This window comes from Albimonas pacifica (genome assembly GCF_900113695.1).
Taxonomy (GTDB): Bacteria; Pseudomonadota; Alphaproteobacteria; order Rhodobacterales; family Rhodobacteraceae; genus Albimonas; species Albimonas pacifica.
In genome coordinates, this window is record NZ_FOQH01000005.1 from 54,964 (window position 1) to 278,240 (window position 223,277).

The 223,277-nt window shown below is 73.2% G+C and carries 207 protein-coding genes, 2 tRNA genes, 1 pseudogene and 1 riboswitch (1 of these 211 running past the window's edge); of the genes and pseudogenes, 109 read left to right on the plus strand and 101 right to left on the minus strand.

The features are described from left to right. Positions 1-81 carry the beginning of a phosphonate C-P lyase system protein PhnG gene (phnG, locus tag BM064_RS11355; RefSeq protein ID WP_425426162.1) on the minus strand. It extends 390 nt beyond the left edge of the window, so only the first 81 of its 471 coding nucleotides appear in the window; its start codon is at positions 79-81; its stop codon lies off the left edge, out of view. A 113-nt stretch (positions 82-194) separates the two neighbouring features. Between phnG and phnF the strand changes: the two genes are divergently transcribed. Continuing rightward, a complete protein-coding gene (gene phnF, locus BM064_RS11360) occupies positions 195-980 on the plus strand; it encodes a phosphonate metabolism transcriptional regulator PhnF (RefSeq protein ID WP_092859908.1) in 786 nt (261 codons plus the stop codon). 203 nt (positions 981-1,183) lie between these two features. On the opposite strand, the gene BM064_RS11365 is transcribed toward phnF, so the two are convergent. Then, a complete protein-coding gene (locus BM064_RS11365; protein WP_177236220.1) occupies positions 1,184-1,672 on the minus strand; it encodes a GNAT family N-acetyltransferase in 489 nt (162 codons plus the stop codon). A 187-nt stretch (positions 1,673-1,859) separates the two neighbouring features. On the opposite strand from BM064_RS11365, the gene BM064_RS28330 reads away from it, so the two are divergent. After that, positions 1,860-2,819: a precorrin-2 dehydrogenase/sirohydrochlorin ferrochelatase family protein gene (locus BM064_RS28330; RefSeq protein ID WP_177236221.1), complete on the plus strand. Its 960-nt coding sequence runs from the start codon at positions 1,860-1,862 to the stop codon at positions 2,817-2,819. A gap of 142 nt (positions 2,820-2,961) precedes the next feature. Here BM064_RS28330 and BM064_RS11375 read toward each other — a convergent pair whose 3' ends face one another. The 3 genes from BM064_RS11375 to BM064_RS11385 form a co-directional block, all read right to left on the minus strand. Then, positions 2,962-4,095, minus strand: coding sequence for an acyl-CoA dehydrogenase family protein (locus BM064_RS11375; RefSeq protein WP_092859911.1), 1,134 nt, complete (start codon positions 4,093-4,095; stop codon positions 2,962-2,964). 62 nt (positions 4,096-4,157) lie between these two features. Next, positions 4,158-4,919: an SDR family NAD(P)-dependent oxidoreductase gene (locus BM064_RS11380; protein ID WP_092859912.1), complete on the minus strand. Its 762-nt coding sequence runs from the start codon at positions 4,917-4,919 to the stop codon at positions 4,158-4,160. 538 nt (positions 4,920-5,457) lie between these two features. After that, positions 5,458-7,053 carry an AMP-binding protein gene (locus BM064_RS11385; RefSeq protein ID WP_092859913.1) on the minus strand — a complete coding sequence of 532 codons (1,596 nt, stop codon included), beginning with the start codon at positions 7,051-7,053 and terminating at the stop codon, positions 5,458-5,460. 244 nt (positions 7,054-7,297) lie between these two features. Between BM064_RS11385 and pepT the strand changes: the two genes are divergently transcribed. Together pepT and BM064_RS11395 are read left to right on the plus strand one after the other, a co-directional pair. Next, on the plus strand, positions 7,298-8,551 hold the full coding sequence (gene pepT, locus BM064_RS11390; RefSeq protein ID WP_092859914.1) for a peptidase T: 1,254 nt from the start codon (positions 7,298-7,300) through the stop codon (positions 8,549-8,551). Between the two features lie 651 nt (positions 8,552-9,202). Further along, a complete protein-coding gene (locus BM064_RS11395; protein ID WP_092860332.1) occupies positions 9,203-10,357 on the plus strand; it encodes an MFS transporter in 1,155 nt (384 codons plus the stop codon). On the opposite strand, the gene xylB is transcribed toward BM064_RS11395, so the two are convergent. After that, on the minus strand, positions 10,354-11,823 hold the full coding sequence (gene xylB / locus BM064_RS11400; protein ID WP_092859915.1) for a xylulokinase: 1,470 nt from the start codon (positions 11,821-11,823) through the stop codon (positions 10,354-10,356). The two genes, BM064_RS11395 and xylB, sit on opposite strands and share 4 nt — an antisense overlap. A gap of 197 nt (positions 11,824-12,020) precedes the next feature. Between xylB and clpS the strand changes: the two genes are divergently transcribed. Then, positions 12,021-12,329, plus strand: coding sequence for an ATP-dependent Clp protease adapter ClpS (clpS, locus tag BM064_RS11405; protein ID WP_092859916.1), 309 nt, complete (start codon positions 12,021-12,023; stop codon positions 12,327-12,329). 81 nt (positions 12,330-12,410) lie between these two features. On the opposite strand, the gene BM064_RS11410 is transcribed toward clpS, so the two are convergent. Further along, positions 12,411-13,361: a DUF2927 domain-containing protein gene (locus BM064_RS11410; protein ID WP_092859917.1), complete on the minus strand. Its 951-nt coding sequence runs from the start codon at positions 13,359-13,361 to the stop codon at positions 12,411-12,413. Further along, a complete protein-coding gene (locus BM064_RS11415) occupies positions 13,358-14,290 on the minus strand; it encodes a DUF2927 domain-containing protein (RefSeq protein WP_092859918.1) in 933 nt (310 codons plus the stop codon). Before BM064_RS11415 ends, BM064_RS11410 begins: the two co-directional genes overlap by 4 nt. Positions 14,291-14,769: 479 nt before the next feature. Between BM064_RS11415 and BM064_RS11420 the strand changes: the two genes are divergently transcribed. Beyond that, positions 14,770-15,765, plus strand: coding sequence for a ChaN family lipoprotein (locus BM064_RS11420; protein WP_092859919.1), 996 nt, complete (start codon positions 14,770-14,772; stop codon positions 15,763-15,765). A 39-nt stretch (positions 15,766-15,804) separates the two neighbouring features. Here BM064_RS11420 and BM064_RS11425 read toward each other — a convergent pair whose 3' ends face one another. After that, positions 15,805-17,970: a calcium-binding protein gene (locus BM064_RS11425; RefSeq protein ID WP_092859920.1), complete on the minus strand. Its 2,166-nt coding sequence runs from the start codon at positions 17,968-17,970 to the stop codon at positions 15,805-15,807. 331 nt (positions 17,971-18,301) lie between these two features. Next, on the minus strand, positions 18,302-18,553 hold the full coding sequence (locus BM064_RS11430; RefSeq protein ID WP_092859921.1) for a sulfurtransferase TusA family protein: 252 nt from the start codon (positions 18,551-18,553) through the stop codon (positions 18,302-18,304). 126 nt (positions 18,554-18,679) lie between these two features. On the opposite strand from BM064_RS11430, the gene BM064_RS11435 reads away from it, so the two are divergent. Both BM064_RS11435 and BM064_RS11440 read left to right on the plus strand, forming a co-directional pair. Next, a complete protein-coding gene (locus tag BM064_RS11435) occupies positions 18,680-19,846 on the plus strand; it encodes a cytochrome c family protein (RefSeq protein WP_092859922.1) in 1,167 nt (388 codons plus the stop codon). Between the two features lie 103 nt (positions 19,847-19,949). Continuing rightward, positions 19,950-20,846: a cytochrome c biogenesis CcdA family protein gene (locus tag BM064_RS11440; RefSeq protein ID WP_092859923.1), complete on the plus strand. Its 897-nt coding sequence runs from the start codon at positions 19,950-19,952 to the stop codon at positions 20,844-20,846. A 24-nt stretch (positions 20,847-20,870) separates the two neighbouring features. Here the strand turns inward: BM064_RS11440 and BM064_RS11445 are convergent, their stop codons facing one another. The 3 genes from BM064_RS11445 to BM064_RS27430 form a co-directional block, all read right to left on the minus strand. Further along, positions 20,871-21,947: a GGDEF domain-containing protein gene (locus BM064_RS11445; protein WP_092859924.1), complete on the minus strand. Its 1,077-nt coding sequence runs from the start codon at positions 21,945-21,947 to the stop codon at positions 20,871-20,873. A gap of 277 nt (positions 21,948-22,224) precedes the next feature. Further along, positions 22,225-23,928 (minus strand): bifunctional sulfate adenylyltransferase/adenylylsulfate kinase, encoded by a 1,704-nt coding sequence (locus tag BM064_RS11450; protein WP_092859925.1) that lies wholly within the window; start codon positions 23,926-23,928, stop codon positions 22,225-22,227. After that, positions 23,925-24,077, minus strand: a complete 153-nt coding sequence (locus BM064_RS27430) for a hypothetical protein (RefSeq protein WP_177236222.1) — start codon at positions 24,075-24,077, stop codon at positions 23,925-23,927. Before BM064_RS27430 ends, BM064_RS11450 begins: the two co-directional genes overlap by 4 nt. Before the next feature lie 130 nt (positions 24,078-24,207). Here BM064_RS27430 and BM064_RS11455 point away from each other — a divergent pair, with 130 nt between their 5' ends. Next, the gene (locus BM064_RS11455; protein WP_218161019.1) at positions 24,208-25,008 is read left to right on the plus strand and encodes a glycosyltransferase family 2 protein; all 801 of its coding nucleotides are present in this window, start codon (positions 24,208-24,210) and stop codon (positions 25,006-25,008) included. Between the two features lie 4 nt (positions 25,009-25,012). On the opposite strand, the gene BM064_RS11460 is transcribed toward BM064_RS11455, so the two are convergent. Beyond that, a complete protein-coding gene (locus tag BM064_RS11460) occupies positions 25,013-25,243 on the minus strand; it encodes a hypothetical protein (protein WP_092859926.1) in 231 nt (76 codons plus the stop codon). A 291-nt stretch (positions 25,244-25,534) separates the two neighbouring features. Here BM064_RS11460 and BM064_RS11465 point away from each other — a divergent pair, with 291 nt between their 5' ends. From BM064_RS11465 to BM064_RS11490, 6 genes are all read left to right on the plus strand, one after another. Then, positions 25,535-27,109 (plus strand): ABC transporter substrate-binding protein, encoded by a 1,575-nt coding sequence (locus tag BM064_RS11465; RefSeq protein WP_092859927.1) that lies wholly within the window; start codon positions 25,535-25,537, stop codon positions 27,107-27,109. A gap of 76 nt (positions 27,110-27,185) precedes the next feature. Next, positions 27,186-28,187 (plus strand): ABC transporter permease, encoded by a 1,002-nt coding sequence (locus tag BM064_RS11470; RefSeq protein WP_092859928.1) that lies wholly within the window; start codon positions 27,186-27,188, stop codon positions 28,185-28,187. A 6-nt stretch (positions 28,188-28,193) separates the two neighbouring features. Further along, positions 28,194-29,063, plus strand: a complete 870-nt coding sequence (locus BM064_RS11475) for an ABC transporter permease (protein WP_092859929.1) — start codon at positions 28,194-28,196, stop codon at positions 29,061-29,063. Next, complete coding sequence (locus BM064_RS11480) at positions 29,060-30,604, plus strand: ATP-binding cassette domain-containing protein (protein WP_092859930.1); 1,545 nt, start codon at positions 29,060-29,062, stop codon at positions 30,602-30,604. The genes BM064_RS11475 and BM064_RS11480 overlap by 4 nt, the downstream gene beginning before the upstream one ends. A 106-nt stretch (positions 30,605-30,710) precedes the next feature. Then, the gene (locus tag BM064_RS11485; protein ID WP_092859931.1) at positions 30,711-31,337 is read left to right on the plus strand and encodes a glutathione S-transferase family protein; all 627 of its coding nucleotides are present in this window, start codon (positions 30,711-30,713) and stop codon (positions 31,335-31,337) included. A 67-nt stretch (positions 31,338-31,404) separates the two neighbouring features. Further along, the gene (locus tag BM064_RS11490; protein ID WP_092859932.1) at positions 31,405-32,448 is read left to right on the plus strand and encodes a zinc-binding metallopeptidase family protein; all 1,044 of its coding nucleotides are present in this window, start codon (positions 31,405-31,407) and stop codon (positions 32,446-32,448) included. 57 nt (positions 32,449-32,505) lie between these two features. Here the strand turns inward: BM064_RS11490 and BM064_RS11495 are convergent, their stop codons facing one another. Then, positions 32,506-33,321 carry a transglutaminase-like domain-containing protein gene (locus BM064_RS11495; RefSeq protein ID WP_092859933.1) on the minus strand — a complete coding sequence of 272 codons (816 nt, stop codon included), beginning with the start codon at positions 33,319-33,321 and terminating at the stop codon, positions 32,506-32,508. Between the two features lie 287 nt (positions 33,322-33,608). Between BM064_RS11495 and BM064_RS11500 the strand changes: the two genes are divergently transcribed. Continuing rightward, positions 33,609-34,442 carry a delta-class carbonic anhydrase gene (locus tag BM064_RS11500; protein WP_177236223.1) on the plus strand — a complete coding sequence of 278 codons (834 nt, stop codon included), beginning with the start codon at positions 33,609-33,611 and terminating at the stop codon, positions 34,440-34,442. A 510-nt stretch (positions 34,443-34,952) separates the two neighbouring features. On the opposite strand, the gene BM064_RS11505 is transcribed toward BM064_RS11500, so the two are convergent. From BM064_RS11505 to erpA, 4 genes are all read right to left on the minus strand, one after another. Next, positions 34,953-36,050, minus strand: a complete 1,098-nt coding sequence (locus BM064_RS11505) for an Mrp/NBP35 family ATP-binding protein (protein WP_092859934.1) — start codon at positions 36,048-36,050, stop codon at positions 34,953-34,955. 243 nt (positions 36,051-36,293) lie between these two features. Then, entirely contained in the window at positions 36,294-37,076 is a 783-nt protein-coding gene (xth, locus tag BM064_RS11510; protein WP_092859935.1) for an exodeoxyribonuclease III, read from the minus strand. Between the two features lie 306 nt (positions 37,077-37,382). Beyond that, positions 37,383-39,497 (minus strand): DNA helicase RecQ, encoded by a 2,115-nt coding sequence (recQ, locus tag BM064_RS11515; protein WP_092859936.1) that lies wholly within the window; start codon positions 39,495-39,497, stop codon positions 37,383-37,385. A gap of 400 nt (positions 39,498-39,897) precedes the next feature. Continuing rightward, complete coding sequence (gene erpA / locus BM064_RS11520; protein WP_092859937.1) at positions 39,898-40,269, minus strand: iron-sulfur cluster insertion protein ErpA; 372 nt, start codon at positions 40,267-40,269, stop codon at positions 39,898-39,900. Positions 40,270-40,397: 128 nt separating this feature from the next. Here erpA and BM064_RS11525 point away from each other — a divergent pair, with 128 nt between their 5' ends. Beyond that, the gene (locus tag BM064_RS11525) at positions 40,398-41,567 is read left to right on the plus strand and encodes a deoxyguanosinetriphosphate triphosphohydrolase (RefSeq protein WP_092859938.1); all 1,170 of its coding nucleotides are present in this window, start codon (positions 40,398-40,400) and stop codon (positions 41,565-41,567) included. 67 nt (positions 41,568-41,634) lie between these two features. On the opposite strand, the gene BM064_RS11530 is transcribed toward BM064_RS11525, so the two are convergent. Continuing rightward, a complete protein-coding gene (locus tag BM064_RS11530) occupies positions 41,635-42,486 on the minus strand; it encodes an NmrA family NAD(P)-binding protein (RefSeq protein WP_092859939.1) in 852 nt (283 codons plus the stop codon). A 149-nt stretch (positions 42,487-42,635) separates the two neighbouring features. On the opposite strand from BM064_RS11530, the gene BM064_RS11535 reads away from it, so the two are divergent. From BM064_RS11535 to scpB, 6 genes are all read left to right on the plus strand, one after another. Further along, entirely contained in the window at positions 42,636-43,019 is a 384-nt protein-coding gene (locus tag BM064_RS11535) for a winged helix-turn-helix transcriptional regulator (RefSeq protein WP_092859940.1), read from the plus strand. A gap of 344 nt (positions 43,020-43,363) precedes the next feature. Next, complete coding sequence (gene argS, locus BM064_RS11540) at positions 43,364-45,103, plus strand: arginine--tRNA ligase (RefSeq protein WP_092859941.1); 1,740 nt, start codon at positions 43,364-43,366, stop codon at positions 45,101-45,103. A gap of 97 nt (positions 45,104-45,200) precedes the next feature. Next, positions 45,201-46,091 carry an SPOR domain-containing protein gene (locus tag BM064_RS11545; protein WP_218161020.1) on the plus strand — a complete coding sequence of 297 codons (891 nt, stop codon included), beginning with the start codon at positions 45,201-45,203 and terminating at the stop codon, positions 46,089-46,091. Beyond that, positions 46,088-47,104, plus strand: a complete 1,017-nt coding sequence (nagZ, locus tag BM064_RS11550) for a beta-N-acetylhexosaminidase (protein WP_092859943.1) — start codon at positions 46,088-46,090, stop codon at positions 47,102-47,104. Before BM064_RS11545 ends, nagZ begins: the two co-directional genes overlap by 4 nt. Then, complete coding sequence (locus BM064_RS11555) at positions 47,097-47,924, plus strand: segregation and condensation protein A (RefSeq protein WP_092859944.1); 828 nt, start codon at positions 47,097-47,099, stop codon at positions 47,922-47,924. The genes nagZ and BM064_RS11555 overlap by 8 nt, the downstream gene beginning before the upstream one ends. Further along, entirely contained in the window at positions 47,914-48,558 is a 645-nt protein-coding gene (scpB, locus tag BM064_RS11560; protein ID WP_092859945.1) for an SMC-Scp complex subunit ScpB, read from the plus strand. Before BM064_RS11555 ends, scpB begins: the two co-directional genes overlap by 11 nt. Before the next feature lie 208 nt (positions 48,559-48,766). Here the strand turns inward: scpB and cueR are convergent, their stop codons facing one another. The 9 genes from cueR to BM064_RS11605 all read right to left on the minus strand — a co-directional run bounded on the left by cueR (position 48,767) and on the right by BM064_RS11605 (position 58,964). Next, complete coding sequence (gene cueR, locus BM064_RS11565) at positions 48,767-49,153, minus strand: Cu(I)-responsive transcriptional regulator (RefSeq protein ID WP_092859946.1); 387 nt, start codon at positions 49,151-49,153, stop codon at positions 48,767-48,769. Further along, positions 49,150-51,573 carry a heavy metal translocating P-type ATPase gene (locus tag BM064_RS11570; RefSeq protein ID WP_218161021.1) on the minus strand — a complete coding sequence of 808 codons (2,424 nt, stop codon included), beginning with the start codon at positions 51,571-51,573 and terminating at the stop codon, positions 49,150-49,152. Before BM064_RS11570 ends, cueR begins: the two co-directional genes overlap by 4 nt. Before the next feature lie 318 nt (positions 51,574-51,891). Next, positions 51,892-52,725, minus strand: coding sequence for an inositol monophosphatase family protein (locus tag BM064_RS11575; protein ID WP_092859947.1), 834 nt, complete (start codon positions 52,723-52,725; stop codon positions 51,892-51,894). Then, complete coding sequence (locus tag BM064_RS11580) at positions 52,712-54,073, minus strand: TldD/PmbA family protein (protein ID WP_425426168.1); 1,362 nt, start codon at positions 54,071-54,073, stop codon at positions 52,712-52,714. Before BM064_RS11580 ends, BM064_RS11575 begins: the two co-directional genes overlap by 14 nt. Continuing rightward, positions 54,073-54,495: an MAPEG family protein gene (locus BM064_RS11585; protein WP_092859948.1), complete on the minus strand. Its 423-nt coding sequence runs from the start codon at positions 54,493-54,495 to the stop codon at positions 54,073-54,075. The genes BM064_RS11580 and BM064_RS11585 overlap by 1 nt, the downstream gene beginning before the upstream one ends. Before the next feature lie 312 nt (positions 54,496-54,807). Next, positions 54,808-55,569, minus strand: coding sequence for a hydroxypyruvate isomerase family protein (locus BM064_RS11590; protein WP_092859949.1), 762 nt, complete (start codon positions 55,567-55,569; stop codon positions 54,808-54,810). After that, complete coding sequence (guaD, locus tag BM064_RS11595; RefSeq protein ID WP_092859950.1) at positions 55,566-56,855, minus strand: guanine deaminase; 1,290 nt, start codon at positions 56,853-56,855, stop codon at positions 55,566-55,568. The genes BM064_RS11590 and guaD overlap by 4 nt, the downstream gene beginning before the upstream one ends. A gap of 503 nt (positions 56,856-57,358) precedes the next feature. Beyond that, complete coding sequence (locus BM064_RS11600; RefSeq protein ID WP_092859951.1) at positions 57,359-57,703, minus strand: hypothetical protein; 345 nt, start codon at positions 57,701-57,703, stop codon at positions 57,359-57,361. Positions 57,704-57,719: 16 nt separating this feature from the next. Beyond that, positions 57,720-58,964, minus strand: coding sequence for an adenylate/guanylate cyclase domain-containing protein (locus BM064_RS11605; protein WP_177236224.1), 1,245 nt, complete (start codon positions 58,962-58,964; stop codon positions 57,720-57,722). A gap of 255 nt (positions 58,965-59,219) precedes the next feature. On the opposite strand from BM064_RS11605, the gene BM064_RS27435 reads away from it, so the two are divergent. After that, positions 59,220-60,185 (plus strand): hypothetical protein, encoded by a 966-nt coding sequence (locus BM064_RS27435; protein ID WP_177236225.1) that lies wholly within the window; start codon positions 59,220-59,222, stop codon positions 60,183-60,185. Between the two features lie 103 nt (positions 60,186-60,288). Here BM064_RS27435 and metG read toward each other — a convergent pair whose 3' ends face one another. Further along, positions 60,289-62,025: a methionine--tRNA ligase gene (metG, locus tag BM064_RS11610; RefSeq protein ID WP_092860337.1), complete on the minus strand. Its 1,737-nt coding sequence runs from the start codon at positions 62,023-62,025 to the stop codon at positions 60,289-60,291. A gap of 240 nt (positions 62,026-62,265) precedes the next feature. Next, positions 62,266-63,483, minus strand: a complete 1,218-nt coding sequence (locus BM064_RS11615) for an MFS transporter (RefSeq protein ID WP_092859953.1) — start codon at positions 63,481-63,483, stop codon at positions 62,266-62,268. 998 nt (positions 63,484-64,481) lie between these two features. Here BM064_RS11615 and BM064_RS11620 point away from each other — a divergent pair. Both BM064_RS11620 and BM064_RS11625 read left to right on the plus strand, forming a co-directional pair. Then, positions 64,482-66,257 (plus strand): ABC transporter transmembrane domain-containing protein, encoded by a 1,776-nt coding sequence (locus BM064_RS11620; protein ID WP_245779131.1) that lies wholly within the window; start codon positions 64,482-64,484, stop codon positions 66,255-66,257. Positions 66,258-66,435: 178 nt separating this feature from the next. Further along, complete coding sequence (locus tag BM064_RS11625; protein WP_092859955.1) at positions 66,436-68,358, plus strand: acyl-CoA synthetase; 1,923 nt, start codon at positions 66,436-66,438, stop codon at positions 68,356-68,358. 100 nt (positions 68,359-68,458) lie between these two features. Here the strand turns inward: BM064_RS11625 and BM064_RS11630 are convergent, their stop codons facing one another. Beyond that, positions 68,459-69,370, minus strand: coding sequence for a tyrosine recombinase (locus BM064_RS11630; RefSeq protein ID WP_092859956.1), 912 nt, complete (start codon positions 69,368-69,370; stop codon positions 68,459-68,461). Between the two features lies 1 nt (position 69,371). Beyond that, on the minus strand, positions 69,372-69,506 hold the full coding sequence (locus BM064_RS28335) for a hypothetical protein (protein ID WP_281244860.1): 135 nt from the start codon (positions 69,504-69,506) through the stop codon (positions 69,372-69,374). 260 nt (positions 69,507-69,766) lie between these two features. Between BM064_RS28335 and BM064_RS11635 the strand changes: the two genes are divergently transcribed. The 4 genes from BM064_RS11635 (at position 69,767) to BM064_RS11650 (ending at position 73,452) form a co-directional block, all read left to right on the plus strand. Continuing rightward, entirely contained in the window at positions 69,767-70,474 is a 708-nt protein-coding gene (locus tag BM064_RS11635; protein ID WP_092859957.1) for a shikimate kinase, read from the plus strand. 29 nt (positions 70,475-70,503) lie between these two features. Next, positions 70,504-71,628: a 3-dehydroquinate synthase gene (gene aroB, locus BM064_RS11640; RefSeq protein WP_092859958.1), complete on the plus strand. Its 1,125-nt coding sequence runs from the start codon at positions 70,504-70,506 to the stop codon at positions 71,626-71,628. 229 nt (positions 71,629-71,857) lie between these two features. Further along, entirely contained in the window at positions 71,858-72,472 is a 615-nt protein-coding gene (locus BM064_RS11645) for a hypothetical protein (RefSeq protein ID WP_143103311.1), read from the plus strand. Between the two features lie 212 nt (positions 72,473-72,684). Further along, on the plus strand, positions 72,685-73,452 hold the full coding sequence (locus BM064_RS11650) for a hypothetical protein (RefSeq protein ID WP_143103312.1): 768 nt from the start codon (positions 72,685-72,687) through the stop codon (positions 73,450-73,452). A gap of 13 nt (positions 73,453-73,465) precedes the next feature. Here the strand turns inward: BM064_RS11650 and BM064_RS11655 are convergent, their stop codons facing one another. Next, the gene (locus BM064_RS11655) at positions 73,466-74,419 is read right to left on the minus strand and encodes a radical SAM protein (protein ID WP_092859961.1); all 954 of its coding nucleotides are present in this window, start codon (positions 74,417-74,419) and stop codon (positions 73,466-73,468) included. Between the two features lie 204 nt (positions 74,420-74,623). Between BM064_RS11655 and rpe the strand changes: the two genes are divergently transcribed. The 4 genes from rpe to BM064_RS11675 all read left to right on the plus strand — a co-directional run bounded on the left by rpe (position 74,624) and on the right by BM064_RS11675 (position 78,862). Further along, complete coding sequence (gene rpe, locus BM064_RS11660) at positions 74,624-75,343, plus strand: ribulose-phosphate 3-epimerase (RefSeq protein WP_092859962.1); 720 nt, start codon at positions 74,624-74,626, stop codon at positions 75,341-75,343. 122 nt (positions 75,344-75,465) lie between these two features. Beyond that, positions 75,466-76,071, plus strand: coding sequence for a glutathione S-transferase family protein (locus tag BM064_RS11665; RefSeq protein ID WP_092859963.1), 606 nt, complete (start codon positions 75,466-75,468; stop codon positions 76,069-76,071). A gap of 13 nt (positions 76,072-76,084) precedes the next feature. Beyond that, on the plus strand, positions 76,085-76,822 hold the full coding sequence (locus BM064_RS11670; RefSeq protein WP_092859964.1) for an SDR family NAD(P)-dependent oxidoreductase: 738 nt from the start codon (positions 76,085-76,087) through the stop codon (positions 76,820-76,822). 630 nt (positions 76,823-77,452) lie between these two features. Next, a complete protein-coding gene (locus BM064_RS11675; RefSeq protein ID WP_218161022.1) occupies positions 77,453-78,862 on the plus strand; it encodes a TrkH family potassium uptake protein in 1,410 nt (469 codons plus the stop codon). 64 nt (positions 78,863-78,926) lie between these two features. Here the strand turns inward: BM064_RS11675 and BM064_RS11680 are convergent, their stop codons facing one another. The 4 genes from BM064_RS11680 to gloB form a co-directional block, all read right to left on the minus strand. Then, positions 78,927-79,961 carry a permease gene (locus BM064_RS11680; RefSeq protein ID WP_092859965.1) on the minus strand — a complete coding sequence of 345 codons (1,035 nt, stop codon included), beginning with the start codon at positions 79,959-79,961 and terminating at the stop codon, positions 78,927-78,929. Further along, complete coding sequence (locus BM064_RS11685) at positions 79,958-80,353, minus strand: ArsR/SmtB family transcription factor (protein ID WP_092859966.1); 396 nt, start codon at positions 80,351-80,353, stop codon at positions 79,958-79,960. Before BM064_RS11685 ends, BM064_RS11680 begins: the two co-directional genes overlap by 4 nt. A 431-nt stretch (positions 80,354-80,784) precedes the next feature. Then, a complete protein-coding gene (locus BM064_RS11690; RefSeq protein ID WP_092859967.1) occupies positions 80,785-81,744 on the minus strand; it encodes an ABC transporter transmembrane domain-containing protein in 960 nt (319 codons plus the stop codon). Positions 81,745-81,854: 110 nt separating this feature from the next. Continuing rightward, positions 81,855-82,622: a hydroxyacylglutathione hydrolase gene (gloB, locus tag BM064_RS11695; protein WP_092859968.1), complete on the minus strand. Its 768-nt coding sequence runs from the start codon at positions 82,620-82,622 to the stop codon at positions 81,855-81,857. A 77-nt stretch (positions 82,623-82,699) separates the two neighbouring features. Between gloB and BM064_RS11700 the strand changes: the two genes are divergently transcribed. Then, a complete protein-coding gene (locus BM064_RS11700; protein WP_092859969.1) occupies positions 82,700-83,599 on the plus strand; it encodes a class I SAM-dependent methyltransferase in 900 nt (299 codons plus the stop codon). On the opposite strand, the gene BM064_RS11705 is transcribed toward BM064_RS11700, so the two are convergent. After that, positions 83,530-84,081 (minus strand): DUF2799 domain-containing protein, encoded by a 552-nt coding sequence (locus tag BM064_RS11705; protein WP_177236226.1) that lies wholly within the window; start codon positions 84,079-84,081, stop codon positions 83,530-83,532. The genes BM064_RS11700 and BM064_RS11705 overlap by 70 nt on opposite strands. Before the next feature lie 248 nt (positions 84,082-84,329). Between BM064_RS11705 and BM064_RS11710 the strand changes: the two genes are divergently transcribed. The 3 genes from BM064_RS11710 to mbfA all read left to right on the plus strand — a co-directional run bounded on the left by BM064_RS11710 (position 84,330) and on the right by mbfA (position 88,100). Further along, on the plus strand, positions 84,330-85,136 hold the full coding sequence (locus tag BM064_RS11710) for a crotonase/enoyl-CoA hydratase family protein (RefSeq protein WP_092859971.1): 807 nt from the start codon (positions 84,330-84,332) through the stop codon (positions 85,134-85,136). A gap of 776 nt (positions 85,137-85,912) precedes the next feature. Beyond that, complete coding sequence (gene recA / locus BM064_RS11720; protein WP_092859973.1) at positions 85,913-86,980, plus strand: recombinase RecA; 1,068 nt, start codon at positions 85,913-85,915, stop codon at positions 86,978-86,980. A gap of 142 nt (positions 86,981-87,122) precedes the next feature. After that, positions 87,123-88,100 (plus strand): iron exporter MbfA, encoded by a 978-nt coding sequence (gene mbfA / locus BM064_RS11725; protein WP_092859974.1) that lies wholly within the window; start codon positions 87,123-87,125, stop codon positions 88,098-88,100. 351 nt (positions 88,101-88,451) lie between these two features. Here the strand turns inward: mbfA and BM064_RS11730 are convergent, their stop codons facing one another. The 3 genes from BM064_RS11730 to BM064_RS11740 form a co-directional block, all read right to left on the minus strand. Next, complete coding sequence (locus BM064_RS11730) at positions 88,452-89,330, minus strand: FkbM family methyltransferase (protein WP_092859975.1); 879 nt, start codon at positions 89,328-89,330, stop codon at positions 88,452-88,454. 131 nt (positions 89,331-89,461) lie between these two features. Next, positions 89,462-89,857, minus strand: a complete 396-nt coding sequence (locus BM064_RS11735; protein ID WP_092859976.1) for a DUF4870 family protein — start codon at positions 89,855-89,857, stop codon at positions 89,462-89,464. A gap of 169 nt (positions 89,858-90,026) precedes the next feature. Then, a complete protein-coding gene (locus BM064_RS11740) occupies positions 90,027-91,238 on the minus strand; it encodes an NADP-dependent isocitrate dehydrogenase (RefSeq protein ID WP_092859977.1) in 1,212 nt (403 codons plus the stop codon). 311 nt (positions 91,239-91,549) lie between these two features. Here BM064_RS11740 and BM064_RS11745 point away from each other — a divergent pair, with 311 nt between their 5' ends. Then, positions 91,550-92,377, plus strand: a complete 828-nt coding sequence (locus BM064_RS11745; RefSeq protein ID WP_092859978.1) for a class I SAM-dependent methyltransferase — start codon at positions 91,550-91,552, stop codon at positions 92,375-92,377. 139 nt (positions 92,378-92,516) lie between these two features. Here the strand turns inward: BM064_RS11745 and BM064_RS11750 are convergent, their stop codons facing one another. Continuing rightward, a complete protein-coding gene (locus BM064_RS11750) occupies positions 92,517-92,861 on the minus strand; it encodes a TfoX/Sxy family protein (RefSeq protein WP_177236227.1) in 345 nt (114 codons plus the stop codon). Between the two features lie 73 nt (positions 92,862-92,934). On the opposite strand from BM064_RS11750, the gene BM064_RS11755 reads away from it, so the two are divergent. The 6 genes from BM064_RS11755 (at position 92,935) to BM064_RS11780 (ending at position 97,891) form a co-directional block, all read left to right on the plus strand. Next, positions 92,935-93,519 carry an HD domain-containing protein gene (locus BM064_RS11755; protein WP_092859980.1) on the plus strand — a complete coding sequence of 195 codons (585 nt, stop codon included), beginning with the start codon at positions 92,935-92,937 and terminating at the stop codon, positions 93,517-93,519. A 103-nt stretch (positions 93,520-93,622) separates the two neighbouring features. Further along, complete coding sequence (locus BM064_RS11760) at positions 93,623-94,399, plus strand: RNA methyltransferase (RefSeq protein WP_092859981.1); 777 nt, start codon at positions 93,623-93,625, stop codon at positions 94,397-94,399. Between the two features lie 62 nt (positions 94,400-94,461). Further along, the gene (locus tag BM064_RS11765; protein WP_092859982.1) at positions 94,462-94,938 is read left to right on the plus strand and encodes an RcnB family protein; all 477 of its coding nucleotides are present in this window, start codon (positions 94,462-94,464) and stop codon (positions 94,936-94,938) included. A gap of 200 nt (positions 94,939-95,138) precedes the next feature. Then, on the plus strand, positions 95,139-96,299 hold the full coding sequence (gene ctaA / locus BM064_RS11770) for a heme A synthase (protein ID WP_092859983.1): 1,161 nt from the start codon (positions 95,139-95,141) through the stop codon (positions 96,297-96,299). Between the two features lie 202 nt (positions 96,300-96,501). Continuing rightward, the gene (locus BM064_RS11775; RefSeq protein WP_092859984.1) at positions 96,502-96,975 is read left to right on the plus strand and encodes a c-type cytochrome; all 474 of its coding nucleotides are present in this window, start codon (positions 96,502-96,504) and stop codon (positions 96,973-96,975) included. 4 nt (positions 96,976-96,979) lie between these two features. Beyond that, the gene (locus BM064_RS11780; RefSeq protein WP_092859985.1) at positions 96,980-97,891 is read left to right on the plus strand and encodes a c-type cytochrome; all 912 of its coding nucleotides are present in this window, start codon (positions 96,980-96,982) and stop codon (positions 97,889-97,891) included. 313 nt (positions 97,892-98,204) lie between these two features. Here the strand turns inward: BM064_RS11780 and kdsA are convergent, their stop codons facing one another. Continuing rightward, complete coding sequence (kdsA, locus tag BM064_RS11785; protein WP_092859986.1) at positions 98,205-99,050, minus strand: 3-deoxy-8-phosphooctulonate synthase; 846 nt, start codon at positions 99,048-99,050, stop codon at positions 98,205-98,207. Between the two features lie 115 nt (positions 99,051-99,165). On the opposite strand from kdsA, the gene BM064_RS11790 reads away from it, so the two are divergent. Next, complete coding sequence (locus BM064_RS11790) at positions 99,166-99,975, plus strand: AraC family transcriptional regulator (RefSeq protein WP_092859987.1); 810 nt, start codon at positions 99,166-99,168, stop codon at positions 99,973-99,975. A gap of 82 nt (positions 99,976-100,057) precedes the next feature. Next, positions 100,058-100,480 carry a VOC family protein gene (locus tag BM064_RS11795; RefSeq protein ID WP_092859988.1) on the plus strand — a complete coding sequence of 141 codons (423 nt, stop codon included), beginning with the start codon at positions 100,058-100,060 and terminating at the stop codon, positions 100,478-100,480. Between the two features lie 139 nt (positions 100,481-100,619). Here BM064_RS11795 and BM064_RS11800 read toward each other — a convergent pair whose 3' ends face one another. The 3 genes from BM064_RS11800 to BM064_RS11810 form a co-directional block, all read right to left on the minus strand. Beyond that, positions 100,620-101,882: a Na+/H+ antiporter NhaA gene (locus tag BM064_RS11800; protein ID WP_092859989.1), complete on the minus strand. Its 1,263-nt coding sequence runs from the start codon at positions 101,880-101,882 to the stop codon at positions 100,620-100,622. Positions 101,883-102,245: 363 nt separating this feature from the next. Further along, complete coding sequence (locus BM064_RS11805) at positions 102,246-102,569, minus strand: DUF167 family protein (RefSeq protein WP_092859990.1); 324 nt, start codon at positions 102,567-102,569, stop codon at positions 102,246-102,248. 8 nt (positions 102,570-102,577) lie between these two features. Then, positions 102,578-102,871 carry a YggT family protein gene (locus tag BM064_RS11810; RefSeq protein WP_092859991.1) on the minus strand — a complete coding sequence of 98 codons (294 nt, stop codon included), beginning with the start codon at positions 102,869-102,871 and terminating at the stop codon, positions 102,578-102,580. A 389-nt stretch (positions 102,872-103,260) separates the two neighbouring features. Here BM064_RS11810 and BM064_RS11815 point away from each other — a divergent pair. Further along, a tRNA-Ala gene (locus BM064_RS11815) sits at positions 103,261-103,336 on the plus strand. Here BM064_RS11815 and BM064_RS27770 read toward each other — a convergent pair. Beyond that, positions 103,307-103,807: pseudogene (locus tag BM064_RS27770) on the minus strand (fumarylacetoacetate hydrolase family protein); the annotation flags it as partial. The gene BM064_RS11815 and the pseudogene BM064_RS27770 overlap by 30 nt on opposite strands. Before the next feature lie 12 nt (positions 103,808-103,819). Further along, the gene (locus BM064_RS27780) at positions 103,820-103,909 is read right to left on the minus strand and encodes a fumarylacetoacetate hydrolase family protein (RefSeq protein ID WP_218161024.1); all 90 of its coding nucleotides are present in this window, start codon (positions 103,907-103,909) and stop codon (positions 103,820-103,822) included. A gap of 319 nt (positions 103,910-104,228) precedes the next feature. Here BM064_RS27780 and BM064_RS11825 point away from each other — a divergent pair, with 319 nt between their 5' ends. From BM064_RS11825 to BM064_RS11860, 8 genes are all read left to right on the plus strand, one after another. Continuing rightward, the gene (locus tag BM064_RS11825; RefSeq protein WP_092859992.1) at positions 104,229-105,236 is read left to right on the plus strand and encodes an MBL fold metallo-hydrolase; all 1,008 of its coding nucleotides are present in this window, start codon (positions 104,229-104,231) and stop codon (positions 105,234-105,236) included. Positions 105,237-105,361: 125 nt separating this feature from the next. Beyond that, positions 105,362-106,156 (plus strand): FadR/GntR family transcriptional regulator, encoded by a 795-nt coding sequence (locus BM064_RS11830; protein ID WP_092859993.1) that lies wholly within the window; start codon positions 105,362-105,364, stop codon positions 106,154-106,156. Positions 106,157-106,189: 33 nt separating this feature from the next. Next, positions 106,190-107,443, plus strand: a complete 1,254-nt coding sequence (locus BM064_RS11835) for an acyl-CoA dehydrogenase family protein (protein ID WP_092859994.1) — start codon at positions 106,190-106,192, stop codon at positions 107,441-107,443. 74 nt (positions 107,444-107,517) lie between these two features. After that, on the plus strand, positions 107,518-109,122 hold the full coding sequence (locus tag BM064_RS11840) for a class I adenylate-forming enzyme family protein (protein ID WP_092859995.1): 1,605 nt from the start codon (positions 107,518-107,520) through the stop codon (positions 109,120-109,122). A 150-nt stretch (positions 109,123-109,272) separates the two neighbouring features. Next, entirely contained in the window at positions 109,273-110,358 is a 1,086-nt protein-coding gene (gene dctP / locus BM064_RS11845) for a TRAP transporter substrate-binding protein DctP (protein ID WP_092859996.1), read from the plus strand. A gap of 156 nt (positions 110,359-110,514) precedes the next feature. Then, a complete protein-coding gene (locus BM064_RS11850; protein ID WP_092859997.1) occupies positions 110,515-111,816 on the plus strand; it encodes a TRAP transporter large permease in 1,302 nt (433 codons plus the stop codon). 7 nt (positions 111,817-111,823) lie between these two features. Beyond that, positions 111,824-112,336: a TRAP transporter small permease gene (locus BM064_RS11855; protein WP_092859998.1), complete on the plus strand. Its 513-nt coding sequence runs from the start codon at positions 111,824-111,826 to the stop codon at positions 112,334-112,336. Between the two features lie 16 nt (positions 112,337-112,352). Continuing rightward, positions 112,353-113,324 carry an NAD(P)H-dependent flavin oxidoreductase gene (locus BM064_RS11860; protein WP_092859999.1) on the plus strand — a complete coding sequence of 324 codons (972 nt, stop codon included), beginning with the start codon at positions 112,353-112,355 and terminating at the stop codon, positions 113,322-113,324. Between the two features lie 203 nt (positions 113,325-113,527). Here the strand turns inward: BM064_RS11860 and BM064_RS11865 are convergent, their stop codons facing one another. The 5 genes from BM064_RS11865 to BM064_RS11885 all read right to left on the minus strand — a co-directional run bounded on the left by BM064_RS11865 (position 113,528) and on the right by BM064_RS11885 (position 119,449). Further along, positions 113,528-113,989, minus strand: coding sequence for a globin family protein (locus BM064_RS11865; RefSeq protein ID WP_092860000.1), 462 nt, complete (start codon positions 113,987-113,989; stop codon positions 113,528-113,530). Between the two features lie 165 nt (positions 113,990-114,154). Then, the gene (locus BM064_RS11870; RefSeq protein ID WP_092860001.1) at positions 114,155-114,721 is read right to left on the minus strand and encodes a Tll0287-like domain-containing protein; all 567 of its coding nucleotides are present in this window, start codon (positions 114,719-114,721) and stop codon (positions 114,155-114,157) included. 50 nt (positions 114,722-114,771) lie between these two features. After that, positions 114,772-116,280, minus strand: a complete 1,509-nt coding sequence (locus BM064_RS11875; RefSeq protein ID WP_092860002.1) for an ammonia-forming cytochrome c nitrite reductase subunit c552 — start codon at positions 116,278-116,280, stop codon at positions 114,772-114,774. 9 nt (positions 116,281-116,289) lie between these two features. Further along, positions 116,290-118,305 carry an FAD-dependent oxidoreductase gene (locus BM064_RS11880; protein WP_092860003.1) on the minus strand — a complete coding sequence of 672 codons (2,016 nt, stop codon included), beginning with the start codon at positions 118,303-118,305 and terminating at the stop codon, positions 116,290-116,292. Positions 118,306-118,540: 235 nt separating this feature from the next. Continuing rightward, positions 118,541-119,449, minus strand: a complete 909-nt coding sequence (locus tag BM064_RS11885; protein ID WP_092860004.1) for a LysR family transcriptional regulator — start codon at positions 119,447-119,449, stop codon at positions 118,541-118,543. Positions 119,450-119,714: 265 nt separating this feature from the next. Between BM064_RS11885 and BM064_RS11890 the strand changes: the two genes are divergently transcribed. Genes BM064_RS11890 through BM064_RS11900 form a run of 3 tightly spaced genes read left to right on the plus strand, consistent with a single transcriptional unit; the run spans position 119,715 to position 122,924 of the window. Continuing rightward, entirely contained in the window at positions 119,715-120,836 is a 1,122-nt protein-coding gene (locus BM064_RS11890; RefSeq protein ID WP_092860005.1) for a BMP family ABC transporter substrate-binding protein, read from the plus strand. A 49-nt stretch (positions 120,837-120,885) separates the two neighbouring features. Next, positions 120,886-122,001, plus strand: a complete 1,116-nt coding sequence (locus BM064_RS11895; RefSeq protein ID WP_218161025.1) for an ABC transporter permease — start codon at positions 120,886-120,888, stop codon at positions 121,999-122,001. Then, positions 121,998-122,924 carry an ABC transporter permease gene (locus tag BM064_RS11900; RefSeq protein WP_092860007.1) on the plus strand — a complete coding sequence of 309 codons (927 nt, stop codon included), beginning with the start codon at positions 121,998-122,000 and terminating at the stop codon, positions 122,922-122,924. The genes BM064_RS11895 and BM064_RS11900 overlap by 4 nt, the downstream gene beginning before the upstream one ends. Positions 122,925-122,959: 35 nt before the next feature. Here BM064_RS11900 and BM064_RS11905 read toward each other — a convergent pair whose 3' ends face one another. After that, positions 122,960-123,562 (minus strand): superoxide dismutase family protein, encoded by a 603-nt coding sequence (locus tag BM064_RS11905; protein WP_177236228.1) that lies wholly within the window; start codon positions 123,560-123,562, stop codon positions 122,960-122,962. 143 nt (positions 123,563-123,705) lie between these two features. Between BM064_RS11905 and BM064_RS11910 the strand changes: the two genes are divergently transcribed. From BM064_RS11910 to atzF, 6 genes are read left to right on the plus strand one after another with little or no spacing between them, the layout of a single operon-like run. Then, positions 123,706-124,722 carry a formamidase gene (locus BM064_RS11910; RefSeq protein WP_092860008.1) on the plus strand — a complete coding sequence of 339 codons (1,017 nt, stop codon included), beginning with the start codon at positions 123,706-123,708 and terminating at the stop codon, positions 124,720-124,722. Then, on the plus strand, positions 124,719-125,438 hold the full coding sequence (gene biuH / locus BM064_RS11915) for a biuret amidohydrolase (protein ID WP_245779132.1): 720 nt from the start codon (positions 124,719-124,721) through the stop codon (positions 125,436-125,438). Before BM064_RS11910 ends, biuH begins: the two co-directional genes overlap by 4 nt. Further along, positions 125,435-126,961 (plus strand): ABC transporter ATP-binding protein, encoded by a 1,527-nt coding sequence (locus BM064_RS11920; protein WP_092860009.1) that lies wholly within the window; start codon positions 125,435-125,437, stop codon positions 126,959-126,961. The genes biuH and BM064_RS11920 overlap by 4 nt, the downstream gene beginning before the upstream one ends. Further along, positions 126,961-127,626: a cysteine hydrolase family protein gene (locus BM064_RS11925; protein WP_092860010.1), complete on the plus strand. Its 666-nt coding sequence runs from the start codon at positions 126,961-126,963 to the stop codon at positions 127,624-127,626. The genes BM064_RS11920 and BM064_RS11925 overlap by 1 nt, the downstream gene beginning before the upstream one ends. Next, a complete protein-coding gene (locus tag BM064_RS11930; RefSeq protein WP_245779133.1) occupies positions 127,619-128,008 on the plus strand; it encodes a cupin domain-containing protein in 390 nt (129 codons plus the stop codon). The genes BM064_RS11925 and BM064_RS11930 overlap by 8 nt, the downstream gene beginning before the upstream one ends. A gap of 38 nt (positions 128,009-128,046) precedes the next feature. Then, positions 128,047-129,852 (plus strand): allophanate hydrolase, encoded by a 1,806-nt coding sequence (gene atzF / locus BM064_RS11935; RefSeq protein ID WP_092860011.1) that lies wholly within the window; start codon positions 128,047-128,049, stop codon positions 129,850-129,852. 72 nt (positions 129,853-129,924) lie between these two features. Here the strand turns inward: atzF and BM064_RS11940 are convergent, their stop codons facing one another. The 10 genes from BM064_RS11940 to purC form a co-directional block, all read right to left on the minus strand. After that, positions 129,925-131,247 (minus strand): ABC transporter permease, encoded by a 1,323-nt coding sequence (locus tag BM064_RS11940; protein WP_092860012.1) that lies wholly within the window; start codon positions 131,245-131,247, stop codon positions 129,925-129,927. Continuing rightward, positions 131,244-131,942 carry an ATP-binding cassette domain-containing protein gene (locus BM064_RS11945; protein ID WP_092860013.1) on the minus strand — a complete coding sequence of 233 codons (699 nt, stop codon included), beginning with the start codon at positions 131,940-131,942 and terminating at the stop codon, positions 131,244-131,246. Before BM064_RS11945 ends, BM064_RS11940 begins: the two co-directional genes overlap by 4 nt. Then, positions 131,939-132,406, minus strand: coding sequence for a hypothetical protein (locus BM064_RS11950; RefSeq protein ID WP_245779134.1), 468 nt, complete (start codon positions 132,404-132,406; stop codon positions 131,939-131,941). Before BM064_RS11950 ends, BM064_RS11945 begins: the two co-directional genes overlap by 4 nt. 147 nt (positions 132,407-132,553) lie before the next feature. Next, positions 132,554-134,038 carry an alkaline phosphatase gene (locus BM064_RS11955; protein ID WP_092860014.1) on the minus strand — a complete coding sequence of 495 codons (1,485 nt, stop codon included), beginning with the start codon at positions 134,036-134,038 and terminating at the stop codon, positions 132,554-132,556. Positions 134,039-134,171: 133 nt separating this feature from the next. After that, the gene (locus BM064_RS11960; protein ID WP_092860015.1) at positions 134,172-135,290 is read right to left on the minus strand and encodes a 2'-deoxycytidine 5'-triphosphate deaminase; all 1,119 of its coding nucleotides are present in this window, start codon (positions 135,288-135,290) and stop codon (positions 134,172-134,174) included. An 88-nt stretch (positions 135,291-135,378) separates the two neighbouring features. Beyond that, a tRNA-Pro gene (locus BM064_RS11965) sits at positions 135,379-135,455 on the minus strand. Positions 135,456-135,715: 260 nt separating this feature from the next. Next, positions 135,716-136,390 (minus strand): phosphoribosylformylglycinamidine synthase subunit PurQ, encoded by a 675-nt coding sequence (gene purQ / locus BM064_RS11970; protein WP_092860016.1) that lies wholly within the window; start codon positions 136,388-136,390, stop codon positions 135,716-135,718. Beyond that, the gene (gene purS, locus BM064_RS11975) at positions 136,390-136,629 is read right to left on the minus strand and encodes a phosphoribosylformylglycinamidine synthase subunit PurS (RefSeq protein ID WP_092860017.1); all 240 of its coding nucleotides are present in this window, start codon (positions 136,627-136,629) and stop codon (positions 136,390-136,392) included. Before purS ends, purQ begins: the two co-directional genes overlap by 1 nt. Before the next feature lie 184 nt (positions 136,630-136,813). Beyond that, positions 136,814-137,578, minus strand: a complete 765-nt coding sequence (locus tag BM064_RS28340; protein ID WP_092860018.1) for a DsbA family protein — start codon at positions 137,576-137,578, stop codon at positions 136,814-136,816. 182 nt (positions 137,579-137,760) lie between these two features. Beyond that, a complete protein-coding gene (gene purC / locus BM064_RS11985; RefSeq protein ID WP_092860019.1) occupies positions 137,761-138,525 on the minus strand; it encodes a phosphoribosylaminoimidazolesuccinocarboxamide synthase in 765 nt (254 codons plus the stop codon). Between the two features lie 198 nt (positions 138,526-138,723). Between purC and BM064_RS11990 the strand changes: the two genes are divergently transcribed. Next, positions 138,724-139,044, plus strand: a complete 321-nt coding sequence (locus tag BM064_RS11990) for a DUF1476 domain-containing protein (RefSeq protein WP_092860020.1) — start codon at positions 138,724-138,726, stop codon at positions 139,042-139,044. A 100-nt stretch (positions 139,045-139,144) separates the two neighbouring features. On the opposite strand, the gene thiD is transcribed toward BM064_RS11990, so the two are convergent. From thiD to BM064_RS12010, 4 genes are all read right to left on the minus strand, one after another. Further along, positions 139,145-139,957 (minus strand): bifunctional hydroxymethylpyrimidine kinase/phosphomethylpyrimidine kinase, encoded by an 813-nt coding sequence (thiD, locus tag BM064_RS11995; RefSeq protein WP_092860021.1) that lies wholly within the window; start codon positions 139,955-139,957, stop codon positions 139,145-139,147. Then, complete coding sequence (gene thiE / locus BM064_RS12000) at positions 139,954-140,628, minus strand: thiamine phosphate synthase (protein WP_092860022.1); 675 nt, start codon at positions 140,626-140,628, stop codon at positions 139,954-139,956. Before thiE ends, thiD begins: the two co-directional genes overlap by 4 nt. Further along, entirely contained in the window at positions 140,625-141,431 is an 807-nt protein-coding gene (thiM, locus tag BM064_RS12005; RefSeq protein ID WP_092860023.1) for a hydroxyethylthiazole kinase, read from the minus strand. Before thiM ends, thiE begins: the two co-directional genes overlap by 4 nt. 51 nt (positions 141,432-141,482) lie before the next feature. Next, positions 141,483-141,574: riboswitch (TPP riboswitch) on the minus strand. A 45-nt stretch (positions 141,575-141,619) separates the two neighbouring features. After that, the gene (locus BM064_RS12010) at positions 141,620-142,531 is read right to left on the minus strand and encodes a MurR/RpiR family transcriptional regulator (protein WP_177236229.1); all 912 of its coding nucleotides are present in this window, start codon (positions 142,529-142,531) and stop codon (positions 141,620-141,622) included. A gap of 412 nt (positions 142,532-142,943) precedes the next feature. Here BM064_RS12010 and BM064_RS12015 point away from each other — a divergent pair, with 412 nt between their 5' ends. Beyond that, positions 142,944-143,438, plus strand: a complete 495-nt coding sequence (locus BM064_RS12015; protein WP_092860025.1) for a globin domain-containing protein — start codon at positions 142,944-142,946, stop codon at positions 143,436-143,438. 134 nt (positions 143,439-143,572) lie between these two features. Next, entirely contained in the window at positions 143,573-144,190 is a 618-nt protein-coding gene (locus tag BM064_RS12020; RefSeq protein WP_092860026.1) for a response regulator transcription factor, read from the plus strand. Between the two features lie 32 nt (positions 144,191-144,222). On the opposite strand, the gene BM064_RS12025 is transcribed toward BM064_RS12020, so the two are convergent. Together BM064_RS12025 and BM064_RS12030 are read right to left on the minus strand one after the other, a co-directional pair. After that, positions 144,223-144,798: a transglycosylase SLT domain-containing protein gene (locus tag BM064_RS12025; protein ID WP_092860343.1), complete on the minus strand. Its 576-nt coding sequence runs from the start codon at positions 144,796-144,798 to the stop codon at positions 144,223-144,225. 93 nt (positions 144,799-144,891) lie between these two features. Then, the gene (locus BM064_RS12030; RefSeq protein WP_092860027.1) at positions 144,892-145,788 is read right to left on the minus strand and encodes an AEC family transporter; all 897 of its coding nucleotides are present in this window, start codon (positions 145,786-145,788) and stop codon (positions 144,892-144,894) included. 223 nt (positions 145,789-146,011) lie between these two features. On the opposite strand from BM064_RS12030, the gene hspQ reads away from it, so the two are divergent. Beyond that, complete coding sequence (hspQ, locus tag BM064_RS12035) at positions 146,012-146,353, plus strand: heat shock protein HspQ (RefSeq protein WP_092860028.1); 342 nt, start codon at positions 146,012-146,014, stop codon at positions 146,351-146,353. 504 nt (positions 146,354-146,857) lie between these two features. Here the strand turns inward: hspQ and BM064_RS12040 are convergent. The 3 genes from BM064_RS12040 to BM064_RS12050 form a co-directional block, all read right to left on the minus strand. Next, positions 146,858-147,919, minus strand: a complete 1,062-nt coding sequence (locus BM064_RS12040) for a dipeptidase (RefSeq protein WP_092860029.1) — start codon at positions 147,917-147,919, stop codon at positions 146,858-146,860. Between the two features lie 80 nt (positions 147,920-147,999). After that, the gene (locus BM064_RS12045; protein ID WP_092860030.1) at positions 148,000-149,226 is read right to left on the minus strand and encodes an MFS transporter; all 1,227 of its coding nucleotides are present in this window, start codon (positions 149,224-149,226) and stop codon (positions 148,000-148,002) included. A gap of 157 nt (positions 149,227-149,383) precedes the next feature. Beyond that, positions 149,384-150,301: a protein-methionine-sulfoxide reductase heme-binding subunit MsrQ gene (locus tag BM064_RS12050; RefSeq protein ID WP_092860031.1), complete on the minus strand. Its 918-nt coding sequence runs from the start codon at positions 150,299-150,301 to the stop codon at positions 149,384-149,386. Between the two features lie 269 nt (positions 150,302-150,570). On the opposite strand from BM064_RS12050, the gene rpiA reads away from it, so the two are divergent. The 5 genes from rpiA (at position 150,571) to BM064_RS12075 (ending at position 155,417) form a co-directional block, all read left to right on the plus strand. Beyond that, positions 150,571-151,314: a ribose-5-phosphate isomerase RpiA gene (gene rpiA, locus BM064_RS12055; protein ID WP_092860032.1), complete on the plus strand. Its 744-nt coding sequence runs from the start codon at positions 150,571-150,573 to the stop codon at positions 151,312-151,314. Positions 151,315-151,475: 161 nt separating this feature from the next. Then, positions 151,476-152,831 (plus strand): glutathione-disulfide reductase, encoded by a 1,356-nt coding sequence (gene gor, locus BM064_RS12060; protein WP_092860033.1) that lies wholly within the window; start codon positions 151,476-151,478, stop codon positions 152,829-152,831. Between the two features lie 101 nt (positions 152,832-152,932). Then, positions 152,933-154,129 (plus strand): FtsH protease activity modulator HflK, encoded by a 1,197-nt coding sequence (hflK, locus tag BM064_RS12065; protein WP_092860034.1) that lies wholly within the window; start codon positions 152,933-152,935, stop codon positions 154,127-154,129. Further along, positions 154,126-155,127 (plus strand): protease modulator HflC, encoded by a 1,002-nt coding sequence (hflC, locus tag BM064_RS12070; RefSeq protein WP_092860035.1) that lies wholly within the window; start codon positions 154,126-154,128, stop codon positions 155,125-155,127. The genes hflK and hflC overlap by 4 nt, the downstream gene beginning before the upstream one ends. A 107-nt stretch (positions 155,128-155,234) precedes the next feature. Beyond that, positions 155,235-155,417, plus strand: a complete 183-nt coding sequence (locus BM064_RS12075; protein ID WP_177236230.1) for a DUF2065 domain-containing protein — start codon at positions 155,235-155,237, stop codon at positions 155,415-155,417. 16 nt (positions 155,418-155,433) lie between these two features. Here the strand turns inward: BM064_RS12075 and BM064_RS28345 are convergent, their stop codons facing one another. Further along, the gene (locus BM064_RS28345) at positions 155,434-157,425 is read right to left on the minus strand and encodes an AfsR/SARP family transcriptional regulator (protein WP_177236231.1); all 1,992 of its coding nucleotides are present in this window, start codon (positions 157,423-157,425) and stop codon (positions 155,434-155,436) included. A gap of 348 nt (positions 157,426-157,773) precedes the next feature. Here BM064_RS28345 and BM064_RS12085 point away from each other — a divergent pair, with 348 nt between their 5' ends. Next, positions 157,774-159,837, plus strand: a complete 2,064-nt coding sequence (locus tag BM064_RS12085; RefSeq protein ID WP_092860037.1) for a M3 family metallopeptidase — start codon at positions 157,774-157,776, stop codon at positions 159,835-159,837. A gap of 115 nt (positions 159,838-159,952) precedes the next feature. On the opposite strand, the gene purN is transcribed toward BM064_RS12085, so the two are convergent. The 7 genes from purN to rpsF form a co-directional block, all read right to left on the minus strand. Beyond that, on the minus strand, positions 159,953-160,567 hold the full coding sequence (gene purN, locus BM064_RS12090; protein WP_092860038.1) for a phosphoribosylglycinamide formyltransferase: 615 nt from the start codon (positions 160,565-160,567) through the stop codon (positions 159,953-159,955). Further along, positions 160,564-161,607, minus strand: coding sequence for a phosphoribosylformylglycinamidine cyclo-ligase (gene purM / locus BM064_RS12095; RefSeq protein ID WP_092860039.1), 1,044 nt, complete (start codon positions 161,605-161,607; stop codon positions 160,564-160,566). Before purM ends, purN begins: the two co-directional genes overlap by 4 nt. Before the next feature lie 78 nt (positions 161,608-161,685). Continuing rightward, positions 161,686-162,987 carry a beta-ketoacyl-ACP synthase gene (locus tag BM064_RS12100; RefSeq protein ID WP_092860040.1) on the minus strand — a complete coding sequence of 434 codons (1,302 nt, stop codon included), beginning with the start codon at positions 162,985-162,987 and terminating at the stop codon, positions 161,686-161,688. A gap of 105 nt (positions 162,988-163,092) precedes the next feature. Beyond that, complete coding sequence (locus BM064_RS12105) at positions 163,093-163,521, minus strand: MarR family winged helix-turn-helix transcriptional regulator (RefSeq protein WP_092860041.1); 429 nt, start codon at positions 163,519-163,521, stop codon at positions 163,093-163,095. A gap of 384 nt (positions 163,522-163,905) precedes the next feature. Next, the gene (rplI, locus tag BM064_RS12110; protein ID WP_092860042.1) at positions 163,906-164,511 is read right to left on the minus strand and encodes a 50S ribosomal protein L9; all 606 of its coding nucleotides are present in this window, start codon (positions 164,509-164,511) and stop codon (positions 163,906-163,908) included. Positions 164,512-164,524: 13 nt separating this feature from the next. After that, the gene (gene rpsR, locus BM064_RS12115; RefSeq protein ID WP_092860043.1) at positions 164,525-164,752 is read right to left on the minus strand and encodes a 30S ribosomal protein S18; all 228 of its coding nucleotides are present in this window, start codon (positions 164,750-164,752) and stop codon (positions 164,525-164,527) included. Positions 164,753-164,773: 21 nt separating this feature from the next. Then, positions 164,774-165,163, minus strand: coding sequence for a 30S ribosomal protein S6 (gene rpsF, locus BM064_RS12120; RefSeq protein ID WP_092860044.1), 390 nt, complete (start codon positions 165,161-165,163; stop codon positions 164,774-164,776). Between the two features lie 192 nt (positions 165,164-165,355). Here rpsF and fabD point away from each other — a divergent pair, with 192 nt between their 5' ends. The 25 genes from fabD to cysE all read left to right on the plus strand — a co-directional run bounded on the left by fabD (position 165,356) and on the right by cysE (position 185,981). Beyond that, a complete protein-coding gene (gene fabD / locus BM064_RS12125) occupies positions 165,356-166,309 on the plus strand; it encodes an ACP S-malonyltransferase (protein ID WP_092860045.1) in 954 nt (317 codons plus the stop codon). Between the two features lie 5 nt (positions 166,310-166,314). Beyond that, positions 166,315-167,052: a 3-oxoacyl-[acyl-carrier-protein] reductase gene (fabG, locus tag BM064_RS12130; protein ID WP_092860344.1), complete on the plus strand. Its 738-nt coding sequence runs from the start codon at positions 166,315-166,317 to the stop codon at positions 167,050-167,052. A 206-nt stretch (positions 167,053-167,258) separates the two neighbouring features. Then, the gene (locus BM064_RS12135; protein ID WP_092860046.1) at positions 167,259-167,498 is read left to right on the plus strand and encodes an acyl carrier protein; all 240 of its coding nucleotides are present in this window, start codon (positions 167,259-167,261) and stop codon (positions 167,496-167,498) included. 110 nt (positions 167,499-167,608) lie between these two features. Continuing rightward, positions 167,609-168,871, plus strand: coding sequence for a beta-ketoacyl-ACP synthase II (gene fabF / locus BM064_RS12140; RefSeq protein WP_092860345.1), 1,263 nt, complete (start codon positions 167,609-167,611; stop codon positions 168,869-168,871). A 7-nt stretch (positions 168,872-168,878) separates the two neighbouring features. Beyond that, positions 168,879-169,877, plus strand: a complete 999-nt coding sequence (gene mltG / locus BM064_RS12145; protein ID WP_092860047.1) for an endolytic transglycosylase MltG — start codon at positions 168,879-168,881, stop codon at positions 169,875-169,877. A 162-nt stretch (positions 169,878-170,039) separates the two neighbouring features. Continuing rightward, positions 170,040-170,381 (plus strand): hypothetical protein, encoded by a 342-nt coding sequence (locus tag BM064_RS12150; protein ID WP_092860048.1) that lies wholly within the window; start codon positions 170,040-170,042, stop codon positions 170,379-170,381. 46 nt (positions 170,382-170,427) lie between these two features. Beyond that, positions 170,428-171,660 (plus strand): DNA-packaging protein, encoded by a 1,233-nt coding sequence (locus BM064_RS12155; protein ID WP_092860049.1) that lies wholly within the window; start codon positions 170,428-170,430, stop codon positions 171,658-171,660. Between the two features lie 44 nt (positions 171,661-171,704). Next, a complete protein-coding gene (locus BM064_RS12160) occupies positions 171,705-172,898 on the plus strand; it encodes a phage portal protein (RefSeq protein WP_092860050.1) in 1,194 nt (397 codons plus the stop codon). Then, positions 172,895-173,152 carry a GTA head formation protein, RCAP_rcc01685 family gene (locus BM064_RS12165; RefSeq protein ID WP_092860051.1) on the plus strand — a complete coding sequence of 86 codons (258 nt, stop codon included), beginning with the start codon at positions 172,895-172,897 and terminating at the stop codon, positions 173,150-173,152. Before BM064_RS12160 ends, BM064_RS12165 begins: the two co-directional genes overlap by 4 nt. A gap of 12 nt (positions 173,153-173,164) precedes the next feature. Next, a complete protein-coding gene (locus BM064_RS12170; protein WP_092860052.1) occupies positions 173,165-173,731 on the plus strand; it encodes an HK97 family phage prohead protease in 567 nt (188 codons plus the stop codon). A gap of 51 nt (positions 173,732-173,782) precedes the next feature. Then, the gene (locus tag BM064_RS12175; RefSeq protein WP_245779135.1) at positions 173,783-174,946 is read left to right on the plus strand and encodes a phage major capsid protein; all 1,164 of its coding nucleotides are present in this window, start codon (positions 173,783-173,785) and stop codon (positions 174,944-174,946) included. A gap of 201 nt (positions 174,947-175,147) precedes the next feature. Further along, positions 175,148-175,438: a phage fiber-tail adaptor protein gene (locus BM064_RS12180; protein ID WP_092860054.1), complete on the plus strand. Its 291-nt coding sequence runs from the start codon at positions 175,148-175,150 to the stop codon at positions 175,436-175,438. Positions 175,439-175,451: 13 nt separating this feature from the next. Further along, positions 175,452-176,027, plus strand: coding sequence for a head-tail connector protein (locus BM064_RS12185; RefSeq protein ID WP_092860055.1), 576 nt, complete (start codon positions 175,452-175,454; stop codon positions 176,025-176,027). Further along, positions 176,024-176,377, plus strand: a complete 354-nt coding sequence (locus BM064_RS12190) for a head-tail adaptor protein (protein WP_245779136.1) — start codon at positions 176,024-176,026, stop codon at positions 176,375-176,377. The genes BM064_RS12185 and BM064_RS12190 overlap by 4 nt, the downstream gene beginning before the upstream one ends. After that, entirely contained in the window at positions 176,374-176,790 is a 417-nt protein-coding gene (locus tag BM064_RS12195) for a DUF3168 domain-containing protein (RefSeq protein ID WP_092860056.1), read from the plus strand. The genes BM064_RS12190 and BM064_RS12195 overlap by 4 nt, the downstream gene beginning before the upstream one ends. Before the next feature lie 21 nt (positions 176,791-176,811). After that, complete coding sequence (locus BM064_RS12200; RefSeq protein WP_092860057.1) at positions 176,812-177,219, plus strand: phage major tail protein, TP901-1 family; 408 nt, start codon at positions 176,812-176,814, stop codon at positions 177,217-177,219. A gap of 1 nt (position 177,220) precedes the next feature. Beyond that, entirely contained in the window at positions 177,221-177,544 is a 324-nt protein-coding gene (locus tag BM064_RS12205) for a GTA-gp10 family protein (protein WP_092860058.1), read from the plus strand. A gap of 3 nt (positions 177,545-177,547) precedes the next feature. Further along, on the plus strand, positions 177,548-177,745 hold the full coding sequence (locus tag BM064_RS12210) for a rcc01693 family protein (RefSeq protein WP_092860059.1): 198 nt from the start codon (positions 177,548-177,550) through the stop codon (positions 177,743-177,745). Beyond that, positions 177,742-178,404, plus strand: a complete 663-nt coding sequence (locus BM064_RS12215; protein WP_092860060.1) for a phage tail tape measure protein — start codon at positions 177,742-177,744, stop codon at positions 178,402-178,404. The genes BM064_RS12210 and BM064_RS12215 overlap by 4 nt, the downstream gene beginning before the upstream one ends. A gap of 40 nt (positions 178,405-178,444) precedes the next feature. Further along, entirely contained in the window at positions 178,445-179,077 is a 633-nt protein-coding gene (locus tag BM064_RS12220) for a DUF2460 domain-containing protein (protein WP_092860061.1), read from the plus strand. Next, positions 179,077-179,970, plus strand: a complete 894-nt coding sequence (locus BM064_RS12225; RefSeq protein ID WP_092860062.1) for a DUF2163 domain-containing protein — start codon at positions 179,077-179,079, stop codon at positions 179,968-179,970. The genes BM064_RS12220 and BM064_RS12225 overlap by 1 nt, the downstream gene beginning before the upstream one ends. Continuing rightward, the gene (locus tag BM064_RS12230) at positions 179,963-180,406 is read left to right on the plus strand and encodes an NlpC/P60 family protein (protein ID WP_092860063.1); all 444 of its coding nucleotides are present in this window, start codon (positions 179,963-179,965) and stop codon (positions 180,404-180,406) included. Before BM064_RS12225 ends, BM064_RS12230 begins: the two co-directional genes overlap by 8 nt. 3 nt (positions 180,407-180,409) lie before the next feature. Then, positions 180,410-184,357: a baseplate multidomain protein megatron gene (locus tag BM064_RS12235; RefSeq protein ID WP_092860064.1), complete on the plus strand. Its 3,948-nt coding sequence runs from the start codon at positions 180,410-180,412 to the stop codon at positions 184,355-184,357. Continuing rightward, a complete protein-coding gene (locus BM064_RS12240; protein ID WP_092860065.1) occupies positions 184,350-185,048 on the plus strand; it encodes a DUF2793 domain-containing protein in 699 nt (232 codons plus the stop codon). The genes BM064_RS12235 and BM064_RS12240 overlap by 8 nt, the downstream gene beginning before the upstream one ends. Before the next feature lie 129 nt (positions 185,049-185,177). Then, positions 185,178-185,981: a serine O-acetyltransferase gene (cysE, locus tag BM064_RS12245; protein WP_092860066.1), complete on the plus strand. Its 804-nt coding sequence runs from the start codon at positions 185,178-185,180 to the stop codon at positions 185,979-185,981. An 85-nt stretch (positions 185,982-186,066) separates the two neighbouring features. Here cysE and BM064_RS12250 read toward each other — a convergent pair whose 3' ends face one another. The 9 genes from BM064_RS12250 to BM064_RS12290 all read right to left on the minus strand — a co-directional run bounded on the left by BM064_RS12250 (position 186,067) and on the right by BM064_RS12290 (position 195,012). Then, on the minus strand, positions 186,067-187,392 hold the full coding sequence (locus tag BM064_RS12250; RefSeq protein WP_092860067.1) for a pyruvate dehydrogenase complex dihydrolipoamide acetyltransferase: 1,326 nt from the start codon (positions 187,390-187,392) through the stop codon (positions 186,067-186,069). 12 nt (positions 187,393-187,404) lie between these two features. Continuing rightward, the gene (locus BM064_RS12255; RefSeq protein WP_092860068.1) at positions 187,405-188,832 is read right to left on the minus strand and encodes a pyruvate dehydrogenase complex E1 component subunit beta; all 1,428 of its coding nucleotides are present in this window, start codon (positions 188,830-188,832) and stop codon (positions 187,405-187,407) included. A 12-nt stretch (positions 188,833-188,844) separates the two neighbouring features. Next, complete coding sequence (pdhA, locus tag BM064_RS12260) at positions 188,845-189,831, minus strand: pyruvate dehydrogenase (acetyl-transferring) E1 component subunit alpha (protein ID WP_092860069.1); 987 nt, start codon at positions 189,829-189,831, stop codon at positions 188,845-188,847. A 237-nt stretch (positions 189,832-190,068) separates the two neighbouring features. Further along, complete coding sequence (locus BM064_RS12265; protein ID WP_092860070.1) at positions 190,069-190,371, minus strand: FtsB family cell division protein; 303 nt, start codon at positions 190,369-190,371, stop codon at positions 190,069-190,071. A 147-nt stretch (positions 190,372-190,518) separates the two neighbouring features. Beyond that, the gene (locus BM064_RS12270) at positions 190,519-190,773 is read right to left on the minus strand and encodes a hypothetical protein (protein WP_092860071.1); all 255 of its coding nucleotides are present in this window, start codon (positions 190,771-190,773) and stop codon (positions 190,519-190,521) included. A 261-nt stretch (positions 190,774-191,034) separates the two neighbouring features. Then, positions 191,035-192,309, minus strand: a complete 1,275-nt coding sequence (eno, locus tag BM064_RS12275) for a phosphopyruvate hydratase (RefSeq protein ID WP_092860072.1) — start codon at positions 192,307-192,309, stop codon at positions 191,035-191,037. 71 nt (positions 192,310-192,380) lie between these two features. After that, on the minus strand, positions 192,381-192,812 hold the full coding sequence (locus tag BM064_RS12280) for a Fur family transcriptional regulator (protein WP_092860073.1): 432 nt from the start codon (positions 192,810-192,812) through the stop codon (positions 192,381-192,383). Positions 192,813-192,942: 130 nt separating this feature from the next. Further along, positions 192,943-193,833 carry a nucleoside triphosphate pyrophosphohydrolase gene (mazG, locus tag BM064_RS12285; RefSeq protein ID WP_092860074.1) on the minus strand — a complete coding sequence of 297 codons (891 nt, stop codon included), beginning with the start codon at positions 193,831-193,833 and terminating at the stop codon, positions 192,943-192,945. A 552-nt stretch (positions 193,834-194,385) separates the two neighbouring features. Next, positions 194,386-195,012 carry a 50S ribosomal protein L25/general stress protein Ctc gene (locus tag BM064_RS12290; protein WP_092860075.1) on the minus strand — a complete coding sequence of 209 codons (627 nt, stop codon included), beginning with the start codon at positions 195,010-195,012 and terminating at the stop codon, positions 194,386-194,388. 282 nt (positions 195,013-195,294) lie between these two features. Here BM064_RS12290 and BM064_RS12295 point away from each other — a divergent pair, with 282 nt between their 5' ends. The 5 genes from BM064_RS12295 (at position 195,295) to BM064_RS12315 (ending at position 200,044) form a co-directional block, all read left to right on the plus strand. Beyond that, positions 195,295-196,071 carry a (Fe-S)-binding protein gene (locus tag BM064_RS12295; RefSeq protein WP_092860076.1) on the plus strand — a complete coding sequence of 259 codons (777 nt, stop codon included), beginning with the start codon at positions 195,295-195,297 and terminating at the stop codon, positions 196,069-196,071. Positions 196,072-196,093: 22 nt separating this feature from the next. Beyond that, positions 196,094-197,539 (plus strand): LutB/LldF family L-lactate oxidation iron-sulfur protein, encoded by a 1,446-nt coding sequence (locus tag BM064_RS12300; protein WP_092860077.1) that lies wholly within the window; start codon positions 196,094-196,096, stop codon positions 197,537-197,539. Beyond that, on the plus strand, positions 197,536-198,198 hold the full coding sequence (locus BM064_RS12305; protein WP_177236232.1) for a LutC/YkgG family protein: 663 nt from the start codon (positions 197,536-197,538) through the stop codon (positions 198,196-198,198). Before BM064_RS12300 ends, BM064_RS12305 begins: the two co-directional genes overlap by 4 nt. A gap of 491 nt (positions 198,199-198,689) precedes the next feature. Next, positions 198,690-199,475 carry a hypothetical protein gene (locus BM064_RS12310; protein ID WP_092860079.1) on the plus strand — a complete coding sequence of 262 codons (786 nt, stop codon included), beginning with the start codon at positions 198,690-198,692 and terminating at the stop codon, positions 199,473-199,475. Between the two features lie 107 nt (positions 199,476-199,582). Further along, positions 199,583-200,044 carry a hypothetical protein gene (locus BM064_RS12315; protein ID WP_092860080.1) on the plus strand — a complete coding sequence of 154 codons (462 nt, stop codon included), beginning with the start codon at positions 199,583-199,585 and terminating at the stop codon, positions 200,042-200,044. A 54-nt stretch (positions 200,045-200,098) separates the two neighbouring features. Here BM064_RS12315 and ypfJ read toward each other — a convergent pair whose 3' ends face one another. Next, positions 200,099-201,007 (minus strand): KPN_02809 family neutral zinc metallopeptidase, encoded by a 909-nt coding sequence (gene ypfJ / locus BM064_RS12320; protein WP_092860081.1) that lies wholly within the window; start codon positions 201,005-201,007, stop codon positions 200,099-200,101. Between the two features lie 171 nt (positions 201,008-201,178). Here ypfJ and pyc point away from each other — a divergent pair, with 171 nt between their 5' ends. From pyc to BM064_RS27440, 4 genes are all read left to right on the plus strand, one after another. Next, positions 201,179-204,625, plus strand: coding sequence for a pyruvate carboxylase (gene pyc / locus BM064_RS12325; RefSeq protein WP_092860082.1), 3,447 nt, complete (start codon positions 201,179-201,181; stop codon positions 204,623-204,625). Between the two features lie 467 nt (positions 204,626-205,092). Continuing rightward, positions 205,093-206,142, plus strand: a complete 1,050-nt coding sequence (locus BM064_RS12330; RefSeq protein ID WP_092860083.1) for a class I SAM-dependent methyltransferase — start codon at positions 205,093-205,095, stop codon at positions 206,140-206,142. Between the two features lie 113 nt (positions 206,143-206,255). Beyond that, entirely contained in the window at positions 206,256-208,265 is a 2,010-nt protein-coding gene (locus BM064_RS12335) for an autotransporter assembly complex protein TamA (RefSeq protein ID WP_092860084.1), read from the plus strand. Continuing rightward, entirely contained in the window at positions 208,265-213,121 is a 4,857-nt protein-coding gene (locus BM064_RS27440; RefSeq protein WP_092860085.1) for a translocation/assembly module TamB domain-containing protein, read from the plus strand. The genes BM064_RS12335 and BM064_RS27440 overlap by 1 nt, the downstream gene beginning before the upstream one ends. 224 nt (positions 213,122-213,345) lie before the next feature. Here BM064_RS27440 and BM064_RS12345 read toward each other — a convergent pair whose 3' ends face one another. The 9 genes from BM064_RS12345 to BM064_RS12380 all read right to left on the minus strand — a co-directional run bounded on the left by BM064_RS12345 (position 213,346) and on the right by BM064_RS12380 (position 223,201). Then, on the minus strand, positions 213,346-213,930 hold the full coding sequence (locus tag BM064_RS12345; protein WP_092860086.1) for a glutathione peroxidase: 585 nt from the start codon (positions 213,928-213,930) through the stop codon (positions 213,346-213,348). 204 nt (positions 213,931-214,134) lie between these two features. Then, a complete protein-coding gene (gene purB / locus BM064_RS12350; protein WP_092860087.1) occupies positions 214,135-215,439 on the minus strand; it encodes an adenylosuccinate lyase in 1,305 nt (434 codons plus the stop codon). Positions 215,440-215,826: 387 nt separating this feature from the next. Then, positions 215,827-216,147 carry a hypothetical protein gene (locus tag BM064_RS12355; RefSeq protein ID WP_092860088.1) on the minus strand — a complete coding sequence of 107 codons (321 nt, stop codon included), beginning with the start codon at positions 216,145-216,147 and terminating at the stop codon, positions 215,827-215,829. Continuing rightward, on the minus strand, positions 216,144-217,739 hold the full coding sequence (locus BM064_RS12360) for an ABC transporter ATP-binding protein (protein WP_092860089.1): 1,596 nt from the start codon (positions 217,737-217,739) through the stop codon (positions 216,144-216,146). The genes BM064_RS12355 and BM064_RS12360 overlap by 4 nt, the downstream gene beginning before the upstream one ends. Next, positions 217,736-218,947, minus strand: a complete 1,212-nt coding sequence (locus BM064_RS12365; RefSeq protein ID WP_092860090.1) for an ABC transporter permease — start codon at positions 218,945-218,947, stop codon at positions 217,736-217,738. Before BM064_RS12365 ends, BM064_RS12360 begins: the two co-directional genes overlap by 4 nt. Continuing rightward, complete coding sequence (locus BM064_RS12370) at positions 218,944-220,038, minus strand: microcin C ABC transporter permease YejB (RefSeq protein WP_092860091.1); 1,095 nt, start codon at positions 220,036-220,038, stop codon at positions 218,944-218,946. Before BM064_RS12370 ends, BM064_RS12365 begins: the two co-directional genes overlap by 4 nt. Continuing rightward, entirely contained in the window at positions 220,039-220,209 is a 171-nt protein-coding gene (locus BM064_RS27445; RefSeq protein ID WP_177236233.1) for a hypothetical protein, read from the minus strand. It abuts the gene before it with no gap. Next, positions 220,206-222,170: an extracellular solute-binding protein gene (locus BM064_RS12375; RefSeq protein ID WP_092860092.1), complete on the minus strand. Its 1,965-nt coding sequence runs from the start codon at positions 222,168-222,170 to the stop codon at positions 220,206-220,208. Before BM064_RS12375 ends, BM064_RS27445 begins: the two co-directional genes overlap by 4 nt. A gap of 527 nt (positions 222,171-222,697) precedes the next feature. Beyond that, positions 222,698-223,201, minus strand: coding sequence for a c-type cytochrome (locus BM064_RS12380; protein WP_092860093.1), 504 nt, complete (start codon positions 223,199-223,201; stop codon positions 222,698-222,700). Positions 223,202-223,277: the final 76 nt, after the last annotated feature.

Below are 223,277 nucleotides of genomic sequence, written 5' to 3' on the forward strand. Positions count from 1 at the left end.
CGCCGCCAGCCGCTCGGCCGGGGCCCTGGCCAGCGTGCTCATCCAGCCCCTGCGGGCGGCGATCTGATCGGGAGAGGTCACAGGTTGCATTTCTGTCTAGCCAACTCGACAACTGCACAAGTATGGTATCGCCGAGTCGGCGCGTGAAAGCAACGCGCGATTGGTGACATCTGCATGACGGCCGGGAGGATCGGATGCCGCAGGGACTGGGGGGGCGGGCGCAGGCGGGCGAGGGGGCGGAGGCGCCGGCCGGCCCGATCTGGGCGCGGATCCGCGACGCGCTGGCCGAGGAGATCCGCGAGGGCCGCTGGGCGACGGGGGAGCGTCTGCCCTCCGAAACCGCGCTCGCCGCCCGCTTCGGGGTCAACCGCCACACCCTGCGCCGGGCGACGGCGGCGCTGGCCGAAGCGGGGCTGGTGCATGTGCGTCGCGGCGCAGGCGCGACGGTGACCCACGCCACGACCGACTACCCGATCTCGCGCCGCACGCGGTTCTCGGAGAACCTGCGTGCGGCGGGGCGGGAGCCGACGCGGCGGATCCTGTCGCTGGAGACGCAGGCGGCGAGCCGGGCGGAGGCCGAGGCGCTGGAGATCGCGCGCGGCGCGCCGGTGCATGTCTACGAGGGGCTGACGCTGGCCGACGGGGTGCCGATGGCGGTGGCGCGCACGGTGTTCCCGGCGGCGGCGCTGCCCGGCCTGCCGGAGGCGCTGCGCGAGACCGGCTCGATCACCGCGGCGCTCGCGGCCGGGGGGGTCGCGGACTACACCCGGCGCTGGACGCGGATGACCGCCTGCCGGCCGGGCGTGCTGATCGCGCGCCACCTGATGATCCCCGAGACCACGCCGCTGCTGCGCGCCGAGAGCCTGAGCGAGGACGCGGCCGGACGGCCGGTGGAATACGGGCTGACCTGGTTCTGCACCGACCGCACGCCCCTGCTGATCGCCGAGCCGGGCGCCGCCCCCGAACAGCGCTCCGCCTGACGAGGCGCGCCCGGGGCGCGCCCGGGGCCTCCCGTCCGCCCGGGCGCCGCGTCGGGCGTCGCGCTCGGGCCGGGCGTCGGGCCCGCGGCGCAGGACCTGCGGGGCGCCCGGGGGCGGAGGCCGCGAGCGGCGGACCGCGGGGCAGGGACCCGCGGGCGGGTCGCAGGGCGTCGGTCGGGGGGCGTCGCCGGTCGGGGCGGGCCTCAGGCCAGCGGCTTCTCCATGAACACGCTCGAGCCGTTCTCCTGGTAGTCGCCGAAGGGGCCGCGGCGGACGTAGCCGGCGCGCTCGTAGGCGCGGATCGCCTCGGGGCTGGCCTCGCCCGTCTCCAGGCGCATGATCGGCAGGCCGCGGGAGCGCGCCTCGGCCTCCAGCGCCGCCAGGATCGCGCCGGCGAGGCGGCGGCCGCGGCGCTCGGGGCGGGTGAACATCCGCTTCAGCTCGCCGTAGCCGTCGAGCGGCGCGAAGCCGCCGCAGGCGGCGGGCTCGCCCTCGCTCCAGGCCACCACGAAATGCACCTGCGCATCGATCAGCTGCTGGGGCGAGAAGGCGTAGCGCACCTCGGGCGGGTAGATCGAGGCGAGCTCCGCCTCGCTGCCCGCGATCAGCTCCAGCGCCTCGGGGGCGGCGACGGGGGTGGGGCGCACCTCCACCGCAGGGGCGGCGGAGGCGGAGGGATCGGCGGCGGACATGGCGGCTCCTTCGGGTCGGATCGAGCCTCCCATCAGCCCCGGCGGGCGCGAGGCGTCAAGCGGGGGGTTGCCTCCTGCGCCCGGCGCGCCATTGTCGCGCACGACCGCCCCCCGGGGACGCCGCGGCGATCCTGCGGGGCGATCCGCGCCCGCCGCCCGTCCGAGCCAGCCGACCAGCGAGACCGCCATGCGCTACTTCCCCCTGTTCCTCGACCTGCGCGGCCGCTCGGTGCTGATCCGCGGCGGCGGCGAGACCGCGGCCCAGAAGGCGCGCCTGTTCCTGCGCACGGAGGCCGAGGTGACGGTGATGTGGCCGGAGCTGAACGAGGAGCTCGCCGCCCTCGCCGCCCAGGGGCGCCTCGCCCATCTGCCCGCGCGCGACGACCGCGCCGCGGTGGCGGGCGCCTGGCTCGCCATCGGCGCGAGCGACGTGGACCCCGAGGGCGACGCGGAAATGGCGCGCAAGGTCCGCCGCTGGGGGCGGGTGGTCAACATCGTCGACCGGCCGGAGCTGTGCACCGCCATCACGCCGGCCATCGTCGACCGCGACCCCCTGGTCGTCGCCATCGGCACCGAGGGCGTGGCCCCGGTGCTGGCCCAGCGGGTGAAGACGCTGGCCGAGAGCTTCCTCAGCTCCGCCACCGGCCCGTTCCTCGCAGGCCTCGCCGAGCTGCGCCCGCGGATGATGGAGACGCCGCTGGAGCCCAGCCCGCGGGCCTTCTGGAACTGGATCATGGACGGCCCCCGCCTGCGCGCCGAGGCGGGCGACGTCCCGGGCGCGCTGGAGGAGGTGCGCGCGGCGGTGGAGCGCGGCCGGGCCCCGGTCTCGGTCGCGGCCCGGCTGAGCCTGCTGGAGCTGCCGTCGGACGTCGACCTGATGCCCCTGCGCGCGGTCCGGCGGATGCAGGAGGCGGACCTGGTGGCGCATCCGACCGACGCGCCCGCGGCCGCGCTGGAGCTGGCGCGGCGGGACGCGGAGCGCTCGGCGGCCGATCCGCTCGACCTCGAGGCGATCCGCGAGGCGCTGGCCGAGGGCGGCCGGGTGGCGGCGCTGGCGCGCGGCGAGGCGGTCGCGGAGGCGCTGGCGGCGCTCTCGGCGCTGGGCCAGCCGGTGGAGACGATCCGCGCCGGCGCCGCGGGCGGCTGAGGGCGCGCAGGATCGCGAGGACTGCGCCGCGACGAGCGGCGGCGGAGGCCCCGGGTCGTGCCCGGGGCGCCCGTGGGGCGGGCGTCCGGCAAGCCGAAGACGGCTGCGTCGGGGAAGGCCCGGGGGTCCTCTCCCGCAGGGATCAGGCGGCGAGGCCGCGGGCGATGAGCATCCGCTGGATGTCCGAGGCGCCCTCGTAGATCTGGCAGACGCGCACGTCGCGATAGATCCGCTCCACCGGGAAGTCTCGCGTGTAGCCGTAGCCGCCCAGCGTCTGGATGGCGACGGAGCAGACCCGCTCGGCCATCTCGGAGGTGAAGAGCTTGGCCATCGAGGCCGCCTGCAGGGCCGGGAGGCCCGCATCCTTCACCGAGGCCGCGTGCAGGACCATCTGCCGGCCGGCCTCGACCTGGGTCGCCATGTCGGCGAGGCGGAAGCCGACGGCCTGGTGCTCGATGATCGGTTTGCCCATCGAGACGCGCTCCTTCGCGTAGCCGACGGCGTAGTCCAGCGCGGCCTGGGCCATGCCGACGGCCTGGGCGGCGATGCCGATGCGCCCGCCCTCGAGGTTCGACAGCGCGATGCGGTAGCCCTCGCCCTCCTCGCCCAGCAGGTTTTCCGCAGGGATCTCGAGGTCCTCGAGCGCGATCTGGGCGGTGTCCGACAGGGTCTGACCCAGCTTCTTCTCCAGCGACGCGACCCGCCAGCCGGGGGCGTCGGTGGGGACGATGAAGGCGGAGATGCCTTTCTTGCCGGCCTCGGGGTCGGTGACGGCGAAGACGATGGCGACGTCGGCGTTCTTGCCCGACGTGATGAACTGCTTCACGCCGTTCAGCACGTAGCCCGCGTTGGTGCGCACCGCGCGCGTCCTCAGGGCGGAGGCGTCGGAACCCGCATGCGGCTCGGTCAGGGCGAAGGCGCCCAGCTTCTCGCCGCGCGCCATCGGGCGCAGCCACTGGTCCTTCTGGGCGTCGGTGCCGTAGCGCAGGATCGGGACGCAGCCGACCGAGTTGTGGACCGACATGATCGTCGAGACCGCGCCGTCGCCCCCCGCGATCGCCTCCAGCGCCAGGGCGTAGGCGACATTGTCGGTGAAGGCGCCGTCGAAGTCCTCGGGGACCAGCATGCCCATCAGGCCGAGGCCGCCCATCTCCCGGATCACGTCCTTCGGGAACGCGCCGGTCTCGTCCCAGCGGGCGGAGTTGGGGGCCAGCTTCTCGGCGGCGAAGCGGGCCGCCATGTCGCGAACCATCGCCTGGTCTTCGGTGGGCAGCATCGCGCCTCTCCTCCCTCTGGTCTTGTGGCGCCTCCCCGGCCGGGCCGGGGAGGCGGGTGGTCTTACTTCGGGGCCATGCGGATCGCGCCGTCCAGCCGGATCGTCTCGCCGTTGAGCATCGGGTTGTCGATGATCGAGAAGGCCATCTTGGCGTATTCGCTGGGGTCGCCCAGCCGGCTCGGGAACGGCACCTGCGCGCCCAGCGAGCGCTGCGCCTCCTCGGGGAGGGAGGCGAGCAGCGGGGTCAGGAACAGGCCCGGCGCGATGGTGCAGACCCGGATGCCGGAGCGGGCGAACTCGCGCGCGATGGGGATGGTCATGCCCACGATCCCGCCCTTGGAGGCGGCGTAGGCGGCCTGGCCGATCTGGCCCTCGTAGGCGGCCACCGAGGCGGTGTTGATGATCACGCCCCGCTCCTCGCCGACCGGGTCCTCGGCCTGGATGCGGGCGGCGAACTTGGAGAGCACGTTGAAGGTGCCGATCAGGTTCACGTTGATGATCGAGGCGAACTTCGCCAGCGGCAGCGGGTTGCCGTCGCGGTCGATGACCTTGGCGGGCGGGCCGATGCCGGCGCAGTTGACCAGGATGCGGGCTTTGCCGTGCAGGCCCTCGGCCTCGGCGATGGCCTGCGAGACCTCGTCCTCGTCGACCACGTTCACCTTGTGGAAGCTGCCGCCGATGGCCTTGGCCTTCGCGGTCCCCAACTCCTCGTTGAGGTCGAAGATGGCGACCCTGGCGCCCCTGGCGGCCAGCATCTCGGCCGTCGCCCCGCCCAGGCCCGAGGCCCCGCCGGTGACGATGGCGGCCAGTCCGTCGATCTGCATTCGCTGCGTCTCCTCTCGTTGCCGCGGGCGCCGACGGGGCCCGCGGGGGTCGTCAGGATCGGTAAAGGGCGCGGGGGGAGGGCGCAAGAGTGTCGGACACTAGCCGCTTCGCCCTGCGGGGACGGCGCGGGCGAAGGGGGAGGGAGCGGACTACGGGCGCCCTGCGGGCGGGCTTGGCTGGGTCGGCGCTTGTGGGGAGGTCGAGAGGGAATGGCGGGCGGGGGAGCCTCCGGCGGGCTCCTGACTCACCCAAGAACAAAGCGCCCGCGCCTGTTCTCCGGAGCCGTCTCTCGCTTGGGCTGCCTGAGCGACTCGCCCCCTCCGGTCAAGGACAAGCCGCCTTCGGCGGTCGCTTCGCGATCCTTGACCGGAGGGGGCGAGTCGCTCTGATCGGCGCTCGCGAGAGACGGCTCCGGAGAACAGGCGCTCCCGGGGGGAGCCTGTGGCGAGGGGCGCCGGAGGCGGGCGTGGGGGAGAGATGGGCAGCGGGGGCGGCGGCCCGGCGCGCCGGGGGGCGCGCGGGCTGCCGCGGGGCGGGTCAGCCGACCTTGCGCTCGCGGCCGGCCCAGTGGGGGGTGCGCAGGGCGACCTTGTCGATCTTGCCGAGCGGGGTCTGGGGGAGGGCGTCGACCAGGTGGAAGGACTTCGGCGTGTGCACGCCGCCCTTCCTGGCCTTGACCATCGCGGCGAGCGCTTCGGGGTCGAGCGTCGCGCCGGCCCTGGGGACCACGTAGGCGCAGACGGCCTCGCCCCATTTCTCGTCCGGGATGCCGATCACCGCGGCCATGGCGACGTCGGGATGCTCGGCCAGCGCGTCCTCGACCTCGCGCGGGTAGACGTTGAAGCCGCCCGAGACGATCATGTCCTTGCGCCGGTCGACGATGTAGAGGCGCCCTTCGGCGTCGCGCACCGCCACGTCGCCGGTGCGCAGCCAGCCGTCGCCCAGGGTCTCGGCCGTCAGGTCGGGGCGCTGGTAGTAGCCCTCCATCACCTGCGGGGCCTGGACCGAGATCTCGCCGGGCATGCCTTGCGGCACGTCGTTGCCCTCGGGGTCCAGCAGGCGGACGGTGGCCGAGGAGACGGCGAAGCCGCAGGCCGACAGCAGCTCGGGGCGGCTCACGTCATGGTCGGCGACCGGCAGGACCGCGATCGGGTAGCACTCGGTCTGGCCGTAGAGCTGGGCGAAGACCGGGCCGAATTTCGCGATGGCCTCGCCCAGGCGGGTGGGGGACATCGGCGCGGCGCCGTAGAGCACCATCTCGAGGCTGCTCACGTCGCGGGTCGCCATGTCGGGATGGTCGAGCAGCGCGTAGATCATCGTCGGCACGAGCAGGGTCATCGAGATCTTCTCGGCCTCGATCGTCGCCAGCACCCTGGCCGGGTCGAAGCCGTTCATCAGGTGGATCGTGCCGCCCTTCAGAAGCGTAGGCGTGATCTTGGTGCCCGCCACGTGGGAGATCGGGGCGACGGCGAGATAGCGCGGCTGCGGGGGCAGGTCGAAATCCGCCATCACGGCCAGCGTGATCTTGCCGGCCCCGCCGGCGGTGCGCATCACCCCCTTGGGCCGCCCGGTGGTGCCGCCGGTGAAATTGTAATGCGCAGGCTGGCGCGGGTCGGAGCGGTTGATCGGCGCGCAGTCGGGCTCCGCCGCAGCGGCGGCGAGCAGGTCGGTTCCGTAGTCGGCCGGACCCAGGGTGAGAAACGTCGCGCCGGGGTGGTCGGCCTGCAGCTCGGCCCCGCGCGGGGCGTGATCGGCGGCGTCGACGATCACCACCTGGGCGCCCAGCTCCGCGATCTGGGCGGTCTGGGCCTCGCGCGCGCCGAGCGGGTGCAGCATCGTCGTGGCCCCGCCGAGCGCGATGTTGGCCACGCTGGAGCACCAGGACTCGGGCCGGTTCGCCGAGAGGATCGCGGTGCGCGAGCCGGGGCCGACCCCGTGGCGCTCCAGCACCCGCTGGATGCGGGCGATCAGGCCCGCGGTCTGCGCATAGGTCAGGTCCAGCCGGTCGGAGCGGAAGGCCACGCGTCCCGGGTGGCGGGCCAGCGCCCGGAACACCAGCGTCGAGTCGGTGGGCGTGTCGTGGACGGCTGCGGGCACGGCCGGGGCCTCGGCCTGGGGCTCGGTCGTCGTCATCTCTCTCCTCCCGGCGCGCTGTTTTCCTGCAGGCCCCGGGGCCCGGGGAGGGGACGCGCCGCGCCGATGCGTCGTGCCCTCGGTCAGTCTTCCTTATGGCGCCTCGCGCGGACGAGCGCGACGTCCGTTGCGACGACCGCGGCGCGGCGGGACCGGCCCCGGGCGCCGGGATCGGGGCGCTGGACGGGGCGGCGCCGCTCTGCGATCACCGGGGCTCCCCGATCCCGGAACCGGAGCCCCCCCGATGACCGCCGAACGCCACCGCGAGCTCGAAGCGCGCCTCGTGCGCTACGCCGCCGTCGACACCCAGAGCGACGAGACCGCGGCCGGCTCGCCCTCGACCGAGATCCAGCTCGACCTGCAGCGGATGCTGGTCGCCGAGCTGGAGGAGATCGGGGCGCAGGAGGTGACGCTGACCCCCTACGGCGCGGTGCTGGCGACGATCCCCGCCTCGGAGGGCGTCGAGGCGCCCACGCTGGGGCTGCTCGCGCATGTCGACACCGCGCCGGCCTTCCGGGCGACCGGCGTCAAGCCGCGGGTGATCCGCAACTGGAACGGCGGGCCGATCACCTATCCCGACGCGCCCGACCTGGTGCTGAGCCCCGAGGTCTCGCCCTACCTGGCGGGCAAGGAGGGCGAAGACATCGTGGTCGCCTCCGGGACCACGCTGCTGGGGGCGGACGACAAGGCGGGGGTGGCGATCATCATGACCGCCGCGCGGGCGCTGCTGGCCGATCCCGCGCGGCCCCGGCCGCGGATCCGCATCGCCTTCACCCCCGACGAGGAGATCGGGCGCGGGGTCGACGCGCGCCTGCCCAAGGACCTCGGCGCCGACTTCGCCTTCACCTTCGACGGCGCGCGCAAGGGCGAGATCGAGTTCGAGAGCTTCTCGGCCGACGCCGCCCTGGTGCGGATCGAGGGGGTGGCCACCCATCCCGGCTGGGCCAAGGACAAGCTGGTCAACGCCCTGCACCTGGCGGCGAAGATCGTGCAGACCCTGCCGCAGGCGACCCTGACGCCCGAGACGACCTCGGGCCGCGAGGGGTTCCTGCATGTCTACAAGCTCGAGGGCACGGCTGCGCAGGCCGAGATCGGCGTCATCCTGCGCGACTTCGAACTGGAGGCGCTGGAGCGTCACGGCGCCCTGCTGCGCGCGGTCTGCGAGGCGGCGCAGCTCGGCGAGCCGCGGGCCCGCATCAGCTGCGAGATCCGGCCCCAGTACCGCAACATGCGCTACTGGCTGGAGACGGACATGACGCCCGTCGAGCTCGCCCGCGCCGCCTGCCGGGCGGAGGGGATCGAGCCGGTCTCGACGCCCATCCGCGGCGGCACCGACGGCTCGCGCCTGACGGAGATGGGGGTTCCGACGCCGAACCTCTTCACCGGCATGACCGAGATCCACGGGCCGCTGGAGTGGATCAGCGTCCAGGACATGGCCGCCGCGACCGGCGTCTGCCTGCGGCTCGCGGAGCTGGCGGCGGGCGCCGCCGCCGACTGACCGCCCTCCCGCCGCGGCGCGCCCCCGCCCGCCGCCGGCCCCGCGGCTGCCCCATGCGCCCCCGGGAGCGCCTGTTCTCCGGAGCCGTCTCTCGCGGATGCCGATCAGAGCGACTCGTCCCGGCCGGTCAAGGATCGCGAAGCGACCGCGCCTGCGCGGCTCGTCCTTGACCGGCCGGGGCGAGTCGCTCAGGCATCCATCGGCGAGAGACGGCTCCGGGGAACAGGCGCGGGCGCATTGTTCTTGGGTGAGTCAGGAGCCTGCCGGAGGCTCCCCCGCCAGCCCGTCCCTCGTCGCTTCTCCCCCCACGCGACGCAGCCAAGCCCGCCCGCAGGGCGCCTGTAGTCCGCCCGCCCCGCCAGGGGCGGTCTTGCCCGCTTGGGTCCGGGGGGCTCGACGTTCCCGGCGCCCCGGGTCGCAGGCGCCTTGCTGCCATGCAGCATCTGCAAGGCGGGACTGCGTGCGGATGCGAAATCGTCGCGTGCGGCGGCCGGCGCGGGCGGGCAGGATGGGGGCGAACGGCGGGGCCGGGGCGCGAGTCGCCTGGGCCCCGCCGCATCCGTTTCCGCGGCGCCGCCCCCCGCTTCGCGCCGCAAGCCGAAAGGTCCGGTCTTGTCCTCCCCTGCGACCGTCGCGCGCGGCGGGCTCGTGATGCTGGCGCTCGCTCTCGGCGGGTTCTCCATCGGCGTCGCCGAGTTCGCCTCGATGAGCCTCGTGCCCTTCTTCTCCGCCGAGTTCGGCATCGCCGAGACCCAGGCCGGCCACGCCATCTCGGCCTATGCGCTGGGCGTGTGCGTCGGCGCCCCCGTCCTGACCGTGATGGCCGCGCGCATCGCGCGGCGCACGATCCTGGTGGGGCTGATGGCGCTCTTCGCGCTTGCCAACGGCGCCTCGGGCCTGGTCGAGGGCTACCCGGCCTTCGTCGCCTCGCGCTTCGTCGCGGGCCTGCCGCACGGGGCCTACCTGGGCGCGGCGGCGCTGATGGCGGCCTCGATGGTCGCGCCCAACCGCCGGGGGCAGGCGGTGGCGCGGGTGCTGCTGGGGCTGGCCATCGCCACCATCGTGGGCGTGCCGCTCGCCAACGCGCTCGGGCAGGGCTTCGGCTGGCGCTGGGCCTTCGCCATGGTGGCGGGGCTGGCGGCGGCGTCGGCCGGGCTGCTGACCTGGCTCGCGCCCGAGCAGCGCCCGGACGCGGGCGCGAGCCCGCTGCGCGAGCTGGGCGCGCTGCGCAGACGGCAGGTCTGGCTGACGCTGGGCATGGGGGCGATCGGCTTCGCGGGGATGTTCTGCGTCTACACCTACCTCGGCTCGATCGTGATCGAGCATGCGGGCGCCCCGGCCTCCTGGCTGCCGGGGCTGCTGGCGGTGTTCGGGGCGGGGATGACGGCGGGCTCGATGGCCGGGGGCTGGGCGGCGGACCGGGCGATGACGCCCGCGATCGTGGCGACCATGCTGGCCAGCACCGTCGCGATGCTGATCTTCGCGGCCGTCGCCGACGACGTGGCGCTGATGATGCCGGCGGTGTTCCTGGTGGGGCTCGGCTGCGCGCTGTCGCCGATCCTGCAGACGCGGCTGATGAACGTGGCGGGCGACGCGCAGATGCTGGCCGCGGCGCTCAATCACTCCGCCTTCAACGCCGCCAACGCGCTGGGGCCCTGGCTGGGCGGGCTGGCGCTGGCGGCGGGCTACGGCTGGGCCTCGGTCGGCGTGGTGGGCGCGGCGCTCTCGGCCGGGGGGCTCGTGTTCGTGGCGCTGGCGGTCCTCGACGAGGCCTCGCGCCGGCGCTGGCAGGGCCGGGTGGCCTAGGCTTCCAGCGCGCCCGCGATCGCGGGGTGCAGGGCGCGGAAGCGTCCGCGCCGCTCGGCCATGCGGGCGACGAGCGCGGGCTCGGGGGCGATGACCTCCGCCGGCTCGGGGGGCGCGCAGACCGCGGTCGCCTCGGCGCCGGTCGCGGCGCAGAGGCCGAGGCGCGCGGCGCCCAGCGCCGCCCCGAAGTCGCCCGCGGGCGGCAGGGTCAGGGGGCGATCGAGCGCCGCGGCCACGATCCTGAGCCACAGGCGCGAGCGGGCGCCCCCGCCCACGGCCCAGGCGCTTTCGAAATCGGTGCCCGCCGCGCCCAGCGCCGCCTGGCAGTCGGCGAAGGCCAGGGCCACGCCCTCGAGCACCGCCCGCGTCAGATCCGCCCGGGACGACGCCCGGGCCAGTCCCGCGAAGGCCCCGCGGGCGGCGGGGTCGTTGTGGGGCGTGCGCTCGCCGGAGAGGTAGGGGAGGAACAGCGCCTCGCTCGGCGCGGCCCCGGACGTGTCGGCGGCCTCGGCCTCGGCGATCAGGTCCGCGGCGGGGGTCGCCGTGATCGCGGACAGCCACTCCAGCGCGTCGGCGGCGGCGAGGATCACGCCCATCTGGTGCCACAGGCCCGGGGCCGCGTGGCAGAAGGCGTGGACCGCGCCGGCGGTGTTGGGGCGGAAGGCGTCGCCCGCGACGAACAGCACGCCCGAGGTGCCCAGCGACACGAACGCGGTCCCCGGCGCGAGCGCCCCCACCCCGCAGGCCGCGGCGGCGTTGTCGCCGCCCCCGCCGGCCACCACCGGCGCCCCGGTCATGCCCCAGCGGGCGCGGAGCTCGGGGCGCAGGCGGCCCGAGACCTCGGACCCCTCGACCAGCGCCGGCATGTGGGAGCGGTCGAGCCCGGTCGCCCCCAGCAGGTCGTCCGACCAGTCGCGGGCGGCCACGTCCAGCCACAGCGTGCCGGAGGCGTCGGACATGTCCGAGACCGCCTCGCCGGTCAGCGCCAGGCGCACGTAGTCCTTGGGCAGCAGGATGCGCCGGGTCGCCTCGAACAGCCCGGGCTCCTCCCGCGCCAGCCAGGCGGCCTTGGGCGCGGTGAAGCCCGGCATCACCAGGTTGCCGCCGATGCCGCGGAAGTCGGCGGCCGCGTCCAGCGCCGCGCAGTCGGGGGCCGAGCGCATGTCGTTCCACAGGATCGCGGGGCGCAGCGGCCGGTCGTCGGCCCCCAGGAACGTGGCCCCGTGCATCTGGCCCGACAGGCCGATGCCCTCGACCGCCGCCATCCCGGCGGGATGGTCCGCGGCCAGCGCGTCGAGCGCGGCCCAGCAGGCGTCGATCCAGTCCTGCGGCGCCTGCTCGGACCACCCCGGCGCGGGGCGCGAGACCGCCAGCGGCGCGGAGCGCGAGGCGATCACCGCTCCGTCCGCGTCCATCAGCGCCGCCTTCGCCGAAGAGGTGCCGAGGTCGAGGCCGAGGTAGGTCATCGCAGGGTCTCCGGAGGGGGCGTGAAACGCGGGGGCCCTTCCCATCCCCCGGGCGGGGAGGCGAGGTCAAGGCCGCGCGCGGCCCAGGGCCCCCGCGGCCGCGCGGGCATGGACCTGCGCGCCGGCTCGTGCCACCCTGTGCGGGTCGCGCGACGCGGCCGGGGAGCAGCGCTCCGGGCAGGTCACGGGAGAGGCCCATGAGCGGGACCGCCGACTCCGATCTCGAAGCGAAGGTCAAACCCAAGGCGCAGCGTCCGCGGCTTTGGAAGGTGATCCTGCTCAACGACGACTTCACCCCGCGCGAATTCGTCACCGCCGTGCTCAAGAGCGTGTTCCGCCTGACCGAGGACCAGGCCTGGCGGGTGATGATCACGGCCCACCAGAAGGGCGTCTGCGTGGTCGCCGTCTACACCCGCGAGGTCGCCGAGACCAAGGCCGCCGACGCCAACGAGGCCGGCCGCGCCAACGGCTTCCCCCTGCGCTTCACCACCGAACCCGAGGACTGACCCGAGGACTGACCCGAGGACCGGCCCGAGGACTGAGGCGCCGCGGCGCCGGGGCCCCCGCAGGGGCGACCGCGCGCCCGGTCAGGACACCTGCTCGCCGACCCCGCGCCGGGGGGGCAGGGGATTCGGCGGGCGGCCCTGGGGCGTGCGGGCCGCGGGCTTCGCAGGGGCCTGGCGCGCCCGCTCGCGCGCGGGCAGGCGGGCGGGGACGTCGGTCATCTCGTCGACGATGCGGCGCACGATGGGGGCGGCCTCGGCCTCGGTCATCCCCGGCTGGAGGCGCGGGTCGTAGAGGATCCGCAAGAGGTCCGCGTCATGCTCGGTCATGAAGGCGAACTCCTCGTCGTCGTTGAAGATCGAGGGCCGCACGGTCGCGTCGTCGTTGGGCAGGCCCAGCGCCTGCACCACCTCCTCGTCGAGGCAGGAGTCGCGCAGCAGGTCGGGCAGCTCGTCGCGGATCCCGATCATCGCGGCCGTGTTCCAGCGCCCGTCGCCGCCCCGGTAGGTGGTGGCGTAGCAGACCACCCAGAGCTGCGAGGCCCAGGCGTCGAACATCTGGAGCTGCGCGTCCGAATAGCGCGTCCCCAGCGCCGCGCGCATCCGCGGGCGCGAGTCGGGGCCGAGGTACATGATCGTCATGCGTGCGGTCTCGCCCGTCCCGGCCTCGCGCACCTCGAGGCCCGTCGCCTGGGCGATCCGGGCGCCCAGCGTCTCCATCCGGGCGCGGTCCGAGGGGCGGACCTCGCCCAGCATCCGCCAGGTGAGGTCGCCGCGCCACTTCGACAGCGGGCGCTCGTCGAGGATGTCGCCGGCGTCGGGAAACTCGGTGCGGAAGGCGATCAGGCGGAAGTTCCGCTCCAGGTCGCGGCGGTCGTAGGGGGCGTCTGCGGGGGCGATGTCGGTGCGCAGCCAGCCCTTGGCCAGCAGCGAGGCCTGCATCTCGGCGAAATGACGCTCCGGATCGGGCTGCGCGCAGCCCGCCGCCAGCAGCGCCAGCCCCCCGAGCGCCCCCCGGCGCAGCCCGCGCCTCATCCCGAGGCCCCGGCCCGCGCGGCGGCCAGCGGCGAGAGGCCGTCGAGGCGGGGCCCGGGGCCGATCTCGTCGACGATCTCGCGCACGATGGGCATGCCGACCTCGGCGGTCATGCCCGCCCGCAGCCGCGGATCGTAGAGGATCCGCAGCAGCAGCTCGTCATGTCGGGTCAGGAGGGCGAACTCCTGGTCGTCGTTGAAGATCGAGGGCCGGGCGTCGCCGTCGTCGTTGAGCAGGCCCATGGTCTGGGCCAGCTCCTCGTGGATGCAGCTCTGGCGCAGGACGCCCCTGGTCTCGGACTTGATGACGATGGTGGCCTTGTTGCGCCACTTGCCCCCCTCGCGCGTGCGGCCGACCTGGCCGACGCAGGGATAGAGGTCGTTGCGCGCCCATTCGCGCATCAGCGGCATCCGCGCGCCGGAGCCGTCCGCGTCGATCTTCTCGACGAAGGCCGCGCGCAGCGCCGGGGTGGCGATCATGATCAGGATGTCGGGGTCGACGTCGGTCTCGATGAAGTCGAGGCCGGTGAGCCGCGACAGCCGGCCCGTGTAGCCGCGGTAGTCGTCGAAATCGCGCGGGGTCGCCCCGTCGCCGGTGAGCTGCCAGCGCACCGGCCCGTCCCATTTGACCAGGGAGACGGGGGTGGATTTCTGCACCAGCCGCTCGCCGTCCTCGAACTCCATGTGGAAGGCGATGCGCTCGAAGTCGCGGGCGAGGTCGGCGTTGGTGAAGGGCGCGTCGGCGGGATCGTACTCGGTGCGCATCAGGCCGGCGGCGGCGTAGCGCTCCAGCGCCTGCGAATAGAGCTGTTCGGTGGTGAAGGCGCAGCCGGAGGCCAGCGCCGCGGCGGCCAGCGCGCCGAGCGCCGCCAGACGGCGGCGGGCGGAGAGGAGGGGGGCGACACCGGGGATGGCGGCAAGTCGCGGCATGCGCTCGGCTCCTTCTGCGTCGGGCGTTCGCGACGAGGACTTGGTTCGTTCTAACGCGGCCCGCCGCCCGCCGCCATGCCGCGAAGCCGCGCATCACGCGCCGGCGAGGGGGCGCGGCAGGGCCGCTACAGGCGCCGCAGGGGCAGCCCGCGGCCGGCCCGGGACCGGGCGACGGAGGGCGCCGCCGGGCAGGGCGCGGGTCACGGGCGGGGGCGCGTCGGCGGCGGCCCGAGCGACGGGCGCACGGGCGGGCCGGGGCGGGGCCCCGGCGCATCGAGCCTCGCCGCGACCGGATCTGCGCCGAAGGCGCCGGCGGGGCCTGGCCTGCGCCGAAGGCGCCGCGCGCGGCGCGGGCTTCGCCGGGCGACGGAGCCGGCTCCGCCGTCGCGCAGCCCCTGGGCCGAGCCGGTCCGCCTGCGCGCGGCCCCGGGACGCAGGCGGCGCTTGCCCGGGGCGGCTGGGGCGTTAGGCTCGCCGCCATGCACAGCTCGCTCCCTTCCCCCGACCTCGCCCCTGTCCCGCGCCCCGCGCGCCTGCGCCCGGCGGGCGCGCTGCGCAGGCTCCTCGCGGCGGGGGCGCTGGCGCTGGCGGCGGGCTGCGCCTCCGGCGGCGCGCCGGATGCGGGGCTGCCGGAGGGCGCGCGGCTGGTCGAGCTGCCCTCGGGCCGACCGCTCGACGGCCTGCCGGCGCTGGTCGAGCGGGCGCGCGGCGTCGACCTGCTGGTGGTCGGCGAGATCCACGACGACCCGGCCCACCAGCGCCTCCAGGCCGCGCTGGCCGCGGCGCTGGGGGTCGAGGCGCTGGCGCTGGAGATGGTCCCGCAGGAGGTCGAGCCTGCGCTGGCCGCGCTGCGGGCGGCCGGGAGCCCCGACGCGGAGCTGCGCGCCGCCGCGCGATGGGACGACTACGCCCCCTGGCACGGCGTGCTCGACGCGGTCCCCCGGGCGGAGGTCGCCGGCGGCGGCGTCCCGCGCGCGGCGCTGCGCCAGGCGATGGGCGAGGGCGTCGCCGCGGCCTTCGGCGAGGGGGCGGCGCGCTACGGGCTCGACGCCCCGCTCCCCCCCGCGGAACAGGCGGCGCTGGAGGTGGAGCTCGACCGCTCGCACTGCGGGGCGCTGCCGGCGGAGATGCTGGCCCCGATGGTCGAGGCCCAGCGCCTGCGCGACGCCCGCTTCGCCGAGGCGCTGCTGCGCGTGCGCGAGCGGGCCGGCGGGGCGCAGGCGATGCTGGTCACCGGCAACGGCCATGCCCGCCGCGACCGCGGCGTGCCCTGGGTGCTGGCGGACGCGGCGCCCGGGCTCTCCACCCTCGCGATCCTCCAGGCGGAGTGGGCGCAGGACGCGCCCGGCGACGTCGACGCGGCCCTGGCGCCGTGGCGGCGGGCGGACGGAAGCCTGCCCTACGACCTCGCCGTGATCTCGACCGCCCCGACGGGGCGCGAGGATCCCTGCGCCCGGTTCCGCAGCCAGGGGTGAGGGCCGGCCTGCGCGGGACCGGGGGCGGGAGGACGGGGATCAGCCGAACAGGAAGTCGGCGACGTCGAGCGCGCCCGCCTTCACGTCGTCGAGGATCACCACGCCGCCCTTGTGCTCGATCACCGCGTCGCCCTTGCGGGTCGAGATGTCGAGCTGCTTGAAACGGGCGACGTCCTCGAAGACCAGGCGGTCCTTGCCGGCGAAGTCCATCACCTTGTCCTTGCCGTCGCCCTTGCCGAAGACGAAGAAGTCGCGGCCCGCGCCGCCCCAGAGCTTGTCGGCGTCGGCGCCGCCGTCGAGCCGGTCGTTCCCCTCGCCGCCGACCAGCCGGTCCTTGCCCGCGCCGCCCGAGAGCTGGTCCTTGCCCGCGTCGCCCCACAGGCGGTCCTTGTCCGCGCCCGCGTCGAGCCGGTCGGCGCCCTCGCCGCCGCGGAGCTGGTCGGCGCCCTCGCCGCCGAACAGGAAGTCGGCCTCCGAGTCGCCCCACAGCCGGTCGCGCCCGGCCGCGCCCAGCAGCCGGTCGGCGCCCTCGCCGCCCCAGAGCCGGCCGTCGGAGGCGTCGGCGAGCGCGAGCTCGTCGTCGCCGGCGCCGCCGTAGAGCGAATCGAGCCCGCCGCCGCCCTCGAGCACGTCGTCGCCGGCGCCGCCCTCGATCACGTCGTTCCCGGCGCCGCCGCGGGCCAGGTCGTTCCCCTCGCCGCCCAGGATGCGGTCGTCGCCCTCGCCGCCGTCGAGCGAGTCGTCGCCGGTCCCGCCGTCGAGCCGGTCGTGGCCCGCGCCGCCCTCGATCCGGTCGGCGCCCGCGTCGCCCTGCGCGGCGTCGTCGCCGGCCTCGCCGTAGAGGCGGTCGTCGCCGTCGCCCCCGCGCAGGTCGTCGTCGCCCGCGCCACCGGCCACCGCGTCCGCGCCGGCGTCGCCCGCGACGGTGTCGTCGCCCGCTTCGCCCATCAGACGGTCTTCGCCGTCGCCGCCGAAGATGCGGTCGTTCCCGCCGCCGCCGCGCACGGTGTCGTCGCCGCGCCCGGCCTCGATCGTGTCGTCGCCGGCCTCGGCGTAGCTGAACAGGTCGTGGCCGTCGGCGTCGGCGCGCGCCGCCATCAGCAGCACCTCGTCGCCCTTCGCCACGGCGGCGAGGTCGGTGATCTCGGCCCCCCAGCCGGCGCGATGGGTCTCGATCAGGTCGAGCCGGCCGCCCGCGGCGATCTCGTAGACGCGCAGCCGGTCCTCCTCGGCGGCGAAGAGCAGGGAGCGCCCGTCGAGCTCCGCCGTCTCCAGCGCCAGCGCGCCCTCGGTCGAGCCGACGCGCACGAGCTGCCCCGCCGCGGTCAGGCGGTAGGCGACCAGCTTCTCCGGCCCGGCGGCGAAGACCAGGACCTCGCCGCCCGCGGTCGCCACGGCCAGGTCCTCGACCTCGGTCAGGTCGAAGCGGCTCTCGCCGTCGCGGGCGCTGCGCAGCTGGACGCGGGTCGGGGCCGAGGCGCCGACGCGCCAGACCGAGACCTCGCCCTCGTCGCGCGCCGCGATCACCGCGTAGCGCTGGCCGCCCACGGTGGCGAGCGCGGCGGCCGAGACCTCGCCGACCTCCAGCCGGCCGTCGTCGGCGGTGCGCTGCACGACCTCGAGCTCGCCCGCGCGCAGGCGCAGCACGCTCACGCCCCCTTCCTCGCCGCCGGCGACCAGGATGCGCAGCTCGCCCCCCATCTCGAACGGGACCACCGCGCCGGGGCGCAGCAGGCCGTTGCCCCAGTCCCAGTCGATCCGGTCGAGGAGCTGCGGCGCGCCGGAGGCGTCGAGCGTGGCGATCGAGACGCCCAGACCCGCGGTGATCAGGTAGTCCTGCCCGCCGAAGCGCGCCGAGGCCAGCGTCGGCGCGCCGGTCAGCAGGTCGTCGAGCCCGTACCACATGGCGTCCTGCGACCAGACCTGGGTCAGGCCCTCGGCGTCCGCGTCGAGCCGCCAGGCCTGGGCGCCGCCGGCGCCGCGGCCCGAGGCGGCGGCGTAGGCGTGGATCTCGCCGCCCAGCGTGACCAGCGTCATCTCGCCCGGCCGGCGGGCCTCGGCGCCGCCGTCGCGATCCTCGAGCCGCAGCTCGAAGCCGCCCTCGCCCGCCTTGTCGCCGTAGATCGTGTCGGCGCCGTCGGTGCCCCGCAGGGACTGCGTGCCGTTGCCGCCGAACAGAGTCCGGCCCTTGGTCGTCGCGCTCATCCTCGCCCCCACCCCTGGAAGCCGGGGATCATTCCCCGGGGGATGGCATAGGCGGCGGCGAGTATTCGCTAAGTGAAAGCTGCTGGTTAAGCGGAATTGTTTTGGATTACGGTTCCGTATATCGGGCGTAGGGGGCTTGGATATTAAGGTGGACGGACCGTAATGATGTCTGGTTGATCAGATGTTTTCAATAGCGGTTAGGCGCAGATGTGCAAAACCGGTTGCCGGGGCGTTGGGAAAATCGGTTTCCAGGTCGTGAACCGGTCGGGGCCGCCGGGGGGGGCGCCGGCGGGCGCGGCTCCGGGCGCGGCTGCCGGCGCGTCGGGGCGGGTCAGCCGGCCTTGCGGATCACGAAGCGGCGCCCGCCCCCCGGCGCCGGCGCGTCCGAGAGCAGGGCGTGCCCCTCCTCGGCGCAGAAATTCGGCAGGTCGATCGCGGCCATCGGGTCGTCCGCCACGATCGCCAGCACCGCCCCCGCCGGCAGCCCGGCCAGGCGCTTGCGCGCGCGCAGCACCGGCAGGGGGCAGATCAGGCCGAGGGCGTCGATCTCGAGATCGGGGACGGGCAGGGGGTCGGGGGACATGGGCGGGCTCCGGCGGACGGGACAGGGGCTAACCTTCCCCGCGGCCCGGGGCAAGACGCCGCCCCTCGCTTGCGCCGCCCGCGCGCCGACCCTAGGGTCCGGGGCCCGAGACGAACCGTCGACGCCATGCCCTTCTCGCCCTCCCGCCGCTCCCGCCGTTCCGCCGCCCGCCGCTCCGGCGCGGCGCTGGCGATCCTCGCCGCGCTGGCGGCCGCGCCCGCCGCGGCGCAGGCGGCCGACCCCGCCGCGGCCGAGGCGCCCGCGCGCGACCCCCGCCCGCAGGCGCATGCCTACACCGTGGTGGACGGGCGCACGATCCCCGCGCCGCTGGGCGGGGCCACGGGCGACGCCGAGCGGGGGCGGGCGATCTACGCCGATCCCGCGCTGGGCGGCTGCCGGGCCTGCCACGCGGCGCCGGGCCTGCCGCAGGCGCCGATCGTGCCGCTGGCGCTGGCCGACCGCGCGCCTCGCCCGGAGCCGGAGGTCGAGCTGCCCCCCGCCCTCGACGATCCCGAAGCCGCGGCGCTGGAGGACGAGGACGGCTCCGACTCCGACAGCCGCCTCGCCCCGGAGACGGCCGCGCCCCCGCCCGAGCGCCCCGCGCCCGAGGCGGTCGCCGACGGCGGCGAGGGAGAGGCGGCCGGCGACGAGGGCGCCGGCGAAGGCGTGGACGGACCCGATCCCACGGGCGACGGCTCGGGCGGGCTCGACGCCGCGGCGGCGGCGCTGCTGCCGCTGCCGCCGGGGCCGGACCTCGACGGGGTCGCCACGCGGCTGGAGATCGGCGAGTTGCGGCTGCTGGTTATCAACCCGCGGATCGCGCGGGCGGGGTCTCGGATGCCGGCCTATCACACGATCTCGCTGTCCCAGGCCGCCCTGACCCCGGCGCTGCGCCAGCCCTGGCTGAGCGCGCAGGAGATCGAGGACGTGGTCGCCTACCTCGCCACGCTCGACGGCTCCGCGGCGACCGGGGCGGCGCCCGCGTCCGCCGAGCAGGAGGCCGCCGCGACGCCGGGCGGGGCCGCGGGCACGGATGCGGCCGCGCCCGCGCCCGAGGCGCCGCCGGCCGCGCCCGCGCCGGAAGCGGCGCCCGCCGCGGAGGCCCCGGCCGACGACGCGCCCGCCGCGGAGGCCCCGGCCGAGACGCCCGCCGCGCAGGCGCCCGCGGGCGGCGGCGGTCCGGAGGCGGAGGCCCCGACCGCACGAGAGACGCCCGCCGCGCCCCGGCCGGAGGCGGAGGCCGCGCCTGTGGAGGCGGGCGGCGCGGACGCCTCCGCAGACACGGCGAAGTGAGCGGGGGCGACGCGGCGCCCGGTCGACGCGGCCGGCCCGAGGGGGCAGAAGGACGCTCGCCCGCCCTCGATCGAGACCCCGCACAGGGAGCCCCGCGCGCCGCATGACCGACATCGGACTGCTCGCCGCCTTCTTCGGCGGCCTCCTCAGCTTCCTGTCGCCCTGCGTGCTGCCGCTGGCGCCGCCCTACCTCGCGTTCATGGCGGGCTCGACCCTCGACAAGCTGACGGGGGAGGAGGAGCAGGCCGACGCGGCGCTGGCGCGGCGGGTGTTCATCTCGTCGCTGTTCTTCGTCGCGGGGCTTGGGACGGTGTTCGTGGCGCTGGGGGCGGGGGCGAGCCTGGTGGGCCAGACCCTGCAGTCCTGGCGCTACGAGTTCGGGATCGCCGCGGGCTTCGTGATCTACGTGATGGGCCAGCATTTCATCGGCTTCCGCCGCGCGCCGCTGACGGCCGCGCTGGCCATCGCCGCGGCGGCGCTGCTGGCGCTCTCGGGCGGCTGGGAGGGGTTCGTCGAACAGGCGCAGGCCCACTGGCCGGTGCTGGCGGCGCTGGCGCTGCTGGCGGCCGCGCTGCGCCTCTCGGGGATGGAGAAGATCCCGTTCCTGATGCAGGAGGCGCGCTTCGACGCCGGGGGCGCGGCGGGCAGCTTCGCGGGGGCCTACGTGATCGGGCTGGCCTTCGCCTTCGGCTGGACGCCCTGCATCGGGCCGGTGCTCGGCTCGATCCTGTTCCTCGCCGCCCAGCGCGAGACCATCGGCGAGGGCGTGGGGATGCTGGCGGTCTACGCGCTCGGCCTCGGCGTGCCCTTCATCCTCGCGGCGGCCTTCGTGCGCCCCTTCATGCGCTGGATGCGCGGCTTCCGCCGGCACCTCGGCCGGGTCGAGATGGCGATGGGCGCGCTGCTGGTCGCCGTCGGCCTGCTGATGATGACCGGCGCCTTCGAGACGCTGGCCTTCTGGCTGCTGGAGACCTTCCCCGCGCTCGCCACCATCGGCTGAGGGGCGGGGCGCGGGGCGCAGCGCTCAATCCGAGACGATCACCCGGTTGCGGCCGCTGTTCTTGGCCCGGTAGAGGGCCGCGTCGGCGCGCGCGATCAGGGCCGCCGCCCCCTCCCCCCGGCGCCATTCCGCGACGCCCAGCGAGGCGGTGACGCTGCCCAGCCGCTTGCGGGTGCCGGTGATCACGAAGGCGCGGGCGGCGAGCTCCTGGCGGATGCGCTCGGCCACGTGGCGGGCGCCCAGACGCTCGGTCCGGGGCAGGACCAGCGCGAATTCCTCCCCGCCGAAGCGGGCGGCGGTGTCCTTGCCCTGCACGTTCTGGCGCAGCAGGCGGGCGAACTGCTTGAGCACCGAATCCCCCACCGCGTGGCCGAAGCCGTCGTTGATCCGCTTGAAGTGGTCGAGGTCGCAGATCACCAGGCTCAGCGGCCCGCGCTCGGGCGCCTCGTGGATGGCGAGCTCCAGCGCGGCGTCGAAGCGGCGGCGGTTGGCGAGGCCGGTCAGGTGGTCGATGTAGGACCGCTCCCGCAGGTCCTGCAGCTCGTCCTGGAGGTCGGAGATCTGGGCGCGCGCGGCGGCCAGCTCGGCGTCGTGCCCCTCGACCTGCTGGGCGTAGCGGGTGGTCAGGTCGATCAGGTCGCGGATCGTCTGGCGCACGGTGCCGGGCCGGGCGAGGATCGACATGCCGTCGCGCGCCCGGGTCAGGTCGTAGTGGAAGGCGTCGTTGGCCGCCGAGCGGCGGGCGAGCGATTCCGACAGCAGCGCGAGCTCGAGCTCCACCTCCCGGCCGACGTCGAGGAACCGCTCCGCCTGGCCGCCGAGGGCGAGATGCGTCTCGTGCAGGCGCTCGACCGCGTCGAGGTTGGCGCCCCCGCCCTCGGGCAGCAGTGCGTCGACGGCGGCGCACAGGCGCGGGTCCTCGCCGCCGAGATAGGCGTAGAACAGTTCGAACACACGCGGGTCGGGCGGCAGGCCGCGCCGCTCCGCCTCGGCCAGGGCGCGGCGCGCCCGCTCGCCCGTGGCGGCGAGGTCGACCGGCGCGGCCGGCGCGTCGGTCTGCGTTCGCGGCTGCATCCGCTCCATCGTCACGATGCGCTCCATCCTCGGCCCGCGGGACGGACGGCGCCCGCCCCCGGAGTCCGGCGCGAGTTAGAGGGGAGTCAGGTTGGCAAAGTCTTAAGCCGGGCGCGATCGCGTTCTGACGAGGACGTGAGCGACGCGGACGGAGGGGCTGGAGCGGAGGCATGAGGCCGGTTCCGGCCCGTCGGCGCGCAGCCGGGCGGGGGCCGGCGCCGGAATGCGGAACGCCCGCGACCGGGGGGGCGCGGGCGTTCCTGCGCGGATCGGGGGGCGGCCGCGGGGGCCGCCTGCCGGTCGATCAGCCGATCAGGCCCATCTGCTCCAGCTTCAGCAGCACGGTCTGGGCGCAGTTGTCGACGTCGGTGCCCTCGGTCTCGAGCTTCAGCTCGGGCTTCTCGGGCGCCTCGTAGGGGTCGGAGATGCCGGTGAACTCCTTGATCTTCCCCTCGCGGGCCAGCTTGTAGAGGCCCTTGCGGTCGCGCTTCTCGCACTCCTCCAGGGAGGTCGCGACATGCACCTCGACGAAGGCGCCGTAGGCCTCGATCATCTCGCGCACGGCACGGCGGGTGGCCGTGTAGGGCGCGATCGGGGCGCAGAGCGCGATGCCGCCGTTCTTGGTGATCTCGGACGCGACGTAGCCGATCCGCTTGATGTTGATGTCGCGGTGCTCCTTGGAGAAGCCCAGCTCGGACGACAGGTGCTTGCGCACCACGTCGCCGTCGAGCAGCGTCACCGGGCGGCCGCCCAGCTCCATCAGCTTGACCATCAGCGCGTTCGCGATCGTCGACTTGCCAGAGCCCGAGAGGCCGGTGAGGAACACCGTGAAGCCCTGCTGGGCCCGCGGCGGACGGGTGCGGCGCAGCTCTTCGACCACCTCGGGGAAGGAGAACCACTCGGGGATGTCGAGGCCTTCCTGCAGGCGGCGGCGCAGCTCGGTGCCCGAGATGTTGAGGACGGTCACGCCCTCCTCGATCTCGTCGGCGGGCTCGTACTGGGCGCGCTCCTGCACGTAGACCATGTGCTTGAAGTCGACCATCTCGACGCCGATCTCGGCCTCGTGCTCGCGGAACAGGTCCTGGGCGTCGTAGGGGCCGTAGAAGTCCTCGCCCGCCGAGTTCTTGCCCGGGCCGGCGTGGTCGCGGCCGACGATGAAGTGGGTCACGCCGTGGTTGCGGCGGATCAGGCCGTGCCACACCGCCTCGCGGGGACCTGCCATGCGCATGGCCAGCGGCAGCAGCGACAGGTGGGTGGTGGACGCGGGATACTTGTCGAGCACCGCCTCGTAGCAGCGCACGCGGGTGAAGTGGTCGACGTCGCCCGGCTTGGTCATGCCCACGACGGGATGGATCAGCAGGTTGGCCTGGGCCTCCTTCGCGGCGCGGAAGGTCAGCTCCTGGTGGGCGCGGTGCAGCGGGTTGCGCGTCTGGAACGCCACGATCTTGCGCCAGCCCATCTTGCGGAAGTAGGCGCGCAGCTCGTTGGGCGTGTCGCGGCGCGAGCGGTAGTCGTAGTGCACCGGCTGCTGGATGCCGGTGATCGGGCCGCCCAGGTAGACGTTCCCGGCGGTGTTGTGCAGGTAGTTGACCGCCGGGTGGGCCAGGTCGTCGGCGCCGAAGACCTTCTCGGCCTCGCGCGACTTGTTGGGGACCCACTTGTCGGTCACGGACATGATCGCGAGGATCACGCCCTCGGCGTCGCGGAGCGCGATGTCCTGGCCAGGCGCGATCGTGTCGGCGAACTTGTCGTTGACATCGAGCGTGATCGGGATCGGCCACAGCGCGCCGTCGGCGGTGCGCATGTTCTCCACCACGCCGTCGTAATCGGCCTCGGTCAGGAAGCCCTTGAGCGGGTTGAAGCCGCCGTTCATCAGCAGCTCGAGGTCGCAGACCTGGCGCGCGGTGAGATCCCAGGACGGCAGCTCGGCCGCCTCCATCTTCAGCTTGGCGGCGCTGTCGTAGGAAACATAGAGCTCGGGAATGGGAGCGGTGTTCGCGGTCGTCATGTTGTCGGCTTCTCGCTTCGATCGGCGGTCATGGTGCAGGGGCCGGTTCCGCGCGCCTTCTGGACCCGGAAGGCGCGAAAGGCAACAACTCGTCGCCGGAAATGCTGCACCGCGACAATGCGCTCGACGTTGCGTCGGGCGTCGTTCATCGGCGATTTTACAGCCGATCTTCGCGGTTTCGCGTCGAATTCGGCCGAAGCAGGCGCCGGCGCCTCCGCCGCTTTCGCGCGGCTCGCCAAGCCTCTATGGTCGCCCCGCCGATCTCCCGGCTCTCCGCAGATGGCCCGCCGCCCCGTGACCGTGCCCCCCCCCCTCTCCGCCTTTCTGATCGTCAAGGACGAGGCCGCGCGCCTGCCGCGCACGCTCGCGGCCCTCGAGGGGCTGGCCGACCAGGTGGTGGTGGTCGACAGCGGATCGAGCGACGAAACGGTCGAGATCGCGCGCGCGGCGGGGGCCGAGGTGTTCCACCGCGACTGGACCGGCTACGGCGCCCAGAAGCGCTTCGCCGAGGACCGGTGCCGGCACGACTGGCTCCTGAACGTGGACGCCGACGAGGTGGTGACGCCGGAACTGGCCGCCGAGATCCGCGCGACGCTCGCCGCGGATCCCGCGCCCGCGGCCTACGTGCTGCGCATCCTCAACGTCTACCCGGGGGCCGAGCGGCCGCGGCCGCTGGCGAACGACTACGCGGTGGTGCGCCTCTATCACCGCAGCGTGGGGCGCTACCGCGACCATCCGCTCTTCGACCGGGTCGAGGTCGAGGGGCCGGCGCGGCGGCTGCGCGCGCCGATCCACCACTTCCCCTTCCTCGACTGGCACGGGCTGGTGGCCAAGGAGAACGCCTACTCCTCCTTCCAGGCCGAGGCCGCGAAGCCCCGCAAGCTGTGGAAGCTGCGCCTGCGCCTGATGGTCGAGGGGCCGTTCGTGTTCCTCAAGTCCTGGCTGGCGCGCGGGCACGTGCTGGGCGGGTGGAACGGCTTCGTGTTCTCGGTCGTCATCGCCTTCGCCCGCTTCATGCGGGTCGCCAAGATGATCGAGCGGGAGGAGGCGCGCCGGCGGGAGCGGGCGCAGGGGGGCTGAGCGCTCAGCGCCGCGCCGAGCGGATCGCCAGCAGCGCCGCCGTCCCCAGCGCGAAGCCGGGCGCCGCGGTCAGGATCCAGCCGTCGAACCACAGGCAGACGGCGATCATCGCCGCCAGGCCGGCGGAGCTCGCCAGACCCTGGTTCAGCCGGTCGAGCCCCAGGCGCACGATGCCCAGGAACCCGGCCGCGAACAGCACGCCGATCAGGGCGCCGGTCAGCGCCTCGATCAGCATCGCGTCGTCGCCCGGGCGGCGGGGGAGGGGAGCGTCGGAGCCATGGCCGGCGCGTTTGGCCCAATCCGGCCGAGTCGCCAAGGGGCGCCGACGCCGCGCCGGCGGCCGGTCCCCGGGCGAGGCTTGCCTGCGGGCGGCGGCGGGCTCATTCTGCGGGCGGCTCGCGCGGCCTGTCGTGTTGAGCGTGAAGGCCTGTTCAGGTTAGCTTTTCGGTCCGAAGCGCCGACCCCGCGACGATGGACGCCGCGCCCGTGGTCCGGGGGTCCCCAGTCGGCGCGTCAGGAGGGGTCCATGCCATTTGCGAACGTCCGGCGCGCCGTCGCCGGCAGTCTTGCCGCGATGCTCGTCCTCGCCGCGGTCCCGGCCGCCGCGCAGACCCTGCGCTGGACCTCCCAGGCCGACGCCCTGACCCTCGACCCCCACGCCCAGAACGAGGGGCCCACGATCGCCCTGACCGGCATGATCTACGAGGCGCTCGTCACCCGCGATCCCACGATGACCCTGCAGCCCGAGCTCGCCACCGCCTGGGAGGCGATCGAGGGCGGCTGGCGCTTCGCCCTGCGCCCCGGCGTGACCTTCCACGGGGGCGAGGCGTTCGACGCCCGGGACGTCGCCTTCTCGATCCGCCGGGCGATGGCCCCCACCTCCGACTGGCGCGAGCAGCTCGCTTCGATCGTTGAGGTCGAGACGCCCGATCCCCTGACCGTGGTCCTGCGCACCTCGGGGCCGAACCCGATCCTGCCCAACCAGCTGACCAACGTCTTCATCATGGACAGCGGCTGGGCCGAGGCCATGGGCGTGACGGCGCCCCAGGACTACGCCTCCAAGCAGGAGACGGCCGCCGTCCGCCAGGCCAACGGCACCGGCCCCTTCGTGCTGGAGGAGCGCCGCCCCGACGAGCTGACGGCGCTCTCCGCCAATCCCGACTGGTGGGGGAAGGGCCTGTTCCCGGGCAACCTCGCGCGCATCGAGTATCGCCCGATGCGCAACCCCGCGACCCGGGTGGCGGCGCTGCTCGCGGGCGACGTCGACCTGGTGCTCGACCCGCCGCTGCAGGATCTCGCGCGGATCCGGGCGGCGGGGATGACGGTGGCGAGCGCGCCCCAGATCCGCACCATCTTCCTGGGCATGGACCAGGGCTCGGCCGAGCTGCGCAGCTCCGACGTGGGGGGGCGCAACCCGTTCGGCGACCGGCGCGTGCGCCTCGCGGTGAACCACGCCATCGACCGCGAGGCGATCCGCGACCACGTGATGGAGGGGCTGAGCTATCCCACCGGCCTGCTGACCCCGCCGGGCGTGCACGGCGCCACGCCCGCCAACGACGCGCCCTATCCCTACGACCCCGAGCGCGCCCGCGCCCTGCTGGCCGAGGCGGGCTACGCCGAGGGCTTCAAGGTCCGCCTCGACTGCCCCAACGACCGCTACAACAACGACGAGGAGATCTGCCAGGCCCTCGTCCCGATGCTGGCGCGGGTGGGGATCGAGGTCTCGCTCGACCTCCAGCCCCGCGCCCGCCACTTCCCCAAGGTGCAGAACCGGGAGACCGACTTCTACCTGCTGGGCTGGGGCACGCCGACCTTGGACAGCGCCTTCGTGCTCGACTACCTGGTCGGCGCCGGCGGGGCCTGGAACGCCACCGGCTTCGACAACCTGCGCCTGAACGAGCTGATCGCCGCGATGACCACCGAGACCGACCTCGCCCGGCGCGACGCGATGATCGCCGAGGCCTGGGAGATCGTGCGCGAGCAGGCGCCCTACGCCCCCCTCCACCACCAGGTGATCGCCTGGGCGAGCGCCCCCCATGTCGACGCCCCGATCTGCCCCGACGACGCCCTGCGCCCGCGCTTCGTCGTGATCCGCGAATGATCCCTCCGCGAGTCCCGGGCGGGGGCCGCGCTCCGGCGGCCGCCCGCCGCCGGAGCCCGCCCTCCGCGGCGGGGACATGAGCGCCGGGCGCCTCGTCCGCGCGGCCGCCGCCGGCGGCGTCGCCGGGCTGGTCCTGCGCCGGCTGGGGCAGGGCGCGCTGGTGATGCTGGCCGCGGGCGCGCTGGCCTTCGCGATCTCCGAGCTCGCGGGCGATCCCGTCGCGGCGATGGTCGGCCTCGACGCCTCCCCCGAGCGGCGGGCCGAGGCGCGGATCGCGCTGGGGCTGGACCGGCCGGCGCTCCTGCGCTTCCTCGACTGGGCGGGCGCGGCGCTGGGCGGCGACCTGGGCCTGTCGTGGCGGCTGCGCATCCCGGTGGCCGAGGCGCTGGCCCAGCGGCTGCCGGCGACGGCGGAGCTGGTCGTCGTCTCGGCCCTGTTCGCGATTCCCGCGGGGCTCGCCGCGGGGACCTGGGCGGGGCTGCGGCCGGGCTCGGCCGGCTCGCGCGGGGCGGCGGCGGCCTCGCTGCTGGGGGTCTCGGTCCCGACCTTCGTCATCGGCCTCGCCCTGATCCAGGTCTTCGCGGTGGAGCTGCGCTGGCTGCCGGCCTCCGGGCGGGCGGGCACGGTGGAGCTGGGCGGCTGGCGCAGTTCGCTGCTGACCGCGCAGGGCTGGGCCTCGATCCTGCTGCCGGCGCTGACGCTGGCGCTGTTCCAGCTGCCGGCGATCCTGCGCCTCGCGCGCGCCGAGACCGCCGAGGCGCTGGCCGCCGAGCACATCCGCTTCGCCCGCGCCCGCGGCCTGCCGGAGCGGGTCGCGCTGCGCCACGCCCTGCGCAGCGCCGCGCCCCCGGTGATCGCGGCGACGGCCACCAACCTGGGCGCGCTGGTCGCCTTCTCGGTGATCACCGAGACGGTGTTCCAGTGGCCGGGCACGGGCCTGTTCTTCCTGCAGTCGGTCGAGGCGGTGGACGCCCCCGCCATGGCCGGCTGCCTGGTGCTGGCGGCGGCGATCTTCGTGGCGGTGAACCTGGTCGCGGACCTGGCGCACCTGGCGCTCGACCCGCGCCTGCGGGGCTGAGCGGCGGTGCGTCCCGTCCTCGTCCTCGCGGTGGCGCTGGGCCTGCTTCCGGCGCTCGCCTGCCTGTTCGCGCCCTGGGTCGCGCCGCAGGACCCGTTCGATCCCGCCGCCCTGTCGCTGCGCGACGCCTTCCTGCCGCCGGCCTGGGCCGAGGGCGGGCGGGCGCCGTTCTGGCTGGGGACCGACGGGCAGGGGCGGGACCTGCTGTCGACCATGCTCTACGGCGGGCGGCTCTCGATCCTGGTGGCGCTGGCGGCGACGGCGCTGGGCCTGGGGCTGGGGGCGCTCGTGGGCGTCGTGGCGGGGGCCGCGGGGGGCTGGCTCGACGCGGTCCTGATGCGGCTCGCGGAGGTGCAGCTCACCCTGCCGGGGATCCTGGTGGCGATCCTGGTCAACGGGCTCGCCCGCGCCCTGCTGCCCCCCGGCGCGCGGGAGGCGCTGGCGATCCCGGCCACCGCGCTCGCCATTGGGCTCAGCGACTGGCCGCAGTTCGCCCGCGTGGCCCGCGCCGCCGCCGCGGTGGAGGCGCGGCGCGACTTCGTCGCCGCCGCCCGCATCACCGGCCTGCCGGGGTGGCGGATCCTGCTGCGCCACGTCCTGCCCGGCGTCGCGCGCCCGCTGCTGACGCTGGCCGCGGTCCTGCTGCCGCTGGCGGCCATCGCCGAGGCGACGCTGTCGTTCCTCGGGCTCGGCGCGCCGCCGTCGACGCCCTCGCTGGGCACGCTGATCCGGCTGGGGTCCGAGCAGATGTTCGCCGGGCGCTGGTGGATCGCGGCCTTCCCCTCGGCCCTGCTGGTGGCGCTGGCGCTGGGCGCCAACGCCGCCGCCGAGGCGTTGCGCGCGCGCGCCGACCCGCATCGGAGCGCGCGCCCGTGACCCCGCTCCTGCGCATCGAGGACCTGCGCGTCGCCTTTGGCGGGCGCCAGGCGGTGGACGGCGCCAGCCTCGAGATCGCGCCGGGCGAGATCCTGGCGCTGGCGGGCGAATCCGGCGCCGGCAAGTCGGCGCTGGCCGCCGCCCTGCTGGGGCTGATCCCGCCGCCCGGACGGGTGACGGGGGGGCGGATCCTGTTCGCCGGCCTCGACCTCGCTACGCTGCCCGAGGCCGGCTTCCGTCCCCTGCGCGGCCTGCGCATCGCCACGGTGGTTCAGGACCCGAGCGCCGCGCTCGACCCCATGGCCTCGATCGGCGCCCAGCTCGTCGAGACGCTGCGCCTGCGCCGCGGCCTCGCCCGCGGCCCGGCGCGCGCGCGGGCCGAGGCGCTGCTGGCCGAGGCCGGGCTGCCGGAGCCCGCCGCCATGCTCTCCCGCCCGCCGCACCGGCTTTCGGGCGGGCAGCGCCAGCGGGCGGTGATCGCGCTGGCGCTGGCGGGCGACCCGGAGCTGCTGGTGGCCGACGAGCCCACCGCCTCGCTCGACGTCGCGGGGCGGGCGGCGCTGCTGGCGCTGCTGCGCCGCCTGTGCCGCGATCGGGGGATGGCGGCGCTGCTGATCGGCCACGACCTCGCCGCCGCGGCCGCCTGCGCCGACCGCGTGGCGGTGATGCAGGCGGGCCGCATCGTCGAGACCGGCCCGCCGGAGACGATCCTGCGCGCCCCCTCCCATCCCTGGACCCGGGCGATGGCCGCGGCGCTGCCGCGGCTCGACGCGCCCGGCCCCGTCGCCCGGGCGCCGCAGGGGCCGGCGGTGCTGGCGCTGGAGGGGGTCGGCCTCTCCTACGCCCGCCGCGCGCTGCTGCGCCCCGCGCCGGCGGCGGTCCTCCAGGACGTCTCCCTGAGCCTGCGGGCGGGGGAGAGCCTGGGGCTGGTCGGCGCCTCGGGCTCGGGCAAGAGCAGCGTGGCGCGGCTGGCGGCGGGGCTGCTGCGCCCCGACGTCGGGCGGGTGCGGCGGGAGGGGACCGTGCAGATGGTCTTCCAGGACGCGCTCGGCTCGCTGAATCCGCGGATGACGGCGGGCGAGATCGTGGCCGAGCCCGTCGCCCACCTGCGTCTCGCAGCCCCCGGCGCGCCGACGCGGGCCGAGGTCGCCCGCCTGCTCGAGGCCGTGGGCCTGCCGCCGGACGCGGCCGCGCGCCGGCCGCTCGCCTTCTCCGGCGGCCAGCGTCAGCGCATCGCCATCGCCCGCGCGCTGGCGGCCCGCCCGGCGCTGCTGATCGCGGACGAGCCGACCTCGGCCCTCGACGTGACCACGCAAGAGCGGGTGCTGGCGCTGCTCGCCCGGCTGCAGGCGGAGCGGGGCTTCGCGATGCTGTTCGTCACCCACGACCTCGCCGTCGCCCGCGCGGTCTGCCCGCGGCTCGCGGTGATGGAGGCGGGCCGGGTGGTCGAGCAGGGCCCGGCGGCGGCGATCCTCGACGCCCCGCGCAGCGCGGCCGCGCGCCGGCTGGTCGCGGCGGCGCGGGCGATGGCGCCGGCCTGAGCGGCCGCGCGCCCGCCGAGACTTCCGCCCCGGCGCAGGCGCCGCTAGGGTGCGCGCCGACCGCCCCGCCGCCCGACGACGGCGGGGCCAGACCGGAGGATCCGTCTTGATCGCGCTCTATTCCTCGCCCGGCGCCTGCTCGCTCGCCTCCCACATCGCGCTGCGCGAGGCGGGGGCCGAGTTCGAGCTGCACCGCGTCGATTTCGCCGCCGCCCAGCAGCGCACGCCCGAATACCTGGCGATGAACCCCAAGGGCCGGGTTCCGCTGCTGGTCACGGAGAAGGGGCCGCTGACCGAGACGCCGGCGATCCTGGCCTGGATCGCGCAGAGCTTCCCGCAGGCGGGCCTCGCCCCGACCGACCCCTGGGCCTTCGCGCAGATGCAGAGCTTCAACGCCTATCTCTGCGCCACGCTGCACGTGAACCACGCCCACGGCCGGCGCGCCGCGCGCTGGGCGGACCAGGAGAGCTCGCACGCCGACATGGTCGCCAAGGTCCCGCAGACGGTGGGCGAGAGCTTCCGCCACATCGAGGAGGAGGTCTTCAAGGGCCCGTTCGTGATGGGGGATGGTCACAGCGTCGCCGACGCCTATCTCTACACGGTCTCCCGGTGGATGGAGACGGACAAGCTGGATATCGCGCGGTTCCCCAGGGTGCATGAGCACCGGACCCGGATGCAGGCGCGCCCCGCCGTTCAGGCGGCGCTGGAGGCGGAGGGGCTGAAGCCCCTCTGACCCCCCGGCGGCGTCGGCGAGGCCGCGTCCGCCGGGCAGGGCGGGGCCGCGCCAGACAGGAGCCGCGATGCGCCTCTTCCAATGCCCCGCCTGCGGCGGGCGCCTGTGGTTTCACAACCTCGCCTGCGCCTGCGGCGCGCAGGTGGTCTGGGATCCCGACGCCGAGAGCCGCGCCGGCGCCTTCGCGGCGCTGGCCGCCGAGGGCGAGGCGGGCCCCCGGGCCTGCGCCCACCGCGAGAGCCTGGGCTGCAACTGGCCGGCGGAGGGCGGCGAGTTCTGCCGCGCCTGCGCCATGACCCACACCTCCCCCGATCCCTCGCTGCCCGAGGCGGTCGCCCAGTGGGCCGAGGCCGAGGCCGCCAAGCGCTGGGTGCTGGCCAACCTCGCCCGCTGGGACTGGTGGACGCCCGACGACCCCGGCCCCGCGCCGGTGTTCAAGATGCTGGCCGAGGAGACCCGCCACGGCCCCGTGGACGTGATCATGGGCCACGCGGACGGGGTGGTGACCATCAACCTCGCCGAGGCCGACCGCGCCGAGCGGGCGCGCCGGCGCGAGGACCTGGGCGAGGCGTTCCGCACGCTCAACGGCCATTTCCGCCACGAGCTCGCCCATGCCCTGCAGCTCCGCCTCTCGGCCTCCGCCGAGTTCCTCGAGGCGTTCCGCGCCCTCTTCGGCGACGAGCGGGAGGACTACGCCGCGGCGCTCGCGCGCCACTACGAGCAGGGCCCGCCCCCCGACTGGCAGGACGAGCACGTCAGCGAATACGCCTCCGCCCATGCGCACGAGGACTGGGCGGAGAGCTGCGCCCATCTCCTGCACCTGACCGACATCGTGGACAGTTTCGTGGCCGCGGGCCTCGACGCGCCCTCGGCGGGGCCGGACTACGACGCCTATGCCGAGCGCGACGCGCTGGCGCTGGTCGACCGGGGCTGCGAGCTGGGGCTGGCGCTGAACCACGTGAACCGGTCGATGGGCCTCGCGGACCTCTACCCGTTCGTGCTGCCCGAGCGGGCGCGCGAGAAGCTGGCCTTCGTGCACCGCTGGCTCGCCGCGGGCCCGATCGCCCCGGCCGATCGGGCTCCGGCGCCGGCCGACGCCCCGACGGCCTGACCGCGGGCCGGGGCGGGCGCCGCGCCCCCCTCGCGCGTCGCGCGGGGGGCGGCCGGGTCAGGCGGCGTCGGGCGCCTCGTCGATCCAGACCTCGAACTTCGCGAGCTGCGCGAAGCCGAAGGAGTGGGTCAGCGGCACGTCGGCCGCGTCGCGCCCCCGCCCGACCAGCACCCGGCCCCTGCGGGGGGTGAGGTTGCGCGGATCGAAGGTCATCCAGCGCCCGTCGAGGAACACCTCCATCCAGGCGGCGAAATCCATCGGCGCGTAGGGCGGCGGCTGGCCGATGTCCGAGACGTAGCCGGTGCAGTAGCGCGTGGGCACGTTCAGCGCCCGGCAGAAGGCCACCGCCAGGTGGGCGAAGTCGCGGCACACGCCGGTGCGCTCCTGGTTCGCCTCGAAGGCGGTGCGGGTGTTGCGGGCGGCCATGTAGTCGAAGACGATGTGGTGGTGGACGTATTCCACCACTCCCTGCACCCGCGCCCAGCCCTCGGGCAGGTGGCCGAAGCGGTTCCAGGCCTCCTCCATCAGCTTGTCGGACTCGCAGTATCGCGAGGGCAGCAGGAACTGGATCGTGTCGGAGGGCAGGTCCTCGATCGCGGCCTGCCGGGCGTCGGGGAACACCGGATCGGGCGCGCCGTCGTCGCGGATGATGCCGTCCGTGCGCAGCGAGAACCGCCCCGCGGGGGCCACCATCCGGGCGCACCAGTTGCCGAACGAGTCGCGGTAGTGGTCGATCGGCACCGGCGGCGACACGGTCAGGTGGTCCGGCCGCTCGAGGCAGGACACGCGCGAGTGGTGCACGTTGAGCATCGCGACGATCGGCGTGGGGGCCTGGAAATCGCTGGCGATCTCGCATCCTAGGCGCAGGCGCATGACGTCTCCTTGGGTGTCGCGGGCGAAAGGGGCCGGCGGAGAGGCGCGACTCGGCCCCTCCGCGAGAGTGGAGGCAGTTAACCGGCGGGGTCACGGAGGCAAGCCCCCTCGCGTCGGAACGACGCGGGGGGAGGGCGGCGCCGTCCCGGGCCGCGCGACCGCCGCGCCGCCCGCTCCGTCGCCGCCTGAAGCCCCTGCGCGCGCGGCCTTAACGTCGTCTCAACCCGAGTCGCCGACTTCCTGTCGCCCACCGCCCGGCCCGCCCGGGCCCTGCGGAGCGCCCGAGCATGCACCGACCCGCCGTCCCGATCCCGCCCCTTGCGGCGGTCCTGACGGTCCTCGCCGCCCTCGCGGCGCTGGCGCCGACCGCCCCGGCGCAGGCGGGGGCCGAGCCGCTGTGCGAGGGGTTCGGGCCGCAGGCGCCGCGCGACATCTCGGTGAAGTCCGGCGCCAACCCGCGCGGCTTCGCCGCCGCGCCCCCGGCCTCGCGCATGAACCTGTGCAACATCCACTTCCACGTGAACGCCGAGCACAAGGGCCCGGGCTTCTCGGTCCCCGGCGGGGAAGGGGAGCATGGCGGGTGGCTGTGCAACGAGACCGCCGAGCTGACCGCGCTCGAGCGCGAGGATCCGCTGCACGGCCACGGCGCCTGCCACGGCCTGGAGCCCGGCGACACGGTCGAGGTGCACTGGGTCCACACCACCTGCGACGCGGGGCCCGGGGCGGGGCTCGGCGCCTGCGCGAGCGAGCGCTGCGCCAACCCGCAGCTGCGCGTCGAGACCCAGGTGTTCCTGGCAGTCAACGATCCGGAGGCGCTGGATTTCTCCCAGTTCGACTACGCCGCGCCCGACCCCTCGATCCCCGCCGCGCCCAGCCAGCCGCGCGCGCTGCCCACCGGCTTCGGGGAGCCGGTCGTCTTCGCCGGCTCCACCACCGGGCCGAAGTACTCCGAGCAGAGCTGCTCGCCCTACCAGGTCACCTGGTCGGTGCGCCCCTGGTGCGCGCGGGTCGACGTGATGACCCTGCACCGCTGGTGCGCCGAGAACACGTTCGAGGAAGACCACGCCCACGGCGTGCGCCGGCTGGTGGTCTCGCCGGCCCTGCTGTCGCCGATCGACTGAGCCCGCGCGCCGCCGACTTTTTCGAGCTCCGCCGCCCGCCGCGGCCGCCGCCTGCGAGGGCCGCCCGGCGCGGCCTCCTCCCTTCCGCGGCCGCCCGGCGCGGCGTCCGGCTTCCGGGAGCCGCCCGGCGCGGCGCCCTGCCTGCGGCGGCGGCCCGGCTCGGCGTCCTGCCTCCGGGGGGCGCTCGGCGCGGCGGCCCGATCCTGCGCCGCCGCCTCGTCGTGGGGCGCGGTCCCTCGCCCCGAGGGGCCCCGGGCTGGACCCGGGGCCTCCCTCCTGCCGCCGGCAGGGAGCGTGGGCGTGGAGGGCCTGAGAGCGGCGGGCCGCGTCGGGAACGCTGCGACAAGCGCCTGTGCGAAGGGCCCCGGTCTCCCTGCCGAACCTGCCCCCAGCCTCCGTCTCGGATCGGCGCCGAACCGCCTGGCTCGCGCCTCACGGCACGCCGCGAAGAGGCGCCGGGTCAGGCCCGGGGCGCGCGTGGGGCTGGCGGGGGAGCGGACCTCCGGCGGCTCAGGCCTTGCCGCTCTCGATCAACCGGGCGGCGAGGTCGCGGAAGGCCTGGCTCTGGGGGGCGTCGGGCGCGGCGGCGACGATCGGGGCGCCGGCGTCGCCCGAGACGCGGATGTCGAGGTGCAGGGGGATCTCGCCCAGGAACGGGAGCCCCAGGCGCTTCGCCTCGGCCTTGGCCCCGTCATGGCCGAAGATGTGGCTCGGCTGGCCGCAGTGGGGGCACACGAACACCGACATGTTCTCCACCAGCCCCAGCACCGGCGTCTCCAGCTTGCGGAACATCGCCACCGCCTTCTTGGCGTCGAGCAGCGCCACGTCCTGCGGGGTCGAGACCACGATGGCGCCGGTGACCTCGGCCTTCTGGCACAGGCTCAGCGCCACGTCGCCGGTGCCCGGCGGCAGGTCCACCACCAGCACGTCCAGCTCGCCCCAGCGCACCTGGTTCATCATCTGCTGGAGCGCGCCCATCAGCATCGGGCCGCGCCAGATCACCGCCTCGTCCTCGGGCAGCATCAGGCCGATCGACATCGCCGTCAGTCCGTGCGCCTTCAGCGGGATGATCGTGTCGCCGTCGGAGCGGGGACGCTCCGACAGCCCCAGCATCCGCGCCTGGGAGGGGCCGTGGATGTCCGCGTCCAGCAGCCCCACCCGCTTGCCGGCCTGCGCCAGCGCCACGGCGAGGTTGACCGAGACGGTCGACTTGCCGACCCCGCCCTTGCCCGAGCCGACCGCGAGGATCTTGTCCACGCCCGCGATCTTCTTAGAGGCCTGCGGCTGCGGATGCCGGCCGATCTTGAGGCTCGGCGCCGCCCCGGCGGGGGGCGCGGGCGCGCGCGCGGCGGGCGCGGCGGGACCGTGGGCGGTCAGCACCCCCTGCACCTTCTCGACGCCGGGCAGGGCGCCCACGGCGGCCTCGGCCGCCTGGAGCACGGGACCCATCTCGCGGCCGCGGGCGGGGTCGACCTCGAGGATGAAGCGGGCCTGGCCGGCCTCGAACGAGGGGGCGCGCACCATGTCGGCGGCGACCAGGTCCTTGCCCGAGCCGGGATCCACCACCCGGGAAAGGGCCTTCAGGATGTCCTCGCGCGTGACGCTCATTTCGGGGTCTCCTCGCGCGGCCGGATGCGGTCGGGTCGGCGCGCCTTCGCGCCTACCTATGGGGCGGGAGCGGAACCCGCAAGGCGGCGGCCGGGCGCGGCGACGGAGAGCGCCCCCTCTCGCCCGCCCCGCGCGGACGGCGGGGGCGGGAGCGGCCCCGGGTCGGGCCCGGGGCGCCTGCGCGGGCAAGGGAGCGTCGGAGCGCCCGCAGCGCGCGCGCCAGGGCGCCGGGGCGGCGCAGGCTCAGAGGTCGAGCTCGATCCAGACGGGGGCGTGGTCGGAAGGCTTGTCGCCGCCGCGCGCCCAGGCGTCGACCTCGGCGCCCTTCAGACGGTCGGCGGCCTGGGGGGTCAGCAGCAGGTGGTCGATGCGGATGCCGTCGTTCTTCTGCCAGGCGCCGGCCTGGTAGTCCCAGAACGTGTAGACCTCGGGCCCGGGGCGGTGGATGCGCAGCGCGTCGGTCCAGCCCTGATTGAGGATCCGGCGGTAGGCGGCCCGGGTCCGCGGCAGGAACAGCGCGTCCTCGGTCCAGGCCTGCGGGCGGGCGGCGTCCTCGGGCTGGGGGATGACGTTGTAATCGCCCGCCAGCACCGCGATCTCCTCCGAGGCGATCAACTCCGCCGCGCGCGCCTCCAGCCGCTCCATCCAGGCGAGCTTGTAGTCGTATTTCGGCCCCGGAGCGGGGTTGCCGTTGGGCAGGTAGAGGCCGCAGACGCGCACCGCGCCCTTGTCGGCCGAGATCGTGGCCTCGATGTAGCGGGCCTGTTCGTCGCTCTCGTCGCCGGGCAGGCCGCGCATCACGTCCTCGATCGGGCGGCGCGCGAGGATCGCGACGCCGTTGAAGCCCTTCTGGCCGTGGGTCTCGAGGTTCCAGCCGGCGTCCTCGATGGGCTCGCGCGGGAAGGTCTCGTCGACGGACTTGATCTCCTGCAGGCAGACTACGTCGGGTTTCGCCCGGTCGAGCCATTCCAGCAGGGCGGGGAGGCGGGCCTTCACGCCGTTGATGTTGAAGGTGGCGATCTTCATCGGCGGGGGTCTCCTGGCCTCTGGCGGGGGCCTCGCGAGGCGGGGCTCGCTCAGGCGTTGCGCTGCGCGCGGGGGCGCTTCTGAACTCACCCGGGAACAGGGCCGCGCCTGTTCCCCGGATCCGTCCGTCGCTGAAGATGCCTGAGCGACTCGGCCCCGGGGGTCAAGGACAAGCCGGCTTCGCCGGTCGCTTCGCGATCCCTGACCCCCGGGGCCGAGTCGCTCTGATCGGCATCAGCGACGGACGGCTCCGGGGAACAGGCGCTTCGCGAGGGGCGGGTTCCGGGGCGCCGGGGGCGGGCGGGATCAGGCCTCGGCGGCCGCGGCGAGGATGGAGAGGAAGGCGGGGCCGAAGCGCTCGGCGCGCTGGGGGCCCATGCCGGGGACCTCGGCGAGGGCCTCGAGGCTGTCGGGACGGCGCTCGACCACCTTGGAGAGGGTGGAGTTGGTGCAGGTCAGCAGCTTGTCCGTGCCCTGCGCCCCGCGCGCGAGGCGCAGCTGGGCGGCGTGGAGCGCGTCGAAGACCTCGCCCGTGCCGGCGGCGGCGGCGCGGATCCGGGTCGGGTGCGCCTCGGGAGCGGGCGCGCCGGTGAGGACCTCCAGGAACTCGGCGCCGTAGCGGGCGAGCTTCGCCGCGCCGACGCCGTGGCAGGTGGCGAGCTCGTCCATGGTCCGCGGCTTCTTCGTGGCCATGTCGATCAGGGAGCGGTCGTTGAAGACGATGTAGGCGGGGGCGTTCTGGGCCTCGGCCAGGCGCCGGCGCAGGGACTTGAGGGCGGCGAGCAGGGGCTCGTCCGCCTCGTCCACCAGGGCGGCGGGGGCGGGGCGGCGGTCGTCCTTCGCGGCGCCGCGGGCCTTGAGCGCGTCCTTGCGCAGCTGCAGGCCCTTCTCGCCGCGCAGCACCGGGCGGGCGTCCTCGGTCAGCCGCCAGCCGCCGGTCTGCCCGTCGACGGCGGCGAGCCCCAGCGCCAGCAGCTGGCGCAGGATCGCGCGCCAGGCGTTGCGGTCGAACTCCTTGCCGATGCCGAAGACCGAGAGGCGGTCGTGGCCCAGCCGCTCGCCCCGCTCGTTGGGTTTGCCGAGCAGGACGTCGACGACATGCTCGACCCCGAAGCGCTCGCCGGTGCGGTAGATGGCCGAGAGGGCCTTCTGGGCGGCCACGGCGCCGTCGAAGAGCTCGGGCGGCTTGCGGCAGAGGTCGCAGTTGCCGCAGGGCTGCGGGCGCGCCTCGCCGAAATAGGCGAGCAGGGTCTGGCGGCGGCAGCCGGGCGCCTCGGCCAGCGCGAGCAGGGCGTTGAGGCGCTGGTGGTCGGCGCGCTTGCGCTCCTCCGGCGCCTGGCTCTCGTCGATCTGCAGGCGGCGGAGCTTGATGTCCTCGACCCCGTAGAGGGTGAAGGTGTCGGCGGGGGCGCCGTCGCGGCCCGCGCGCCCGATCTCCTGGTAGTAGGACTCGACCGACTTGGGCAGGTCGGCGTGGGCCACGAAGCGGATGTCGGGCTTGTCCACGCCCATGCCGAAGGCGACGGTGGCGCAGATCACCATGCCGTCCTCGCGGGAGAAGCGGTCCTGGGTGTGGGAGCGCGTCTCGGCGTCGAGGCCGGCGTGGTAGGGCAGGGCGTCGAGCCCCTCGGCGCGCAGCGCGGTCGCCAGCACCTCGCACTTGTTGCGGCTGCCCGCATAGACGATGCCCGAGCGGCCCTTGCGGGGCAGGACGAAGTCCATCAGCTGCTTGCGCGGCGAGGCCTTGGCCTCGAAGGCGAGGTAGAGGTTGGGACGGTCGAAGCCGCGCAGGAACACGGCGGGGGCGGCGGGGTCCTCGCCCCCCCCGCCGACGTCGTCCGTCAGGGGGGCGTCGTCGTGGTCGAAGAGGCGGCGCAGGATCTCGGCGCGGGTCTCCTCGTCGGCGGTGGCGGTGAAGGCGGCGGTCTGGACGTTGCCGAGCGCGGCGCGCAGCTCGCCGATGCGAAGGTAATCGGGGCGGAAGTCGTGGCCCCACTGGGAGACGCAATGCGCCTCGTCGATCGCCAGCAGCGAGATCGGCAGGCGGGCGAGGAGCTGGCGGGAGGAGGCGAGGCGCTCGGGCGCGAGGTAGAGGAGCTTCAGGGCGCCGCGGTCGATCGCCTCGAAGATGCGCTCGTTGTCCTGAGGCGTGTTGGCGGAGGTGAGGGCGCCGGCCTCGACGCCGGCCTCGCGCAGGCCAGCCACCTGGTCGCGCATCAGGGCGATGAGGGGGGAGACGACCAGCGTCACGCCCTCCCGCGCCAGGGCGGGGAGCTGGTAGCACAGCGACTTGCCGCCGCCGGTGGGCATGATCGCCAGGACGTTCCGGCCGGCCTCGATGGCGGAGACGATCTCCTCCTGGCCGGGGCGGAAGGCGTCGAAGCCGAAGACGGATTTCAGGAGCGTCTCAGGGGTGGGCATGGGATCGGGCGCGGGCCTGGATGCTGCTGCGTGGGGTCGGGGGGCAGAGTATCGGGGCCGACGCGCGAAGGCGAGAGGGGGAGGGGCGGGTCTGCAGGGACGCAGGCGCCCTGCGGGCGGGCTTGGCCTGCGCGCGCTTCGCGCGCGGCGGGCTGGCGCCCGCGGGGCGCTTCTGGAACTCACCAGAGAACAAGCCGCGCCTGGTCTCCGGATCCGTCCATCGCTTCTGGCCGGCCTGAGCGACTCGCCCCCGCCGGTCAAGGACAAGCCGCGCTGCGCGCGGTCGCTTCGCGATCCTTGACCGGCGGGGGCGAGTCGCTCCGTTGGCCGCCAGCGACGGACGGCTCCGGAGAACAGGCGCTCCCGGAGGGCTCGTGGCGGGCGGCGGCGGGCCGCGCGCTTACATCGAGAAGGAGACGCCGCAGCCGCAGGAGCTGGAGGCGTTGGGGTTCTCCACCGCGAAACGGGCGCCGATCAGCTCGTCGGTGAAGTCGATCACCGAGTCGGAGAGGTAGGGGAGCGAGACCGGGTCGACCAGGATCTTCTGGCCGTCCTTCTCGAGCACCAGGTCGTCCTCGGCGGGCGCGTCCTCGAGCGTGATCTCGTACTGGAAGCCGGAGCAGCCGCCGCCTTCCACCGCGACCCGCAGGCATTGCGGGCGGCCGGCGTCGTCGGCGATCTCGGCCAGGCGCGCGAAGGCGCGGTCGGTCGCGCGGGGCGGGATCGAGATCGCGGGCGTCGAGAGGTCGAGCGAGAAGTCAGGCGCGGCCATGGCGGTTTTCCCTTCGCGGAGGATGGTGTAGGCCTCGCGCCATCATCTAGGCGGAGGCGGGGGGGACGCAAGAGGCGTCGCGGCCGCCGACGCCCCCGACCCCGCATTCCAGAGCCGGGAGCGCCCCGATGCCCGCGTCCTACGCCTGCCTGCCCGCCGCCTCGCGCGGGCGCCTGCACGCCGAGCCGGAATCCGCCCACCGCACGCCCTTCCAGCGCGACCGCGACCGGATCATCCACTCCTCGGCCTTCCGCAGGCTCAAGCACAAGACCCAGGTCTTCGTGGAGCATGAAGGCGATTACTACCGCACCCGGCTGACTCATTCCATCGAGGTGGCGCAGGTGGCGCGCACGCTGGCGCGCGACCTCGGCCTGACCGAGGAGCTGGCGGAGGCGGTGGCGCTGGCCCACGACCTGGGCCACACGCCCTTCGGCCACACCGGCGAGGATGCGCTGCACGCCGCCATGATCCCCTACGGCGGCTTCGACCACAACGCCCAGGCCCTGCGGATCGTCACCGAGATCGAGGCGCGCTACGCCGAGTTCGACGGGCTGAACCTGACCTGGGAGACGCTGGAGGGCATCGCCAAGCACAACGGGCCGCTGTGCGAAATGGGCGCGGACACGGGCGAGCTGCACTATGCGCTGGCCGAATACGTCGCCCGCCACGACCTGGAGCTGCACACCCACGCCTCGGCCGAGGCGCAGGCGGCGGCGCTGTCGGACGACATCGCCTACAACACCCACGACCTCGACGACGGGCTGCGGGCGGGGCTGTTCACGGCCGAGGAGATCGCGACCCTGCCGGTGGTGGGCGACTGCTTCGCGGAGGTGGACCGCAGGTATCCCGGCCTCGACCCCGCGCGCCGCCAGCACGAGGCGTTGCGGCGCGTGTTCGGGGCGCTGGTGGAGGACGTGCTGGAGACCTCGCGCCTGCGGCTGGCGCAGTCCGGGGCCGAGACCGCGGACGAGATCCGGGCGCTGGGGCGGCCGGTGATCGCCTTCTCGGACGGGCTGGTCTCGGACCTGCGGCAGGTGCGCGGCTTTCTGTTCGAGCGGATGTATCGCCACTGGCGCGTGGCCCGGATGCGGCGCAAGGCGGCGGCGGTGGTGGCGGAGCTGTTCGAGATCTACATGGAGACGCCGCGCGTCCTGCCCGACGACTGGCGCGATTCCGCGATGCACGCGATGTCCGCGGCGGGGCGGGCGCGGGTGGTGGCCGACTACATCGCGGGCATGACCGACCGCTTCGCCCTGCAGGAGCACCGCCAGCTCACCGACCCGATGTCGCGCACCTGAGGCGCTGGCGGCCGGCGAGGCGCGCCCCCGCTGGGCGGGGGCGCGCGGGGTCGGCTGCGGCGGCGCCTCAGGCGGCGGCGAGCGTCCGGAAGGCGGGGGCCGCGTCCCGCGCCCAGGTCTCGAGGGAGCGGGGGGCGCGGCCGGTCAGGGTCTCGACGTCGGGGGCGACGGCGGCGGTCCAGCCCGCGCGCACCGGAGCGAAGATCGAGGCGAGGAACGGCGCGTAGTCGGCGGGCAGGCCGGCGGCGATCAGGCCCTCGACGAAGGGCGCCTCGGGGATGTCGCGGTAGGCGACGGGGCGGCCCAGGGCGCCGGCCAGGATCGCGGCGGCCTCGGCGTAGGTCAGCGCCGCGGGGCCGGTGAGGTTGAAGGCCCGGCCGTCGAAACGGTCCGTGGTCAGCGCCGCGGCCGCGCTTTCGGCGACGTCGCGCACGTCGATGAAGGACGAGGCGCCCTCGCCCGCCGGAACCGCGATCTCGCCCGCCAGCACGCCATGACCCCAGTAGTTCAGGAAGTTGTCGGCGAACCAGTTGGGGCGCAGGATCACGAAGGGCGCGCCCGAGCGTTCCAGCGCCAGCTCGACCTGGCGGTAGGGGATGGTGTCGTCGGCGTCGACCCCGAAGACGCTCTGCATCACCGTCTTCACGCCCCGGGCGGCGGCGAAGTCCACCACCGGCAGGAGCATCTGGGTGACCGCCACGTAGCCGCCGGGCAGCATCAGGTGGAGGCGGTCGACCCCCTCGAAGGCGGGGGCGAAGGTCGCGGGGTCGGCGTGGTCGAAGGCGACGCCCTCGGCCCCCTCGACCGCGCGCCCGTCGCGGGTGGCGGCGCGCACGCGCTCGCCCCTGGCGACGAGGGCGCGGACCAGGGGGCGGCCGACGGCGCCGCCGGCGCCGAGAACGAGGATCTTGCCGGGCATTGGGGACCTCCGAAACGATGTGGTATCCATTGGAAACCTTGTTTCCATGGGTTACATAGACCGCAGTCGGAAAGCGCGTAAGAAGGCACTTTCCGGTGACGTGGTGACCTCGGGGTGACCGGCCCCGGGGCGGGAGGAGGAGGACGCGGATGGAGCGGCCCTGGGACGTCTATGCGCAGGCCTGTCCGACGCGGATGGTGCTCGACCGGCTGGCGGACAAGTGGTCGGTGCTGATCCTGGACCGGCTGAAGCCGGGGCCGGTGCGCTTCAACGGGCTGCGGCGCGACATCGAGGGGATCTCGCAGAAGGTCCTCTCGGCCACGCTGAAGAAGCTGGAGCGCGACGGGCTGGTGGCGCGCGAGGCCTTCCCGACGGTGCCGGTGACGGTGGAATACTCGCTGACCCCGCTGGGATGCACGCTGACCGAGACGGTCTCGGCGCTGGCCCATTGGGCCGAGCGCAACATGGAGGCGGTGATCGAGGCGCAGAAGGCTTATGACGCGGCCCTCGGCGAGGCGCGGCACGGAGGGTGACGGGGCCCGGAGGCGCCCTGCGGGCGGCCTGCGCGCCTGCGGCGCGCGCGGGGGCCGCTTCTGAACTCACCCAAGAACAGGCCCGCGCCTCTTCTCCGCAGCCGTCCGTCGCTGAAGATGCCTGAGCGAGTCGTCCGGAGCGGTCAAGGACGAGCCGCGCGGAGCGCGGTCGCTGCGCGATCCTTGACCGCTCCGGCCGACTCGCTCTGATCGGCATCAGCGACGGACGGCTCCGGAGAACAGGCGCTCCCGGGAGGGCCTGGGGCGGGGCGTGCGGGGGGCGTGGCGCGTTGACCCGCGGGCGCGGCGGTGGCAAAGGTCGCGCGCCGCAGATGGAGCCTTCCATGAACCTCTTCGCCGACATCCGGGCCCTGGTGACCGACAGCCTCGAGGCGCTGGCCGCGCAGGGCGCGCTGCCCCCGGGACTGGATCTCGCCAACGTCGCCGTCGAGCCGCCCCGCGATCCCGCCCATGGCGACATGGCGACCAACGCCGCGATGGTGCTCGCCAAGCCCGCGCGGATGAAGCCGCGCGACATCGCCGAGGCGCTCGCGCCCCTGCTGGAGGCGGACGCGCGCGTCGCCTCCGCCGAGGTGGCGGGGCCCGGGTTCCTCAACCTGCGGCTCTCGCCCGCCGTGTGGCGGGCGGCGGTGGCGACCGCGCTGGCGCAGGGCGCGGACTTCGGCCGCTCGGACATGGGCGGGCGCAGGAAGGTGAACGTCGAGTACGTCTCGGCCAACCCCACCGGCCCGCTGCACGTGGGGCATACCCGCGGCGCGGTCTTCGGCGACGCGCTGGCGAGCCTGCTGGACTTCGCCGGCTGGGACGTGACGCGCGAGTATTACATCAACGACGGCGGCGCGCAGGTCGACGTGCTGGCCCGCTCCGCCTACGAGCGCTACCGCGAGGCGCACGGGCTGGAGCCGGCGATCGCCGACGGGCTCTATCCCGGCGACTATCTCGTGCCCGTGGGCGAGGCGCTGAAGGCGAAGTTCGGCGACGCCCTGCTCGACAAGCCCGAAGCCGAGTGGCTGCGCGAGGTGCGCGACTTCGCCACCGGGATGATGATGGACCTGATCCGCGAGGATCTGGCCGCGCTGGGCGTGAAGATGGACGTCTTCTTCTCGGAGAAGTCGCTCTATTCCGGCGGCCGCATCGAGGGCGCGCTGAAGACGCTCGAGGAAAAGGGCCTGGTCTACGTCGGCGTGCTGGAGCCGCCGAAGGGCAAGACCCCCGAGGACTGGGAGCCGCGGCCCCAGACCCTGTTCCGCTCGACCGACTACGGCGACGACGTGGATCGGCCGCTGAAGAAGTCGGACGGCGGCTGGACCTATTTCGCGCCCGACATCGCCTATCACTACGACAAGGTGGAGCGGGGCTTCGACGAGCTGATCAACGTCTTCGGCGCGGACCACGGCGGCTATGTGAAGCGCCTGAAGGCGGCGACGGCGGCCCTGTCGGGCAACCGGGTGCCGCTGGACATCAAGCTCACCCAGCTCGTGAAGCTCTTCAAGAACGGCGAGCCGTTCAAGATGTCGAAGCGCGCGGGCACCTTCGTGACGCTGCGCGACGTCGTGGACGAGGTGGGTCCCGACGTGACCCGCTTCGTGATGCTGACCCGCAAGAACGACGCGCCGCTGGATTTCGACTTCGCCAAGGCCACCGAGCAGTCGCGCGACAACCCCGTCTGGTACGTGCAGTACGCCTCCGCCCGGGTGAACTCGATCTTCCGCACCGCCGTCGAGGCGGGGCTGGGCCAGGTGGCCGCCGACGAGGCGGCGCTGGCGCCGCTGGATCATCCCGACGAGCTGGAGCTCGCCGCCAAGGTCGCCGAATGGCCCCGGCTGGTGGAGACGGCGGCCAGGCATCACGAGCCGCACCGGGTGGCCTTCTACCTCTACGACCTCGCCTCGGCCTTCCATGCCCACTGGAACAAGGGCAAGGACGAGCCGCGGCTGCGTGTCGTGCAGGAGACGGATCCTGCGGGAACCGCGGCCCGGCTGGCGCTTGTGAAGTCCGTCGCGGTTGTCATCGCCGCCGGTTTGGGTATCTTGGGGGTGACCCCCGCCGAAGAGATGCGCTGAACAAGCGTCCGCGGCGGGGACGAGCAGTCATCGCCGCGCCTCACGGGGAAAACTTCGGGGGCCGGCCTCAGCGCAGGCGGGATTCCGAATGGCCGAAATGGCCGGAGACCCCTACGGGTTCGACGAACGCGGCGGCCGCGGCTGGCGGCGGCAATTCGCAGGCGCGCTCGGCGGCGCCTGCGCCATCGCGCTGGTCTGGGGCCTGGTCAGTTGGGGTCATGGCCTGCTGACCCGCGACTCCGGGCAGATCCCGTTTCTCAGGGCCGAGGACGGCCCGATGAAGATCGTGCCCGAGGATCCGGGCGGCCTGAAGCTCGAGCGCACCGACATGGCCGTCAGCCGCATCGTGGGCGGCGTCGCGGGCTCGGCCGTCGAGCCGGGCCTGGCGCCGCAGGCCGAAGGGCTGGCCGACGAGGACCAGCCGCAGCCCTACCTGACCGCGCCCGATCCGCTGGCGACGCCCTCCGACGGCGCCCAGGACCCGGCCGCCGCCCCCGACGCCGACCCCGACGCGATCGAGCGCGCCGTGGCCCGCGCGCTGCAGGAGCAGCAGATGGGCGACGATCCGACCGCGAGCCAGGTGGAGGACGAGGACGAGAGCTCCTCCCTCTCCGCCGTCGCCGCACCGCCGCCGCCGCTGCGCCCGCGCGCCCCGACCCGCGCCGAGATGGCCGCCGCCGCGGCCGCCGCCGCCGCGGCGATCCCCGCGCCGACGCCGGCCGCGACCTCGCTGGCCACGGGCGACATCGGGGTGCAGCTCGGCGCCTTCAACTCGCAGGCCATCGCGGAATCGCAGTGGCGACGCGCCCAGCGCCGGCACGAGGACCTGCTGAGCGGGCTCGCCCACGCGGTCACCACCGTCGAGTCCGGCGGGCGCACGCTCTACCGTCTGCGCGCCGGGCCGGTGGCCGACCGCGGGCAGGCGCAGGAGCTCTGCGCCGCGCTGAAGTCCCGCGGCGACGCCTGCATCGTGGCCACCATCCGATGAGCGCCCGGGCGATCATCCTGGGCTGCTCCGGGCCCCGCCTCTCGGCCGGCGAGGCCGCCTTCTTCCGCGACGCCGACCCCTGGGGCTTCATCGTCTTCGCCCGCAACGTCGAGAGCCCCGACCAGCTGCGCGCCCTGACCGCCGACCTGCGCGAGGCCGTCGGCCGCGACGCCCCCATCCTGGTGGACCAGGAGGGCGGCCGCGTCGCCCGCCTCAAGCCCCCCCACTGGCGCGAATGGCCGTGGATGGAGCGCATCGTCGAGGGCCTGCCCGAGGCGCTGGCCGACGAGGCGCTGGCCCTCCAGTTCCGCGCCATCGCGGCCGAGCTGCACGACGTCGGCCTCGACGTGAATTGCATGCCCATCGCCGACGTGCGCTTCGAGGAGACCGACGGGATCATCTCGACCCGCGCGCTGGGGCGGTCGGCCGAGACGGTGGCCCGCCGCGGGCGGATCGTGACGGACGCGATGGCGGCCGGCGGCGTGCTGCCGGTCCTGAAGCACCTGCCGGGGCACGGGCGGGCGACCGCGGACAGCCACCTGGCGCTGCCGGTGGTCGACGCCTCGTTGGAGGAGCTGCGCGCCCACGACTTCGCGGCCTTCCGGCCGCTCGCGGACCTCGCGATGGGGATGACGGCGCATATCGTCTACTCCGCCATCGACCCTGACGCCCCCGCCACCCAGTCCCCCGCCGGCATCCGCGCGATCCGCGAGGAGCTGGGCTTCGACGGCCTGCTGATGACCGACGACCTGTCGATGAACGCGCTGGCGGGCGGCATGGCGGAACGGGCCGAGCGCTCGATCGCCGCGGGCTGCGACCTGATCCTGCACTGCAACGGCGACATGGCCGAGATGGAGGGCGCGCTGAGCGCCACCCCGCGCCTCGAGGGCCGGGCGCTGGCCCGCGCCGAGCGGGCGCTCGCCGCCCGCCGGGCGCCGGAGGCGTTCGACGCCCGGGCCGCCGACTCCCGCTACGCCGAGATCGTCGGCCTGCTGGAGAGCGCCCATGCCTGAGCGCGCCGCCTGGGACCAGCTGTTCCGCGACGTCCCCGACGGGCGCACCGGGGCGCTGACCGGCGACGACAAGACCGCGGCCGAGGCGCTGGTCGTCGACGTCGAGGGCTTCGAGGGCCCGCTCGACATCCTCCTGACGCTCGCGCGCAGCCAGAAGGTGGACCTGCGCCACGTCTCGATCCTGCAGCTCGCCGAGCAATACCTCGCCTTCGTCGAGGAGGCCAAGCGTCTGCGCATCGAGCTGGCCGCCGACTACCTGGTCATGGCCGCCTGGCTCGCCTACCTCAAATCCCGGCTGCTGCTGCCCCCCGAGCCGACCGAGGAGGGCCCCTCGGCCGAGGAACTGGCCGCCCGCCTCGCTTGGCGGCTGGAGCGGCTGGAGGCGATGCGCGAGGCCGGCGCCCGGCTGATGGGCCGCGACCAGCTCGAGCGCGACCGCTTCGCCCGCGGCGCGCCGGATACCCAGACGCTGCGCCGCACGGTGATCTACGACGCGAGCCTGATCGACCTGCTGCGCGCCTATTCGCGCATCAAGACCCGCGACGACTACCGCCCCCTGCACATGAACCGCGCGCCGGTGATGACGCCCGAGGAGGCCATCGAGCGCCTGCGCGGCCTGATCGGCGACGTGCTCGACTGGCGCACGCTGTCGAGCTTCCTGCCCGCCTCCTGGCGCGAGGATCCCAAGCGTCGCCGCTCGGCCACCGCCGCCACCTTCGTGGCGATGCTGGAGCTGGTGCGCCGCGGCGAGGCGGAGCTGCGCCAGCAGGAGGTGTTCGGCGAGATCACCCTGAGGCGTCGCGCCGCCGATGCCCGATGAACCCGAAGACGACGCCGCCGCGCCGCTGTTCCCCTCGCCCCCCATCGAGGAGCAGGAGCGGATGGTCGAGGCGGTGCTCTTCGCCTCGCGCGAGCCGCTGACGCCCGCCGAGATCGCCGCCCGCCTCCCCCAGGGATGCGACGCCGCCCAGGCGCTGGAGCGGGTGCGCCGGCGCTACGAGGGGCGGGGCGTCACGCTGGAGCAGGCCGGCAATTCCTGGGCCTTCCGCACCGCTGCGGATCTCGGCTGGCTGCTGGCGCGCGAGGTGGTCGAGACGCGGCCCCTGTCGCGGGCGGCCATCGAGACGCTGGCGATCATCGCCTACCACCAGCCCGTCACCCGCGCCGAGATCGAGGACATCCGCGGCGTCGCGGTCTCCAAGGGCACGCTGGACCTGCTGATCGAGCGCAACTGGGTCCGTCTCGGCCGCCGCCGGATGACCCCGGGCCGCCCCTCGACCTACGTGGTGACGGAGGGCTTCCTCGACCACTTCGGCCTCGAGAGCGCCCGCGACCTGCCGGGCCTGAAGGAGCTGCGCGACGCGGGCCTTCTGGACAACGTCCCCCCCGGCGAGGCGGAGCCCGACCCCGACGACCCCAACCAGCCCCGCATGTTCGAGGATCCCGACGACTGATCCCGGGGCGGGCCGGGCCTGTCTTGGGGCCTCGCGCAGGGACGGCATCCGCCGCGCGGCGCACGTGACGGGCGGCGGGCAGAGGCCCCGGGTCAAGCCCGGGGCGCCTGTGGGGCGGGCGGAACGCGTAGGGCGCATTTCAATGCGTCTGTCCAGCGCCGCCCCCACGCCGCCCCCCCCGCCCTACGACGGCGCATTGAAATGCGCCCTACGTGCCCGCGAGGTCGGTCAGGATCGGGCAGTCCGGCCGGTCGTCGCCGTGGCAGCGATGCACGAGCGTGGTCAGCGTCTCCCGCATCGCCTGCAGCTCGGCGACCTTGCGGTCGATCTCGACCAGATGCGCCTCCGCCACCCGCTTCACGTCGGCCGAGGCGCGCTCGCGGTCCTCGTAGAGCGCGAGCAGGGTCCGGCACTCCTCGATGGAGAAGCCCAGCGAGCGGGAGCGGGCCAGGAACGCCAGCTTGTGCGCGTCCCGGTCCGAGAAATCCCGGTAGCCGTTCTCGCCGCGGGCCGGGCGCACCAGCCCGATGTCCTCGTAGTAGCGGATGGTCTTGGCGGGCAGGCCCGAGCGGGCCGAGACGTCGGAGATGTTCATCGTGCAGCCTCCTGGGCGCCGGGGCGCCAGCGGGTGAGCAGCAGGGAGTTGCCGACCACGCTGACCGAGCTGAGCGCCATCGCGGCGCCGGCGACCGCGGGGTCCAGCAGGCCCGCCGCCGCCACGGGAATGCAGAGCGTGTTCCAGGCGAAGGCCCAGAACAGGTTCTGGCGGATCTTCGAGGACGTGGCCGCCGCGATGTCGAGCGCCGAGGCCACCAGCGTCGGGCGCGGGCGCACCAGCGCCACCCCCGCCACCTCCATCGCCGCGTCCGCGCCGCCGCCCATGGCGATGCCGAGATCGGCCGCGGCCAGCGCCGGCGCGTCGTTGATCCCGTCGCCGACCATGGCGACGCGCCGGCCCCGCGCGACCAGGGCCTGCACGACCTCGGCCTTGCCCTCGGGGCGCACGCCCGCCACGACGTCCTCGATCCCCAGCCGCTCGGCCACCGCGCGGGCGGCGGGCTCTGCATCGCCCGTCAGCAGCGAGACGGCGACCCCGCGCCGGCGCAGGGAGGCGACCGCCTCGGCCGCATCCTCGCGCGGGGCGTCGGACAGGGCGATCAGCCCCAGCGCCTCGCCCTCGCGCGCCACCCAGACCACGGTGCGCCCGGCGCCGGCCATCTCGGCGGCCTGCGCCTGCAGCTCCGCGCCGGCCCCGGGGGCGGCGTAGTCCTGCCGGCCGATGCGCACCGGGACGGCGTCGATGCGCGCCTCGACGCCGGCGCCGACGGCGGCGCGGAAGCCCTCGGGCTCGCGCAGGGGCAGGCCCTCCGCCGCCGCGACCATGGCCCGGCCCAGCGGATGCTCGGACCCGCGCTGCACGGAGGCCGCCAACGCCAGCAGCTCCTCGCGCGAGAGACCGGCGAGCGGACGGACCTCGGCGACCTCGGGTTTGCCGAGGGTCAGGGTGCCGGTCTTGTCGAAGATCACCGCGTCGATGCGCGCCGCCCGCTCCAGCGAGGCGATGTCCTTGATCAGCACGCCGGCCTTCGCCGCAGCCCCGGTGCCCGCGACCAGCGCCGTGGGCGTGGCCAGCCCCAGCGCGCAGGGGCAGGCGATGACCAGCACCGAGATCGCGGCCGAGACGGCGGCGTCCAGCGACGCCCCCGCCACGAGCCAGCCCATCAGCGTCAGCGCCGCGATCGCCAGCACAACCGGCACGAAGACCGAGGCGATGCGGTCCACCAGCCGCTGCACCGGCGCCTTGCCGGTCTGGGCCCGGGCGACCATCTCGGCGATCTTCGCGAGCGTGGTGTCCCGCCCCACCCGGTCGGCGCGCAGGCGCACCTGGCCGGTTCCGTTCACCGCGCCGGCGGGGACCGGGTCGCCCGTCAGGCGGGGGACGGGCAGGGGCTCGCCCGTCACCAGGCTCTCGTCGAACTCGCTCTCGCCGCGCACGACGGTTCCGTCCACGGGGGCGCGCTCGCCCGGGCGCAGGATCACCATGTCGCCGACCGAGACCTCGGCCACCGGCACCTCGATCTCCTCGCCTGCCCGCAGCACCCGGGCGCTGTCGGGGCGCAGGGCCATCAGCTGGCGAAGGGCGGCCGAGGCGGCGCGCTTGGCCCGCGATTCCAGCGCCTTGCCGGCGAGGACCAGGGTGATGATCACCGCCGCCGCCTCGTAGTAGAGATGCGGCGCGTGGCCGGCATGGGCGGTCGCGAGCATCCAGGTCGAGAAGCCCCAGGCCGCCAGCGTGCCCATCGAGACCAGCGTGTCCATGTTCGCCGTGCGCGCGCGCAGCGCGGCCAGCGCCCCGCGGTGGAAGCGGCGGCCGAACCAGGCGACGACCGGGGTCGCCAGGACCAGCTCCGTCCAGCCGGGCATCCGCCAGGACGGCTCGAAGGTCATGGCGATCATCTGGGCCAGCAGCGGCGCGGTCAGCAGGGCCGCGAGCGGCAGGTCCCAGCGCTCGGCCCCCGCGCGCGGCTCCTGCGCGGCGAGCGCGCCGGCGTCGGCGAGCGTCGCCTCGTAGCCCGCGGCCTTCACGGCGGCGATCAGCTCCCCGTCCTCGGCCGCCCCGCGCAGGCGGCGGACCTCGGCCCGGTCGAGGGCGAGGTTCACCTCCGCCGCGACCACGCCGGGAACCCCCTCCAGCGCCCGCTGGATGCGCCTGGCGCAGCCCGCGCAGGTCATGCCCCGCAGGGCGAGGGCCGCGGTCTCCTCCCGCGCGGCGAAGCCGGCCCCGCGCAGGGCGGCGGCGAGCTCGGCGGCCGAGGCGCCCGCAAGCGCCACGTCGGCCCGCTCCAGCGCCAGGTTCACCTGGGCCGAGGCGACGCCGGGAAGGGCGGCGAGCGCGCGCTCCACCCGCCCCGCGCAGCCCGCGCAGGTCATCCCCGCCACCGAGATCGACAGGCCCGGCGGGGCCGAGGGCGACTCGGTCGGGAGGTCAAGTTCCTGGAATGCAGCGTCTTTCATGGTCCGGCTCCTTGGCTCGGCGCCGGATATAAGGTTTCCAGTCGCTGGAAGGTCAAGGGGATCTTCGCACGCCGCCCTCAAACGTCGCCCCGGGCGACCCACAGGCCCTCGGCGCCCACGGCCCGCCCCACCCCCCGCGCGCCGCAGGCGCGCGCGACCCGGGCCCCGGCCCGGGGCGCCCGGCGGGCGGCTGGCCGCCTGCAAGCCACTGGAGGTAAAGCGCCACGCCCGCCGCCCGCCCGCCCCGGGCGCCCGGCCGGGCCGCGCCGCGGGCCGGACGCCGGCCGCGGGCGCGACCGCCGACGCGGCGCTCCGGGCTCAGTCGTGGGGCGCCAGCCGGTCGAGGATCGCGCGGTGCAGCCCGGGGGCGGAGGCGATCAGGCCGGAGAGCCGCGGTTCCGGCCGGTTGTAGCGCGGCGTCTCGCCCCGCGCGTCCGAGACGGCGGCGCCGGCCTCGCGCAGGATCAGGTCGCCGGCGGCGGCGTCCCATTCCCAGACCCCGCCCACCGAGATCGAGCAGTCGAACCGCCCCTGCGCCACCAGGCACAGCCGGTAGCACAGCGAGGCGCGGAAGTGCCGCGTCACCGGCGGCGGCGCGCCCTTCCAGCGCTCGGGCCGCATTCCGGCGGCCGATACCAGCGCGTCGGCGCCGGTCAGCTCGGTGCGGGCGGAGGGCGCCAGCGCCGCCCCGTCCAACGTCGCGCCGCCGCCGAGGCTGGCGGCGTACATGGCGCCGCGGGCGGGCAGGAACATCACCCCCGCCCGGACCACGCCGCCCTGGGCGACGGCGAGCGCGTGGCCCCAGGTCTCCTCGCCCTTGAGGAAGGCGCGGGTGCCGTCGATCGGATCGCAGATGAACACCCGCTCGGCCGAGAGGCGGGCCTCGCGCCGCGCGCCCTCGTCCTCGGTCTCCTCCGACAGCCACCCGTAGCCGGGCCGCGCCGCGCCGAGCTCGGCGCGCAGCATCCGGTCGACCTCGAGGTCGGCCTCCGAGACCGGGCCCTGGCCGCCGCCCTTCTCCCAGGACTCGGGGTCCTCGCGGAAGTGGCGGAGCGCGATGACGCCGGCGGCCCGCGCCGCCTCGGTCAGCAGCGCGAGATCCTCGGCGTCGCGGGGGTCGAGGGCAGGGGGATCGAGATCAGCCGCCGGCAACCGTCAGGCCCTCGACCAGCAGGGAGGGGACCACGGCCGATTTCGTCTCGTCGCCGTCGTTGGCGGCGGTCAGGCCCGCCAGCATCCGCTTGAGGTTGCCCGCGACCGTGATCTCGTTGACCGGGTAGGCGAGCGCGCCGTTCTCGATCCAGAAGCCCGAGGCGCCGCGGGAATAGTCGCCGGTGGTGGCGTTGATCGAGGCGCCGATCATCGAGGTGACCAGCAGCCCCGTGCCGACCTGCGCCAGCATCTCCTCGAGGCTCAGGGCCCCCGGCGTCAGCCGGACGTTCGAGGTTCCCGGCGAGGGCGTCGACGAGGCGCCGCGCATGGCGTTGCCCGTCGACTCCATGCCCAGCTGGCGGCCGGAGGCGAGGTCCAGGACCCAGCTCGTCAGCACCCCGTCCCTGACGAAGGCGCGCTCGCTCACCGGCAGCCCTTCGGCGTCGAAGGGGCGGGAGGCGGCGGCGCCCGGGCGCAGCGGCTCCTCGACCAGGTCCATGCCGGCGGGCAGCACCCGCTCCCCCAGCAGGTCCGCGGCCCAGGAGCCGCCGCGGGCGACCGAGGCGCCGTTGGCCGCGCCCAGCAGGTGGCCCATGAGGCTCGAGGCGATGCGGCGGTCGTAGATCACCGGCCAGGCCCCGGTGGGGGCGCGGCGGGGGTTCAGGCGGGCGACGGCCCGCTCGCCCGCCTCGCGCCCGATCTCCTCGGCCGAGGGCAGGGACGCCCAGCGCCGCCGGCTCTCGGCGCGGTGGTCGCGCTCCATCCCCAGGCCCTCGCCAGCGATGGCCGAGACGTAGAGCGACGAGGTGGTGCGCGCGTAGCCCCCGGAGAAGCCGTTGGAGGCCGCGAGGTGGATGCGCCGGCGCGACCAGGCGGCGCCGGCGCCCTCGGCCTGGGTCACGCCCTTCACGGCCAGCGCCGCGGCCTCGGCCGCGCGGGCCGCGTCCTCGAGCGCCGCGGGATCGGGCGGCCCGGCGGGGTCGAGCATGTCGAGCGCGGCCACGTCCCAGGAGGCGGCGAGCTGCCCGGGGTCGGCGAGGCCGCACCAGGGATCCTCGGGCGCCACGCGGGCCATGGCCACGGCGCGCTCGGCCAGCGCGGCGATCGTCGCCGGGCGGGCGTCGGAGGCCGAGACGGTGGCCTGCCTGCGCCCGATCAGCACGCGCAGGCCCACGTCGACGCCCTCGGCCCTCTCGGCCTGCTCGAGGCGCGCGCCCCGCACGTCGGCCGAGAGGCTCTCGCCCGAGATCGCGATGGCGTCGGCGCTCTGCGCGCCGGCGGATTTCGCCGCCGCCAGCAGCGCCTCGCAGATCGCCTCGCCCGCGGGGGCGGTCATGTCGCCGTCCATCATGCCTCCATTCCGGTTCCAAGACCCATCAGGCCATGGGAGATGGCCCCGAGGGCCGCCAGCAGCAACGCCAGCAGGGTCAGCAGCGCGCCCGCGCCGCGGCTCCAGCGGGCGGCGTCGGCCTGTGTGAAGTGCCAGGCGTGCAGCACCCGGCCCACGGTCAGCATCGCCCCCAGCGCATGGATCGCGAGGCTCGGCGCCCCCAGCAGGGCGGCGAGCGCGATCAGCAGCAGGGTCAGGGGCACGAACTCGACGAAATTCGCCTGGCCGCGCATCGCGCGGATCACGCGCGGGTCGCCCCCGTCGCCCATCCAGACCTTCCGCTCGCGCCGCACCTTCACGACGTTGAAGGCGAGCCAGAACAGCACCAGGCCGTTCAGCCCCCCGTAGAGGGCGACGGCGGAGAGGGCGGGCAGGGGCATCGGACGCTCCGGGAGAGGGGGGCGGGCGAAGGGCCGCCGCGCCTCCGCAACGTATAGGGTGAGGCGCGGGCGTCAATCGGTGCAGGGCCGGGAGGGGGGCGCGACGCGCCCGCCCCGGCCGCGCGCCCAGGGCCCGACCCGGGGCCTTCGGCGGCCGGGCGGCCCGGGGCGATCCGCCTGGCGAGAGAACGACGGCGCCGCTGGCGGTCGTCGCCCCCGGACGCCGCGCCGGCCGGCCCTTGGCCGACGTCGGGACAGGTCTCGGTCAGGCCCGGGGCGCGCCTTGGGGGCGCGCGCGCGAGGCGGCGCCGGTCAGAGCGACTTGTAGAGCGGCAGCCAGCCCAGGAAGTCGTCCGTCGGCCCCGGCGAGCCGTATTCGGCCGCCATCCACCCGTCCCAGCCGAGGTCGCGGAGCATGGGCAGCACCCGCTCCAGCGCCAGCTCGCCGGTGTCGGGGGGGCTGCGGCGGGGGGCGCCGGCGAACTGGACGTGGCGGATGAGGGGCAGGTGACGCTCGAAGCGGCGCAGCACGTCCCCCTCCTGCACCTGCACGTGGTAGAGGTCGAACATCAGGCCCAGCTCGGGGCGTCCGACGCTCTCGATGATCGCGGCGGCCTGGGCGAGGGTCGAGAGGAAATAGCCGGGCTGGTCGCGGTCGTTCAGCGGCTCCAGCACCAGGGTCAGCTTCGCCTCCGCCGCCCGCTCGCAGGCCCAGCGCAGGGTCTCGCGGAAGGTCGCGCCCGCGGCCTCGCCCGAGGCGCGGCCGGACATCACGTGGATGTGGCGCGCGCCCAGCGCCTGCGCCCAGTCGATGGCCCGCAGGATGCCCTCGCGGGCCTCCGCCTCGCGGCCCGGGACGGCGGCCATGCCGGGTTCTCCCGTGGCGCTGGGGGGCACGTTGACGCCGAGCATGGGGATGCCGGCGTCGGCCAGCGCCTGCACGGCGGCGGCGCGGTCGTGGGCGTAGGGATACTGGGTCTCGACCGCCTCGAAGCCGGCGGCGGCGGCGGCGCGGATGGCCTGGTCGAGGGGCAGGTCCTTCCACAGGTGCCCGAGATTGGCGGCGATCTTCACGGGCGGACCTCCTTGCCGGCGGCCCAGACCTGGCGCACGGCGCGGTCGTCGCCGAGCATGATCAGGGCGAACAGCGCCTCCCACACGTCCCGCGCGCGCCCGGTGCGCTGCGCCAGAACCGGGGTGGCGGCGAGGTCGAGGGCCACCAGGTCCGCCTCCATCCCCACCGCCAGCGTGCCCACCTTGTCGGCGATGCGCATCACCTGGGCGGAGCCGGCGGTCCCCAGCCAGAACAGCTGGGCGGGGTGCAGGGGGTGGCCGCGCAGCTGGCCGACCTCGTAGGCCGCGCGCATGGTGGCGAGCATCGAGAAGCTGGACCCGCCGCCGACGTCGGTCGCCAATCCGACGGGCACGCCCGCCGCCTTCAGCCCGGCGACGTCGCAGAGCCCCGAGCCGATGAAGGTGTTCGAGGTCGGGCAATGCGCGACGCCCGAGCCGGTGGCCAGGATCGCGGCCCTCTCGCGGTCGGTCAGGTGGATCGCGTGGCCCATCATGGCGCCCGGCCCCGCAAGGCCGAAGCGCTCGTAGACCGCGAAATAGTCGGCGTCGTCGGGGTAGAGCCCGCGCACCCAGGCGATCTCCTCGGGCTGCTCGCTCAGGTGGGTCTGCATCAGGCAGTCGGGGTGCTCGGCCCACAGCGCGCCGGCGGCTTCGAGCTGCTCGGGGCTGGAGGTGGGGGCGAAGCGGGGGGTGACGGCGTAGGTCAGGCGGCCGCGGCCGTGCCAGCGCTCGATCAGGGCCTTCGACTGGTCGTAGCCGGTCCGGGGGGTGTCGCGCAGGCCGTCGGGGGCGTTGCGGTCCATCATCACCTTGCCGGCGGCGAGCCGCAGGCCGCGGGCCTCGGCGGCGGCGAAGATCGCCTCGGCGCTCTCGGGGTGGACGGTGGCGAAGGCGCAGGGGGTGGTGGTGCCGTTGCTCAGCGTCAGGTCGAGGTAGAGCTCGGCCTGCGCGCGCGCATAGGCGGGGTCGGCGAAGCGCAACTCCTCGGGGAAGGTGTAGCCGTTCAGCCAGTCGATCAGCCGACGGCCCCAGGAGGCGATCATGCCGGTCTGGGGATAGTGCGCGTGGCAGTCGACGAAGCCGGCGGAGATCAGGGCGTCGCCCATGTCCACGATGCGGGCGTCGGGATGGGCGGCGCGCAGGTCGTCGGCCGTCCCGAGGGCGGCGACGATGCCGTCCTCGACCAGCACGCCGCCGCGGGAGGCGTGGCGCGCGCTCTCCTCCGGCGGGACCGCGAACGGGTCCGCCTCGAAGGCGAGGGTCTGGCCGAGGATCAGGAGGGTCATGGGCGGCTCCGCTGCGACGGCGAGGGGCGGGAAGGCCCGTGAACGCTTGTCGGGGCCGGAGCCTCAATCAGGGGCCGAGGCGGCGGGCGCGTCAACAGCGCCGCCGCCGCAGCCGGGGAGGGAGGGTGGAAGGCTCAGGGAGCCAGGAAAGGCGCCGCGTTCGCTGCGTAGAGGGCCGCAAGGCCGAAGATCGCATAGAGAACGGGCGCAGCCAGGAAGGCGCGCATGGGGAAACCTCGAACGGTCTGGTTTGAAAGGCCCGGTCGGGAAGCCGCCGGGAGCGCTGAAATAGGGAGGTCGGGAAGGAATTGTAAGGGATTTGCGACAGCTTTTTTGCGCTGCAGCGGAAACGCTGCGTCCCCGTCCGGCGGCCTGTTTTTCGCACAGGGAGAATGCGCCGCCCCGGCGCCCAGAAGGCGGGCAGGGGCGGTCGCGTCAGCCGCCCGCGCGACGGGCGGCGGGCTGCGCGGCGCCTACGGGCGCGCCAGGCGCCGGGCGCGGCCTCACGGCCCCGAGAGGTTCAGCGAGATCAGAATCGCCGTCTGCGCCGCCAGCGCGGCGAGGCCCGCGACGAGCGCCCGAAGCCGCAGGCGCTCGCTCCCCTGCCAGGCGATCAGCCCGCCGTCCAGCAGTCCCAGGACCGCGCTGCAGGCCGACGCAAGGCCCGTCAGCAGCATCACGGCCAGCGCCGCGCCGGCGGAGGGGTCCCCGCGCGCGTCGGCGAGCAGCAGGCGCCCGAGCAGTTCGGCCAGCAGCAGCCCGCCGGGGAGGGCGGCGGCGAGCGCGAGGACCGGCGGCAGCGCGATGCGGCCCGCCCGGCCGGCGGCGCGGGGCCGCAGCCTCGCCATCGCCCAGCCCGCCCGGTCAGCCCGCCGCGGCGGCGATCGGCACGAAGGCGTCGCGGGCGCAGGCGCGGGTGAAGAGCTCGATGCCGCGGTCGAAGTCGCGCAGGGACTGCGGGCCGACCGAGATCCAGCGGTCCGGCTCCACCTGCGCCACCTCGCGCGTCACCAGCACCATGCGCCCCAGGGTCTTGGACAGCTCGTCGAGGCGGGCGACCTTGTTCACCGCCGTGCCGATGGCCGAGAAGGTCAGGCGGGTCGGCACGCCGATGTTGCCGAACATCACCTCGCCCATGCTCATGGCGATGGAGAAGTTCATGCGCTCGCGCGCCTCCTCCGGCGCGGCCCCGATCCAGGCCTCGCGCAGGTCGAGCGCCTTCTCCATCGCGCGCACGGCGGCGCGCACGGCCTCGGGCCCGCCGGTGTCGCCGCGGATCGGGAAGATCGCGAGCACGGCGTCGCCGATGAACTCCAGAATCTCGCCGCCCTCGTCGATCACCGCCTGGGCGGTGCAGTCGTAGTAGGTCTTGAGCAGGTCGAGATAGTCCGCGGGATCCATCTCGTTCGACAGCCGCGTCGAGCCGCGCAGGTCCGAGTGCCAGACGACCGCGCGGATCGTCTCGCCGTCGCCGCGGCGCACGTCGCCCTTCAGGGCGCGCTTGGCCGCGGTGGCGCCCAGGTAGGCGTCCGCGAGGTTGACCATCACCCGCTTCTGGATCGCCGCGTGGCAGGCGACGGCGAAGACCTTCTGCACCCGGCTCAGCGCCTGCAGGTCGCCGTCGGAGAAGCCGCCCGGCCGGGTGGTGGACCACGACGCCATCAGCCCCGAGTCGCCGCCGCGGAAGCCGTCGACCTCGGCCACGCGGAAGCGGGTGGCGGTCAGCAGGTAGTCGGTGAAGCCCTTGTCGTGCAGCTCCTGCAGGACGGGGAAGTCGAGATGCTTCTCCGGCCCCTCCAGCTTGCGGCGCAGGCGGTCGAGCCGGTTGACCAGAACATGCTTGAACGGGCTCTTTTCGAAGTCCTTCGAGCGTTCGGCGTCGTGGCGGAACTGGAACAGCTCCGCCTCCTCGCCCAGGCGCCAGTAGATCTGCTCCGCCTGGAACAGCGGGTGCAGCGTGGGCCAGCTCAGCGCGGCCCGCTCGAGCGGAACGCCGATGGCATGCAGGCGCAGGCACAGATCCCCGAACAGCAGCAGGATGTCGGGGTCGTCCAGCGCCTGATCGAGAAGCCAGGTCTCGATCTCTTCGGAGAGGGGCTCATGCGTCATCGCGGGAAGATAGGCGCGCCCCGGCCGCTCGGCAACGAGGATGCGCGAGAAGGCGCGGGCGTGGCGCGCGGGCCACGGCCGGCGACCGCCCGCGCGGCGTCGCGGCAGGGCCGCGACGGGGCCGCAGGGGGCGGCGGGACGGGAGGCTTGAGCGGGCCGGCGGCGCTGGCTAGGGTGCATTCCGCAAGGTGAAGGCGTCCGGGCCGAGGGGTCGGTTCCGGGAAGGAGCGCCGCGCCGCACAGGGGGTCCATTTCATGAAGCAGCATTCCGGGCGCGCGGGCCGCGCCGGCGGGGCCGCGGCGGGCGCGGCCGCGTTGCTCCTCGGGGTCGGGCTGGCGGCGACGCCGGCCTCGGCCCTGACGATCCAGGTCTCGCAGTCGGTCGCCTCGCTCGCGGGGCCGGAGAGCTCGGCCGGCGGCGGCACGCTGCTGGCGCTGGCGCGTGCGGCCGCCACGGTGTGGGAGGCCGCGCTCGACGACGGCGGCGCGGGCACGGTGGTGAACATCGAGGTGGGCTGGGCCGACATCTCGGGGCTGGGGCGGACCACGACCGCCAGCTCGCCCCCCGCCGGGCCGGGCATGATCGGTCAGGCGAACGCGCGCACGGTGGAGCTCGCGACCAGCGTCTCGGGCGGCTGGCATCTCGACCCGACGCCCTTCGACATGAGCGGCGAATACGCCGCCGTCGCCACGACCACGACGGCGGGCGACGGCGCCGGCGGCTCGATCGAGGCGAGCCGTCGCCACGGCGGCGCGACGGGGGACGCGGCGGGGCGCTTCGACGCCTTCACCGTGCTGATCCACGAGATCGCCCACGCCATCGGCTTCGGCGATTACGGCGACAGCCCCTTCGACGCCGGAGTCGTCGAGATCCTCCAGCCCGGCACGGGCGCGGTCTTCGAGGCCCCGCTGGTGGTCGAGGGCGGCGGCCATGTGCAGGCGCTGCGCGGCGACGGCCTGCCGGATCTCAACAGCCCCTATTTCCACTCGCTGCTCGGGCCGGTGCAGTATGCGGGGCGGCGGGTTCTGCCCTCGCAGGCGGACGTGCTGGTGGTGGCCGAGATCGTGGGCTACCAGCTCGGCGTCTCGGGGACGGGGGTCGGCGCGCAGCTCTCGGCCGGGAGCTTCGGCGCGACGGCCGTGCCGGTTCCGGCGGCGGGCGGGCTGCTGGCCGCGGGCCTCGCGGCGCTCGTCGCCGCGGGGCGGCGCCGGCGGGCCTGAGGCGCGGGCCGCGGCTTGCGGCCGGCAGGGGCGCCCAGGAGCGCGAAGGGCGCGCCGGGGGGCGCGCCCTTCGGTTCGTGCCGAGCCGCGGGCCGGGCCGGGCTCAGGCGCCGGCGAAGCGGGCGGCCATCTCCTCGCGCGCCTCGTCGGTGATCTTGGCGAAGAGCACCTCCGGGACCGTGAACGCATGGCCGGCGGAGAGGGCCGAGAGCGCCTCGCCCACGTCTTTCGGCCAGTCCTTGGAGGCGACCTCGGGATCGAGGCCCAGCGACTCGAGGATCGTGTCGGAGGCGTCGGGCACGAAGGGCCGCGACAGGATCCCGTAGAGGCGCACGAGGTTGAGCGAGAAGCGGATGATCGCGGCCGCCCGCTCGGGGTCGGTCTTGAACACCGCCCAGGGCTCGGCGCGCTGGAGATACTCGTTGCCCGCCACCCAGATCGCGCGCAGCTCGGCCGCGGCGCGGCGGATGGCGATGGCGTCCCAGTGGGCCTCGTAGGCCTTCAGGCGCTCGGCGATCTCGGCGGTCACCTCGGCCTCCATCTCGCCGTAGGCGCCGCCGCGCGGAACTTCCTCGCCGAAGCGGGCGCGGCAGAACTTGGTGACGCGGCTGACGAAGTTGCCGAGCACGTCGGCGAGGTCCTTGTTCACGCCGGCCTGGAAGCTCTCCCAGGTGAAGTCGGTGTCCGCGCTCTCGGGGATGTTGGCGAGCAGCCACCACCGCCAGTAGTCGGGCGGCAGGATGTCGAGCGCCTGGTCCATGAACACGCCCCGGCCCGAGGAGGTCGAGAACTTGCCCCCCTCGTAGTTCAGCCAGTTGGTGGACTTGATGAAGTCGACCAGGTGCCAGCGCTCGTCGCCGTCGGCGGAGGCGCCCATCAGGGTGACGGGGAAGCCCAGCGTGTGGAAGGGGACGTTGTCCTTGCCCATGAACTCGACGTAGCGGACGTCCTCGGCCCCCTTGTCGTCGCGCCACCAGCGCTGCCAGGCGGCGTCGTCCTGGCCGGTGGCGTCGGCCCATTCGGCGGTGGCGGCGATATAGGCGATGGGGGCGTCGAACCAGACGTAGAAGACCTTGCCGTCCATGCCCGGCCAGTCGGCCTCGCCCCTTCTCACCGGGATGCCCCAGTCGAGGTCGCGGGTGATGCCGCGGTCCTGCAGGCCGTCGCCGTCGTTGAGCCACTTCTTCGCGATCGAGGTGGTCAGGACCGGCCAGTCGGTCTTGCTCTCGATCCAGGCGCTCAGCCTGTCGCGCATCGCCGACTGGCGCAGGTGCAGGTGCTTGGTCTCGCGCACCTCGAGGTCGGTGGAGCCGGAGATGGCGGAGTAGGGGTTGATCAGGTCGGTGGGGTCGAGCTGCTTGGTGCAGTTCTCGCACTGGTCGCCGCGGGCCTTCTCGTAGCCGCAGTTGGGGCAGGTCCCCTCGACGTAGCGGTCGGGCAGGAAGCGGCCGTCGGCGGGGGACCAGATCTGCTTCTCGGTCACCTCGGCGATCAGGCCGGCGTCGGCGAGCCGGCCGGCGAGGTGCTGGGTCAGCCGGTGGTTGCGCCGGCTGGACGAGCGGCCGAAATGGTCGAAGCTGAGGCGGAAGCCCCGGGCGATCTCCGCCTGGACCTCGTGCATCTCGTCGCAGAATTCGGCCGGGGACTTGCCGGCCTTGGCGGCGGCGAGCTCGGTGGGGGTGCCGTGTTCGTCGGTCGCGCAGATCAGCAGCACCTCGTGCCCGCGCTGGCGCATCACCCGGGCGTAGGCGTCGGAGGGCAGCTGCGAGCCCACCAGGTTCCCGAGATGCTTGATCCCGTTGATATAGGGCAGGGCGGAGGTGACGAGAATGCGGGTCATGCGGGTCCGGTTGGTCTGCGTGTGGCTGCGGGCGTGCGCGGCGTCCGGTCGGAGGTCGCGCCCCTCATAACGCATGGAGTCTCCCGGGGCGAGGGGCGAGGGGCGAGGGGCCCGCGCGCCCCCCGGCCCGGGACGGCCCGCCCGCCCACCCCCGCCCCGGCCCGGCGGGCGCGCGGGCCCGCTGCGCGCTCCGGCCTCGGAGGCGCAGGGGGCTGTGGGCATGGGGCGGAGATCAGGCCGTCAGCGGCGGCGGCCGAGCAGGCGGTCGACGATGAAGGAGGAGCGGGGCGTGTAGACGTAGGGCGTCTTCTCGGCCGCGGGCGGGCGGGCGCGCATCCGCCAGAAGCCGATCACCGCCAGCGCCACATGGGCGGCGGCGATGAACACGAAGAGCGAGGAGGGCCCCGCCGCCTCGATCAGCCGGGCCGAGAAGAACGGCGCCAGGATCGCGCCCATGGCGTAGATGAAGAGGAGCGAGGCGTTGAGCTCGATCGCCTCCTGGGGCTCGGCGAAGTCGTTGGCGTGGGCGGAGCTGACCGAGTAGATCGGGTAGCTGACCAGGCCGAAGACCAGCGCGCCGCCGTAGATCGCGGCCGGCGAGGCGCCCCCGATCCAGGCGACGCCCAGGCACACCGCCATCGCCGCCACCGACAGCCACACCAGCACCCAGCGCCGGTCGTGCTTGTCCGCGAGCCAGCCGACCGGCGCCTGCGCCAGCGCCCCGCCCAGGATCGCCGCCGAGAGGAACAGCGCGATGCCGTTCGCATCCAGCCCCACCTCCAGCCCGTAGAGCGGGCCCACCATGCGGAAGGCCGGCATGGTGATGCCCGCGACGAACACCCCGGCCGCGCCCAGCGGCGACAGGCGCAGGGTCTTGAGCGGGCGCAGGCGGGGCGGCGTCTCGGGCTTCTCGGGCTCGGGCGCGCTGGTCAGCGTCAGGGGGACCAGGCACAGGCAGCACATGCAGGCGACGATGTTGTAGCTCACGAAGGTCGCGGGCGGCAGGAACGAGATCATCGCCTGCGCCGCCAGCGCCGCGCCCAGGTCCACCACCCGGTAGACGCCGATCACCCGCCCGCGGGTGTCGTTGGTGACCCGCGCCTGCAGCCAGCCCTCGATCACCGTGGCCGAGCCCGCCACCGCGAAGCCGGTCAGCATGCGCAGCACCGCCCAGAACCAGGGCTCGTGCCACAGCGGATGCGCCAGCGCCCCGATCGCGCCCGAGGCCGCGAAGGCCGCGAAGACGCGCACGTGGCCGATGGTGCCGGTCATCCTGGGGGCCAGCCAGCAGCCCACGAAGAAGCCCACGAAATGCGCCGAGCCCAGCAGGCCGATCTCGGCCGCCGAGAAGCCCAGCGCCGCCCCCGACAGCGCGTCCAGCGGCGCCAGCGAGCCCGAGCCGAGCTGCACGAGCACCACCGACATCAGCAGGGCGGCGAAGGAGATGATCAGGCGCATTGGGACGAGGGTCGCGGCTGGGGTCGGGAGGCGGCGCGACGAGGCGGCCAGGGTCCCTCCCCATTGCCCCGATCCGGCGCCGGGGTCGAGCGAATTGCGCGCGCAGGATGTGGAAAATGCCCGGCGACGGCGCGGCCGGAGCGGGCGCAGGCTCGGTGCGGATGGGGAAAAATCGTCCTCCGGGGCCGTGGGCGGCGAGGGAGGCGCGCTGTTCCGCGCCCCGGAGGACCAGCGGCGCTTCCGGCGCCGCCGCGGGTCGGGTCCGATCCGGGGCCTCGTCCTTTCCCCGCGCCCGGGGGAGGGAAGAGGTCCCGGTCCGACGGCCGTCACGCTCACGAGGGACAGAAGCGGGCCGGCTCAGACGAAGCTCGTCGCGGCGATCCGGGCAGGGATTTTCGCGGCGAGTCCGTTGGGACGAGTCGCTTTTGCCACGGCCTGCGTGATCGGAGCGTGACCAAACTCACAAACCGGCGGTTTTTTCATCTGCGCGGCCGTGAAAGCCGCCCCCGCCACGCCTCCCGCGCCCTCGGGCCGCGTCCCGGCCATCACGACGCCCGCCGCAGGCGGCCGGGCGGCGGCCGGCGCCGCCGCGCGGCCCCGGCCCAGGGGCGCGCCGGGGATGCGACGCCCGCCGAGGGCCGAGCGCCCGACGCATGGCGTGCGCCGTGGATCCGACGCCCGCCCCGTCTCGCGTGCGCGACGCTTTCCGGCGCCTCCGGCGCGACGCCTGCTGCGCGCCTCCGGCGCGACGCCTGCTGCGCGCCTCCGGCGCAACGCCTGCTGCGCGCCTCCGGCGCGACGCCTGCCGCGCGCCGCGGGCGCGACAGGGCGACGGGGCGCGGGTCGACGCGGCGCCTGCGCCGGCGGGGGCGGGCGCGCCTTGGGCGCATTGCTCCGCGGGCGCGGCGCTGGTATCCGGACGGCCCGCCCGATCCGACCCACCGGCCCGGTCCCCCGCCGTTCGAACGGGCCTGGCCCCCAACGCGACGAGAGCGCCCGTGGCCGACGCAGACGACACCAAGGACCGGCCGCGCTCGCGCTCGGTGGGAAGCCTCCGCCGGCTGGGGCCGCTGCTCGCCCCCTACCGGGCGATCGCCTGGGGCGCGCTGGCGATGCTGCTGACCACCACCGTCCTCAACCTCGTGCTGCCGATCGTCGCCGGCCGCGTGGTCGACGGCTTCCGGGCCGAGCGCATCGAGCTGATGGACTACTACTTCCTCTCGGCGCTGGGCGTGGCCGCGGCTCTCGCGGCCGCCACCGCCGCGCGCTACTACCTCGTCACGCGCCTCGGCGAGCGCGTGGTCGCCGACGTGCGCCGCATCGTCTACGACCGCGTCATCGGCATGTCCCCCGCCTTCTACGAGCGGCTGATGACCGGCGAGGTGCTCAGCCGCCTCAACGCCGACACCACGCTGCTGCTCTCGGTGGTCTCGTCGTCGGTCTCGGTCGCGCTGCGCAACTCGCTCCTGCTGATGGGGGGGCTCGCGCTGATGTTCTGGACCTCGCCGAAGCTGACCGGCTACGCGCTGCTGATCGTGCCGCTGGTGGTGATCCCGATCCTGACCTTCGGGCGCAAGGTCCGCCGGCTCTCGAAGATCAACCAGGAGGCGCTGGCCGACAGCTCGGCGCGCGCGTCCGAGACGCTGCTCGCCGCGCAGACCGTGCAGGCCTACACCGCCGAGGACGACAGCCGCCGCCTCTACGGCGGGCTGGTGGAGAAAAGCTTCGAGGCCGCCCGCCAGCGCATCTTCGCCCGCGCGCTGTTGACGGCCGCGGTGATCTTCCTGGTGTTCTCCGCCGTCGTGGGCGTGCTGTGGATCGGCGCCGCCGACCTGCGCGACGGCGCGATGTCGGCGGGCGAGCTCGTCCAGTTCCTGATCTACGCGGGCCTCGTGGCCGGCGCCACAGGCTCCCTCTCCGAGATCTGGGGCGAGCTGCAGCGCGCCGCCGGCGCGACCGAGCGCCTGCTGGAGCTGATGGACGCCGAAGACCCGATCCAGGCGCCCGCCGCCCCGGTCCCCGCGCCGAACCCCGCGCGGGGCGAGATCGTCTTCGACGACGTCACCTTCCGCTATCCCTCGCGCCCCGACCGCTCCGCGCTCGACCACGTCTCCTTCACCGTGAAGCCGGGGGAGACCGTGGCGCTGGTGGGGCCCTCGGGGGCGGGCAAGACCACGATCTTCCAGCTCCTGCTGCGCTTCTACGACCCCCAGTCGGGCGAGATCCGCGTCGACGGGACCGGGGCGGGCGCGATGACCCAGCCCGACCTGCGGCGCATCTTCTCGGTGGTCAGCCAGGACCCGGCGATCTTCGCCGACACGGTCGCGGCCAACATCGCCTTCGGCGCCAAGGGCGCCACGCAGGCGCGGATCGAGGCCGCCGCCCGCGCCGCCGCGGCGCATGACTTCATCATGGACCTGCCGGACGGCTACGGCTCCTATGTCGGGGAGCGGGGCGTGATGCTCTCGGGCGGACAGAAGCAGCGGCTGGCGATCGCCCGGGCGATCCTGCGCGACGCGCCGGTGCTGCTGCTCGACGAGGCGACCTCGGCGCTCGACGCCGAGTCCGAGCGCCTGGTGCAGGAGGCGGTCGCGCGCCTGTCGGAGACCCGCACCACGCTGGTCATCGCCCACCGCCTCGCCACCGTGAAGCGCGCCGACCGCATCCTCGTGCTGGAGCGCGGGCGCATCGCCGCCGAGGGCACGCATGAGGAGCTGGTCGCCGCCGACGGAACCTACGCCCGGCTCGCCCGGCTGCAGTTCACGGCCGAGTGACCGGGCCGCGCAGCGCGCGCGCGGCGATTTCGGCGCCCAAGCCGCGGGAATCCCGCTAGTCTCTCCGCGAGAAGCCCGCAGAGGCTTACGTTTACGTCAGGTTTGACTTGCGCCCTGCGCCCGGGGCGGCCAAGTGGAAGCCAAAGCTTCAACTGCAATGTCTCAGGGAGGAGACGGGATGGTCAGCGAGAGCGGCGCGTTCGCCACACGCATGGACAAGGCGCGGTGGGAGGAGGTCCCCGTCTCGGAGCGCTGGAGCGCGAAGAGCGTCTATGAGCAGGTCTCCAGGACCGCCTCGACCTATCCGCGCCGGCCGGCCGTGAGCTTCCAGATCACGTCGGGCCCCACCGACAAGGCGATCACCCTGACCTGGGCCGAGGTCCGCGCCCAGGCCGCCCAGACCGCCAACCTGCTGCGCGAACTGGGCGTGCACGAGGGCGACTCCGTCGCCTACCTGCTGCCCAACTGCAACGAGGCCGCGATCACCCTGATCGCCGGCGCCACCGCGGGCAAGGTCTGCCCGCTGAACCCGCTGCTCGACGCCGAGAGCCTGGGCGCGCTCCTGCGCGAGCTCGACGCCAAGGTGCTGGTGACGCTCGCGCCCTTCCCCAAGACCGACGTCGCCGACAAGGCCGCCGCCGCGGTGGCGCTGGCCCCGAACGTGAAGGCGGTGCTCGAGGTCGACCTGAAGCGCTACCTCTCGCCGCCGCTGAGCTGGATCGTGCCGCTGATCCGGCCAAGGCGCGCCGGCGGGCACAAGGCGAAGGTGCTGGACTTCCACACCGAGGTCGCCAGGCGCTCGGCCGAGCTGACCTTCGCCGAATCCGGCGACGAGAGCCAGATCGGCGCCTGCTTCCACACCGGCGGCACCACCGGCATGCCCAAGGTGGCGCAGCATTCCCATGTGGGGATGCTCTACAACGGCTGGTGCTCGGCCGCGATGATGGTGCGCGAGAGCGACGTGCTGCTCTGCCCGCTGCCGATGTTCCACGTCTTCGCGGCCTATCCGATCTGGATGGCCTGCATCATGTCGGGCGCCCACATGGTGATGCCGACGCCGGCGGGCTATCGCGGCGACGGGGTCTTCGACAACTTCTGGAAGCTGGTCGAGCGCTGGAAGGCCACGCTGATGATCGTGGTGCCCACCGCCGCCGGCGCCCTGATGCAGCGCAAGATCGACGCCGACGTCAGCTCGGTGAAATACGCGCTCTGCGGCTCCTCGCCCCTGCCCAAGGCGCTGTTCGAGCGGTTCGAGCAGGCGACGGGGGTGAAGATCCTCGAGGGCTACGGGATGACCGAGGCGACCTGCCTCGTCTCCTGCAACCCGCGCGACGGGGTGCAGAAGGTGGGCTCGGTCGGGCTGCCGTTCCCCTACACCGACGTGCGGATCCTGCACATGGACGCCTCGGGCGCCGTGACGAAGGAGTGCGGCGTGGACGAGATCGGGGAGATCTGCGTCTCCAACCCCGGCGTGCGGCCGGGGGCGACCTATCTCGAGGCCGCGCGCAACGTGAACCTCTATGCCGACGAGAAATGGCTGCGCACCGGCGACCTGGGCCGGATCGACGCCGACGGCTACATCTGGATCACCGGCCGGGCCAAGGACCTGATCATCCGCGGCGGCCACAACATCGACCCCGCCGAGATCGAGGAGGCGCTGGCCAGGCACCCCTCCGTCGCCTTCGTGGGCGCCATCGGCCAGCCCGACGCGCATTCGGGCGAGGTCCCCGCGGCCTATGTCGAGCTGGCGGCGGGCGCGCAGACCACGGTCGAGGAGCTGCACGCCTGGGCGGTCGAGCACGTCAACGAACGCGCCGCCCACCCGCGCTACATCGAGCTGATGTCCGAGATCCCCAAGACCGCGGTGGGCAAGATCTTCAAGCCCGACCTGCGCAAGAGCGCCATCCGCCGGATCCACGGCGAGGCGCTGGCGGCCGCGGGCATCGAGGCCTCGATCGAGGTGGTCGAGGACAAGAAGCTGGGTCTGGTCAGCGTGGTGACCCCCGCCTCGCCGAACGTGGCCGAGGCGCGCATCCGGGAAGTGCTGGGCGTGTTCCCCCAGCCGGTGCGCGTGACCTCCGCCGCTCCCGCCATGGCCTGAACCGGCCGGCAGGCCGAGATGCGAAGGGCCGCCCCCCTCCGGGGCGGCCCTTCCTGTTTCTCGACGCCCGCCCCGGGGCCGCTCGCGCCCTGCGACGGGCTCAGCCGCCCGCGAGGGGGTGATGCGTCAGCACCAGCTCCCTGAGCCGCGCGTCCAGCACGTGGGTGTAGATCTCGGTGGTCGAGAGGTCCGCGTGCCCCAGCAGCTGCTGGATCGAGCGCAGGTCCGCCCCGTGCGCCAGCAGATGCGTCGCGAAGGCGTGGCGCAGCGTGTGGGGGGAGACCCGGGCCGGCTCGATCCCCGCCGCGGCCGCAAGCCCCTGGACAAGCTGCCACATCCGCTGCCGGGTGACGTGCCCCGCCTTGCCCGGGGAGGGGAACAGGAAGGCCGAGCCCTTCCAGGCCGGCGTCGCGTCGCGATGCGAGAGCCAGGCGGCCAGCATCTCCCGCGCCGGCGGGGAGAGGGGGACCATCCGCTCCTTCCCCCCCTTGCCGCGCACCAGGATCATGCGCGGGTCGCCGCGCACGGCCGCGACGGGCAGCGATACGAGCTCGCTGACCCGAAGGCCGGTGGCGTAGAGCAGCTCCATCAGGCAGGCGAGGCGCAGGGCGTCGCGCTTTCCCGCCTCGGTCCCCCGGGCGGGGCGGCGGGCGGCGGTCATCAGCGCCTCGGCCTCCGCCTCGGTCAGGGTCTTGGGCAGGCGGCGGGCGGCGCCGGGGCCCGAGAGGCGGGCGGCGGGATCGTCCTCGCGCCAGCCCTCCGACAGGGCGAAGCGGTAGAATTGCCGGGCGGCCGACAACCGGCGCGCCCGCGTCGCCTGGCCGAGGCCGCGGGCTTCGAGATCCGACAGCCACGCCTCCAGCGTCCCGCGGTCCGCCTGCGCCCAGTCGGCCCCGGCGAATTCCGCGAGGTCCTGGAGGTCGCGCGCATAGGCGGCGAGCGTGTTGGCGGCGGCGCCGCGCTCGGCCTGCAGCGCCTCGAGGAAGGCGCGCAGGGGATCGCGCGGGACCATCTCAGCCGTTGGGCGGAGGGGCGGGGCGGGAGATCTCGCGCACCGGGGCGGGCAGCTCCGCGAAGGCGGCGTAGACGGCGAAGCCCGCCGCCGCCAGCAGCACGAGATAGAGAAGGTATCTGAAGACCACCGACATGCCTGCTCCGCCGGGCGCCCGGCGGCGCCGATGTTTGCGTTCGATTCGACCGTGCGGCGGGCGCTCCGGCGGGTCTGCGCCCGCCTGGAAGGGTCCGGAGCGCCGCTCCAGCCCCGCCGCATCGGCCCGCCGGCCCTTTGCGCCGCGCGACGCGCTGGCGTAAAGAGGCCCGGCTTCGCCTCGGCGCGCACTCTACAGGGCGCGCGGGGGGCCCGCAACGCGCCCGACCTCGCAGGGTCGTGCGCAGGATCCGCGAGACCATGACCACGTCCGACGCCGACCCCAGGCCGACCGCGGCCGCAGCCCCCGAGCCCGACGCGCCCGAGAGCGGCGCGGCGGCGGCGGATTTCGCCGCCGCCGTGGATGCGGCGGCCGCGGCGGCGGCCGGGGAGCCGGCGGGCGAGCTGCCGGCGCGCGGTCCTCTGCGCCTCGCGCGGCCGGTGGTGCTGATCGGGCTGATGGGGGCGGGCAAGACGTCGGTCGGGCGCAGGCTTGCGGCGCATCTCGGCGCGGGCTTCGTGGACAGCGACGAGGAGGTCGAGCGCGCCGCCCGCATGACCATCCCCGAGATCTTCGCCCAGTACGGCGAGCCCGAGTTCCGCGACGGCGAGCGGCGCGTGATCTCGCGCCTGCTGGAGCGCGGCCCCCAGATCATCGCCACCGGCGGCGGGGCCTGGATGAACGCCCTGACCCGCGAGGCGATCCGCGAACGCGGCGCGACGGTGTGCTGGCTGCGCGCCGAGCTCGACACCCTGCTGGGCCGGGTGATGAAGAAGGGCGGCGCCGCGCGCCCTCTGCTGGCGGTGGGCGACCCGCGCCGGACGCTGGGCGACCTGATGGCCGCGCGCTACCCGGTCTATGCCGAGGCGGACGTGACGGTGGACAGCCACGCCGGCGAGCGGCATGAGGCGGTCGTGGCCCGGATCCTCGACGCGCTCGCCGCGCGGGGCGACGCGGGCCCGGCCTGAACGATTTCCTGGACGAAGGGGCAGGGACCATGCGGGAGACCGTGGACGTCGCGCTGGGCGCGCGGGCTTATTCGATCGAGATCGGCCCCGGCCTGATCGCGCGCGGCGGCGAGTTCATCGCCCCCCTGCTGCCGCGCCCCCGGGTCGCGGTCGTCACCGACGAGACCGTCGCCGCCCGCTGGCTGGAGCCGCTGCGCGAGGGGCTCGCCGCCTCGGGCGTCGCGATGGAGGCGCTGGCCCTGCCGCCGGGCGAGGCCACCAAGAACTGGTCCGACCTCGGCCGTACGGTCGAGTGGCTGCTCGCGCAGAAGGTCGAGCGGGCGGACCTGGTGGTGGCGCTGGGTGGGGGCGTGATCGGCGACCTCGCGGGCTTCGCGGCCGCGATCCTGCGCCGGGGCGTGGGCTTCGTGCAGGTCCCGACCACGCTGCTCGCCCAGGTCGACAGCGCGGTCGGCGGCAAGACCGGGGTGAACTCTCCGCATGGCAAAAACCTGATCGGCGCCTTCCACCAGCCCCGCCTGGTGCTCGCCGACACCGACGCGCTGGAGACGCTGCCCGCGCGCGAACTGCTCTCGGGCTACGCCGAGGTGGTGAAATACGGCCTGCTGGGCGACGCGGCCTTCTTCGAGTGGCTGGAGGGCCAGGGCGGCGCCGCGCTCGCCTCCGGCGACGTGGCCGCCCGGATCCGCGCCGTGCGCCGGTCCTGCGAGATGAAGGCCGAGATCGTGGCCCGCGACGAGACCGAGACGGGGGACCGCGCGCTCCTGAACCTCGGCCACACCTTCGGCCACGCGCTGGAGGCGGCGACGGGCTATTCGTCGCGGCTGCTGCATGGCGAGGGCGTCTCGATCGGCTGCCAGCTCGCCTTCGAGCTCTCGGCGCGGCTGGGCCTCTGCTCGCAGGAGACGCCGGGCCGGGTGGCGGCGCATTTCGAGGCGATGGGGATGCGCGCCAGCCTCGCCGACATCCCCGGCGAGCTGCCCGATTCGGCGGGCCTGATCGCGCTGATGGCGCAGGACAAGAAGGTGAAGGCCGGGGTCCCGACGTTCATCCTCGCGCGCGGCATCGGCGAGGCTTTCGTGACCCGCGACGTTCCGGTCGAAGCGCTGAGCGATACGCTCGACGCGGCTCTGGCCACGCGCAGATCGGGTTGACGTGTCGGGAAAGCCGCAACGGAGAGTTTTCCGAAAAACGTTTTCAGTAAAGTGAATTTTGTCTTGATTGTGACACCCGCCCTCCATATGTAGGCGACGTGACTTTCTGAACGTCACGTGAATGTCGGCCATGGGGATGGACCGGCATTCGGGGTCAAAAGGATAGACGATGTACGTCTCGTTGCGTTCGCTCGCGCGGTTTGCGCGTGGGCTTTCGTTTGCGTCCGTGATGGGGATCGCGTGCGCAATCGGTCTGGGCGGCGGCCAGGCGGCCGCCGCTACGGCGGCCACGCTGCCCTGCACTTCCACCAACATGGCCGGCGACGCCTCGGGGTTCAGCCTGGACTGCCAGGTCCTGGACGCCGAGAACGACAAGGCCGACGTGCTGAACGGGCAGGGCGCCTTCTCGCTCGGCGACTGGGTCTTCGCCTCCAAGCTCGACATCGACGAAGGCAAGTACGAGGGCGCCGGCTTCTCGATCGACGGCGGGGCCGAGGGCGGCTCGTTCAGCCTCGACGACGGGTTCTGGGACCAGTGGTCGAGCGCGGTGATCCTGTTCAAGTCCGCCAACAAGAACGCGCTCAAGAAGGGCGACGTCGACTCGGCGGGCAACGTGGTGATGTTCCTGATCCAGCCGGGCGTGGTCTTCGGCGAGTTCGCCCGCTCGCTGGGCAAGCACGGGATCAGCCACATCAGCCTCTACGCCTCGAACACCAACCTGTTCGACGGCGGCGGCTCGGCCGAGGAGCCGCTGCCCACGCCGCTGCCCGCCTCCGCGCTGATGCTGGTCTCGGCCCTCGCCGGCGCCGGCACGCTGGGGATGCGCGGCCGCCGCAAGGGCTGAGCGCCCGCGCGCGCCCCTGGACGGACCCGCCGCGTCGTTTCCGTCCAGGGCGCATTACTTAACGGAACCCGTCCGGCGTTTCCGTTGCATCATGAAATTCCTCGATTTACGTTTGGTCCGATGACGGCGGATGGGGATCCGCCGACCAGAGTCGGGGTCAGTTCATGTTTCATAGTCGCGTGCTCGCGATCGTCGCCGTCGCGTGCGTATTCGTGTCCGGGAAGGCCGAAGCCGTCACCACGCCGGTCAGCAGCTTTCCGCTCTTCGTCGACTCCGCCGTCGACGAATACGTGTTCGCCGACGGGGCGGTTCTGGCGCCGTTGAGCGCAGGCGGCACGAACGCCGGTTACACGCCCTCCGATTTCGGCAACCTCGGCTTCCGCGAGAAGCAGTTCGACGACGAGGCCGACCGCGCGGAATGGAGCGGCTCGGAGGCGATCGCCCTCTCCTCGATCGGCTACAAGGGCGAGGGGTTCCAGATCGGCTACGACATGAACCAGCCCGGCAGCGCGACGCGGATCGCGATCTCGCGCATCCAGGTGCTGATCGACGGGGTGATGATCTGGGATCTGGACCCGCTGGTCGCGGCCATCGCGGCCACCACCTCGGCCGACGACAACATCGTCTTCAACCCCGCGGCCGCAGAGTGCGCGACCTGCCAGATCACGCAGAAGCCGCTGGGGCAGGGCGTGGACGCGGTGCTCAAGATCCCCGTCGGCCTGGTGGTGCAGGCGGGCGCGGCGCAGAACGCGGTGTTCACGGGCGCCAGCGTGATGACCTTCCGCTGGAAGCAGGACTTCGAGACCAAGAGCGACGGCGGCGGCGAGCAGTGGTCGCTGCTGGCCGACGGCGTCGGCACGCGGCTCGCCCCCGACGAGGTTCTGACCTACACGCCGATCCCGCTGCCCGCGGCCGCGGCGATGCTGCCTGCGGGCCTCGCGGCCTTCGGCCTCGCGCGCGGGCGGCGGCGGCGGGCCTGAGGGGAGGGGGGCCTCAGGCCGAGCAGGAGGCCCCGCCCAGCACGCAGAACTTGGCGCAATGGGGGTGGTTGAGCTTCACCGGGGCCGAGGCCTCGGCCAGGCTTTCGCCCAGGTCGAAGGCCGGATCGTAGGGCAGCAGCGTGCAGGCCGCGACCGAGGCGCGGGCGGCCCCGCGGCGGCGCACCACCATGCGCGAGGAGGCGCACATCACCTCCTCGGGGCGCTTGCCGAGGATGCCCCAGCAGGCGGTGGTGATCTCGGGCACGTCGGCGCGGGCGTCCATCTCGGGGAACAGCACGCAGGCGGCAGGGTCGGCGGCGTCGACGGGCAGGCGCTCGGCGGCGAAGAGGGCGGCGAAGCGGGCGCGCAGGGCGGGCTCCTCCTCGTCCCACAGGCGTCCCGCCACGGCGATCCGCGCGCCCGCGTCGCGCAGCCAGCGCAGCCCCTCGAGCGAGGACGCGAAGGCCCCGGCGCCGCGCTCGGCGTCATGGGGCCCGGGCTCGGGGTGGTCGAGCGAGACGCGGAAGGTCAGGCGCGCGCCATGGGCCGCGATCAGCGCCCGCAGCGCCGCCTGCACCGCGGGGCGCATCATCGGGCGCATGGCGTTGGTCAGCACCAGCACGTCGTGGCCGCGCGAGAGCGCCGCCCCGATCATCGCCGGCGCCTCGGGGTTGAGGAACGGCTCGCCCCCGGTGAAGCCCACCTCCTCCAGCGGCCAGCCGAGGTCCGCGGCCTCGTCCAGGAACCGCTCCACCTCGGCGGTGGTGATGTAGACGAGGCGGTCGTTGCTGGGCGAGCTCTCGATGTAGCAGGCCTTGCAGGCGATGTTGCACAGGGTGCCGGTGTTGAACCACAGCGTCCGCGGCCGGCTCAGCGCCACCGAGGCCCGCGGCTCTCCTGTCGCGGTGACGTCGGGATCGGCGAACTTGCGCGGGCCGGCGGGGGCCAGGGGCGCTTGCGAGGTCATGGCGGCTCCGGTCGGGCGGGACTGCGCGAGTCAGCGCAGGCGGGGGCGGCGCGGTCAAGCCGGGGGGCGCGGCGGATCACGCAGACGTAAATTCGGGAGAGGGCGCGGCGACTCGGCCGCTGGACGACGCCCCGGCCGCGCGGTAAGCGGAGCGCGCCCCCCGCCAGTGACGCCGACGCGAACGCGCGCAGCCGGAGCCCTTCCATGACCGCCGACAGCCCGACTTCCCCCGAGGCGCAGGAGCGCCCCATCAAGATCGCGCCCTCGATCCTCGCCGCCGACTTCGCCAACTTCGGGGCCGAGTGCCGGGCCGCTGAGGCCGCGGGCGCCGACTGGATCCATGTGGACGTGATGGACGGCCATTTCGTGCCCAACATCACCTTCGGCCCCGAGACGGTGCGCGCCCTGCGCCCGCACGTGACGGGGATCATGGACGTCCACCTGATGATCGCGCCGGTCGACCCCTACCTGCGCGCCTTCGCCGAGGCGGGCGCCGACGTGATCACCGCCCATGCCGAGGCGGGGCCGCACCTCGACCGCACGCTGCAGGCGATCCGCGAGCTGGGCTGCCGCGCGGGCGTGGCGCTGAACCCCGCGACCCCGGCCGAGGCGATCGAATACGTGCTCGACCGCATCGACCTGGTGTGCGTGATGACCGTGAACCCCGGCTTCGGCGGGCAGAAGTTCATCGGCTCCCAGATCCCCAAGATCCGCCGCCTGCGGGAGATGCTGGGCGACCGGCAGGTGCATATCGAGATCGACGGCGGCGTCACGCCCGAGACCGCGCCGCTGGTGGCCGCGGCGGGGGCGGACGTGCTGGTCGCGGGCTCGGCGGTGTTCAAGGGCGGCTCGGCCGCGAACCCCAAGGCCTACTGCGACAACATCTCGGCGATCCGCCGCGCGGCCGAGGCGGCGCGCGCCTGATCCCCAGCGGGCCGTCCACGCCCCGCGGGGCGTGGACGCCCTGCCTGCCGGTCGTTAGGCTCCGCCGCGAAAGGCCGCGTGAAGCGGTCCGCGACGACGCCCCAAGGGCCGGGAGGACCCCCATGAGAATCTGCTACGCCCCGAACACGCGGGCGGTCAGGATCGTCTGGCTGCTCAACGAGCTCGGCCTCGACTACGAGCTGGAGCGCTACAGGCTGGGCGATCCCGCAATGCGGGGGCCGGAACTGGCGAAGAGCCATCCGCTGGGCCGGGTGCCGGTGCTCCACGACGGGGAAGTCAGCCTCTACGAATCCGGGGCGATCGTGCAGTACATCCTGGCCCGCCACGCGCCGGGCAAGCTGGCGCCCTCGGTCGAGTCCGAGGATTTCCCCCGCTATCTCCAGTGGTTCCATTACGCGGAGGGCATGATCATGCCTCCCGTCAACACGCTGGTGGTCGAGACGATCCTGCTGCCCGAGGCGAAGCGCAACGCCGCCAACGCGATCCGCGCCGAGAAGCTGCTGGCCCGGATGCTCGACGCCGTCGAGCAGGGGCTGGAGGGGCGGGAATACCTCGCCGGCGAGTTCTCGGCGGCCGACATCATGTGCGGTCACGCCTGCATCGTCGGCTCGTCGCGGCTGACGGACCGGGCCGGGCGGCCGAACCTCTCGGCCTATGTCGAGCGGCTGAAGGCGCGCCCCGCGCTCGCCGCCGCCTGGGACGCGTGAGGGAGGACGACGCATGAGGAACCCGATCGACTTCTCCGGCAAGACCGTCCTCGTGGTGGGCGGCTCCAGCGGGATCGGCAACGGCGTGGCCCATGGTTTCTGCGAGGCGGGGGCCGAGGTCCACGTCTGGGGCACCCGCCCCTCAGCCGAGGACTATGCGGGCGTCGAGGGCTCGGACCTGACGGGCCTGCGCTACCAGGGCGTGGACGCCGCGGATTTCGAGGCGGTGGCGGCGGTGACGCCGGCCTTCGAGCGGCTCGACGTGCTGGTCGCCTGCCAGGGCACCGTGCTCTACAAGCGCGGCGAGTTCGAGATGGCGGGCTTCGCGCGGGTGGTCGACGTAAACCTGAACTCGCAGATGGCCTGCGCGGTGAAGTTCCGCCCGATGCTGGCCGCGGCGAAGGGCTCGCTGATTCTCGTCAGCTCGATCGTCGCCTACCATGCCGCGAAGGGAAACCCGGCCTACGCCGCCTCGAAGGCCGGGGTGGTGGGGCTCACCCGCACCCTCGGCCAGGCCTGGGCGCCGGAGGGGATTCGCGTCAACGGCATCGCGCCGGGCCTGGTGGACACGAAGCTGACCAAGGTCACGACCGAGCATCCGGAGCGAAAAGCGGGCGCGCTGGCGGGCATTCCGGCCGGCCGGTTGGGAGAACCGGCCGATATGGCCGGCGCGGCGCTGTTCCTCGCCTCCCCCCTGGCGAGCTATGTATACGGACAAACTCTGACCGTGGACGGGGGTATGATATTGTAATGAAATACGTTTGTGCACCTATATGGGCCACTTACGGGTTGACGGGCCCTCTCGATGCGCTAAGTTCATTCCCGCATCAGTTGCGTGAGCGTTGACCCCAGCTCAGCGTAGTGTGCCAATAGGCGTCTGGCCTCTCCCCAAGGCTGCCGCTGCAATCAGAGCGTTGATCCGCGCACGGGAAATTTACGCCCTCCTGCGGATTTCTGGACTTGAAAAAGGCCACGCGTTGCGCGTGGCCTTTTCTTTTTGGGCGGAGCCGCGCCGGGGGCAGGTCGGTTCCGCGGACGCAGCCGCCGCCCGAACCGGCCTCCCCCGGATGCAGGCGTCGGCCTCGCCCCGTCGCTTCGGAAGGTCGGTCGGCCCGCAGGCGAGCGCCGCCGTCTCCGCGCGCGGGCGGTGGCCTCGTTCTGGACCACCCACGCCCTGCGGCCTCCCGCGGGGCGGGGGGAACAGGTTCCGGCGGCCCCGGACGCCGCCCGGCGATCCGGCCGGCGCCGCCCGCTGGGCGCGCCGCCCGTCGCGCGGGAGGCCTGCGCGGACGCGTGGCTCGGCCGCATGGACAGCCTGCACCGTTGGCCCTAGCGTCCCGCGCGCGTCCGGCTTCGGCGCGGAATCGAGCGGTCCCCCCCCTTGCAGCTCGTCCTGTTCACCAACGGCATCCTCTTCGCCGCCATGGGCCTGCTGATGCTCGCCCCCGCGGCCGTGGACGGGCGCCCGGACGGTCCCTTCGTCGAGGCCGCCTTCCTCAGCGTCGTGCTCGGCGCCCTGGTCGCCGCCGCGACGCGCGGCGGTCGCGCGGGCTTCCGCGCCCACCATGCCTTCGTGATGACCACCACCGCCTGGATCACCGCCGCCGCCGCCGGCGCGGCCCCGATGATCGTGGGCGGGCTGAGCGTGACCGACGCCTATTTCGAGGCGATGTCGGGCCTGACGACCACCGGTTCGACCGTGATCTCGGGGCTGGACGGGCAGCCCAGGGGGCTGCTCGCCTGGCGCGCCATGCTGCAGTGGATCGGCGGCGTGGGCATCATCGTGATGGGCATCGCGGTGCTGCCGATGCTGCGGGTCGGGGGCATGCAGCTCTACCGCGCCGAGTCCTCGGACAAGGCGGAGAAGGAATTCGCCTCCGCCGGCCGCTTCGCCACCGGCACCGCCATGGTCTACGTGCTGCTGACGCTGGCCTGCATGGTGGCCTACGAGCTCTGCGGCATGAACGACTTCGAGGCGCTGATGCACGCGATGACCACGGTCTCGACCGGGGGCTTCTCGACCCACGACGCCTCGCTGGGGCACTACAACGACACGCCCGCGATCCAGTGGGTGGCGGTGGTGTTCATGCTCTCGGGCAGCCTGCCGTTCATCTGGTACCTGCGCGGCTGGACGCGGCGGGTGTTCGGCTCCGAGCAGGTGCGCGTCTACCTGCTGTCGCTGGGCGTGATCATCCTCGCTGTCGCCGCCTGGCTGGCGGCGGAGCGGGCGGAGCCGCCGCTCGACGCGCTGCGCCTCGCGGCCTTCAACGTGGTCAGCCTGGTGACCACCACCGGCTTCGCCAACACCGACTACATGCTGTGGGGCCCCGCGCCGGTGGCGGTCTTCCTGATCATCACCTGCTTCGGCGGCTGCACCGGCTCGACCTCGGGCGGGCTGAAGTCGATGCGGATCATCATCGCCACCAAGGCGCTGTTCGCCGCGGTCCGGCGCGTGCACAGCCCCAACTCGATCCAGAAGGTCCGCTTCGAGGGCCGCCCCGTGGACGACGCGGCGCTGAGCTCGGTGATGGCCTTCTGCATGTTCTTCCTGCTGACCTTCTTCACCCTGGCCATGGCGCTGGGGCTGATGGGGCTCGACATGGCGACCGCGGTCAGCGGAGCGGCCACCGCGCTCGCCAACGTGGGGCCGGGGATCGGGGACGTGATCGGGCCCGCGGGCTCCTTCGCCTCGCTCCCCGACGCGGCCAAGTGGCTGCTCTCGGCGGGGATGCTGCTGGGGCGGCTGGAGGTGATGACGGTGCTCGTGCTGCTGCAGGCGCACCGCTCCTGAGGGCGGACGCGAAAGGGGCCGCCCAGGGGCGGCCCCGGCCATGCGCAGGGGTCTGGCTTCGGGGTCAGACCACGAAGGAGAATGCCATGCCCGCGACGATCGCCCCGCCGAGCCCCAGCGCCACGTAGGCCGCGAAGATCGGCAGGCGGACCAGCGACCACACCGCCGCCATCGCCGGGATGCAGGAGACGGCGCCCGCGGTCAGGAAGGCCATCGCCGCGCCCGGGCTCATGCCCTGGGCGACCAGGGCCGCGACCAGCGGCGGGGCGGCGTAGCCGTTGAGATAGGCGGGCATGCCCACCAGCGCGCCGACCACGATCGGCAGCGGGCCCTCGCCGCCGGCCAGCGCGCCCACCGTTTCGGCCGGCACGAACTGGATCATCAGCCCCTCGAGCAGGTAGGCGAGCGCCATCCACTTCACCAGGAAGAGCGCGTTCGAGGCGGCCTCGGTCCGGAAGGTGGCGCGGCGTTTCTCGACCTCCCAGAACCGCCACACCGGCTTGCCCTTGAACGGCGAGCCGCAGCCGCAGCCGCCCGAGGGCGCGGTGGGCTTGAGCGGGTTCGCGAAGAGCCCCGCGCGCATCGCCCCCGCGGTCAGCAGGCCGCCGCCGAGGCCGACCCCCACCGCCGCGGCCGCCTTGCCGATGGCGAAGGGCCAGCCGAGCGCGCCGGCGGTGATCATGAAGCTCGCCGGGTCCATCAGCGGCGAGGAGAGCCAGAAGGCCATCACCGCCGAGACCGGCGCCCCCAGCGCCAGCAGCCCCGCGATGAAGGGGATCACCTGGCACGAGCAGAACGGGGCCAGCCCGCCCACGATCGCCGCGAGCACGATCATCCGGATCTCGCGGCCCTGGAAGGCGCGGGCGACGATCGCCTCGGCCCCCGTCGCCTTCAGCCAGGCGACGAGGCCCACGGCCACCGCGATGAAGGGCAGGGTGGACAGGAACGAGCCGACGGCGACGTCGAAGACCGCCGGCGCCTGCGCCGGGACCAGCAGGGCGGTGGCGAGCGCGATGGCGGCGATCAGCAGCCAGACGCGGTCGATCCCGCGCAGGCGCGTCCGGAAGGCGTCTGCGGTGCGAAGGGCGAGCTCGGTCATCTCTCGGCTCCGTCGGTGGGGCTCAGGCAGCCCGGGTGGGAATGGGCGGAGGGGCCGCCCGCGTCGGCGCAGCACTCGCGCTGCAGAAAGCCGACGAGGGCGGAAATGTTGGCGAAGCTCGCCCGGCAGATCAGCGAGCGGCCCTGCCGCTTCTGGCTCAGCAGGCCCGCGGCGGCGAGGAAGCGCAGGTGATGCGAGAGCGTCGAGGCGGCGATACCCAGACGCTCCTGCAGGGCGCCGACGGGAAGGCCGTCGGGGCCGGCGCGCACCAGGGTGCGGATCACCTCCAGCCGGGGCTCCGAGCCCAGGGCGGCGAACGCCTGGGCGGCGGCCTCGGGCGCGGGTGCCTCGGGCTCGGGGAGGGCGAGGGGGGAGTCGGGCGTCGTTCTCATGATTCCAGAAACATCGAAATGACGGCCGCGGTCAACTCCCTTTTCGAAGGCTCTGGGGGGGGCGGAGCCGGGGCAGGCGGAGAGCAGGCGCCCTGCGGGCGGGCTTGACCGGGGGGCGCTGGGGGCGAGGTCGCCGGGGAGCGGCTGGCGGGGGAGCCTCCGGCGGGCTCCGGACTCACCCAAGAACAAGACGCCCGCGCCTGTCCTCCGAAGCCGTCCATCGCTTGGGCTGCCTGAGCGACTCGCCCCCCGGGGTCAAGGACGAGCCGGCTTCGCCGGTCGCTGCGCGATCCTTGACCCCGGGGGGCGAGTCGCTCTGATCGGCGCCCGCGATGGACGGCTCCGGAGAACAGGCGCTCCCCGGGGGCGCGTGGGGCAGGGGCGAGATGGGCGGGCGTGGCACGCCTCCGGGGGAGGCGGCGACGAGGGGGTCAGCCGGCGCCGTTGACGCGGCCGCCGGCCATCCAGCCGGCCACCAGGTCGTGCTGCACGCGGGCCTGCTGCCACTGGCGGTAGAAGGTCAGGAGCTGGCGCAGCGGGGCCGAGAGACGCTGGAAGGCCGAGACGAAGGCCACCACCACGCCCACCGTGGTCTCGCCCTGGGTCACCAGCCAGCCGCCATAGCCGAGCGCGGCCAGGGGGCCGAGCTGGTTGAGCAGGTTCAGGATGCCCTTCATCCCGTATTTCACCAGGTAGATCGCCAGCCGGTTGCCGTAGATCCGCGGCAGCAGGCGGCCGACCCGGGCCTGGGCGGCGCGGGTCTCTCCCGAGCGCGCGCCCAGCGTGCGCAGCAGGCGGAAGCGCATGTTCATCAGCCGGTTCAGCCGGCCCTGCAGCAGCGGCGCCGCCAGCGCCTGGGGGGCGAGCAGCGCGGCCGAGACCAGCGCCAGCTCGGGCTGGGTCCAGGTCATGTAGGCGAAGACGCCCACCAGCATCGCGAAATTCGCGCAGGCGTCGGAGACGCCGGTGCCCACGAAGCCGCCCAGCCGGTCGATCTCGGAGCCGAGCACCACCGCCGAGACGCCGTGGCCCTCGTCGTCCTCGTCCTTGGCGGCGGCGCGCACCCGCATCTTCAGCGAATGGCGGCGCGTGTGGACGATGGCGCTCTCGGAGATCCAGCCCTGGTACATGCGCAGGGCGAGCTTCAGCACCTGCTGGGTCACCGCGACGCCGGCGTAGATCATCGCCAGCGTCCACAGGAGGCCCACGTCGCCCGGGGTGATCGCGTCGTCGATCAGCCGGCGCTGCAGCTCCACCGGCACCAGGTCCAGCAGCGCCACCAGCACCGCCGTCACGCACAGGCCGAGCTGGTGCACGCCGCTCATGCGCACCACGTAGCCCCAGAGGCTGGAGGCGGGGCTGTCGTCGCCGCTGCGCCCCATCCGGCGCATCCGCGGCATCCGCGGTCGACGGGGGCGCAGGCCCGCGGCCTCCCGCTCGGCCCGCCGCGCGGCGCGGCGGCCGCGGCGGCCGCCCGCCGCGCCGAGGCGCTCCCGCCCGCTCAGAAGCTGTCCTTCCGCTTGCGGACCTCGGCGAAGACGGCGCCGTCCTCGGCGCCCTCCATGCCGAGGTTGGCCTTCACCGACGCCTCGCCGGCCCGCAGGAACGGGTTGGTGGCGAACTCCTCGGCGAGCGTGACGGGGACGATGGGCTCGCCCGCCGCGTCGGCCGCCGCGATCGCCTCGATGCGCGCCTTGAGGGCGGCGTTCTCCGGCTCGATCGACAGCGCGAAGCGGCCGTTGGCGGCGCCGTAGTTGTGGCCCGAGTAGACCTGGGTCTGCGGATCCAGCGCCATCAGCTTCTTCAGGCTCTCCCACATCTGGGCGTAGGTCCCCTCGAACACCCGCCCGCAGCCGAGCGCCATCAGGCTGTCGGCGGTGAAGGCGACCTTCGCGCCCTCGAAGCAGAAGGCGATGTGGCCGATCGTGTGGCCGGAGACGTCGAGGATCGTCGCGCGCTCGGCGCCGACCTGCACGCTCTCGCCCTCCGACACGGCGACGTCGAGCGCCGGCAGGCGCTTGGCGTCGGCGCCGTGGCCCACGACCCTGGCGCCGTAGGCGGCGACCAGGTCGGGGATGCCCTGGATGTGATCGTCGTGATGGTGGGTCACCAGGATCAGGTCCAGCCGGCCGCCGGCGGCGTCGATCGCGGCCTTCAGCGGCGCGGCCTCAGGGGCGTCGACCACGGCCCACACGTCCTCGCTGGTCTCGTGGATCAGGTAGCCGTAGTTGTCCTGCAGGCAGGGGATGACCTGGATTTCGAGCGGCATCTGCGGTCTCCGTCTCTTGCAATTCCGGCGTCGCGGCGCACCCTGCACTTAGGGCGAGGGCGGAAAAAGGGCGCGCGATGCACCTCGATGTGATCGATCTGAGGCGGTTCTACTACCGCACCCCCCTCGGGCGCGCCACCCAGCGCAGCCTGCAGGAGGCGATCCGCGCGCTGTGGCCGGACGTCTCGGGGGAGACGGTGGCGGGCTTCGGCTTCGCCGCCCCCCTGCTGCGCCCCTTCCTGGGCGAGGCCGCCCGGGTGATCTGCCTGATGCCCGCGCCCCAGGGCGTCTGCCGCTGGCCGCCCGAGGGGCCCAACGCCGCCGTGCTGACCGACGAGACCCACTGGCCCCTGACCGCGGGCCAGGTGGACCGGCTGATCGTGGCCCACGCGCTGGAGACATCGGAGCGGCCGGGCGCCCTGCTCGAGGAGATGCACCGGGTCCTCGCGCCCGAGGGCAAGGCCATCGTCATCGCCCCGAACCGAACCGGCATGTGGGCGCGCTCGGACGCCACGCCCTTCGGCCACGGGCGGCCCTATTCGGCGAGCCAGCTCGAGGCGGCCCTGCGCGGCCACGACTTCGCGCCCGAGCGCACGCAGGCCGCGCTCTACGGGCCGCCCTCGCACCGGCGCTACTGGCTCAAGACCCACCGGCTGTGGGAGGGGGTGGGCCGGCGCTTCGACGCCCAGCGCCTGGGCGGCGCGGTTCTGGTCGAGGCGACGCGGCGCGTCTACGCCATGCCCCGCTCGGGCCTGAAGGAGAAGTCGCTCTCGCCCCTGGAGGTGCTGGAGGGGCTCGCCAAGCCCGGCGGCGTGCGCCCCGCCGCCGGCGGCGGCGCGCGGCCCGCGGGACGCGCGCAGGGCGGCGAGCGGCCGGCGCTGCGCGCGCTGATCGGCGGGCGCGGCGCTCAGAACAGCAGGCCGATGCCCCAGGACGCGCCGCTCCACCCGCCCGAGCCGACGCCGACCGAAAGATAGGGGCGCACCCGCACGCCGGATCGGTCGCGACGCTCGTCGAGCTCCTCCTCCTCGGGCAGCGCCTCGGCCGGCTGCTGGAGGCCGGCGGCGTAGGCCGCCTGGAACGGCCCGGCGAGCGGGTCGGGGCAGTCGAGCGTGGGGGAGACGCGGCGCCGGCCCAGCCTGGCGCCGTTCTCGGGCGAGCAGTAGGCCCCCCGCCCCTCGTCGTGGCCGGCCATGTAGGCGTCCTGCGCCCCGTCCGGATCGACCAGCCGCGGGCACCCCGAGAGCCGGGCGAGGCCGGAGGCCGGCGAGCGGCCGGCCATCGCGTCCTCGACCCCCTGGGCGTTCCAGTCGACCGAGGCGCAGTCGCCCCCGGTTCCCGAGAGCGCGGCCTGGCGCCCCTCGGGCGCGGAGCTGCATCCCGCGAGCGCCAGCGCGAGGCCGGCGGCGAGGGGAAGCGCGGAGGAAAGCGCGGGGCGGAAGCGGCGAATCGCGGTCATCATGGTCTCCTTATGCACGCGAATGCGGCCGGGGGGCGCCGCGTTCCGTATGTGCTTGCACGCGGGGGGCCGGGTTTGCCGTCGGGCGCGACGGCGTTCCACGGGCCGCGGCGCGGGGCCCGCGTCGAAGCGGGCGCCCGGCGGGGCGGGGCGGCGGCTTGTTTCGCGCGCGCTCCCTCGCCAAGGTGTCGCCCGACACGGCCGGGACCGACCGGCCGGCAGATCGTTTGCGAGGAGGAGACCCCGAAATGACCGATCGCCTGGTGATCGTGACCCAGCCCGAGGACGGCGTGGTGGAGGCCGTGCTGAACCGTCCCGACAAGCTCAACGCCATCACGCCCGAGCTGATGCGCGCCATCGCCGACGCCCAGGCCGAGATCGCGGCCATGGAGGGCGTGAGCTGCGTGGTGCTGCGCGGCGAGGGGCGGGCGTTCTGCGCGGGCCTCGACAAGTCGGGCTTCGAGCGCATGAAGTCGACGGGCGCGGGCTCGCTGGGCATGGACATCATGGACCGCACCCACGGGCCCGCCAACGTGGCGCAGAACGCCTGCTGGGGCTGGCGGATGCTGAACGTGCCGGTGGTCTGCGCCCTGCAGGGTTTCGCATTGGGCGGCGGTTTCCAGATCTGTCTCGGCGCCGACATCCGCATCGCGGCGCCGGGGACCCGGTTCTCGATCATGGAGATGAAGTGGGGCCTGGTCCCGGACATGGGCGGCATGGCCGCGATGCGCCACCTCGCCCGCGGCGACGTGATCCGCAAGCTGACCTACACCGCCGAGGTGTTCGAGGCGGACGCCGCCTTCGACTACGGCTTCGTGACCGAGATCGCCGAGGATCCGCTGGCCCGCGCCCGGGAACTGGCGCGCGAGATCGCCGGCAAGAGCCCCTCGGCCCTGCGCTCGGCCAAGGAGCTGCTGAACATCGCCGACGAGGAAGGCGGCGCGCTGGAGCCGCTGCTGGCCGAGTCGCGCCTGCAGAAGGCGCTGATCGGCAAGCCCCACCAGCTGGAGGCCATCGCGGCCGGCATGGAAGGCCGCCCGGCGAAGTTCGCCTGAAGGCGTCGGGTTTTTCGAAAGAGGGGGCGCGTCTTCTGGCGCGCCCCTCGCCGTTTCGGCGGGGCGCTCGAGGTGCGTCGAGCCTCGCCGAGCCAGCGCGCAGGCGGGCGAGCGGTCTACAGGCGCCCTGCGGGCGGGCTCGGCTGCGTCGCGACTCTGGCGGGCGTTGCGAGAGATCGGGGAGGCGCGGAGCCTCCGGCGGGCTCCCGACTCACCAAAGAACAGAAGCGCCCGCGCCTGTCCTCCGGAGCCGTCTCTCGCTGATGGATGCCTGAGCGACTCGCCCGCCCCGGTCAAGGACAAGCCGCGCAAGCGCGGTCGCTGCGCGATCCTTGACCGGGGCGGGCGAGTCGCTCTTTCCGGCATCCGCGAGAGACGGCTCCGGAGAACAGGCGCTCCCGGGGGCACGTGGGGCAGGCGTGGGGCCGCCGGCGCGCCGTGTCCGGGCGCGGGGGGGCAGGGCGAGTTCGCCGGGCTGGCAGGGGGTTAGGGGCCGGGCGAGAGGCGCGGGCAGGGCGGGGCGGCGGATCGTTTGCTGGACGGTGCGGCGACCGGGAGCGGCGAGCGGGGCTTGCGACGGCGCCGGATCGCGGGGCTGGGCAACGCTTTCTTAACCCTGGCCGCCCAGTCTCTGCGTCGTTGGTCGAATTACGTCTATGTTCGCGTAAAGTTCTCGGTTAAGATCGGGGCAAAAGCAGAACATGGGCGCAGGTCGGCCCCCGCAACGCGGCGTCGCAGTCGACGGGACCCTGCGCGCGAGGCATATGGAGACAGGCATGGCTCAGACCATCTTCGACCTGAACGGCAGGACCGGCATGGACAAGCAGAAAGCCCTCGAATCCGCGCTCGCCCAGATCGAGCGGAACTTCGGCAAGGGCTCCATCATGAAGCTTGGCGAACGCCAGGTGATGGACATCGAAGCGGTGTCGACGGGCTCGATCGGGCTCGACATCGCGCTGGGCATCGGCGGCCTTCCCAAGGGCCGCATCATCGAGATCTACGGGCCGGAAAGCTCGGGCAAGACCACGCTCGCGCTGCACGTCATCGCGGAAGAGCAGCGCAACGGCGGCATCTGCGCCTTCGTCGACGCCGAGCACGCCCTCGACCCCACCTACGCCCGCAAGCTGGGCGTGGACGTGGACGAGATGCTGATCTCCCAGCCCGACGCCGGCGAGCAGGCGCTGGAGATCACCGACACGCTGGTGCGCTCGGGCGCGGTGTCGGTGGTGGTCGTCGACTCGGTCGCGGCGCTGACCCCGCGCTCGGAGCTCGAGGGCGACATGGGGGACAGCTCGGTCGGCGTGCAGGCGCGGCTGATGAGCCAGGCGATGCGCAAGCTGACCGGCTCGATCTCCCGCTCGAAGTGCATGGTGATCTTCATCAACCAGATCCGCATGAAGATCGGCGTGATGTTCGGCTCGCCGGAGACCACGACGGGCGGCAACGCGCTGAAGTTCTACTCCTCCGTGCGGCTCGACATCCGCCGCATCGGCGCGATCAAGGACCGCGACGAGGTGGTGGGCAACACCACCCGCGTGAAGGTGGTGAAGAACAAGGTCGCGCCGCCGTTCAAGCAGGTCGAGTTCGACATCATGTACGGCGAGGGCATCTCCAAGACCGGCGAGCTGATCGACCTCGGCGTCAAGGCGGGGGTGGTCGAGAAGTCCGGCTCCTGGTTCAGCTACGGCGACCAGCGGATCGGGCAGGGGCGCGAGAACGCCAAGACCTTCCTGCGCGAGAACCCCGACGTGGCCCATGAGATCGAGGACAAGATCCGCGCGGCCCACGGCCTCGACTTCGGCGCCTCCCCCGACGAGGGCGGCGAAGAGGTGATGGAAGACTGATTGCGGCCCCATCGCCGGAGCGAAGCGGGCGCCCCCTCGGGGGCGCCCGTTTTCGTTCGCGGGGGCGGTGCGGCGAGGCGGGCGGTTGCATCGCGGTGAAACTATATTAGAACGATTCCAGATTCAGACCCGCGAGTGCGCCATGTTCCGCTTCCTCTCCGCCCGCAAGACCTTCGCCGAGCTCGACGACCGCGAGATCCTGGCGCTGGCGATCTCCTCCGAGGAGGACGACGCGCGCATCTACGCCGACTTCGCCGCCCGCCTGCGAGGCGAGTTCCCCGCCACCGCCGCGATCTTCGACGGCATGGCGCAGGAGGAGGACGGCCACCGTCGCCGGCTGATCGACCTCTTCGAGTCGCGCTTCTCCGGCCCGATCCCCCTGATCCGCCGCGAGCACGTGGCGGGCTGGTACGCCCGCCGGCCCGTCTGGCTGACCGAGACCCTCGATATCGCGACCCTGCGCGGCGAGGCCGCGCGGATGGAGCGGGCGGCGGCGGAGTTCTACGACCGCGCCGCAGCCCGCGCGACCGATCCCGCGCAGCGGCGCCTGCTGGGGGACCTCGCGCTCGCCGAACGCGGCCACGAACGCGCGGCGGAGGGGCTGGAGGCAGCCCGCCTCGACGACGACGCCGAGGCGGCGGAGGCCGAGGCCGACCATCGCCGCTTCGTGCTGACCTGGGTGCAGCCGGGGTTGGCGGGGCTGATGGACGGCTCGGTTTCGACGCTGGCGCCGATCTTCGCGACGGCCTTCGCCACCGGCGACACGATGACGACCTTTCGGGTGGGGCTGGCGGCTTCGGTCGGGGCCGGGATCTCGATGGGCTTCACCGAGGCGGCGTCGGACGACGGCGTGATCTCGGGCCGCGGCTCGCCGGTGAAGCGGGGGCTGGCGGCGGGCATCATGACCACGGTCGGGGGCCTGGGGCACGCGATGCCCTACCTGATCCCGGATTTCATGACGGCGACCGTCATCGCCCTGGCGCTGGTCTTCGCCGAGCTCTGGGCGATCGCCTGGATCCAGAAGCGGTGGATGAGCACGCCCTTCCTGCGGGCGGTCCTCCAGGTGGTGGTGGGCGGCGCGCTGGTGCTGGCGGCCGGCATCCTGATCGGAGAGGTCTGACCCGCTGCAGACGCGCCCGTGGCCGTCCCGCAGCGGGCGGATCGGCCCTGCCGGGGGACGCCGACGTCCGCCGCAGGCCAGGCGCCCGGTCGTGCTGCAGCCTGCCCGCCGGCCCGCGCGAGCGCCGGCGAGGCCCGCCTCATGCCCCGCCGGTCTGGCTTGCGCCCGGCCTCGCGCCAGGGGCGCCCTTGGCAGGCCGCGAGCATCGCCCATCGGCCTGGCGCGGACCGCTCGCGAGGGGCGGCGGGCCCCCGGCGCCGACGCCCGCCCTGCGCCACGGGCGGGAGCGGGCGGCAGGCGAGACCGGCGTCGCGGCGCCTCGGGCCCGCGCGGGAGGCGCCGGGGAGCAGGTCAGCCGGCCGCCAGCGACAGGGGCGCCCGGCCGTGGAGCTCGAGCTCCGGCCGCTCGGTGGGGAAGACGAACAGGCCCTCGCCCCGGACCTCGATGTCGGAGTCGCGGAAATCCTCCTGCGAGAGCAGGCCGCGCAGGGTGGCGGAGCGGCCGGGCAGGAAGTCGTGCGGCTCGATCAGGATGGCGGGCCGGTGGGCCCAGAAGGCGGCGTCGGGGGCGAGCGCCTCGGCCTCCGCGCCCTCGATGTCCATCTTCAGAAGCACCAGCTCGGCGTCCGGACGCTCGGCCAGCAGGGCGTCGATGGTCACCGCCTCCGTCGAGACGTCGGCGAGGCGCGAGTCCGCTATGGCCGGGCGGTAGGAGAAGGCGCCCTCCCGCGCGTCCAGATCCTCGGGGACCAGGCGGCCGGCGGAGCTCCACAGCGCCGCGTCGCGGAAGCGCACGTTGCGCAGGCCCGTGCAGTTGCGCCGCGCCATGGCGAGGTTGCCGCGGTGCGGCTCCACGCACAGAACGTCGGCCTGGGGCCAGCGGCGCGCCGCCTCCTGAGAGAACAGGCCGATGTTGCCGCCGGCGTCGACGATCAGCGGCCGACGGCCGGCCGACTGGGCGCGCGCGCAGCGGCGGTCGATCGCCTCCGCCCGGTCGGGGGAGAGCTCGTATTCCCGCTGCACCACGATCTTGCGGTAGACGCGCAGGTCCGAGGTGCGCGCGCGCAGCCGGACCGTGCGGCCGCCCCCCGCCGGCGCCCGGATCCGCCGTCCCGGCGGCCCGAGGAAGCAGAACCCGACGTGCCAGAGCGCGAGGGGCAGGCCCGCCGGTCCCCGCCACCGCATGTAGTCGGCGAGCCATCCCAGCCCTGCCGCGAACGACCTGAACATCGGCCTCTCCTCGCCGTCGCTTCGGTTCGCCAAGGGACCACGACGACGGTAAAGATCGGCTTAACCGCACGCCGCCGGGCAGGCGGCGGCGGTGCGGGGCGCACCGGACGGGGGATCGTCCGCGCGAAGGCTCAGGCGGTGAAGCCGTAGCCGTCGGGGTCGGCGACGGGCTTCCCGTCCAGCGCCTTGAGCAGGCCGGTCACGAAGCGGGCCACCGCCCACACGGCCCAGATCGCCATCACCAGCCAGCCCACGAGCACCAGCGTCAGGACCGCGCCCAGCACGATCGCGCCGAGCCCGACCCAGAAGGACCGGATCTGGAAGGCCATGTGGCTGGCCTCGGCCGGGGCGGCCTCGTCGCGCTTGGCGTAGGCGATCACCACGCCGGCCAGCGCGCAGAGCGGCACGGCGAAGCCCACCAGATAGAGCACGTAGACCAGCTTCACCGCATCCCAGCTGCGCAGGCCGGAGGGTTTCTCGGCGGGCTCCCCGTAGGGAGCGGGATCCTGGGTCATCGGGTCGGACATCGGGAGGCTCCTGCTGCGACGCGTGAGACCGGAAAGCTAGGCGGGGATTGCGGCCGGGCGGTGACAGGCGGGCGGCGGGGGTGGGGAGATGCGCGAACGGCCCGCGGATCGCTCCGCGGGCCGTCCCGGTCGTTCAGGGCCGGGGCCTGAGGGATCAGGCCCCGAAGGCTCAGGCCAGCGCCTTGTTGAGGTTCTCGTCGACCTTCTCGAGGAAGCCCATGGTGGTCAGCCACTTCTGGTCGGGGCCGACCAGCAGGGCGAGATCCTTGGTCATGAACCCGCTCTCGACCGTGTCGACGACGCACTTCTCCAGCGCGGTCGCGAAGGTCATCAGCGCGTCGTTGCCGTCGAGCGTGGCGCGGTGCTTCAGGCCGCCGGTCCAGGCGAAGATCGAGGCGATGGAGTTGGTCGAGGTCTCCTTGCCCGCCTGGTGCTGACGGTAGTGACGGGTGACGGTGCCGTGGGCGGCCTCGGCCTCGACGATCTTCCCGTCGGGCGTCATCAGCTGCGAGGTCATCAGGCCCAGCGAGCCGAAGCCCTGGGCCACGGTGTCGGACTGCACGTCGCCGTCGTAGTTCTTGCACGCCCAGACGTAGCCGCCGGACCACTTCATGGCGCAGGCCACCATGTCGTCGATCAGGCGATGCTCGTAGGTGATGCCGGCCTTCTTGAACTTGTCGGCGAACTCGGCGTCGAAGACCTCCTGGAACAGGTCCTTGAAGCGGCCGTCATAGGCCTTGAGGATCGTGTTCTTGGTCGACAGATACACCGGCCAGCCGCGGGCGAGGCCGTAGTTCATCGAGGCGCGGGCGAAGTCGCGGATCGAGTCGTCGAGGTTGTACATCGCCATCGTCACGCCCGAGCCGGGGGCCTGGAAGACCTCGTGCTCGATCGTCTCGCCGTCCTCGCCGACGAACTTGATCGTCAGCTTGCCCTTGCCGGGGAAGCGGAAGTCGGTGGCGCGGTACTGGTCGCCGAAGGCGTGACGGCCGACCACGATCGGCTGGGTCCAGCCGGGGACGAGGCGCGGCACGTTCTTGCAGATGATCGGCTCGCGGAAGATCACGCCGCCCAGGATGTTGCGGATCGTCCCGTTGGGCGAGCGCCACATCTTCTTGAGGCCGAACTCCTCGACGCGCTGCTCGTCGGGGGTGATCGTGGCGCATTTCACGCCGACGCCGACCTCCTTGATCTTCTCGGCGGCGTCGATGGTGATCTGGTCGTCGGTGCGGTCCCGCTCCTCGATGCCGAGGTCGTAGTAGAGCAGGTCGACGTCGAGATAGGGCAGGATCAGCTTCTTCTTGATGAAGTCCCAGATGATCCGGGTCATCTCGTCGCCGTCGAGCTCCACGACGGGATTTTCGACCTTGATCTTGCTCATGCGGCTCTCCATTGGCCTCGGGCCGGTCGGTATGCGGGGCCGCGGCGCAGACGTCAGGCGCGCCGGCCGCGGGGGTCGAACGGTATGCAGCGGGATACAAAGGCCCCGCGCGGATGGCAAGCGCTCGCGTCGGGCGGGAGCGCGGCGGCGTCGCGACCTGACGCCGCGACGGGCGCGACGCTAGCACCTCGTCGCGGGGCGGGGCGAGGGGGACGGGCGCCGCGGCCCGAGATTCTTCGCCGGTTTCGCCGGGTTGCAGGCGCGCGGAGGGGGCCCTAGGACGAGGGCGCACGCGAAGAGGGGGAGAGGCGATGGCCGGCCGCGCGTTCAGGCGACTGCGCATGGGGCTCGAGACCGTGACCGGCCTGCGCCGGCAGGGGTTCTTCGTGCCCTACCGCTACGCGCAGTCGGTGCGCCCGCCCGAGGGCTATCCGGCGATGGAGCGGCTGCTCGACGCCGCCCGCCCGGGGCTGGAGGCGACGTTGGCCGGGATCGACGCGCTGGCCGGGGCGCTGGCCGCGCTCGGCGGGCCGGCCCCGCAGCCGCGGTGGCGGCAGGACTGGTTCCCCCGGCTCGACGGCGCCGCGGCCTACGCGCTGGCGCGAAGCGGGCCGCCGCGGCGGATCGTGGAGGTGGGCTCGGGCCACTCCACCCGGTTCCTCGCGCGGGCGCTGGCGGATGCGGGGGCGCGGGCCGAGCAGGTCTGCATCGACCCCGCGCCCCGCGCCGCGCTGCTGGACCTGGCCGTGAGCTGGCGCCGGGAGCTGCTGTCGGCCGCTCACATGCCCCTCTTCGAGGCGCTGGAGGCCGGGGACATGGCGGTCTTCGACAGCTCCCACCTGCTGATGCCGGGCACGGACGTGGACCTGATCCTGTCGGAGATCCTGCCGCGGCTGGCGCCGGGGGTGCGGGTGCATGTCCACGACGTGTTCCTGCCCGACGGCTACCCGGCGGACTGGGAGTGGCGGGGCTATTCCGAGCAGAACGGCCTCGCGCCCTGGCTGCTGTCGGGCGCCTTCCGCCCGATCCACGCGAGCCGCTACGCGCTGACCCGGATGGGCGCGGCGGAGCGGCCGGGGATCCGCGACCTGCCCTGGAGCGGCGCGCCCGAAAGCAGCCTGTGGATGGTGCGCGCCTGAGCGTCGCCGCCAGGCGCGCGCCCCGGGGCCGGGCGGGAGCCTGCATCCGCGGCCGGCGCGACGGGGCGGGCCGCGAGAGGCCCCGGGTCAGGCCCCGCGCGCGCCCCCGGGGCCGCCGGGGCGCAAGGGACCGCGGGTCTCATTTCGGGGGCAGGGCGGCGGTGAAGGCGGCGGCGAGGGCGACGAGGCGCGGCAGCGTCCCGGGATCCGCCGCGGCCTGGGGGGAGAGCTTGACGAAACCGCGCATCGGGCGGCCGCGCAGGATCATCGGCGCGACGCCGGGCAGGGCGAGCGCCTCGGCCTCGCCCTCCGGCCCGACCCGCAGCAGGGCGCCCCCGCCCATCCCCGCGCCCGAGGCGCCGCCCAGCATGTGGCCGCGCAGCAGGAAGCACAGCCCGCCGAACATCTTCCGCTCGACCGTCTCGGCGGCGAGCGGCCCCAGCGCCGTCCGGATGCGCTGCGCCACCGCCTCGTCCCAGGCCATGCGTCTCTCCCGACCCTCGCCTCGTCGGGGCATCCTGGCGCATAAACCGGGGCCGACGATACAGGAGACAGCCATGCCGATGGACGCGACCGACGCCCGCCTCGCCTTCCTCTCCGAGGCCGCCCGCCTGCGCGAGGTGGAACGCGCGAGCCGCACGGGTTCGGGACGTCGCGAGAATTCGGCCGAGCATTCCTGGCACCTCGCCCTCTACGCCATGGCGCTGGGGGAGGAGGAGGCGCCGGACGGCGTGAACGTCGACCGCGCGATCCGGATGCTGCTGATCCACGACCTGGTGGAGATCGACGTGGGCGACGTGCCGCTGCACGGCGCGCGTCCCGAGAACCACGACGCCGCCGAGGACGCCGCCGCCGAGCGCATCTTCGGCCTGCTGCCGGGCGCGCAGGGCGAGGCGCTGCTGGCCCTGTGGCGGGAGTTCGAGGCGGCGCGGACCCCCGACGCCCGCTTCGCCAAGGCGCTGGACCGGCTGCAGCCGGTGCTCCTGAACCTCGAGACCGGGGGCGGCACCTGGCCGGACTTCAACGTGGGCGAGGCGGAGGTGCTGGCCCGCTGCGGGCCGCCGATCGAGACCGGCGCCCCGGCCCTCTGGCCCCGCGTGCGGGACCGGGTGAAGGCGCATTTCACGGCCCTGGTCGGCTGACGCGGCGGCCGGCGCCCTTGCCCTTGGCGGCGCGGACAGGCAAAGGGCCCCTCCGGCGGCCCCGGGCCGCCCGCGCTTGGGCCAAGTGGAGAGGACCCCGACGATGAGCGGAACCGACGCCTCGCGGCAGGCGGTGACCGAGACCGAGCAGCCCGTCTTCGTGCTGGTGCGCCCGCAGCTGGGCGAGAACATCGGCGCGGCCTGCCGGGCGATGTGGAACTTCGGCCTCGACCAGCTTCGCCTGGCGGCGCCGCGCGACGGCTGGCCCAACCCCAAGGCGGTGGCGATGGCCTCGGGCGCGGGCCACGTGCTCGACCGGGCCACGGTGCACGCGGACCAGGCGGCCGCCATCGGCGACCTGGAATACGTCTACGCCACCACCGCCCGCCCCCGCGAGCTGACCAAGACCGTCTTCACCCCCGCCGCCGCCATGCAGGACGCCCTGCAGCGCATTCGCGCGGGTCAGAAGGTGGGCGTCCTGTTCGGGCCGGAGCGCACCGGCCTCGAAACCGCGGACGTGGCGCGGGCGCAGGCCATCATCTCGGTCCCCGCCAACCCCGTTTTCGCCTCATTGAACCTGGCGCAATGCGTGCTGCTGACCGCCTACGAGTGGCGCCGGCAGGCCACGGAAACCCCTGCTGCGGTGATGGATCCGGGGAAACTGGGCCTCGCGGACCGCGAGTCGGTGGACCGCGTGCTGCAACGCCTGGAAGACGAGCTCGAGGGGGCGAATTTCTTTTTTCCGTCGGAAAAAGGCCCGACGATGCGCCTCAACATCCGCAATCTTTTCTCCCGAGCGCCGCTGACCGACCAGGACGTCCGAACGCTCCACGGGATCATCCGCACGCTGGCCGAAGGGCCCAAGCGCAGGCGGAGATGAGACCGGGGACGCGGGAGGGCAGGGGACGGCGGCCAGGGAAGCCAAACGGGAAGGAGACCGACATGACCCCGACCCCCGCCACCCGCGCCAGCGCCCGGGCCCTGTCCGCCGGGACCGACGACCGCCGCACGATGCGCCGCATGGGCCTCGCGCTCGCCGCGCTGACTGCGCTGGGCGTGGCCTTCGCGGCCCAGCCCGTGCTCGCCGATCCGCCGGGCGGCGTGCCGCCGGGGCTCGCCAAGAAGGGCGTGTCCAAGAAGGAGTGGAAGCAGTTCAAGAACGGCGGGGACGCGCGCGACTACGACCGCGACCGCGACGTGGTCGTGATCCGCGAGCGCGACCGCGTGGTCTACGAGCCGGGCTACCGCCTGCCGCGCGACCGCGAGTACGTGATCATCCGCGACTACGACCGCTACGGCCTGCGCCGGCCGCCCTCGGGCTACGACTACTACCTCGTCGACGACCGGGTGATGCGCGTGTCGCGCGACACGCTGCAGATCGCCGCCGTCATCGGGCTGGCCAGCGCCCTGCTGAACTGATCGCGGGCGCGGGGGGCGGAAAACCGCCGCCCCCCGCCCGCCGCGGCCTGCCGTCCTCTTGCGGCGGGGCGCCGTTCCGGGCCAATTGCGCGCGCCGGCCGGGCATTCCCCCGGCCGGCGCGGCGCGCGAGCGGGCCACCCTGTCGCAGGGGACGACGCCCGGCGGGCCGTGATGATCCGGTTCCGACAGGGGGACGCCCATGTCCAGGCCCCGCTCGATCTTCGAGGACGTTTCCGGCCAGCCGGCCGCCGCCCAGCCCGCGACGCCCAAGGCCGCGCCGGGCGAGGCCGAGCGCCGTCGCCGCGCCAACCGTCGCCACATCGCCATCTGGCTGCAGATCCTCGCCGCCCTCGTCGCCGTCATGGTGCTGGTCGGCGGCCTCACCCGCCTGACCGAGTCGGGCCTCTCGATCACCGAATGGAAGCCCGTCACCGGCGCGATCCCGCCGATGAGCGAAGCCGCCTGGCAGGCGGAGTTCGAGAAGTACCAGACCATCCACCAGTTCCAGGCGATCAACCGCGACATGGACCTCGCGGGGTTCAAGACGATCTACTGGTGGGAATGGGGCCACCGGCAGCTCGGCCGCCTGGTGGGCCTGGTGTGGGCCGCGGGCTTCGTGTGGTTCCTCGCGCGGCGCAAGATCCCCTCGGGCTGGACCTGGCGGCTGGTGCTGCCGGGCGCGCTGGGGGGCGTGCAGGGCGCGATCGGGTGGTGGATGGTCGCCTCGGGGCTGGAGGGGCAGATGGTCTCCGTCGCCTCCTACCGGCTGGCGACGCACCTGGGTCTCGCCTTCGCGATCCTGGGGATCCTGGCGCATTACTCGTGGGAGATCTCGCGCTCGGGCGCCGAGCTCCTGCAGGCACGCCGGCGGCGGATGTCCGCGCCGATGACCTTCGGCAGCGTCCTGTGCCTCGCGGTCTTCGTCCAGATCCTGCTGGGCGCGCTGGTGGCGGGCATCGACGCGGGGCGCGGCTACATCGACTGGCCGCTGATGGGGGGCGAGTTCCTGCCCTCGGAGTCCTTCGACTACGAGCCGCTGTGGACCAATTTCTTCGAGAACCCGGCGCTGGTGCAGTTCATCCACCGCATGTGGGGCTACGGCCTGCTGCTTCTCGGCGCGGTCTACTGGTGGCGGATGCGCGGCGCGGCGCACGCGGGGCTGAAGCGGCGCGCGGACTGGGTGCTGGCGATGATGTTCGGCCAGGTGGTGCTGGGCGTGGTCACGGTGATCCATGCCGCGCCGCTGTCCTGGTCGATCCTGCACCAGGCCGGCGCGCTGGCGCTGTGGATGCTGGCCCTGCGCGCCCGCTTCGAGGCCGGCTGGCCCGCCGAGGAGAAGATCGCCCGCGGCCGCGTCTGAGCGGCCGGGGCCCCGCGCGGGCGCGCGCGCCGGGCGGTCCGGCGGGCGCCTCGCGAAGGTGTGAACGGGCAGGGCCTCCGAAGGCCCCGAGTTGCGCCGTCGGAAACGCATCCGTCGTGCCGTCGTCGCGATTCTCCTGCTAGCGTGCGCGCAAGGCGCTCGGAGTCAGGAGCGCCGGGCCCAACTCGGAGGACCCCAGGCAATGCCCAGGAAATCTCGTCTCATCGCGTCCACGCTCGTCGCGGCGATCGCCGCCGCCGGCTTCGGCTTCGCCCAGGCCGCGGACGTCGAACCCAGGATCGACGACCCCATCTCCCTGCGGCAGAACATGATGAAGGACGCGGGCGCCGCCGTCGGCATCATGGGCGCCATCGCCAAGGGCGAGGCCGAGTTCGAGCCCCGCGCGGTCAAGGCCGCCCTGCTGACGCTGAACGCGGTCGCCCTGGGCTTCCCCTCGCAGTTCCCCGAGGGCGCGATCTCCGAGGCCTCCGAGGCCGCCCCGGCGATCTGGGAGGATCGCGCCGGCTTCGAGGCCGCCGCCGCCAAGTTCATCGCCGACAGCCAGCAGGCCAAGACGATGCCGGCGACCAACGCCGACGAGATGAAGGCCGCGATGGGGGTCGTCGCCTCCAACTGCCGCGCCTGCCACGAGAAATACCGCGTCCAGAAGAACTGAAGCGATGTCTTCCGCACGCTGGCTGATCCCCGTCGCGGCCCTGGCCGCGGCGGGCGCGGGCGCCGCCTGGCTGCTCGCCGCCCCCGATCCGATCGACCCCGCCGAGGTCGCCGGCTGGAGCCCCTCGCCCGAGGCCGCGGCCCGGGGCGAGCGGCTGTTCCACCTCGGCTCCTGCGTCTCCTGCCACGCGGCCCCTGGGGCGGAGGGCGAGGCGCGCCTGGCGCTCGCCGGCGGCCGCGCCTTCCCCACGGCCTTCGGAACCTTCCACGCCCCCAACATCTCCCAGGACCCCGAGGCCGGCATCGGCGCCTGGACGCCCGAGCAGTTCGCCTCGGCCTTCCTGCGGGGGGTGGGGCCGTCGGGCGAGCATCTCTACCCGGCCTTCCCCTGGCCATCCTACGGGCGGATGGAGGTCGCGGACGCGCTGGACCTCCTGGCCTATCTCAAGACCCTTCCGGCCGATCCCACGCCCTCGCAGCCCCATGACCTGGGCTTCCCCTACTCGATCCGCGCGGCGATCGGGGGGTGGAAGCTGCTCTATTTCCGGCCGGAGCCGGTGATCGCCGGCCTCTCGGGCCAGGCGGAGGCGGGGCGGCGGCTGGTCGAGGGCATCGGCCATTGCGGCGAGTGCCACACGCCCCGCGGTCCGCTGGGCGGGCCGGAGTTCGAGCGTTGGCTCGCGGGCGGGCCCAACCCCGACGGCGAGGGCACGATCCCCAACATCACGCCCTCGTCCTCCGGGATCGGAAGCTGGTCGGTCACCGACATCGCCTACTATCTCGAGAGCGGCTTCACCCCGGACTTCGACAGCGCCGGCGGCGGGATGACCGCGGTGATCGAGGAGACCGCGAAGCTGCCGCCCGAGGATCGCGAGGCGATCGCGGCCTATCTCAAGGCCGTGCCGGCGGTGGAATAGGGGGCGGAGGCGCCCTGCGGGCGGGCCTGGGCCCGGGGCCGGCGGGGCGCCTTCCGCCGGGGCGGGGGCGCCTCCGGCGGGCTCCTGACTCACCAAGGAACAGGGCCGCGCCTGTTTCCCGAAGCCGTCCGTCGCGTCCGATGCCTGAGCGACTCGCCCCCGGGCGTCAAGGACGAGCCCGCGCAAGCGCGGGTCGCTTCGCGATCCTTGACCCCCGGGGGCGAGTCGCTCTGATCGGCATCCGCGACGGACGGCTCCGGGGAACAGGCGCTCCGCGGGGGAAGCCTGTCGGGGCGCCTGGCGGCGGGCCGGGTCAGAGCTCGATCGGGTTGTCCTTGGCGAGGCGGTCGAAGGCGGCGAGGGTCTCGACCAGCTTCGGCATCTCGCGCAGCGGGATCATGTTGGGACCGTCGGAGGGGGCCTCGTCGGGGCTCTCGTGGGTCTCGATGAAGACGCCGGCGATGCCGAGGCTGACGGCGGCGCGGGCGAGGACGGGCGCGAACTCCCGCTGGCCGCCCGAGGAGCCGCCGAGGCCGCCGGGCTGCTGCACCGCGTGGGTCGCGTCCATGATCACCGGGTAGCCGGTCTTCGCCATCGTCGGCAGGGCGCGCATGTCGGCCACCAGCGCGTTGTAGCCGAAGGAGACCCCGCGCTCGGTCAGCAGGATCGCGTCGTTGCCGGTGGACGAGACCTTGGAGGCCACGTTGGCCATGTCCCAGGGCGCGAGGAACTGGCCCTTCTTCACGTTCACCACCTTGCCCGTGGCGCCGGCGGCGAGCAGCAGGTCGGTCTGCCGGCACAGGAAGGCGGGGATCTGCAGGATGTCGACGCCCGCCTCGGCCGCCATCGCGCACTGCTCGGGCGCGTGAACGTCGGTCAGCACCGGCAGGCCGGTGCGCGAGCGGATCTCGGAGAGCATCTCCAGCCCTTCCTCCATCCCCGGGCCGCGGCGGCCGGAGAGGGAGGTGCGGTTGGCCTTGTCGTAGCTGGCCTTGAACACATAGCCGACGCCGGCGGCGCGGCAGGCCTCGGACATCGCGCCGGCGATGTCGAGCGCATGCTCGAGCCCCTCCAGCTGGCAGGGGCCGGCGATCACGGTGAGGGGCAGGGCGTTGGAGATCGCGAGATCGCCCACGCGCACGGTCTTGGCTTGGGTCATGTGCGCGTCCTAGCCCGGCGGCGCGGGGCCGTCCAGCGCCTTTGCGGCCGGCCTGCGCCCGCCGGCGCCGCGGCGGCGCGCGACAGGGCCCGCGCGCCGTGGCAGGCTGACGGGCATGGATGCGCCCCTGCACGACCCCCATGGCCCGCCCGCGGCGGGGCTGGTCGCGGCGCCGGCCCCCCCGGCCGGCGCGCGGCGGATGGTCGGCTTCTCGCTGGCAGGGCCGCTGCCGGGGACGGAGCTTGCGCCCGCCTGCGCCTTCGTCCCCCTGATCCTGGTGCTGGAGGGCGGGTTCGAGCTGCGCGACGCCGCCCGCTCGCGCCCGCTCCTGCGCAGCTTCACGGCGGGGCTGCACGACCGGCCTGTGGGGATCGCCTATCCCGGCGCCGCGGTCTGCCTGCAGGTGGACCTCGCCCCGCTCGCCGCGCGGCGGCTGCTGGGGCCGCGGCTGGCGGAGGCGGCGGGGGAGACGGTGGACCTGCGCGAGATCGCGCCGGCGCTGGCCGCGGAGCTCGAGGACCGAGCGGCGGGCGCGCCGACCTGGGCCGCGCGGTTCGAGGCGGTCTCAGGCGTGCTCGCACGGGCGACGGCGGGGGCGCAGGGCCCCTCGCCCCTCGCCGCCCGGGCGCTGGCCGAGATCGACCGCGCGCCCTGGCGACCGGTGGCGGAGCTGGCGGAGCGGCTGGGCGTCTCGCGCCAGGGGCTCTCGGACGCGCTGAGGCGCGAGGTGGGGATGGGGCCGAAGCGGCTGGCCCGGCTCGCGCGGTTCGAGGGGGCGCTGGCGCGGCTGCGCGGCGCGCAGGCGGCGCCGCTGGCGGACCTCGCGGCCGAGATGGGCTATGCCGACCAGGCGCACATGGCCCGCGAGATGCGGGCCCTGGGCGGGGCCACGGCGCGGGCGCTGGCGGCGCGGCGGCCGGACTGAGCGGACGGCGACATTTCTTCAAGACCGCGCGGCCGGGACGCCGGCATACCGGGTCCGCAGACGCCGAGCGCAGGAGGACCCGATGACCGGCAGCCACGTGATTCCCACCCTGTCCTACCGGGACGCCCCCGCGATGATCGACTGGCTGTGCGAGGTGCTGGGCTTCGCCCGCCACGCCGTCTTTCCCGACGACCGCGGCGGGATCGCCCATGCCGAGCTGACGCTGGGCGCGGGCATGGTGATGCTGGGCTCGCTCCGCGAGGGCGGCTTCGGCGACCTGCAGGGGCCGCCCGGGGACGGGCGCGCGGGGGGCAGCCCCTACCTCGTGCTGCCCGACGACGCGGCGGTGGAGGCCGCCCATGCCCGCGCCCTGGCGGCGGGGGCGGAGATCGTGATGCCGCTCGAGGTGAAGGACTACGGCGGGCTGGCCGTCTCGATCCGCGACCCCGAGGGCGGGCTGTGGAACCTGGGCGCCTACGACCCCTGGACCGCCGCCGCGGGCTGAGGACCAGAGCGCGGAGGCGGCGGGCCGCCCGCGGAGTCCCGGGGCCCGACCCGGGCAGACCCCGGAAACGAGACCGCCCCGGGCGTCGGCCCGGGGCGGTCTGCGGTTCGGGGCCCGGCCGCGCGGGCCCGGCGGAGGCTCAGCCGTGGACCTTCTTCACCCGGGTCACGATGCCGGCGACGATCGAGATCGCCGCGGCGAAGAAGCTGAACAGCGCGCCCATCTTGGCCGCGTCCTGCACCGGGCCGGCCGGGAAGGCGACCGAAGCCACGAAGAGCGCCACCGTGAAGCCGATCGCCGCCACGCAGCCGACCACGAAGAGGTCGATCATCCGCATCCCCTCGGGCAGGCCCAGGCGCATCGGCTTGGCGGCAAGCCAGCCCATGAAGGCGATGCCCAGCGGCTTGCCGATCAGCAGGCCCGCCAGCACCAGGAAGGTGGGCGCCGAGATCGCCGAGAACTCGACCCCCGCGTTGGCGAGGCCGAAGAAGAACAGGATCACCTCGACCGGGAGCTTGAGGCCATGCTCGATCTCGTTGAGCAGGTCGTGCAGGTGCTCCTCCGCCTCGGCGAAGAAGCCGAAGCTGACGTCGGCGTGCGGGATGGTCATCACCATCGGCAGCAGGCCGAGCGCCGGGTGGATGCCCGATTCCTGGAAGCCGTACCAGCAGATGCAGCCGCCGATCAGGTAGGGCCAGAAGCCGAGCTTCGCACGCACCCAGGTGGAGTTCGGCCGGTCCTGCTTGCCGCGGTCCAGCCGGCGCGGCAGCCAGTTGGCGAGCAGGTAGGTGCCCGCGGCGGCGGCGAGCGAGAGCAGCAGCCACTGGGGCGCGAGCTCGGCCGAGGGGTAGAAGATCGCGAGGATGATCAGCCCGGCCGCGTCGTCGGCGATGGCCAGCAGCAGCAGGAAGCGCACCGCCGGGTGGCCGGCGCCGAAGACCATGCGGCCCACGAGGTAGGAAAACGCGATGTCGGTCGCCGTCGGGATCGCCCAGCCGCGGGAGACCGCGTCGTAGGTCTCCGAGCCCATCACCATGGCGAGGCCGAGGTAGACCGCGATCGGGCCCAGCATGCCGCCGGCGGTCGCGACCAGCGGGGTCATCGCCTTCTTGCCGCGCAGCGAGCCGTTCTCGAGCGCCACGGCCTCCCAGACCTCCTTGCCGGCGATGGCGAAGAACAGCGCCATCAGCACGTCGTTGATGAGGTAGTGCAGCGTCAGCGTGCGGTGGGCGTGCCCCTCGGCGTCGACGTGCAGGTGGCCGATGAAGAAGTCGTCGATCAGCGGGAACTCGACGAAGTGGTGGTAGGTGTCTGGGGATAGGTTGGCCCAGCCGAGCGCGACCAGCGCGCCGGCGATCAGGAGCAGCGAATACTCCGACACGAAGGACCACAGTTTGTACATGCCCCGGCTCCCACCCATTGCCTTGCGCCCACCGGCGGGCGGGGGGCCGGCCGGGGGCGAGTCGGACTTGGTTAGGCGATCAGGCCGGAGGCGGCAATGCGCGATGGCGCGTTCCGACGCCGCGGGCGCGCCCGTGGCGGCCGGAGGAGCGCCGCGTCGGGCCTCGCGCCCCCGGGAGGCGTCGGGCCCGCGGCGCGGCGGCTGGCGTCGGCGCCTGCGGCGGCCTGGGGCTGGGCGCAGCGCTTGGGCCGACGGGCGCGCCTGCGGCGCGCGGGGAAGCGCCGCGTCGGGCGTCGCGCCCCGGGGATCGGTCCGGCGCGCGGCGCGGCGGCGGACGGGGGAAGGCGGGGCCGGCGGAGGGGCTCAGCGGGGCAGGGCGGCTTCCAGGCGGGCGGCCAGGGTCTCTGCGTCGCCCGCGAGGCGCAGGCGCTTGCTGCGGGCGGTCGCGCCGGCCTCCAGCGTCACCGCCGAGCGGGGCAGGCCGGCGGCGCGGGCCACCAGCCGCAGCACCGCGGCGTTGGCCTTGCCGCCCTCGGCCGGGACCGATACGCGCACGGCGAGCGCGGTCCGCCCCTCGGCGTCGGTCGAGACGCCCTCGATCCGGTCGCGCCCGCCCCGCGGCGTGGCGCGGACGGCGAGCAGCAGTCCGCCGCCCTCGGCCGGGCGCCAGGGGCGGGGCGCGCTCACCGGCGGTCTCAGTAGTAGGCCGGGCCCGTGAGGTTGTTGGAGATCAGCACCTGCAGCGCGATGATGCCGAACAGCAGCACCAGCGGCGCGAGGTCCAGCCCGCCCATCGGCGGCAGGATCGAGCGGATCGGCCGGTAGAGCGGCTCGGTCAGGCGGTTGAGCGTCGACCAGACCGTGTAGACGAAGCGCTGGCGCAGGTTGATGACGTCGAAGTTGATCAGCCAGCTCATCACCGCGTGGATGATCACGACCCACCACACGAAGTTCAGGATCATCAGGAGAATGGTGGCGATCGAGTGCATCGGGCGGTCATCCATGCGGCAGGGCGGAAGCGTTCGGGCACAGGTAGCCGCGGCGCCTCGCCGGATCAACCGTCGCAACGCCCTGCGGGCGCGCGAGTCGCGCTGAATCGCGCGCATTCGCCCCCGCGCCGCCCGAACCGGGCCCCGGATGCGCCCGAAGGCCGCGCCCCCGCGGCCCCCCGCCCGGCCTCCTCCGCCCTGCGCGCACGGGCCTGGCGAGGGCTATCCGCCCCCGCGCCCGCCCGCCTCAGGCGCGGCGCCGGCGCTGCGCGCCGGGTCCGACGGCCTCGCCGGGCGCGGCTGTCGCGACGGCGCCTCGCGCTCGGCCGAAGAACTCCGCACGGGGCCGCTTGACAGCCCCCGGGGGCCTGTCTAGGAAGCGCGCCAACGGGGCCGTAGCTCAGCTGGGAGAGCGTCGCGTTCGCAATGCGAAGGTCAGGGGTTCGATCCCCCTCGGCTCCACCAAATCCCCGCGCATGTCGAGGCCGTCCTTCGGGGCGGCCTCGCGGCGTTCGGGGGGCAGGCGGGCGCGAGGACGCGGTTGCGCGGCGTGCCGATGCGCTCGACCTCCAGCGTCGCCACGTCGCCCGGCTCCAGGAAGCGCAGGTGCTCGAGGCCGCAGCCGTTTCCGACGGCGCCCGAGCCGATGAACTCGCCCGGGCGCAGGGTCTCGGAGGCGGAGACGTGGGCGATCACGTCCTCGAACGTCCACAGCATCTCGCCAGAGGGGCCGCGGCCCCATTCCTCGCCGTCGACCCGCGCGATCATGGTCAGGTCTTAGAGGTCGGGGATCTCGTCGGGCGTCACCGGGCAGGGGCCCATGGCGTCGGCGTCGCCGAAGTCCTTGCCCTTGGCCGGGCCGAGCTGGCCGCCCATCTCGGCCGCCTGGGCGTCGCGCGCGGAGACGTCGTTGACGATCGTGTAGCCGTAGATCGCCTCGCGGGCGCGCTAGCACGGGACGTCCTTGCAGGTCCGGGCGATGCAGACGCCGAACTCCAGCTCGAAATCCATCAGCTTCGAATACCGCGGCCAGACCACGTCCATGTCCGTGCCGCAGGCGGAGAAGCGGTTGCGCTTGTGGCAGATCGGCTGCGCGTAGAACGTCTGCGGGATCGAGAGGACGCCGGTGCGTTCCTCGAGGGCGAGGGGCGCATCGTCGACCTCGCCGCCGCCGGGGGCGAGCTCGGTGACGAACTTCCTGGGGATCTCCCTGTCGGGGGCGCCTGGCGGCCCGCTTGCCGGGCGCAGCTTCGCGTCGGGGCGGGCAGGCGCGCAAGCCTGCCGACCGGTCGTCGCGAAGGCTGCGGGCAGGGCCGGAGCGCGCTAGAACGGGCCGGAGCGACGCAGGGAGGCGATGATGGCGAAGCGGGGCTGCAGCCGCGGGCTGCACGACATCGGGAACGGCTGCTGGGCCTGGCAGCAGCCGGACGGGGGCTGGGGCTGGTCGAACGCGGGCCTGGTGACCGACGGCGAGGCGAGCCTGCTGGTCGACACGCTCTTCGACCTGAAGCTGACCGGCGAGATGCTGGCCGCGATGCGCGCCGCCGTCCCGCAGGCGGAGAAGATCGGCGCCCTGGTCAACACCCACGCCAACGGCGACCACACCTACGGCAACCAGCTCGTCGAGGGCGCGCGGATCGTGGCGAGCCAGGGCACGGCGGAGGAATTCGCCCACGTGCCCCCGGCGATGTTCCTCGCGCTGATGTCGGACCCCGCGATGCTGGGCGAGGCGGGCGACTTCGTGCGGGAGTGCTTCGCCCCCTTCGACTTCGTCGGCATCACCCTGACCCCGCCCACCGAGACCTTTTCGGGCGAGACCGCGCTGCGGGTCGGCGACCGCGAGGTGCGGCTGATCGAGGTGGGGCCCGCCCACACCAAGGGCGACACGCTGGTGCATCTGCCCGGGGAGAAGGTCGTCTACACCGGCGACATCCTGTTCAACGAGGGCACGCCGATCGCCTGGGCGGGGCCGCTGTCGAACTGGATCGCGGCCTGCGACCGGATCCTGGCGATGGACGTCGAGGTGGTCGTCCCGGGCCACGGGCCGGTCACCGACAAGGACGGGGTGCGGGCGATGCGCGACTACCTCGTGTTCGTGACGGAGGAGGCGCGGCGGCGCTTCGATGCGGGGCTCGATTTCCTCGCCGCCGCCCATGACATCGAGCTGGGCCGCTTCGCGGGCCTGGGCGATCCCGAACGGCTCGTGGTCAATGTGCAGACCCTCTACGACGATTTCGCGGGCGGCGAGCGGCCGGTGCGCGAGGCGATTCCCTACTTCGCCCACATGAAGGCCCTGCGGGAGAAATGGGGGCTGGGCCCCGTCCACGGCCACCTGCACGGCCCGGACTGCGGCTGCGGAGGGTGAAGCGGGCGAAAGCGCCCACGCGGAGATTGACTCCGCGCGCGCCCTGAATAGTGTCCGACAAACCGACACTGAACGCCGGACGGCCAACGTCCGGCCGCCGCCATGACGGCAGGGGAGCGACGCGCATGGGGCTCAGGCCCAGGCCCATCCAGGTCTCGAAGGCCTATGAGCAGGTCTCGGCCCAGCTCGAGTCCCAGATCCTCGAGGGCCGCCTGCTGCCGGGCGAGCAGCTTCCGGGCGAGGTGGAGCTGGCCGCGCTCTTCGGGGTGAACCGATCCACCGTGCGCGAGGGCATCCGGCGGCTGGAGTCCGAGGGGCTGGTGCGCCGCGCCTCGCCCCGCAAGCTGGTGGTCTCGACGCCCAAGGCCCGCGAGCTCGCCTCGCGCAACACCCGCGCGCTCAGGATGCTGGAGGTGACCTTCGACCAGCTCTGGCGGGTGGCGGTGGAGATCGAGCCGCTTGCCGCCGAGCTCGCCGCGCGCAACGCCACCGACGCCGACGTGGCCAAGCTGCGCGCCAACCAGGCGCGCATGGCCAAGGCGACCGAGGCGCGCGACGACCGGGCGGTGGTGCGTCTCGACCTCGAATATCACTCGATCATCTCCGAGGCGACGAAGAACCCGGCGCTGGCGCTGGCGCAGGAGCCGATCGGGATCCTGCTCTATTCCGGCCTCGAGGCGCTGCTGCCGCATCTGCCCCAGGCGCCGGCCCGCCAGCTGGAGGCGCACGGGCGGGTGATCGACGCGGTGGCGATGGGCGACCCCGACGTGGCGCGCGACTGGACCCTGCGCCACGCGGTCGACTTCCGCCGCGGCTACATCATGGCCGGCCTGCCGATGGACGCGCCCATCGCGCCGCTGGTGCCCGCGGCCGGGGCCAAGGCCGCCAGAGAGATCACGACGCCGCCGCGCGACGCCTGACGCGCGCGGCCCGACACGCAAGGGGGACGACCCATGGACTTCGAGTATTCCGCAAAGACCCAGAGCCTGATGGCGAAGCTGGAGGACTTCATGCAGTCCTACGTGCTGCCCGCCAACCAGGAGTTCCATGAGACCTTCCACAGCACCGGCAAGTATCCCATCGAACTGCTGGACCGCCTGAAGGCCAAGGCCTTCGAGGCGGGCCTGTGGAACATGTTCATGCCGGGTCTGAAGGACGACGAGCCGGGCACGCGTCTGACCAACCTCGAATACGCGCCGCTGGCCGAGATCATGGGGCGGGTGCCCTGGGCCTCGGAGGTCTTCAACTGCTCGGCCCCCGACACCGGCAACATGGAGATCCTGCACCAGTTCGGCACGCCCGAGCAGAAGGAGCGTTGGCTGAAGCCGCTGATGATGGGCGAGATCCGCTCGATCGTCGGTCTGACGGAGCCGGACACGGCCTCCTCGGACCTCACCAACCTCTCGACCACGATCATCCGCGACGGCGATCACTACGTCATCAACGGGCGCAAGTGGTTCTCGACCGGGGCGATGCATCCCAACGCGAAGCTGGCGATCGTGTTCGGCGTCTCGGATCCGTCTCCTGACGCGGACCGGCACAAGAAGCACAGCTTCATCCTGGTGCCGATGGACACGCCCGGCGTGAAGATCGTGCGCGACGTGCCGATCATGCACCACCACGCGCCCGAGGGGCATTCGGAGGTGCTTTACGAAAACGTGCGCGTGCCGGTGGAGAACATCCTCGCCTCGGAGGGCGACGGCTTCATGCTGGCGCAGGCGCGGCTCGGGCCGGGGCGCATCCACCACTGCATGCGCACCATCGGCCAGTGCGAGCTGGCGCTGGAGCTGATGTGCGAGCGGGCGCTGGAGCGCAAGACCTTCGGCCGCGCGCTGGCGGACCGCGCCAACATCCAGGACTGGATCGCCGAGGCCCGCTTCGACATCGACCAGGCCCGCCTGCTGATGCTGCGCGCCGCCTGGAAGATGGACCGCGAAGGCGCCAAGGCCGCGCGCGTCGACGTCTCGGCGATCAAGGTGGTGGCCGCGCGCCTGCAGACCGGGATCACCGATCGCGCCATGCAGGTCTTCGGCGCCGCCGGCATCACGCCCGACACGCCGCTGAGCTACCTGTGGACCTGGGGCCGGGCGCTTCGCTTCATCGACGGCCCCGACGAGGTGCACCTGATGGTCATCGCCCGCGACGAGCTGGGCAAGGCCAAGGGCCGCGTCGGCGCCAACACGCACCATTACGTGCGCCCGCACTGACGCGGGCGGCGACGCGTGCGCCCGCGCAGACGCGGGCGCCGACCAAACAAGGGCCGCGACCCGGGGAGGACGCCATGGCCGCAGCGATAGACCCCGCGACGAGACGGGAGCTGCATTACGGAAGCCGGGTGGTCGACTGTTTCGTCGACCGCCCCTCCGACATCCACGCCATGCTCGAGGCCGCGGTCGCCGCGCGCCCCGGGGCCGAGGCGCTGGTCTGCGGAGAACTGCGCTTCACCTGGGCGCAGCTCGACGAGGAGGTGCGCCGCCTCGCCGCCGCCCTGCATGGCGAGGGCGTGGTCCCCGGCGACCGGGTGGCCCTGCTGCTGGGCAACGACGCGCCCTTCGTGGTGCTGACCTACGCGGTCGCCCGGCTCGGCGCGATCCTGGTGCCGCTGTCGCTGCGCGACCAGACCCCCGGCCTGCGCCACGCGCTGGTGCAGTCGGGCGCGAAGATCCTGATCTGCGAGCCGGAGGCGGCCGAGGTCGTGCCGCCGGCCTGCGAGACCCCCGCGCTGGTGCGCCGCTTCGCGCTCGGCAAGGTGGAGGGGTTCTGCAACTACCACCGCCTGCTGGGCGCCGATCCCGAGGCCGCGCCCCCGCCCGCGAAGGTCGACGAGGAGGCGGTGGCCACCATCCTCTACACCTCCGGCACCACGGGCGTGCCGAAGGGGGCGATGCTGACGCACCTGGGCATCGTCCACTCGGCCACCGCCTTCGCGAGCTTCATGGACAGCCGCCCCGGCGACCGCGAGGGCGTGATCGCGCCGCTGAGCCACGTCACCGGCCTGGTGGGCGGCGTGCACAAGGCGGTGCGCGCGCAGGCGACGCTGCTGGTGATGCGGGAATTCAAGGCCTCGGCCTTCCTCAGGCTCGCGGCGGAGGAGAAGCTGACCCACTGCGCCATGGTGCCGGCGATGTACAACCTTTGCCTCGTGCAGGACGATCCGGCGAACCACGACCTCTCGGCCTGGCGCTGGGGCGGCTACGGCGGCGCGCCGATGCCCGCGCCGACCATCGAGCGGCTGGCGCAGAAGCTCCCGAACCTCAAGCTGATGAACTGCTACGGCGCGACGGAGACCACGTCGCCCGTCACCATGATCCCCCCCGAATTCACCGCGAGCCACCGTCTCAGCGTCGGCAAGTCGAGCTATGGCGCAGTGAGCGTGGTCATGGATGAGGACGGGCGCGAATGCCCGCCCGGCGTGCACGGGGAGCTCTGGCACTCCGGACCGATGGTCGTGCCGGGCTACTGGGAGAACCCGGAGGCCACGGCGAAGGAGTTCGCGGGCGGGTTCTGGAAGTCGGGCGACATCGGCTCGATCGACGCGGACGGCTTCGTCTACGTCCACGACCGCAAGAAGGACATGGTCAACCGCGGCGGCTACAAGATCTTCACCGCCCAGGTGGAGAGCGTGCTCGCCGCCTTCCCCGGCGTGACCGAGAGCGCGGTGGTCGCCAAGCCCTGTCCGGTGCTGGGCGAGCGGGTGCACGCCGTGGTGGTCTCGCCCGAGCCGCTGGACGAGGCCGCGCTCGCCGCCCACTGCCGGCGCGAACTGGCCGACTACCAGGCGCCCGAGAGCTTCACGATCACGCCCGAGCCGCTGCCGCGCAACCACAACGGCAAGATCATGAAGCGCGACATCCGGGAGAAGCTGAACTTCGTCGAGCGCGCCTGAGCGCGCCCCGGCCCTGACCGCGGCGCGCCGGAAGGGCGCGTCGCACACAAGACCCGGCGCGGCCGCCCGAGGCCGCGCCCAAGACCGAAAACGAGCAGTCGTTCGCACCGGACCCGCGAAAACGCGGGCCGCACCATGGGAGGAAACCCGATGAAGACCCTTGTGAAAGGCGCCCTCGCCGGCGCCGCCGCGCTGGCCGTGACCTCGGCCCCGGCGGTCGCCCAGAACCTGATGATCTCGGCCTCGCTGCCGCAGGTCCACATGTGGGTGGGCCAGAGCCTCGACCCGTTCGCGGACAAGCTCGAGGAGCGCACCGACCTCACCTTCACCCGCTTCTACGCGGGCGAGCTGGTGGGCGTGGGCCGCGGGCTCGACGCGCTGCAGGGGGGGACGGTCGACATCGTCTCGCCGCTGCTCGCCCCCTACATCCCCGGCGCCTTCCCGCTGACCGACATCTCGCAGCTGCCGGTCTACGGCACCGACAGCGCCCAGATCACCCGGGCCTTCCAGAAGCTGATGGACTCGGACGTCGAGCTGAAGGACGGCAAGACCTTCTACGAATACGAGATCGAGCCCAAGGGCATCGTCGCCTGGGGCCTGGGCGCCTCCGGCCCCTATGCGATCAACACGGTCTCGAAGGAGATCACCTCGCCCGCCGACTTCCAGGGCCTGCCGCTGCGCGCGGGCGCGGCGCTGCAGACCATGACGCTCGAGAACCTCGGCGTGAACCCGGTCACCATGCCGGCGGCGCAGGCCTACGAGGCGCTGAGCCGCAAGACCATCGAGGGCATCCTGCTGTCGGTCGCCGACTGGAAGTCCTACTCGATGACCGAGCTGCTGAAATACTCGATCGAGGGCGTGGCGCTGGGCCATTGGGAGAGCTACGCGGCGATCTCCAAGTCCGCCTGGGACGGGCTGAGCGAAGAGCAGCAGAAGGCGATGGACGAGGTCGCCCGCGAGGTGGCGCTGGAGAACGCCGAGTTCATCCAGAAGCAGTACCTCGAGGTCCGCGCCGCCGCCGAGGCCGCCGGCACCACCTTCGTGCAGGCCTCCGACCTGCCGCAGGAGCTTCAGGACCACATCGCCGAGGCTTCGGTCGCGACCTGGAAGCAGTGGATCGAGACGATGGAGGCCGACGGCCATCCCGCCCGCAAGGCCGCCCAGCTCTGGGCCGAGCTGGTGCAGGAGGAGGGCGGCGAGCTGCCGCCGGGCGTCGCCGAGTACCTCGCCGACTGATCCCCTCCGCGCCCCGCAGGGCGCGGACGCCGGTCCCGGCCGCGCCCGCGGGCGCGGCCGTCGCGCGGATCGCCGTCGCCCCCGCGGGGGCGACGGTCTTCGCCGGAGGCGCGACGCGCGCCTCCCGCCGCACTTCTTCATGTCGCGGGGAATTCGATGACCTCTCATGAGGCCCTGATCTTCGTCTCCGCATGGTTCGCCGTGTTCCTGATCCTGGGACAGAGCGTGGCGATCGTGCTGATGGGCGCCGGCATCGCGGGCATGTTCGCGATGATGGGCACGCGCCTGTTCGACGGGCTGCTGGCCGCCGACATCGTGGGCGCCGCCTCGTCCTATTCGCTCTCGATCATTTCGCTCTACCTGCTGATGGCGCAGTTCCTGCTGCGGGGCAGGGTGGTCGAGGACCTGTTCCGCGTGGGCTATCGCCTGGCCGGCAAGCGCCGCTTTCCGCTTGGCGCGGCGACCATCGTCTCGGGCGGGATGCTGGGGGCGGTGTCGGGCTCGGGCGCGGCGACCTCCGCGGCGCTGGCGGTGATGGCCGGGCCGCAGCTGCAGCAGGTGGGCTACACCAAGCGCTTCGCGGTGTCGCTGGCCGCGGTCTCGGGCTCGCTCGCCGCGATCATCCCGCCGTCGCTGATCATGATTTTCTACGGCTCGCTGACGCTGGTGCCGGTGGGGCACCTGTTCATCGGCTCGATGATCCCCGGCCTGCTGTGCATCCTGTGCTACATCGGCTGCCTGTGGGTCTTCGGCGAGACCAAGCCCGGCGCGGCCCCGGCCGAGAGCGAGGCGGACGCCGAGCTTCCGACCTCGGCCGTCGCCGCCTTCATCTTCGTCGTCGTGCTGATGTTCGTGATCTTCGGCGGCATCTACGGCGGCGTCTTCACCGCCGGCGAGGCGGGGGGCCTGGGCGCCTTCACCGCGCTGGTGGGCATGGCGGCCCTGCGCCGGATCGGGCTGCGGGACATCTTCGACAGCCTGGTGGACTCGGTGAAGGTCACCTCGATGCTGATGATCATCGTCATCGGCGCGCAGGCCTTCGGCCGCTTCCTGTCGCTGTCGCGCGCGCCCCGCGAGCTGCTGGCGGCGGTCGAGCCGCTGCTCGCCCAGCCCACGGTGCTGGTGGCGCTGATGCTGCTGGCCTTCTTCATCGGCGGCCTGCTGCTGGAGTCGGCCGCGGTGATGGTGCTGCTGATCCCGATCATCCTGCCGGTGCTGGAGGCCGCCCAGGTCGACCTGCTGTGGTTCGGGGTGATGGCCTGCTTCATGATCTCGCTGGGGCTGCTGACGCCGCCGGTGGGGCTGGCGACCTATGCGGCCTGCGCGGCGGTGAGGCACCCGGTGGGGCCGATCTTCCGCACCACGGGCCTGTTCGCGCTGGTGGCGGCGGTGGTGGTGTCGCTGATCATGGTCGAGTTCCCGGGGGTCGTCACCTGGCTCCCCTCCCAGATCCAGTGAGGTCGAGATGCTGAGACGATCCTACGACGCCCTGGGAAAATTCGAGTGGGGGCTGGCGGCGCTGGGCGGGGGGCTGTGCCTGCTGGCGATCCTGGCGCTGACGGTGCTGACGGTCTTCGGCCGCTACGTGCTGCATACCGACCTGATCCCCGGCGCCTTCAACATGATCGAGTCGGTGCTGTTCCCGGTGATGGTGTTCTGGGGCCTGCCGCTGGCGCATCGCGAGGCGACGTTCCCGCGGCTCGAGATCCTGGACCCCTGGATGCAGGGCGCGCTGGGCAAGCTGATCGCGGGGCTGGTGCTGCTGATCGAGGTCTGCGTCTACGCCATCGTCGCCTGGTACTGCGCCCGCTACGCGATCAAGTCCTTCGACACGGCGCGCGCGGTGCAGATCGGGACCGGCACCTGGCCGGCCTGGCCGGTGGCGATGATGGCGCCGGTCGCCTTCGGGCTGATGCTGGTGGAGGCGGTGCGCCTCTGCCTTCGCGATTTCCGCGCGGCCCTCGGCCGCGGCGCATGAAGACCAGGGAGCTGACATGAAGACCAGAGTGACCGAGCTGCTGGGGACGCAGTACCCCATCATCCAGGGCGGCATGCAGTGGGTGGGCAAGGCGGAGATGGCCTCGGCCGTGTCCAACGCCGGCGGCCTGGGGATCCTGACCGCGCTGACCCAGCCCTCGCCCGACGCGCTGGCCGCCGAGGTGGCCCGCTGCCGGGAGATGACGGACAAGCCCTTCGGCGTGAACCTGACCATCTTCCCGACCGCCCAGCCGGTGCCCTACGAGGAATACCTCGACGCGGCGCTGGGCAACGGCGTGAAGGTGATCGAGACGGCGGGCCGCTCCCCCAAGGACTTCATCGAGAAGATCCACGCCGCCGGCGGCAAGGTGGTGCACAAGTGCACCTCCGTGCGCCATGCGCTGTCGGCGGAGCGGGCGGGGGTCGACGCGATCTCGATCGACGGGTTCGAGGCGGCGGGCCACCCGGGCGAGGACGACGTGGGCGGGCTGATCCTGTTCCCGGCGGCGGCGCGCGCGGTGAAGGTGCCGCTGATCGCCTCGGGCGGGATCGGCGACGGGGCCACCATGGCCGCCGCCTTCGCGCTGGGCGCCGAGGGGATCAACATGGGCACCCGCTTCTGCGCCACGCAGGAAGCCCCGATCCACGAGAACATCAAGAAGGCCATCGTCGAGGCCGGCGAGCGCGACACGATCCTGATCTTCCGCACGTTCCGCAACACCGGCCGCGTGCTGAAGAACGCCGTCTCCGAAGAGGTCGTCTCGATCGAGACCCGCCCCGGCGGGGCCGAGTTCGGCGACGTGCATGCGCTGGTCGCCGGGGCGCGGGGCCGGGCGGCGCTGGAGTCGGGCGAGGTCGACGACGGTCTGGTCTGGGCGAGCCAGGTCTGCGGCCTGATCGACGACATCCCCACCTGCGCCGAGCTGATCGAGCGCATGGTCGCCGACTGCCGCGCCAGGCTCTCCGCCGCCGCGGCCGCGGTGGCCTGAACGAGACCCCTCCCGCGCCGGCCCCGCAGGGCGGCGCGGGAGGGTCCGCGGCCACGAAGGTCGACGTCCGGGGCCGGCGTCGGGCGGCCCCGGGTCGAGCCCGGGTCGAACTCGGGGCGCGCCCGGAGCGCGAGCGCGCGCGCGGGCACGGCCGGAGAAGGCCGACGTTCGGGGGACGCGGGACGGGGCCTGCGCCCGACGGCTCAGTTGCTGAACAGGCGGCCGAGAAACCCCTTCTTCTTCTCGGGCTCGGTCGGGACCTCGGCGGCGGCGGTCTTCATCGTGGTCGCGACGATGCCGTAGGTCTCGGTCCAGGCGTCGGCGACCTCGGGGGTCCAGTCCTCGCCCAGGCCCTTCTCGAGCGTGTAGAGCAGGGCCGCGCCGACGGTGTCGTAATGCGCGTCCTTGACGCCGTAGGCCACATGCCGGCGGCCCAGGTCCTGGACGGCGGGCACGATGGTCTCGACCTTGTGGAGGTTGTTCACCGCCGTCGCCAGCATCTGCATCAGCTTCTTCTTCTGGTCGCCCATCTGCTCGGGGAACAGCGAGCGGACCTCGGGGGCGATCTCGAACAGGCGGGCGTAGAAGATGTCGGCGGCCGTGTCGGCGATCGGGGCCACCTTCTTGAAGCTGGTCTGCACCAGCGCGACCTTTTCGGGGGTCATCTCGGGGTCTCCTGTCGGCCCGGGGCTGCGACGCCCGGGCGGGTGCGGGGATCTCGGCCCCGGCGGCGCGCGTGCCGCCGGGGCCGATGGGGTCCCGCCCGCGGGCGCGGGGGCCGGGGCGGGCGTCTGTCGGGCCCCGGCGCGGGCGCGCCGGGGCGGGGGGCCTCAGCCGTCGATGGGGATGCGGATCACCACGCCGCCCATCACGTCGCCCAGCTCGAAGTCGGTGCGGGGGCTGTCCTTGTGCTCGTTGTGGCAGCTCACGCAGGCCTCGGCGACGCCGGTGTCGGCGTAGACGGCGGTGAAATAGGTCTGGCCGCCCAGCTCCTCCTCGCCGTACCAGTTCTCGCCGACGTTCTCGGCCACGTATTCCAGCCCCTCCTTCTCGGCGTCGGTCTTGGGGGCGTTCTGCTTGTTCACCGGCCAGAGCGAGAGCAGGGAGTAGGTGAACTCCTCGGTCTGGTCGGCGACCATCTCGGCCCCGAAACGGAACATCTGGGCGGGGAGCGGCAGGGCCTTGTCGTCCTCGAAATGCTCCGAGGCCTTGATCACGCCCTCCTTGTTGGCCAGGCGGTTCACCACCATGCGGGTGTAGACCGTGCGGTCCGAGTTCATCACCGCATGCAGCATGTCGGCGACCCTCTGCGGCGGGATGCCGTCGGCGGCCATGGCCGGGACGGCGATGCCGGCCGCGACCACCGCGGCGGCGAGTTTGATTTTATGCGCGGGCATTTCTAAACCCCTCGTTGCAGCTTCGGTTGCACCTCGACGGCGGGGGAGCGTCATTGGCGTGCCGCCTCCCCCGTCGTCACGCGCCGCGCCGCCCAGTCGATGCCGGGGATGTGGGCGGCGGGACGTCCCTTGAAATTGGTCGCCACCAGCGCCGGGTCCGCGAGCGCGTCGATCGCGAAGCCCAGGCCGTGGCAGTCCATGCAGACCGGGCGGATCATCTTCTCGTTCGGCCGCAGGTAGGCGTTCTGGTTGTGGGTGGTGAAGACGCGGCCCGAGGCCGGGTCCTCGACCTTCGGCATGTGGCAGTCCGCGCAGCCGACGCCGGAGCCGGGCGGCCCCTCGCCCGCGATCTCGGCCAGATAGAGCTCGTGGTGGCGGGAGCCGAAGTAGGCTTTCGTGTGCTCGTCGTCGTGGCAGCCCGCGCAGGTCTCGACCCGCGCCGGCGCACGCTCGGGCGCGTGGGGGTCGTGGCAGGAGGCGCAGGAGAGGACCGCGTGCGCGGCCTCGGCCTTCATCGGCAGGCGGGCGGCGGCGACCGACATCCGCGGGGCGGGGGCCGGATCCTCGAGCCAGGCGCGGATGGCGGCGGGCAGGTCCTCCTCCAGCCCTGCGAGGCCGATCGACTTCAGCCGCTTCTCCAGCTTGCGGGGCCTGGCGATCCCCTTGTGGAAGGCCATGCCGTGGCGGCCCTCGGTCCAGGTCTGGGCCTGGTTGCGGTGGCACTTGGCGCAGGTCTTGAGGTCGAAGGCGTCGGACCACTCGGCGGCGAGCGTCGCCTGGTCCTCCGCCTTGGGCGCGTGACAGGCCGCGCAGTTCACGCCCGTCTCGGCATGGGCCGAGGCCGCCCAGGCGGCGAGTTCGGCCTGCGGGAAGCGGGCGAGGACCTCGGCCGGGGCCTCGGCCTGCGCGAGGGTCAGGGGCTCGCCCACGGGCTTGGCGAAGCGGGCGTCGGGGGCGCGCAGGGCGGCGGCGTTCGCCTGCACGGGGTGGGACAGGAGCCACGGATCGTCCGCGTGCTTGACCAGGAAATCCTCGTAGAGGGCGCGGTTGTCGTGGAAGTTGTGGCAGCCGGCCGAGGCGCAGGTCTCGAAGCCCAGGCCTGCGTGGCTCTCCCGTTCCGCGCGCACGTTCTGCTCGCCGTCGGCGTGGCAGGCGACGCAGTAGTCCATGGCCAGCGTCACCGCGCCGGGGCGGGTGATCTCGGGCTCATGCTCGATATGGCAGGTGGTGCAGGCGCGGGCGTCGAGCTTGACCCAGTAGTCGGCCATGCGCGGGTCGCGGAACTTCTTGCGCGGGTGGCTGTCGTCGGAGAGCTTCAGCTCGTCGTCGTGGCAATTGCGGCAGCTTTCGTTGAGCGCGTCGAGCGCGTCCTCGGTCGCGGACAGCGGCTCGGCCCCGTGGCAGCTCTCGCAGGCGGTCTCGAACTGGTGGTGCACGCCGGTGGTCTCGCCCAGCAGGATCGGGGTGCGGTCGCCGCCGATGAAGACCGCGGCGCCGACGGCGGCGGCGCCGGCGAGGGTCAGGGCGGTCCACAGCAGCCAGAGGAGGGGGGTGCGCATGCCGGGCCCTCAGTAGGCGTAGACGCCGAGGACATGCGCCCCCAGCAGGAGGGGCAGGGGCCACAGGGCGAGGATGTGCAGCCAGACGGGGATCTTGCGGGGCGGGGCGGCGGCGGAGCCCACCCCCGCGTCGCGCAGCTTGTGGTCGGCGCCGGTGGCGAGGCCGGCGATCCCGCCCAGCAGCAGCGCCGCCACGTAGACCGTCATCAGCGCCGAGGAGAGGTTCAGGCCGAAGCGGAAGCCGGTGTGCAGGAAGAGGCCGAGCGCCGCCGCGACCCCGAGGCCGAGATGCACGAGCCGCCAGGCGTCGTAGCCGCCCAGCCGGCGCGCGACCCGCAGCCGCTTGCGCAGCCCCAGCAGCATCAGCGCCGCGGTGACGGCGAGCAGCCCGTAGCCGGTCCACTGCTTGACGATGTTGTCGAACCACAGCGTCTCCAGCCCGCCGCGGGCCTCGAAGGCGTCGGGGATCGGCACGCGCGGGGCGAGCGCGGTGACCAGCGCCAGCAGCGCCGCGGCGATGGAGACGGCCGAGAGGATCCTCCACCAGCGCTGGGCGGTGGCGGAGGCGGCTCCGCCGGCCAGGATCTCCTCCAGCAGCGGCTGGCAGGTTCCGCAGACGGTGCAGGCGCCGGTCTCGAAGCGGAGCGCGTCGAGGCTGGCGGCGCCGTTCGCCATCGCCTCGCCGAGGCGGCCGCGGGTGACGCCGGTGCAGTTGCAGACCGTCGCGGCCTCCGGCCAGTCGGCGGCGGAAGCGGGGGCGGCGGCGGGCCAGAGGGTTCCCTCGCGCCGGAAGCGTGGGGCGAAGAGCGGCGGCGCAGGGCTGCGGGCGGTCACCGCCTGCTGCACGCGGTTGAGCTCCGCCCAGGGGCCGATGGCGATGGCGCCGGCGAGGCGGCCGCGCTCCACGAAGACCCTCCGGTAGAGGCCCTGGCTGGCGTCGCGCCAGGCGAAGGCGCGCACGCCGGGACGCTCCTCCAGCGCCTCGACCTCGCCGATGGAGAAGACTTCAACGCCCACCACCTTCAGGCGGGTGGCGGGGGCGGCGCGGGCGAAGGCGGCGGGCTCGCCGCAGAGGGTCTTCGCGGCGGTCTCGGCCTGGTCGAGGCAGGGGCCCACCAGCCCCTCGACCCGGTCGTCGAACTCGGCGCATTCGCCGGCGGCGTAGACGTGCGGGTGGGAGGTGCGCATGGCGGCGTCGACCAGGATGCCGCGGTGGACGGCGAGGCCCATGGATTGCGCCAGCGTCGTCTCGGCCCGCACGCCGGCGCAGACCACCAGCGTGTCGGCGGGCAGCGTCTCGCCGGTCGAGAGGCGCAGGCCGGTCACGGCGCCGGCGGGGGCGAGGACCTCCTCGACCCGCACGCCGGTCAGGCAGGTCACGCCCAGCGCGTAGAGGCGGGCGGAGAGGAGGGCGGCGGCCTCGGCGTCGAGCTGGCGGGGCATCAGGCGCATCTCGTGCTCGATCACGCAGACGCGCGCGCCCTGGGCGGCCATGGCGCGCGCGGCCTCGAGGCCGAGCAGCCCGCCGCCGATCACCGCCACCTGGCGGGCCGTGAGGCTGCGCGCCTTCAGGGCGGCGGCGTCGTCGGCGTCGCGGAAGGTGAAGACGTTGCGCGCCCCGATCCCGGGGATCGAGGGCAAGAAGGCCCGCGAGCCGGTGCAGATCACCAGGTCGCGGAACGGGAACAGGCGCCCCGAGGCGGTCTCGACCAGGCGCGCGTCGAGATCGACGGCGACCGCGCGCTGGCCGGCGTAGTGATGGGCGAGCCCGTCGCCCACCGGATCGCGCGGCTGGGCGACCTGGCCGAACTGCACCTCGCCCGCCAGCAGGGGGGTGAGCTTGACGCGGTTGTAGGGCGCCCAGCTCTCGGCGTTGAGCAGGGCGACCGAGCGGCCACGCCGCGACAGCTCCCGCGCGACGCGGAAGCCGGTGGGACCGCCGCCGACGACCACGGCGTCGACGCGGGCCGCGAGCGCGGCCGGCAGGTGGGCTTCGAAATCGGGATCGAGGGTCGATCCATCCATGTGGCGCAGCTCCCTGGCTGGGCGCACGGAGGATCCGGACGCCTGGCGCGGTTGAGAAGCTGGCCCGCCGTTGGACCGCTGGGGTCGTCATCGGTGACGACTTGAACCAATTCGTGCCCGAATCGCGCCGCTTCGGCAAGCGGGAACGTTCAGATGGGAGGCAGGCAGGGGCGGAAAACTGCGCGTCGTTTCGGCATCGGGTGGGTCGTGGTCGAGAACGCGGCAACCATTTCCGTCATTCGCTGTCGAAACGCTCCTCGAACACCGTCGTCATCTGCTGGGCGAAGCGGGAGGCCGCCACCGGCAGCGCCCGCCCGCGGAGCTGGCCCAGCGCCACCACGCCGGGGGGCACGTCGCGACGGTCGAGCTCGCGCACCACCGCGTCGGGCCATTCGGAGGCGTGCGGCAGGCCGACGGGGATCTGGAAGGTCAGGATGTTCTCGGCCACCGCGTGCATGCGCAGGAACTCGAAGCTGTCGGACTCCACCGACGCCTCCAGCGCGAAGCCCTTGGCCCGGCAGGCGAGGTCGAGAAGGTGGCGCACGCCGTATTCCGCCTCGGGCAGGGCGAGCGGGTATTGCACGCAGTCGCGCAGGCGCAGCTCCGGCGTCGCGGCGAGCGGGTGTCCCGGGGCCATGATCGCGTGCACCGGCTGGCGCACGCGGGCGAGCGTCTGGAACTCGGCGATGCGCACCGGCTCGAAGATCAGGGCGAGGTCGGCCTCGTGGCTGGCCAGCGCCTGCTCGGCCTGGGCGCGGTCGCGGCGCTGGACCGAGAAGGTCACGCCGGGGTGGTCGCGCCGGTAGCGGGCGATCATCTCGGGCAGGAAGAAGGGCAGGAAGGCCTGGGAGCAGGCGATGGCGACATGGCCGCGACGCACGCCGGAGAGGTCGGCGATCTGGCTCTTCACCCGCTCGAGGTCCGAGATCTGGCTGCGGATGTGGTGGATCAGCAGCTCCCCCGCGGGCGAGAGGCGCACGCCGCGCGGAAGGCGCTCGAAGATTGGCACGCCCAGCTCCTCCTCCATCGCCAGGATCCGGCGGTTGAGGGCGGTGGAGGTGATGTTGAGCGTCTCCGCCGCGCGGCGGATCGAGCCGGTGCGCGCGACCGCGTCGATGTATTGCAGGGGCAGCAGGTGGCGCATCGCCTCTCCCTCTCGCAGCCGCGCGGCGGGCGTCCGGCCTGTCCTGCGCGACGTCAAGGCGGCTGGCGCCGCCCCGCGCGCCGCTTGCGCTGCACTCCGTGCAGCGGTGCGGTGCGAAACTAGCAGATTACATCCGCGCAGGCTTGTCCTGATATGCCCCAGAGGGCGGTCCGGGCCCGCCGTCGGGAGCTGCGCCACGCGGCTCGACGCAGGCCCGGGGGGGACCCCGCCCCACGACATTCCATGGCGAGCCCGGGAGCCGATCATGACCGAATTCCACCGCACCTCGCGCCGCGGTTTCCTGAAATCCTCCGCCGCCCTCGCCGGCGTCGCCGCGATGGGCGGCTTCGCCACCCGCGCGAAGGCGGCCGACCTGACCATCGGCTTCATCTACGTCGGGCCCAAGGACGACTACGGCTACAACCAGGCCCATGCCGAGGGCGCCGCCGCGGTGAAGGCGATGGCGGGCGTGACGGTCGTCGAGGAGGAGAACGTGCCCGAGTCCGTCGAGGTCCAGAAGTCGATGGAATCGATGATCAACTTCGACGGGGCCAGCCTGCTGTTCCCGACCTCCTTCGGCTATTTCGACCCGCACATCCTGGAGATGGCGCAGAAGTATCCCGACCTGCGCTTCGAGCACTGCGGCGGCATGTGGTCGGCCGACAAGCACCCGATGAACGTGGGTTCCTACTTCGGCTACATCGGGCTGGGCCAGTACCTCAACGGCATCGCCGCGGGGCACGCGACCAAGACCAAGAAGATCGGCTTCGTGGCCGCCAAGCCCATCCCGCAGGTGCTCAACAACGTCAACTCGTTCCTGCTCGGCGCCCGGGCGGTGGACCCCGAGATCACCTGCCAGGTGATCTTCACCGGCGAGTGGTCGCTGGCCGTCAAGGAAGCCGAGGCGGTCAACGCGCTGACCGACCAGGGCGCCGACGTCATCACCTGCCACGTCGACGGCCCCAAGGTGGTGATGGAGACCGCCGCCGGCCGCGGCGCGTTCGTGTGCGGCTACCACGCCGACCAGTCCGCGTTGGCCCCCGAGAAATACCTCACCGGCGCCGAGTGGAACTGGGCCAAGGTCTACACCGACATGGTCTCGACCGTGCAGTCGGGCGGCACCATCGACAACTTCGTACGCGGGGGGCTCGCCGAGGGCTTCATCAAGATGTCGCCCCTGGGCCCCGCCGTCTCCGACGAGGCGCGCGCCCAGTTCGAGGCCACCAGGGCCGAGATCCTCAAGGGCGGCTTCTCGGTCTTCAAGGGGCCGATGAAGTCGAACACGGGCGACGTGATCGTCGGCGCGGGCTCGGCCTTCGTCGAGACGGACGTCGAGCTGGAGAGCATGGACTACCTGGTCGAGGGCGTCGTCGGTTCCACCTCCTGATCGCTCTCGCAAAGGGACCGTCGCGATGTCGGACCAGGCTGCATCCCCCATGTCGTCCGCGGCCCAGTCCGTTGCGCAGGTCGCGGCGGTCCCGGCCGCCTCCGGCTCCCTCGCCCGCTGGGCGAGGCGGCTGGAGGCGGTTGCGCTCCCCGTGGGCGCGCTGATCGTGGGACTGGCCGCCTTCGGCCTGTTCCTGCTGGCGCTGGGCAAGAGCCCGGCGGATTTCTACGCGCTGGTCTACAAGGCCGGCTTCGGCACCTGGTTCAGCTGGCAGAACACGCTGAGCCGCGCCGCGCCGCTGCTGCTGGCGGCGCTGTGCGTCGCGCTGCCCGCGCGGCTGGGGCTGATGATCATCGGGGGCGAGGGCGCCATTGTTCTCGGCGGCGTGGCCGCCGGGGGCCTGGGCGCCGCGATGCCCTGGATGCCGGCGATCATCGGCGTGCCGCTGATGGCGATCTTCGCGATGCTGGTCGGCGGCGCCTGGATCGGCGCGGTCGGCGCGCTGCGCCAGAAGCGCGGGGTGAACGAGACCATCTCCTCGCTGCTGATGGCCTACATCGCCATCGCCCTGATGAACCACCTGGTCGAGGGCCCCCTGCGCGATCCCGCCAGCCTCAACAAGCCCTCCACCGCGCCGCTGGCCGAGGGCCTGCGCATCGGCGACCTTCCCGGCATGGACGTGCACTGGGGGTTCGCGCTGGGCGTGATCTGCTGCGTCGTCGCCTGGGTGCTGATCGAGAAGACCACCTGGGGCTTCGCCGCCCGGCTCGTCGGCGGCAACGTGCGCGCGGCGCAGATCCAGGGGCTGCCGGTGGGCCGCCTGCTGATCGGCTTCACGGCGCTGGGCGGGGCGTTCGCGGGGCTCGCCGGGATGATCGAGGTCTCGGCGGTGCAGGGCTCGGCCAACGGCTCGCTGGCGGCGGGCTATGGGTATGCAGGGATCCTGGTCGCCTTCCTCGCCCGGCACAACGGGCTGGCGATCATCCCCGTGGCGATCCTGATCGGGGGGATGGAGGCGTCCTCGGGCCTCGTGCAGCGGCGCATGGACCTGCCGGACGCCACGGTGCTGGTGCTGGAGGGCTTCGTCTTCGTCGCCATCCTGCTGAGCGAAACCGTCTACGGCCGCTTCAAGATCTTCGCCCCCGAACGCTGGAGCTCCAGATGAACGAGACCGATATCGGCTACTGGGGCGTTCCGCTGGCCATCCTCGGCGGCGCCATCCGGGTCTCGACCCCGTTCCTGTTCGTGAGCCTGGGCGAGTGCCTGACCGAGCGCTCGGGCCGCATCAACCTCGGCCTGGAGGGCACGCTCGTCTTTGGCGCCATGGCGGGCTACGCCATCGCCTACGAGACGGGAAACCCCTGGGCGGGCGTGCTGGCGGCGGCGCTGGCGGGGGCGCTGTTCGGGCTGGTGCACGGGCTGATGTGCTCGCTGCCGCGGGTCAACGACATCGCCATCGGCATCGCGCTGATGCTGCTGGGCATGGGCCTGGCCTTCTTTTTCGGCAAGCCCTACATCCAGCCCGTCGCCCCGGACCTGCCGGCGATCGAGCTGGGGTCCTGGTCGAGCTACCCGCAGGTGCAGGCCGCGCTGCGCGTCAACGTGCTGTTCGTGATCGGGGCGGCGCTGGCGGTCGTGCTGTGGTGGGTGTTCCGGGCCACCAAGGTGGGGCTGATCGTGCGGGTGGTGGGGGATTCCACCGACGCCGCCCGCGCCATGGGGCTCAGGCCCAACCGGATCCGCATCGCCTCGACCGCCGTGGGCGGCGCCTCGGCGGGCGTGGCGGGGGCGTATCTGTCGCTCTACTACCCCGGGTCGTGGAACGAGGGGATCTCGTCCGGGCAGGGGCTGATGGCGGTGGCGTTGGTGATCTTCGCCCGCTGGAACCCGATCCAGTGCTTCGGCGCGGCTCTTCTGTTCGGCGGCGCGGGCGCGCTGGGGCCGGCTCTGCAATCGGTCGGGATCACCTCGGGCTACTACCTGTTCTACGCAGCCCCCTACGTGCTGACGCTGGGCATGCTGATCGCCACCTCCTCGACCGCGCGGGCCATGACCGGCGCGCCGGGCGAGCTGTCGATCACCAAGTGAGGGGCGAGAGGATGTCCCCCCGCCCCTGCATCGGCTTACAGGGCCTCGATGACCCCGCAGGCGATCCGCTCGCCCGCGGCGCCGGCCGGGTCGGTCTGGTAGTCGTCGGGGCCCATGTGGATCACCAGGGCCGCCCCGTCGGCGTCCAGCAGCGGCAGGCGGGCGCGGCCGCCGAACAGCGACTGGGCGGAGTCGCCGATGGCCTCGGCCGGGCTCTCGCCGTCGGAGTCGGGAAGCTTGGCCAGCGGGGCCAGCGTCGAGATCATCGCCTGACCGCTTTCGGGCACGTGGATGTTGGGCAGGTCTCCGGCATGGGGGCCCGCCTCGTTGAGGAAGCCGTGGGGCGCGGCGTCGACGCCCAGATGCCCGCCGGCCGCCGAGAAGTCGGGGCCGCAGGCGCCGGTCTCGTGGATGTGGAAGGCGTGCGTGCCTTCGGGCGCCTCGGTCAGCTCCAGCTCGATCAGCACGCCGGCGGGGGTGTTGTAGAGCGAGGCGACGCCGACCGGGTTCCCCTCGGGGCTCAGCAGCTTGGCGGTGGCGTCCTGGGCGCGCGCGGCGTCGGCGACGAGCGTCGCGCCCATGGCGGCGGCGACGGCGAGCGAGGCGGTCAGGGTCACGGGCAGGGCGCGTCGGGTCATGGGCGTCTCCGGGTTCGGCTTGCCGGCGGGCGGGAGCGCCGCGCCGGCGGTGTCGTTGCATTGGATATGGGTCGCGCGTCGCGGCGAGGCCATGGCGGGCGCATGGCGACCGCGAGACGATCGATCACAGGAAAGGAAGCGCGATGAACGGCCTGGGCGGACTGAACCCCTCCCCGAACGGCGTCGTGATCGGACTGGTGCAGCTGCAGCTGCCGGTGGTGGTCACGCCCGACGACCTGGCGCGCCAGACCGCGCGCATCGTCGAGATGGTGGGCAAGGCGCGGCGGAACCTGGCGGGCATGGACCTGGTGGTGTTCCCCGAATACGCGCTGCATGGCCTGTCGATGGACGTCAACCCGGCGATCATGTGCTCGGTCGACGGGCCGGAGGTGGCGGCGTTCCGGCAGGCCTGCATCGAGAACCGCATCTGGGGCTGCTTCTCGATCATGGAGCTGAACCCGGGCGGGATGCCCTGGAACACCGGCCTGATCATCGACGACCAGGGCGAGATCCAGCTCTACTACCGCAAGATGCACCCCTGGGTTCCGGTGGAGCCGTGGGAGCCGGGCGACCAGGGCATCCCCGTCATCACCGGCCCCAAGGGCTGCAAGCTGGCGCTGATCATCTGCCATGACGGCATGTTCCCCGAGATGGCGCGCGAGTGCGCCTACAAGGGCGCCGAGATCATGCTGCGCACCGCCGGCTACACCGCTCCGATCCGCGACAGCTGGCGGTTCACCAACCAGGCCAACGCCTTCCAGAACCTGATGGTGACGGCGAACGTGTGCATGTGCGGCTCGGACGGGACCTTCGACTCGATGGGCGAGGGGATGATCTGCAACTTCGACGGCTCGGTGATCGCGCACGGGACCTCCGGCCGCCCGGACGAGATCATCACCGCCGAGGTCCGCCCCGACCTGGTGCGGGAGGCCCGGGAAGGCTGGGGGGTGGAGAACAACATCTACCAGCTGTTCCACCGCGGCTACGTGGCGGTGAAGGGGGGCGCGCAGGACTGCCCCTACACGTTCATGCAGGACATGGTCGCGGGCACGGCCCGGCTGCCCTGGGAGGACGCGGTGAAGGTCACCGACGGGACCTCCTGCGGCTTCCCGGAGCCGACGCGGACCTACAGCCCCGACGCGAAGGAGGCCGCGGAATGAACGCGATGGATGGAACGCTAGAGACCGCCGGCCCGCTCGCGGCCGACCCCTATCCCTGGCCGTACAACGGCGACCTGCGCCCCGAGAACACGGCGCTGATCGTCATCGACATGCAGACCGACTTCTGCGGCGTCGGCGGCTACGTGGACAAGATGGGCTACGACCTGTCCAACACCCGCGCGCCCATCGAGCCGATCAAGTCGGTGCTGGCCGCCATGCGCGCCTGGGGCGGGCTGGTGATCCACACGCGGGAGGGGCACCGCCCCGACCTCGGCGATCTGCCGCCGAACAAGCGCTGGCGCTCGCGCCGCATCGGCGCCGGCATCGGCGACGAGGGCCCCTGCGGGCGCATCCTCACCCGCGGCGAGCCGGGGTGGGAGATCATCGAGGAGCTGGCCCCCATCGAGGGCGAGCCGATCATCGACAAGCCCGGCAAGGGCTCCTTCTACGCCACCGACCTGGAGCTGCTGCTGCGCACGAAGGGCATCCAGAACTTCGTCCTCACCGGCATCACCACGGACGTGTGCGTGCACACCACCATGCGCGACGCCAACGACCGCGGCTTCGAGTGCCTGTTGCTCGAGGACTGCTGCGGGGCGACCGACATGGGCAACCACCACGCCGCGATCAAGATGATCAAGATGCAGGGCGGCGTGTTCGGGGCGGTGTCGAACTCGAAAGACTTCACGGCCTGCCTGAAGGCGGTGGGCAAATGACCGTCCTCTCCCCCGAGATGAAGGCGCTGGGCGTCGAGACGGTCGGCATGACCAAGCGCTTCGGCGGCTTCACGGCGCTGAGCGACGTCTCGATCAAGGTCGCGCCGGGCTCGTTCCACGCCCTGCTGGGGGAGAACGGGGCGGGCAAGTCGACGCTCGTGAAATGCATCATGGGCTTCTACACGCCGACCGAGGGCTCGGTCGTCGTGGGCGCGCGCGAGGTCGACATCCCCGACCCCCGCACCGCCCACGCCATGGGGCTGGGCATGGTCTACCAGCATTTCACATTGGTTCCCTCGCTGACGGCGGCGGAGAACCTGGTGATTTCGCGCGAGGACGCGCCGAAAATCATCGACTGGCGCCGCGAGCGGCGGGACCTCGAGCAGTTCATGGACACCATGCCGTTCAAGGCGCCGCTGAACGTGCCGGTGATGCGCCTCTCCGCCGGCGAGCGGCAGAAGCTGGAGATCCTCAAGCAGCTCTACCTCGGGCGGCGGTTCCTGATCCTGGACGAGCCGACCTCGGTGCTCACGCCGTCCGAGGCCGACGAGGTGCTGGGGGTCGTGCGGGGGCTGACGGAGGCGGGCGAGATCTCGGTCCTGATGATCTCCCACAAGTTCCGCGAAGTGACGGCCTTCGCGGACGAGGTCTCGGTGCTGCGCCGGGGCGTGAAGACCGGCGGCGGGCTGGTGAAGGACCTGACCCACGCCGACATGGCGGAGATGATGGTGGGCGCCGAGACGCTGGCCAAGCCCGCCGCGCGGACCGGCGCGCCGGGAGAGGTCGTGCTGCGGGTCGAGGGGGTGCGGGCCACCGACGCCTCGGGCCTGCGCCAGATCGAGGTGGACGGGTTCGAGGTTCGCGCGGGCGAGATCGTGGGCATCGCCGGCGTCTCGGGCAACGGCCAGTCGGAGTTCATGGAGATCCTGACCCAGCAGCGCCCCTGCGAGGCGGGCCAGATCAAGGTCCACGGCGTCCCCTACCACGCCACGCGCGAGGAGCAGCGCCGCCTGAAGGTGCGCTACCTGCCGGAAGAACCCCTGAAGAACGCCTGCGCGCCGAAGATGAGCGTGGCCGAGAACATCTCCTTCCGCTCCTTCGACGTGAACGGGAAGGGCACGCGCAGGTGGCTCGACGGCGCCGGCATGACCCGGCTGGGGGCCGACCTGGTGAAGGCCTTCAAGGTCAAGACCGCCAGCCTCGACAGCCCCATCGAGAGCCTCTCGGGCGGCAACGTCCAGCGCGCGGTCCTGAGCCGGGAGCTGTCGGGGGAGGTGGACCTGCTGATCATCTCCAACCCCTGTTTCGGCCTCGACTTCACCGCGGTGGCCGAGATCCGCCAGCGGATCATGGCCGCGCGCAACGGCGGCGCGGCGGTGCTGCTGATGTCGGAGGACCTCGACGAGATCCTGGAGCTCTCGGACCGCATCCTGGTGATGTCGGAGGGCCGCTTCGGCTACGAGGTCGCCGCCGAGCACGCGGACGTGGCCGAGATCGGCCGGCACATGGCGGGGCACGACTGATGGCGATCCTGGACGCGGAGCCGTTCCCGATCGAGCTGGACCTCTCCGCGCTGGGCCTGGTGGTGATCGACATGCAGCGCGACTTCGTCGAGCCCGGCGGCTTCGGCGCGAGCCTGGGCAACGACGTCGAACTGCTGCGCGCCATCGTCCCCGCCACCGCCCGCCTGATCGACGGGTTCCGCAAGGCGGGCCTGCCGGTGATCCACACCCGCGAATGCCACCGCCCGGACCTCTCGGACCTGCCGCCCGCGAAACGCGACCGAGGCAACCCGTCCCTGCGCATCGGCGATCCCGGCCCCATGGGCCGCATCCTGATCGCCGGCGAACCGGGCGCCGACATCATCCCCGAGCTCTATCCCGTGGAGGGCGAGACCGTGATCGACAAGCCGGGCAAGGGCGCCTTCCATGCCACATCCTTCGGGGACGTCCTGAAGGAGAAGGGCCTGCGCCAGCTGGTCTTCGCCGGCGTCACCACCGAGGTCTGCGTGCAGACCACCATGCGCGAGGCGAACGACCGGGGCTACGAGTGCATCCTCGCCACCGACGCCACCGAGTCCTACTTCCCCGCCTTCAAGCAGGCCGCCATCGAGATGATCCGCGCGCAGGGCGCGATCGTGGGATGGACGGCGACGACGGCGCAGGTGCGGGAGGCGCTGGGTGTCTGATCTCGCCGCCTCCGCCTCGGCCCCCGTCGTCGACGTCCCCGCGGTGTTGCGCGGCCTTCTCCCCCCGGCGCTGGAAGGGGGCTGGTCGACGCTGCCCTTCGAGTTCTTCCGCGAGGGGGTGGAGATCCACCGGCTGGCGGAGGGGCCCGCCGCGGTGGCGCTGCTGCGCTACGCGCCCGGCGCCTCGGTGCCGCGGCACCGGCATACCGGGCTCGAGACCATCGTGGTGCTGGAAGGCAGCCAGTCCGACGACAACGGCGTGGCCCGGGCGGGCGACGTCGTCTTCAATCCCGAAGGCACCGTGCACAGCGTATGGTCCGAGGACGGCTGCGTGGTCCTGATCCACTGGACCCGGCCCGTGGAGTTCGTGGAGCCGGCCTGAGCGCCGCGCCCAGGCAGACAAGAAAGCGAGGCGATCCCATGAAGGACCTGCCCTTCCATATCTCGGCCCTGCACGCGGCCTACGCCCGCGGCGCCTCGCCCGTCGAGGTGATCGAGGAGGCCTTCCGGCGCATCGAGGAGGCCGGCGATCCCGGCATCTTCCTGCACCTGGTGGACCCCGAGACCGCGAAGGCCGCCGCCGCGGCGCTGCCGCCGTTCGATCCCGTCGCCATGCCGCTGTGGGGCGTGCCCTTCGCGGCCAAGGACAACATCGACGCCGCCGGCTGCCCCACCACCTGCGCCTGTCCCGCCTCGGTCTACGAGCCGGAGGCGGACGCCTTCGTGGTGGCCGCGCTGAAGGCCGCGGGCGCGATCCTGGTGGGCAAGACCAACCTCGACCAGTTCGCGACCGGGCTGGTGGGCGTGCGCTCGCCCTATCCGATCCCGAAGAACGCGGTCGATCCCGCGATCGTGCCGGGAGGCTCGTCCTCGGGCTCCGCCGTGGCGGTGGCGCGCGGCCTGGTGAGCTTCTCGCTGGGCACCGACACGGCCGGCTCGGGCCGGGTGCCGGCGGCGCTGAACAACATCGTGGGGCTGAAGCCCTCGCTGGGGGCGCTGTCGGCCACGGGGATGGTTCCCGCGTGCCGGACGCTCGACACGATCTCGATCTTCGCGCTGACGGTGGGGGACGCCTGGGCCGCGTTCCGGGCGGCGGCGGTCTTCGATCCCTCGGACGCCTACGCGCGGCCGGCCGTGGCCCCGGCGCTGGCGGCGACGCCGCCGTCGTTCAAGGTGGGCGTGCCCTCCGCCGCCACCCGGGAGTTTTTCGGGGACGCGGTGCAGGAGGCGGCCTTCGACGCCTCGCTCGCCGAGCTGAAGGCGCTGGGGGGCGAGATCGTCGAGCTGGATTTCCAGCCCTTCCACGACATCGCGAAACTGCTCTACGAAGGCCCCTGGGTCGGCGAGCGCTGGGCCGCGACCGAGGCGATCATCCGCGACCGGCCCGAGGAGATGCACCCCGTCACCCGGGCGATCATCGGCAAGGCGGAGGCGTTCTCGGCCGCCGACGCCTTCAAGGGCCAGTATGCGCTGCAGGCGCTGAAGCGCATCGCGCAGCCGATGGTCGACGCGGTGGACCTGATGGCCGTCCCGACCATCCCCACCTTCTACTCGGTGGCGGATCTGGAGGCGGACCCGGTGGCGCCGAATTCCAACCTCGGGACCTACACCAACTTCGTGAACCTGATGGATCTGTGCGGGCTGGCGGTTCCGCTGGCGCCGCGCGCGGACGGTCGGCCGGGCTCGGTCACGCTGCTGGCGAAGGCCGGGCGGGACGCAGCGCTCGCGGCGCTGGGCGAGACGCTGCATGCCCGGGCCGGCGTGCGGCTGGGGGCGACGGGCTGGATGGCGCCGCGGGGGGCCGAGCGGGCGCCCGCCGCGCTGCCCGACGAGATCCCGCTGGCGGCCGTGGGCGCGCACATGTCGGGTCTGCCGCTGAACCACGAGCTGACCCGGCTGGGGGCGCGGTTCCTGCAGGCGACCACGACCTCGGCGGACTACCGCCTCTATGCGCTGCCGGGCGGGCGGCCGAAGCGGCCGGGGATGGTGCGGGCGAAGGACGGGGCGGCGATCGCGGTCGAGGTCTGGGCCGTGCCCATGGCGCAGTTCGGCGCGTTCATCGCGGGCGTGCCGGCGCCGCTGGGCATCGGGACGGTGACGCTCGCCGACGGCTCGGCCGTGAAGGGCTTCCTGTGCGAGGCGGCGGGGCTGGAAGGGGCCGAGGACGTCACCGCCCATGGCGGCTGGCGCGCCTACCTGGATGCGGGGACCTCGGACGCCGCCTGAGGGCGGCCCCGGGGGCTCCGGCGGGGGGAGAGGGCGGGCGGCCGCGGGCCGTCCGCCCTTTGCGTCGCGGGCTCAGCCGGCGCGCAGGTCCTCGACCGGCGCGCGCCGGTAGGCGGCGAGCGCGGGGGCCAGCGCCAGGACCGAGGCGGCGGAGAAGGCGCAGGCGGCGAGCTGGATCTCGGGCCAGCCCAGCGAGGCGCGGATCGCCATGTCCATGCGCGCCGAGACCGCCGCCGAGACGAGCCCGGCCGAGGCCCAGCCCAGGGCGAGCCCCGCGAGGCACCCCGCCCCCAGCAGGCAGGCGGCGTAGAGCCAGACCACCCCCAGCACGAAGCGCCGCGGCGCCCCCATCGCGCGCAAGAGCGCGAAGCGGCGGGCGAAGAGGCGGGCGAGCGCCACCAGCCCCGCCAGCACCCCCGCCGCGGCCAGCGCCTGGGTGAGGACCGCCATCAGCGACATCGCCTCGCGCACGTCGCCCAGCACCGCGTGCAGGCGCGCGAGCGTGGCGCCGGGGAAGAAGGCCATCGCCCCCTCGCGGTCGTGGCGGGCGCGGATCGCGTAGGCGTCGGCCAGCCGCTCTCCCGAGAGGACGAAGGCGGGGGCGCCGGGGAAATAGTCCGGGTCGAAGGGCGGGCCGAGGCGCTCCCCCTCCTGCGGGGCGTGGCCGGAGGCGAGGCCGTGCAGCGCCCACAGCGTCTCGATGGGAACCAGGATCGCGCGGTCCCAGGGGCCGCCGGTCTCGGGCAGGCGGCCGACGACGGTCAGACCCGCGCCGGTGTGGGCCTCGGGCTCGGCGGCGTCGCCGTGGCCATGGGCGGGGACGATGGTCTCGCCGAGGGTCACGGCGGCGTGGGCGCCGGCGAGGGCCTCGGACGCGGAGCGCCAGGGGCGGCCCTCGGTCGGGGGGCCGGCGAGGCGGTCGAGAAACGCCGTCGTCGTGCCGACCACGGGGGCGCCGTCGTGGCTGTCGCCGAAGGCGACGGGGGCGGCGAGGGAGACGCGGGGATCCGCCTGGATCGCGCGCAGGGCGTCGGCGCCGAGCAGGGGCAGGGCGGCGGCGGGCTGGAGGTAGACGGTCGCGAGCAGGACGCGGACCTCGTCCCCCGGCGCCGCCACGATCACGTCGAACGGGTCGGCGGCGCGGGCGGCGGCCTGGCGCAGGGCGCGCTCCTGGCTCAGCAGCGCGCCGCCGAGGCCGACGGAGAGCGCCATCAGCCCCACGAACAAGAGGTTCGTCCAGCGGAAGCGCAGCAGCAGCGCGCGCGCCAGCGGCCAGGGGGCCTGCCCGCGCAGGGCCAGCGCCGCGAGGACGACCGCCGGCAGCAGCAGGGCCAGGGTGAGGGCGAGGTCCTGGGCGGGGTCGGACAGCGCGCGCCAGAGGTCGTCGGGGGTCATTGGCGCACCCGCCCGTCGACCACCTGGATCACCCGGTCCATGGCGGCCATCATCGCGGGGTCGTGGGAGACGGCGATCACCGTGCGCCCGCGGGCGCGGGCGGCGGCGAGGAGGTCTGCGACGAGCCGGTCGGCGGTCTCGCGGTCGAGGCTGGCGGTGGGCTCGTCGGCCAGGATCGCCGCGGGGTCGCGCGCCAGCGCCCGGGCCGCGGCGACGCGCTGGCGCTCGCCCCCCGAGAGCGGCCCGACGGATCCCGACTGGGGGACGCCGAAGCGGACCAGAAGCTCGGCCGCGCGGGCGCGGATGGCGCCGCGCTCGGCCCGAGGGGCCCAGGCGGCGGAGACGGCGGCGTTGTCGAGGGGCGAGAGCTCCTCCAGCAGCAGGACGTCCTGGAAGATCAGGCCCAGGGCGCGGCGGCGGAAGGCGTCGCGGGCGGCCTCGGGCAGGGCGGCGAGATCCGTGCCGCCCCAGCGCACGGCGCCGGCGGCGACGGGGACAAGGCCGCAGATCGCATGCAGGAGCGTGGATTTGCCGGCGCCCGAGGGGCCCTGGACCCCCAGCGTCGCGCCGGCGGAAACCTGAAGACGGTCGACGGCGAGGATCGTGCGGCCGTCGGGGGCGTGCACCTCCAGCCCCTCGACCAGGAGGTCGCCGAGGGCGGGATCGGAGGCCGGCAAGGGGCGGGCGTGCCTCATGCCCGCTCGACCTCGGCGTCCTCGAGGCGCACGCGGCTCACGAAGCCGGTCTCGGGGTCGGTCCGCGCGCCCAGCGACAGGCGGCCCTCGACGGCGATGCGGATGTTGAAGGGGATCACGTCGACCACCCGGCGGGTCAGGACGGCGAGGATGTCGTCGGGCCACTCGGCCTCGGACTCGCAGAAGGGGCAGACGGCCAGCGGGCGGTTGGTGAGCACGAAGAACCGGCTCTCGGCCTTCAGGGGCGGGGCCATGAAGCCCTCGATGGTCGTCCGCTCGCCCTCCAGCGACAGCGCGAGGGCGGAGAAGGAGAGGTCCTTCTCGTAGAGCTCGCGCAGGCGGATCGGCTGCTCGGCGGCCGAGGCGGCGGCGGCAGGCGCGCGCAGCAGAAGGGGCGCGGCGGCGAGCCCCCGCAGCAGGTCGCGGCGGGCGGGCGCGGGGCGGGAGGGGCGGGGCGGGGTCATGGCGGTCTCCCGGGCGCCGCGGCGGAGCCCCGGTCGGCGCGGGGGCGTCGCGTCTGGTGGCGGATCCGGACGCGCAGACGCGGGCCGCGGTCCGGAACGGAGGCGGGGGCCCGCGCGCGGCGGGCCCCCGCGAAGCCTAGCGCAGGATCACTCGGCCGTCGCGGCCGCGTGCATCACGTGGAAGATCACGTTCTGCTCGATGGTGCCGCCCAGCAGATGCGCCCAGGGGCCCTTGGCCCAGGCCACCACGTCCTCGCCCGAGTGGGTCTCGGAGGACTTGGGGATCAGCGCCTGCTGCAGGAAGTCGGGGTCGGTCGCCTGCGCCTGGGTCAGCGCCTCGCGCTCGCCCGAGTAGCTGCCGTCCTCCTGCTTCTTGAGCACCGAGCCGGGGCCGTTGAGGTAGCCCACCACCGGGTAGGGCTTGCCGTCGTCGGCGGCGACCAGCTCGTCCGAGTGCTTCACCCCTTCGTTGGCGACGTCGTGGCAGAGGCCCGTGATCGGCGTGCCGCGGCCGCAGTAGCCGTTGAAGGCGATGGCGTGCTCATGGTCGGCGGTGACGATGATCAGCGTGTCGGCGTCGTCGGTCAGTTCGTCGGCCAGCGCCACGGCCTGCGCGAAGGCGACGCCGTCGGTCAGGGTGCGGTGCAGGTTGCCGGCGTGGTTGGCGTGGTCGACGCGGCCGGCCTCGATCTCGAGGTAGAAGCCGTTCGCGTTGGTCGAGAGCGCCTCGATCGCCATGCGGGTCATGTCGACGAGGCCGATCTCGCCCTCGGGGCGGTCATGCTCGTATTTCATGTGCGAGGCGTCGAAGAGGCCGAGGATCGGGGCGGAACCGTCGAGCGTCAGGGCCTGCGCGGTCTCGGTGTTCCAGGCGTACTGGGCGCCGGCCTCCTGCGCGGCGGCGATCAGGTCGACGCCGTCCTTGCGCCGGCCGCCCTTGCCGTCGCCGTCCATCTGCTCCTCGCCATGGAAGAAGCGGCGGCCGCCGCCGAGGGCGACGTCGACGAGGCCGGACGTCATCGCCTCGATCATCTGGGCGGCGATGTCGGTGCAGCCCTCGGGCGCGTCGCCTTCCCAGTTGCGGTTGGCGGTCTTGGCGTAGACGGCTGCCGGGGTGGCGTGGGTGAGGCGGGCGGTCGAGACGATGCCCACCGACTTGTCCATCCCGGTCACGATCTCCGCGAAGGTGGTCAGCCGGTTCCCGGCCTCGGAGGCGCAGTCGCCGGTGATCGCGTTCTCGCCGAGGTTGATGAGGTTGAAGCGCTGCTTCACGCCGGTGTTCAACGCGCCCGCGGTGGGGGCCGAGTCGGGCGTCTGGGCGTTGATGTTGTAGGTCTTGACGAGGGCGACGTTGGGGAACGCCTCGTAGGGGAGGACGTTCTCCTCGCCCAGCAGGCCCTTGCGCTGGCCGTCGAAGACGCGGACCGCGTAGTTGGTGCCCACGCCGAGGCCGTCGGCGACGAACAGGATCACGTTTCGGGCGCGGTTGGTGTTGGGCGTGGCGGCCTTGCGCGCCTCGATCACCGCCTGCGCGTCGGTGAACCATTCGCTGGAGGCCTGGGGCAGCTCCTGCGCGGCGGCGGGCAGGGCCGCGGCGAGCGCGAGCGCGATGGCGGCGGTGTTGCGGAGCATGTGCCCTCTCCTCGATCGGGTTGCGTCGGCGCTGCGATAACAGAGCGGCCGCGATCCGAGCGTGAATATTGGGTGACAGGCATCCGTTATGTTATCTCATAACAACCGTCTGCGTTCCGCGACTTGGCCGCGACTATCCGGGCGCGCGGAACTGCTTGGCGAGCTTCAGGCCCTGGCCCTGGTAGTTGGAGGCGAGGTCGGCCCCGTAGAGGACGTCGGGGACCGCGGCCATCGGCTCGTAGACCAGGCGCCCGACCACCTGGCCGTGCTCGAGCGCGAAGGGCGCCTCATAGCAGCGGACCTCCAGCACGCCCCGGGAGCCGGTCCCGTGGGCGGAGGCGTGGCCGAAACCGGGGTCGAAGAAGCCGGCGTAGTGGACGCGGAACTCGCCGGCCATGGCGAGGTAGGGCTGCATCTCGGCGGCGTACATCGGTGGGATGGCCACGGATTCACGGCTGACCAGGATGTAGAAGGCCCCGGGGTCCAGGATCAGGCCGCCGCGCGGGGCGGGGAACAGGGGCTCCCAGAACTCGGCCGGATCGTAGGCGGCGATGCGGTCGAGGTCGATCAGCCCGGTGTGGGGCTTGGCCCGCCAGCCCACGGGCTGGTCGCCGCGGGGCGTCAGATCGACCGAGAAGGCGAGGCCGTGGTCGATGATCGGGGTCCCGTCGACCAGCGGCTCGCGCGCGTGGAGCGCGCGCAGCTCCTCGTCGGAGAAGGCGAGGTTTCCGCGGCGCAGGCGGATCTGGTTGAGGCGCATGCCCGGGCGCACCAGGACCGAGAAGCTGCGCGGGGAGATCTCGGCGTAGAGGGGGCCGGAATAGCCCGGGTCGACGCGGTCGAATTCCTCGCCCCGGTCGGTGATCAGGCGGGTCAGCAGGTCGAGCCGGCCGGTGGAGGACTTGGCGTTGGCCGCGGCGGAGACGTCGGGGGGGAGGTCCAGCCGCTCCTGCAGGGGGATGACGTAGACGCAGCCCTTCTCCAGCACCGCCCCGGCGGACAGGTCGATGGAGTGCATGGTGAAGCGCTCCAGCCGATCTTCCACCGTCGAGTCGCCGCCGGCGAGGAAGCTGGCGCGGACGCGGTGGGCGACGGCGCCGAGGCGCAGGTCGAGGCTGGCGGGCTGGATCTGCGGAGCCGGGATCGGGGTCTGCGCCGAGATGCGGCCTTCGGCGATCAGGGCGCGCAGGGCCTGGGAGGGCAGGACGCCGAGGGGCTGCGGCTCCGCATCGGGCTGCACGGGCGCGGTCATGGCTCTCCCTCCCCTCGCTGTCGGCGCGCCGGGGTGGAACCGGGGGCCGCATGCGAAGAGCGCCAGCCGTTGCCGGCTGGCGCTCGATTGGTCGGGCTAGCAGGATTCGAACCTACGACCTCCCGTCCCCCAGACGGACGCGCTACCAGACTGCGCTATAGCCCGCTCGACGAGGCGGGGTGTAGCCGGGCGCGCAGGGGGTGGCAAGAGGGGGCGGAGAGGTTTTTGCGTGCCGAGCGGTGCGACGTGAAGGCAGGGCCGGGCGGGCGCCTGCGGGGCGGCGCGGCGGCGGCGCGGCGGCGGCCCAGGGCGGGCGCTCGGGCGGCCTGAAACGACGAAGGCGCCGCGGAGGGGCGGCGCCTTGCGGAGGGGGCGGGCGAGGCCCCGGGTCATGCCCGGGGCGCGGCGAGCGGGGCGCCCGTCGCTCAGGCCGAGACGAGCGCGTCGGCGAGGCTGCGGAACAGCGGCGCGCCGTCGGTTCCGCCGTGGGCCGGGTCCACCGCCCGCTCGGGGTGGGGCATCATGCCAAGCACCCGGCGGTTGGCCGAGAGCACGCCGGCGATGTCGTGCACCGCGCCGTTGGGGGCGCCCTGGGCGTAGGTGAAGGCGACGCGGTCCTCGCCCTCGAGCTCGGCCAGCGTGTCGGGGTCGGCCACATAGGCGCCGTCGTGGTGGGCGATCGGGATCGTCGCCACGTCGCCCGCGTTCCAGGCGGAGGTGAACGGGCTGGCCGAGGTCTTCACGCTCAGGGCCACCGGCTTGCACAGGAACTTGAGGTTCCCGTTGCGCAGGAGCGCGCCGGGCAGCAGGCCGGTCTCGGTCAGGATCTGGAAGCCGTTGCAGACGCCCAGCACGTGGCCGCCGGCATGGGCGAAGTCGGAGACGGCGCGCATGATCGGCGACTTGCCCGCGATGGCGCCGCAGCGCAGGTGGTCGCCGAAGGAGAAGCCGCCGGGCAGGGCCACGAGGTCGAGGCCCCTGGGCAGCGCCGTCTCCTTGTGCCAGACCATCTCGACCGGCGCGGAGGCGACCGCCTGCAAGGCCACCTGCATGTCCCGGTCGCAGTTCGAGCCGGGGAAGACGATGACCGCGGCGCGCATCAGGCAATCTCGATCTTGTAGGATTCGATCACCGGGTTGGCGAGCAGCGCCTCGCACATCTTCTTCACTTCGGCCTCGGCGGCGGCGGGATCGGTCTGGGCGAGCTCGAGCTCGATCAGCTTGCCCTGGCGGACGCCCTCGACGCCCTCGAAGCCGAGGGTCCCGAGCGCGTGGCGGATCGCCTCGCCCTGCGGGTCGAGCACGCCGGATTTCAGCGAGACGTGGACGCGGGCCTTCATGGCGGATCTCCCGGGGCCGTTTGAGGGGATTTGCGCCGCGCGATAGCGCGGAATGGACGACGGGGCAAGCGGGCGGGCGGTCGCGGCGGGGCGGCGCGGGCGGCCCTCGCGTCGGCTGCGCCTCCGCATCGCCCCGCCCGGCCGTCCCCCTCACGGGCTCCGGGGCGCGGGCGGCGCGCCGGGATCAGCGGCAGGGCGCGTCGGGGCGGGCGGCCTCGGCCGCGAGCAGGCGGTCGATCGTGGCGCGGGAGACGGCGCCGGTGGCGACGGTTCCGCCGATCACGACGACCGGCGTGCCGAGGAAGCCCAGCGTCTCGGCCGCGCGGGCGGTGGCGGTGAGCGCGGCGTCGGTGCGGCGACCGGCCATGTCCTGCGCGAGGCGGTCGGGGTCGAGGCCGAGCGAGGCTGCGGTCTGCGCCAGGTAGGCGGGGGTGATCACGAAGCGCGCGGCCAGCAGGCGGCGGCGCATCGGCTCGGCCGCGCCCTGGGCGGCGGCGGCGAGCGTGGCGCGCGCGGCGAGGCGGGAGCCCTCGCCCAGCACCGGCCATTCGTGGTGGACGAGGCGCAGGTCGGGGCGGTCGGCCGCCAGGTCGACCACGATCTCGTCGAGGCGGCGGCAGTAAGGGCAGTTGGCGTCGGAGAAGACGGCGATCCGGTCTCGGGCCTCGGGCGGGCCTTCGGCGGGGACGCCGGGGGCGGACCAGATCAGGCCGCAGAGCTCGCCGGGAGCGGGGGCTGCCGGGCGCTCGGCGGCGTCGAGGCCGACCATCGCCGCGCCGCCGGCCGAGGCGCCGCCGGGGCCGGAGGCGAGGTGGCGGAAGCCGGGATAGGCGGCGACGGGGACGAACTCCGTCCCCGCGGCGCGTTGCAGACCGGTCCACGCGGCGAAGGCCATGACCACGATCAGCGCGACGCCCAGGGCCGCGGCGGCGAGCGTTCGGGGCGTCATCGGGCGGCGGCCTCCGGGCGATGGGGCGCGGTGCGGCGGCGCGCCGGCGGCGGGGATGGCGGGCGGGGAGGGCGCGCGGGGCGCGCGGGGGCGGGAGGGCGCGATCCTCGCCGCGGGCGGCGCAAAAGAAAAGCGCCCGCCGGGGGCGGGCGCGCTTTCGTGACCGGGCGTGGGCCGGCGGCTCAGTGGACGAGCTTCGGCCCGGCGGCGGCGCGGCCCTGGCGGCGGGGCATTATCCCCAGGCGCGAGGCGACCTCGGAATAGGCGTCGGCGAGATCGCCCAGGTCCTTGCGGAACACGTCCTTGTCGAGCTTCTGGCCCGTCTTCACGTCCCACAGGCGGCACGAATCCGGGCTGATCTCGTCGGCCACGATCACGCGCTGGTAGTCGCCCTCGTAGATGCGCCCGCACTCGATCTTGAAGTCGACCAGCCGGATCCCGACGCCGAGCATCATGCCAGAGAGGAAGTCGTTCACCCGCAAGGCCAGGGCGATGATGTCGTCGACGTCCTGCTGGGAGGCCCAGTTGAAGGCCGCGATATGCTCCTCGGTGACCATCGGGTCGCCGAGCTTGTCGTCCTTGTAGTAGAACTCGATAATCGGGCGGGGGAGGTGCATGCCCTCCTCCAGCCCCAGCCGCTTGGCGAGGCTGCCGGCGGCGATGTTGCGCACCACGACTTCGAGCGGGATGATCTCCACCGCGCGGATCAGCTGCTCGCGCATGTTGAGGCGGCGGATGAAGTGGGTGGGGACGCCGATCTCGTTGAGGCCGGTCATGATGTGCTCGGAGATGCGGTTGTTGAGCACCCCCTTGCCGTCGATGACGTCCTTCTTCTCGGCGTTGAAAGCGGTGGCGTCGTCCTTGAAGTGCTGGATCAACGTGCCCGGCTCGGGACCCTCGTAGAGGATCTTCGCCTTGCCTTCGTAGACCAGTCTGCGTCGCGCCATCGGGAGCCCCGGAAAAAGATCGACGGGCGCGCGGGAGGATCCCGCGCGCCGGGGACTGCCGTTTAGTCGCTCGCTTGACCTGTCGCAAGGATTCTTCCGGCCATGCGGGCGAGCGTGGGTCTGGGTTCCGCGGCGCGGATTCCCTATCTTGAGAAGACGCCGGGGGGAGGCCCGGATTTGCACAGGCGGAGGACCGCGATGACCACCTTCGACGATCGCGAGCGGGCGTTCGAGAACAAGTTCGCCCATGACGAGGAGATGCGCTTCCGCGCCGAGGCCCGGCGGGACCGGCTGCTGGGGCTGTGGGCGGCCGGGCTGATGGGGCTCGACGGCGAGGCGGCGGCGGACTACGCGCGCTCGATCGTGGTCGAGGATCTCAAGGAGGCGGGCGACGACGACGTCTTCCGCAAGGTGAAGGCGGACCTGGAGGCGAGAGACCTGCCGGCCGACGGCCTTCGGGCGAAGATGGACGAGCTGCTGATCGAGGCCAAGGCCCAGGTGATGGGCGAGGTCGAGTGAGCGGCCCGCGGGTCCTGCGGGACCCGCGGCGACAGGACCAGGGGGCGGCGCGCCGGGCCGGCGCGCCGCCCTTTTCGCTGCCGGGCGCCTGGCGCGGGGCTCAGCCGCGCAGGGCGAAGAAATGATCGAGCGGACCGTGCCCGCCGCCTGCGTCGAGCCCGTCTGCCGCCTGCATCGCCGCCGCGACGTAGGCCTTGGCGCGGCGGGCGGCCTCGGGCAGGTCGCCGGCGGTCAGGGCGAGCTGGGTGGCGAGCGCCGAGGACAGGGTGCAGCCCGCGCCATGGGCGTTGCGGGTGACGATGCGCGGACCCTCGAGCAGGAGCTCGCCCCCCTCCCAGGCTAGCAGGTCGGGGCTGGGGCGGTCGCCGGGCAGGTGCCCGCCCTTCAGGAGCACCGCCCTGGGCCCGAGGGCGAGCAGGGCGCGCGCGGTCGCCGACATCTCCGCCTCCGAGACGATCTCGGGGGCGCCGAGGAGGACGGCGGCCTCGGGCAGGTTCGGGGTCAGCACGTCGGCGAGGGGCAGCAGCGTGCGCATCGCGGCCTCCGCCTCGGGCGCGAGCAGGCGGTGGCCCCCCTTTGCGACCATCACCGGGTCGAGCACCGTGACGGGCGGGCGGCGGGCGGCGAGGACGGCGGCCACCGCCTCGACCACCTGCGGGTCGCCGAGCATGCCCAGCTTCACCGCGTCCACGGGGACGTCGTCGAAGACCGCCTCGACCTGGGCCGCGACGAAGGCGGGGGGGAGCATCTGCACCTCCCGCACGCCGCGGGTGTTCTGCACGGTCAGGCCGGTCAGCGCGGCCATGGCGTAGCCGCCGTTGGCCGAGATCGCCTTCAGGTCGGCCTGGATCCCGGCGCCGCCGGACGGGTCGGAGCCGGCGATCGACAGGATGTTGGGCACGGCGCGGGTCATGGGCGGGACTTTCCTTCGGGGGGCGGGCCTTCGGGGGGCGGGCCGGCCTCCCAGGCGTCGAGGAGGGCGCGGGCCTCGGCCAGCGGATCCTCGGCGGCGCAGAGGGCGGAGACGACGGCGAGGCCGGCCGCCCCCGCCGCTCGGGCGGCGGGGGCATGGGCGGCCGACATGCGGCCGATGGCGAGGACGGGGACCGGGCAGCGCGCGGCGATGGCGGCGAGGCCTTCGAAGCCGATGGCGGGGGCGGCGTCGGTCTTGGTGGGGGTCGCGAAGACCGGCCCCGCGCCGACGTAGTCGATCGCCGACCAGTCCACGCCTTCGAGCTGGGCGGGATCCTCGATCGAGAGGCCGAGGATCGCGTCGGGGCCGAGCAGGCGGCGGGCCTGCGCGACTTCGGCGTCGGTCTGGCCGACATGGGCGCCGTGGGCGCCGACCTCTGCCGCCAGGTCGGGGCGGTCGTTGACCAGCAGGCGGGCGTGGGGAAAGGGCGCGAGGGCCGCGATCAGGGCGCGGGCGGCCGCCCGGAGCTCCGCGTCCGGGGCGGTCTTGTCGCGCAGCTGGATCAGGCCCGCGCCGCCGCGCGCGGCGGCGACGGCGGTCGCGACCACGCCGGCGCGGGCCGAAGGGTCGGTGACGAGGCTCAGGCGCGGATCGAAGGTCGGGCGGCTCATGCGGCCTCGATCCGGGCGCCGGCGTCGAGCTCGGCGGGCGTCAGCGCGTGCAGGGCGTCGAGGAAGGCCACGGCGAAGCCGCCGGGGCCCGTCGCGCCCTGCGCCGCCCGCTCGCCGGCGAGGCCGTAGAAGGCGAGCGCCGCGGCGGCGGCGTCGAGCGGATCCTCGCCGGTGGCGAGGAAGGCCGCGACGACGCCGGTCAGGGAGCAGCCCAGCGCGGTGACCTTCGGCATCAGCCCGTGGCCGTTCGCCACCCGCAGGGCGCGGGTCCCGTCGGTCACGAAATCCACCGGACCGGTGACTGCGACCACGGCGCCGCTGCGCCGCGCGAGGGCGCGCGCGCCGTCCTCTGCGGCCGAGACCTCGTCGCCCGCGTCGGCGCCGCTGGCCCCCGCCGCGCCGCCCGACTGGGCCAGGATCTCGGAGGCGTTGCCGCGGATCGCGGTGGGCCGCAGGTCCAGGAGGCGCGTGCAGGCTCCGCTGCGGTAGCCGGAGGCGAAGACGGCGACGGGGTCGAGGACCCAGGGCTTGCCATGGGCGACGGCGGAGGCGGCCGCAGCCTCCATCGCCTCGGCCCAGGGGGGCGAGATCGTGCCGATGTTGACCGTCAGGGCGGAGGCGACGGCGGCGAAGTCCGCGGCCTCCTCGCGCGCGTGGACCATGGCGGGCGAGGCGCCGGCGGCCAGCAGCACGTTGGCCATCACGTTCATCGCCACGTAGTTGGTGATGTTGTGGATCAGGGGCGCGGCCGCGCGCATCGCGGCGAGGCGAGCGCCGGGCGAGATCGGGGCGGTCTGCGTCATGGTCGGTCCTCCCTGGGTTCGGCGGGGGAGGACGCGGCGGGAGGCGCGGGGGGCGGTCCCGTCGCGACTCCCTCCGCCGGCACGATCCGGATCAGGTTCGAAGGGTGCGTCTCAGCCCCGCGGGGGCGCCCCTGTCGCGTCTGCGCGGACGCTAGACCGCGGCTGCGGGCCGTTGCAAGGGGCGCCGCTCAGGACAGGTCGGCGAGCGACTCGTGCAGGCCCTCGATCCGCTCGATGCGCCGGCGGGCGGCGGGGCCGAGGCGCAGCATCGCCTCCGAGGCCAGCAGGCGCACCAGGGCGAAGGCGGGGCCGGGGGCGTCGAAGGTCTGCGGCGTGTTCACCGCGCAGGCGAACGTCCACTTCGGCCGAGGCTCGCCCCGGGGCGCCGCGTCGGAGATCGACACGACGTCGGCCCCGGCGCCCACCAGCGCCCTGGCGAAGGCGGCGAAGCCGGCGGGCCGGCGCCGCAGGTCGACCAGCAGCACGGCGTCCTCGGGTCCGACGTCGCCCAGCGATTCGGCCGCGGTCTGCCCGTTCCAGTTCAGGAGCTGCACGTCGGGGCGGATCTGGCTGAACAGCATCCGCGCGTATTCCGCCACGAAGTAGCTGTTGCGGAACCCCACCGCCCGCATCCGCGGGGCGGTGGCGAGCCGGTGGGCGGCGGCGGTGATCCGGCGGGGGTCGAGGCGGGAGAAGGTCGCCTCGATCGCCGCGATCTCCGCCGCGCGATGGCGTGCGATCACCCCGTCGGCCGCGCAGTCCCCCGTCGCCGGATCGGCCCGGTAGAGCGGCGAGCCCGAGGCGCGCAACGCCCGGGAGGCGCGGCGGGCCTCGTCGTAGGAGGCGTAGCCCAGCCGACGGAACAGGCGCGAGACGGTGGGCGCGGAGACGCCGGCCCGCGCCGCGAGCTCGGTCGCCGGCCAGAGCGCCAGCTCGCCCGGCCCCTCGAGCACCAGATCGACCGCGCGCCGCTCCCCGTCGGGCAGGGCGGCGTAGACGCGGTGGATGCGCTGGATCAGCGACGCCTCGGAGGCGGACTCCGCCGTCTCGCGCGAGGCGCGAGTCGGCTTGGGCGATTCGCCCTGAAATGCTGATTTCATTCCCATTGACGGGATGAAAGATCAGTTTCATGTTCCTTGCAAGGTTCGAGGCGGACTCCCAGACCTGCCCCGAATCGCAGACCCCGAACGGCCCGGCCGCCTCCCCAGACGGTCCGGTCCGCCGACCTCGTGGCTTTCCCCGGGGTCTGCGCGCCCGCGTAGCTTGCAGGGCGCATGCGAGGCGGGACGCGCGACGGCTCCCCGGCCGTCAGGATCTCCCCGGATCCTGGAGCGCGCCCGCCCGCGGGATCGGCGCCGGGCGTCCCCACGCCCGGCGCCTCTGGATCCCTCCGCGTGCCGACGTCCCCCATGCCTGGCGGTGCAGCGACCTCGCGAAGCGGGGACGTCCGGTCGCGCTCGACGGGGCGCGGCGATGGGCTAGGATGTCGGCGCGGCTTCAGCGGAGGACGGCATGGGGCTCGACGACGAGCAGATCGCGGCGATCCGGGGCAGCTGGGCGCCGGTCTACGCCGCGCGGGATCTGGCGGCGGGGCTGTTCTACGGCCGGCTGTTCCAGATCGCGCCCGAGAGCCGGGCGCTGTTCTCGGGCGATCCGACCGAGCAGGGCCGCAAGCTGACCGAGACGCTGGCCTATGTGATCGAGGCGCTGGACCGGCCTGAGGCGCTGGTCGAGCCGGTCGAGGCGCTGGCGCGCCGCCACGTGGACTACGGCGTGCGCCCGGAGGATTACGCCGCGGTCGGGCGGGCGCTGATCTGGATGCTGGAGCGGCACCTGGGCGGCGGGTTCACGCCGCAGGCGCGCCTGGCCTGGGTCGCGGCCTACGACCATCTCGCCCGCCGCATGATCGCGGCCGCCTATCCGGAGGTCGGCGGCGCCGGCCTGCGGGCCCCGGGCGCGGCGGCGGCCGCCGAGGGCCGGGCCGGCGGTCCGGACACGGAAAGCTAACGGTCTTCGGGTCTTCTGCCGGGAGCTGATTCCCTATCCGCCCGGAGCAGAGCCATGGCCCATGACGGCGCAGACCCCTCCGCCGCCTTCGGCTTCTCCCGCCCCGGCGGGCAAGAGGACGGAGGCCGCGCCGCATGCGCCTGCTGATCGCCGACGACCACGCCCTGGTGCGCGACGCGCTGAGCGCGTTCCTCTCGCGCGAGCCCGACCTGCAGATCGCCGCGGCCGAAAGCCTGACCGAGGCCGTCGGCCGGATCGAAGGCGACGGCCCGTTCGACCTGGTGCTGCTGGACTACGAGATGCCGGGGATGGACGGGCTGGAGGGTCTGGGCCGGGCGCTGTCGCTGAATGCGGGCAAGCCGGTCGCGCTGATGTCCGGCGCGGCCAGCCGCCAGGTGGCGCGCGACGCGCTGGACGCGGGCGCGGCGGGCTTCCTGCCCAAGACCATCGCCGCCGCCTCGCTGGTGCATGCGGTGCGGTTCATGCTGGCGGGGGAGATCTACGCTCCCGTCGCCTTCATGACCGCGCCCGAGCCCGAGGCGGAGGCGCATCCGCTGGAGGACAAGCTCTCGGAGCGGGAGCGCCAGGTGCTCGGCGGGCTGTGCCGGGGGCTGTCCAACAAGGAGATCGCGCGGGAGCTGGCGCTTCAGGAGGTGACGGTGAAGCTGCACGTGAAGACGCTGTGCCGGAAGCTGGACGCACGAAACCGGACCCAGGCGGCGATGCTGGGGCGGGAGGCGGGGATCGCCTGAGACGCGCGCGTGGGGCGCCTCAGGGCGCCCGGTCAGGTGCAGACGGCGATGTGGCGCTCGTATTCCAGCGACTTGCGGTGCACCTCGGAGGCGACGCGGCGCAGCCATTCCTTGTTCTTCCAGCGCCCGCTGCGATAGCCGGCGTGGCCCTCGTGATAGGCGAGGTACTGGTTGTAGGCGTCGGTCATGGGGATTCCGTCGAGCCGGTTGCTCTTGGCCATGTACCAGCCCACGAAGTCGGAGGCGTCGTCGAAGTCGTCCCGGTCGGCGCCGCTGTTGCCGGTCTCCTTCTTGTACCAGTCCCAGGTGCCGTCGATGGCCTGGCTGAACCCGTAGGCCGAGGAGATGCGGCCGTTGGGAATGAAGCCAAGGATGTACTTCTTGGGCGGCGCCGCGTCGTCGCGGAACGAGCTCTCCTTCCAGATGATCGCCATGGCCACGTGGGCGGGGGCGTTCCACTTGCGCTCGGCGCGCAGGATCGCCCGCTCCCAGTGGGGGCGGTCGTCGAAGATCGCGCAGGCGTTCTCGACGTTGTCGGGTTGGGAATCGCTCGCGCAGCCGGAAAGGATCCCCAGCGCCAGGAGCGACGCGGCCGTGATGCGCGCCATCATGTCGGGTCCGCCTGTTTCGGTCGGTTGGGTCGTCTGCTCGTTATTGCAAGCCAATATAGCGCATTGCGGGCCGACGTTGAAGCGCGTCGTTCAGATCCCGGCGTCAGGGAGCATCAGCGCCAGCGCGATCGGGATGGTCAGCACCGCCACCAGGGTCGAGACGACGACGGCGCCGGCCACCCGCTCGGGCTCGGCGGCGTAGCGCTCGGCCATCAGGTAGGAGGTGACGGCGATCGGCATGATCATCTGCAGGATCAGCGCATGGGTCCCCGACAGGTCCACCCCCAGCGCCCAGGCGCCGAGCCAGCCGGCCGCCCCGCAGACCGCAATGCGCAGCAGCGAGAGCACGATCGCCGGCCCCACGCCGCTGACGGTCAGCCGCGCGACCGAGACGCCGAGCGTGACCAGCATCAGCGGGATCGCCATCTGCCCCGCAAGCTCGAGCGAGCGCATCAGGAACAGGGGCAGCTCCCAGCCGGTCAGGGCGAAGACGAGGCCCAGCGCCGCGCCGTAGAAGATCGGCTGCTTGGCGGCCTCCTTCGGCGAGCCGCCGCCGGAGACGATCCAGACCCCCGCCGTGAAGCTCAGGCAGGCCATCACCGCGAAGATCACCGCGGCCTGCGCGAGGCCGGTCTCGCCGAAGGCGAACATGGCGACGGGGATGCCGACGTTGCCGGTGTTGCCGAAGGTCAGCGGCGCGAGCCAGGTGCGCGTCGACAGGCCCGCGGCGCGCAGCATCGCCCACAGGCCAAGGCCCGCGGCCAGGTAGGCGATCAGCGAGGCGCCGGCGAGGCGGGCGAAGGCGTCGGGATCGAGCTCGGCCTTGGCGAGCGCGGTGAAGAGCAGCGCGGGCACCGAGATCGAGAAGCTCATCCGGGTGACGAAATCGACGCGGTAGTCGTGCCCGGCCTTCACCCATCCGAAGCCCACGAGGCCCAGCAGGAACACCGGGGCCACGATCTCGAGCACCTGGATTGCGATGTCCATCGGCGGAATGCTCCCTCGTCCAGGCCGGCGGCGCGCTCCAGGCGGGCGCTGGAGCCGTCGTCGGGGGCGTGAATCCGCGGTAGCACGCGCGGGCGCGGGCGTCGATGCGCGCGCCCCGCGGGATGTTGCGTTGCGGCGCCGCTCTGGACAGGCCGTGAACGATTTCCTAGGTTTCGGGATGGACAATCACGCCCAAGAGACTCGCAAGACGCCGGGGACGCGCATGGCCCACAGCCTCATGCATCGCGAAGCCAAGTTCCGCATCGGGCAGGTGGTGCGCCATCGCATCCACCCTTTCCGCGGCGTGGTCTTCGACGTGGATCCCGAGTTCGCGAACACCGAGGAGTGGTGGCAGGCGATCCCGGAGGAGAGCCGCCCGATCAAGGACCAGCCCTTCTACCACCTGCTGGCCGAGAACGAGACGAGCTACTACCACGCCTACGTCTCCGAGCAGAACCTGCTGCCTGACGACACCGGCGACCCGGTGGAGCATCCGCAGGTCCACGAGCTGTTCGGCGAGCTCGACGGCGGCCAGTACGAGATCGCCTCGATCCAGACCCACTGACCGATCCGCGCCTCGGCGACGGGGTCGACAGGATGCAGCGCCCCCGACCCCCCGGTCCGGGGGCGCTTTCGTCTTGCCGCCCAGAGCATCGCCACCGCCATCGCTCCGCCGACGGTCCAACCGATGCCCCGCCCGCCGATCGCGCGCCCGCGACGCCTGCCGCGTGGCCCCGCCGGAAGCGCCTGTTCTCCGGAGCCGTCTCTCGCGGATGCCGACCAGAGCGACTCGCCCCCTCCGGTCAAGGATCGCGAAGCGACCCCGCGGAGCGGGGCTCGTCCTTGACCGGAGGGGGCGAGTCGCTCAGGCATCGCAAGCGAGAGACGGATCCGGAGGACAGGCGCGGGCGCATTGTTCTTGGGTGAGTCAGGAGCCCGCCGGAGGCTCCCTCCTCCCCAATCCGTCGCGACCTGTCCGCAGGCGCCCCGCAGCCAAGCCCGCCCGCAGGGCGCCTGTAGACCGCCCGCGCCCGCAAGGGCGCGATCGCTCTCGTCCCCGCCGGTCGCCTCAGGCGCCCCAGGTCGCCCGCAGCACCCGGGTCCAGTTCTTCCAGCACAGCTTCTCGAGCAGCTCGCCCCCCATCCCCGCCGCTTCCAGCGCCTCGCGCAGCGCGGGCAGGCCGGCGGCGTCGCGGATCGGGGAGGGGATGCGGGCCCCGTCGAAGTCGGAACCGAGGCCGACGCGGTCCTCGCCCACCCGCTCCACCAGGTAGGCGAAGTGGGCGATCAGGGGGTCGAGCGTCTCCATCTCAGCCATCCGCCCGTCGGGGCGCAGGAAGCCGGTTGCGAGGTTCACGCCCACCATCCCGTCGCGTTCGCGGATCGCGTCGAGCTGGCGGTCGGTGAGGTTGCGCGCGTGGGGGCAGATCGCGTGGGCGTTGGAGTGGGTGGCGACGAGCGGCTTGCTCGAGACCTCGGCCACGTCCCAGAAGCCGGTCTCGGTGATGTGGGACAGGTCGATCATGATCCCGCGCCGGTCGCACTCGCGCACCAGTTCCCGGCCGAGCTCGGTCAGGCCCGGGCCGGTGTCGGGCGTAGACGGGAAGCGGAACGGCGCGCCGTGGGCGAAGATGTTGTTGCGGCTCCATACCGGCCCCAGCGAGCGCAGGCCCGCGGCCTCGAGCACGTCGAGCACGCGCAGCTCGGGGTCGATCGCCTCGGCCCCCTCGATGTGCAGGATCGCGGCGACGCGGCCTTCGGCGAGGCAGGTCTCGATCTCGGCGGCGGTCCGCACCACGCTCAGGGCGCCGCGGGCCTGCAGGCGCAGCAGGATGCCGGCCTCGGCCATCGTGATCTCCAGCGCGCGGGAGCGGGGAAGGTCGTCGGGCAGGGGGACGGAGTAGCCGTTGGGGTCGTCGTCGCGCCCGAAGCCCATCGAGAAGTCGTCGTTGGGCGCGAAGCAGGCGAAGAAGCCGCCGCCGAGCCCCCCCGCCTGGATCCGGGGCAGGTCGAGATGGCCGCCGCAGCCCTCGATGAACAGGTCCTCCGGCGACTGGCCGCCCTCCTCCGCGCGCCAGAGCTTCAGAAGCACGTCGTTGTGGCCGTCGAAGACGGGAGGGGTGGCGGACATGGAGGGCTCCTCGGGAGGGGGGCGCGCGGACCTGCGCGGGGGGAGCCTAGGGCGGAACGCAGGCGGTGGAAACCGCGCCGTCAGCCGCGGCGCAGCGGCATGAGCAGCAGCGCGCCGGAGAGGGAGAGGAGCAGGGTCGCGAGAAGCGTCGCCTCCGCCCCGCCGAGCGCGCGCAGCGCGCCGCCCAGGGACGGCGAGGCGGCCATGCCCGCGATCCAGGCGAGCGCCGCGGCGCCGGAGACGGAGCCGTAGTCGCCGGTGCCCGAGGTCTCGGCCAGCACCACCGGGCGCAGGATGGTGACGGTTCCGATGCTGATCCCCTGCAGGGCCACGAACAGCGCCGCGCCGGCGAGGCCGAGCCCCCAGCCCGCCGAGAGCAGGGCGACGGAGGCGAGCGCGAGCCCGGTCAGCGAGGCGGTCGCGAGCCGACGCGGCGGCCAGCCGGGAGGCGAGGCGATCAGGGCGATCCGCCCCACCACCTGCATCGGCCCCACCGCCGCCGCCACGCTGATCGCGATCGCCTGGGGCACGCCCTGGGCCGCGAGCAGCGGCAGCATGTGGGCCGCGACGATGCCATGGGCGACCGAGGCCCCCAGGAAGGCCGCCACGATCCGCGCGACGCCGGGGCGGCGCAGGGCGGTCAGCACGCTCAGCCCCCGGGAGACGGGGGCGCCGGGCGCGCGCGGCGGCGCCTCGCGCTCGATCCGCCGGGCGGACCAGGCGAGGAGGGGCGCGGCGAGCAGGGCGGCGACCCCGGCCATGCCGAGCGCCGCGCCGCGCCAGCCGAAGGCGGCCTCGAGGGCGGCGTTGGCGGGGAAGGAGACGAGGGTCGCGAAGCCCGCGGTCAGGGTGACGGCCGCGATGGCGCGCCGGGCCGAGAGGCCGCGGGCGCGGGTGAGCAGGGCGAAGCAGGGCTCGTAGAGGCAGAAGGCCGAGCCCGCGCCGACCACGGCCCAGCCCAGCAGGAACAGCGGCTTGGCCGCGGCGAGCGCCACCAGGCAGAGGCCCAGCGCCCCGAGCAAGGCGCCCGCGGGCATGGTCCAGGGCGCCCGGCCCCGGTCCACCCAGCGCCCCGAGGTGGGCGCGAGGCAGGCCATGGTGGCGAGCGACAGGGTCATGGCGAGCGAGGCGGGCACGGCGGCGGCGGCGAACTCGGCCTCGAACCGCGGCAGCAGAGCGGGGAAGGTATAGTAGAGGGCCGACCACGCGAGGAGCTGGCCCAGCGAGATCACCGCGACGGCGAGGCGGTCGGGCGGCGGCGCGCCGTCGGGGGCGCGGCTGGTCTCCGCCTTCTGGTGCATCGTCATGGGTCGTCGGTCCGGCCGGGCGGGCGGCCCCTCGCCGTCCGGGAGACATCAGTGACGGGAAGCGCGGCGGGAGGGAAGGGGGCGCGGCGACGCCGGCCGCGGCAAAGCGGCCGGTGGGGCGTGGGCGAGCGCGCCGGGGACCGCGCGGCGGCCGGGGTCAGCGCGCCTCGTGCGCGATCTCGCGGGGGCGGGCGAGGGAGAGCAGGCGGCGGCCGAGGGGGATCAGCGCCGGGATCGCGGCGGCGGCGAGGACCAGGACCGCGGGGCGGCCGGCTGCGAGGTCGAGGTTGGCCGCGAGGATCCGCTCTGCGGGCAGGCCGGTGAGCGTCGCGTGCCAGGCGTATTCCGAGAAGGCGGTCAGCGCGGCGGCGAGGATCGCCGCGCCGAGGATCCGCGCCTCGGGGAAGGCGCGGCCGGGGGCGAGGCCCAGCGGCGTCCGGTGCAGCATGAGGGCTGCGAAGAGGCCGAAGAGGAAGGCGGGCTCGGCCACGTCCAGCTTCTCCTGCAGGGCGTAGTGGGCGAGGCCGAGGACGGCGATCGCGTAGGCCAGCCGATGCAGGCGGCGCCAGTTCGCGCCGAGGCGCCGGATCGCCCGGTCGAAGGAGGTGGCGGCCAGCGCGGCGAAGGCCAGCAGCGCCGTGAAGCCGATGGCGAGGTAGAGGCGCTGCACGATCTCGGAGGCGATGCGCAGGGGCTGGAGCTGCTGCTCGACCGCGTAGAGGCCGAAATGGGCGGCGGCGTAGGCGAAGGCGGTCAGGCCGATCATCCGCCGCACCTGCGCAAGCCGTCCCCAGCCGGTGATTCGACGCAGCGGCGTCAGCGCCAGCGACAGCAGCAGGAAGCGCAGCGCCCAGAGGCCGGTGAGGTGCTCGGCCTCGTGGATCGGCTCGGCGCCGAGCGCCAGGGGCCCGAAGGCGCCGGCGAGGGCGAGCGCCAGCCACAGGCCGGGGGCGAGGGCCAGCGCGAAGACGCCGCCGCGCAGGGGCGACAGCCGGCCGCCCCGGTCGTGCCAGGGGGACCAGTCGCCGGCCATCCGTCGCCAGGCGTCGGGTCGTGCGGCGGCGGCAGGGGTCATGGGGCGTCCTCTTCCTCGCTCGGGCCCGTCCGGCGCGGGGACGGGCGGCCTTGAAGACTCAGTTACGGCGGATCGGCTCCGGGCGCCTCCCCGATCACGAAAATGTCGGCCGGGCGGAGGCCCACCGCGCGCGTTCGCGGGCGGTGGTTTCGGGGCGCGATCCGCGCTAGAGGGTGGCGCGAGTCGACGGCCCGACGTGGGCCGTCCGCTCCTGCGCCGTCCGGGAGCCTCCGGCCCCCCGGCGCCGGGGCAACGCACAGGAGGGCGCCATGGGTCTCGACCGCTCGGAAATCGCGAAGCGGGCCGCCGCGAAGGCCGCCCTCGACCTGGTGCGGGACGGCATGCGGCTGGGCCTGGGCACCGGCTCGACCGCGAAATGGTTCGTCGACCTGCTGGGCGAGCGCGCCCGGGCGGAGGGGCTGGACCTGACCTGCGTCGCCACCAGTCTGCGCACCGCGCGCCAGGCGGAGTCGGCGGGGCTGAAGGTGGTCACGTTGGACGAGGCCGGCTGGCTGGACCTGACGGTCGACGGCGCCGACGAGTTCGATCCCGACCTGAACCTGATCAAGGGCGGCGGCGGCGCGCTGCTGCAGGAGAAGATCGTGGCCACCGCCTCGGACCGGATGGTGGTGATCGCCGACCAGTCCAAGCAGGTGGAGCATCTGGGCGCGTTCCCGCTGCCGGTCGAGATCGTGACCTTCGGCTGGGAGACGACCAAGGCCATCGTCGAGGAGACGCTGGAGGACATGGACGTCGCCGGCACCCTGACCACCCTGCGCATGGACGGGGACGAGCCCTTCGTCACCGACTGCGGCAACTTCATCATCGACTGCCGGCTGAAGCGGATCGGCGACGCCGACGAGCTCGCCGCCCAGCTCAACGCCATTCCCGGCGTGGTGGAGACGGGCCTGTTCATCGACATCTGCGACCGGGTGATCGTCGGCTACGAGGACGGCGGCGTCGAGGTCCTGGAGATCGACGACGAGGAAGAGGACGAGGACGACTTCGTCTGAGCGGCTCCGCTGGCGCGCGCGTGATCGCGCGCGAGCGGTTTCCCCGGGCTTTCGCCCCCGCATCGCCCCGGCGCCCATGGCGCCGGGAGCGCTGCGGGACTAAGTGTGGGCGCGAACCAAGCCGTGGGCCTGCAAGGGGGGCCTGAAAGGGGGAGAGGCGCATGGCCTACGACTACGACCTGATCGTCATCGGCGCGGGCTCCGGCGGAGTGCGCGCGGCGCGGATGTCCGCGCTGGCCGGCGCCAAGGTCGCGATCGTCGAGGAATACCGCTACGGCGGCACCTGCGTGATCCGGGGCTGCGTGCCCAAGAAGCTGATGGTCTACGCCTCCGCCTTCGCCGAGAGCTTCGAGGATGCCAAGGGCTACGGCTGGACGGTGGGCGAGAGCCGCTTCTCCTGGCCCGACTTCATGGCCGCCAAGGACCGCGAGATCGCCCGGCTGGAGGGGATCTACGCCCGCAACCTCGGCGCCGCCGGCGTCGAGCTGCACCGGGCGCGAGGCGTGGTGACGGGGCCGCATTCGGTGCGCCTGAGCTCCCACGACAAGGACCTGACGGCGAAGCATATCCTGGTCGCCACCGGCGGCGCGCCCTTCGTGCCCGACGTGCCCGGCGCCTGCCACGCGATGACTTCGAACGAGGTGTTCGAGCTGCCGGAGATGCCGAAGCGGATCGTGATCGTGGGCGGCGGCTACATCGCCTGCGAGTTCGCGGGCGTGCTGAACGGGATGGGCGCGAAGGTCGTCCAGCTTTACCGCGGCGAGCGGATCCTGCGCGGCTTCGACGGCGAGGTCGCGGGCTTCGTGCAGGCCGAGATGATCAAGAAGGGCGTCGAGATCCGGGTGGAGAGCGACGTCGCCGCCATCGGCGATCCGACCGAGAGCGGCCTGGCGGTGGAGCTGACCTCCGGCGAAACCATCGAGACCGACGCGGTGCTCTACGCCACCGGCCGCCATCCGAACGCCCGCGGGATCGGGCTGGAGGAGGCGGGGGTGAAACTGGGGGCGAAGGGCGAGGTGGTGGTGGACGAATACTCGCGCACCAGCGTCCCCTCGATCTGGGCGATCGGCGACGTGACGGACCGCGTGGCGCTGACGCCGGTCGCGATCCGGGAGGGCGCGGCCTTCGCGAAAAGCGTCTTCGAGGGGGAGCTGACCGCGGCCGATCACGAGCTGATCCCGACGGCGGTCTTCACGCAGCCCGAGATCGGGACCTGCGGCATGACCGAGGAGGCGGCGCGCGAGACCCACGACATCGAGGTCTACGCGGCCGATTTCCGCCCGATGATGCACACGATGTCGGGCCGCGACGAGCGGATGCTGATGAAGCTGCTGGTGGACAAGGCCACCCGCAAGGTGCTGGGCTGCCATCTGGTGGGGCACGGGGCGGGCGAGATGATCCAGCTCGCCGGCATCGCCCTCAAGATGGGCGCCACCAAGGAAGACTTCGACCGGACCGTCGCCGTGCATCCCACGGCGGCCGAAGAGCTGGTCACGATGAAGACTCCGACGCGCTGAGCGCGTCGCTCCACCGGAGCGCGAGGGTTTCCGCCCGCGCGCCCCGTCTGCTACACGAAGAACCGAATACAGCTGCAATATCCCGGGAGGACATCAGGGACATGCCCTTCTCCAACAACTCCGGCGGCCCATGGGGCGGCGGGGGTCGCGACAGGAACTCGGGCGGCGGCGGCGGCCGCGGCCCATGGGGCGGGGGCGGTGGCTCCGGCGGCGGCGGCGGCGGGGGCGACCAGGGCCCCGACATGGACGAGCTGCTGCGTCAGGGCCGCGACCGCCTCAAGGTGATCTTCGGCGGCCAGGGCGGCGGCGGCGGCAACCGCGGCGGCGGCGGCTCGGGCCTGCCTGACGGCATCGGGCGCGGCGGCTACGTGCTGGCGGCCGTGGCGCTGGTCGGCGCGTGGCTCGCGGCCTCGCTCTACACCGTCGACACGTCCGAGCAATCGGTCGAGCTGCGGCTGGGCGAATTCGCCTCGATCGGGGAGCAGGGCCTGAACATCGCGCCCTGGCCGATCTACACCTACGAAGTGCTGCCGGTCACCCGCGAGAACGTCATCAACATCGGCCAGGAGCGTCCGCGCACCGGCGGCAGTCAGCAGACCGACGCCGGCCTGATCCTGACGGGCGACGAGAACATCGTCGACGTCGACTACCAGGTGGTGTGGAACATCTCCGATCCGGCCGCCTTCCTGTTCAACCTCGCCGAGCCCGAATCCACGATCCGCGCCGTCTCCGAAGCGGCGATGCGCGAGGTCATCGGGCGCTCCGAGCTGTCGCCGATCCTCAACCGCGACCGCGCCATCGTCTCCCAGGACGTGCAGGCGCTGATCCAGTCGACGCTCGACAGCTACCAGTCGGGCGTCAACATCGTGCGCGTCAACTTCGACAAGGCCGACCCGCCGCGGGAGGTCATCGACTCGTTCCGCGACGTGCAGGCGGCCGGCCAGGACCGGGTGCGGCTCGAGAACCAGGCCGAGGCCTACGCCAACCGGGCGCTGGCCGAGGCGCGCGGGCAGTCCGCGCAGCTGGTGCAGGAGGCCGAGGCCTATGCGGCCCAGACCGTCAACGAGGCGCGCGGCGAGGCAGCCCGCTTCGAGTCCATCTACGACGCCTATTCCGAGTCCCAGGACGTGACGCGCAAGCGTCTCTACCTCGAGACCATGGAGCGGGTGCTGGGCGACGTGGACAAGATCATCGTCAGCGACGGCATCGCGGGCGGCGGCACGGGGGGCGGGGGCGTGGTGCCCTATCTGCCGCTCGACCAGATGCGGCGCAGCCAGGGCGGGGGGGCCGACCGATGAAGAAGCTTCCCATCCTGATCGGCGTCGTCGTGGTCGCCGTCTTCGTGCTGGTCAACTCGATCTTCATCGTGGACGAACGCCAGCAGGCCCTGAAGCTGCAGTTCGGCCAGGTGGTCGGGCAGACCGAGGGCTACCGGGAGCCCGGGCTCTACTTCAAGATCCCGCTGATCCAGACGGTGATCTTCTACGAGGACCGGATCCTGCCGCTGGAAGGCGGCGAGCTGGAGGTCACGCCGATCGACGACCGCCGCCTGGTGGTCGACGCCTTCGCCCGCTGGCGCATCACCGATCCGGTGCGCTTCCGCCAGGCTGTGAGCAGCGAGATGAACGCCCTGCCGCGGCTGGAGCGGATCCTCAACGCCTCGCTGCGCGAGGTGCTGGGCTCGGTCACCTCGGACACGATCCTGTCGGACGAGCGCTCGGAGCTGATGACCCGCATCCGCGACACCACGCGGGCGCAGTCGCAGAACCTGGGCGTGCAGATCGTCGACGTGCGTCTGCGCCGGGTGGACCTGCCGCAGCAGAACCTCCAGGCCACGTTCGAGCGGATGCAGGCCGAGCGCCAGCGCGAGGCCGCCGACGAGCGGGCCCGGGGCGAGGAGGCCGCCCAGCGGATCCGCGCCAACGCCGACCGCCAGGCGATCGAGCTGGTCTCGGAAGCGCGGCGGGAGTCGGAGGTGATCCGAGGCGAGGCCGACGGCGAGCGCAACCGGATCTTCGCGACCGCCTATGGCCGGGACGAGGAGTTCTTCGCCTTCTACCGCTCGCTGCGGGCCTATGAGACCGCGCTGCAGGGGCGCAACTCCTCGATCGTGCTGACGCCGGACAGCGAATTCTTCCGCTACTTCGGCGAAGGCGAGCTGCAGCGGATGGTCGAGGAGACCGCGCCCGCGGATGCCGCCGGGACCGAGGCGTCGCAGGCTCCGGCCGAGCCGGCGCCCGCGGCCGCGCCCTCGGGCGAGGCGACGCCGACGACCCCGGCGCCTGCCGCGGACTGAGGCGAACCGAGAGCGGATGCGGCCGGCGGCGCGGGACCTCGCGCCGCCGGTCTGCGTTTCCGGCGGGCGTCTCGCCCGCCTTTTTCATGGCCGGAGGTCCTCGCGCGATGCGTGATCTTCTGTTCGCCCTGGGCGCGATCCTGGCGGTGGAGGGGCTGCTGCTGGCGACCTCGCCGCATCGGCTGGAGCAGTTGCTTGAGCTGATGCGCGACTGGGGGCCGGAGCGGCTGCGCTACGCGGGGCTGGCCTGCGCGACTGCCGGGGTGGCGCTGCTGCTGCTGGTGCGCTGAGGGGGCGCGGGCCCCCTCAGGCGGTCTCGGCCGCGACGCGGGAGAGGGGGGCGACCAGGGCCTCGATCCGCTGCTCGTCGGCGAAGGGATGGGCGAGGCGCACCGCGTCGACCGAGATCCGCGAGAGGATCTTCGCCGCCGGCTCGAGCGTGCGCGCGACCTCCGAGGAGCGGCCGAGCGCCTCGAGCGTCGCGGCGCGGAGCAGGCGCGTCTGGGCCCAGTCGGGGCGCAGGGCGAGGGCCCGGTCGGTGCATTCCAGCGCGCCCTCCCAGTCGCCGATGGCGAAACGGGCCAGCGCGGGCGCGCGGATCCAGGCGGCGGCCTCGGCGGCGCCGGGGGCCGCGGCGAGCGCCCGGGCGGCCCAGTCGCCGGCCTCGTCCGCGTCGCCGGCGAGCGCCAGCAGGCGGGCCATCTCGCCGATCGCGGGCGCGAAGCCGGGGGCCAGCGTCAGGGCGCGGAGCTGGTGGGCGCGGGCGCTGTCGAGGTCGAGCATCAGCGAGGCGGCGAGGCCCAGAACGTGCTGCGGCCAGGGATCGCCCGGCGCGCGGCGCAGGGCGCGCAGCGCCAGTTCCCGGCCGCGGAACAGCGCCTCCCGCGGGCCGGCGGACCAGCCGGACCAGCATTCCTCGAGATGGCTCAGGGCCAGGATGCAGAGTTCGGCCGCGTCCGCCTCGCCGGAGCGGGCGCGCGGATCCAGCAGCGCGCGGGCGGTCTCGGCGGCGCGGGGGCCGCCGTGCATGACCAGGCCACGGGCGCGCATCAGACGCGGCCAGGCGCTGTCGGCGGAGGGGGCGGCGAGGGCGGCGCGGGTCTCGAGTTCCGTGAGATCGGCGCAGAGGGCGCCGGCCAGCGCGCGGCCGAGGCCGACGGCGGTGGAGAGCTCGCCCCCCGGGGCCATGGCCAGCCGGCGCGCGGCGACCGAGGCGGCGTCGCCCATGCGGGAGGCCGCGACGATCTCGGCCGCGGTCTCCTCGCCGATCTCGACGCGCAGCGTGACGGCGTAGTCGGCGGCGCGGGCGAGGTCGGCCACGCAGATGCCCGAGGCCTCCAGCGCCGCGGTGCCGCGCACGCGCATCCAGCAGATACGGGCGAGCTGCTCCAGCGCCGCCTCGGCAACCGCCATGGCGACCGCGCATTCACGGGTCTGGCCCAGGCTGGGGGCGATGGCCACCAGCGGGCGGTCGTCCGGGGCGGGCTTGCGGGCGGCGCGCTCGGGCGCCGTGCGGGCGGGGGCGGGCGCCGACGGCCGGGCGGGGCGGGCGTCGGGGATCAGGGCGTCGAGGTCGATCTCGGGCGGTCCGCCGAGCTCCTCCTCGAACAGGGTCTTGCAGGCCTCGACGGCGCGTTTCGCCTGGGGGATGCGGCCGGCGGCGACGTGGATGCGCACCAGCGAGGCGTGCACGTCCTCCTGCAGGCTGTCGATGTCGAGGAGTTTTCGCGCGGCGGCGGCGGCGCGGTCGAGGCGCCCGGCGCTCTCGTCGAGGAGCATCAGGCGCAGGAGTCCGTCGCCGACGGCGGCCTCGATCTGGGAGTTGCGCGCGGCGACCCAGTCCTGAAACACCGCCTCGGGCACCGCGAGCGGGGAGAGGAGCGGCCCCCCGTAGCTGTCGATCAGCGCCGAGAGGCCCGAGGTCTCGCGCGAGGCGTAGGCGGTCTCGACCCGCTCGAGGTCGGTGACGACCGAGCCGGGGAGAAGGGCGATCTGCCCGCCCGGCGTCTCGATCACCTGGTCGAAGAGCGGGCCCATGGCGCGCTTCATCCGCCGCAGCTCCTGGCGCAGCGAGGCGCGGCCCTGGTCGGGGGAGCCCTGGGACCAAAGCAGGTCCACCAGCACGTCGCGCGTCGCCGTGCGTCCGGGCTGCATCGACAGATAGGCGAGCACCGCCAGGCCCTTGGCGCCGAGCCCGGTGAGCGCGGCCCCGTCGGGACGCCGCGCCAGCGCCGCGCCGAGCAGGCGCAGCTCCATCACCGGACCGGCGCCGGTTCCTTTAGACGGTTTCGTCTGCATGACGACGATCGCGCCCTTTCCTTCGGCCGGCATTTCGCCCGCGCCGCCACGCACCATGGCCGCACCATCCCCTCGGCGCGGCGGGCCCCTGCGCAGACCGGCCGCCTCTGTCCCTGTCGTCCAGCCCCCTGGGCCGGCGCGCGACCCCCCGGTCGGCGCGCGGCCCGGCTCTCCGCGCCGTCGCTGGCGGCTGGGCTCCGGCCCTGATAGACCGGTGACAGCCGCGCATCGTCCGCGCGTTATCAAGACCTTCCGCGTGCCGCGGGTCCTTGGCAAGGGGCAAGCGGACGCCTCGTCCCGCCCCGGCCGCGGAACCGGCCGTCCGGCGGGCCTCCACCGGGAGCCACGATGAGCCACGAATCCTCCGCCACCGCCCCCGCCGCAGGCGCCGTCGCGCTGGATGCGCCGACCGCCGATCCCCATGGCCTGCCGCCCTTCGCCGCGGCCACGCCGCAGGCGATCCGGGAGGCCTTCGGCCGGGCGCTGGCCGCCCACAAGGCCGAGATCGCCGCGATCCGCGATTCGGCCGACGCCCCCACCTTCGCCAACACCATCGAGGCGCTGGAGGCCGCGGGCCGCGGCCTGGGGCGGGTTGCGACCGTCTTCTACACGCTCGCCTCCACCTGCTCGGACGACCCGATCCGGGAGCTGGAGCGCGAGATGGCGCCGGTGATGTCGCGCCACTGGTCGGCCGTCTCGATGGACCCGGCGCTGGCTGCGCGCGTCGACGCCGTGCCGGAGGACGGGCTGAGCCCCGAGCAGGCGCGCGTGCTGTTCCTGTGGCGGCAGGGCTACGAGCGTTCGGGCGCGCGGCTGGACGAGGCCGGGCGGGCGCGCCTGGCGGAGATCATGGAGGAGCTCTCGAAGCTCGCCACCCGGTTCTCCCAGAACGTGCTGGCCGACGAGAGCGGCTGGTTCATGGAGCTGGGGGAGGAGGACCTGGCGGACCTGCCCGAGAGCCTGGTCGCCTCCGCCGCCCGGGCCGCGAAGGATCGCGGCAAGACGGGGCACATGGTGACGCTGGCGCGCTCCTCGGTGGAGCCGTTCCTGAAGCTCGCCCCGCGGCGGGACCTGCGGGAGCGGGCCTGGCGGGCCTGGGTCTCGCGCGGGGCCAACGGGGGGGAGACGGACAACACCGCGATCATCGCGCGCATCGTCGAGCTCAGGATCGAGCGGGCGAACCTGCTGGGCCATCCGACCTTCGCCGAGTTCAAGCTGGCGCCGGAGATGGCGAAGACCCCGGATGCGGTGCGCGAGCTGCTGATGCGGGTCTGGGGCCCGGCGAAAGCGAAGGCCGAGGCGGAGGCGAAGCGCCTGGCCGAGGTCGCCGCCGAGGCCGGCGCCAACGACCCCATCGCCGCCTGGGACTGGCGCTACTGGTCCGAGAAGACGCGGGCGCGCGACCACGCGCTGTCGGAGGCGGAGCTGAAGCCCTACTTCCCGCTCTCGGGCATGATCGAGGCCGCCTTCGACTGCGCCGGCCGCCTGTTCGGGCTGGAGTTCCGGGAGGTCGAGGGCCTGGCCCTGCACCACCCCGACGCCCGCGCCTGGGAGGTCACGCGCGGCGGCGTGCCGCTGGCGCTGTTCGTGGGCGATTATTTCGCCCGGCCCTCCAAGCGCTCGGGCGCCTGGATGAGCCAGATGGTGGGGCAGGAGGATTTCGACGCGTCCGTGGGGCGCGTGCGTCCGGTGATCCTCAACGTGATGAACTTCGCGCAAGGCGATGACGAGACGCTGCTGTCCTTCGACGACGCCCGCACGCTGTTCCACGAGTTCGGCCACGCGCTGCACGGGATGCTGTCGGACGTGAAGTATCCGTCGGTGTCGGGGACGTCGGTGGCGCGGGACTTCGTGGAACTGCCCTCGCAGCTCTACGAGCACTGGCTGGAGACGCCCGAGGTGCTGGGCAGGCACGCGCGCCACTACCGGACCGGCGAGCCGATCCCGGCGGCGCTGATGGAGAAGATGCTGGCCGCGCGGAACTTCGGGCAGGGCTTCGCGACGGTGGAGTATCTCGCCTCTGCGCTGGTCGATCACGAGATGCACCGGCTGACCTCGGCCGAAGGGTTCGAGGCGCTGGCCTTCGAGAAGGCGGTGCTCGAGGGGATCGGCATCCCGCAGGCGATCGTCTCGCGCCATTCGGCGCCGCATTTCCTGCACGTGTTCTCGGGCGACGGCTATTCGGCGGGCTACTACAGCTACATGTGGTCCGAGGTGATGGACGCCGACGCCTTCGCGGCCTTCGAGGAGGCGGGGGATGTCTTCGACGCGCAGACCGCGAAGCGGCTGGCGGACGACATCCTGACCCGGGGCGGCAGCCTGGATCCGATGGACGCGTGGCTGGCCTTCCGAGGGCGCGAGCCCGATCCGGCGGCGATGATCCGGGGCCGCGGTCTCGACGACGCGGCCTGAGCCCGTGGGCGGGGGCTGCGGCCCCCGCGCCGATGAGTTCCGACGTCGACGGGGACGGCAGGGCGGGGCGACGGCGCCGCTTGCGGCGCCGAGGGCCGCCCGGCCGTCCTCGCGGTCAGGCCGGCTGGTCGAGGATCGCGAAGGGCTCGCGCTTGCCGACCGCAAAGCGGCGCAGGGCCTGCGGATACAGGCGATGCTCCTGCCGCAGCACCCGGGCGGCGAGCGCATCCGCGTCGTCGCCGGGCAAGACCGGCACCACCGCCTGGCCGAGGATCGGGCCCAGGTCCAGCTCCCCCGTCACCTCGTGCACCGTGCAGCCGTGCACCGCGCAGCCGGCCTCGATGGCGCGGGCGTGGGTGTGCAGGCCGGGGAACAGCGGCAGCAGCGAGGGGTGGATGTTCAGCATTTTGCCGGCGTGACCGGCGACGAACTCCGGCGTCAGGACGCGCATGAAGCCGGCGAGGCAGATCAGGTCGGGGCGGGCGGCGGCGAGGGCTTCGTTCAGCTCAGCCTCGAAGGCGTGGCGGTCGCCCTTGTGGGGGCGGTGGTCGACCACGGCCGTGGCCACGCCGCGCGCGGCGGCCTTGGCGAGGCCGCCGGCGTCGGCGCGGTTCGAGAGCACCAGGGCCGGCTCGCAGGGGTGGTCGGGGTCGGCCATGTCGTCCAGCAGCGCGCTCATGTTCGAGCCGCCGCCGGAGATCAGGATCGCGACGCGGGCCTTTGCGCTCACGCCAGGGAGCCCCTGTAGGAAACGCCCTCGCCCTCGGCGATCTCGCCGAGGCGGTGGACGGTCTCGCCCGCGGCGGCGAGGAGGGCGGAGAGCTCGTCGGCGCGGTCCGCGGCGACGACGACGCAGAGGCCGATGCCGCAGTTGAAGACGCGGAGCAGTTCCGCCTCCTCGAGGCCGCCGGCGTCGCGCAGCCAGGCGAAGACCGGGGGCAGGGTCCAGGCGGTCAGGTCGAGCGTCGCGCCGAGGCCCTCGGGCAGGACGCGGGGCAGGTTCTCGGTCAGGCCGCCGCCGGTGATGTGGGCGAAGCCGCGCACGCCGCCGGCGCGGAACGCGGCCAGCGCCGGGCGCACGTAGATGCGGGTGGGGGTCAGCAGGGCCTCGCCGAGGGTTCCCTCGGAGAAGGGGCTGGGCGAGTCCCAGGTCAGGCCGGCGTGCTCGGCGACGCGGCGGACCAGGGAGAAGCCGTTGGAGTGGACGCCGTCGGAGGCGAGGCCGAGGACCACGTCGCCGGGCTGGGCCGTCACGGGCAGGGTCTGGCCGCGCTCGGCGGCGCCGACGGCGAAGCCGGCGAGGTCGAAGTCGCCGGCGGCGTACATGCCGGGCATCTCGGCCGTCTCGCCGCCGATCAGGGCGCAGCCGGCGGTGCGGCAGCCGGCGGCGATGCCCTCGATCACCCGGGCGCCCTCGTCGACCGACAGCTTGCCGGTGGCGAAGTAGTCGAGGAAGAACAGGGGTTCCGCGCCCTGGCAGATCAGGTCGTTGACGCACATGGCGACGAGGTCGACGCCCACGCCGTCGAGATGGCCGGTGTCGATGGCGATGCGAAGCTTGGTGCCGACGCCGTCGGTGGCGGCGACCAGCACCGGGTCCTGGAAGCCCGCGGCCTTGAGGTCGAAGAGCCCCCCGAAGCCGCCGAGCGCGTCGGCGACGCCGGGGCGTAGGGTGGAGGCGGCCGCGGGCCCGATGCGCTTGACCAGGTCGTCGCCCGCGTCGATGTCCACGCCCGCGTCGCGATAGGTGAGGCCGTTGCGGCGGGTCATGGCGGAGGTCCTCGCATCCCGTTGCGTTCGGCGCCCGTTTAGCGCGGGCCGCGCGGCGAGGAAAGCCGCCGGAAAGCCTCAGTCGGGCAGGGTGGCCGCATCCCGGAACGCGAGGCAGGCGTTCACCCCTCCGAAGCCGAAGGCGTTGGAGAGCGCGGCCCGGATCGGGCGGGTCACGGGGCCTTCGGTCGCCAGCGTCCAGGCGCGGGCGGCGGGCTCGGGATCGGGGAGATTCGCGGCGGGCGGGATCGTCTGGCGGCGCAGGATCTCGACGGTGATCGCGGCTTCGAGCGCGCCGGCGGCGCCGAGCAGGTGGCCGGTGTTGGCCTTGGTGGCGGTGACGGCGAGGTCGGCGCCCCGGTTCGGCAGGGCGGAGGCGATGGCGGCGATCTCGGCGGCGTCGCCGACCGGCGTCGAGGTGGAGTGGGCGTTGACGTAGTCGACCTCGGCGGGGGCGAGGCCGGCCATGGCCATCGCCTTCGCCATCGCCGCGCGGGGGCCGCGGCCGTCGGCGTGGCCGGCGGTGAGCTGATATGCGTCGGCGGAGGCGCCGTGGCCGGCGAGGACCGCCAGCGGCGTCGCGCCGCGGGCGCGGGCGTGGGACAGGGTCTCGATCACCAGGGCGGCGGCGCCTTCGGAGAGGACGAAGCCGGAGCGGGCCCGGTCGAAGGGGCGGGAGGCGTCCTCGGGGCGGTCGTTGAACTCGGTGGCGAGCGCCCGGGCGGCGGAGAAGCCGCCGATGGAGATCGGGTCCACGCAGGCGTCGGCGCCGCCGACGAGGGCGACGTCGGCCTCGCCGGAGCGGATCAGGCGCATGCCGTCGGCGATGGCCTGGGCGGAGGCGGCGCAGGCGGTGGTCGGCGCGCCGATGGGGCCGGTGAAGCCGTGGCGGATCGAGATCCAGCCGGCGGCGAGGTTCGGCAGGAACGAGGGCACGATGAAGGGCGACAGGCGGCGGGGTCCGCGCGAACGGATGGTGTCCATCGCTCCGCTCATCGCGGGCACGCCGCCGACGCCGGTTCCGACGACGGTGGCGGTGCGGGAGAGGGGCTCGGGGTCATCGGGCGCCCAGCCGGCCTGGCTCAGCGCCTGGGAGGCGGCGGCGAGGGCGTAGAGGATGAACAGGTCCATCTTGCGCAGGTCCTTGCCGTCGACGTGGTCGAGCGGATCGAGCCCGTCAGGTTCGTCGCGGCCGGGGACCAGACCCGCGATGCGGCAGGCGTAGTCGGAGGCGTCGAAACGGTCGTTGGCGCGAATGCCGCTGCGGCCCGCCATCAGGCCGCGCCAGGTCGCCTCGATCCCCACGCCGAGGGGCGAGACGGCGCCGAGGCCGGTGACGACGATCGGGTCGGACGGGTCGGGAAGGGACGTGGGAGTCATGGCGGCCTCGTTGGTGTAGATGCACGGTGTATATGCACAACGCTGGCCGCGGACAAGCGCGCCGCGAGGGATCGCGTACGGAGGCCTGCGGCCGACGGCCGTAGATCAGAGGCGGGTGAGGAGGGCCAGCATGCGCAGGAAGGCGTCGGGGTCGGCGTCGGGGTCCGCCTCGTGGAGGCGGCCGCGGATCTCGGCCTGCGCCTCGCGCCAGACGGGCATCAGGCGGTCGAGGGCCGCGTCGCCCTCGGGCGTCAGGGCGCAGCGACGGGCGTTGCCGGCGCCGCCGGCGTCCTTGCGGGCAAGTCCCTTGCGCTCGAGCAGGTCGAGGTTGCGCGACAGCGTGGTGCGGTCCATCGCGATGCGCTCTGCGTGCTCGGAAAGGGTGCGGTCGGCCTTCTCGCGGATCGAGCCCATCACCGAGAACTGGGCGAGGGTGACGCCGTATTCCCGCAACCGCGCGTCATAGCGCCGGGTGAGGGCGCGGGCGGCGCGGACGGTCGACAGGACCAGGCAGGTGGAGAGTTCGTTCGCCATGGCTTGGGCTAGCGCCGGGGGCGAAGGGGATCAAGAGCTTCCGCGCCGGCGATGGTCCGGGCGGCCCGGGAAGGCCGAAGACGCTGGCGCGGGAACGTCCCGAGAGACAATCTCGCGGAAGGCCGCGACGATGGCGCCGGGGGGGAGCCGGATGTCCAATCCTGTCCCGACGCAGGTCGCAGGCGTCGAGAGGCCCCGGGGCAAGCCCGGGGCGCCCCTGACGGACCTGCACGGGGAAGGGGCGAACGCGGCGTCTTCGACCTGCGGGCGGCGGGGGCCGGCGGGCGGCGGGGGCCGGCGAGCGGCGCGGAGGCTGGAACGAGAAGCGCCCGCGGCGGGTCCGCCGCGGGCGCTTCAGGATTCGGCTGCGACCGGATCCGGGTCTCAGAGACGCTCGTCTTCGTCCGAGCCGCGGGGATCGGAGAGCAGGCCCTCGGCCTCCTCGTCGTCCTCGAACAGCTCCTGGATGTCGAACTCGGCGGCCGCTTCCTCTTCGGCGCGGGCCTCCTGGATCGACTTGCCGGTGGCCTGCAGCTCCGCTTCCTCGTTCGAGCGCGCGACGTTGATCGTCACGGTCGCCGAGACCTCCGGGTGGAGGATGATGCGGATGTCGTGCAGGCCGAGCTCCTTGACCGGCTTGTCGAGGTTCACCTGGCGGCGATCCACGGAGAAGCCGTTCTCGGTGGCCGCGTCGGCGACGTCACGCGTGGTGACGGAGCCGTAGAGCGCGCCCATCTCGGAAGCCGAGCGGATGATGACGAACGACTGGCCGTCGAGCTTGGCGGCCACGGTCTCGGCCTCGGCCTTGAGCTCGAGGTTGCGGGCCTCGAGCTGGGCGCGCTGGGCCTCGAACTGGGCCAGGTTGGCCTTCGTCGCCCGCAGGGCCTTGCCCTGGGGGAGAAGGAAGTTGCGGCCGTAGCCGGGCTTCACGGAGACCACGTCTCCCATCTGGCCCAGCTTTTCGACGCGCTCGAGAAGAACCACTTCCATCTGTCAGTGCTCCTCAGTTGATCGCGTAGGGCAGCAGGGCGAGGAAGCGGGACCGCTTGATGGCCTTGGCCAGCTCGCGCTGCTTCTTCGCCGAGACGGCGGTGATGCGGGAGGGGACGATCTTGCCGCGCTCGGAGATGTAGCGCTGCAGGAGCTTCACGTCCTTGTAGTCGATCTTCGGCGCGTTCTCGCCCGAGAACGGGCAGGTCTTGCGACGACGGAAGAAAGGCTTGCGAGCCATGGTTGGTGTCTCCTCTGCCTATCAGTCGCGACGCGGGCCGCGGGGGCCGCGATCCCGGCCGCCACGACCGCCGCGGTCGTCACGGGAATTCTTGGCCTGCAGGACGGCCGACGGGCCTTCCTCGTGCTCCTCGACCTTCACGGTCAGGACGCGCAGGACGTCGTCGTGGAGGCGCATCAGGCGCTCCATCTCCATGACCGCGGCCGAGGGGCTGTCGGTCTTGAGATAGGCGTAGTGGCCCTTGCGGTTCTTGTTGATCTTGTAGGCGAGGGTCCGCACGCCCCAGTATTCGGAGCCCTGGACGTCGCCGCCGTTGTCCTTGAGAACCTGGCCGAAGTGCTCGATCAGCCCCTCGGCCTGCGCGTTGGACAGGTCCTGACGCGCGATGAAGACGTGCTCGTAGAGCGCCATCTGGTCATCCTTATCTTGTCGACGCTTCAAAATGCGGGGGCGAAGCCTTCCGAAGCCCGCATACGAGAGGCGCGACGGCATCCGTTTTCGGAAGGAAGCGCGCGTATCGCCGATTTCGCCGCGGAACGCAAGGCCGGGACGGCGCCGGTTGCGACGCGCAGGCGGGAACGGTAGAGCGGAGCCGAGGCAGCGATGGGAGGATTTCGCGTGCGCGCATTCGTGTTCCCGGGGCAGGGCGCCCAGGCGGTCGGCATGGGCAAGGCCCTGGCCGAGGCCTATCCGGCGGCGGCGGCCGTCTTCGAGGAAGTCGACGACGCCCTGGGCGAGAAGCTGAGCGCGGTGATCTGGGAGGGTCCGGCCGAGACGCTGACCCTGACCACCAACGCCCAGCCGGCGCTGATGGCGACCTCGATCGCCGCGATGCGGGCGCTGGAGGCCGAGGGCGTGACCATCGCCGACGCCGCCTTCGTGGCCGGGCACTCGCTGGGCGAGTATTCGGCCCTGTGCGCCGCGGGCGCGCTGGAGGTGGGCGCGACGGCGAAGCTGCTGCGCCTGCGCGGCGAGGCGATGCAGGCGGCCTGCGCGCCGGGCGTGGGCGCGATGGCGGCCCTGCTGGGCATCGGCCTCGACGGCGCCCGCCAGGCGGCCGCGGAGGCCGCGCAGGGCGAGGTCTGCGAGGCGGCCAACGACAACGAGCCCACGCAGGTGGTGATCTCGGGTCACAAGGCGGCGGTGGAGCGCGCGATCGAGGCGGCCAAGGCGCTCGGCGCGAAGCGGGGCATGCTGCTGCCGGTGAGCGCGCCGTTCCATTGCGCGCTGATGCAGCCCGCCGCCGACAAGATGGCTCAGGCGCTGGCCGAGGTCGCGATCAAGGCGCCGGCGGTGCCGGTGGTCTCGAACGTGAAGGCCGAGGGCGTCTCGGACCCGGACGAGATCCGCAAACTGCTGGTGGCGCAGGTGACCGGCGCGGTGCGCTGGCGCGAGGACATCCTGTGGATGCAGTCCCAGGGCGTGACCGAGCTGGTGGAAATCGGCGCGGGCAAGGTGCTGAGCGGGCTCGCGCGGCGCATCGACAAGGGGCTGGCGGCGAAGGCCGTAAACGGGCCCGAGGACGCGAAGGCCGTGGCGGCCGAGATCAAGGGATGAGCGGCATGTTCGATCTGAGCGGCAAGCGGGCGCTGGTGACCGGCGCCTCGGGCGGCATCGGGGGGGAGATCGCGCGCGCGCTGCACGCGCAGGGCGCGACGGTGGCCCTGTCGGGCACCCGCACCGAGCCGCTGGAGGCGCTGGCCGCCGAGCTGGGCGAGCGGGCGTTCGTGACGCCCTGCAACCTGAGCGACGCCGCCGCCGTCGAGGCGCTGCCCAAGGCCGCGGCCGAGGCGATGGGGGGCGTCGACATCCTGGTGAACAACGCCGGCGTCACCCGCGACCAGCTGTTCATGCGCATGTCGGACGAGGACTTCGAGACCGTCCTGCAGATCAACCTGATGGCGGCCTTCCGTCTCTCGCGCGGGGTGCTGCGCGGGATGATGAAGGCGCGCTGGGGGCGGATCATCTCGGTCACTTCGATCGTGGGCGTGACCGGCAACCCGGGGCAGGGGAACTATGCCGCCTCGAAGGCCGGGCTGATCGGCATGTCCAAGAGCCTGGCGGCAGAGGTCGCGAGCCGGGGCGTCACCGTCAACTGCATCGCGCCCGGCTTCATCGCGACCGCGATGACCGAGAAGCTGCCCGACGCCCAGAAGGAGAAGCTGCTGGCCGGCATCCCCGCGGGTCGCATGGGCACGGCGCAGGAAATCGCCTCGGCGGCGGTGTATCTGGCCTCTTCCGAGGCCGGTTACACGACCGGCGCGACCTTGCATGTCAACGGCGGCATGGCGATGATCTGAGGTCTTGGGGCGGCGGCCCGGAGGCCGCCGGAGGGGGGCGATTCATTGTTGCCACCCCCGGCCGCTATGATATAGCCGCCCCACAAGCGACGGACCGGACCCCCGGCCCGTCGAACAGGTTTCCGGCCCGAGGCGTCCTTGCCGAGGGACGCGATCAAGGGACGACAGGGCCCTCAGACAGGGCCAAGAGGAGTGAGGATTCTCGCATGAGCGACATCGCCGAGCGCGTTAAGAAGATCGTCGTCGAGCACCTGTCCGTCGAAGAGGACAAGGTCACCGAGAGCGCCAGCTTCATCGACGATCTGGGCGCAGACTCGCTCGACACCGTCGAGCTGGTCATGGCCTTCGAGGAAGAGTTCGGGATCGAGATCCCCGACGACGCCGCCGAGACCATCCAGACGGTCGGCGACGCCGTGAAGTTCATCTCCGAGAACGCCGCGAGCTGATCGGATCGCTCCCGGACCGATGACGGTTTCGGGAGCGTCGCTTGCTAAAGGCGCCGGGGCGCGGCTAGGGTCGCGCCCGGAAACTCAAGAATTTACGGATGGAGCAGCGCGTGAGGCGGGTCGTCGTCACCGGCTTGGGCTTGCTGACGCCGCTTGGCTGCGGCGTCGAGGAGACCTGGTCGCGTCTGGTCGCGGGGAAATCCGGCGCCGGAAAGATCAAGTATTTCGATGCCAGCCATCTGCCGGCCCAGGTCGCCTGCGAAATTCCGCTGGGCGACGGCACCGACGGCACGTGGAATCCCGACGACTGGGTGCCCGCGAAGGACCGTCGCAAGGTCGACCGCTTCATCACCTACGCGATGACCGCCGCCGAACAGGCCGTGCGGGACGCCGACTGGATGCCCGAGGACGAGGCCGAGCGGAAGCGCACCGGCGTCCTGATCGGCTCGGGCATCGGCGGCGTCGAGAGCATCGCCGAGGCCGCCATCACGTTGAAGGAAAAGGGTCCGCGCCGGATCTCGCCCTTCTTCATTCCGGGCGCGCTGATCAACCTGTGCTCCGGCCAGGTGTCGATCAAATACGGCTTCAAGGGTCCCAACCACGCGGTGGTGACGGCCTGTTCGACGGGCGCGCACGCCATCGGCGACGCGGCCCGGCTGATCCGCTACGGCGACGCCGACGTGATGATCGCCGGCGGCTCCGAGAGCCCGGTCTGCGAGATCGGGGTCGCGGGCTTCTGCGCCTGCAAGGCGCTCTCCACCGGCTTCAACGACACGCCCGAGAAGGCCTCGCGTCCCTATGACAAGGACCGCGACGGCTTCGTCATGGGCGAGGGCGCGGGGATCGTCGTGCTCGAGGAATACGAGCACGCCAAGGCCCGCGGCGCGAAGATCTACGCCGAGGTGCTGGGCTACGGCCTGTCGGGCGACGCCTATCACATCACCTCGCCGTCGCCGGACGGGGACGGGGGCTTCCGCTCCATGTCCGCGGCGCTGGAGAATGCGGGGCTGACGGCGGCCGATATCGACTACGTCAACGCGCACGGCACCTCGACGCCGCTGGGCGACGAGATCGAGCTGGGCGCGGTGACGCGGCTGCTGGGCGAGCACGCCTCGAAGGTGACGATGAGCTCGACCAAGTCGGCGATCGGCCACCTGCTGGGCGCGGCCGGCGCGGTCGAGGCGATCTTCTGCGCGCTCGCGATCCGCGACCAGGTCGCGCCGCCGACGCTGAACCTCGAGAACCCTTCGGTGGAGACGGCGATCGACCTCGCCCCCGGCGTCGCGCGCAAGCGCGAGATCAGGGTGGCGCTCTCGAATTCGTTCGGGTTCGGCGGCACCAACGCCTCGCTGATCCTCGGGCAGATGGACTGATCGCGGCATGCGCCACGTCGCGGCGAATGCGCTGACGATCTTCATCGTTCTGGGAGTGATCCTCGCGGGGGTCATCGGCTGGGGCGTGAACCAGTGGACCGGCGAGGGCCCCGCGCAGGCGCCGGTCCAGGTGATGGTGCCCTCGGGCGCCAACCTGACCCGGACATCCGAGATCCTGGAAGAGGCGGGCGTCATCTCCGACGCGCGCATCTTCCGGCTGGGCGCGCGCTACGAGAAGCTCGGCTCGCGCATCCAGGCGGGCGAGTTCCTGATGCCGGCGGGCATCTCGATGCACGACGCCATGCAGTGCGTGGTCGACCAGTCCACCTGCGAGCGGGTGACCTACCGGATCACCGTGGTCGAGGGCTCGACCGTGTGGCAGGTGGTCCAGCAGATCGAGGCGATGGACGTGCTGACCGGCGAGATCGCCGAGATGCCGGCCGAGGGCACGCTGGCCCCCGAGACCTACCAGGTGAACCGCGGCGACACGCGCCAGGGGCTGATCGGCAGGATGCAGGCGGCGCAGGCCCGGATCCTGGACGAGGCCTGGGCGAACCGGGCCGAGGACCTTCCGATCTCGAACAAGGCGGAGGCGCTGATCCTCGCCTCGCTGATCGAGAAGGAGACCGGGATCCCGGAGGAGCGCGGGGCGGTGGCCTCGGTCTTCGAGAACCGGCTGAAGCGGCGGATGAAGCTGCAGACCGACCCGGCGGTGATCTATGGCGTGACCGAGGGCAAGGCGCCCCTGGGCCGGGGCCTTCGGCGCAGCGAGCTGGACGCGCCGACGCCGTGGAACACCTACGTCATCCCCGGCCTGCCGGAGACGCCGATCGCCAACCCGGGGCGCGCCTCGATCGAAGCGGCGGTGAACCCGGAGGAGACGGATTTCCTGTATTTCGTCGCCGACGGAACTGGCGGGCACGCATTCGGGCGGACCCTGGCGGAGCACAACCGCAACGTTGCGCGATGGCGGCAGATCGAGCGGCAGCGGAACGGATCGGACTGACCCGAGCGGACGGCGCGCAACCTGGAATTTAGCGATTGACATCGCGGGCGCTCTCAGGTAGAAAGAGAGCACGCTGGGACAAGCAGGCGAAAAGGGCTCCCGACCGATCGGTCGCGGAGCCCTTTTCGTTGCGGGCGGATCAGGGTCGACGAGGGAGACCCGATGAACCGCGATGACCATGCGCCCGACCCCCTGGGCGATCTCCAGACCGCGCACCGGACCTTTCTGCGGCTTCACGGCCTGCTGCTGAGGCGGATCGACCAGTTCGCCCTGGCGATGGAGGAGGCCGGGATCTCGGAGGAGGTCGAGGACGGGGCCCGGGCGAAGAAGATGGCGGAGGAGATCACGCGCCTCCAGTCCGCCATCGCCACCCTGTGCAGATGCGAGGACAAGCTTGTCGCAGACATCGAAAAGCGGGGACGACGCGGCGACGGGGACGTGGACCTCGACGCCGCCAGACGGGAGATCCTGGGCGAGCTGGCTCGCCTCTCTGGACGAGACTGAGCGGCGACGCTTCGTCGAGGGGCTGAGCGACGGGGCGGCGGCGGCGATGCGCTGGACCTTCGAGGTCTGGCGCCTGGCGGGGCACCAGTCGCCGCCGCCGGGGGGCTGGCGGACCTGGGTGATCCTGGGGGGCCGCGGCGCGGGCAAGACCCGCGCCGGGGCCGAATGGGTGCGGTCCCTGGTCGAGGGGGGGACGCCGTTGGCGGCAGGGGCGAGATCGCGCCTGGCCCTCGTCGGCGAAACCTTCGACCAGGTCCGCGAGGTGATGATCGAGGGGCCCTCGGGCATCAGGGCCTGCTCGCCCCCCGATCGACGGCCTGAGTGGGTGGCGACCCGCCGCCTGCTGCGCTGGCCCAACGGGGCGGAGGCGCAGGCCTTCTCGGCCAGCCAGCCGGAGGCGCTGCGCGGCCCCCAGTTCGACGCCGCCTGGTGCGACGAGCTGGCCAAGTGGCGGCGCGGGGCGGCGACCTGGGACAACCTCGGACTGGGGTTGCGGCTGGGGGAGGCGCCGCAGGCGCTGGTGACGACGACGCCCCGCCGCACGCCGCTGCTCAAGCGGCTGCTGGAGGCGGGCGACACCGTGGTGACCCGCGCGCCGACCGAGGCGAACGCGGCGAACCTAGCGCCGGAATTCCTCGCCGCGATGGAGCGGCAGTTCGGCCAGACCGGCTTCGCCCGGCAGGAGCTGGGCGGAGAGCTGCTGGACGACGTGGAGGGCGCGCTGTGGTCGCGCGCCGCTCTGGATGCCGGGCGGGCCGCGAAGGCGCCGCCGCTGGCGCGGATCGTGGTGGCGGTGGACCCCGCCGCGACCTCGGGGGCCTCGGCGGACAGCTGCGGCATGGTCGTGGCGGGGATCTGCGCCGAGGGCGTGGTCTGGGTGCTGGCCGACCTGACGGTGCAGGGGGCGGCTCCGCTGGCCTGGGCCCGAAGGGCGGTCGACGCCTACCACGAATGGCAGGCCGACCGGGTGGTGGCCGAGGTGAACCAGGGCGGCGAGATGGTCGAGGCCCTGATCCGCCAGCTGGACCCGGAGATCGCCTACACGGGGGTGAGCGCGTCGCGCGGGAAACTGGCGCGGGCCGAGCCCGCGGCGATGGCCTACGAGCGCGGCCTGGTCCGGCATGTCGGGAGCTTCCCGCAGCTCGAGGACCAGATGTGCGCCTTCGGCCCGAAGCGCGACCCGCGCGAGGGCAGCCCCGACCGCGTCGACGCCCTGGTCTGGGCGGTGACCGAGCTGCGCAAGGGCGAGGATGCGCGCCCGCGGGTGCGGCGGATCTGAAGCGCCCGGGCGGGGCGTCAGCTGACAAGCAAGGGAGAAGGCCGATGGCTTTCAATTGGTTGCGAAGCGCGGCCGAAACCTCGCCTGCGCGCCAGGCGGCGCCGACCGAGGCCAAGGCCTCGGCCGTGGGCGCGGCGGTGGCCTGGGCCACGACGGGGCGGGCGGCGTGGTCGCCGCGGGATTCGGTGAGCCTGGCGCGCAACGGCTTCGGGCGGAACGTGATCGGCTTCCGCTGCGTGCGGATGGTGGCCGAGGCGGCGGCGGCGGTGCCGATGATCCTCTCGGACGGGGTGCGCCGGCTGGACGTCCACCCCGCCGCCCATCTGCTGGAGCGGCCCAACCCCGGCCAGGTCCGCGCGGCGTTCCTCGAGAGCGTCTATGGCCACCTGCTGCTGTCGGGCGATGCGTTCGTGGAGGCGGCGGGGACGCTGGCCTCGGGCCTGCCGGCGGAGCTTTACGCGCTGCGTCCGGACCGGATGCGGGTGATCCCCGGGGCGGACGGCTGGCCGGAGGCCTACGAGTATGCGGTCGGCGCCAAGAAGGTGCGGTTCGACATGTCGCCCGAGGCGCAGCCGATCCTGCATCTGAAGACCTTCCATCCGCTGGACGATCACTACGGGATGGCGCCGATGGAGGCCGCGATGGCCTCGGTGGACATCCATAATTCGGCCGGAGGGTGGTCGAAGGCGCTGCTGGACAACGCGGCCCGGCCCTCGGGCGCCATCGTCTACCGGGCGGCCGACGGCGGCACGATGACCGAGAGCCAGTATCGCCGCCTGGTCGAGGAGCTGGAGGAGAACCACCAGGGCGCGCGCAACGCCGGGCGGCCGATGCTGCTGGAGGGCGGGCTCGACTGGAAGCCGATGGGGTTCAGCCCCTCGGACATGGAGTTCCTGCAGACCAAGACGGCGGCGGCGCGCGACATCGCCATCGCCTTCGGCGTGCCGCCGATGCTGCTGGGGATCCCGGGCGACGCGACCTATGCGAACTACCAGGAGGCCAACCGCGCCTTCTATCGCCAGACGGTGCTGCCGCTGGTGAGCAAGGTGGCGGCGGGGTTCGCGGCCTGGCTGTCGGCGCAGGCCGGGGAGCCGATCGTGCTGAAGCCCGATCTCGACGCCCTGCCGGCGCTGGCGCCGGAGCGCGAGGCGCTGTGGCGGCGGGTGACCGAGGCCGATTTCCTCAGCGAGGACGAGAAGCGCGCGATGCTGGGGCTTCCCCCGGGCGGCGCGCGATGAACCGGAGCTCTCTGCGGTCCCAGGGCTCGGGGTCCCGATACCTCTACGAGCCGTTCGACAGCGCCCACGCGCGCATCGAAGCGCTGGAGCGGGTGCTGGACGAACGCTGGGCGGCGCTGGAGCTGTCTCTGAAGAAGATCGACGAGACCGTTGATCGGCTTGAGAAACGGCTTTGGGTCGCGGTGTTCGGCGTGGCCACGGCGATGCTGGGGCAGCTGGTCTCGGTCGTGATGGACGGCCGGTTTCATCCCTGAGGGGGGTCCGAGATGACCTACGGATCGAACTCCGCCCGGCAACTGCCTGGGTTGGAGACGAAATTCGTCGCCTTCGACCAGGTGGCGACGGTGGCCGACGACGGGCGGATCGAGGGCTACGCCTCGCTGTTCGGGATCGCGGACGCCTCCGGCGACGTGGTCGAGGAGGGCGCTTTCGAGGCGAGCCTCCGGCGGATGCGGGAGGCGGGACGCTCGGTGAAGCTGTTGTGGCAGCACGATCCGGGCGAGCCGATCGGCGTCTGGGACCTGGTGCGCGAGGACGGCCGGGGGCTGCGCGTCTCGGGCCGGCTGATGACCGAGGTGCGGCGCGGCGCGGAAGCGCTGGCGCTGCTGCGCGCGGGGGCGGTGGACGGCCTGTCCATCGGCTACCGCGCGGTGAAGGCGGGACGGACGCCCCAGGGCGGCCGCTCGTTGCTGGAGGTGGATCTGTGGGAGGTCTCGTTGGTGACCTTCCCGATGCTGCCCGAAGCGCGCGCGTCGGCGGCCGTGGCCGACGGCGACGAGGATGCGTTCGAGGCCGCCCTGGCCGAGGCGCTGAGCGAGGCGCGGGGCCGCTGAAGCGGCGCATCGCGGCGAACCTGACGATCTATGGATGAAGGAATATCCAGGATGAAGGACATGGGCCACGGCCTCGAGGCCAAGTCGGCGGTTGCGGGATTTCTCAAGGAATTCGGCGCCTTCCAGGATGAAGTGAAGGCGCGGATGCGCGCCCAGGACGACCGTCTGGAGCAGATCGACCGCAAGGCGGCCTCGGTCTCCTCGCGGCCTGCCCTGAGCCGGGCGTCGGATGCGGAGGCGCCCCACCGCAAGGCGCTGGCGGCCTACCTGCGCACCGGCGACGACGACGCCCTGCGCGGCGTGCAGGTCGAGCGCAAGGGGCTGTCGACCTCGGTCAACGCCGAGGGCGGCTACCTGGTCGATCCGCAGACCGCGGCGCGCATCCAGGGGGTGCTGACCGGCGCGGGCTCGATCCGCTCGATCGCCAACGTGGTGCAGGTGGAGTCGAACGCCTTCGACGTGCTGGTCGACCACGAGGACTTCGGCCACGGCTGGTCCACCGAGGCCGGCTCGGTCGCCGAGAGCTCGACGCCCACCATCGAGCGCGTCTCGATCCCGCTGCATGAGCTCTCGGCGCTGCCGAAGGCCTCGCAGCGGCTTCTGGACGACAGCGCCTTCGACATCGAGGGCTGGCTGGCCGACCGGATCGCAGACAAGTTCGCCCGCGCCGAGAGCTCGGCCTTCATCATCGGCGACGGCGGCGACCAGCCGACCGGGATCCTCGACTACGCCTCGGTGGCGGAGGGGACCGGCGTCTGGGGGCAGCTCGAGCATGTGGTGACCGGGCAGGCGGGCGACTTCAACGCCCTGAACCCGGCCGACGCGATCGTCGACCTGGTCTACGCGCTGGGCGCCCGCTACCGCGCCAAGGCGAGCTTCGTGATGAACTCGAAGACCGCCGGCGCGGTGCGCAAGATGAAGGACGCGGACGGCCGCTTCCTGTGGTCGGACGGTCTCGCGGCCGGCGAGCCGGCGCGCCTGATGGGCTACCCGGTGCTGATCTGCGAGGACATGCCGGACATCGCCGCGGACAGCCGGTCGATCGCCTTCGGCGACTTCGCGGCCGGCTACACGATCGCCGAGCGTCCCGACCTGCGGGTGCTGCGCGATCCGTTCTCGGCCAAGCCCCACGTGCTGTTCTACGCCACCAAGCGCGTGGGCGGCGACGTGACCGACTTCTCGGCGATCAAGCTGCTGAAGTTCTCGGCTTCCTGAGGCTGACGATCCGCGGCCCGGTTTCCTGACCCGGGCCGCGGGGGCTGCGCCCTTCGGGGCTGGCCGGACGCCTTCGCGTGATACGTCCGCGACCTGCTTCCCCACGTGACCGGGCCTGCGCGAAGGCGTCTCTTCTCCAATGAAATCTGATTGGTCGCGGCTGCGCCTGAGACGGCGTGTGAGCGCGGCGAGGGCGGGATCATGACCGAATACGTGACCAAGGCGCCGGCCGAGGAGCGGCCCTTCGCCGTGCTCTATTCCGATCTCGCCCCGGGCGAGACCGTGACCGAGGACCTGGGCTGGACCGTCGTGCCGGACGAGATGGACGCGCTGGCGCTGGCGGTCGCGAGCTCGACCCAGGCCGGCGCCACGGCGACGGCGGTGCTGACGGGCGGTCGGCCCGGGCATCTCTACCACGTCGCGAACCGGGTGCGGACCAGCGAGGCGCGGGTGTTGAGCCGCAGCGTGCTGGTGCGCGTGACGGCCGGCTGAGGAGGATCCGAGAATGCTGAGCGAACTGGAGCCGGCCCCCTGGGCGCCGATCCCGCTGGCCGAACTGGCGGCTCACCTTCGGCTGCCGGAGGGGATGGAGGAGGAGGAGCGCGGGGCGCTTGACCTCTACGCCCGGGCGGCCGGGGCGGTCGTGGAAGGAATGACCGGCAAGGCGTTGATCGCGCGAAAATTCACCTGGACGGTGACGCGCTGGCGGGACGGGTTCGCCGAGCCGATCCCGGTGGCGCCGGTGTCGTGGATCAACGCGGTGACGCTGCTGGACGCCGACGGGGGCTGGTCGACCGCCGATCCCTCGACCTACGCCCTGGTTCCCGCGGCGCATCGGCCGCGGATCGACGGCGCGCGGGGGCGGGCGCTGCCGGGCGTGCCGACCGGCGGGCGGATCGAGATCGAGCTGACCGCGGGCTACGGGACCAGCTGGAACAAGGTTCCGGTCGACCTGCGGCAGGCGGTGATGTTGCTGGCGGCTCAGTACTATGAGCAGCGCCAGGTCTCGGCCGATCCGGCGCGGGAGGCGCCCTATGGGGTCGAGGCGCTGGTCGCCCGTCACAGGGAGATCCGTCTGTGAGGCCGCACCAGCCCTTCGCGCCGCTGCTGAACCGCAAGCTGGCGCTGGAGGAGGAGATCCGCAGCCCCGATGGGGCGGGCGGATGGCAGCGGACCTGGTCGAAAGTGGCGAGCTTCTGGGCCTCGCTCGAGGCGCGCTCCGCCTCCGAGGGCGAGGAGCGGGGGCGCGAGCGGTCCCGGGTGCGCTGGCGGATCCTGGTGCGGTCGGCGCCGATCGGCTCGGACCTGCGCCCGCGGGCGGACCAGCGGTTCCGCGAGGGCGGGCGGGTGTTCCGGATCACCGGGGTGGCAGAGGCGGACCCCCGTGGACGCTTCCTCGCATGCTGGGCGGAAGAGGAGGCGGTTCAATGACCTATCGCGCGTCCTTCGCCTTGCAGGAGGCGGTCTATGCGGCGCTGACCGGCTCGGCCGCGCTGGCGACGCTGGTGGGCGGCCGGATCTATGACGCGGCGCCACATGCGGATGCCGCGGATGCCGCTGCGGGGGTGTTCGTGACGCTCGGGGACGAGCGGGTTTCGGACTGGTCGGCGCAGGGATTGTCCGGGGCGATCCATGACTTCGAGATCACGGTTCATGGCTCGGACGAAGGCTTCGCGGCGGCGAAGGTCGCGGCGGAGGCGGTGAGCGCGGCGGTTCTCGGGCCGCTTCCGGCGCTGTCGCTGGGCCGGATCGCCACGGCGGATTTCCGGGGCGCCCGGGCGCGCCGCGAGCGGACGGGCGGGCGCGCCATCGAGCTGCGCTTTCGCTTCAGGATCGAGGCATAAACCTAAGAGAGGGCGCGGGAAATGGCGGCTCAGAGCGGTAAGGACCTGCTGCTGAAGGTGGACACCGGAAGCGGCTATACGACGGTGGCGGGGCTGCGCGCCACGCGCATCGCCTTCAATGCGCAGACGGTCGACGTCACGCATATCGGCTCGGCCGGGCGCTGGCGGCAGCTGCTGGCGGGGGCGGGGCTGCGGTCGGCCTCGATCTCCGGTTCGGGGGTGTTCCTGGACGCGGACACCGACGCGACGCTGCGCCAGGCGTTCTTCGACGGCACGGCGCCGGAGTTCCAGGTGGTGGTGCCGGACTTCGGCACGCTGGAGGGGAGCTTCCAGATCACCGCGCTGGAGTATTCGGGCCAGCACGACGGGGAGGCGGTCTACGAGATCTCGCTGGCCTCGGCGGGCGCCGTGAGCTTCGCGGCGGCCTGAGATGGTCAACGCGGCGCGCGGAGAGGCGGAGGTCGTCGTCGAGGGCGAACGGCGCGCGATGCGGCTGACGCTGGGCGCGCTGGCGGAGCTGGAGACGCGGCTGGGCGCGACGGGCCTGCCGGGCCTGATCGCGCGGTTCGAGGGCGGCGAGTTCGGCGCCTCGGACCTGGTGGCGCTGCTGGGCGCGGGGCTGCGGGGCGGGGGCCTTGCGGCCTCGGACGAGCAGGTCGCGTCGATGAGTTTCGAGGGGGGCGCTGGTGGAGCGGCGCGGGCGGCGGCGCGCCTGCTGGCCGCCACTTTCGCCCCCCTGAGCGAGGACGGCTGAGCGATGGACTGGCCGGCGATGATGCGCTTTGGCCTGGGGGTCCTGCGGATGACGCCGCGGGACTTCTGGGAGATGACCCCGCGCGAGTTCCTGGCGGCCTCCGAGCCCTACGTGGGCGAGGGGGCCGCGCCGATGGGGCGCGCGGAGCTGGAGGCGCTGCGGGCGCGGTTCCCTGACGTGACGCGGGAGGCGGACGGATGACCGAGAACCTGGACGGCGATCTCTCGGGCGCACTGCGCGAGTTCGGCGCGGCGGGGGAGGAGGCCCAGGGCCTCGCCCAGGGCGTGGCCGAGGAAATGGCCCGCCTGCGCGGCGAGATGCGCGAGACCTCGCGCGAGGCGCAGGGGCTGGCGGGGGCGATCTCGGGCTCTCTGCGCTCGGCCTTCGACCGGATGATCACCGGGGGGTCTGGCGCGTCGGACGTGATGCGCCGGTTGGGTTCGGACCTGGCGGGGCGGACCTTCGATGCGGCGATCCGGCCGGTGCACGGGGCGCTGAGCTCGGCGCTGACCTCGGGGATCTCGGGGCTGCTGGGGGGGATCTCGCCGTTCGCGGCGGGGGGCGCGTTCTCGGGCGGGCGTCTGCGGGCGTTCGCGGGGGGCGGGGTGGTCGAGGGGCCGACGCTGTTCGGGATGCGCGGCGGCGCGGGGCTGATGGGCGAGGCGGGGCCGGAGGCGATCCTGCCTCTGCAGCGCGGACCCGACGGGCGGCTGGGCGTCGCCGCGGGCGGCGGCGGCGGGCGCTCGGTGAGCGTGACGGTGAACGTCTCGACCCCCGACGTCGCGGGCTTCAGCAAGTCCCGCAGCCAGGTGGCCGCGCAGGTGGCGCGGGCGGTGCAGCTGGGCGTGCGCAACGGGTGACGCCGCCCTCAAGGGCAGGGCGCGCAGACAGGAGGCGGAGATGGCCTTTCACGAGGTGAGGTTCCCCGACACGCTCTCGGTCGGCTCGACCGGCGGTCCGATGCGGCGCACGGAGATCGTGACGCTCGCCAACGGCTTCGAGAAGCGCAACACCAACTGGGCGGAGTCGCGCCGCAGCTATGACGCCGGCATCGGCGTCTCGAGCCTCGACGACCTGCAGGAGGTGGTGGCCTTTTTCGAGGCGCGCCGCGGGCAGCTGCATGCGTTCCGTTGGAAGGACTGGCTGGACTACAAGTCCTGCGCGCCGTCCGAGGAAGTGTCCTCGGGCGATCAGCGGATCGGGACGGGCGACGGCTCGACCTACCTGTTCCAGCTCACCAAGAGCTACGAGGCGGCGGTGAACCCCTATGTGCGGACCATCGCCAAGCCGGTGACCGGGACTACTCGGGTCGCGGTGGACGGGGTCGAGCAGGTGGCGGCGGCGGATTTCGTGGTGGCGGATTCGACCGGCGAGATCAGCTTCATCGTGCCGCCGGCGGCGGGGCAGGCGATCACCGCGGGGTTCGAGTTCGACGTGCCGGTGCGCTTCGACACGGACCGGATCGTGTGGAGCCTGACAGCCCTTCAGGCGGGCGAGATCCCCTCGATCCCGGTGGTGGAGGTGCGGGTCTGATGCGCGAGCTGGATCGGGATCTCGAGCTGGCGCTCGAGGGCGAGACGACGACGCTGTGCCGGTGCTGGGTGGTGAAGCGGCGCGACGGCGTCGAGCTGGGCTTCACCGACCACGACCAGCCGCTGAGTTTCGGCGGCGTGGAGTTCGAGCCGGAGACCGGGTTCGAGGGCACGCAGGTCGAAAGCTCGCTGGGGCTGGCGGTCGACAACCAGGAGACGATGGGCGCGCTGCGCTCGGACGCGATCCGGGAGAAGGACATCCTGCTGGGGCTCTATGACGGGGCCGAGGTGACGCGCTGGGTGGTGGACTTCACCGACGTCGGCAGCCGCGAGAAGCTGTCGGTGGGCGTGGTCGGCGAGATCCGGCGCGGGGACCTGGCATTTGAGCTGGAGATCCTGGGCCGCTCGGAGGTGCTGAACAGGCCGCTGGGTCGGGTGTTCCAGCGCTCGTGCGACGCGGAGGTGGGCGACGCGCGCTGCGGGGTGGAGCTGGACGGCGCCTTCCGCAGGAGCGGCGAGGTGCTGGCCGTGCAGGATGCGCGGCGCTTCGCGGTCGCCGGGAACGCGGCGGAAAGTCCGGCGGGCTGGTTCGATTACGGCAAGGTCGAGTGGACCTCGGGCGCGAACGACGGGCAGGTCGTCTCAGTGCGTCGGTTCTATCTGCAGGCGGGGCAGATGGTGGTGGACCTGTGGAACACGCCCGCGTCGCCGATCCAGGCGGGGGACGGCTTCCGGCTGGTGGCGGGCTGCGACAAGACCGCCTCGACCTGCAAGGCGAAGTTCGCGAACTTCCTGAATTTCCGAGGCTTTCCGCTGATGCCGGGCGAGGACTGGTCGACGGCCTATCCGCGCTCGGACGAGCTGCACGACGGCGGCTCGCTGTTCCATGACTGAGGGGCGGCGGGCGGTGATCGTGGCCGCGGCGCGGGACTGGCTCGGCACGCCCTATCGGCATCAGGCGAGCGCCAAGGGCGCGGGGGCGGACTGCCTGGGCCTGGTGCGCGGCGTCTGGCGCGAAGTGCTGGGGAGCGAGCCCGAGACCCCGCCGCCCTATTCGCCCGACTGGATGGAGGCGAGCCGGGAAGAGCGCCTGTTCGACGCGTGCCGCCGCCTGCTGGTCGAGCTTCCGACGGCGGAGGCCGGGCCCGGCGACGTGCTGCTGTTCCGCATGCGTGCCCAGGGGCCCGCGAAGCACCTGGGCATCCTGGTCGAGACCGGGGGGGACGAGCCCCGGATGATCCACGCCTATTCGGGGCGTGGAGTGGTGGGCTCGTCCCTCGGACCTTCCTGGCGGCGGCGCATCGCGGCGGCCTTCAGCTTTCCGGAGTGATCCATGGCGACTTTGGTTCTTGCCGCCGCAGGCGCCGCCGTCGGCGGCGCCGTCGGGGGCGGCATCGCCGGCGTCAGCGCGATGGCGCTGGGGCAGGCTGCGGGCGCGGTCGTCGGCGGGCTGATCGACCAGAAGATCCTGGGCGGGGGCGGCCGCGCGGTGGAGCGGGGCCGCGCCTCGACCCTGCGGGTGCAGGCGGCCAACGAGGGCGCGCCGATCGCGCGCGTCTATGGCCGGATGCGCGTGGCGGGGCAGGTGATCTGGTCGACCCGCTTCAAGGAGCACGTGAACCGCGAGGAGCACGGCGGCAAGGGCGGGGGCGGGGGCACGACCGTCTCGGAATACTCCTACACCATCAGCTTCGCGGTGGCGCTGTGCGAGGGGCCGATCACCCGGATCGGCCGGATCTGGGCGGACGGCCGCCAGATCAACGCGGATTCGCTGAATTGGCGCCTGCATCGCGGCACCGAGGGGCAGGGGCGGGACCCTGCCATCGAAGCGGTGGAGGGCGAGGAGAACACGCCCGCCTTCCGGGGCCTCGCCTACATGGTTTTCGAGGACGTGCCCGTCGGCCAGTTCGGAAACCGCGTTCCCCAGATCAGCGTCGAGGTGTTCCGCCGTCCCAAGTCGCCCGCCAGCGTCGAGGTCGGCGAAGAGGGCGAGCTGCGCATCCACAAGATCGTCAAGGGCGTGACGATGATCCCCGGCTCCGGCGAGTTCGTGCTGGAGACGGAGCCGGTGCGCGAGATCCTGGGCGAGGGGCAGGAGAAGTTCCTGAACCTCAACGCCTGGTCGGACCGCACCGACGCGGTGGTGGCGCTGGACCAGCTGCTGGAGGAGCTGCCGGAGCTGGAGAGCGTCTCGCTGGTGGTCAGCTGGTTCGGCGACGACCTGCGCTGCGCCGAATGCCAGATCCGGCCGGGCGTGGAATATGCCGACAAGGTCACCGCGCCCCACGTCTGGACCGTGGGGGGCGAGGCGCGCGGCGACGCCTACCTGGTGGGGCGCGACGGCGAGGGGCGGCCGATCTACGGGGGCACGCCCTCGGATGGATCGGTGGTGCGATACATTCGCGAGCTGAAGAGCCGCGGGCTGCGGGTGCTGTTCTATCCCTTCATCCTGATGGACGTGGCGCCGGGCAACGGCAAGCCGGATCCCTGGGGCGGGAGCGAGCAGGCGGCCTTCCCCTGGCGCGGGCGCATCACGCAGATGCCGGCCGCCGGGCGGCCTGGCTCGCCTGACCAGACGGCGGCGGCGGCGGACGAGGTCGACGACTTCTTCGGCGACGCGCAGCCTGGGGACTTCACGCCCTCTGGCGACACGGTGTTGTTCTCGGGGGCCAGCCCGCATCGCTACCGGCGGTTCATCCTGCACTATGCGCATCTGTGCGCGCTGGCGGGGGGCGTCGATGCGTTCTGCGTCGGCTCGGAAATGCGCAGCCTGACGCAGATCCGCTCGGAGAAGACCGTCTATCCGGCGGTGGAGCGGATGAAGGCGCTGACCGGCGATGTGCGCGCGGTGTTGGGGAGCGGGACCAAAATCGGCTATGCTGCGGATTGGTCGGAGTATTTCGGCCACGATCCCGCGGACGGGAGCGGGGACCGGATCTTCCACCTCGATCCGCTGTGGAGCGATCCCGGGATCGACTTCGTGGGGATCGACTACTACGCGCCGCTGACCGACTGGCGCGACGGGTTCGATCACCTGGACGCCGAGATCTCGCCGACGATCTACGACCTGGACTATCTCGCCTCGCGCTTCGAGGCGGGGGAGACCTACGACTGGTACTACGCCTCCGACGCGGACCGGCGGGCGCAGGTGCGCACGCCGATCGAGGACTGGTACGGCGAGCCCTGGGTGTGGCGGGCGAAGGACATCCGCAACTGGTGGTCGAACATGCACTTCGACCGGGTCGACGGCGTTCGCCAGTCTGACCGGACGAACTGGCGGCCGAAGTCGAAGCCGATCTGGCTGACCGAGATCGGCTGCGGCGCGGTCGACAAGGCGACGAACCAGCCGAACGTCTTCGTGGACCCGAAGAGCTCGGAGAACGCGCTGCCGCATTTCTCCTCGGGGATGCGGGACGACCTGATCCAGCGCCGCATGATCCAGGCGATGCAGCTGCATTGGGGGAAGGCGGCGAACAACCCCTATTCGACCCGATACGGGGCCCGGATGCTGGACCTGTCCAACGTCCATGTCTGGACCTGGGACGCGCGGCCCTGGCCCGCGTTTCCCACCCGTCCGGACCTGTGGTCGGACGGCGCCAACTACGAATACGGGCACTGGCTGAACGGGCGCGTGGCCTCGGCCTCGCTCGACCGGGTGGTGGCGGAGATCTGCGCGGAGGCGGGGCTGACGGACATCGACGTCACCGGCCTCCATGCGCTTATGGACGGCTACGTCCAGCAGGCCACGCAGTCGCCGCGCGCGGCGCTGCAGGCGCTGATGATCGCCTACGGATTCGACGCCTACGAGAGCGGCGGCACGCTGCGCTTCGTGATGCGCGGCATGCAGGCGGCGTCCGAGATCGACCCGGAGACGGTGGTCGAGGACGGCGCGGGCCCTGCGCGGGACATCGAGCGGGTGCGCGCGCCCTACAATGCGGCGCTGAAGGAGGTGCGGGTGGGCTACCTGCGCACCGAGGCCTCCTATCAGGCCGGCGCGGCGGAGGTGATCAACCCCGACGGCGCGGCGGTCGGCGTCGAGGGCTCCGAGCTGCCGATCGCCATGAGCCGCGGGCGCGCGATCGAGATCGCCGACCGGTGGGCGCGCGAGAGCGCGGTGGCAAGGGAGACGGTGAGCTTCGCCCTGCCGGGCACGGCGTTGAGCCTCGAGCCGGGGGACGTGGTGCGCCTGGGGCCCGAGGGCGACCCGGAGTATCGCGTCGATCGCATCTCGGAGGGCCTGACCCGGATGGTGGAGGCCACGCGGGTCGAGGCCTCGATCTACCAGCTCGGCGCGCGGCCCTTCGGCGACGATCCCGAGGCGCCGCTGGACGTTCGCCCCGGGGCGGGGGTGCCGGGCTATCGCCTGATGGACGTGCCCTGGGCGCTGTTCGGGGGAGACGCCGACAACGGCTTCGCCGCGGTCTGGTCGACGCCCTGGCCGGGGACGGTGGCGCTCTACGGCTCCGACCGGGATGACGACTACGTGCCGGAGGGGGCCACGACGCGGCCCTCTACGGTGGCGAAACTGCTTGCGCCGCTGCCGGGCGCGCAGCCGTGGCTGTGGACGCGGGGCGTGAAGGTGCAGGTGCAGATGCTCTCGGGAACGCTGTCGAGCGCGGATCGGCTGGCGGTTCTGAACGGCGCGAACCTGGCGGCGCTGAGCTCCCCGCTCGGCGGCTGGGAGGTGCTTCAGTTCCGGGACGCGACGCTGGTGGCGCCGGGGATCTACGAGCTCTCGGGCTTCCTGCGCGGCGTCGCGGGGACCGAGACGGTGATCGGTGCGCCGACGCCGGCAGGTGCGGTGCTGGTGATGCTGAACCGTCGGCTGATCGGCTTCGACCTGGGGCTCGAGAACCTCGACCTCGAGCGGCACTACCGCATCGGCCCGGCGACGGACGACCTCGGCTCGGGCAGCTTCGCCCATGCAACCTGGACCTGGGGAGGCTCGGCGCTGAAGCCCTTCGCTCCGGTCCATATCGAGGCGGAGCGGCGACCGGGCGGCGAGGTGGCGGTGTCGTGGATCCGGCGCGGACGGCTCGACGCCGACAACTGGCCGGCGGGCGATACGCCGCTGTTCGAGGAAATCGAGGCCTACCGGGTGCGGGTGCGGGCGACCTCGGGGACGGTGGTGCGCCAGACGCAGGTGAGCGCGCCGGAGTTCATCTACACGACCGCGATGCAGGCGGCCGACGGAGTGCCGGGGGCCGCGACCTTCGAGATCGCGCAGATGTCGGCCGCCGTGGGCGCCGGCCACTATGGGAAGGTGACGTTCGATGGCTGAGACCGCCAACCTCGACCTGCCGCTGCTGGCCGCCGGCCAGGCGTCCAAGCACATCACCGTCAACGAGGCGCTGATCCGCCTCGACCAGCTGGTGATGCTGGCGGCGCGCAGCCGGACGCTGGCGACGCCGCCGAGCACGCCGACTGAGGGCGACCGCTACATCATCCCCGTGGGCTCGACCGACGCTTGGGCGGGGCGAGCCTCGCAGGTCGCGATCGCCGTGAACGGGGGCTGGGACTTCGTCGTGCCGCTGGTCGGATGGCGGGCCTTCGTCGAGGACGAGGGCGCCGAGGTGATATACGCCGCCGGCGTGTGGTCGAGCCTGACGCTGCCCGCGGCGCCCTCGGGCGCGATCACGGTGGTGGAGTTCGAGCACCAGCTGACGGCGGGCGGCGCGCAGGTCACGACCGGGCAGATCCCCGCCGGCTCGCTGGTGCTGGGGATCACGGCCCGGGTTCAGCAGGCGATCACCGGGGTCTCGGGCTGGTCGCTTGGGGTGACCGAGGCGGATACGCGCTACGGCTCCGGGCATGCGACCGGGGCGGGGGCCGGGATCGTGGCCGTGGTGGGGGCGCCGCTGGCCTACTCGACGAACATCGGGCTGCGGCTGACCCCGCAGGGCGGCTCCTTCACTGGGGGGCGGGTGAAGTTCAACATCCACCGGCTGACCTTCGCGCCGCCGGCGGCGTGATCCCGGGGCGACGCTTCGGTGACCGATCTCTTCACAATTGGTCATGACGCCTTGGCTTGAAACGCCGGATCGGGCAACGATCTCTCGGAAAGGCGCGCACTCCGCGCGCGGCCCCGAGGGAGGACCGCCATGTCCGTGGCCCCGAAGGAAGACGCCCCCGCGAAGCTGGACCCGGTCTGGTCCCGCATTTGCGACGAGGCCAGGGAGATGGTCGAGGACGAGCCGCTGATCGGCAGTCTCGTCCATGCGACCGTGCTCCACCACGACAGCTTCGAGGATGCGCTGAGCTACCGCATCGCCCAGAAGCTGGCCGCGCCGGACCTGTCCGCACTGATCCTGCAGGACGTCGCGCGCGACGTGATCCGGCAGGACAAGTCGATCGGCGCCGCCGCTCGTGCGGACGTGGTCGCGGTCTACGAGCGCGACCCCGCCTGCCACCGCTACGTCCAGCCGCTGCTGTTCTTCAAGGGCTACCTGGCGATCCAGAGCTACCGGGTCGCGCACTGGCTGTGGATGAACGGGCGTCAGGACCTGGCGCTGTTCATCCAGATGCGCGCCTCCGAGGTCTTCGCCATCGACATCCATCCCAATGCCCGGGTGGGCCGCGGGATCATGATCGATCACGGGCATTCCGTGGTGATCGGCGAGACGGCGGTGCTGGGCGACAACTGCTCGCTTCTGCACGGCGTGACGCTGGGCGGCACCGGCAAGGAGGATGGCGATCGTCATCCCAAAGTCGGCCATGGCGTGCTGATCGGGGCGGGCGCGAAGATTCTCGGCAACATCCAGATCGGGCATTGCAGCCGGATCGCGGCGGGCTCGGTGGTGCTGAAGGACGTGCCGCCCTGCAAGACCGTCGCCGGGGTGCCGGCAAAGGTCGTGGGCGATGCGGGCTGCGACCAGCCCTCGCTGAGCATGGATCAGCTGATGTGAGATCTCCGCCGCTTCGGCGGGCGGAATGAAGAAGGGCGCGGAGGCTGATGCCTCCGCGCCCTTTTTTTCGTTTCCGGAGCTGGCGTCAGGCCAGCAGGGCCATCGGGTTCTCGAGGTTGTTTTTCACAGCCTCGAGGAACTGGGCGCCCAGCGCGCCGTCGATCACCCGGTGGTCGACCGAGAGGGTCACGGACATCACCGTGGCCACCTTGATCTCCCCGTCCGCGCCCACGATCGGCTTCTTCAGGCCGGCGCCGACCGCGAGGATCGAACCATGCGGCGGGTTGATCACCGCGTCGAAGTTCTCGATCCCGTACATGCCGAGGTTGGAGATCGCGAAGCTCCCGCCCTGGTATTCCTGGGGCTGAAGCTTGCGGTCGCGGGCCTTGCCGGCCAGCGTCTTCATCTCCCCCGACAGGGCCGAGAGCGACTTGGTGTCGGCCGAGCGCAGCACCGGCGTGATCAGGCCGCCCTCGATGGCGACCGCCACGGCGACGTCCGCGCGCGAGAACTTAAGGATCCGGTCGCCGGCCCAGACGGCGTTGCAGTCGGGCACCTGGATCAGGGCCGCCGCGCAGGCCTTGATGACGAAGTCGTTGACCGAGAGCTTCACGCCGCGCTTTTCCAGCGCCCCGTTCAGCTCCGCCCGGAAGGCCATCAGCGCGTCCAGCTCGATGTCGCGCCGCAGGTAGAAATGCGGGATCGTCGACTTCGCCTCGCTGAGGCGCGCGGCGATGGTGCGGCGCATCCCGTCGAGCTTCACCTCCTCGAACTCCACGTCCGTGTAGAGCTTCTTGACCGCATCCGCGCTGGCCGGCTCGGCCTTCGCGACCGGCGCGGGGGCGGCCTTCTCCTCGGACTTCGCGGCGGGTGCAGCCGCCTCTGGCCTGGCGCTCTCGACGTCGGCCTTCACGATCCGGCCCTTGGGTCCGGAGCCCTTGACCTTTGCGAGGTCCAGCCCCTTCTCCTTCGCGATCCGCCGCGCGAGCGGCGAGGCGAAGACCCGCTCGCCGTCCGCAGTCTCGGGCGCGGGCGGGGCAGGGGTCTCGGCGGTCTTGGGCTCAGGCGCGGCGGGGCCGGCCGAGGGTTTCTCGGCGTCGCTCTCGGCCGGCGCAGGCTTCGCCTCGGGCTTGGCCGAAGCGGCCTCGTCGGCGGCCGAGGCGTCCTCGCCTTCCTCGAGCAGGACGGCGATGGGGGTGTTCACCTTCACCCCCTCGGTCCCTTCGGCGACCAGCAGCTTGCCGATCACGCCATCGTCGACGGCCTCGAACTCCATCGTGGCCTTGTCGGTCTCGATCTCGGCCAGGATGTCGCCGGAGGAGACCTTGTCCCCCTCCTTGACCGCCCACTTGGCCAGCGTGCCTTCCTCCATCGTGGGGGAAAGCGCGGGCATCAGGATCTGGATGGACATCTCCCTCCCCCCTCAGCGATAGCAGACGGCCTTGGCGGCCTCGACCACCTCGGCGGTCGTGACCAGCGCATGGCGCTCGAGATTGGCGGCGTAGGGCATCGGCACGTCCTTGCCGGTGCAGTTCAGGACCGGCGCGTCGAGATAGTCGAACGCCTTCGTCATCAGCGTCGCCGAGAGGTGGTTGCCGATGGAGGCCACCGGCCAGCCCTCTTCGATCGTCACGCAGCGGTTGGTCTTCATCACCGACTTCACCACCGTGTCGGTGTCCATCGGACGCAGGCAGCGCAGGTCGATGACCTCGGCCTCGATCCCCTCGGCGGCGAGCGCCTCGGCGGCTTCCAGCGCATAGGTCATGCCGATGCCGAAGCTGACCAGGGTCACGTCCGTCCCCTGGCGCCAGATCCGGGCCTTGCCCAGCGGGATCGTCAAATCCTCGACGTCGGGCACGTCGAAGGACCGCCCGTAGAGGATCTCGTTCTCCAGGAACACCACCGGGTTGGGGTCGCGGATCGCGCTTTTCAGCAGGCCCTTGGCGTCGGCGGCCGAGTAGGGCTGCACGACCTTCAGGCCGGGGATCTGCGCATACCAGGCGGCGTAGTCCTGGGAGTGCTGCGCGCCGACGCGCGCCGCGGCGCCGTTGGGTCCGCGGAACACGATCGGGCAGCCCATCTGCCCGCCGGACATGTAAAGCGTCTTCGCCGCCGAGTTGATGATCTGGTCGATCGCCTGCATGGCGAAGTTGAAGGTCATGAACTCGACGATGGGCTTCAACCCGGCGAAGGCCGCGCCGACGCCGAGACCGGCGAAGCCGTGCTCGGTGATCGGCGTGTCGATCACCCGCTTGCCGCCGAACTCGTCCAGCAGGCCCTGGGTGATCTTGTAGGCGCCCTGGTACTCGGCCACCTCCTCGCCCATCACGAAGACGTCGCCGTCGCGGCGCATCTCCTCGGCCATCGCATCCCGCAGCGCTTCGCGCACGGTCTGCTTCTTCATCTTGGCGTCCTCGGGCCAGTCGAGCTCCAGCTCGGCCATCGGCGCGCCGGGCTTGGCCGAGGCGGGGACGGTCCCGTGCGGCATCTCCCTGGCGGCGGCGACCGCGTCGGACTTGCCCTTGGCGGCGTCCTGCGCGCTCTCGGCCTCGCCGTCGTCGGCTTCGGCCTTCGGCTCGGCGGCCGCGTCGGCGGCGGAGGCGTCCTCGCCCTCCTCCAGCAGCACCGCGATGGGCGTGTTCACCTTCACGCCCTCCGTGCCTTCCTCGATCAGGATCTTCCCGATCACGCCTTCATCGACGGCCTCGAACTCCATCGTGGCCTTGTCGGTCTCGATCTCCGCGAGGATGTCGCCGGAGGAGACCTTGTCCCCCTCCTTGACGTTCCATTTCGACAGCGTGCCCTCCTCCATGGTGGGGGAGAGCGCGGGCATCAGAATCTGAACGGCCATTCGTCCCCCTCCTCAGGCGTACACGTCGGTCCAGAGCTCCTCGAGCGCGGGCTCGGGGCTCTCCTGGGCGAAGTCGGCGGACGCGTTGACGATGCCGCGGACCTCCTTGTCGATGGCCTTCAGCTCATCGTCGGTCGCGTCGCCGCCCAGCGTCAGCAGCTCGCGCACATGTTCGATCGGGTCGCGGGTCTCGCGCATCTTCTGCACTTCCTCGCGGGTCCGGTACTTCGCCGGGTCGGACATCGAGTGCCCGCGATAGCGATAGGTGTTCATCTCGAGGATGTAGGGCCCCTCGCCCTTGCGGCAGAGGTCGGCGGCCTTCAGGCAGGCCTCCTTCACCGCCAGCACGTCCATCCCGTCGACCGCCTCGCCCTCGATCCCGAAGGCGGCGCCGCGGGTGTAGAGGGCAGGGGACGACGAGGCGCGCTTCAGGCTGGTGCCCATCGCGTACTGGTTGTTCTCGATGATGAAGATCACCGGCAGCTTCCACAGCGAGGCCATGTTGAAGGTCTCGTAGACCTGGCCCTGGTTCGCCGCGCCGTCGCCGAAATAGGTGAAGGTGACGTTGTCGTTCTCGCGGTACTTGTTCGCGAAGGCGAGGCCCGCGCCAAGGGGGACGTTCGCGCCGACGATGCCGTGCCCGCCGTAGAACTCCTTCTCCTTGGAGAACATGTGCATCGAGCCGCCCTTCCCGCGGGAGTATCCCCCCTCGCGCCCGGTCAGCTCGGCCATCACCCCGTTCGGATCCATCCCGCAGGCCAGCATGTGGCCGTGGTCGCGGTAGGTGGTGATGCGCTGGTCGCCCTCCTTCGCCGCGGCCTCGGCCCCGACGACGACGGCCTCCTGGCCGATGTAGAGGTGACAGAACCCGCCGATCAGTCCCATGCCGTAGAGCTGGCCGGCCTTCTCCTCGAAGCGCCGGATCAGGAGCATGTCGCGATAATAGGCGAGCAGCTCCTCCTTGGACGCATTGGGCTTCTTTCGCCGCGTGGCGGCCATGGCGTCAACCTCCCTGGTGTGGGCCCGGATCGTTCACGATGTTCCGACTTTTCTAGCCTCGCACCATAACGACTGCACGCCAATACCGAGCAACCGAATTGCGGTTTTGGCGAAACTACGGGAAGTTTCGTGCGTTCCGGCCGGAAGCGTGCCGTCGTGAAAACATGGCTTTGGCGAACGATAAGGCGGCCTGCGCGTTCGGCGCGGCCGCGTCGGGACCCGGCCGGCCGCGACGGCTCAGCGGATCACGATCTCGTCCTGCCGGGCATAGCCCAGGATCCGCCGCGCGCGCTCGTCCAGCAGGTCGAGGTCGAGGTAGCGGTCCGAGAGGCGGCGCGTCAGGTTCTCCATCCGCCGGCGCTCGGTCTTCAGCTCGGCGAGGTTCGCCTCCAGCGTCGCCTGTTCGCGCGCCAGACGCACCTGCTCCACCAGCCCGGTGTCGCCCTGCAGCGCCGAGTATCCGAAGTAGCTGGTGGTCGCGATGACGAAGAAGCCGAAGACCGCCTGGGCGATCCGCCGCGTGGCGCCGCTCTCGTTCATGTCGTTCGCCTGCCTGCTCCGATGGCCGCCGCCCCGAGCGGGAACGCGCCTCAGCCTGACTGCAAACAATGCCGGAGCGGGGGCGGTTTGAAAAGAGTCTTTCGTCCCGCAGGTTTGCGCGCGCGCCTTCAGACGCCGTCGCGGCCCTCAGCCGCCCTGCGAGCGGACGTAGACGATCACCGCCGCCACCACCGCCAGGATCGCCACATGGCGCAGCCGGAGCCCGCCCTGGAACGCCCCCGTCTGCAGGCGCGCATAGGCCTTCAGCGGCGGCGGCCGTCCGCCCGCGCCGCCGCGCGCCGCCTCGCCGCCGCCGAAGAAGCGGGCGCGACGGTCCGGAACCGCGGATACGGCCGGGACCCGGTCGGCCGGCCGGAGATAGGATCTGTATGGGGTGGTCATGGCGGATCGGATACCAAGCCGCCCCTGTGCGCCGTCTTAACGGCGCTTTCATATTCCGTAAATATTACGACAAATGCCGAATAATCACGCTTTTCGGTCAAGAACGTCTGTGAGAAACCTCACAGCTTGCGCAACGTCATCCGGCCGACGGACGGCTGGAACGCGAAGCGCCGCCGACCCTCGGTGAGAATCGGCGGCGCTCCAGCTCTTCCGCGCCGGGCCCGGCGCGGCGTCGGTTCCGCGCCCCGTCGGCGCGGCGGCTCAGCCCTTCAGGATCGAACGGCCCGCGAAGATCGCGGCCTCGCCCAGCTCCTCCTCGATGCGGATCAGCTGGTTGTATTTCGCCAGCCGGTCGGAGCGCGCGAGGCTGCCGGTCTTGATCTGCCCGCAGTTCAGCGCCACCGCGAGGTCGGCGATGGTCGCGTCCTCGGTCTCGCCCGAGCGGTGCGACATCACGCTGGTGAAGCGCGCGCGATGCGCCATCTCGACCGCCTCGATGGTCTCGGTCAGCGAGCCGATCTGGTTGACCTTCACCAGGATCGAGTTCGCGGCGCCCATCTCGATTCCGGTGATCAGGCGGCGGGTGTTGGTCACGAACAGGTCGTCGCCCACCAGCTGGCAACGGTCGCCCACCAGGTCGGTCAGCGCCTTCCAGCCTTCCCAGTCGTCCTCGGCCATGCCGTCCTCGATCGAGATGATCGGGTAGTCGGCCACCAGGCGGCGCAGGTACTCGGCCATCTGCTCCGAGGTCAGCACCGCGTCCTCGCCCTTGAGGTGGTACTTGCCGTCCTCGTAGAACTCGGTCGAGGCCGCATCCAGCGCGATATAGACCTCCTCGCCCGGCTTGAAGCCCGCCTTCTCCACCGACTTCATGATGAAATCGAGCGCGTCGCGGGTGCCCGCGAGGTTCGGGGCGAAGCCGCCCTCGTCGCCGACGTTGGTGTTGTGGCCGGCGGCCTTCAGCTCGGACTTCAGGGTGTGGAACACCTCCGCCCCGATGCGCACCGCCTCGCGCAGCGAGCTCGCGCCCACCGGCATGATCATGAATTCCTGCACGTCGATCGGGTTGTCGGCATGCTCGCCGCCGTTGATGATGTTCATCATCGGCACGGGCAGCACCTTGGCGTTGATGCCGCCGACATAGCGGTAGAGGGGCAGGGCCACGCTCTCGGCCGCGGCCTTGGCGACGGCCAGCGACACGCCCAGGATGGCGTTGGCGCCCAGCCGGCCCTTGTTCTCGGTGCCGTCCAGCTCGATCATCGCGCGGTCGATGGCGACCTGCTCGGTGGCGTCGACGCCGGCAAGCGCCTCGAAGATCTCGCCGTTGACCGACTCCACCGCCTGGGTGACGCCCTTGCCCTTGTAGCGCGAGCCGCCGTCGCGCAGCTCCACGGCCTCGTGCGCGCCGGTCGAGGCGCCCGAGGGGACCGCCGCGCGGCCGAAGGAGCCGTCCTCCAGCGTCACGTCGACCTCGACGGTCGGGTTGCCGCGGCTGTCCAGGATCTCGCGGCCTGCGATATCGACGATGGCGCTCATTTTCGCGTCTCCGTTGCTCGGGCCGGCGGGCCCGCCCCGAAGGGCGGCGCGCCGGCGGAAAGGATGGGGCCTCAGCGGCCCCGCCTGGCCTTGGTCCCCTTCAGGGGCCGGCCGTAAAGCTCCATGCGGTGGCCCATCAGCTCGTAGCCGAGCTTCTCGGCCACCTTGCGCTGCAGGGCCTCGATCTCCTCGTCGACGAACTCGATCACCTCGCCGGTGGCCATGTCGATGAGGTGGTCGTGATGCTCGCGCTCGGCGTCCTCGTAGCGCGCGCGGCCGTCGCCGAAATCCACCTTCTCGACGATCCCCGCATCCTCGAACAGTTTCACGGTTCGATAGACGGTCGCCAGCGAGATCCGGGCGTCCTCCGCGGCGGCGCGGCGGTGCAGCTCCTCGACGTCGGGGTGGTCGGAACTGGCCTCCAGCACGCGGGCCACGGTGCGCCGCTGTCCGGTCATGCGCAGGCCCGCGGCCTCGCAACGATCCAGGATGGTGTCGGTCATCGGCGGGCGGTCATCTCCGGGCCGTCCTGCGGCCCCGCAGAAGGTCGGGCCGCGCACGGCTTGGGTGATAACGGAAGCGCGAGGCGGGGTCAAAGCGGCGAGGCGTCCGCAAGGCGCGACGGACGCAGGGTCACATGCGGTCGTCGGGCGCGGCCTTCGGGCCCGGGACGGGCGCGGCCGCGGCCCTGTCCTCGGCCCGGATCTCGTCCCAGATCGCGTCCATCTCGGCGAGATCCGAGTCCTCCGGCCGCTTGCCCTTCGCGGCGAGCCGCCGCTCCACCTCCCGGAACCGGCGTTCGAACTTGGCGTTGGTGCGCCGGATCGCATGTTCCGGCTCGACCTTGAGATGGCGGGCGAGGTCCGCCAGCACGAAGGCGAGGTCGCCGAACTCAGCCTCCACCTCGTCGGCGGTCAGCCGGTCGCGGGCCTCGGCGAGCTCGCCCGCCTCCTCGACCACCTTGGCGATGACGTCGGAGGCGTCGGGCCAGTCGAAGCCCACCCGCGCCGCCCGCGCCTGCAGCTTCACCGCCCGCGTCAGCCCCGGCAGCCCCGTCGCCACCCCGTCGAGCGCCGAGGCCGCGGCCTCGACCTTTCCCTTCCCCGCCCGCTCGGCCGCCTTCATCCGCTCCCAGTCGCCGGGGCGCAGCTCGCGCACCACGCCGTCCTCGTCGCCGAAGACGTGGGGGTGGCGGCGGAGCATCTTGTCGGCGACGGCGCGGGCGACGTCGTCGAAATCGAACAGCCCCGCCTCCTGCGCCATCTGCGCGTGGTAGACGACCTGCAGCAGCAGGTCGCCGAGCTCGTCCTTCAGGTCGGCCATGTCGCCGCGCTCGATGGCGTCGGCGACCTCGTAGGCCTCTTCGACGGTATACTTGGCGATGGACGCGAAATCCTGGTCGCGGTCCCAGGGGCAGCCGTCGGGGGCGCGGAGGCGGCGCATGATCTCGCGCAGGCGGGGCAGGGCGCCGGAGGCATCGCGGACCAGCGCGTCGGAAGCCTCGCGGGAGGGGGCGTCGGTCATCATGCGTCTCCGTCAGGGGCGGTCCCGGCCGGCCTAGCGCGGAGCGGCCGGCGCGGGCAAGGCGGCGGATCGCGGCGGGGAGCGGTCTGCAGGCGCCCTGCGGGCGGGCTTGGCCGGGTCGCGACCGGGGGGACGGGGGGGCGAAGGGCGGGGAGGGAGGAGCCGCCGGCGGGCTCCGGACTCACCCAAGAACAAGACGCCCGCGCCTGTCCTCCGGATCCGTCCATCGCGTCCGATGCCTGAGCGACTCGCCCGGCCCCGTCAAGGACAAGCCCCCTTCGGGGGTCGCTTCGCGATCCTTGACGGGGCCGGGCGAGTCGCTCTGATCGGCATCCGCGATGGACGGCTCCGGAGAACAGGCGCTCCCCGGGGGCGCGTGGGGCACGGGGGGCCCGGGGCGCGCGTCGCGCGAGAAGGCGGGGGCGCCGCGGGGGAGAGTTGACAGCTGTCAACTCGCGGGCGCGCGGGCGTCGGGAAAGGGGGCGCCACGAAAAACGCCCGCTCCTGGAGAGAAGCGGGCGTCGGGTCGCGTCGGCGGGAGGCCGGCGAGGATCACTCCTCGGCGGGAGCCTCCTCGGCCGCATCCTCCTCGGCCGCCTCGGAGGCGCGCAGGCCCGAGGGAGCGGAGATGTTGGCCAGCACGAAGTCGCGGTCGCGGATCACCGGGGTCACGCCCTTGGGCAGCTCGACGTCGGAGATGTGGATCACGTCGCCGAAGCTCTTGCCCGTCAGGTCGACGGTGATGTGATCGGGGATCGAACCCGCGACCACGTTCAGCTCGACCTCGGAGCGCACCACGGTCAGCACGCCGCCCTTCTTCAGGCCCGGCGAGGCCTCCTGGTTCACGAAGTCGACGTGAACGAAGAGGTTCACGCGGCTCTTCTCCGTCAGGCGCAGGAAGTCCACGTGGGTCGGCAGGTCGCGGACCACGTCGCGCTGCACGGCGCGGCAGATCACGCGGTTGTCCTGGCCGTCCACCTTCACGTTGAACAGCGTGGACAGGAAGCGCCCGGCCTTGAGCCGCTTGAGCAGCTCGTTGTGCTTGACGTTGATCGTGACGGGATCGATCCCGCCGCCGTAGATCACGCCGGGAACCAGCCCCTCGCGCCGCGCGGAACGGGCAGCCCCTTTGCCCGTGCCGGAGCGGGCGGTGGCCTCGAGAACCGGAAGGTCGGCCATCGTCGACTCCAATCATATATCTGGTTGCGCATGCGCGGACCGTCCGCGCACGTCCCTGCGGCGGGCCTCCAGGGGTGTCCCTGCCGCAGACGCGCGCCTATACGCCGGAATCGCCGCGGGGGAAAGCCCCCCGGGGGCGCGGCGGGGCGCGGCGGGGCGCGGCGCGGGGCGCGCGGGGCGCCGCAAGGCGGAAACCCGCGCGCCCCCGCGGCCTGCACGCTTGCCCCGCGCCCCCGCTCGCGCTTTACAGGAGGGACGGGCGACAAGGGAGGGCCGCTGGGCATGACCGTATCCGAGGGCGAGAAGCCCCGCGTGGCGCTGCTTGCCACCTGCCTCGTCGACCTGTTCCGACCCTCGGTCGGCTTCGCCGCGGCGAAGCTGCTGGCCGACGCGGGCTGCGACGTGCGCGTGCCGCCCAACCAGACCTGCTGCGGCCAGCCCGCCTGGAACGCCGGCGACAGCCGCGGCGCCCGCCGCCTCGCCCGCCGGGTGATCGAGGAGTTCGAGGGCTTCGACGCGGTGGTCCTGCCCTCGGGCTCCTGCGCCGCGACGATGATCAAGGACTACCCGCAGATGTTCCGCGCCGGCGACCGCTGGCGCGCGCGGGCCGAGGCGCTGGCCGCCAGGACCTTCGAGATCACCCAGTTCCTGCGCGACGTCCTGAACGTCGCCGCCACCGACGGCCGCGCCCCCGAGGGCCCCGTGACCTACCACGACAGCTGCTCGGGCCTGCGCTCGCTGGGCATCAAGGCCCAGCCCCGCGCCCTGCTGGGGGCGATCGAGGGGCTGGAGCTGCGCGAGCTGCCCGAGGCCGAAGTCTGCTGCGGCTTCGGCGGGACCTTCTGCGTGAAGTACCCCGAGATCTCGGACCGCATGGCCGGCGACAAGGCGCGCCACGCGCAGGAGACCGGCGCGGGCACGATCCTCGCCGGCGACCTCGGCTGCCTGATGAACATCGCCGGCAAGATGAGCCGCGAGGGCCGCCCGGTGAAGGCCCGCCACGTGGTCGAGGTGCTGGCCGGCATGACCGACGTCCCGGCGATCGGAGAGAGCGCATGATCGCCATGATCGGAGAGGCCTGATGACCCACGCGCCCACCACTCCGAACTTCCGCCAGAACGTGCGCGAGGCGATGGCCGACGCGCCGCTGATGGAGCAGATGACCACCGCGCTCACCGGCTCGATGGCCCGCCGGGCCGGGGCCGCGGGGGCGGTGCCCGAGTTCGACGCCCTTCGCGACGCCGGCCGCGACCTGAAGAACCACGTGCTCGAGCATCTCGACGTCTATCTCGAGACCTACGAGCAGGCGGTGACCGACGCCGGCGGCCACGTCCACTGGGCCGAGACGGCGGAGGAGGCCCGCGCGATCATCCTCGACATCTGCCGCAAGGCGGGGGCGAAGACGGTCAACAAGGGCAAGTCGATGATCTCCGAGGAGATCGGGCTGAACGACTACCTGGAAGAGAACGGGGTCAAGCCTGTCGAGACCGACCTCGGCGAATACATCATCCAGCTGCGAAAGGAGACGCCCTCCCACATCATCGCGCCCGCGATGCACGTGAACGTGCCCCAGTGGCGCGAGGCCTTTCGAAAATTCCACCCGCATCTGCCGCAGGACCGGGACCTCGAGGGGCTCGACAAGCTGCTGCTCGAGGCGCGCGGCGAGCTGCGGCGCAAGTATTTCGAGGCCGAGGTGGGGATCACCGGCGCCAACATGCTGATCGCCGAGACCGGCCAGTCGGTGATCGTCACCAACGAGGGCAACGGGGACCTGTCGCAGTCGCTGGCGAAGGTGCACATCGTGCTCGCCTCGCTGGAGAAGATCGTGCCGACGCTGGAGGACGCCTCGACCGTGCTGCGCCTGCTGGCGCGCTCGGCGACGGGGCAGGAGATGTCGGTCTACACGACCTTCTCCTCCGGCCCCCGCCGGGCCGAGGATCCCGACGGGCCCGAGGAATACCATGTGGTGCTGCTCGACAACGGCCGCTCGGAGATGCTGGGCTCCGACTTCCAGGACATGCTGCGCTGCATCCGCTGCGGGGCCTGCATGAACCACTGCCCAGTCTATCGCGCGGTCGGGGGGCATGCCTACGGCTGGGTCTATCCGGGCCCGATGGGGGCGGTGCTGACGCCGGCGCTGATCGGGGTGACGCAGGGCGGCAACCTGCCCAACGCCTCCACCTTCTGCGGGCGCTGCGAGGAGGTGTGCCCGATGCGCATCCCCCTGCCCAAGATGATGCGCCACTGGCGGGAGCGGGAGTTCGAACGCAAGCTCTCGCCCAAGGGCATGCGGCGGGGCATGGGCGCCTGGGCCTGGGCGGCGCGCCGGCCGGGGCTCTACCGGATCGGCGCGAGCCTGGCTGCGCGCGCGCTGCGGCTGCTCGGGGCGGGCTCGATCCGCCGCCTGCCGCTGGCGGGGCGGGCCTGGACGCAGACCCGCGACTTCCCCGCGCCGCAGAAGGGCGGCACCTTCCTCGCGCAATGGAACCCCGACGCAGAGGGCCGGCGGAAGGGGGGCGCGGCATGAGCTCGCGCGTGCGCATCCTCGCCAACCTCCGCCGCCGGCTGGAGGAGGGCCGCCCCGCGGCCGAGCGCGCCGAGGGCGTGGCGGCCCGCCTGCGTCTCGCCGGCGCCCAGACCGCGCCGCGCCCGGCCGCCTCGCGGCTGGAGGGGGCCGAGGCGCTGGCGCGGTTCGAGGAGAAGCTGCGCGCGGTGGACGCCAGCGTCTCCCACGTGCCGGGCTTCTCGTCCCTGCCGCAGGCGCTGGCCGAGGAGCTGCGCGCGCGCAATCTGCCCGCCGCGGTGCGCATGGGCGAGGACTTCGACCTCGTCTCCCTCGACTGGTCGGGCCTCGAGGCGACCCGGGGTCCGGGCCGGATCGAGGAGCCCGCCACGCTCTCGCGCGCCGTCTGCGGCGCGGCCGAGACCGGGACGGTCGCGCTGCGCTCGGGCCCTGCGAACCCGGTGACGCTGACCTTCCTGGGCGAGACGCATTTCATCGTGCTGCGCCGCTCGGAGATCGTGCCGGGGCTGGAGGAGCTCTGGGCCCGCGTGCGCCGCTCCGGCGCCCAGCCGCGCACGGTGAACCTGGTGACGGGCCCCAGCCGCTCGGCGGACATCGGCGGCGTCCTGCAGCTCGGCGCCCACGGCCCCGTCGCGGTTCACGTCTTCATCGTCGATGCCTGAGCCACGGGCCGGGGCGACGGACGGACGCTCGCGCTCCGCGCATCGCCCCGCCCGCCGTCCCCGGCCCCCGCCGCCCCCGCAGGTTCGCGCCGGACGCGACCCATGCGCCCCGGCGCGCGGCCGGCCACGCCCCGCAAAGCGCCTGTTCTCCGGAGCCGTCTCTCGCGGATGCCGCCCGGAGCGACTCGGCCCCCGGGGTCAAGGATCGCGCAGCGACCCGCGCTTGCGCGGGCTTGTCCTTGACCCCGGGGGCCGAGTCGCTCAGGCATCGCAAGCGAGAGACGGATCCGGGGAACAGGCGCGGGCTTGTTCTTGGGTGAGTCAGGAGCCCGCCGGAGGCTCCCCCCGTCCCCGATCCCCCGCAACGCCCCCCTCAGGCGCGCCCCTGCCAGGCCCGCCCGCAGGGCGCCTCCTCCCCCGCCGCCTTGCCGCCCGCGCCTGCGCGGGGCACAGTCGCGTCCAGTCCCGCCGCCGCCCCGGAGCGCGCCCCCATGTCCCTCTCCCGCATGTTCGACGCCCCCTCCGGCCCCGCGGCGCCGCGCGCCACCGGTCCCGTGGATGTCGGCTGGCTGCTGACCGAGCCCGACGCCGGCGTGGTGTTCTTCCCGCCCGAGCGGGTGCGCTCCGCCGAGATGAACCGCCGTCACGCCAAGTCGGCTTCGCGCTGCCCGGCGGTGATCAACCTCGAATCCCGCTACTTCGTGATCCGCTGCCCCTTCGACCTCCACCTGCGCTTCGAGCGCGACGCCGAGGGCCGCCCCGGCCTTCGCAACATGTTCGGCGCCGCCAGCCCCGTGCGCCCCAAGAAGCTCAACAAGCACCTGCACATCGTCGGCGAGGCCGAGTGGCGCTATCCCGACAAGCCCACCGTGCAGGTCAGCCTTCCCTACCTCTTCGTGGCGGACGAGCCGGTCTACATGACCCAGCTCTCGGCCTTCCTGCACTACCGCCCCGACCCGCTGCCGGGCACGATCTTCGGGGGCCGCTTCCCGATCCACGCCTGGCCGCGCCCGCTGATGTGGGCCTTCGAGTGGCACGACGTCTCCAGGGACATCGTGCTCCGCCGCGGCGAGCCCTGGTTCTACGTCCAGTTCGAGACCCTCCCGCAGGAGCGTCCCGTGCGCCTGATCGAGGCCGAGCGCACCCCCGAGCTGCAGGCCTTCGAGAAGCACGTCTCCGGCGCCGTGAACTACGTCAACCAGACCTTCTCCCTGTTCCAGCTCGCCGAGAAGGCGCGCCCCGAGACGCTGCTGACCCCCGCCGCCCGCAAGGGGTGAGGCGGACCGCTCCGGCCGCGCATTTCCGCTTGACCTCGACCTAGGTCGAGGTCGTCAGGTGGTCAGCATACGCAGCCCCTCCGAGGGATCCGACGGAGACCGCAGCCATGCCGCTCGACCTGACCCCCGCCTTCGCGTCCCCGCAGGACGCCTCCGCCGACGCATCCTTCGGCCTCGATGCGGCGCTCGACGCCGCCTTCGAGGACGCGCTGTTCGAGGACGCGGCCCCGCGCCCGGGCCTCGTGCGTCTCGACCGGTTCACCCTGCCGGAGGCGTCGCGCGCGGAGTTCCTGCGCCGCGTCGGCTTCATCCACCGCCTGCTGCGCACCCGGCCGGGTTTCCTGCGCGACCTGGCGGTGGAGCGTCCGCTTCCCGACGGGCGCCTCGCGCTCGCGACCCTGGTGGAGTGGGAGACGCCCGAGGACGCCGCCGCCGCGGCCCCTGTGGTCAAGGCGGCGCTGGAGGGCGCGGGCCTCGACCTGCACGCCGACCTCGCGCGGCTCGAGGTGCAGGGCGAGAAGGCCGACTGGCAGGCGGTCGAGCTCTCGGCGGAGCCGCCGGCGGACTGAGGCGGGGCAGGGCGGCCAGCCGCCCTCGCCCCCCCCTCGCCGCTCCTCGCCGCGTCAGAACGTGTCGCAGGCGGCGATGGTCGCCTCGTTCCAGCCGGTCGCGAACCAGGCCTTCCGGTCGGCCGAGGTCCCGTGCTGGAAGGTCTCCGGCCGCACCGTGCGCCCCGCCTCGCGCTGCAGGGTGTCGTCGCCGATGCGCGAGGCGGCGTTCAGCGCCTCGTCCACGTCGCCTTCGTCGAGGCTGCCGAACATCCGCTGCGCCTCGCGCGCCCAGACGCCGGCGAGGCAGTCGGCCATCAGCTCGACCTTCACCTGCACCGCGTTGGCGCCGGCCTCGTCGAGCCCCGCCTTCATCGCCTGCGCCCGCTCCAGCATGCCCAGCTCGTTCTGCACGTGGTGGCCGACCTCGTGGGCGATCACGTAGGCGGCGGCGAAGTCGCCCCTGGCCCCGAGCCGCCGCTCCAGCGCGTCGAAGAAGTCGGTGTCGAGATAGGCCTTCTCGTCCAGCGGGCAGTAGAACGGCCCCGAGGCCGCGCTCGCCCCCCCGCAGCCCGAGCGGACCGAGCCCGAGAACAGCACCAGCGTGGGCGGATCGTAGCGCCGCCCCAGCTCGTCCTGGAAGCGCCGGGCCCAGACCTCCTCGGTGTCGGCGAGCACGACGGAGGCGAACTGGCCGGCCTCGCGGTCCGCCTGGATCAGCGCGCCGCCCGAGCCGCCGGCGCCGCCGGGGCCGACGCTCCGCTCCTGCTGGGCGGCGAAGATCGAGATGCCGATCACCACCAGGAACACCACCCACCCCGCCTTCGAGCGGGGCAGGGAGATGCGCCGCCCGCCGCCGGGAAAGCCCTGTCCCGGGAACCCGCCGGGCCGCCGGCCGAAGCCGCCGGGAAAGCCGCCGCCCGGGGACGATCGCCCCCGCTGGTCCTCGACGTTCGAACTGCCGCGCCGTCCACGCCACTGCATCGCGATTCCCTTTCGTGCCCGTCCGCCCTCATCCTGCCCGAGACAGCGGCGAGACTCGGGCGAAGTCCGGGCGGGTTTCGCTGCGCCGCAGCGAAGTCCCTTGCTCCCGGTCAGCCGCCTATGGTTTCTATGTCCGAACCTATCCGCGCCCAAGCCGGAGCATGCTTCCCGATGAAAGACTTCAAGAAGATCCTGGTCGCCAACCGTTCCGAGATCGCCATCCGCGTGATGCGCGCCGCGAACGAGCTGGGCAAGGCCACGGTCGCCGTCTACGCCGAGGAGGACAAGCTGGGCCTGCACCGCTTCAAGGCGGACGAGGCGTATCGCATCGGCGAGGGGCTGGGGCCGGTCGGGGCGTATCTCTCGATCGACGAGATGATCCGGGTGGCGAAGCTGTCGGGCGCCGACGCGATCCACCCCGGCTACGGCCTGCTGTCGGAGAACCCGGCCTTCGTCGACGCCTGCGACGCCGCGGGCATCGCCTTCATCGGCCCGACCGCCAAGGCGATGCGGATGCTGGGCGACAAGGCCAGCGCGCGCAACGCCGCGATCGCGGCCGGGGTGCCCGTGGTGCCGGCGACCGAGGTGCTGCCCGACGACATGAAGGCCGTGCGCGCCATGGCCGAGAAGGTCGGCTATCCGCTGATGCTCAAGGCCTCCTGGGGCGGCGGCGGGCGCGGGATGCGCCCGATCCTCAAGGCCTCGGAGCTCGAGGAGAAGGTCCGCGCCGGCAAGCGCGAGGCCGAGGCCGCCTTCGGCAACGGCGAGGGCTACCTCGAGCGCCTGATCCAGCGCGCCCGCCATGTCGAGGTGCAGGTGCTGGGCGACTCCCACGGCTCGATCCTGCACCTGTTCGAGCGCGACTGCACCGTGCAGCGCCGCAACCAGAAGGTCGTCGAGCGCGCGCCCGCGCCGTACCTCAGCGAGGAGCAGCGCGCCAACGTCTGCGAGCTGGCGCTGCGCATCGCCCGCCACGCGGGCTACGTGAACGCCGGCACCGTCGAATTCCTCATGGACATGGACACCGAGGAATTCTTCTTCATCGAGGTCAACCCGCGCATCCAGGTCGAGCATACCGTGACCGAGGAGGTCACCGGCATCGACCTGGTGAAGGCCCAGATCCGGATCGCGCAGGGCGCGACGGTCGCCGAGGCCACCGGCGTCCCCGGCCAGCACGCGATCCAGCTCAACGGCCATGCCCTGCAGTGCCGCGTGACGACGGAAGACCCGACGAACTCCTTCATCCCCGACTACGGCCGGATCACCGCCTATCGGGGCGCGACCGGCTTCGGCATCCGCCTCGACGGCGGCACGGCCTATTCGGGCGCGGTGATCACCCGCTACTACGACTCGCTGCTGGAGAAGGTCACCGCCTGGGCGCCGCGGCCGGACGAGGCGATCACCCGGCTGGATCGTGCGCTGCGCGAGTTCCGCATCCGGGGCGTGGCGACCAACATCGCCTTCGTCGAGAACCTGCTGAAGCATCCGAAGTTCCTGAGCTCGGACTACACCACCAAGTTCATCGACGAGACGCCCGAGCTCTTCGACTTCCCGGCCCGCCAGGACCGCGCCACCAAGCTGCTGACCTGGATCGCGGACGTCACCGTCAACGGCCACCCCGACACCGCCGGCCGGCCCAAGCCCCCGGCCCACGCCCGCAAGCCCGTGCCCCCGAAGCCGGTCGAGGCGGGCCCGGTGCCCGGCACGCGCGACCTGCTCGACGCCCAGGGCCCCAAGGCGGTGGCCGACTGGATGCTGGCCGAGAAGCGCCTGCTGATCACCGACACCACCATGCGCGACGGCCACCAGTCGCTGCTCGCCACCCGCATGCGCGGCTACGACATGATCCGCGCCGCGGACGCCTATTCGAAGAACCTGCCGGGGCTGTTCTCGGTCGAGTGCTGGGGCGGCGCGACCTTCGACGTCGCCTACCGCTTCCTCGACGAATGCCCCTGGCAGCGGCTGCGCGACCTGCGCGCGCGGATGCCCAACCTGATGACCCAGATGCTGCTGCGCGGGGCCAACGGGGTGGGATACACCAACTATCCCGACAACGTGGTGCAGCGCTTCGTGCACCAGGCGGCGAGCTCGGGCGTGGACGTGTTCCGGGTCTTCGACAGCCTCAACTGGGTCGAGAACATGCGCGTCGCCATGGACGCGGTGCTGGAGACGGGCAAGGTGCTCGAGGGCGCCATCTGCTACACCGGCGACATCAACGACCCCGACCGCGCCAAGTACGACCTGAAATACTACGTCGGCATGGCCAGGGAGCTGCAGAAGGCGGGCGTCCACGTGCTCGGCCTGAAGGACATGGCGGGGCTGCTGAAGCCCGCCGCCGCCGGGCCGCTGATCAAGGCGCTGAAGGAGGAGACCGGGCTGCCGGTGCACTTCCACACCCACGACACCTCGGGCATTTCGGCGGCGACGGTGCTGGCGGCCTCGGCGGCGGGCGTCGACGCGGTGGACGCGGCGATGGACAGCTTCTCCGGCCTCACCTCGCAGCCCTGCCTGGGCTCGATCGTCGAGGCGACGCGGCATACCGAGCGCGACACCCAGCTCGAGCCCGCCCGCATCCGCGAGATGTCGGACTACTGGGAGCTGGTGCGCCTGCAATACGCCGCCTTCGAGAGCGAGCTGAAGGCCGGCGCCTCGGAGGTCTATCTCCACGAGATGCCGGGCGGGCAGTTCACCAACCTCAAGGCGCAGGCGCGCTCGATGGGGCTGGACGAGCGCTGGCACGAGGTCGCGAAGATGTATGCCGACGTCAACAAGATGTTCGGCGACATCGTGAAGGTGACGCCGTCCTCCAAGGTGGTGGGGGACATGGCGCTGACCATGGTCTCGGCCGGGCTGACGGTGGATCAGGTGCTGGACCCCAAGGTGGACGTCAGCTTCCCCGAGTCGGTGATCGGGATGCTGCGCGGCGACCTCGGCCAGCCGCCGGGAGGGTTCCCGAAGAAGCTGGTGAAGAAGGCGCTGAAGGGCGAGACGCCCGACCAGACGCGCCCCGGCGCCCGCATTCCGCCCGCCGACTTCGAGGCGATCCGAAAGCAGGTGTCGGAAGAGCTCGACGGCGAGGAGATCGACGACGAGGATCTCTGCGGCTACCTGATGTATCCCAAGGTCTTCACCGACTACATGAAGCGCCACGCCGACTTCGGCCCGGTGCGCGTGCTGCCCACGCCGACCTTCTTCTACGGCATGCAGGAAGGCGAGCAGATCGAGGTCGAGATGGAGCAGGGCAAGACCCTGCAGGTCGGCCTCTCGGCGATGACCGACACCGCCGAGGACGGCACGGTGAAGGTGTTCTTCGAGCTCAACGGCCAGCAGCGGATGATCACGGTCAGGAACCGCAAGGTCGCCGCCTCGGTCGAGGCGCGGCCGAAGGCCGACGCCGCCAACGCGGCCCATGTCGCGGCGCCGATGCCGGGCGTGGTGGCGTCCATCGCGGTCGAGGCGGGCAAGACGGTCAAGGCCGGCGACATGCTGCTGACCATCGAGGCGATGAAGATGGAGACGGCGCTGCACGCCGAGCGGGACGGCACGGTGAAGACCGTCCACGTCTCGGCGGGCGCGCAGGTCGACGCCAAGGACCTGCTGGTCGAATACGAAGGCTGAGGGCGCCGCGTCGGGCGGCCCGCCTGGGGGGGCGTTCGGCCCGCGGCGCGGGGCGAGCGTCGGCGCGTGGGGCGGGCCTCGCGAGGCGGGGCTCGCTCGGCCTTGCGCGCTCGGCGAGCGCGCGCCGGCCGGCGCCGGCGAAGGGGCGCTTCTGAACTCACCCAAGAACAGGCCGCGCCTGTCCTCCGCAGCCGTCCGTCGCTGAAGATGCCTGAGCGACTCGCCCGAAGCGGTCAAGGACGAGCCCCGCTGCGCGGGGTCGCTGCGCGATCCTTGACCGCTTCGGGCGAGTCGCTCTGATCGGCATCAGCGACGGACGGCTCCGGAGAACAGGCGCTCGCGGCGGGGCCTGGGGCGGGCCGGCGGCTGGGGCGGGCCGGGCGCGCAAGCGGGGGGGCGTTGCGGCGGGAGGCCGGGAGGGACCTGGGCTCTGGCGCCCGGGGGCGGTTCGGGGTATCGGCGGGGGCATGGCCGAACCCGATCCCATGGAACTGCTCGCCGACGCCTTCGACGGCGAGCCCTCGCCCTTCGGGCCGCGCGGACTGCTGGTCCTGCGCGCCCGTCCCTCCCGCGCCTTCGCCCGCGACGCGCTGGTCTGCGAGCAGGGGTCGAAACCCTTGCACGCCGCCCTCGACGCCGAGGGGCGCGAGGTGCATGCCGAACTGCCGGCCGACCTCGCGGAGTTCCCGGCGGCGGCGGTCTGCCTGACCCGCGCGCGGGCCGAGAACCGCGCCAACCTCGCCCGCGCCTGGGCGAAGACGGCCGAGGGCGGACGGCTCTTCGTCTCCGGCGCCAAGACCGACGGGATCGAGAGCCTGCAGAAGGCCCTGCGCAAGGAGGGGCTCGAGGTCGAGGCCGCCCCCCGCCGCCACGGCCGCGTGCTGTCGCTGGTGCGCCAGGGCGAGGCGCCCGCGCTCTTCGCGCAATGGCTGGAGGAGGCGGCGGCCGCGCCGCGCGTCCACGGGCTCGGGCGCGACTTCGTCACCGCCGCGGGCGTGTTCTCCTGGGACAAGGTCGATCCGGGCTCGGCGTTGCTGGCCGAGGCGCTGCCGCCGCTGAAGGGGGCGGTGGCCGATCTCGGGGCCGGCTGGGGGTTCCTGTCGGCCAGGATCCTCGAATCGGCGGACGTCGCCTCGCTCGACCTCGTGGAGGCCGAACACGCCGCGCTGGCCTGCGCGCAGGCCAATCTCTCCGACCCGCGGGCGCGTTTTCACTGGGCGGACGTGCGTGCCATGCCGCTTCCCCGCGCCTCGCACGAGACGGTGGTCGCCAACCCGCCCTTCCACGACGGGCGCGAGGTGTCGCTGGCGCTGGGGACCGCGTTCCTGGAGGCCGCGGCGCGGCTGCTGAAGCCCTCGGGCCGCCTGTGGCTGGTCGCCAACCGGACCCTGCCTTACGAGAAGGTGCTGGAGCGCGCCTTCGTCGAGTGGTCCGAGGTCGGCGGCGACGGGGCCTACAAGCTGCTGTGCGCCGCGCGTCCGCGCCCGCCGGCGGCCCGCGGCCGACAGGCGCGCTGACGCCCCGTCCGGCCCCGTCGCTGACGTGCACGTGCCTTGCGCCGCGCGCCGGGCCCGCGCATCGTGGGCCCGCGCCAGTTCCGATCCGCCGCAAACGGGGTGAAAATCCGCGCATGACCCGTCCGTCCGCCGGCGCCGCCGGCCCGACCCTCGCGCGCCGCACGACCGCCTGCGCCGTCCTTGCCCTCGCCGTCGCGCTCGGGGGCTGCGGCCTCTTCGGAGAGCGCAAGGGCGACTTCCCCCCGGTCGAGTTCGCCGCCCCCCAGGGCAGCGTGGACTACGAGGTGGAGCTCGTCGGCTCGCCCCGCGACGAGGCGACCTCGGCGCTGCAGGAATCGCTTTCCCTCTACCGTCGCCAGGACGACGGCGCCCCCTCGGTCGCGATCCTGCGCCGGCGCGCCGAGCAGGACGTCGAGGCGACCAAGAAGATCCTGCGCAGCTTCGGCTACTATCGCCCCGAGGTGACGGTGGAGGTCGAGCAGCTGCCCGACGATCCCGCCGCGCCGAAGGATCCCAACGAAGGCAAGGGCCGCGCCTCCTACACCTTCGCCGAGCTCTTCGGCTCCTCCTCCGACGAGGAGACGCCCGCGGAGGAGACGGCCGAGGAGGAGGAGGCCCCCCGCCAGAACGCCATCGCGCGCGTGATCATCGACCCGGGCCCCGCCTTCCGCCTGACCCGGCACGAGTTCGTGGTGATCGGCGAGCCCTCGCGCCGCCGCCGTCTGGACCTGATGACGCCCGAGCAGGCGGGCTCCCCCGTCGGGCGGCGCGCGGACGCGGGCGAGATCCTGGACGCCGAGAGCAAGGCGCTGGCGGCGCTGCTCAACAACGGCCGCCCCTGGGCGAAGCTGCAGGGGCGGCGCGCCATCGCCGACATGGAGGCGGGCACGATCGAGATCGAGACCTCGATCGCGCCGGGCCCCTATGCGGAATACGGGGAGATCGAGGTCTCCGGCACGCAGGACGTGGTGCCCCAGCACATCCGCGGCTACCGCGACTTCCGCCATGGCCGGCCGGTGGACCGGCGCGACCTGCGCGCCTACCAGTCGGACCTGATGCAGACCGAGCTCTTCGACTCCGTGGTGGTCAAGGTGCCCGACGAGCCTCCGGCCGATCCCCAGGGGGACGCCGTGCCGATCCTGGTCGACGTGGTCGAGGGGCCGCGCAACACCGCCACCGCGGGCCTGCGCTTCAACACCGACAGCGGGCCCGAGGTCCGCGGCGGCTACACCCAGCGCAACCTGCTGGGCCGGGGCGAGCGCATCGACCTGACCGGCGTGCTCGGCGCCTCCGAACAGAGCCTGACGCTGGAGGGGCGCAAGCCCCAGTTCATCCGCCGCCGCCAGACGCTGACCGGCCTCGCCCAGGTGCGCAACATCGAGGACAACGCCTACGACGAGACCGGCGCCACGCTCTCGGCGGGCATCGAGCGCGAGCAGGGCCGCTACTGGACCTACGGGGCCGGCGGGCTGGTCGAGTATTCGCGCATCAACGACCAGTTCTACACCGAGGACGTGGTCCTGTTCGGCGTGCCCGCCTTCGTGCGCTACGACGGCTCCAACGACCTGCTGAACCCGACCGAGGGAATCCGCGCGGGCGTCTACGCCACGCCCTACCACGCCTTCCGCGACCGGGGCGATTCCCAGTTCCTGCGGGCCGAGACCATCGTCTCGGGCTACCTGCCCATCGACGATGAGCACCGCTACGTGCTGGCCAGCCGCGGGCGGCTGGGCTCGATCTTCGCCGAGAAGCTCAACGACGTGCCGCTGACCAAGCGGCTCTATTCCGGCGGCGGCGGCTCGGTGCGCGGCTACGGCGACCAGATGATCGGGCCGCTCGACGCCAACAACGACCCCACAGGCGGACGCTCGGTCGCCGAGCTGTCGCTGGAGGCGCGGGCGCGGGTCTACGGCGACTTCGGCGTGGTGGCCTTCGTGGACGCGGGCTCGGTCTCCACGGCCGTGGCCCCGGACTTCTCCGACGGCGTGCAGTACGCCGCCGGCCTCGGCGGGCGCTACTATTCCCCCGTCGGGCCGATCCGCTTCGACCTCGCCTTCCCGCTGAACGGGCGCAAGGTCGACGACGCCTTCGGCTTCTACTTCTCGATCGGACAGGCTTACTGATGCGGCGCGCCCTCCTCCCCCTCCTCGGTCCGCTGGCGCTCGCCGGCGCGCTGCTGACGGCGAGCCCGGCTGCGGCCCAGTTCTCGCTGCTCGGCCTGCAGAACTCGCTGGTGCAGTTCGTGCTCTCCCAGATCTCGGTGGAGGGGGAGTTCGAGATCACCGCGGACGGCGTGCAGGAGAACGAGGACGGCCAGACCGTGCTCGCCGGCATCAAGATCGCCGACGGGGAGGGGGTGTGGTTCGAGGCGCGCAGCGCGCAGCTTTCGTGGAACGCGCGACGCATCCTGCGCGGCGAGGTCGAGATCACCGACATCGCCCTGACCGGCATGCGGATCCTGCGCGCCCCGACCCCGCCCGAGGTCGAGGTGGTCGAGGATTCCGAGATCGATCAGGCCGGCTTCGATCCCTTCGCCTGGCCCCGCTCCCCCATCGCCGTGCGCGTGGAGAGCCTGCGCCTGGTGGACGCTTTCGTGGCCGAGGGGGTCTTCGCCCCCCAGTCGCTGGCCTTCGAGGCCACCGGCGCCTTCGTCGACGAGGGCCAGATCCAGTCCCTGAAGCTCGACATCCGGCGCACCGACGCGGTCGAGGGGACCATCGACCTGGAATACGTGCGCGACTTCTCGGACGAGAGCCTGAAGCTGGCGCTGAACGCGCAGGAGGCGCCCGGCGGCCTCGTCGCCGTGATGGGCGGCCTGCCCAACACCTCGGCGAGCTTCGTCAATGTCGACGCCTCCGGCCCGCTGGTCGACTGGAACCTCACGCTCGCCGCCGAGGTCGACGAGGTGATCCGCGTCGACGGCTTGGCCGTGATCGACGCGCAGGCCCCGGTCTCGGTCGACGCGCAGCTCGCGCTCGTCCCCGGCCCCGAGCTCTCCGACCAGGCGCGCACCGCGCTGGGGGAGCGGGCGGAGCTCGACCTTTCCGTGCGCGAGGACGACGACGGGGTGGTGCGCATCGAGACGGGCGCGTTCAATTCTCCCTCGATCCAGGCCTCGGCCGTGGGGACCTACACCCGGGCGAACGGGGAGATGGACTTCGACCTCAGCCTCGTCGCCGGCGCGGTGATGTCCCAGGTGGCCGAGGGCGTGGACTTCGAGCGGATCGCCTTCGACGGCGCGCTGAAGGGCGTGCCCGAGGACTTCTCCGCCTCCGGCGCCCTGTCGCTGGCCGGCCTGGCCACCGCCCCCGCCGACATCGGCGAAGCGGCGCTGGAGGTCGCGGCGACCGTGCAGGGGCAGGAGCTGACCGTCACCGCCGACGGCGACGCGACCGGCGTGCGGCTCGACCGGCTGGGGCCGGACCTGATGGGCGACACCCGCCTCGACATCCGCGCCGTCTGGGGGCTGGAGAGCCAGGTCGCCACGCTGGAGACGCTGTCCATCGACAGCCCGCTGCTGAGCGTCTCGGCGCAGGGGACCGCGGACGTGGCGCAGTCGACCGCGGCGCTGGACTATGCGCTGTCGACCCCGAGCCTCGAGCCGGTCGCCGCCGCCTACGACCAGGTCGCCGGCGGGCGGCTCGACGTCTCGGGCCGGGCGGAGGGGCCGTTCTCGGCGATCCACCTCACCGGCCGCGCGGCGGCCGAGGACCTGACCTTCCAGGGCGAGCCCTACGGCGAGGTGGCGATCACCCATGACGTCACCGCCGGCGAGACCGTGGCGGGCAACGTCGCGGTCGAGGCCTCCGGCTCCCGCTACGGGCCGGCGCAGGTCGCGACCGACTTCACGCTCGACGGGGACCTGTTGTCGGTGACGAACCTGACCGGCGCCGCCATGGGCGCGACGCTCGCGGGCCGGGCGGAGGTGGATCTCGCGCAGACGCTGGTCGACGGCTCGCTCGCGGTCGAGGTCGCGGATCTGGGCGCCTTCTCCGACCTCGCCGGCGCGCCGATCGCGGGCTCGCTGCGCGGCGACCTCGACCTGACCACGCCGGAGGGGCGCCAGGACCTGCACCTTGTGGGCCGCGCCGACGGGCTGGAGGGCTTCGACGGCGCGCTCGCCTTCGCCGACCTCGACGTGACCGTGCGCGACGCGACCGGCGAGAGCGTCTCGGCCGTCTTCGCCATCGCCGCCGAAGATGCGGTGCTGCGCGCCTCGGGCGTCGAGAAGGCCACGCAGAAGGCCGCCGAGACCACCCAGGAGGCCGGCGCCGAGAGCGCGGCCGACAAGGCCGCCGACGCCGCCGCCGACGCGGCCGAGGAGGCCGCCGACGAGAACCCGCGCGCCGACGTCGCCCGCGTTCAGCGCCTGGAAGTCACCGGCGAGGCCACCGACCTGACCGGCGCCCCGGCCGTGCGCGCGACCGCGGTCGTCACCGAGGCGACCTCCCCCCAGTTCGACGCCCGACTCGCCCGCGCCACCGTCGAGGCCGACCTTCAGGACCTGACCGGCGCGCCCCAGGGCACGGTGCGCCTGCTGGCCGAGGACGCCTCGGGCCAGGGCGCGGGGGTGCAGGTGCTCGACGTCGCCGTGGACGGGGTGAACCTGATCGACGATCCCGCGGCGACCGCGGTGGGCTTCGCGACCGGCGTGACCGCCCCCGGCGCCGCCATCGAGCGGGTCGACTTCGACGCCCGCGGCGAGGATCTGCTGGGCGAGGGCCGGGCCGAGGCCAACCTCGCCGCCCGCTCGATCACCGCCGACGGCGGCGTCTCCGTCGCCTCCCTCGACGCCTCCGCCACGGCCGAGGGGCTGACCACCGGCCGCTCGGCGACCCTGACCGCCACGGTCGGGGGCGTTAGCGCGGGCGGGGCCACGGTGCGCAGCGTGCAGCTCGACGCCACCGCCGCCGACCTGCTGGGCGCGCCCTCGGCCACGGCGAAGGCCACCGCCAGCGGCATCGACGCGGGCGGCGCCACCATCGCCCAGGTCAGCCTCGACGCCGAGGGCTCGAACCTGATCGAGGCGCCGGCCGGGCAGGCGACCCTCGTCGCCTCCACCGTCGACGTGGCCGGGGCGGCCTCCCTCTCGCGGGTGACGGCGCGGGCGAACGGCGACCTCTCGGCCCTGACCTTCTCGGTCGAGGGGCAGGGCGCCACGGCCGAGGAGGAGCCGATCCGCCTGCGGATCGACGGCCGCGGTCGGCTCGACTCCGATCCGCAGACGATCACCCTCTCGACCCTGTCGCTCGACGCGGGCGAGGTCTCCATCGCCCAGCAGGGCGCGCTGACCGCGACGCTGTCGGGGGGGACCACCGCCGTGCGCGGCCTGAACGTGACGCTGCCCGGCGGCGGGCTGACGGGCGAGGCCGCGCTCGCCTCGAACGGGGCGCGGGGCAACCTGACGCTCGCGATCGGCGACCTGCCGGCGCTGGCGGCGATCGTCGACGCGCCGGTGGACTCGGGCTCTGTCAACCTCTCGGCCGACTTCGACACCCGCCCGGGGTCCGCCCGCGCCCGGGTGAACCTTCAGGCGCGCGAGCTCGGCTTCTCCAACATCGCGGCGGGGGACGGCACGCTCGCCGCCGATCTCGACGCCGACTGGAACGGGCGCACGATGTCTGCCGAGGGCGTGATCCGCGGTCCCTTCGGCGAGGACGGCGTGCGCGTCGCCGCCACACTGCCGCTGCGCCCCGCGGGCATGTTCCCCGCGCCGCCGCCGGGCGCGCAGATCGACGCCTCGGTGGTCTGGCAGGGCCGGGCGGAGGCCATCTGGCCCCTGCTGCCGCTCCCCGACCACGTGCTGACCGGCGAGCTCGACGTCGACCTGCAGGTCACCGGCGCCATCGACGCGCCGCAGCCCACCGGGCGCATCCGGCTCATCGACGGCAGCTACCAGCATCTCGAGGCGGGCACGATCCTGTCGGACCTGCAGGTCCGCTCCTCCCTGCGCGAGGGCGGCGGCCTGCGGGTGCGCCTGACCGCCACCGACGGCGCCGGCGGGCCGGTCGAGGCGAACGTCGACCTCGTCGGCGACCGGATCACCGCCACCGCGACCACGCGCGAGGCGGTGCTGGTGCGCCGCGACGACGTCACCGCCGCCGTCTCCACCGACATCCGGGTCGAGGGCCCCACCATCGCCCCCGCCGTCACCGGAGAGATCCGCATCGACCGCGCCGAGGTGCGCCTGGTCAACGCCACGCCGCCCTCGCTGCCCGACCTCGGCGAGATCGAGATCAAGGGCGAGCCCCCCGAGAAGGTGGAGGAGGAGGCCTCCGGCGGCCCCACGCTCGACCTCAAGATCGTGGCGCCCGGCGACATCTTCGTGCGCGGGCGCGGCCTGACCTCGGAGTGGCAGGTCGACCTCGCCATCACCGGCTACGCCGCCTCGCCGCGGATCACCGGGCTGGTCTCGGGCGTGCGCGGCACGCTCGACTTCCTGGGTCGGGACTTCGACCTCGCCCGCTCGGACGTGCGCTTCCTGGGCGGGCCCGAGATCGACCCGCAGCTCGACGTGGTCTTCGAGCATGAGCGCGAGGACATCACCGGGCGCATCGCGGTGCGGGGCTCGGCCTCGGACCCGCGGCTCGCCTTCGAGTCGGTGCCCGCCCTGCCGGAGGACGAGGTCCTGCCGCGGGTGATCTTCGGGACCAACCGCCAGAGCCTCTCGGCCGCGCAGGGCATCCAGCTCGCGGCCGGCGTGGCGACGCTGGCCTCGGGGGGCGAGGGCACGCTGGGGCGGGTGCGCTCGGCGGTCGGGCTCGACGTGCTGGCGGTGGACACCGACGGCGACGCCACCGCGATCTCCGCCGGGCAGAACATCGCCGAGGGCGTCTACGTGGGCGTGAAGCAGCCCGTGGACGGCGGCGCCACCGCGGTGGAAGTCGAGATCGACGTCTTCGACAACGTCACCGTGGATGCCGAGACCTCGGGCGAGGACGGCTCCTCGGTCGGCGTGAACTGGAAATACGACTGGTAGGGCGGCCCGCGCCGCCGGCCGGACCGACGAAGGCCCCGGGGCTGGCCGCCCCGGGGCCTTTCGCGTCGCGCCGAAGGCGCGCGGTCGAAGTCGCGCCGAAGGGCGCGCGGTTGTAGTCGCGCCGAAGGCGCGCGGCCGGAGTCCCGCCGAAGGGCGCGCGGTCGGAACCGCGCCGAAGGGCGCGCGGGAGGAGTTACGGCGTCGGGGTCGCGCCGGCGGGGGCGTCAGCCGGCGACGAGCAGCGCCTCGATCGCCTCGCGGATCTCGGGGTCCTGAGGCGCGACCGCGCTGTCCCAGGCGCCGACTAGGGCGCCGTCCGGGCCCAGCAGGTACTTGTGGAAATTCCAGCGGGGCGCGGGCAGGTCGCGCCCGGCGCTGCGGCCCTCCTGCGCGGCCCAGGCGTAGAACGGGTGGGCCTGCGGGCCCTTCACCTGCACGAGGCCGGACATCGGGAAGTCGATGGCGAAGTTGACCTCACAGAAGTCCTTGATCGCGCCCTCGTCCTCGTATTCCTGCCGGCCGAAGTCGCGGCTGGGCGCGCCGACCACGACGAGGCCGCGGTCGCGGTAGGCCTCCCACAGGGCCTGGAGCCCGTCGTATTGCGGGGTGAAGCCGCAGCGCGAGGCGGTGTTGACCACCAGCACCGGGCGGCCGGCGTAATCGGCCAGCGCGATCCGCTGGCCGGCGCCGTCCAGGGGCTCGAAGACGAAGGCATGCGCGCTCTGGGCTGCGCGGGCGACATGGGGCAGGGCGAGCGCGCCCGCGCCCAGCGCGAAGAAGCGGCGGCGGTGGATGGTCGGCGGGGTCATTGCGTCGGTCTCCTGCCCGGGTCGGCCAAGGCCTCTCCCCCCAATGGCCTCTCCTCGGTGATACGTAGGCGCCGCCGCTTCGGTTTCATCGTCCGCGTCCCGAACTGCGACGCTGCGCAGCGGGGCCGCGCCGAGCGCAGGCCCCCGGAACGCGAGCGGCCCGGGCGTCGCCGCCCGGGCCGTTTCCGCGCCGCGTCGCGAGGATCAGTCCTCGGCGAAGACCCGCGCGAAGATCGCGTCGACGCGCTTGAGGTGGTAGCCGAGGTCGAACTTCTCCTCGAGCTCGGCGTCGCTCAGGGCCGCCGTCACCTCCGGGTCGGCCTTCAGCTCGGTCAGGAAGTCGGCGCCCTGCTCCCACACCTTCATCGCGTTGCGCTGCACGAGGCGGTAGCTGTCCTCGCGCGAGCAGCCGGCCTGGGTGAGGGCCAGCAGCACCCGCTGGGAATGCACCAGGCCTTTGAACTTGTTGAGGTTCGCCAGCATGTTCTCGGGGTAGACGACCAGCTTGTCGATGACCCCGGTCAGGCGCGACAGGGCGAAGTCGAGCGTGATGGTGGCGTCCGGGCCGATGTAGCGCTCGACCGAGGAGTGCGAGATGTCCCGCTCGTGCCACAGCGCCACGTTCTCCATCGCCGGCACGACGTAGCCGCGGACCATGCGGGCGAGGCCGGTGAGGTTCTCGGTCAGCACCGGGTTGCGCTTGTGGGGCATCGCCGAGGAGCCCTTCTGGCCGGGGGAGAAGAACTCTTCGGCCTCCAGGACCTCGGTGCGCTGCATGTGGCGGATCTCGATCGCCACGTTCTCGATGGAGGAGGCGACGACGCCGAGCGCCGCGAAGAAGGCGGCGTGGCGGTCGCGCGGGATCACCTGGGTGGAGATCGGCTCCGGCTCGAGGCCCATGGCCTTGCAGACGTGCTCCTCCACGAACGGGTCGATATTCGCAAAAGTGCCGACGGCGCCGGAGATGGCGCCGGTGGCGATCTCGAACCGGGCTTTCTCCAGTCGGTTCCGGTTGCGCTTCATCTCCGCGTAGAAGCGCGCGAAGGTCAGGCCCATGGTGGTCGGCTCGGCGTGGATGCCGTGGGAGCGGCCGATGCGCACCGTGTCCTTGTGCTCGTAGGCGCGGCGCTTGAGGGCGGCGAGCAGGGCGTCGACGTCGGCGATCAGGATGTCGGCGGCCTGCACGAGCTGCAGGTTGAAGCAGGTGTCGAGGATGTCCGACGAGGTCATCCCCTGGTGCACGAAGCGCGCCTCGGGGCCCACCAGCTCGGCCAGGTGGGTGAGGAAGGCGATGACGTCGTGCTTCGTCTCGCGCTCGATCTCGTCGATGCGCGCGATGTCGAAGGTCTTGTCCTTCGCGGTCCAGACCTGGGCGGCGGCTTCCTTCGGGATCACGCCGAGCTCGGCCTGGGCGTCGCAGGCGTGGGCCTCGATCTCGAACCACAGGCGGAACTTGGTCTCGGGCGTCCAGACGGCCGTCATCTCGGGGCGGGCGTAGCGGGGGATCATGGCGGCCTCTGGGTCTGGGGGCGGTCTCGCGCGCGGCGCGCAGGCGGTGTCGGGCGCGGGATAGCGCGCGGGGGGCGTCGCGGCAAGACGGCGGCGGCGCGCAGGGCGCGGGGGGAGGCCGCGCGTCGACCCGCGCGCCCGCGGCCCGCGCGCGCCCGCGCGGCGCATCGGGCGAGGGCGCCGGGCGGCGAGGGGCGCTGGCCGGGCAGGGGCGCGCCGGGGGGCAGGCCGGCGCCGGGCGTCGCGCCGCACGGCGGGGGGCCGGGCATGGGGCGGACGGCGCCGGGCGGCGCGCCGGAGCGGCGGGAGCCGGCGCCGAGGGCGGCGTTGCAGGGCGCCGCGCGCCGGCGGAGGCGGCCGGCGGCGGGGCCGGCCGGGGCCCGCGCCTCAGTCGCCGCTGGCGCGGACGCGGAAGCGGGCGGGGTCGTCGGGCGTCGGCTCGAGGATCCAGGCCTTGGGACCGATCCTGGCCCCGCGGGAGGTGCGGTAGCCCTCGACCTGCAGGCGCGTGCGGCCGCCGGCCATGGGAATCGCGCGGCCCGCGGCGACCACGCCGTCGGAGAACTCGACCGCCACCGGCAGGCCGGACGCGGGCAGGTCCGCCTCGGGCAGGGCGCCGGTGGCGCCGACGTAGAAATGGGTGTGCGCGACCGACACCGCGCCGCCGGCCTCCGCCGGGGCGCCTTTTCGTCCGAGGAAGCGGATCATGCCGCCGCGCCGCCCAGGGCCGCGCGCATCAGTTCGCGCGTGTAGTCGGTGCGCGGGGCCGAGAACACCTCCGCCGCGGTCCCGCTCTCGACGATGTCGCCGGCCTTCATGACAATCACCCTGTGCGACATCGCCCGCACCACCTTCAGGTCGTGCGAGATGAAAAGATAGGCCATGCCGTGTCGCGCCTGCAGGTCACGCAGCAGATCCACGATCTGCACCTGCACCGTCATGTCCAACGCCGAGGTCGGCTCGTCCAGCACCAGCAGCTTCGGTTTCAGGATCATCGCCCGGGCGATGGCGATGCGCTGGCGCTGGCCGCCCGAGAACTCATGCGGGTAGCGGTCCATCATCGCGGGGTCGAGGCCGACCTCGCGCATCGCCTCCGCAACCGCGGCGCGGGGGTCGTCGACCCCTTCGAGCCGGTGGATCGAGAGCCCCTCGGCCACGATCTGCTCGATCGTCATGCGCGGGCTGAGCGAGCCGAACGGGTCCTGGAAGACCATCTGCATCTGGCGGCGGATCGGGCGCAGGGCGCGGGGCGAGCGGCCCTGCAGGTTCTCGCCCAGGAACACCACCGGCCCCTCGGAGGCGGTCAGGCGCATCAGCGCCAGCGCCAGCGTGGTCTTGCCCGAGCCGCTCTCGCCCACGATCCCCAGCGTCTCGCCGGCGTGGACGGCCAGTTGCGCGTGGTTCACCGCCTTCACATGGCCGACGGTCCGGCGCATCATGCCGCGGCGGATCGGGAACCAGATCTTCAGGCCCTCGGTCTCGATCACCACCGGGGCGTCGGTGCGGGCAGGCTCGGCCACGCCCCTGGGCTCTGCGGCGAGCAGCTTGCGCGTGTAGGCGTGCTGGGGGTCGGCGAAGAGGGGGGCGGTGGCGTTGGTCTCGACGATATGGCCGTCCTTCATCACCGCCACCCGGTCGGCGATGCGCCGCACGATGCCGAGGTCATGGGTGATGAACAGCATCGACAGCCCCTCGTCGCGCTGAAGCTGCTTCAGCAGGTCGAGGATCTGGGCCTGGATGGTGACGTCGAGCGCGGTCGTCGGCTCGTCCGCGATCAGCAGCTTGGGGCCGTTCGCCAGCGCCATGGCGATCATCACCCGCTGGCGCTGCCCGCCCGAGAGCTGGTGGGGGTAGGCGCCCAGCCGCTCCTCGGGGTCGCGGATGCCGACCTTGCGCAGGAGGTCCAGCGTTCGCTCGCGCGCCTGGGCGCCGCGCAGGCCCTGGTGGAGGGCCAGGCTCTCGCCGATCTGCTTCTCGATCGTGTGCAGCGGGTTGAGCGAGGTCATCGGCTCCTGGAAGACGAAGCTGACGTCGTTGCCGCGCACCCGGCGAAGATCCTTCGCCGGCGCGCCCACCATCTGCGTGCCCTCGTAGATCACCGAGCCGGAGACCTGCGCCGCCTCCGGCAGCAGGCCGACGGTGGAGAGCGCGGTGACCGACTTGCCGGAGCCGGATTCGCCCACCAGCGCCAGCGTCTCCCCCCGGTCGACGTGGAACGAGACGCCGTGCACCGCGACCGAGATCCCGTCCTGACCGCGGAAGCCGATGGTCAGGTCGCGGACGTCCAGCAGGCGGCTCATCGGAAGGCCTTTCGGGGGTCGAAGGCGTCGCGCACGCCTTCGAAGACGAAGACCAGCAGCGACAGCATGATCGCGAAGGTGAAGAAGGCGGTGAAGCCCAGCCAGGGCGCCTGCAGGTTGTTCTTGCCCTGCAGCGCGAGGTCCCCCAGCGAGGGGTAGGAGGCCGGCAGGCCGAAGCCGATGAAGTCCAGCGTCGCCAGCGTCGAGATCGAGGCGGTGAGGATGAAGGGCATCATGGTCAGCGTCGCCACCATCGCGTTGGGCAGCAGGTGGCGGAACATGATCGTCCAGTCGCCGACCCCCAGCGCCCGGGCGGCGCGCACGTATTCGAAGTTGCGCGCGCGCAGGAACTCGGCCCGCACCACGCCCACCAGCGCGGTCCACTGGAACAGGCTGAGCAGGATCAGCATCGACCAGAAGGTCGGCTCGATGATCGCGGCGATGATCATGATCAGGAACAGGGTGGGGATCGCCGACCAGATCTCCTCGACGCGCTGGAAGGTCAGGTCGACCCAGCCGCCGAAATAGCCCTGCGCGGCCCCGGCCACCACGCCGATGACCGAGCTCAGCGCGGTCAGCGCCAGGCCGAACAGCACCGAGATCCGGAACCCGTAGATCACCCGGGCCAGCACGTCGCGCGCCTGGTCGTCGGTGCCCAGCCAGTGGGTCGCGTCGGGCGGCGAGGGCGCGGTGGCGACCCCGTAGCTGATGGTGTCGTAGCTGAACGGGATCAGCGGCCACCAGATCGAGCCGGGCTCGGCCCCCTCGATCTCCTCGCCGGCCTCGACCTGGGCGATCAGTCCCTCGGGGTCGTCGAAGCAGCTCTCGAGGCCGCCGGTCAGGATCAGGCAGCGGACTTCGACGGCGCGATAGTCGGCCTCGGTCTCGAAGTCGCCGCCGAAGTCGGTCTCGGGGTGGAACTCGAAGATCGGGAACATCGTCTCGCCCCGGTAGACCACCAGGAACGGCTTGTCGTTGGCCACGAACTCGGCGAACAGCGCCACCACGAACAGGATCAGGAAGATCCACAGCGACCAGAAGGCCCGGCCGTTGGCGCGGAAATTGTCCCAGCGCCGCTTCTGCAGCGGGTCGAGCTGGAACAGCCCCCGCCGCGGCGGGGGCGCCAGCGCGGGCGCGGGGGCGGGGCCGGCGGGCGTCTCGGGCGCGGAGACGGCGTCGGGGGCGTCGGGCGTCTCGGTCCGGCTCATGTCGCGCGGCTCTCGAAGTCGATGCGCGGGTCGATCCACACGTAGGTCAGGTCCGAGATCAGCTTCACCACCATGCCCAGCAGCGAGAACAGGTAGAGCGTCCCGAACACCACCGGGTAGTCGCGGTTCACGACGCTCTCGTAGCCCAGCAGGCCGAGGCCATCGAGCGAGAACACGATCTCGATGATGAAGGCGCCGGTGAAGAAGATCGAGATGAAGGCCCCCGGGAAGCCCGCGATCACGATCAGCATGGCGTTGCGGAACACGTGGCCATAGAGAACCCTGCGCTCCGTCAGGCCCTTGGCGCGGGCGGTCATCACGTACTGCTTGCGGATCTCGTCGAGGAACGAGTTCTTGGTCAGCAGCGTCAGCGTCGCGAAGCCCGAGATCGCCATCGCCAGCACGGGCAGGGCGATGTGGTGGAAATAATCCACGATCTGCATGCCGGTGGAGAGCCGGTGGAAGTCGTCCGAGACCAGCCCCCGCAGCGGGAACCACTGGAAGTAGCTGCCGCCGGCGAAGAAGATCAGCAGCATCACCGCGAACAGGAAGCCCGGGATCGCGTAGCCCACGATCACCAGGCCCGAGGTCCAGGCGTCGAAGACCGAGCCGTCGCGCACCGCCTTGCGGATCCCCAGCGGGATCGAGACGAGGTAGGCGAGCAGCGTCGTCCACAGCCCCAGGCTGATCGAGACGGGCATCTTCTCCACGATCAGGTCGATCACCGAGATCGAGCGGTAGTAGCTCTCCCCGAAGTCGAAGCGCAGGTAGTTCCAGATCATCAGGCCGAAGCGCTCCAGCGGCGGCTTGTCGAAGCCGAACTGACGCTCGAGGTCGGCGATGAAGTCGGGGTCGAGACCCTGGGCCCCGCGGTAATCCCCGCCGGGCGCGCCGCCGCCGCCACCGCCGCCGGCCTCCCCCCCGCCGCCGCCGGTGAAGCGGTCGGTGGCCGAGGCCGGGTCGTTGAGCTGGGAGATGATCTGCTGCACCGGGCCGCCCGGCGCGAACTGGATGACCGCGAAGTTGATCGCCATGATCCCCAGCAGGGTGGGGATCATCAGCAGGATGCGGCGAAGGATATAGGCGCCCATTCAGGCGTCGGTCCTGTCAGCCTCGGTGGCCTCCGGGCGTCTGCGCGGGCCCTGCACGGGCACGCGGACGGGCTTGGGTTCGGGCCGGCGGCCCTGGCCGAGCGCGGCGGCCGCGGCCGCCGCGGCGGCGCCGGCGACGCCGATCAGGATCATGGTCTCTTCCGGGGTCACAGCGGGGCGCCCTCCGATTTGAGCTTCTCGTATTTCGCTTCGTCCCACCACCAGTAGCCGTCGCCGCGGCTGTAGGGGGGCGGGCTCTCGGGCATGCCGAACACGTCCCAGTAGGCGATGTTGTATTCGCCCTTGTACCAGTTCGGCGTCCAGATGTGCAGCGCGCGCAGCACCCTGTCGAGGGCGCGTGCGGCGACGTCGAGGCTCTCGCGGCTGTCGGCCCCGATCACCTTCTCGATCAGCGCGTCGACGGCGGGGTTGGCGAGCCCCGTCAGGTTCGGCGTCCCCGGCGAGCCGGCGGCGTCCGAGCCGAACAGCGAGCGCAGCTCCTGGCCCGGGGTCATCGACATCACGAAACGGCCGGGGACCACGTCGTAGTCGAAATCCTCCTGCCGCTGCTGGTACTGGGCGGGATCGACGATGCGCATCGAGGCGTCGACGCCCATCTTGCGCAGGTTGGCGATGAAGGGGCCGATGATCCGCTCGAAGGTGGGGCTGTCGTCGAGCAGCTCCATCTTCAGGGGCTGGCCCTCGGCGTTCACCCTCATCCCGTCCTTCACCGTCCAGCCCGCCTCGTCGAGCAGCTTCATCGCCCGGCGCAGCACGCGGCGGTCGGAGCCGGAGCCGTCGGTGACCGGGGGCGTGTAGGCGGGGGCCTCGAAGACCTCCGCCGGCAGGTCGGCGCGCAGCGGCTCGAGCAGCGCGAGCTCCGCCTCCGAGGGCATCCCCTCGGCCTCCATCGGCGAGTTCTCGAAGAACGAGACGGTGCGGTCGTAGAGGCCGTAGAACAGCGTCTTGTTGGACCATTCGAAGTCGAAGGCCATCGACAGCGCCTCGCGCACCCGCGGGTCCTGGAACTGGGGGCGGCGCATGTTGAACCAGAACCCCTGCGTGCCCGAGGGCCGCCCGTCGGGCACCTGGTCCTTGATCACCCAGCCGCGCTCGATCGCGGGGAAGCCGTATTCGGTCGCCCAGATCTTGGAGAAGAACTCCTCGTGGAAGGTGAAGGCGCCGGCCTTGAACGCCTCGAAGGCGGCGGTGTAGTCCTTGAAATACTCGAAGACGTAGCGGTCGAAGTTGTTCGTGCCGACGTTCACCGGCAGGTCGGCCGCCCAGTAGTCCGGGCGCCGCGCGTAGACGATGCGCCGGCCGGGCTCGGCCACCTCGACCGCATAGGGGCCCGAGCCCAGGATCGGCTCGAGGGTGGAGGCGGAGAAGTCCCGCTCCGCCCACCAGGCCTTCGAGAGCACCGCGAAGCCGCCCACCATGGCCGGCAGGTCGCGGGTCGAGACGCCCTCGCGGAAGTCGAAGCGGATCGCGCGCTCCTCGAGCACGGTGGCGCTTTCGACGTCGCGATACTGGATGCGGTAGGAGGGATGGCCCTGCTCGCGCAGGATGTCGAAGGTGAACTTGACGTCCTCGGCCGTGACCGGCGAGCCGTCGGAGAAGGTCGCCTCGGGCCGCAGGCGGAAGATCACCCAGGTGCGGTCCTCGGGGTATTCCAGGCTCTCGGCCAGCAGGCCGTAGACCGCGTCGATCTCGTCGGGCGAGCCGGTGAGCAGCGTGTCGTAGAGCGCGCCCAGGCCCTGCGCCGGTTCGCCCTTCAGGATGAAGGGGTTGAGGCTGTCGAAGGTGCTGGACGCGCCGGTGCCGCGGCCCGACCAGGTGCCGCCCTTGGGGGCGTCGGGATTGACGAAGTCGAAATGCGCGAAGTCGGGGGCGTATTTCAGGTCGCCGAAGGTGGAGATCCCGTGGCTGACGATCGCGCCGCCCTCGCCGACCGCGGGGGCCGGGGCGCCGGCGCCCTGGGCGCCCGCCAGCCGGGGCAGGAGCGTCGCCGCGGCGCCGAAGGCCGCGAGCCCCAGCCCGAGGTCGCGCCGCGAGATCGCGCCGGTCCCCGCGGCCCTCCCCGGGGGGGCGGGCAGGTCGAGGCGGCGTCGGTCGGCGGGGCGCTTGCGCATGGGCGGATCTCCCTTGTGTCCGTCCCTCCAAGGGTTAGGCCGCGCCCTCCGACGTTTCAAGCGCGCCCGCGAGGACGTGACCGCGCGCCCCCGCCGCACCGACGTTCCGGACCCCAGGCCGCAGGCGCGCCGCCTTCCCGGCCGGGGGCGGTCTCCCGGGCCCATGGGCGCCCTGCGGGCGGGCTTTGGCCTCCGGCCGGCGCGGCGCCCGGACCGCGCAGCCGGCGCCGACGCCGGCGGGCGGGCGGCGCGCGCCGAGCCCGGCGACGAGGCGGTCGGCCGCACCGCGGCGCGACGGTCGGGCGACGCCGCGCGCGCAGCGGCCGGACGGTTCGGGGGCAGGGCGGCGGGGGAGCGTCCGCCGCTCGTCTCCCGGCGAGCAGACCGGGCGAGCAGACCCGGCGAGGGGCGTCCGGAGGGGCGCGCCTCGGCGCGGGGAAGGGCGACCAGGGGCGGAACCGGAGGCCGGAATCGAAAGAGCCGCCCCGGGGGGCGGCTCCTGTCGGTCGCGCTCGGGGCGCGGGTCGTTACTGCAGCGACGCCAGGTAGGCGATCAGGTCGGCGCGGTCCTCGGGGGAGCGCAGGCCGGCGAAGCCCATGGCGGTGCCGGGGGCGACGGCCTTGGGATTCTCGAGGAAGTGGTAGAGGTTCTCCTTCGACCACACGTCGCCCACCTGCTCCAGCGCGCCGGAGTAGGAGAAGCCGGCGACCGAGTCGATCTCGCGGTCGATCACGCCGTCGAGGTGCGGGCCGGTGCCGTTCGAGCCGTCCACCTTGTGGCAGGCGCGGCACTTGCCGAACACCCGCTCGCCGCGGCCGGCGTCGCCGGCCTCGAGCAGGGCGGCCACGTCGATCTGCTCTTCCTCGCCGCCGCCCGCTTCCTGGACTTCCAGCGCGTAGGCGTAGTGATGCTCGTCGCCATGGGAAGCGGCCGGGTGGAAGATCAATTCGGCGAAGAACTGAACGCCGAGATAGATCAGCAGCGCGCCCACGCAGGCGCCGACGATCTTGTTGATCTCCATCGTGTCCATGTCGGTCCAGACCCCTTTATCGTTCCTTGCCGGGCGCCGGTTGTCGCGTCTCGCTCCGTGGCCCGCTTCGCCCCCC

Bases quoted from the DNA above. Each gene is read 5' to 3' on its own strand.
- phnF (WP_092859908.1), top strand. From the start codon at position 195: ATGCCGCAGGGACTGGGGGGGCGGGCGCAGGCGGGCGAGGGGGCGGAG.
- BM064_RS11365 (WP_177236220.1), bottom strand. From the start codon at position 1,672: ATGTCCGCCGCCGATCCCTCCGCCTCCGCCGCCCCTGCGGTGGAGGTG.
- BM064_RS28330 (WP_177236221.1), top strand. From the start codon at position 1,860: ATGCGCTACTTCCCCCTGTTCCTCGACCTGCGCGGCCGCTCGGTGCTG.
- BM064_RS11375 (WP_092859911.1), bottom strand. From the start codon at position 4,095: ATGCTGCCCACCGAAGACCAGGCGATGGTTCGCGACATGGCGGCCCGC.
- BM064_RS11380 (WP_092859912.1), bottom strand. From the start codon at position 4,919: ATGCAGATCGACGGACTGGCCGCCATCGTCACCGGCGGGGCCTCGGGC.
- BM064_RS11385 (WP_092859913.1), bottom strand. From the start codon at position 7,053: ATGACGACGACCGAGCCCCAGGCCGAGGCCCCGGCCGTGCCCGCAGCC.
- pepT (WP_092859914.1), top strand. From the start codon at position 7,298: ATGACCGCCGAACGCCACCGCGAGCTCGAAGCGCGCCTCGTGCGCTAC.
- BM064_RS11395 (WP_092860332.1), top strand. From the start codon at position 9,203: ATGCTGGCGCTCGCTCTCGGCGGGTTCTCCATCGGCGTCGCCGAGTTC.
- xylB (WP_092859915.1), bottom strand. From the start codon at position 11,823: ATGACCTACCTCGGCCTCGACCTCGGCACCTCTTCGGCGAAGGCGGCG.
- clpS (WP_092859916.1), top strand. From the start codon at position 12,021: ATGAGCGGGACCGCCGACTCCGATCTCGAAGCGAAGGTCAAACCCAAG.
- BM064_RS11410 (WP_092859917.1), bottom strand. From the start codon at position 13,361: ATGAGGCGCGGGCTGCGCCGGGGGGCGCTCGGGGGGCTGGCGCTGCTG.
- BM064_RS11415 (WP_092859918.1), bottom strand. From the start codon at position 14,290: ATGCCGCGACTTGCCGCCATCCCCGGTGTCGCCCCCCTCCTCTCCGCC.
- BM064_RS11420 (WP_092859919.1), top strand. From the start codon at position 14,770: ATGCACAGCTCGCTCCCTTCCCCCGACCTCGCCCCTGTCCCGCGCCCC.
- BM064_RS11425 (WP_092859920.1), bottom strand. From the start codon at position 17,970: ATGAGCGCGACGACCAAGGGCCGGACTCTGTTCGGCGGCAACGGCACG.
- BM064_RS11430 (WP_092859921.1), bottom strand. From the start codon at position 18,553: ATGTCCCCCGACCCCCTGCCCGTCCCCGATCTCGAGATCGACGCCCTC.
- BM064_RS11435 (WP_092859922.1), top strand. From the start codon at position 18,680: ATGCCCTTCTCGCCCTCCCGCCGCTCCCGCCGTTCCGCCGCCCGCCGC.
- BM064_RS11440 (WP_092859923.1), top strand. From the start codon at position 19,950: ATGACCGACATCGGACTGCTCGCCGCCTTCTTCGGCGGCCTCCTCAGC.
- BM064_RS11445 (WP_092859924.1), bottom strand. From the start codon at position 21,947: ATGGAGCGCATCGTGACGATGGAGCGGATGCAGCCGCGAACGCAGACC.
- BM064_RS11450 (WP_092859925.1), bottom strand. From the start codon at position 23,928: ATGACGACCGCGAACACCGCTCCCATTCCCGAGCTCTATGTTTCCTAC.
- BM064_RS27430 (WP_177236222.1), bottom strand. From the start codon at position 24,077: ATGAACGACGCCCGACGCAACGTCGAGCGCATTGTCGCGGTGCAGCAT.
- BM064_RS11455 (WP_218161019.1), top strand. From the start codon at position 24,208: ATGGCCCGCCGCCCCGTGACCGTGCCCCCCCCCCTCTCCGCCTTTCTG.
- BM064_RS11460 (WP_092859926.1), bottom strand. From the start codon at position 25,243: ATGCTGATCGAGGCGCTGACCGGCGCCCTGATCGGCGTGCTGTTCGCG.
- BM064_RS11465 (WP_092859927.1), top strand. From the start codon at position 25,535: ATGCCATTTGCGAACGTCCGGCGCGCCGTCGCCGGCAGTCTTGCCGCG.
- BM064_RS11470 (WP_092859928.1), top strand. From the start codon at position 27,186: ATGAGCGCCGGGCGCCTCGTCCGCGCGGCCGCCGCCGGCGGCGTCGCC.
- BM064_RS11490 (WP_092859932.1), top strand. From the start codon at position 31,405: ATGCGCCTCTTCCAATGCCCCGCCTGCGGCGGGCGCCTGTGGTTTCAC.
- BM064_RS11495 (WP_092859933.1), bottom strand. From the start codon at position 33,321: ATGCGCCTGCGCCTAGGATGCGAGATCGCCAGCGATTTCCAGGCCCCC.
- BM064_RS11500 (WP_177236223.1), top strand. From the start codon at position 33,609: ATGCACCGACCCGCCGTCCCGATCCCGCCCCTTGCGGCGGTCCTGACG.
- BM064_RS11505 (WP_092859934.1), bottom strand. From the start codon at position 36,050: ATGAGCGTCACGCGCGAGGACATCCTGAAGGCCCTTTCCCGGGTGGTG.
- xth (WP_092859935.1), bottom strand. From the start codon at position 37,076: ATGAAGATCGCCACCTTCAACATCAACGGCGTGAAGGCCCGCCTCCCC.
- recQ (WP_092859936.1), bottom strand. From the start codon at position 39,497: ATGCCCACCCCTGAGACGCTCCTGAAATCCGTCTTCGGCTTCGACGCC.
- erpA (WP_092859937.1), bottom strand. From the start codon at position 40,269: ATGGCCGCGCCTGACTTCTCGCTCGACCTCTCGACGCCCGCGATCTCG.
- BM064_RS11525 (WP_092859938.1), top strand. From the start codon at position 40,398: ATGCCCGCGTCCTACGCCTGCCTGCCCGCCGCCTCGCGCGGGCGCCTG.
- BM064_RS11530 (WP_092859939.1), bottom strand. From the start codon at position 42,486: ATGCCCGGCAAGATCCTCGTTCTCGGCGCCGGCGGCGCCGTCGGCCGC.
- BM064_RS11535 (WP_092859940.1), top strand. From the start codon at position 42,636: ATGGAGCGGCCCTGGGACGTCTATGCGCAGGCCTGTCCGACGCGGATG.
- argS (WP_092859941.1), top strand. From the start codon at position 43,364: ATGAACCTCTTCGCCGACATCCGGGCCCTGGTGACCGACAGCCTCGAG.
- BM064_RS11545 (WP_218161020.1), top strand. From the start codon at position 45,201: ATGGCCGGAGACCCCTACGGGTTCGACGAACGCGGCGGCCGCGGCTGG.
- nagZ (WP_092859943.1), top strand. From the start codon at position 46,088: ATGAGCGCCCGGGCGATCATCCTGGGCTGCTCCGGGCCCCGCCTCTCG.
- BM064_RS11555 (WP_092859944.1), top strand. From the start codon at position 47,097: ATGCCTGAGCGCGCCGCCTGGGACCAGCTGTTCCGCGACGTCCCCGAC.
- scpB (WP_092859945.1), top strand. From the start codon at position 47,914: ATGCCCGATGAACCCGAAGACGACGCCGCCGCGCCGCTGTTCCCCTCG.
- cueR (WP_092859946.1), bottom strand. From the start codon at position 49,153: ATGAACATCTCCGACGTCTCGGCCCGCTCGGGCCTGCCCGCCAAGACC.
- BM064_RS11570 (WP_218161021.1), bottom strand. From the start codon at position 51,573: ATGAAAGACGCTGCATTCCAGGAACTTGACCTCCCGACCGAGTCGCCC.
- BM064_RS11580 (WP_425426168.1), bottom strand. From the start codon at position 54,073: ATGGACGGCGACATGACCGCCCCCGCGGGCGAGGCGATCTGCGAGGCG.
- BM064_RS11585 (WP_092859948.1), bottom strand. From the start codon at position 54,495: ATGCCCCTGCCCGCCCTCTCCGCCGTCGCCCTCTACGGGGGGCTGAAC.
- guaD (WP_092859950.1), bottom strand. From the start codon at position 56,855: ATGACCCTCCTGATCCTCGGCCAGACCCTCGCCTTCGAGGCGGACCCG.
- BM064_RS11600 (WP_092859951.1), bottom strand. From the start codon at position 57,703: ATGGCGAGGCTGCGGCCCCGCGCCGCCGGCCGGGCGGGCCGCATCGCG.
- BM064_RS11605 (WP_177236224.1), bottom strand. From the start codon at position 58,964: ATGACGCATGAGCCCCTCTCCGAAGAGATCGAGACCTGGCTTCTCGAT.
- BM064_RS27435 (WP_177236225.1), top strand. From the start codon at position 59,220: ATGAAGCAGCATTCCGGGCGCGCGGGCCGCGCCGGCGGGGCCGCGGCG.
- metG (WP_092860337.1), bottom strand. From the start codon at position 62,025: ATGACCCGCATTCTCGTCACCTCCGCCCTGCCCTATATCAACGGGATC.
- BM064_RS11615 (WP_092859953.1), bottom strand. From the start codon at position 63,483: ATGCGCCTGATCATCTCCTTCGCCGCCCTGCTGATGTCGGTGGTGCTC.
- BM064_RS11625 (WP_092859955.1), top strand. From the start codon at position 66,436: ATGGTCAGCGAGAGCGGCGCGTTCGCCACACGCATGGACAAGGCGCGG.
- BM064_RS11630 (WP_092859956.1), bottom strand. From the start codon at position 69,370: ATGGTCCCGCGCGATCCCCTGCGCGCCTTCCTCGAGGCGCTGCAGGCC.
- BM064_RS28335 (WP_281244860.1), bottom strand. From the start codon at position 69,506: ATGTCGGTGGTCTTCAGATACCTTCTCTATCTCGTGCTGCTGGCGGCG.
- BM064_RS11635 (WP_092859957.1), top strand. From the start codon at position 69,767: ATGACCACGTCCGACGCCGACCCCAGGCCGACCGCGGCCGCAGCCCCC.
- aroB (WP_092859958.1), top strand. From the start codon at position 70,504: ATGCGGGAGACCGTGGACGTCGCGCTGGGCGCGCGGGCTTATTCGATC.
- BM064_RS11645 (WP_143103311.1), top strand. From the start codon at position 71,858: ATGGGGATCGCGTGCGCAATCGGTCTGGGCGGCGGCCAGGCGGCCGCC.
- BM064_RS11655 (WP_092859961.1), bottom strand. From the start codon at position 74,419: ATGACCTCGCAAGCGCCCCTGGCCCCCGCCGGCCCGCGCAAGTTCGCC.
- rpe (WP_092859962.1), top strand. From the start codon at position 74,624: ATGACCGCCGACAGCCCGACTTCCCCCGAGGCGCAGGAGCGCCCCATC.
- BM064_RS11665 (WP_092859963.1), top strand. From the start codon at position 75,466: ATGAGAATCTGCTACGCCCCGAACACGCGGGCGGTCAGGATCGTCTGG.
- BM064_RS11670 (WP_092859964.1), top strand. From the start codon at position 76,085: ATGAGGAACCCGATCGACTTCTCCGGCAAGACCGTCCTCGTGGTGGGC.
- BM064_RS11680 (WP_092859965.1), bottom strand. From the start codon at position 79,961: ATGACCGAGCTCGCCCTTCGCACCGCAGACGCCTTCCGGACGCGCCTG.
- BM064_RS11685 (WP_092859966.1), bottom strand. From the start codon at position 80,353: ATGAGAACGACGCCCGACTCCCCCCTCGCCCTCCCCGAGCCCGAGGCA.
- BM064_RS11690 (WP_092859967.1), bottom strand. From the start codon at position 81,744: ATGCGCCGGATGGGGCGCAGCGGCGACGACAGCCCCGCCTCCAGCCTC.
- gloB (WP_092859968.1), bottom strand. From the start codon at position 82,622: ATGCCGCTCGAAATCCAGGTCATCCCCTGCCTGCAGGACAACTACGGC.
- BM064_RS11700 (WP_092859969.1), top strand. From the start codon at position 82,700: ATGCACCTCGATGTGATCGATCTGAGGCGGTTCTACTACCGCACCCCC.
- BM064_RS11705 (WP_177236226.1), bottom strand. From the start codon at position 84,081: ATGACCGCGATTCGCCGCTTCCGCCCCGCGCTTTCCTCCGCGCTTCCC.
- BM064_RS11710 (WP_092859971.1), top strand. From the start codon at position 84,330: ATGACCGATCGCCTGGTGATCGTGACCCAGCCCGAGGACGGCGTGGTG.
- recA (WP_092859973.1), top strand. From the start codon at position 85,913: ATGGCTCAGACCATCTTCGACCTGAACGGCAGGACCGGCATGGACAAG.
- mbfA (WP_092859974.1), top strand. From the start codon at position 87,123: ATGTTCCGCTTCCTCTCCGCCCGCAAGACCTTCGCCGAGCTCGACGAC.
- BM064_RS11730 (WP_092859975.1), bottom strand. From the start codon at position 89,330: ATGTTCAGGTCGTTCGCGGCAGGGCTGGGATGGCTCGCCGACTACATG.
- BM064_RS11735 (WP_092859976.1), bottom strand. From the start codon at position 89,857: ATGTCCGACCCGATGACCCAGGATCCCGCTCCCTACGGGGAGCCCGCC.
- BM064_RS11740 (WP_092859977.1), bottom strand. From the start codon at position 91,238: ATGAGCAAGATCAAGGTCGAAAATCCCGTCGTGGAGCTCGACGGCGAC.
- BM064_RS11745 (WP_092859978.1), top strand. From the start codon at position 91,550: ATGGCCGGCCGCGCGTTCAGGCGACTGCGCATGGGGCTCGAGACCGTG.
- BM064_RS11750 (WP_177236227.1), bottom strand. From the start codon at position 92,861: ATGGCCTGGGACGAGGCGGTGGCGCAGCGCATCCGGACGGCGCTGGGG.
- BM064_RS11755 (WP_092859980.1), top strand. From the start codon at position 92,935: ATGCCGATGGACGCGACCGACGCCCGCCTCGCCTTCCTCTCCGAGGCC.
- BM064_RS11760 (WP_092859981.1), top strand. From the start codon at position 93,623: ATGAGCGGAACCGACGCCTCGCGGCAGGCGGTGACCGAGACCGAGCAG.
- BM064_RS11765 (WP_092859982.1), top strand. From the start codon at position 94,462: ATGACCCCGACCCCCGCCACCCGCGCCAGCGCCCGGGCCCTGTCCGCC.
- ctaA (WP_092859983.1), top strand. From the start codon at position 95,139: ATGTCCAGGCCCCGCTCGATCTTCGAGGACGTTTCCGGCCAGCCGGCC.
- BM064_RS11775 (WP_092859984.1), top strand. From the start codon at position 96,502: ATGCCCAGGAAATCTCGTCTCATCGCGTCCACGCTCGTCGCGGCGATC.
- BM064_RS11780 (WP_092859985.1), top strand. From the start codon at position 96,980: ATGTCTTCCGCACGCTGGCTGATCCCCGTCGCGGCCCTGGCCGCGGCG.
- kdsA (WP_092859986.1), bottom strand. From the start codon at position 99,050: ATGACCCAAGCCAAGACCGTGCGCGTGGGCGATCTCGCGATCTCCAAC.
- BM064_RS11790 (WP_092859987.1), top strand. From the start codon at position 99,166: ATGGATGCGCCCCTGCACGACCCCCATGGCCCGCCCGCGGCGGGGCTG.
- BM064_RS11795 (WP_092859988.1), top strand. From the start codon at position 100,058: ATGACCGGCAGCCACGTGATTCCCACCCTGTCCTACCGGGACGCCCCC.
- BM064_RS11800 (WP_092859989.1), bottom strand. From the start codon at position 101,882: ATGTACAAACTGTGGTCCTTCGTGTCGGAGTATTCGCTGCTCCTGATC.
- BM064_RS11810 (WP_092859991.1), bottom strand. From the start codon at position 102,871: ATGCACTCGATCGCCACCATTCTCCTGATGATCCTGAACTTCGTGTGG.
- BM064_RS11825 (WP_092859992.1), top strand. From the start codon at position 104,229: ATGGCGAAGCGGGGCTGCAGCCGCGGGCTGCACGACATCGGGAACGGC.
- BM064_RS11830 (WP_092859993.1), top strand. From the start codon at position 105,362: ATGGGGCTCAGGCCCAGGCCCATCCAGGTCTCGAAGGCCTATGAGCAG.
- BM064_RS11835 (WP_092859994.1), top strand. From the start codon at position 106,190: ATGGACTTCGAGTATTCCGCAAAGACCCAGAGCCTGATGGCGAAGCTG.
- BM064_RS11840 (WP_092859995.1), top strand. From the start codon at position 107,518: ATGGCCGCAGCGATAGACCCCGCGACGAGACGGGAGCTGCATTACGGA.
- dctP (WP_092859996.1), top strand. From the start codon at position 109,273: ATGAAGACCCTTGTGAAAGGCGCCCTCGCCGGCGCCGCCGCGCTGGCC.
- BM064_RS11850 (WP_092859997.1), top strand. From the start codon at position 110,515: ATGACCTCTCATGAGGCCCTGATCTTCGTCTCCGCATGGTTCGCCGTG.
- BM064_RS11855 (WP_092859998.1), top strand. From the start codon at position 111,824: ATGCTGAGACGATCCTACGACGCCCTGGGAAAATTCGAGTGGGGGCTG.
- BM064_RS11860 (WP_092859999.1), top strand. From the start codon at position 112,353: ATGAAGACCAGAGTGACCGAGCTGCTGGGGACGCAGTACCCCATCATC.
- BM064_RS11865 (WP_092860000.1), bottom strand. From the start codon at position 113,989: ATGACCCCCGAAAAGGTCGCGCTGGTGCAGACCAGCTTCAAGAAGGTG.
- BM064_RS11870 (WP_092860001.1), bottom strand. From the start codon at position 114,721: ATGCCCGCGCATAAAATCAAACTCGCCGCCGCGGTGGTCGCGGCCGGC.
- BM064_RS11875 (WP_092860002.1), bottom strand. From the start codon at position 116,280: ATGCGCACCCCCCTCCTCTGGCTGCTGTGGACCGCCCTGACCCTCGCC.
- BM064_RS11880 (WP_092860003.1), bottom strand. From the start codon at position 118,305: ATGGATGGATCGACCCTCGATCCCGATTTCGAAGCCCACCTGCCGGCC.
- BM064_RS11885 (WP_092860004.1), bottom strand. From the start codon at position 119,449: ATGCGCCACCTGCTGCCCCTGCAATACATCGACGCGGTCGCGCGCACC.
- BM064_RS11890 (WP_092860005.1), top strand. From the start codon at position 119,715: ATGACCGAATTCCACCGCACCTCGCGCCGCGGTTTCCTGAAATCCTCC.
- BM064_RS11895 (WP_218161025.1), top strand. From the start codon at position 120,886: ATGTCGTCCGCGGCCCAGTCCGTTGCGCAGGTCGCGGCGGTCCCGGCC.
- BM064_RS11900 (WP_092860007.1), top strand. From the start codon at position 121,998: ATGAACGAGACCGATATCGGCTACTGGGGCGTTCCGCTGGCCATCCTC.
- BM064_RS11905 (WP_177236228.1), bottom strand. From the start codon at position 123,562: ATGACCCGACGCGCCCTGCCCGTGACCCTGACCGCCTCGCTCGCCGTC.
- BM064_RS11910 (WP_092860008.1), top strand. From the start codon at position 123,706: ATGAACGGCCTGGGCGGACTGAACCCCTCCCCGAACGGCGTCGTGATC.
- biuH (WP_245779132.1), top strand. From the start codon at position 124,719: ATGAACGCGATGGATGGAACGCTAGAGACCGCCGGCCCGCTCGCGGCC.
- BM064_RS11920 (WP_092860009.1), top strand. From the start codon at position 125,435: ATGACCGTCCTCTCCCCCGAGATGAAGGCGCTGGGCGTCGAGACGGTC.
- BM064_RS11925 (WP_092860010.1), top strand. From the start codon at position 126,961: ATGGCGATCCTGGACGCGGAGCCGTTCCCGATCGAGCTGGACCTCTCC.
- atzF (WP_092860011.1), top strand. From the start codon at position 128,047: ATGAAGGACCTGCCCTTCCATATCTCGGCCCTGCACGCGGCCTACGCC.
- BM064_RS11940 (WP_092860012.1), bottom strand. From the start codon at position 131,247: ATGACCCCCGACGACCTCTGGCGCGCGCTGTCCGACCCCGCCCAGGAC.
- BM064_RS11945 (WP_092860013.1), bottom strand. From the start codon at position 131,942: ATGAGGCACGCCCGCCCCTTGCCGGCCTCCGATCCCGCCCTCGGCGAC.
- BM064_RS11950 (WP_245779134.1), bottom strand. From the start codon at position 132,406: ATGACCCCGCCCCGCCCCTCCCGCCCCGCGCCCGCCCGCCGCGACCTG.
- BM064_RS11955 (WP_092860014.1), bottom strand. From the start codon at position 134,038: ATGCTCCGCAACACCGCCGCCATCGCGCTCGCGCTCGCCGCGGCCCTG.
- BM064_RS11960 (WP_092860015.1), bottom strand. From the start codon at position 135,290: ATGACCGCGCCCGTGCAGCCCGATGCGGAGCCGCAGCCCCTCGGCGTC.
- purQ (WP_092860016.1), bottom strand. From the start codon at position 136,390: ATGCGCGCCGCGGTCATCGTCTTCCCCGGCTCGAACTGCGACCGGGAC.
- purS (WP_092860017.1), bottom strand. From the start codon at position 136,629: ATGAAGGCCCGCGTCCACGTCTCGCTGAAATCCGGCGTGCTCGACCCG.
- BM064_RS28340 (WP_092860018.1), bottom strand. From the start codon at position 137,578: ATGACGCCCCGAACGCTCGCCGCCGCGGCCCTGGGCGTCGCGCTGATC.
- purC (WP_092860019.1), bottom strand. From the start codon at position 138,525: ATGGCGCGACGCAGACTGGTCTACGAAGGCAAGGCGAAGATCCTCTAC.
- BM064_RS11990 (WP_092860020.1), top strand. From the start codon at position 138,724: ATGACCACCTTCGACGATCGCGAGCGGGCGTTCGAGAACAAGTTCGCC.
- thiD (WP_092860021.1), bottom strand. From the start codon at position 139,957: ATGACCCGCGCCGTGCCCAACATCCTGTCGATCGCCGGCTCCGACCCG.
- thiE (WP_092860022.1), bottom strand. From the start codon at position 140,628: ATGAGCCGCCCGACCTTCGATCCGCGCCTGAGCCTCGTCACCGACCCT.
- thiM (WP_092860023.1), bottom strand. From the start codon at position 141,431: ATGACGCAGACCGCCCCGATCTCGCCCGGCGCTCGCCTCGCCGCGATG.
- BM064_RS12010 (WP_177236229.1), bottom strand. From the start codon at position 142,531: ATGAAATCAGCATTTCAGGGCGAATCGCCCAAGCCGACTCGCGCCTCG.
- BM064_RS12015 (WP_092860025.1), top strand. From the start codon at position 142,944: ATGGGGCTCGACGACGAGCAGATCGCGGCGATCCGGGGCAGCTGGGCG.
- BM064_RS12020 (WP_092860026.1), top strand. From the start codon at position 143,573: ATGCGCCTGCTGATCGCCGACGACCACGCCCTGGTGCGCGACGCGCTG.
- BM064_RS12025 (WP_092860343.1), bottom strand. From the start codon at position 144,798: ATGGCGCGCATCACGGCCGCGTCGCTCCTGGCGCTGGGGATCCTTTCC.
- BM064_RS12030 (WP_092860027.1), bottom strand. From the start codon at position 145,788: ATGGACATCGCAATCCAGGTGCTCGAGATCGTGGCCCCGGTGTTCCTG.
- hspQ (WP_092860028.1), top strand. From the start codon at position 146,012: ATGGCCCACAGCCTCATGCATCGCGAAGCCAAGTTCCGCATCGGGCAG.
- BM064_RS12040 (WP_092860029.1), bottom strand. From the start codon at position 147,919: ATGTCCGCCACCCCTCCCGTCTTCGACGGCCACAACGACGTGCTTCTG.
- BM064_RS12045 (WP_092860030.1), bottom strand. From the start codon at position 149,226: ATGACGATGCACCAGAAGGCGGAGACCAGCCGCGCCCCCGACGGCGCG.
- BM064_RS12050 (WP_092860031.1), bottom strand. From the start codon at position 150,301: ATGACCCCTGCCGCCGCCGCACGACCCGACGCCTGGCGACGGATGGCC.
- rpiA (WP_092860032.1), top strand. From the start codon at position 150,571: ATGGGTCTCGACCGCTCGGAAATCGCGAAGCGGGCCGCCGCGAAGGCC.
- gor (WP_092860033.1), top strand. From the start codon at position 151,476: ATGGCCTACGACTACGACCTGATCGTCATCGGCGCGGGCTCCGGCGGA.
- hflK (WP_092860034.1), top strand. From the start codon at position 152,933: ATGCCCTTCTCCAACAACTCCGGCGGCCCATGGGGCGGCGGGGGTCGC.
- hflC (WP_092860035.1), top strand. From the start codon at position 154,126: ATGAAGAAGCTTCCCATCCTGATCGGCGTCGTCGTGGTCGCCGTCTTC.
- BM064_RS12075 (WP_177236230.1), top strand. From the start codon at position 155,235: ATGCGTGATCTTCTGTTCGCCCTGGGCGCGATCCTGGCGGTGGAGGGG.
- BM064_RS28345 (WP_177236231.1), bottom strand. From the start codon at position 157,425: ATGCAGACGAAACCGTCTAAAGGAACCGGCGCCGGTCCGGTGATGGAG.
- BM064_RS12085 (WP_092860037.1), top strand. From the start codon at position 157,774: ATGAGCCACGAATCCTCCGCCACCGCCCCCGCCGCAGGCGCCGTCGCG.
- purM (WP_092860039.1), bottom strand. From the start codon at position 161,607: ATGACCCGCCGCAACGGCCTCACCTATCGCGACGCGGGCGTGGACATC.
- BM064_RS12100 (WP_092860040.1), bottom strand. From the start codon at position 162,987: ATGACTCCCACGTCCCTTCCCGACCCGTCCGACCCGATCGTCGTCACC.
- BM064_RS12105 (WP_092860041.1), bottom strand. From the start codon at position 163,521: ATGGCGAACGAACTCTCCACCTGCCTGGTCCTGTCGACCGTCCGCGCC.
- rplI (WP_092860042.1), bottom strand. From the start codon at position 164,511: ATGGAAGTGGTTCTTCTCGAGCGCGTCGAAAAGCTGGGCCAGATGGGA.
- rpsR (WP_092860043.1), bottom strand. From the start codon at position 164,752: ATGGCTCGCAAGCCTTTCTTCCGTCGTCGCAAGACCTGCCCGTTCTCG.
- rpsF (WP_092860044.1), bottom strand. From the start codon at position 165,163: ATGGCGCTCTACGAGCACGTCTTCATCGCGCGTCAGGACCTGTCCAAC.
- fabD (WP_092860045.1), top strand. From the start codon at position 165,356: ATGGGAGGATTTCGCGTGCGCGCATTCGTGTTCCCGGGGCAGGGCGCC.
- fabG (WP_092860344.1), top strand. From the start codon at position 166,315: ATGTTCGATCTGAGCGGCAAGCGGGCGCTGGTGACCGGCGCCTCGGGC.
- BM064_RS12135 (WP_092860046.1), top strand. From the start codon at position 167,259: ATGAGCGACATCGCCGAGCGCGTTAAGAAGATCGTCGTCGAGCACCTG.
- mltG (WP_092860047.1), top strand. From the start codon at position 168,879: ATGCGCCACGTCGCGGCGAATGCGCTGACGATCTTCATCGTTCTGGGA.
- BM064_RS12150 (WP_092860048.1), top strand. From the start codon at position 170,040: ATGAACCGCGATGACCATGCGCCCGACCCCCTGGGCGATCTCCAGACC.
- BM064_RS12155 (WP_092860049.1), top strand. From the start codon at position 170,428: ATGCGCTGGACCTTCGAGGTCTGGCGCCTGGCGGGGCACCAGTCGCCG.
- BM064_RS12160 (WP_092860050.1), top strand. From the start codon at position 171,705: ATGGCTTTCAATTGGTTGCGAAGCGCGGCCGAAACCTCGCCTGCGCGC.
- BM064_RS12165 (WP_092860051.1), top strand. From the start codon at position 172,895: ATGAACCGGAGCTCTCTGCGGTCCCAGGGCTCGGGGTCCCGATACCTC.
- BM064_RS12170 (WP_092860052.1), top strand. From the start codon at position 173,165: ATGACCTACGGATCGAACTCCGCCCGGCAACTGCCTGGGTTGGAGACG.
- BM064_RS12175 (WP_245779135.1), top strand. From the start codon at position 173,783: ATGAAGGACATGGGCCACGGCCTCGAGGCCAAGTCGGCGGTTGCGGGA.
- BM064_RS12180 (WP_092860054.1), top strand. From the start codon at position 175,148: ATGACCGAATACGTGACCAAGGCGCCGGCCGAGGAGCGGCCCTTCGCC.
- BM064_RS12185 (WP_092860055.1), top strand. From the start codon at position 175,452: ATGCTGAGCGAACTGGAGCCGGCCCCCTGGGCGCCGATCCCGCTGGCC.
- BM064_RS12195 (WP_092860056.1), top strand. From the start codon at position 176,374: ATGACCTATCGCGCGTCCTTCGCCTTGCAGGAGGCGGTCTATGCGGCG.
- BM064_RS12200 (WP_092860057.1), top strand. From the start codon at position 176,812: ATGGCGGCTCAGAGCGGTAAGGACCTGCTGCTGAAGGTGGACACCGGA.
- BM064_RS12205 (WP_092860058.1), top strand. From the start codon at position 177,221: ATGGTCAACGCGGCGCGCGGAGAGGCGGAGGTCGTCGTCGAGGGCGAA.
- BM064_RS12210 (WP_092860059.1), top strand. From the start codon at position 177,548: ATGGACTGGCCGGCGATGATGCGCTTTGGCCTGGGGGTCCTGCGGATG.
- BM064_RS12215 (WP_092860060.1), top strand. From the start codon at position 177,742: ATGACCGAGAACCTGGACGGCGATCTCTCGGGCGCACTGCGCGAGTTC.
- BM064_RS12220 (WP_092860061.1), top strand. From the start codon at position 178,445: ATGGCCTTTCACGAGGTGAGGTTCCCCGACACGCTCTCGGTCGGCTCG.
- BM064_RS12225 (WP_092860062.1), top strand. From the start codon at position 179,077: ATGCGCGAGCTGGATCGGGATCTCGAGCTGGCGCTCGAGGGCGAGACG.
- BM064_RS12230 (WP_092860063.1), top strand. From the start codon at position 179,963: ATGACTGAGGGGCGGCGGGCGGTGATCGTGGCCGCGGCGCGGGACTGG.
- BM064_RS12235 (WP_092860064.1), top strand. From the start codon at position 180,410: ATGGCGACTTTGGTTCTTGCCGCCGCAGGCGCCGCCGTCGGCGGCGCC.
- BM064_RS12240 (WP_092860065.1), top strand. From the start codon at position 184,350: ATGGCTGAGACCGCCAACCTCGACCTGCCGCTGCTGGCCGCCGGCCAG.
- cysE (WP_092860066.1), top strand. From the start codon at position 185,178: ATGTCCGTGGCCCCGAAGGAAGACGCCCCCGCGAAGCTGGACCCGGTC.
- BM064_RS12250 (WP_092860067.1), bottom strand. From the start codon at position 187,392: ATGTCCATCCAGATCCTGATGCCCGCGCTTTCCCCCACGATGGAGGAA.
- BM064_RS12255 (WP_092860068.1), bottom strand. From the start codon at position 188,832: ATGGCCGTTCAGATTCTGATGCCCGCGCTCTCCCCCACCATGGAGGAG.
- pdhA (WP_092860069.1), bottom strand. From the start codon at position 189,831: ATGGCCGCCACGCGGCGAAAGAAGCCCAATGCGTCCAAGGAGGAGCTG.
- BM064_RS12265 (WP_092860070.1), bottom strand. From the start codon at position 190,371: ATGAACGAGAGCGGCGCCACGCGGCGGATCGCCCAGGCGGTCTTCGGC.
- BM064_RS12270 (WP_092860071.1), bottom strand. From the start codon at position 190,773: ATGACCACCCCATACAGATCCTATCTCCGGCCGGCCGACCGGGTCCCG.
- eno (WP_092860072.1), bottom strand. From the start codon at position 192,309: ATGAGCGCCATCGTCGATATCGCAGGCCGCGAGATCCTGGACAGCCGC.
- BM064_RS12280 (WP_092860073.1), bottom strand. From the start codon at position 192,812: ATGACCGACACCATCCTGGATCGTTGCGAGGCCGCGGGCCTGCGCATG.
- mazG (WP_092860074.1), bottom strand. From the start codon at position 193,833: ATGACCGACGCCCCCTCCCGCGAGGCTTCCGACGCGCTGGTCCGCGAT.
- BM064_RS12290 (WP_092860075.1), bottom strand. From the start codon at position 195,012: ATGGCCGACCTTCCGGTTCTCGAGGCCACCGCCCGCTCCGGCACGGGC.
- BM064_RS12295 (WP_092860076.1), top strand. From the start codon at position 195,295: ATGACCGTATCCGAGGGCGAGAAGCCCCGCGTGGCGCTGCTTGCCACC.
- BM064_RS12300 (WP_092860077.1), top strand. From the start codon at position 196,094: ATGACCCACGCGCCCACCACTCCGAACTTCCGCCAGAACGTGCGCGAG.
- BM064_RS12305 (WP_177236232.1), top strand. From the start codon at position 197,536: ATGAGCTCGCGCGTGCGCATCCTCGCCAACCTCCGCCGCCGGCTGGAG.
- BM064_RS12310 (WP_092860079.1), top strand. From the start codon at position 198,690: ATGTCCCTCTCCCGCATGTTCGACGCCCCCTCCGGCCCCGCGGCGCCG.
- BM064_RS12315 (WP_092860080.1), top strand. From the start codon at position 199,583: ATGCCGCTCGACCTGACCCCCGCCTTCGCGTCCCCGCAGGACGCCTCC.
- ypfJ (WP_092860081.1), bottom strand. From the start codon at position 201,007: ATGCAGTGGCGTGGACGGCGCGGCAGTTCGAACGTCGAGGACCAGCGG.
- pyc (WP_092860082.1), top strand. From the start codon at position 201,179: ATGAAAGACTTCAAGAAGATCCTGGTCGCCAACCGTTCCGAGATCGCC.
- BM064_RS12330 (WP_092860083.1), top strand. From the start codon at position 205,093: ATGGCCGAACCCGATCCCATGGAACTGCTCGCCGACGCCTTCGACGGC.
- BM064_RS12335 (WP_092860084.1), top strand. From the start codon at position 206,256: ATGACCCGTCCGTCCGCCGGCGCCGCCGGCCCGACCCTCGCGCGCCGC.
- BM064_RS27440 (WP_092860085.1), top strand. From the start codon at position 208,265: ATGCGGCGCGCCCTCCTCCCCCTCCTCGGTCCGCTGGCGCTCGCCGGC.
- BM064_RS12345 (WP_092860086.1), bottom strand. From the start codon at position 213,930: ATGACCCCGCCGACCATCCACCGCCGCCGCTTCTTCGCGCTGGGCGCG.
- purB (WP_092860087.1), bottom strand. From the start codon at position 215,439: ATGATCCCCCGCTACGCCCGCCCCGAGATGACGGCCGTCTGGACGCCC.
- BM064_RS12355 (WP_092860088.1), bottom strand. From the start codon at position 216,147: ATGATCCGCTTCCTCGGACGAAAAGGCGCCCCGGCGGAGGCCGGCGGC.
- BM064_RS12360 (WP_092860089.1), bottom strand. From the start codon at position 217,739: ATGAGCCGCCTGCTGGACGTCCGCGACCTGACCATCGGCTTCCGCGGT.
- BM064_RS12365 (WP_092860090.1), bottom strand. From the start codon at position 218,947: ATGAGCCGGACCGAGACGCCCGACGCCCCCGACGCCGTCTCCGCGCCC.
- BM064_RS12370 (WP_092860091.1), bottom strand. From the start codon at position 220,038: ATGGGCGCCTATATCCTTCGCCGCATCCTGCTGATGATCCCCACCCTG.
- BM064_RS12375 (WP_092860092.1), bottom strand. From the start codon at position 222,170: ATGCGCAAGCGCCCCGCCGACCGACGCCGCCTCGACCTGCCCGCCCCC.
- BM064_RS12380 (WP_092860093.1), bottom strand. From the start codon at position 223,201: ATGGACACGATGGAGATCAACAAGATCGTCGGCGCCTGCGTGGGCGCG.